The 227,327-nt window shown below is 60.1% G+C and carries 199 protein-coding genes, 3 tRNA genes, 2 other RNA genes and 3 pseudogenes (2 of these 207 cut by a window edge); 92 read left to right on the top strand and 115 right to left on the bottom strand.

Translation table 11 applies throughout. The features are described 5' to 3' along the window. The 3 genes in view from B9Z31_RS01285 to B9Z31_RS01275 are tightly spaced (at most 6 nt apart) and all read right to left on the bottom strand, a layout consistent with a single transcriptional unit that may run on beyond the window. Positions 1-1,275 carry the 5' portion of a TRAP transporter large permease gene (locus B9Z31_RS01285; RefSeq protein WP_100117753.1) on the bottom strand. 36 nt of this gene lie to the left of the window's left edge, so 1,275 of the gene's 1,311 nt are visible here — the first part of the coding sequence; its start codon is at positions 1,273-1,275; its stop codon lies off the left edge, out of view. Then, the gene (locus B9Z31_RS01280) at positions 1,275-1,841 is read right to left on the bottom strand and encodes a TRAP transporter small permease (protein ID WP_100117752.1); all 567 of its coding nucleotides are present in this window, start codon (positions 1,839-1,841) and stop codon (positions 1,275-1,277) included. Before B9Z31_RS01280 ends, B9Z31_RS01285 begins: the two co-directional genes overlap by 1 nt. Positions 1,842-1,847: 6 nt before the next feature. Continuing rightward, positions 1,848-2,825 carry a TRAP transporter substrate-binding protein gene (locus tag B9Z31_RS01275; protein ID WP_100117751.1) on the bottom strand — a complete coding sequence of 326 codons (978 nt, stop codon included), beginning with the start codon at positions 2,823-2,825 and terminating at the stop codon, positions 1,848-1,850. Positions 2,826-3,030: 205 nt separating this feature from the next. Here B9Z31_RS01275 and B9Z31_RS01270 point away from each other — a divergent pair, with 205 nt between their 5' ends. Together B9Z31_RS01270 and B9Z31_RS01265 are read left to right on the top strand one after the other, a co-directional pair. Then, complete coding sequence (locus B9Z31_RS01270) at positions 3,031-3,573, top strand: winged helix DNA-binding protein (protein WP_199174414.1); 543 nt, start codon at positions 3,031-3,033, stop codon at positions 3,571-3,573. A gap of 33 nt (positions 3,574-3,606) precedes the next feature. After that, positions 3,607-7,269: a hydantoinase B/oxoprolinase family protein gene (locus tag B9Z31_RS01265; protein ID WP_100117750.1), complete on the top strand. Its 3,663-nt coding sequence runs from the start codon at positions 3,607-3,609 to the stop codon at positions 7,267-7,269. 36 nt (positions 7,270-7,305) lie between these two features. On the opposite strand, the gene B9Z31_RS01260 is transcribed toward B9Z31_RS01265, so the two are convergent. The 10 genes from B9Z31_RS01260 to gyrA form a co-directional block, all read right to left on the bottom strand. Beyond that, on the bottom strand, positions 7,306-7,602 hold the full coding sequence (locus B9Z31_RS01260; RefSeq protein WP_100117927.1) for a DUF655 domain-containing protein: 297 nt from the start codon (positions 7,600-7,602) through the stop codon (positions 7,306-7,308). Positions 7,603-7,722: 120 nt separating this feature from the next. Continuing rightward, complete coding sequence (lapB, locus tag B9Z31_RS01255) at positions 7,723-8,880, bottom strand: lipopolysaccharide assembly protein LapB (RefSeq protein WP_100117749.1); 1,158 nt, start codon at positions 8,878-8,880, stop codon at positions 7,723-7,725. Then, on the bottom strand, positions 8,870-9,157 hold the full coding sequence (locus B9Z31_RS01250; RefSeq protein WP_100117748.1) for a lipopolysaccharide assembly LapA domain-containing protein: 288 nt from the start codon (positions 9,155-9,157) through the stop codon (positions 8,870-8,872). Before B9Z31_RS01250 ends, lapB begins: the two co-directional genes overlap by 11 nt. A gap of 117 nt (positions 9,158-9,274) precedes the next feature. Then, positions 9,275-9,589: an integration host factor subunit beta gene (locus B9Z31_RS01245; protein ID WP_100117926.1), complete on the bottom strand. Its 315-nt coding sequence runs from the start codon at positions 9,587-9,589 to the stop codon at positions 9,275-9,277. A 114-nt stretch (positions 9,590-9,703) separates the two neighbouring features. After that, a complete protein-coding gene (rpsA, locus tag B9Z31_RS01240) occupies positions 9,704-11,383 on the bottom strand; it encodes a 30S ribosomal protein S1 (RefSeq protein WP_100117747.1) in 1,680 nt (559 codons plus the stop codon). Between the two features lie 216 nt (positions 11,384-11,599). Continuing rightward, complete coding sequence (locus tag B9Z31_RS01235; protein WP_100117746.1) at positions 11,600-13,591, bottom strand: bifunctional 3-phosphoshikimate 1-carboxyvinyltransferase/cytidylate kinase; 1,992 nt, start codon at positions 13,589-13,591, stop codon at positions 11,600-11,602. A 4-nt stretch (positions 13,592-13,595) separates the two neighbouring features. After that, the gene (locus B9Z31_RS01230; RefSeq protein WP_233200602.1) at positions 13,596-14,492 is read right to left on the bottom strand and encodes a prephenate dehydrogenase/arogenate dehydrogenase family protein; all 897 of its coding nucleotides are present in this window, start codon (positions 14,490-14,492) and stop codon (positions 13,596-13,598) included. Between the two features lie 7 nt (positions 14,493-14,499). Further along, positions 14,500-15,600: a prephenate dehydratase gene (gene pheA, locus B9Z31_RS01225; protein WP_100117744.1), complete on the bottom strand. Its 1,101-nt coding sequence runs from the start codon at positions 15,598-15,600 to the stop codon at positions 14,500-14,502. A 27-nt stretch (positions 15,601-15,627) separates the two neighbouring features. Beyond that, positions 15,628-16,719, bottom strand: coding sequence for a 3-phosphoserine/phosphohydroxythreonine transaminase (serC, locus tag B9Z31_RS01220; RefSeq protein ID WP_100117743.1), 1,092 nt, complete (start codon positions 16,717-16,719; stop codon positions 15,628-15,630). Positions 16,720-16,722: 3 nt separating this feature from the next. Then, complete coding sequence (gene gyrA, locus B9Z31_RS01215; RefSeq protein ID WP_100117742.1) at positions 16,723-19,398, bottom strand: DNA gyrase subunit A; 2,676 nt, start codon at positions 19,396-19,398, stop codon at positions 16,723-16,725. A 230-nt stretch (positions 19,399-19,628) separates the two neighbouring features. Here gyrA and ompA point away from each other — a divergent pair, with 230 nt between their 5' ends. From ompA to ssrA, 4 genes are all read left to right on the top strand, one after another. Further along, complete coding sequence (ompA, locus tag B9Z31_RS01210; RefSeq protein WP_100117741.1) at positions 19,629-20,285, top strand: outer membrane protein OmpA; 657 nt, start codon at positions 19,629-19,631, stop codon at positions 20,283-20,285. 92 nt (positions 20,286-20,377) lie between these two features. Beyond that, on the top strand, positions 20,378-21,088 hold the full coding sequence (gene ubiG, locus B9Z31_RS01205) for a bifunctional 2-polyprenyl-6-hydroxyphenol methylase/3-demethylubiquinol 3-O-methyltransferase UbiG (protein WP_100117740.1): 711 nt from the start codon (positions 20,378-20,380) through the stop codon (positions 21,086-21,088). 2 nt (positions 21,089-21,090) lie between these two features. Then, positions 21,091-21,756, top strand: a complete 666-nt coding sequence (locus B9Z31_RS01200) for an HAD-IA family hydrolase (protein ID WP_100117739.1) — start codon at positions 21,091-21,093, stop codon at positions 21,754-21,756. Between the two features lie 12 nt (positions 21,757-21,768). Continuing rightward, positions 21,769-22,157, top strand: a transfer-messenger RNA (tmRNA) gene (gene ssrA / locus B9Z31_RS01195). A 40-nt stretch (positions 22,158-22,197) separates the two neighbouring features. Here ssrA and B9Z31_RS01190 read toward each other — a convergent pair. Together B9Z31_RS01190 and B9Z31_RS01185 are read right to left on the bottom strand one after the other, a co-directional pair. Further along, positions 22,198-23,595 (bottom strand): HAMP domain-containing sensor histidine kinase, encoded by a 1,398-nt coding sequence (locus B9Z31_RS01190; protein WP_100117738.1) that lies wholly within the window; start codon positions 23,593-23,595, stop codon positions 22,198-22,200. A 3-nt stretch (positions 23,596-23,598) separates the two neighbouring features. Then, positions 23,599-24,282: a response regulator transcription factor gene (locus B9Z31_RS01185; RefSeq protein ID WP_100117925.1), complete on the bottom strand. Its 684-nt coding sequence runs from the start codon at positions 24,280-24,282 to the stop codon at positions 23,599-23,601. Positions 24,283-24,582: 300 nt separating this feature from the next. On the opposite strand from B9Z31_RS01185, the gene B9Z31_RS01180 reads away from it, so the two are divergent. Genes B9Z31_RS01180 through B9Z31_RS01170 form a run of 3 tightly spaced genes read left to right on the top strand, consistent with a single transcriptional unit; the run spans position 24,583 to position 52,066 of the window. Further along, positions 24,583-24,975, top strand: coding sequence for a hypothetical protein (locus B9Z31_RS01180; protein ID WP_158235638.1), 393 nt, complete (start codon positions 24,583-24,585; stop codon positions 24,973-24,975). Next, positions 24,975-26,687 carry a ShlB/FhaC/HecB family hemolysin secretion/activation protein gene (locus B9Z31_RS01175; protein ID WP_100117736.1) on the top strand — a complete coding sequence of 571 codons (1,713 nt, stop codon included), beginning with the start codon at positions 24,975-24,977 and terminating at the stop codon, positions 26,685-26,687. Before B9Z31_RS01180 ends, B9Z31_RS01175 begins: the two co-directional genes overlap by 1 nt. Then, entirely contained in the window at positions 26,687-52,066 is a 25,380-nt protein-coding gene (locus B9Z31_RS01170; RefSeq protein ID WP_100117735.1) for an autotransporter-associated beta strand repeat-containing protein, read from the top strand. Before B9Z31_RS01175 ends, B9Z31_RS01170 begins: the two co-directional genes overlap by 1 nt. A 97-nt stretch (positions 52,067-52,163) precedes the next feature. Here the strand turns inward: B9Z31_RS01170 and B9Z31_RS01165 are convergent, their stop codons facing one another. Both B9Z31_RS01165 and B9Z31_RS01160 read right to left on the bottom strand, forming a co-directional pair. Further along, the gene (locus tag B9Z31_RS01165) at positions 52,164-54,359 is read right to left on the bottom strand and encodes an OsmC domain/YcaO domain-containing protein (RefSeq protein WP_100117734.1); all 2,196 of its coding nucleotides are present in this window, start codon (positions 54,357-54,359) and stop codon (positions 52,164-52,166) included. A gap of 166 nt (positions 54,360-54,525) precedes the next feature. Further along, entirely contained in the window at positions 54,526-55,173 is a 648-nt protein-coding gene (locus tag B9Z31_RS01160) for a response regulator (protein WP_100117733.1), read from the bottom strand. 232 nt (positions 55,174-55,405) lie between these two features. Here B9Z31_RS01160 and B9Z31_RS01155 point away from each other — a divergent pair, with 232 nt between their 5' ends. Genes B9Z31_RS01155 through B9Z31_RS01140 form a run of 4 tightly spaced genes read left to right on the top strand, consistent with a single transcriptional unit; the run spans position 55,406 to position 59,969 of the window. Continuing rightward, positions 55,406-57,121, top strand: a complete 1,716-nt coding sequence (locus B9Z31_RS01155; protein ID WP_100117732.1) for a long-chain fatty acid--CoA ligase — start codon at positions 55,406-55,408, stop codon at positions 57,119-57,121. Between the two features lie 24 nt (positions 57,122-57,145). After that, on the top strand, positions 57,146-58,159 hold the full coding sequence (locus B9Z31_RS01150; protein WP_100117731.1) for an LLM class flavin-dependent oxidoreductase: 1,014 nt from the start codon (positions 57,146-57,148) through the stop codon (positions 58,157-58,159). A gap of 29 nt (positions 58,160-58,188) precedes the next feature. Beyond that, positions 58,189-59,208: a methionine synthase gene (locus B9Z31_RS01145; RefSeq protein ID WP_100117924.1), complete on the top strand. Its 1,020-nt coding sequence runs from the start codon at positions 58,189-58,191 to the stop codon at positions 59,206-59,208. Positions 59,209-59,222: 14 nt separating this feature from the next. Further along, positions 59,223-59,969 carry a 2OG-Fe dioxygenase family protein gene (locus B9Z31_RS01140; protein WP_100117730.1) on the top strand — a complete coding sequence of 249 codons (747 nt, stop codon included), beginning with the start codon at positions 59,223-59,225 and terminating at the stop codon, positions 59,967-59,969. Between the two features lie 34 nt (positions 59,970-60,003). Here B9Z31_RS01140 and B9Z31_RS01135 read toward each other — a convergent pair whose 3' ends face one another. Further along, on the bottom strand, positions 60,004-60,489 hold the full coding sequence (locus B9Z31_RS01135; protein ID WP_100117729.1) for a YajQ family cyclic di-GMP-binding protein: 486 nt from the start codon (positions 60,487-60,489) through the stop codon (positions 60,004-60,006). Between the two features lie 41 nt (positions 60,490-60,530). Between B9Z31_RS01135 and murB the strand changes: the two genes are divergently transcribed. After that, positions 60,531-61,583 (top strand): UDP-N-acetylmuramate dehydrogenase, encoded by a 1,053-nt coding sequence (murB, locus tag B9Z31_RS01130; RefSeq protein WP_100117728.1) that lies wholly within the window; start codon positions 60,531-60,533, stop codon positions 61,581-61,583. Positions 61,584-61,696: 113 nt separating this feature from the next. Continuing rightward, positions 61,697-62,122 carry a PaaI family thioesterase gene (locus B9Z31_RS01125; RefSeq protein ID WP_100117727.1) on the top strand — a complete coding sequence of 142 codons (426 nt, stop codon included), beginning with the start codon at positions 61,697-61,699 and terminating at the stop codon, positions 62,120-62,122. Positions 62,123-62,165: 43 nt separating this feature from the next. On the opposite strand, the gene argG is transcribed toward B9Z31_RS01125, so the two are convergent. From argG to B9Z31_RS01105, 4 genes are all read right to left on the bottom strand, one after another. Then, positions 62,166-63,506 (bottom strand): argininosuccinate synthase, encoded by a 1,341-nt coding sequence (gene argG, locus B9Z31_RS01120; protein ID WP_100117726.1) that lies wholly within the window; start codon positions 63,504-63,506, stop codon positions 62,166-62,168. 6 nt (positions 63,507-63,512) lie between these two features. Then, positions 63,513-63,830, bottom strand: a complete 318-nt coding sequence (locus B9Z31_RS01115) for a pyrimidine/purine nucleoside phosphorylase (RefSeq protein ID WP_100117725.1) — start codon at positions 63,828-63,830, stop codon at positions 63,513-63,515. 128 nt (positions 63,831-63,958) lie between these two features. Then, a complete protein-coding gene (locus tag B9Z31_RS01110) occupies positions 63,959-64,636 on the bottom strand; it encodes a glycine zipper 2TM domain-containing protein (RefSeq protein ID WP_100117724.1) in 678 nt (225 codons plus the stop codon). Between the two features lie 91 nt (positions 64,637-64,727). Then, complete coding sequence (locus B9Z31_RS01105) at positions 64,728-65,072, bottom strand: arsenate reductase (RefSeq protein WP_100117723.1); 345 nt, start codon at positions 65,070-65,072, stop codon at positions 64,728-64,730. 48 nt (positions 65,073-65,120) lie between these two features. On the opposite strand from B9Z31_RS01105, the gene folC reads away from it, so the two are divergent. The 9 genes from folC to B9Z31_RS01060 all read left to right on the top strand — a co-directional run bounded on the left by folC (position 65,121) and on the right by B9Z31_RS01060 (position 72,276). Then, positions 65,121-66,410 carry a bifunctional tetrahydrofolate synthase/dihydrofolate synthase gene (gene folC, locus B9Z31_RS01100; protein ID WP_100117722.1) on the top strand — a complete coding sequence of 430 codons (1,290 nt, stop codon included), beginning with the start codon at positions 65,121-65,123 and terminating at the stop codon, positions 66,408-66,410. 30 nt (positions 66,411-66,440) lie between these two features. Next, positions 66,441-67,208 carry an SPOR domain-containing protein gene (locus B9Z31_RS01095; protein ID WP_369804609.1) on the top strand — a complete coding sequence of 256 codons (768 nt, stop codon included), beginning with the start codon at positions 66,441-66,443 and terminating at the stop codon, positions 67,206-67,208. A gap of 1 nt (position 67,209) precedes the next feature. Continuing rightward, entirely contained in the window at positions 67,210-67,704 is a 495-nt protein-coding gene (locus B9Z31_RS01090; protein WP_100117720.1) for a CvpA family protein, read from the top strand. 39 nt (positions 67,705-67,743) lie between these two features. Continuing rightward, on the top strand, positions 67,744-69,258 hold the full coding sequence (gene purF / locus B9Z31_RS01085) for an amidophosphoribosyltransferase (protein ID WP_100117719.1): 1,515 nt from the start codon (positions 67,744-67,746) through the stop codon (positions 69,256-69,258). Between the two features lie 9 nt (positions 69,259-69,267). Continuing rightward, a complete protein-coding gene (locus tag B9Z31_RS01080) occupies positions 69,268-70,479 on the top strand; it encodes an O-succinylhomoserine sulfhydrylase (protein WP_100117718.1) in 1,212 nt (403 codons plus the stop codon). Position 70,480: 1 nt separating this feature from the next. After that, entirely contained in the window at positions 70,481-71,878 is a 1,398-nt protein-coding gene (gene gltX / locus B9Z31_RS01075) for a glutamate--tRNA ligase (RefSeq protein ID WP_100117717.1), read from the top strand. Positions 71,879-71,953: 75 nt separating this feature from the next. Beyond that, positions 71,954-72,029 (top strand) — tRNA-Ala (locus B9Z31_RS01070). Positions 72,030-72,067: 38 nt separating this feature from the next. After that, positions 72,068-72,143, top strand: a tRNA-Glu gene (locus tag B9Z31_RS01065). Between the two features lie 56 nt (positions 72,144-72,199). After that, a tRNA-Asp gene (locus B9Z31_RS01060) sits at positions 72,200-72,276 on the top strand. 185 nt (positions 72,277-72,461) lie between these two features. On the opposite strand, the gene metK is transcribed toward B9Z31_RS01060, so the two are convergent. Beyond that, positions 72,462-73,643, bottom strand: a complete 1,182-nt coding sequence (gene metK / locus B9Z31_RS01055) for a methionine adenosyltransferase (RefSeq protein WP_100117716.1) — start codon at positions 73,641-73,643, stop codon at positions 72,462-72,464. Positions 73,644-73,819: 176 nt separating this feature from the next. On the opposite strand from metK, the gene B9Z31_RS01050 reads away from it, so the two are divergent. Both B9Z31_RS01050 and B9Z31_RS01045 read left to right on the top strand, forming a co-directional pair. Continuing rightward, a complete protein-coding gene (locus tag B9Z31_RS01050; protein ID WP_100117715.1) occupies positions 73,820-74,041 on the top strand; it encodes a SlyX family protein in 222 nt (73 codons plus the stop codon). A gap of 5 nt (positions 74,042-74,046) precedes the next feature. Then, positions 74,047-75,099 (top strand): RNA methyltransferase, encoded by a 1,053-nt coding sequence (locus B9Z31_RS01045; RefSeq protein ID WP_100117714.1) that lies wholly within the window; start codon positions 74,047-74,049, stop codon positions 75,097-75,099. Here B9Z31_RS01045 and B9Z31_RS01040 read toward each other — a convergent pair. Then, positions 75,080-75,976, bottom strand: coding sequence for a DMT family transporter (locus B9Z31_RS01040; protein WP_100117713.1), 897 nt, complete (start codon positions 75,974-75,976; stop codon positions 75,080-75,082). The genes B9Z31_RS01045 and B9Z31_RS01040 overlap by 20 nt on opposite strands. A 13-nt stretch (positions 75,977-75,989) precedes the next feature. Next, positions 75,990-76,487: a methylated-DNA--[protein]-cysteine S-methyltransferase gene (locus tag B9Z31_RS01035; RefSeq protein WP_100117712.1), complete on the bottom strand. Its 498-nt coding sequence runs from the start codon at positions 76,485-76,487 to the stop codon at positions 75,990-75,992. Between the two features lie 244 nt (positions 76,488-76,731). On the opposite strand from B9Z31_RS01035, the gene B9Z31_RS01030 reads away from it, so the two are divergent. From B9Z31_RS01030 to B9Z31_RS01015, 4 genes are read left to right on the top strand one after another with little or no spacing between them, the layout of a single operon-like run. Beyond that, positions 76,732-78,135, top strand: coding sequence for a phosphomannomutase/phosphoglucomutase (locus B9Z31_RS01030; protein ID WP_100117711.1), 1,404 nt, complete (start codon positions 76,732-76,734; stop codon positions 78,133-78,135). Positions 78,136-78,159: 24 nt separating this feature from the next. Next, the gene (locus B9Z31_RS01025) at positions 78,160-79,239 is read left to right on the top strand and encodes a glycosyltransferase family 4 protein (RefSeq protein ID WP_100117710.1); all 1,080 of its coding nucleotides are present in this window, start codon (positions 78,160-78,162) and stop codon (positions 79,237-79,239) included. After that, positions 79,239-80,594: a 3-deoxy-D-manno-octulosonic acid transferase gene (locus tag B9Z31_RS01020; RefSeq protein ID WP_100117709.1), complete on the top strand. Its 1,356-nt coding sequence runs from the start codon at positions 79,239-79,241 to the stop codon at positions 80,592-80,594. Before B9Z31_RS01025 ends, B9Z31_RS01020 begins: the two co-directional genes overlap by 1 nt. Further along, the gene (locus B9Z31_RS01015; protein ID WP_100117708.1) at positions 80,591-81,448 is read left to right on the top strand and encodes a glycosyltransferase family 2 protein; all 858 of its coding nucleotides are present in this window, start codon (positions 80,591-80,593) and stop codon (positions 81,446-81,448) included. Before B9Z31_RS01020 ends, B9Z31_RS01015 begins: the two co-directional genes overlap by 4 nt. Before the next feature lie 32 nt (positions 81,449-81,480). Here the strand turns inward: B9Z31_RS01015 and B9Z31_RS01010 are convergent, their stop codons facing one another. Continuing rightward, the gene (locus B9Z31_RS01010; protein ID WP_143473800.1) at positions 81,481-82,680 is read right to left on the bottom strand and encodes an O-antigen ligase; all 1,200 of its coding nucleotides are present in this window, start codon (positions 82,678-82,680) and stop codon (positions 81,481-81,483) included. Between the two features lie 214 nt (positions 82,681-82,894). On the opposite strand from B9Z31_RS01010, the gene B9Z31_RS01005 reads away from it, so the two are divergent. Then, the gene (locus B9Z31_RS01005; RefSeq protein ID WP_143473799.1) at positions 82,895-83,887 is read left to right on the top strand and encodes a glycosyltransferase family 4 protein; all 993 of its coding nucleotides are present in this window, start codon (positions 82,895-82,897) and stop codon (positions 83,885-83,887) included. 14 nt (positions 83,888-83,901) lie between these two features. Here B9Z31_RS01005 and galE read toward each other — a convergent pair whose 3' ends face one another. From galE to B9Z31_RS00965, 8 genes are all read right to left on the bottom strand, one after another. Continuing rightward, a complete protein-coding gene (gene galE, locus B9Z31_RS01000) occupies positions 83,902-84,870 on the bottom strand; it encodes a UDP-glucose 4-epimerase GalE (RefSeq protein ID WP_100117705.1) in 969 nt (322 codons plus the stop codon). A 118-nt stretch (positions 84,871-84,988) separates the two neighbouring features. Then, positions 84,989-86,302, bottom strand: a complete 1,314-nt coding sequence (locus B9Z31_RS00995) for a TolC family outer membrane protein (RefSeq protein ID WP_100117704.1) — start codon at positions 86,300-86,302, stop codon at positions 84,989-84,991. Positions 86,303-86,337: 35 nt separating this feature from the next. After that, the gene (locus B9Z31_RS00990) at positions 86,338-86,667 is read right to left on the bottom strand and encodes a rhodanese-like domain-containing protein (protein WP_100117703.1); all 330 of its coding nucleotides are present in this window, start codon (positions 86,665-86,667) and stop codon (positions 86,338-86,340) included. A 7-nt stretch (positions 86,668-86,674) separates the two neighbouring features. Continuing rightward, positions 86,675-87,334 (bottom strand): protein-L-isoaspartate O-methyltransferase, encoded by a 660-nt coding sequence (locus B9Z31_RS00985; protein WP_100117702.1) that lies wholly within the window; start codon positions 87,332-87,334, stop codon positions 86,675-86,677. Positions 87,335-87,375: 41 nt separating this feature from the next. Next, a complete protein-coding gene (locus B9Z31_RS00980) occupies positions 87,376-90,591 on the bottom strand; it encodes an efflux RND transporter permease subunit (protein WP_100117701.1) in 3,216 nt (1,071 codons plus the stop codon). A gap of 13 nt (positions 90,592-90,604) precedes the next feature. After that, on the bottom strand, positions 90,605-91,741 hold the full coding sequence (locus B9Z31_RS00975) for an efflux RND transporter periplasmic adaptor subunit (RefSeq protein WP_100117700.1): 1,137 nt from the start codon (positions 91,739-91,741) through the stop codon (positions 90,605-90,607). A gap of 29 nt (positions 91,742-91,770) precedes the next feature. Next, positions 91,771-92,415, bottom strand: a complete 645-nt coding sequence (locus B9Z31_RS00970) for a TetR/AcrR family transcriptional regulator (protein ID WP_100117699.1) — start codon at positions 92,413-92,415, stop codon at positions 91,771-91,773. A 132-nt stretch (positions 92,416-92,547) separates the two neighbouring features. After that, on the bottom strand, positions 92,548-93,735 hold the full coding sequence (locus B9Z31_RS00965) for an acyl-CoA dehydrogenase (protein WP_100117698.1): 1,188 nt from the start codon (positions 93,733-93,735) through the stop codon (positions 92,548-92,550). A gap of 99 nt (positions 93,736-93,834) precedes the next feature. On the opposite strand from B9Z31_RS00965, the gene B9Z31_RS00960 reads away from it, so the two are divergent. From B9Z31_RS00960 to B9Z31_RS00935, 6 genes are all read left to right on the top strand, one after another. Then, positions 93,835-94,722 carry a LysR family transcriptional regulator gene (locus B9Z31_RS00960; protein ID WP_100117697.1) on the top strand — a complete coding sequence of 296 codons (888 nt, stop codon included), beginning with the start codon at positions 93,835-93,837 and terminating at the stop codon, positions 94,720-94,722. A 54-nt stretch (positions 94,723-94,776) separates the two neighbouring features. Further along, on the top strand, positions 94,777-95,310 hold the full coding sequence (msrA, locus tag B9Z31_RS00955; RefSeq protein WP_100117696.1) for a peptide-methionine (S)-S-oxide reductase MsrA: 534 nt from the start codon (positions 94,777-94,779) through the stop codon (positions 95,308-95,310). 80 nt (positions 95,311-95,390) lie between these two features. After that, on the top strand, positions 95,391-95,630 hold the full coding sequence (locus tag B9Z31_RS00950) for a hypothetical protein (protein WP_100117923.1): 240 nt from the start codon (positions 95,391-95,393) through the stop codon (positions 95,628-95,630). A 24-nt stretch (positions 95,631-95,654) separates the two neighbouring features. Continuing rightward, complete coding sequence (locus tag B9Z31_RS15705; protein ID WP_143473798.1) at positions 95,655-96,053, top strand: DUF2946 family protein; 399 nt, start codon at positions 95,655-95,657, stop codon at positions 96,051-96,053. 78 nt (positions 96,054-96,131) lie between these two features. Further along, on the top strand, positions 96,132-98,162 hold the full coding sequence (locus tag B9Z31_RS00940) for a TonB-dependent receptor (RefSeq protein ID WP_100117694.1): 2,031 nt from the start codon (positions 96,132-96,134) through the stop codon (positions 98,160-98,162). A gap of 82 nt (positions 98,163-98,244) precedes the next feature. Beyond that, a complete protein-coding gene (locus B9Z31_RS00935; RefSeq protein ID WP_100117693.1) occupies positions 98,245-99,201 on the top strand; it encodes an AEC family transporter in 957 nt (318 codons plus the stop codon). A 13-nt stretch (positions 99,202-99,214) separates the two neighbouring features. Here B9Z31_RS00935 and pdxH read toward each other — a convergent pair whose 3' ends face one another. Together pdxH and B9Z31_RS00925 are read right to left on the bottom strand one after the other, a co-directional pair. Next, positions 99,215-99,847, bottom strand: a complete 633-nt coding sequence (gene pdxH / locus B9Z31_RS00930; protein WP_100117692.1) for a pyridoxamine 5'-phosphate oxidase — start codon at positions 99,845-99,847, stop codon at positions 99,215-99,217. Between the two features lie 84 nt (positions 99,848-99,931). Beyond that, positions 99,932-100,546 (bottom strand): gamma-glutamylcyclotransferase, encoded by a 615-nt coding sequence (locus B9Z31_RS00925; RefSeq protein WP_100117691.1) that lies wholly within the window; start codon positions 100,544-100,546, stop codon positions 99,932-99,934. A gap of 50 nt (positions 100,547-100,596) precedes the next feature. On the opposite strand from B9Z31_RS00925, the gene B9Z31_RS00920 reads away from it, so the two are divergent. From B9Z31_RS00920 to eda, 3 genes are all read left to right on the top strand, one after another. After that, positions 100,597-100,818, top strand: a complete 222-nt coding sequence (locus tag B9Z31_RS00920) for a hypothetical protein (protein ID WP_100117690.1) — start codon at positions 100,597-100,599, stop codon at positions 100,816-100,818. 168 nt (positions 100,819-100,986) lie between these two features. Next, complete coding sequence (gene edd, locus B9Z31_RS00915) at positions 100,987-102,828, top strand: phosphogluconate dehydratase (RefSeq protein ID WP_100117689.1); 1,842 nt, start codon at positions 100,987-100,989, stop codon at positions 102,826-102,828. After that, a complete protein-coding gene (gene eda / locus B9Z31_RS00910; protein WP_100117688.1) occupies positions 102,819-103,466 on the top strand; it encodes a bifunctional 4-hydroxy-2-oxoglutarate aldolase/2-dehydro-3-deoxy-phosphogluconate aldolase in 648 nt (215 codons plus the stop codon). The genes edd and eda overlap by 10 nt, the downstream gene beginning before the upstream one ends. 22 nt (positions 103,467-103,488) lie before the next feature. On the opposite strand, the gene B9Z31_RS00905 is transcribed toward eda, so the two are convergent. The 10 genes from B9Z31_RS00905 to B9Z31_RS00860 form a co-directional block, all read right to left on the bottom strand. Further along, positions 103,489-103,950 (bottom strand): 3-hydroxyacyl-ACP dehydratase FabZ family protein, encoded by a 462-nt coding sequence (locus B9Z31_RS00905; RefSeq protein WP_100117687.1) that lies wholly within the window; start codon positions 103,948-103,950, stop codon positions 103,489-103,491. Positions 103,951-103,965: 15 nt separating this feature from the next. Continuing rightward, positions 103,966-106,050, bottom strand: coding sequence for a peptidase domain-containing ABC transporter (locus tag B9Z31_RS00900; RefSeq protein ID WP_255408622.1), 2,085 nt, complete (start codon positions 106,048-106,050; stop codon positions 103,966-103,968). Then, the gene (locus B9Z31_RS00895; protein ID WP_100117686.1) at positions 106,050-107,351 is read right to left on the bottom strand and encodes an HlyD family secretion protein; all 1,302 of its coding nucleotides are present in this window, start codon (positions 107,349-107,351) and stop codon (positions 106,050-106,052) included. Before B9Z31_RS00895 ends, B9Z31_RS00900 begins: the two co-directional genes overlap by 1 nt. A gap of 29 nt (positions 107,352-107,380) precedes the next feature. Continuing rightward, positions 107,381-108,238 carry a C13 family peptidase gene (locus tag B9Z31_RS00890; RefSeq protein ID WP_100117685.1) on the bottom strand — a complete coding sequence of 286 codons (858 nt, stop codon included), beginning with the start codon at positions 108,236-108,238 and terminating at the stop codon, positions 107,381-107,383. 114 nt (positions 108,239-108,352) lie between these two features. Further along, positions 108,353-109,039, bottom strand: a complete 687-nt coding sequence (locus tag B9Z31_RS15340) for a hypothetical protein (RefSeq protein ID WP_143473797.1) — start codon at positions 109,037-109,039, stop codon at positions 108,353-108,355. 435 nt (positions 109,040-109,474) lie between these two features. After that, positions 109,475-110,149, bottom strand: a complete 675-nt coding sequence (locus B9Z31_RS15335) for a hypothetical protein (RefSeq protein WP_143473796.1) — start codon at positions 110,147-110,149, stop codon at positions 109,475-109,477. A 57-nt stretch (positions 110,150-110,206) separates the two neighbouring features. Beyond that, positions 110,207-110,662: a hypothetical protein gene (locus B9Z31_RS15330; RefSeq protein ID WP_143473795.1), complete on the bottom strand. Its 456-nt coding sequence runs from the start codon at positions 110,660-110,662 to the stop codon at positions 110,207-110,209. Positions 110,663-110,731: 69 nt separating this feature from the next. Continuing rightward, positions 110,732-111,610: a ferritin-like domain-containing protein gene (locus B9Z31_RS00870; RefSeq protein WP_158235636.1), complete on the bottom strand. Its 879-nt coding sequence runs from the start codon at positions 111,608-111,610 to the stop codon at positions 110,732-110,734. After that, positions 111,607-112,833 carry a beta-ketoacyl synthase gene (locus B9Z31_RS00865; protein WP_100117680.1) on the bottom strand — a complete coding sequence of 409 codons (1,227 nt, stop codon included), beginning with the start codon at positions 112,831-112,833 and terminating at the stop codon, positions 111,607-111,609. The genes B9Z31_RS00870 and B9Z31_RS00865 overlap by 4 nt, the downstream gene beginning before the upstream one ends. 4 nt (positions 112,834-112,837) lie before the next feature. Continuing rightward, complete coding sequence (locus B9Z31_RS00860) at positions 112,838-113,164, bottom strand: hypothetical protein (protein ID WP_100117679.1); 327 nt, start codon at positions 113,162-113,164, stop codon at positions 112,838-112,840. Positions 113,165-113,408: 244 nt separating this feature from the next. On the opposite strand from B9Z31_RS00860, the pseudogene B9Z31_RS00855 reads away from it, so the two are divergent. Next, positions 113,409-113,558, top strand: a pseudogene (locus B9Z31_RS00855) (keto-deoxy-phosphogluconate aldolase); the annotation flags it as partial. Between the two features lie 29 nt (positions 113,559-113,587). Here B9Z31_RS00855 and B9Z31_RS00850 read toward each other — a convergent pair. The 4 genes from B9Z31_RS00850 to B9Z31_RS00835 are packed head-to-tail and all read right to left on the bottom strand — an operon-like array spanning position 113,588 to position 116,071. Continuing rightward, positions 113,588-114,265 (bottom strand): SDR family oxidoreductase, encoded by a 678-nt coding sequence (locus B9Z31_RS00850; RefSeq protein WP_100117678.1) that lies wholly within the window; start codon positions 114,263-114,265, stop codon positions 113,588-113,590. Positions 114,266-114,296: 31 nt separating this feature from the next. Next, entirely contained in the window at positions 114,297-114,695 is a 399-nt protein-coding gene (gloA, locus tag B9Z31_RS00845) for a lactoylglutathione lyase (protein WP_100117677.1), read from the bottom strand. Continuing rightward, on the bottom strand, positions 114,692-115,261 hold the full coding sequence (locus tag B9Z31_RS00840; protein WP_100117676.1) for a PaaI family thioesterase: 570 nt from the start codon (positions 115,259-115,261) through the stop codon (positions 114,692-114,694). The genes gloA and B9Z31_RS00840 overlap by 4 nt, the downstream gene beginning before the upstream one ends. Before the next feature lie 15 nt (positions 115,262-115,276). Continuing rightward, a complete protein-coding gene (locus B9Z31_RS00835) occupies positions 115,277-116,071 on the bottom strand; it encodes an SDR family NAD(P)-dependent oxidoreductase (protein WP_100117675.1) in 795 nt (264 codons plus the stop codon). Between the two features lie 166 nt (positions 116,072-116,237). On the opposite strand from B9Z31_RS00835, the gene B9Z31_RS00830 reads away from it, so the two are divergent. The 4 genes from B9Z31_RS00830 to B9Z31_RS00815 are packed head-to-tail and all read left to right on the top strand — an operon-like array spanning position 116,238 to position 119,192. After that, positions 116,238-116,615 carry a VOC family protein gene (locus B9Z31_RS00830; protein ID WP_100117674.1) on the top strand — a complete coding sequence of 126 codons (378 nt, stop codon included), beginning with the start codon at positions 116,238-116,240 and terminating at the stop codon, positions 116,613-116,615. Continuing rightward, positions 116,612-117,493, top strand: a complete 882-nt coding sequence (locus tag B9Z31_RS00825; protein ID WP_100117673.1) for a PA4780 family RIO1-like protein kinase — start codon at positions 116,612-116,614, stop codon at positions 117,491-117,493. The genes B9Z31_RS00830 and B9Z31_RS00825 overlap by 4 nt, the downstream gene beginning before the upstream one ends. Before the next feature lie 3 nt (positions 117,494-117,496). Continuing rightward, positions 117,497-118,282 (top strand): tRNA-uridine aminocarboxypropyltransferase, encoded by a 786-nt coding sequence (locus tag B9Z31_RS00820; RefSeq protein WP_100117672.1) that lies wholly within the window; start codon positions 117,497-117,499, stop codon positions 118,280-118,282. 31 nt (positions 118,283-118,313) lie between these two features. Next, a complete protein-coding gene (locus B9Z31_RS00815) occupies positions 118,314-119,192 on the top strand; it encodes a pirin family protein (RefSeq protein WP_100117671.1) in 879 nt (292 codons plus the stop codon). A 24-nt stretch (positions 119,193-119,216) separates the two neighbouring features. On the opposite strand, the gene B9Z31_RS00810 is transcribed toward B9Z31_RS00815, so the two are convergent. Genes B9Z31_RS00810 through B9Z31_RS00800 form a run of 3 tightly spaced genes read right to left on the bottom strand, consistent with a single transcriptional unit; the run spans position 119,217 to position 121,767 of the window. After that, entirely contained in the window at positions 119,217-119,855 is a 639-nt protein-coding gene (locus B9Z31_RS00810) for a 2-dehydro-3-deoxy-6-phosphogalactonate aldolase (RefSeq protein ID WP_100117921.1), read from the bottom strand. A 44-nt stretch (positions 119,856-119,899) separates the two neighbouring features. Continuing rightward, positions 119,900-120,799, bottom strand: coding sequence for a 2-dehydro-3-deoxygalactonokinase (locus tag B9Z31_RS00805; protein WP_100117670.1), 900 nt, complete (start codon positions 120,797-120,799; stop codon positions 119,900-119,902). Then, complete coding sequence (locus B9Z31_RS00800) at positions 120,796-121,767, bottom strand: sugar kinase (RefSeq protein ID WP_100117920.1); 972 nt, start codon at positions 121,765-121,767, stop codon at positions 120,796-120,798. Before B9Z31_RS00800 ends, B9Z31_RS00805 begins: the two co-directional genes overlap by 4 nt. Before the next feature lie 104 nt (positions 121,768-121,871). Between B9Z31_RS00800 and B9Z31_RS00795 the strand changes: the two genes are divergently transcribed. Continuing rightward, positions 121,872-123,167, top strand: coding sequence for an amino acid deaminase (locus tag B9Z31_RS00795; protein WP_100117669.1), 1,296 nt, complete (start codon positions 121,872-121,874; stop codon positions 123,165-123,167). Between the two features lie 68 nt (positions 123,168-123,235). Here the strand turns inward: B9Z31_RS00795 and denD are convergent, their stop codons facing one another. Together denD and B9Z31_RS00785 are read right to left on the bottom strand one after the other, a co-directional pair. Further along, positions 123,236-124,240: a D-erythronate dehydrogenase gene (gene denD / locus B9Z31_RS00790; RefSeq protein ID WP_100117668.1), complete on the bottom strand. Its 1,005-nt coding sequence runs from the start codon at positions 124,238-124,240 to the stop codon at positions 123,236-123,238. A gap of 16 nt (positions 124,241-124,256) precedes the next feature. Then, positions 124,257-126,005, bottom strand: a complete 1,749-nt coding sequence (locus B9Z31_RS00785; protein ID WP_100117667.1) for an IlvD/Edd family dehydratase — start codon at positions 126,003-126,005, stop codon at positions 124,257-124,259. Between the two features lie 194 nt (positions 126,006-126,199). Here B9Z31_RS00785 and B9Z31_RS00780 point away from each other — a divergent pair, with 194 nt between their 5' ends. From B9Z31_RS00780 to B9Z31_RS00760, 5 genes are all read left to right on the top strand, one after another. Further along, positions 126,200-127,021, top strand: a complete 822-nt coding sequence (locus B9Z31_RS00780; RefSeq protein WP_100117666.1) for a FadR/GntR family transcriptional regulator — start codon at positions 126,200-126,202, stop codon at positions 127,019-127,021. Next, a complete protein-coding gene (locus B9Z31_RS00775) occupies positions 127,005-127,586 on the top strand; it encodes a TRAP transporter small permease (RefSeq protein ID WP_199174404.1) in 582 nt (193 codons plus the stop codon). The genes B9Z31_RS00780 and B9Z31_RS00775 overlap by 17 nt, the downstream gene beginning before the upstream one ends. Further along, entirely contained in the window at positions 127,583-128,881 is a 1,299-nt protein-coding gene (locus B9Z31_RS00770) for a TRAP transporter large permease subunit (RefSeq protein ID WP_100117665.1), read from the top strand. Before B9Z31_RS00775 ends, B9Z31_RS00770 begins: the two co-directional genes overlap by 4 nt. 39 nt (positions 128,882-128,920) lie before the next feature. Then, positions 128,921-129,928, top strand: a complete 1,008-nt coding sequence (locus tag B9Z31_RS00765) for a TRAP transporter substrate-binding protein (RefSeq protein WP_100117664.1) — start codon at positions 128,921-128,923, stop codon at positions 129,926-129,928. A gap of 87 nt (positions 129,929-130,015) precedes the next feature. Continuing rightward, complete coding sequence (locus B9Z31_RS00760) at positions 130,016-131,209, top strand: mandelate racemase/muconate lactonizing enzyme family protein (protein ID WP_100117918.1); 1,194 nt, start codon at positions 130,016-130,018, stop codon at positions 131,207-131,209. 101 nt (positions 131,210-131,310) lie between these two features. Here B9Z31_RS00760 and gndA read toward each other — a convergent pair whose 3' ends face one another. Genes gndA through B9Z31_RS00710 form a run of 10 tightly spaced genes read right to left on the bottom strand, consistent with a single transcriptional unit; the run spans position 131,311 to position 140,094 of the window. Next, positions 131,311-132,720, bottom strand: a complete 1,410-nt coding sequence (gene gndA / locus B9Z31_RS00755) for an NADP-dependent phosphogluconate dehydrogenase (protein ID WP_100117663.1) — start codon at positions 132,718-132,720, stop codon at positions 131,311-131,313. A gap of 9 nt (positions 132,721-132,729) precedes the next feature. Beyond that, complete coding sequence (locus B9Z31_RS00750; protein ID WP_100117662.1) at positions 132,730-133,479, bottom strand: SDR family oxidoreductase; 750 nt, start codon at positions 133,477-133,479, stop codon at positions 132,730-132,732. 39 nt (positions 133,480-133,518) lie between these two features. After that, positions 133,519-134,559, bottom strand: a complete 1,041-nt coding sequence (locus tag B9Z31_RS00745) for an L-idonate 5-dehydrogenase (protein WP_100117661.1) — start codon at positions 134,557-134,559, stop codon at positions 133,519-133,521. Between the two features lie 20 nt (positions 134,560-134,579). Beyond that, entirely contained in the window at positions 134,580-135,362 is a 783-nt protein-coding gene (locus B9Z31_RS00740) for an SDR family oxidoreductase (protein WP_100117660.1), read from the bottom strand. Beyond that, positions 135,344-136,627 carry a TRAP transporter large permease subunit gene (locus B9Z31_RS00735; protein ID WP_100117659.1) on the bottom strand — a complete coding sequence of 428 codons (1,284 nt, stop codon included), beginning with the start codon at positions 136,625-136,627 and terminating at the stop codon, positions 135,344-135,346. Before B9Z31_RS00735 ends, B9Z31_RS00740 begins: the two co-directional genes overlap by 19 nt. Beyond that, positions 136,624-137,163 carry a TRAP transporter small permease gene (locus B9Z31_RS00730; protein WP_100117658.1) on the bottom strand — a complete coding sequence of 180 codons (540 nt, stop codon included), beginning with the start codon at positions 137,161-137,163 and terminating at the stop codon, positions 136,624-136,626. The genes B9Z31_RS00735 and B9Z31_RS00730 overlap by 4 nt, the downstream gene beginning before the upstream one ends. A gap of 55 nt (positions 137,164-137,218) precedes the next feature. Next, positions 137,219-138,193, bottom strand: a complete 975-nt coding sequence (locus B9Z31_RS00725; RefSeq protein WP_100117657.1) for a TRAP transporter substrate-binding protein — start codon at positions 138,191-138,193, stop codon at positions 137,219-137,221. 39 nt (positions 138,194-138,232) lie between these two features. After that, the gene (locus B9Z31_RS00720; protein ID WP_100117656.1) at positions 138,233-138,571 is read right to left on the bottom strand and encodes a hypothetical protein; all 339 of its coding nucleotides are present in this window, start codon (positions 138,569-138,571) and stop codon (positions 138,233-138,235) included. A gap of 22 nt (positions 138,572-138,593) precedes the next feature. Then, entirely contained in the window at positions 138,594-139,118 is a 525-nt protein-coding gene (locus B9Z31_RS00715; RefSeq protein WP_100117655.1) for a gluconokinase, read from the bottom strand. Positions 139,119-139,134: 16 nt separating this feature from the next. Continuing rightward, positions 139,135-140,094: a 2-hydroxyacid dehydrogenase gene (locus tag B9Z31_RS00710; RefSeq protein WP_100117654.1), complete on the bottom strand. Its 960-nt coding sequence runs from the start codon at positions 140,092-140,094 to the stop codon at positions 139,135-139,137. Between the two features lie 195 nt (positions 140,095-140,289). Between B9Z31_RS00710 and B9Z31_RS00705 the strand changes: the two genes are divergently transcribed. Further along, positions 140,290-141,345 (top strand): LacI family DNA-binding transcriptional regulator, encoded by a 1,056-nt coding sequence (locus B9Z31_RS00705; protein ID WP_233200600.1) that lies wholly within the window; start codon positions 140,290-140,292, stop codon positions 141,343-141,345. A gap of 117 nt (positions 141,346-141,462) precedes the next feature. Here the strand turns inward: B9Z31_RS00705 and B9Z31_RS00700 are convergent, their stop codons facing one another. Further along, entirely contained in the window at positions 141,463-142,452 is a 990-nt protein-coding gene (locus tag B9Z31_RS00700) for a 2-hydroxyacid dehydrogenase (RefSeq protein ID WP_100117653.1), read from the bottom strand. A 146-nt stretch (positions 142,453-142,598) separates the two neighbouring features. On the opposite strand from B9Z31_RS00700, the gene B9Z31_RS00695 reads away from it, so the two are divergent. Further along, a complete protein-coding gene (locus tag B9Z31_RS00695) occupies positions 142,599-142,982 on the top strand; it encodes a hypothetical protein (protein WP_100117916.1) in 384 nt (127 codons plus the stop codon). 62 nt (positions 142,983-143,044) lie between these two features. On the opposite strand, the gene B9Z31_RS00690 is transcribed toward B9Z31_RS00695, so the two are convergent. Continuing rightward, entirely contained in the window at positions 143,045-144,919 is a 1,875-nt protein-coding gene (locus tag B9Z31_RS00690) for a DEAD/DEAH box helicase (RefSeq protein ID WP_100117652.1), read from the bottom strand. Between the two features lie 313 nt (positions 144,920-145,232). On the opposite strand from B9Z31_RS00690, the gene B9Z31_RS00685 reads away from it, so the two are divergent. The 3 genes from B9Z31_RS00685 to ettA all read left to right on the top strand — a co-directional run bounded on the left by B9Z31_RS00685 (position 145,233) and on the right by ettA (position 149,368). Further along, positions 145,233-146,231 carry a tripartite tricarboxylate transporter substrate binding protein gene (locus B9Z31_RS00685; RefSeq protein ID WP_233200598.1) on the top strand — a complete coding sequence of 333 codons (999 nt, stop codon included), beginning with the start codon at positions 145,233-145,235 and terminating at the stop codon, positions 146,229-146,231. Positions 146,232-146,283: 52 nt separating this feature from the next. After that, positions 146,284-147,378, top strand: a complete 1,095-nt coding sequence (locus tag B9Z31_RS00680; protein WP_233200596.1) for a 3'-5' exonuclease — start codon at positions 146,284-146,286, stop codon at positions 147,376-147,378. A 328-nt stretch (positions 147,379-147,706) separates the two neighbouring features. Continuing rightward, positions 147,707-149,368, top strand: a complete 1,662-nt coding sequence (gene ettA / locus B9Z31_RS00675) for an energy-dependent translational throttle protein EttA (RefSeq protein ID WP_100117650.1) — start codon at positions 147,707-147,709, stop codon at positions 149,366-149,368. Positions 149,369-149,581: 213 nt separating this feature from the next. Here the strand turns inward: ettA and B9Z31_RS00670 are convergent, their stop codons facing one another. Next, positions 149,582-149,860: a hypothetical protein gene (locus B9Z31_RS00670; RefSeq protein ID WP_100117649.1), complete on the bottom strand. Its 279-nt coding sequence runs from the start codon at positions 149,858-149,860 to the stop codon at positions 149,582-149,584. A 102-nt stretch (positions 149,861-149,962) separates the two neighbouring features. Between B9Z31_RS00670 and B9Z31_RS00665 the strand changes: the two genes are divergently transcribed. Then, positions 149,963-150,682 carry a pseudouridine synthase gene (locus B9Z31_RS00665; protein WP_100117914.1) on the top strand — a complete coding sequence of 240 codons (720 nt, stop codon included), beginning with the start codon at positions 149,963-149,965 and terminating at the stop codon, positions 150,680-150,682. Between the two features lie 53 nt (positions 150,683-150,735). Here B9Z31_RS00665 and B9Z31_RS00660 read toward each other — a convergent pair whose 3' ends face one another. Next, positions 150,736-151,557: an alpha/beta fold hydrolase gene (locus B9Z31_RS00660; protein ID WP_100117648.1), complete on the bottom strand. Its 822-nt coding sequence runs from the start codon at positions 151,555-151,557 to the stop codon at positions 150,736-150,738. Between the two features lie 119 nt (positions 151,558-151,676). On the opposite strand from B9Z31_RS00660, the gene B9Z31_RS00655 reads away from it, so the two are divergent. From B9Z31_RS00655 to ntrC, 9 genes are all read left to right on the top strand, one after another. Then, positions 151,677-152,603 (top strand): beta-propeller fold lactonase family protein, encoded by a 927-nt coding sequence (locus B9Z31_RS00655; RefSeq protein WP_100117913.1) that lies wholly within the window; start codon positions 151,677-151,679, stop codon positions 152,601-152,603. Next, positions 152,587-153,441 carry a polysaccharide deacetylase family protein gene (locus tag B9Z31_RS00650; RefSeq protein WP_100117647.1) on the top strand — a complete coding sequence of 285 codons (855 nt, stop codon included), beginning with the start codon at positions 152,587-152,589 and terminating at the stop codon, positions 153,439-153,441. Before B9Z31_RS00655 ends, B9Z31_RS00650 begins: the two co-directional genes overlap by 17 nt. A 4-nt stretch (positions 153,442-153,445) precedes the next feature. After that, positions 153,446-154,408, top strand: a complete 963-nt coding sequence (locus B9Z31_RS00645) for a sterol desaturase family protein (RefSeq protein WP_100117646.1) — start codon at positions 153,446-153,448, stop codon at positions 154,406-154,408. 48 nt (positions 154,409-154,456) lie between these two features. Continuing rightward, positions 154,457-155,395: an EI24 domain-containing protein gene (locus tag B9Z31_RS00640; RefSeq protein ID WP_100117645.1), complete on the top strand. Its 939-nt coding sequence runs from the start codon at positions 154,457-154,459 to the stop codon at positions 155,393-155,395. Positions 155,396-155,447: 52 nt separating this feature from the next. Continuing rightward, the gene (locus B9Z31_RS00635) at positions 155,448-156,281 is read left to right on the top strand and encodes a molybdopterin-binding protein (RefSeq protein ID WP_100117644.1); all 834 of its coding nucleotides are present in this window, start codon (positions 155,448-155,450) and stop codon (positions 156,279-156,281) included. Between the two features lie 217 nt (positions 156,282-156,498). After that, on the top strand, positions 156,499-157,914 hold the full coding sequence (gene glnA, locus B9Z31_RS00630; RefSeq protein WP_100117643.1) for a type I glutamate--ammonia ligase: 1,416 nt from the start codon (positions 156,499-156,501) through the stop codon (positions 157,912-157,914). Positions 157,915-157,920: 6 nt separating this feature from the next. Beyond that, complete coding sequence (locus tag B9Z31_RS00625; RefSeq protein ID WP_100117642.1) at positions 157,921-158,442, top strand: hypothetical protein; 522 nt, start codon at positions 157,921-157,923, stop codon at positions 158,440-158,442. 66 nt (positions 158,443-158,508) lie between these two features. Further along, complete coding sequence (glnL, locus tag B9Z31_RS00620) at positions 158,509-159,573, top strand: nitrogen regulation protein NR(II) (protein ID WP_100117641.1); 1,065 nt, start codon at positions 158,509-158,511, stop codon at positions 159,571-159,573. A gap of 36 nt (positions 159,574-159,609) precedes the next feature. Further along, positions 159,610-161,184, top strand: coding sequence for a nitrogen regulation protein NR(I) (ntrC, locus tag B9Z31_RS00615; protein ID WP_100117640.1), 1,575 nt, complete (start codon positions 159,610-159,612; stop codon positions 161,182-161,184). A gap of 33 nt (positions 161,185-161,217) precedes the next feature. Here ntrC and B9Z31_RS00610 read toward each other — a convergent pair whose 3' ends face one another. After that, positions 161,218-161,508 carry a 2Fe-2S iron-sulfur cluster-binding protein gene (locus B9Z31_RS00610; RefSeq protein WP_100117639.1) on the bottom strand — a complete coding sequence of 97 codons (291 nt, stop codon included), beginning with the start codon at positions 161,506-161,508 and terminating at the stop codon, positions 161,218-161,220. A 123-nt stretch (positions 161,509-161,631) separates the two neighbouring features. Between B9Z31_RS00610 and B9Z31_RS00605 the strand changes: the two genes are divergently transcribed. After that, positions 161,632-162,528, top strand: a complete 897-nt coding sequence (locus B9Z31_RS00605) for a DMT family transporter (RefSeq protein WP_143473793.1) — start codon at positions 161,632-161,634, stop codon at positions 162,526-162,528. Between the two features lie 4 nt (positions 162,529-162,532). Here B9Z31_RS00605 and B9Z31_RS00600 read toward each other — a convergent pair whose 3' ends face one another. The 4 genes from B9Z31_RS00600 to B9Z31_RS00590 form a co-directional block, all read right to left on the bottom strand. After that, the gene (locus B9Z31_RS00600) at positions 162,533-163,219 is read right to left on the bottom strand and encodes an RluA family pseudouridine synthase (protein ID WP_100117637.1); all 687 of its coding nucleotides are present in this window, start codon (positions 163,217-163,219) and stop codon (positions 162,533-162,535) included. Between the two features lie 49 nt (positions 163,220-163,268). Beyond that, positions 163,269-163,430 carry a hypothetical protein gene (locus tag B9Z31_RS15445; protein WP_158235635.1) on the bottom strand — a complete coding sequence of 54 codons (162 nt, stop codon included), beginning with the start codon at positions 163,428-163,430 and terminating at the stop codon, positions 163,269-163,271. A gap of 102 nt (positions 163,431-163,532) precedes the next feature. Then, positions 163,533-164,171 carry an NAD(P)H-dependent oxidoreductase gene (locus B9Z31_RS00595; RefSeq protein ID WP_100117636.1) on the bottom strand — a complete coding sequence of 213 codons (639 nt, stop codon included), beginning with the start codon at positions 164,169-164,171 and terminating at the stop codon, positions 163,533-163,535. A gap of 45 nt (positions 164,172-164,216) precedes the next feature. After that, positions 164,217-164,750 carry a pseudouridine synthase gene (locus tag B9Z31_RS00590; RefSeq protein ID WP_100117635.1) on the bottom strand — a complete coding sequence of 178 codons (534 nt, stop codon included), beginning with the start codon at positions 164,748-164,750 and terminating at the stop codon, positions 164,217-164,219. A 60-nt stretch (positions 164,751-164,810) separates the two neighbouring features. Between B9Z31_RS00590 and B9Z31_RS00585 the strand changes: the two genes are divergently transcribed. Continuing rightward, complete coding sequence (locus tag B9Z31_RS00585) at positions 164,811-165,539, top strand: SOS response-associated peptidase family protein (protein ID WP_100117634.1); 729 nt, start codon at positions 164,811-164,813, stop codon at positions 165,537-165,539. 9 nt (positions 165,540-165,548) lie between these two features. Here B9Z31_RS00585 and B9Z31_RS00580 read toward each other — a convergent pair whose 3' ends face one another. From B9Z31_RS00580 to B9Z31_RS00535, 9 genes and pseudogenes are all read right to left on the bottom strand, one after another. Beyond that, positions 165,549-166,028: an SRPBCC family protein gene (locus tag B9Z31_RS00580; RefSeq protein ID WP_100117633.1), complete on the bottom strand. Its 480-nt coding sequence runs from the start codon at positions 166,026-166,028 to the stop codon at positions 165,549-165,551. A gap of 26 nt (positions 166,029-166,054) precedes the next feature. After that, a complete protein-coding gene (locus tag B9Z31_RS00575) occupies positions 166,055-166,672 on the bottom strand; it encodes a pyridoxamine 5'-phosphate oxidase family protein (RefSeq protein ID WP_100117632.1) in 618 nt (205 codons plus the stop codon). Between the two features lie 17 nt (positions 166,673-166,689). Continuing rightward, positions 166,690-166,983 carry a type II toxin-antitoxin system RelE/ParE family toxin gene (locus tag B9Z31_RS00570; protein WP_100117631.1) on the bottom strand — a complete coding sequence of 98 codons (294 nt, stop codon included), beginning with the start codon at positions 166,981-166,983 and terminating at the stop codon, positions 166,690-166,692. Beyond that, positions 166,980-167,204: an addiction module protein gene (locus B9Z31_RS00565; protein ID WP_100117630.1), complete on the bottom strand. Its 225-nt coding sequence runs from the start codon at positions 167,202-167,204 to the stop codon at positions 166,980-166,982. The genes B9Z31_RS00570 and B9Z31_RS00565 overlap by 4 nt, the downstream gene beginning before the upstream one ends. A gap of 120 nt (positions 167,205-167,324) precedes the next feature. Next, positions 167,325-167,423 (bottom strand): annotated as a pseudogene (locus B9Z31_RS00560) (DUF924 family protein); the annotation flags it as partial. Between the two features lie 162 nt (positions 167,424-167,585). Continuing rightward, on the bottom strand, positions 167,586-168,005 hold the full coding sequence (locus B9Z31_RS00550) for a hypothetical protein (RefSeq protein ID WP_100117629.1): 420 nt from the start codon (positions 168,003-168,005) through the stop codon (positions 167,586-167,588). Next, positions 167,983-168,606: a nucleotidyltransferase domain-containing protein gene (locus tag B9Z31_RS00545; RefSeq protein ID WP_233200592.1), complete on the bottom strand. Its 624-nt coding sequence runs from the start codon at positions 168,604-168,606 to the stop codon at positions 167,983-167,985. Before B9Z31_RS00545 ends, B9Z31_RS00550 begins: the two co-directional genes overlap by 23 nt. 73 nt (positions 168,607-168,679) lie before the next feature. Continuing rightward, positions 168,680-168,790: pseudogene (locus B9Z31_RS00540) on the bottom strand (DUF924 family protein); the annotation flags it as partial. Positions 168,791-168,833: 43 nt separating this feature from the next. After that, entirely contained in the window at positions 168,834-170,660 is a 1,827-nt protein-coding gene (locus tag B9Z31_RS00535; RefSeq protein ID WP_100117627.1) for a glutamine--tRNA ligase/YqeY domain fusion protein, read from the bottom strand. A gap of 153 nt (positions 170,661-170,813) precedes the next feature. Between B9Z31_RS00535 and B9Z31_RS00530 the strand changes: the two genes are divergently transcribed. Next, positions 170,814-171,203 carry a hypothetical protein gene (locus tag B9Z31_RS00530; protein ID WP_100117626.1) on the top strand — a complete coding sequence of 130 codons (390 nt, stop codon included), beginning with the start codon at positions 170,814-170,816 and terminating at the stop codon, positions 171,201-171,203. A gap of 35 nt (positions 171,204-171,238) precedes the next feature. Here the strand turns inward: B9Z31_RS00530 and B9Z31_RS00525 are convergent, their stop codons facing one another. After that, positions 171,239-171,475, bottom strand: coding sequence for a hypothetical protein (locus B9Z31_RS00525; RefSeq protein ID WP_143473792.1), 237 nt, complete (start codon positions 171,473-171,475; stop codon positions 171,239-171,241). 86 nt (positions 171,476-171,561) lie between these two features. On the opposite strand from B9Z31_RS00525, the gene B9Z31_RS00520 reads away from it, so the two are divergent. Further along, a complete protein-coding gene (locus B9Z31_RS00520; RefSeq protein WP_100117624.1) occupies positions 171,562-172,386 on the top strand; it encodes an undecaprenyl-diphosphate phosphatase in 825 nt (274 codons plus the stop codon). On the opposite strand, the gene B9Z31_RS00515 is transcribed toward B9Z31_RS00520, so the two are convergent. From B9Z31_RS00515 to B9Z31_RS00495, 5 genes are all read right to left on the bottom strand, one after another. Then, complete coding sequence (locus tag B9Z31_RS00515; protein ID WP_199174401.1) at positions 172,387-173,190, bottom strand: alpha/beta fold hydrolase; 804 nt, start codon at positions 173,188-173,190, stop codon at positions 172,387-172,389. It abuts the gene before it with no gap. A gap of 127 nt (positions 173,191-173,317) precedes the next feature. After that, positions 173,318-174,145, bottom strand: a complete 828-nt coding sequence (locus B9Z31_RS00510; RefSeq protein ID WP_100117622.1) for a proteasome-type protease — start codon at positions 174,143-174,145, stop codon at positions 173,318-173,320. 11 nt (positions 174,146-174,156) lie between these two features. Continuing rightward, complete coding sequence (gene mutS / locus B9Z31_RS00505) at positions 174,157-176,793, bottom strand: DNA mismatch repair protein MutS (protein WP_100117621.1); 2,637 nt, start codon at positions 176,791-176,793, stop codon at positions 174,157-174,159. 3 nt (positions 176,794-176,796) lie between these two features. Further along, positions 176,797-177,741 (bottom strand): inositol monophosphatase family protein, encoded by a 945-nt coding sequence (locus B9Z31_RS00500; protein ID WP_100117620.1) that lies wholly within the window; start codon positions 177,739-177,741, stop codon positions 176,797-176,799. Between the two features lie 212 nt (positions 177,742-177,953). Further along, the gene (locus tag B9Z31_RS00495) at positions 177,954-178,694 is read right to left on the bottom strand and encodes a MipA/OmpV family protein (protein WP_100117619.1); all 741 of its coding nucleotides are present in this window, start codon (positions 178,692-178,694) and stop codon (positions 177,954-177,956) included. A gap of 107 nt (positions 178,695-178,801) precedes the next feature. Between B9Z31_RS00495 and B9Z31_RS00490 the strand changes: the two genes are divergently transcribed. After that, entirely contained in the window at positions 178,802-179,533 is a 732-nt protein-coding gene (locus B9Z31_RS00490; protein WP_100117618.1) for an RNA methyltransferase, read from the top strand. A gap of 11 nt (positions 179,534-179,544) precedes the next feature. Then, positions 179,545-180,312 (top strand): serine O-acetyltransferase, encoded by a 768-nt coding sequence (cysE, locus tag B9Z31_RS00485; RefSeq protein ID WP_100117617.1) that lies wholly within the window; start codon positions 179,545-179,547, stop codon positions 180,310-180,312. Positions 180,313-180,377: 65 nt separating this feature from the next. On the opposite strand, the gene dnaG is transcribed toward cysE, so the two are convergent. Further along, positions 180,378-182,492: a DNA primase gene (dnaG, locus tag B9Z31_RS00480; RefSeq protein ID WP_100117616.1), complete on the bottom strand. Its 2,115-nt coding sequence runs from the start codon at positions 182,490-182,492 to the stop codon at positions 180,378-180,380. A 136-nt stretch (positions 182,493-182,628) separates the two neighbouring features. On the opposite strand from dnaG, the gene B9Z31_RS00475 reads away from it, so the two are divergent. Beyond that, entirely contained in the window at positions 182,629-184,287 is a 1,659-nt protein-coding gene (locus B9Z31_RS00475; protein ID WP_100117615.1) for an acyl-CoA synthetase, read from the top strand. 24 nt (positions 184,288-184,311) lie between these two features. On the opposite strand, the gene B9Z31_RS00470 is transcribed toward B9Z31_RS00475, so the two are convergent. The 5 genes from B9Z31_RS00470 to B9Z31_RS00450 all read right to left on the bottom strand — a co-directional run bounded on the left by B9Z31_RS00470 (position 184,312) and on the right by B9Z31_RS00450 (position 188,891). Continuing rightward, on the bottom strand, positions 184,312-184,857 hold the full coding sequence (locus B9Z31_RS00470) for an NUDIX hydrolase (RefSeq protein WP_100117614.1): 546 nt from the start codon (positions 184,855-184,857) through the stop codon (positions 184,312-184,314). A 117-nt stretch (positions 184,858-184,974) separates the two neighbouring features. Then, positions 184,975-186,291 (bottom strand): TRAP transporter large permease, encoded by a 1,317-nt coding sequence (locus tag B9Z31_RS00465; RefSeq protein ID WP_100117613.1) that lies wholly within the window; start codon positions 186,289-186,291, stop codon positions 184,975-184,977. Then, positions 186,288-186,716, bottom strand: a complete 429-nt coding sequence (locus B9Z31_RS00460; protein ID WP_233200590.1) for a TRAP transporter small permease — start codon at positions 186,714-186,716, stop codon at positions 186,288-186,290. The genes B9Z31_RS00465 and B9Z31_RS00460 overlap by 4 nt, the downstream gene beginning before the upstream one ends. A gap of 199 nt (positions 186,717-186,915) precedes the next feature. Next, positions 186,916-187,947 carry a TRAP transporter substrate-binding protein gene (locus tag B9Z31_RS00455; RefSeq protein WP_100117611.1) on the bottom strand — a complete coding sequence of 344 codons (1,032 nt, stop codon included), beginning with the start codon at positions 187,945-187,947 and terminating at the stop codon, positions 186,916-186,918. 248 nt (positions 187,948-188,195) lie between these two features. Beyond that, the gene (locus B9Z31_RS00450; RefSeq protein WP_100117610.1) at positions 188,196-188,891 is read right to left on the bottom strand and encodes a fumarylacetoacetate hydrolase family protein; all 696 of its coding nucleotides are present in this window, start codon (positions 188,889-188,891) and stop codon (positions 188,196-188,198) included. A 165-nt stretch (positions 188,892-189,056) separates the two neighbouring features. Here B9Z31_RS00450 and B9Z31_RS00445 point away from each other — a divergent pair, with 165 nt between their 5' ends. Further along, positions 189,057-189,494, top strand: a complete 438-nt coding sequence (locus B9Z31_RS00445; protein ID WP_100117609.1) for a MarR family winged helix-turn-helix transcriptional regulator — start codon at positions 189,057-189,059, stop codon at positions 189,492-189,494. An 18-nt stretch (positions 189,495-189,512) separates the two neighbouring features. Here the strand turns inward: B9Z31_RS00445 and B9Z31_RS00440 are convergent, their stop codons facing one another. The 6 genes from B9Z31_RS00440 to trxA all read right to left on the bottom strand — a co-directional run bounded on the left by B9Z31_RS00440 (position 189,513) and on the right by trxA (position 195,290). Next, on the bottom strand, positions 189,513-189,815 hold the full coding sequence (locus tag B9Z31_RS00440; RefSeq protein WP_100117608.1) for an antibiotic biosynthesis monooxygenase: 303 nt from the start codon (positions 189,813-189,815) through the stop codon (positions 189,513-189,515). Positions 189,816-189,851: 36 nt separating this feature from the next. Beyond that, on the bottom strand, positions 189,852-191,213 hold the full coding sequence (locus B9Z31_RS00435) for an MATE family efflux transporter (RefSeq protein WP_100117607.1): 1,362 nt from the start codon (positions 191,211-191,213) through the stop codon (positions 189,852-189,854). A 3-nt stretch (positions 191,214-191,216) separates the two neighbouring features. Further along, entirely contained in the window at positions 191,217-192,950 is a 1,734-nt protein-coding gene (locus tag B9Z31_RS00430) for a hypothetical protein (RefSeq protein ID WP_100117606.1), read from the bottom strand. Positions 192,951-193,095: 145 nt separating this feature from the next. Then, entirely contained in the window at positions 193,096-193,359 is a 264-nt protein-coding gene (locus B9Z31_RS00425) for a type B 50S ribosomal protein L31 (protein ID WP_100117605.1), read from the bottom strand. A gap of 85 nt (positions 193,360-193,444) precedes the next feature. Continuing rightward, the gene (gene rho, locus B9Z31_RS00420) at positions 193,445-194,707 is read right to left on the bottom strand and encodes a transcription termination factor Rho (protein WP_100117604.1); all 1,263 of its coding nucleotides are present in this window, start codon (positions 194,705-194,707) and stop codon (positions 193,445-193,447) included. A gap of 250 nt (positions 194,708-194,957) precedes the next feature. Beyond that, positions 194,958-195,290, bottom strand: a complete 333-nt coding sequence (trxA, locus tag B9Z31_RS00415; RefSeq protein ID WP_100117603.1) for a thioredoxin TrxA — start codon at positions 195,288-195,290, stop codon at positions 194,958-194,960. A gap of 103 nt (positions 195,291-195,393) precedes the next feature. Here trxA and B9Z31_RS00410 point away from each other — a divergent pair, with 103 nt between their 5' ends. Next, positions 195,394-196,731 carry a TIGR03862 family flavoprotein gene (locus tag B9Z31_RS00410; RefSeq protein WP_100117602.1) on the top strand — a complete coding sequence of 446 codons (1,338 nt, stop codon included), beginning with the start codon at positions 195,394-195,396 and terminating at the stop codon, positions 196,729-196,731. Positions 196,732-196,814: 83 nt separating this feature from the next. Continuing rightward, positions 196,815-197,108, top strand: coding sequence for a hypothetical protein (locus B9Z31_RS00405; protein WP_100117912.1), 294 nt, complete (start codon positions 196,815-196,817; stop codon positions 197,106-197,108). 94 nt (positions 197,109-197,202) lie between these two features. Here the strand turns inward: B9Z31_RS00405 and ffs are convergent. Continuing rightward, positions 197,203-197,299: signal recognition particle sRNA small type (ffs, locus tag B9Z31_RS00400), an RNA gene on the bottom strand. 172 nt (positions 197,300-197,471) lie between these two features. On the opposite strand from ffs, the gene dnaX reads away from it, so the two are divergent. The 4 genes from dnaX to B9Z31_RS00380 all read left to right on the top strand — a co-directional run bounded on the left by dnaX (position 197,472) and on the right by B9Z31_RS00380 (position 201,595). Continuing rightward, positions 197,472-199,418: a DNA polymerase III subunit gamma/tau gene (gene dnaX, locus B9Z31_RS00395; RefSeq protein WP_100117601.1), complete on the top strand. Its 1,947-nt coding sequence runs from the start codon at positions 197,472-197,474 to the stop codon at positions 199,416-199,418. Between the two features lie 39 nt (positions 199,419-199,457). After that, on the top strand, positions 199,458-199,781 hold the full coding sequence (locus B9Z31_RS00390; protein WP_100117600.1) for a YbaB/EbfC family nucleoid-associated protein: 324 nt from the start codon (positions 199,458-199,460) through the stop codon (positions 199,779-199,781). Between the two features lie 10 nt (positions 199,782-199,791). Further along, the gene (gene recR, locus B9Z31_RS00385) at positions 199,792-200,382 is read left to right on the top strand and encodes a recombination mediator RecR (protein ID WP_100117599.1); all 591 of its coding nucleotides are present in this window, start codon (positions 199,792-199,794) and stop codon (positions 200,380-200,382) included. 214 nt (positions 200,383-200,596) lie between these two features. Continuing rightward, positions 200,597-201,595 carry an ABC transporter substrate-binding protein gene (locus B9Z31_RS00380; RefSeq protein ID WP_100117598.1) on the top strand — a complete coding sequence of 333 codons (999 nt, stop codon included), beginning with the start codon at positions 200,597-200,599 and terminating at the stop codon, positions 201,593-201,595. 30 nt (positions 201,596-201,625) lie between these two features. Here B9Z31_RS00380 and B9Z31_RS00375 read toward each other — a convergent pair whose 3' ends face one another. Continuing rightward, the gene (locus tag B9Z31_RS00375; RefSeq protein WP_233200587.1) at positions 201,626-203,140 is read right to left on the bottom strand and encodes a transglycosylase SLT domain-containing protein; all 1,515 of its coding nucleotides are present in this window, start codon (positions 203,138-203,140) and stop codon (positions 201,626-201,628) included. Positions 203,141-203,220: 80 nt separating this feature from the next. Next, positions 203,221-203,991: a hydroxyacylglutathione hydrolase gene (gene gloB / locus B9Z31_RS00370; protein ID WP_100117597.1), complete on the bottom strand. Its 771-nt coding sequence runs from the start codon at positions 203,989-203,991 to the stop codon at positions 203,221-203,223. Here gloB and B9Z31_RS00365 point away from each other — a divergent pair. From B9Z31_RS00365 to B9Z31_RS00350, 4 genes are all read left to right on the top strand, one after another. Beyond that, on the top strand, positions 203,990-204,829 hold the full coding sequence (locus tag B9Z31_RS00365) for a class I SAM-dependent methyltransferase (protein WP_100117596.1): 840 nt from the start codon (positions 203,990-203,992) through the stop codon (positions 204,827-204,829). The two genes, gloB and B9Z31_RS00365, sit on opposite strands and share 2 nt — an antisense overlap. After that, complete coding sequence (rnhA, locus tag B9Z31_RS00360; RefSeq protein WP_100117595.1) at positions 204,816-205,262, top strand: ribonuclease HI; 447 nt, start codon at positions 204,816-204,818, stop codon at positions 205,260-205,262. The genes B9Z31_RS00365 and rnhA overlap by 14 nt, the downstream gene beginning before the upstream one ends. A 131-nt stretch (positions 205,263-205,393) precedes the next feature. Next, positions 205,394-206,743 (top strand): efflux RND transporter periplasmic adaptor subunit, encoded by a 1,350-nt coding sequence (locus tag B9Z31_RS00355; RefSeq protein WP_100117594.1) that lies wholly within the window; start codon positions 205,394-205,396, stop codon positions 206,741-206,743. Further along, entirely contained in the window at positions 206,730-209,813 is a 3,084-nt protein-coding gene (locus B9Z31_RS00350; RefSeq protein WP_100117593.1) for an efflux RND transporter permease subunit, read from the top strand. Before B9Z31_RS00355 ends, B9Z31_RS00350 begins: the two co-directional genes overlap by 14 nt. Positions 209,814-209,901: 88 nt before the next feature. Here the strand turns inward: B9Z31_RS00350 and glp are convergent, their stop codons facing one another. The 4 genes from glp to B9Z31_RS00330 all read right to left on the bottom strand — a co-directional run bounded on the left by glp (position 209,902) and on the right by B9Z31_RS00330 (position 214,500). Continuing rightward, on the bottom strand, positions 209,902-211,200 hold the full coding sequence (gene glp, locus B9Z31_RS00345; protein WP_100117910.1) for a gephyrin-like molybdotransferase Glp: 1,299 nt from the start codon (positions 211,198-211,200) through the stop codon (positions 209,902-209,904). A gap of 31 nt (positions 211,201-211,231) precedes the next feature. After that, complete coding sequence (gene mobA, locus B9Z31_RS00340; protein WP_100117592.1) at positions 211,232-211,855, bottom strand: molybdenum cofactor guanylyltransferase MobA; 624 nt, start codon at positions 211,853-211,855, stop codon at positions 211,232-211,234. 5 nt (positions 211,856-211,860) lie between these two features. After that, positions 211,861-213,003: a GTP 3',8-cyclase MoaA gene (moaA, locus tag B9Z31_RS00335; protein ID WP_100117591.1), complete on the bottom strand. Its 1,143-nt coding sequence runs from the start codon at positions 213,001-213,003 to the stop codon at positions 211,861-211,863. 63 nt (positions 213,004-213,066) lie between these two features. Continuing rightward, positions 213,067-214,500 carry an aldehyde dehydrogenase family protein gene (locus B9Z31_RS00330; RefSeq protein ID WP_100117590.1) on the bottom strand — a complete coding sequence of 478 codons (1,434 nt, stop codon included), beginning with the start codon at positions 214,498-214,500 and terminating at the stop codon, positions 213,067-213,069. Between the two features lie 186 nt (positions 214,501-214,686). Here B9Z31_RS00330 and ppa point away from each other — a divergent pair, with 186 nt between their 5' ends. Next, positions 214,687-215,217, top strand: a complete 531-nt coding sequence (gene ppa / locus B9Z31_RS00325; RefSeq protein WP_100117589.1) for an inorganic diphosphatase — start codon at positions 214,687-214,689, stop codon at positions 215,215-215,217. Positions 215,218-215,305: 88 nt separating this feature from the next. Here the strand turns inward: ppa and B9Z31_RS00320 are convergent, their stop codons facing one another. Continuing rightward, positions 215,306-216,493, bottom strand: coding sequence for a GNAT family N-acetyltransferase (locus B9Z31_RS00320; RefSeq protein WP_233200582.1), 1,188 nt, complete (start codon positions 216,491-216,493; stop codon positions 215,306-215,308). A 4-nt stretch (positions 216,494-216,497) separates the two neighbouring features. Between B9Z31_RS00320 and B9Z31_RS00315 the strand changes: the two genes are divergently transcribed. Both B9Z31_RS00315 and B9Z31_RS00310 read left to right on the top strand, forming a co-directional pair. After that, positions 216,498-218,171, top strand: a complete 1,674-nt coding sequence (locus B9Z31_RS00315; protein WP_100117588.1) for an NAD+ synthase — start codon at positions 216,498-216,500, stop codon at positions 218,169-218,171. Positions 218,172-218,204: 33 nt separating this feature from the next. Beyond that, entirely contained in the window at positions 218,205-218,543 is a 339-nt protein-coding gene (locus B9Z31_RS00310) for a P-II family nitrogen regulator (RefSeq protein WP_019425321.1), read from the top strand. Between the two features lie 6 nt (positions 218,544-218,549). Here the strand turns inward: B9Z31_RS00310 and B9Z31_RS00305 are convergent, their stop codons facing one another. The 6 genes from B9Z31_RS00305 to B9Z31_RS00280 are packed head-to-tail and all read right to left on the bottom strand — an operon-like array spanning position 218,550 to position 221,874. Further along, positions 218,550-219,167, bottom strand: a complete 618-nt coding sequence (locus B9Z31_RS00305) for a TIGR00730 family Rossman fold protein (RefSeq protein ID WP_100117587.1) — start codon at positions 219,165-219,167, stop codon at positions 218,550-218,552. After that, complete coding sequence (locus tag B9Z31_RS00300) at positions 219,164-219,574, bottom strand: diacylglycerol kinase (RefSeq protein ID WP_100117586.1); 411 nt, start codon at positions 219,572-219,574, stop codon at positions 219,164-219,166. The genes B9Z31_RS00305 and B9Z31_RS00300 overlap by 4 nt, the downstream gene beginning before the upstream one ends. 21 nt (positions 219,575-219,595) lie before the next feature. Next, positions 219,596-220,135 carry an RDD family protein gene (locus B9Z31_RS00295; protein WP_255408618.1) on the bottom strand — a complete coding sequence of 180 codons (540 nt, stop codon included), beginning with the start codon at positions 220,133-220,135 and terminating at the stop codon, positions 219,596-219,598. Continuing rightward, the gene (locus B9Z31_RS00290) at positions 220,132-220,872 is read right to left on the bottom strand and encodes a DUF3106 domain-containing protein (protein ID WP_100117585.1); all 741 of its coding nucleotides are present in this window, start codon (positions 220,870-220,872) and stop codon (positions 220,132-220,134) included. Before B9Z31_RS00290 ends, B9Z31_RS00295 begins: the two co-directional genes overlap by 4 nt. After that, positions 220,865-221,311, bottom strand: a complete 447-nt coding sequence (locus tag B9Z31_RS00285; protein WP_100117584.1) for a DUF3619 family protein — start codon at positions 221,309-221,311, stop codon at positions 220,865-220,867. Before B9Z31_RS00285 ends, B9Z31_RS00290 begins: the two co-directional genes overlap by 8 nt. After that, the gene (locus B9Z31_RS00280) at positions 221,308-221,874 is read right to left on the bottom strand and encodes an RNA polymerase sigma factor (RefSeq protein WP_100117583.1); all 567 of its coding nucleotides are present in this window, start codon (positions 221,872-221,874) and stop codon (positions 221,308-221,310) included. Before B9Z31_RS00280 ends, B9Z31_RS00285 begins: the two co-directional genes overlap by 4 nt. A gap of 306 nt (positions 221,875-222,180) precedes the next feature. Between B9Z31_RS00280 and B9Z31_RS00275 the strand changes: the two genes are divergently transcribed. The 5 genes from B9Z31_RS00275 to B9Z31_RS00255 form a co-directional block, all read left to right on the top strand. Then, positions 222,181-223,944, top strand: coding sequence for an acetolactate synthase 3 catalytic subunit (locus B9Z31_RS00275; RefSeq protein WP_100117582.1), 1,764 nt, complete (start codon positions 222,181-222,183; stop codon positions 223,942-223,944). A gap of 2 nt (positions 223,945-223,946) precedes the next feature. Continuing rightward, complete coding sequence (gene ilvN / locus B9Z31_RS00270) at positions 223,947-224,438, top strand: acetolactate synthase small subunit (RefSeq protein WP_053175395.1); 492 nt, start codon at positions 223,947-223,949, stop codon at positions 224,436-224,438. A gap of 40 nt (positions 224,439-224,478) precedes the next feature. After that, complete coding sequence (gene ilvC, locus B9Z31_RS00265) at positions 224,479-225,495, top strand: ketol-acid reductoisomerase (RefSeq protein ID WP_100117581.1); 1,017 nt, start codon at positions 224,479-224,481, stop codon at positions 225,493-225,495. 113 nt (positions 225,496-225,608) lie between these two features. After that, a complete protein-coding gene (gene pssA, locus B9Z31_RS00260; protein WP_369804603.1) occupies positions 225,609-226,430 on the top strand; it encodes a CDP-diacylglycerol--serine O-phosphatidyltransferase in 822 nt (273 codons plus the stop codon). A gap of 197 nt (positions 226,431-226,627) precedes the next feature. Beyond that, positions 226,628-227,327: the 5' end (the start) of a 2-isopropylmalate synthase gene (locus B9Z31_RS00255; RefSeq protein ID WP_100117580.1), read on the top strand. Its footprint extends 839 nt past the window's final position; only the first 700 of its 1,539 coding nucleotides appear in the window; its start codon is at positions 226,628-226,630; its stop codon lies beyond the right edge, outside the window.

The raw sequence follows: 227,327 nt of genomic DNA, 5'->3' as shown, positions 1-227,327 counted from the left end.
GGTCACGATGGATGGGAAGACGGTGATCAAGCCAATGCCCAGGAGCAAGCACCCGAAAAAGGGCAGGGTGACCGTGGCAATGCGGTTGCTGTCGATACCGGTCATGTTTTGCAGCACAAACAGGTTGAAGCCCACGGGTGGCGTGATTTCCGCGATCTCGATCAACATGATGATGAAGATGCCGAACCAGACCAGGTCGAACCCTGCTTTTTGGATCATGGGCAGCACCACCGCGCTGGTCAGCACGATCATGGAGATGCCATCCAGCGCTGTGCCCAAAATCAGATACACCAGCACCAAAACCCCAATGAGGCCAAAGGGCGAGAGGTTCATGGCGTGCACCACCTCGGCCAACTCGCGCGGAATGCCAGTGAAGGCCATGGTCTTGGTCAGAAACGCTGCGCCTGCCAGGATGAACATGATCATGCAGCTCACGCGTGTGGCACTCACCAGGCCTTGCCAGAAATTTTGCCAAGTCAGGCTGCGTCCCGCGGCGGCAATGGCGAGCGACCCCAGCACGCCATAGGCTGCGCATTCGGTGGCGGTGGCAATGCCTGCCACCAGCACCCACACGATGAAGACAATCAGCAAGCCACAAGGAATCAAACTGCCCGAGCGTCGTATCTTTTCCATGAAGGTCGTTGGCGCTTCTGCCGGTGGCACTTTGTCGGGGTTGCGCAGGCTCCACCAAATGATGTAGCCCGAGAACAGGCCCATCAGCAAAAAGCCTGGCAAAAAGCCCGCGAGAAATAAGCGGATGACGCTGGCGTCTGCCGCCACGGCATACACCACCATGGTGATGGATGGCGGAATCAAGATGCCCAAACCGCCTGCAGCGGCCAGTGAGCCCAGCGCGATGTTGCGGTCGTAGCCGCGTTTTTCGAGTTCGGGCAGGGCCACTTTGGCAATCGTGGCGCAGGTGGCGGCCGAAGAGCCCGAAACCGAACCAAAAATCCCGCAACCCAAAATGGTGGTGTGCATCAAGCGCCCCGGCACTTTGGACAGCCAAGGCGAGAGGCCGTCGAACATCTGCTCGGACAGCTTGGTGCGGTACAAAATTTCGCCCATCCAAATGAACATGGGCAGGGCTGCAAGTTCCCAACTGGACGAGGTTTCCCAGAAAGAGGAAAACAGGTTCTTGCCGGGCAGGGTGTTGGTGAAAAACGCTTGGCCGACCCAGCCCACAATGGCCAGGGTCATGGCGATCCACACGCCGCCGCTCAGCATCAACAACATCAAAAAGAGGAGCAGGCCCCCGATTTCAAGCAGGCCCATCAAAGCTCCTCTGAAAAGTCACCACGGGCGTGTCGCTCTTCGACACGCGCCACATAACTGGGCTTGCCACCGCGGAACACGCACACGCATTCGTCGATCACCGCGATCACCAAAATGGCCGAGCCGATCACAAAGCTCATTTGCGGGATCCAGATCGGGATCGCCACCATATTGCCTGCGATGTCGTTGAACTCGTAGCTCTCCCAGGTGAAGCGCGCCGCCCAATAACCCAGGTAGCCAATGGCCACGGCAGCCACTGAGAGGGACATCAGCTCCAGCCAGCGGCGCACAGGTGCCGATACCGACTCGAGCACCAGCGTCACGCGCACAAAGTCACCGTTGCGAAAGCTGTAGGCCATGCCCAAGAACGCTGCGGCCGCACACAGCCAAGCCACGATGTCGTTGACCCAGGAGACACGCCAGTCCAGCGCACGTCCCACGGAGGCACCGATCATCAACATCAGGATGGCCAGCACGCACAGGGCGGCCAGTTGCCCCCCGAGCAGGTACAGGCCATCCAGAAAGCGACGCACCGATGAGGCACGGGGGGCGGGGCTGGTGCTCATCTGCAGTTATTTCTTGTTGTAAGCGTCCACCAGGCCTTTGCCTTCGGCGCCCGATTTCTCCAGCCACTCTTTGAGCATGGTGTCACCCACTTTCTTCATGTCGGCCTTGAGTTGCGCTGATGGCGGCGTGACCGTCATGCCATTGGCCTTGAGCGTGGCCAAGGTCGTCTCGTTGACTTTGCGCGATTCAGTCCACCCGCGTGTCTCCGCATCGGCGGCGGCCTTCATGACGGCGTCTTGCGTGGGTTTGTCGAGTGCGTCAAATGCTTTCTTGTTGGCGATCACAGCGTTCTTGGGTAACCAAGCCTGCACGTCGTAGTAGTACTTGAGGTGCTCGTACAGCTTGCTGTCCACGCCGGTGGCGCCAGACGTCATGGTGGACTCGACAACGCCCGTGGCAAGCGCCTGGGTGAATTCAGCCGCTTGGACCGTCACGGGTTGCGCGCCCACCAGTTCGGCAATGCGTGCAGTGGATGGGCTGTAAGAGCGCCACTTGATGCCTTTGAGGTCGGCTGCGCTGGCCAGCGGTTTTTTGCTGTAAATGCCCTGGGGAGGCCAGGCCACGGAATACAACAGCACCATGCCTTGTTCGGCGAGTTTCTTCTCCATCAGGGGCTTTTGCGACTTGTACAGCTTCATGCTTTCGTCGTAGCTGTCGGCCAGGAAGGGCAGGCCATCGGCCGCGTAGATGGGCCATTCGTTGCTGAAGTTGGCCAGCAAAATTTCACCCGCTTGGGCTTGACCGCCTTGCACCGCACGCTTGATTTCAGGGGCCTTGAAGAGGGAGGCGTTGGCGTGCACGGTGATTTTCAGCTTGCCCGCTGTGGCTTTGTCCACGTCGGCCGCAAACTGGGTCATGTTGACCGAGTGGAAGTTGGTGGCCGGGTAAGCGGCGGGCAGGTCCCATTTGGTTTGGGCCGACACAAAGCCGGAAACAGCGAGCAGGCCAGCCAGCAGGCTGAGGTGTAAGGCACGACGTTGCATGAAAACTCCTGTGAAAGATGGAAGTGAATGGTCCACTGGGCAGTGCAAGAAAGGTGCCCGCTTCACGCGCGCATCGGGTGCATCTGTCAGGTGACCACTGTAGGCAAGGCGGCGGCGATCCGTGCTCGGTGTTTTCCCTTAACGTCAACAAATTGTTGGCAAATTGTCGGCATCGGGCATAGACTTTCTCAACCTTCAAGCCTTGATGGATCCCATGCCGCGCAAAAATTCTTTGAGCATTTCAGCCGCCAGCCCCATTGTGTCCTCGGCCCATCTGGTCTCGCCCGACAGCGCGGAGATGAGCGAGTTCGAGTTTGGCCTGATCGTGGCGGGCAACGCCTTTCACCGCTGGATCATCCATTGCATGGCCGCCGCGGGTCTGAAAGATTTGACGCCCTTGGATGTGCTGGTGCTGCACCACGTGACGCACCGTGCGCGTGACAAGCGCCTGGCCGACATCTGTTTCATCATGAACATCGAAGACACCCATTTGGTCAATTACGCCCTGAAAAAGCTGCAAGGCCTGGGCGTGGTGGTGTCGCAAAAGAATGGCAAAGACGTGACCTATGCCGCCACCGACGAGGGCCGTGCCTATGTGCAGCGTTACCGCGAAATCCGCGAGAGCTGTTTGATCGACGCGCTCAAGGCCGACGACGGGCTGAACCGCGACATAGGCGAGTTGGCCCGATTGCTGCGTGTGCTCTCGGGCATGTACGACCAGGCGGCGCGTGCAGCCGCTTCTTTGTGAACCTGGTTTTTGAATTTCATTTTTGAGCAAGCTATGACCGAACCCCACACCCCACCCGCTGGCACAAACCGTTGGCAATTTTGGATCGACCGGGGCGGCACCTTCACCGACGTGGTGGGCAAGCGGCCCGACGGCACTTTGGTCACGCACAAACTGCTGTCTGAAAACCCCGAGCAGTACCGCGACGCGGCGGTGGCGGGCATCCGCCATTTGCTGGGCCTGAAGCCCGGTGAGCCGGTCACACCGGCGCATGTCGAGTGCGTCAAGATGGGCACCACGGTGGCGACCAATGCGCTGCTCGAGCGCAAGGGCGAAGCGACGCTGCTGGTGACCACGCAGGGTTTTGGCGATGCGCTGCGCATCGCCTACCAAAACCGCCCGCGTTTGTTTGACCGCCAGATTGTGTTGCCCGAGTTGCTCTACAGCGCGGTGCTGGAGGCGCAGGAGCGGGTGGCGGTGGACGGCGAGGTCTTGCAGCCGCTCGACGAGGTGCATTTGCGCACCCAATTGATGCATTGGCACACCCAAGGGGTGCGCTCGGTGGCGGTGGTCTTCATGCACGGCTGGCGGCACACGGCGCACGAGCAGGCTGCGGCGCGCTTGGCGCGTGAGGTGGGCTTCACCCAGATCAGCACTTCGCACCAAACCAGCCCGATGATGAAGCTGGTCAGCCGGGGTGACACCACGGTGGTGGACGCGTATTTGTCGCCCATCTTGCGCCGCTATGTCGACCAGGTGGCCCGCGAAATGCCAGGCGTGAAACTGATGTTCATGCAGTCCTCGGGCGGCTTGACTGACGCGCAGGTGTTTGCGGGCAAAGACGCGATTTTGAGCGGCCCGGCCGGCGGCATCGTGGGCATGGCGCGCACGGCCCAGCTGGCGGGGCATGACAAGGTGATTGGTTTTGACATGGGCGGCACGTCCACCGATGTGTCGCACTTTGCGGGTCAGTTCGAGCGCGAATTTGAAACCCAGGTGGCGGGTGTGCGCATGCGTGCGCCCATGATGAGCATCCACACCGTGGCGGCAGGCGGCGGCTCGCTCTTGGCCTACGACGGTGCGCGGTTCCGGGTGGGCCCGCAAAGCGCGGGGGCCAACCCCGGCCCAGCCAGCTACCGCCGGGGCGGGCCGCTGGCGGTGACCGATGCGAACGTGATGGTGGGCAAGGTGCAGCCGAAGTTTTTTCCCTCGGTGTTCGGGCCCGAGGCGAACCAGCCGCTGGACGCCGAAGTGGTGCGCGGGCATTTTGAGCAATTGGCCAAGCAAACCGCCCGCGCTGCCGAAGACGTGGCGCACGGTTTCATCCAGATCGCGGTGCAGCAGATGGCCAATGCCATCAAGAAAATTTCGGTGGCGCGGGGCTACGATGTGACGCGCTACACCTTGCAGTGCTTTGGCGGCGCGGGCGGCCAGCATGCGTGTTTGGTGGCGGATGCTTTGGGCATGTCGCAGGTGCTGGTGCACCCGCTGGCGGGCGTGCTGTCGGCCTACGGCATGGGCTTGGCCGACCAGAACGTGATGCGCGAGGAATCGATTGAGCGGCGCCTCGATGCGGCCGCCATGCCCCTGATGGCCGAGCGCTTGCAGGCTTTGGGCGAGACCACGGGCCAAGCCTTGTTGGCGCAAATGGGCGGGGACGCAGGCCATGCGGACCGCATCGAGTTGCGCCAACGCGTGCATTTGCGCTACGAAGGCACCGACTCGGCCTTGGTTGTGCCCTGGGGCGATCAGGCCCAATTGGTGGCCGGTTTTGAAGCGGCGTATCGCCAGCGCTTTGCCTTCTTGATGCAGGGCAAGGCCTTGGTGGTCGAAGCCGTGTCGGTCGAGGCCGTGCTGCCTGGCGATGCACCCGAAGAGGCTGTGCATGCGCTGAACCCCGAGCGCGAAGTGCCGCGCCGCGACACGGTGCAGGTGTACGCCGCCAATGCGCAAGGCCTGGCCCAGTGGCAGGGCGCCGCGCTCGTGGTGCGCGAAGACATGCGCCCGGGCGATGTGCTCGACGGCCCGGCCATCATTGCCGAGAAAAATGCCACCACCGTGGTGGAGCCCGGTTGGCAAGCGCGCTTGACGGCGCTGGACCATTTGTTGCTGGTGCGCGTGCAGGCGCGCGCCGTGCAGCACGCCGCAGGCACGCAGGCCGACCCGGTGCTGCTGGAGGTGTTCAACAACCTGTTCATGAACATCGCCGAGCAGATGGGGCTGCAGCTGCAAAACACCGCTTATTCGGTCAACATCAAAGAGCGGCTCGACTTTTCGTGTGCGCTGTTCAGCGCCGAAGGCCATCTGATCGCCAACGCGCCCCACATGCCCGTGCACCTGGGCTCGATGGGTGAGAGCATCCAGACCGTGATCCACGAAAACAAAGGCCGCATGCAGCCCGGCGACGTGTTTGTGCTGAACGACCCGTACCACGGCGGCACGCATTTGCCCGACATCACGGTCATCACCCCGGTGTACTTGGAAGGGCATGCAGACCCCGTTTTTTATGTGGGCTCACGCGGGCACCACGCCGATGTGGGCGGCTTGACGCCGGGCTCCATGCCGCCGTTCTCCACGCGCATCGAAGAAGAGGGCGTGCAAATCAACAACGTCAAGTTGGTCGAAGCGGGCCATCTGCGCGAGGCCGAGATGGTGGCCTTGTTGCAAAGCGGCGAATACCCTTCGCGCAACCCGGCGCAAAACATGGCCGACTTGAAAGCGCAAATTGCCGCCAACGAAAAAGGCGTGCAAGAGCTGCGCCGCATGGTGGCGCAGTTTGGCCTGGACGTGGTGCAGGCCTACATGCGCCATGTGCAGGACAACGCCGAAGAATCGGTGCGCCGCGTCATCACGCGCCTCAAAGACGGCGCGTTCACTTTCCCGCTCGACAACGGGGCGCAGATCCAGGTGGCGGTGCGTGTGAACGCGGCTGAGCGCACGGCTGAAATTGATTTCACCGGCACCAGCGCCCAGCTGTCCAACAACTTCAACGCGCCGCGTGCGGTGTGCATGGCGGCGGTGCTGTACGTGTTTCGCAGTTTGGTGGACGACGACATCCCGCTGAACGCGGGTTGCCTCAAGCCCCTGAAAGTCATCATTCCGCAGGGCTCCATGCTCAACCCCAACCCGCCCGCGTCGGTGGTGGCGGGCAATGTGGAGACCTCGACCTGCATCACCAACGCGCTGTTTGGCGCTTTGGGCGTGATGGCGGGCAGCCAGCCCACCATGAACAATTTCACCTTTGGCAATGCGCGGGTGCAGTACTACGAAACCATCTCGGGTGGCAGCGGTGCGGGTGGGCGCTTTGACGCACAAGGCCAGTTGGTCGGTGGTTTTGACGGCACCTCGGTGGTGCAAACCCACATGACCAATTCACGCCTCACAGACCCCGAGGTGCTGGAGTTCCGTTTCCCGGTGCGCCTAGAAAGTTATGCCATCCGCCAGGGATCGGGCGGCGCGGGGCGCTGGCATGGCGGCGACGGCGGTGTGCGCCGGGTGCGTTTTCTGGAGCCGATGACGGCGGGCATTTTGTCCAATGGGCGGGTCCATCCCGCGTTTGGCATGGCGGGTGGGCACAGTGGCCTGCCGGGCATCAACCGGGTGGTGCGCAGCGATGGCCGCGTCGAGGCCTTGGCGCACATCGGCCAGGTCGAGATGCAAGTGGGCGATGTGTTTGAAATCCACACACCGGGTGGCGGTGGGTTTGGCGACCGATAGACCCCCTTAGTCAAGCTCGGTGCGTTCTTTGACGGCTCAGGGTTTTTTTGCAGGGTGGCGTAGGGCTGGGGCATAGGCTTGCCCTTGAACCCGCAGGCCTTGCTCGGACAAGCTGGCCGCTTTCTTCGGTGCGATGCCTTGGACGCGCTGCATGAAGTCTGTCCAATCTCTGAAAGGCTTTTGCTGGCGCTCGTCCATGATTTGCCGGGTCAGGGTCGGGCCCAAGCCCTTGAGGCCGTCGAGCTCGATTTCACTGGCCTTGTTCAGGTCCACTTGGGGCCAGGCGGCCGAGCTCAGCAGGGCGATGGCGGTGGCAGCGATTTTTTTGAGCATCTCGGCCTCTCCTTGTGCAAGGCTGCAGACCTTGGCAGCCGCCTGCATTGTGGGCGCCGGCGTGAAGGCGCTGCAAGCGCTGGGGGCGGCGAACTTGAAACCAGTTGTTTCTTGTGCGCTTCAGAGCTCTTCGATGCGACGGGGGGGATAACTGTCCCAAGCTTGGCAACCTGGGCAATGCCAAAAGTGTTCTTTGGCTTCAAACCCACAAGCTGCACAGCGGTAACGGGCCAAGGGCCGAATGGCTTGTTCCAATGCTTTTTGGACCGCTGCGGGCAAGGCGGGTGGGCTTTGCTTGTCGCTGGACAACCACCTTGCGGCCGCCATCAATGAGGTGTGTTGAGCCAGGTGGTCCAGGTAGCGTTGGTGCGATGCCGCTTGCCCCTGTGGCGATGAGGCGGCCAGAGCAGCGATGGCATCGAGCACATCGATGCCGGGTTGTTTGTCGTAATGTCTTTGCAGCAAGGCCTGCGCCTGCTCGACCAGGTCGGCCGCCTGCGCGGCTTTGACCAGACTCGGGGCCGCCAGGGTCGCCGCCGCATCTGCGCGTTCGAACAACACCGACAAAGTGGCAAATGCCTGTGCGGCCTGTCCTTGGGACAGCTGGAGTTGACCGAGCAGAATCCGAGGCCTGGCGGCTTCAGGGGTGGTCTTGAGGGCAGTGCTCAGCAATTGCGAAGCTTTGGCCACATCGCCTTGTTGCACGGCTTCACGCGCTTGCTCGCATTGGTAATGCGCCAGCCGCATCTCGAAATTGGCTTCGCCCGACTTTTCGAGCAGTTGCGCCACTTGCATGGCCTCTGGCCATTCGCGCGACCGCTCGTAAATTCCCAGCCGCGCCAAGCGTGCCTGGCCTTCGTAAGGGGTGCCCTCCAGCTTGCGCAAGGCTTCTTCGGCGCGGTCCAGCAGACCCGCTTTCAAGAAGTCCAGTGCCAAGCCTTGTTGGGCACGCTGCCGATCGGCACTGCTCAAGTCAGCCCGTGACAACAGGTGTTCATGGACGCGCACAGCGCGGTCGTATTCACCCCGGCGGCGGAACAAATTGCCCAAAGCAAAATGCAGCTCAGACGTGTCGGGGTCGTTTTGAACGGCCTCAATGAAGGCGTCAATGGCTTGGTCTTGCTGCTCGTTGAGCAGGTAATTGAGGCCCTTGAAATAAGCCCGCGGGGCTTGACGGTTGGCGATGCGCATCTGGCGCAGATCCAGGCGCGAGGCGATCCAGCCCAGCGCGAACGCTGCGGGCAGACCCACCAAAATCCAGGTCAGGTCAAGTTCCATAGGGTTTCTCGGGCTCGGGCGTGGGCGGTGTTGGGCTTGAGGTGCTCATGCGCAGCGCTTGGCGGTGCCGCCACCAACGGGGCACCATGCCCAGAACACCCACGGCAACACCGAGGCCAAAAGCGCCAAGCACCACCAAGACGGTGGGCGCTGACCAAAAGGTGCCGAAAAAGAAATTGACACGTGTCTCTTGCTGGTTGTTCAGCGCAAAAGCAAACAGTGTGAAAAAGACGGCGGCTTTCAGTAGCCACTGAAGCAGCCGAAGCAGACGTTTCATGGAAGACCTCAGAATCTGGCTTCATTCTAACGGGCCAGTCGATGCCCTGAAGGCCCTTATCCATGGCTTTATGGCCTCATGGCTGCCCGCCTTGGCCAGCGTGGGCGGTCTAACCGGTCAGGTTTTGGGGGCGCCTGTCGCCGGGTTCGGGGTGCCCGCGTCGACGGCTTCGCGAAGGGCTTTGCCCGGTTTGAAATGGGGAACCCGTTTTTCCGGGATCTGAACGCTCTCGCCCGAGCGGGGGTTGCGGCCAACACGGGGTGGGCGGCGGTTGATGGAGAAGCTGCCAAAGCCGCGGATCTCGATGCGGTGGCCTTTGACCAAGGCGTCGCTCATGGCGTCCAGCACCGTTTTGACGGCCAGTTCGGCGTCACGGTGGGTCAGCTGTGCAAAACGTGCAGCGAGTTCTTCAACCAGGTCGGAGCGTGTCATGGGGTCACTTTGGTGTTCGTGTGTCTGGCCGGTGCCCAGCACCGGTCTGAAAAAAGCCTGCCCCCATGACAGGGGCAGGCTTTTCAGACAGCAAGCGTCTTCAGATCAACAAGATCAGTTGTTGTCCAACTTGGCACGCAACAGAGCGCCCAAGCTGGTGGTGCCAGCGTTTTCGCTCTTCGATTGTTGTGACAAGGAAGCCATGGCTTCTTGTTGGTCCACAGCGTCTTTGGCTTTGATGGACAACTGGATGTTGCGGGTCTTGCGATCCACGTTCACCACCACAGCGGTCACTTCGTCGCCGACTTTGAGCACATGGCTGGCATCTTCCACGCGGTCGCGCGAGATTTCGCTGACACGCAGGTAGCCGATGATGTCTTCGCCCAGGTCGATTTCGGCGCCCTTGGCATCCACAGTCTTGACCTTGCCGGTAACGGTTTGGCCTTTGTCGTTGATCGACACGAACGTGGTGAAAGGATCGGAGTCGAGCTGTTTGATGCCCAAGCTGATGCGCTCGCGGTCCACGTCCACAGCCAAGACCAAAGCCTCGACTTCTTGACCCTTCTTGAATTCGCGCACAGCGTTTTCGCCGGTTTCGTTCCAGGACAGGTCAGACAAGTGCACCAAACCGTCGATGCCGGCAGCCAAGCCCACGAACACGCCGAAGTCGGTGATCGATTTGATGGGGCCCTTCACGCGGTCGCCGCGCTTGGTGTTTTGAGCAAACTCTTGCCATGGGTTGGCACGGCACTGCTTCATGCCCAAGCTGATGCGGCGCTTGTCTTCGTCGATCTCGAGGACCATGACTTCGACTTCGTCGCCAAGGGCCACGATTTTGGATGGGGCCACGTTCTTGTTGGTCCAGTCCATTTCAGACACGTGCACCAAGCCTTCGATGCCGGGTTCCAGTTCCACAAACGCGCCGTAGTCGGCGATGTTGGTGATCTTGCCGAACATGCGGGTGCTTTGTGGGTAGCGGCGGTTCACACCCATCCATGGGTCGTCGCCCATTTGCTTCAGACCCAAGGACACGCGGTTTTTCTCGGTGTCGAACTTGAGGATCTTGGCGGTGATTTCTTGACCGGCCGTGACCACTTCGGAGGGGTGACGGACACGGCGCCATGCCATGTCGGTGATGTGCAGCAAGCCGTCGATACCGCCCAAATCCACGAACGCACCGTATTCGGTGATGTTCTTGACCACACCGTGAACGATGGAGCCTTCGCGCAATGTTTCCATCAGCTTGGCGCGCTCTTCGCCCATGGAGGCTTCCACCACAGCGCGGCGGCTCAACACCACGTTGTTGCGCTTGCGGTCGAGTTTGATGACCTTGAATTCCAGGGTCTTGTTCTCATAGGGAGACAGGTCTTTGGTAGGACGTGTGTCGACCAAAGAGCCAGGCAAGAAAGCACGGATGCCGTTGACCAACACGGTCAGGCCACCCTTGACTTTGCCGCTGGTCACGCCAGTGACGAACTCGCCAGATTCCAGGGCTTTTTCCAGGGACATCCACGAAGCCAGACGCTTGGCGGTGTCGCGCGACAAGATGGTGTCGCCGTAGCCGTTTTCGATGGAGCCGATGGCCACCGAGACAAAGTCGCCGACCTGGACTTCGACTTCACCCTGGTCGTTCTTGAACTCTTCGAGGGGCACGTAGGACTCGGACTTGAGGCCAGCGTTGACCACAACGAAGTTGTGCTCGATGCGCACGACTTCAGCGGTGATGACTTCACCTGGGCGCATTTCGGTGCGCGTCAGTGATTCTTCGAATAGGGCGGCAAATGATTCAGACATGGTGTTTCCTCATCCACAAGTTCAGGACTGACGAGCGCGACATGCGTCGTTTCCAGGAGCTGACAGTGGCGATTGGTTTGCGGCGTGAGCCGCGGTTGGTTTTAAAAAACCACCTGGCCAGTGTGCAAGCTGCACGATGAGAGCCGGGTGGAACTTCAGTTCAGCCCACACAGGGTGGGCTGGGGTGGCCGTTTGAGCTTGGCTAACTTGCGTTGATCAAGCAAAAACCTGCCGGCTTTGCCACCAGACCATCACCTGATCCACCGAGGCTTCGATGGTCAAGGACGAGTTGTCCAGTTGCAAGGCATCTTGTGCGGGCTTGAGGGGCGCCACGCTGCGGGACATGTCCCGTGCGTCGCGTGCTTCCAAGTCGGCGCGAAGAGAGTCGATATTAGCCGAAAAACCCTTCAAAATCAATTGCTTATGCCGTCTTTCAGCGCGTTTGGCGGCGCTGGCGGTCAAAAAAACCTTCAAAGGGGCCTTCGGGAAGATCACCGTGCCCATGTCTCGGCCGTCGGCCAGCAGCCCCGGCAGGCGCTGAAAACTGTGTTGGAGGTCGACCAAAGCATCTCGCACGGCGGGCAATACCGACACCTTGGATGCGTTCATACCGCCTTGCTCACTGCGGATCGCATCGGTCACATCCACATTGTTCAGCAGCACCTGCTCGCCTTCAAAGCGCACAGGCAGGTGGCGGGCCAGCTGGGCGATGTCGGCTTCGTCGGCGGCTTCGAGCGTGAGCCCGGCTTGCAAAGCGGCATGGGCGGTCACGCGGTAGAGCGCGCCCGAGTCCAGGTAGTGGTAACCCAGCTGCGCGGCCACGCGGCTGGCCAGGGTGCCTTTGCCAGAAGCGGTGGGGCCGTCGATGCACAGGACCGGGATGTTGGCGGCTGCCGTGTGCGCCACCGAGAACAGGGCCTCGAAGTAGTCCGGAAAGGTCTTGGCAACGCACTTGGGGTCTTCGATGCGCACTGGGACTTGGTCGGCATTGAAGGCCGCCAGCGAGAAGCACATGGCCACGCGGTGGTCGTCGTAGGTGTGGATGCTGGCGCGTTGCCATTTGCCAGCTGGCAGGGGGTGGATGGTGATCCAGTCCGGTCCTTCTTCGACGGTGGCACCCAGCTTGCGGCTTTCGGTGGCCATGGCCACGATGCGGTCGGTTTCCTTCACGCGCCAGCTGGCGATGTTGCGCAGCGTGGTCGGGCCGTCGGCATACAGCGCCATCACGGCCAAGGTCATGGCGGCGTCGGGGATGTGGTTGCAGTCGAGCGTGATGCCTTTGAGTGGCCAGGCACCGCGCTGGATTTCGAGCCAGTTGGGTCCGCTGCTGATTTGGGCGCCCATCTGCGCGGCGGCGTCCATGAAGCGGATGTCGCCCTGGATCGAGTCGGCGCCCACGCCCTGGATGCGGATGCCGTGGCCTTTGGCCATGGCGCCGAGCGCGATGAAGTAGCTGGCCGAAGACGCATCGGCTTCGACGTGGATCGTGCCCGGCGACTGGTAGCGGCTGCCCGCCGGGATGACAAAGCGTTCCCAGCCGTGGCGTTGCACAGCGATGCCGTAGCGCGCCAGGAGGTTGAGGGTGATTTCGATGTAGGGCTTGCTGATGAGCTCGCCCACCACCTCGATGGTGATGGCGCGTTCCTGGGCCGCAAGCGGCAAGGCCATCAGCAGCGCCGTGAGGAACTGGCTGGACACATCGCCTCGCACGGGGATGGATTTGTCCAGCTGCAGCGCAGGCTGGCGCACGCGCAGCGGCGGGTAGCCCTCGTTGCCCAGGTAGTCGATGGCGCAACCCAACTCGCGCAGCGCGTCCACCAGGTCGCCGATGGGGCGCTCGTGCATGCGGGGCACGCCTTTGAGCGTGAAGTCACCGCCTTGCACCGCCAGTGCGGCGGTGAGCGGGCGCATGGCCGTGCCGGCATTGCCCATGAAAAATTCAATCGCCTCGGTGGGCCAGGCGCGGCCGCCCAAGCCCGTGATGGTCACCGTGGTGCCTTGCACCTCGACACCACAGCCCAGTTGGCGCAGCGCGGCCAGCATCACGCGGGTGTCGTCCGAGTCCAGCAGGTCGTGGACCACGGTGGTGCCTTGGCACAGTGCCGACAGCAGCAGCACGCGGTTGGAGATGCTTTTGGAGCCGGGCAGGGTGACGGTGCCGGACGCGCCTTGCAGCGCAGGGAGGTCGAGGAAGGCGGTGGAGAACATGGGGTCAGTCTTCAGAGGCGGTGTTGCAAGCGTTGCCCGCTTGCAGCGTCCAAGCCGAGCGCACTCTGCTGGCTTGTTGAATCAGTTGGTGCAGCGCGGCGGTATCGCCTTGCTGCAAGGCGTTTTCAAATTGCGCCAGCGCCGCACGAAAGTGGGCCATTTGCGTGAGCACTTCGGCGTGGTTGGCATTCAAAATATCGCGCCAGACCGAGGCATCCGAAGCGGCGATGCGGGAAAAGTCTCGAAAGCCGGGGCCCGCCATCTCCAAAAACGCAGCGCCTTGTGCTTGAGCCGAGAGTGCATTGACGGCCGCAAAGGCCAAGAGGTGAGGCAGGTGGCTGACCGCCGCAAAGGTGGCGTCATGCGCCTCGGGTGTCATGTGGCTCACATGGCTGCCAACGGCGGTCCAGACCTCGCTGGCTGTTTGGATCTGGCGGATGCTGTTTTGCGGCAAGGGCGTGAGGATGGTGCGTCTGTCTTGGTAAAGCGTGCCCTCGGCGTGCTCGATGCCGGCCACCTCTTTGCCCGCAATCGGGTGGGCGGGCACAAAGCCATTCAAGCGATCACCCAAAGCGGCCTGCGCCGCAGCGATCACATCACACTTGGTGGAACCCACGTCCATCAACAAGGCCTTGGGTGACAGGGTGTCGCGCAAAGCGGCAAAACTGCTGTGCATCGCCCCCACGGGCACGGCCAGCAAGACCAAATCGGCGCCTTGCACCGCTTCGGCCACGCTGGCGCAGGCTTGGTCGATGACACCCAGCGCCAGGGCGCGTTGGCGTGTTTTGTCGGAGGCGCTGAAGCCGGTGATGTGCTGCACCAAGCCCGCTTGGCGCAGCGCAAGCGCAAACGAGCCGCCCATCAGGCCGCAGCCAATCAGGGCCAGGCGTTCGAATTTCACCGCGCACTCATTCCGGCACGGGGTAGGAACCCAGCACCTTGTAGAACGCGCACAGGCCTTGCAACTCTTGCAGGGCCGCAGCCACATGCGGCTCGCTGATGTGACCTTGCAGGTCGATGTAGAAGTAGTACTCCCACTGGCCCGATTTGGCCGGGCGTGACTCAAAACGCGTCATGGACACGCCGTTGTTTTTGAGGGGCACCAACAAGTCGTGCACGGCACCAGGGCGGTTGGGCACCGACACCACCAAGCTGGTGCAGTCCGTGCCTGAAGCCGGCGGTGTGGCCAGGGTTTGGGGCAAAGTGATGACAGCAAACCGGGTGCGGTTGAAGGCTTCGTCTTGGATGGCGTGGTGCACGATGTGCAGGCCAAACTGGCTGGCTGCGCGCTCGCTGGCCAAAGCCGCCCAAGCCGGGTTGGTGGCCGCCAGGCGTGCGCCTTCTGCGTTGCTCGACACGGCGCGGCGCTCCACATGCGGCAGGTGCTTGGACAGCCAGCCCTGGCACTGGGCCAGCGCTTGGGGGTGGGCCATCACCACCTCGATGCCCGCGTCTGAATTGAGTTGGCGCAGCAAATGGAAGCGCACCTGCAGGCTGACTTCGCCCACCACGTGCACGGGCGAGCGCAAGAACAAATCGAGCGATCGGGCCACCACGCCCTCGGTGGAGTTTTCCATGCCAACCACGCCATATTGGGCGGTGCCTGCGGCCGTGGCATGGAAGACTTCGTCGAAGTTGGCGCAGTAAATCAGGTTGGCAGCGCTGCCAAAGAATTCGATGGCCGCTTGTTCGCAAAACGTGCCTTGTGGCCCGAGAACGGCCACGCGTTGCGGGGCTTCGAGCGCCAGGCAAGCCGACATGATCTCACGCCAAATGGAGGCGACGTGTTCGTTTTTCAGCGGGCCAGGGTTGGCCTGGGTGATTTTGTCGATGACTTGGGCGACGCGGTCGGGGCGAAAGAAGGGCGAGCCTTCGGCGCGTTTGATTTCGCCGACTTTTTCGGCCACATGGGCACGCTGGTTCAGCAGGCTGAGCAGCTGCTTGTCCAGTGCGTCAATTTGCACACGCAAAGCGCCCAAGGCATCCGACTGAATGGGTTGTTGGCTCATGTCCGCAAGTCTTTCAGAGGGCCAGGTTCAGGCCTGTGTTTTTTCAAATTCGCGCATGAAGGCCACCAAGGCCTGTACGCCTTCCAGCGGCATGGCGTTGTAAATGCTCGCCCGCATCCCCCCCACCGATTTGTGGCCCTTGAGTTGCAGCAAATTGGCGGCTTTGGCGCTGGCCAAAAAAGCCTCGTTGCGAGACTCGTCACGCAAGAAGAAAGGCACGTTCATGCGCGATCGGCAGTCTTTGGCGACACGGTTTTCGAACAGGCTGGAGCTGTCGAGAAAGTCGTAGAGCAGCTGTGCCTTGGCGATGTTGCGTTGTTCCATGGCGGTGATGCCGCCATGTTTTTTGAGCCACTGGAATACCAACCCAGCGATGTAAATGCTGTAGGTCGGGGGGGTGTTGTACATCGACTGGTTGTCAGCCACCAGTTTGTAATCAAAGGCGCTGGGGCAATGGGGCAGGGCGTGGCCGATCAGGTCTTCACGCACGATGACCAAGGTGAGGCCCGCAGGCCCCAAGTTCTTTTGCGCACCACCAAAAGCCAGGCCCACACGCGCCCAGTCCACCGGGCGGGAGGCCACGTGCGATGAAAAATCCACCACGAGCGGGGCGTCGCAGCCCAAAGCCTTGAGGTCTGGCAATTCATGGAATTCCACACCGTGGATGGTTTCGTTGCCGCAGATGTGCACGTAGCGGCTGTCAGCACCAATTTGCCAAGTGGCTGGCGCGGGCAAGGTCGTGAAGCCGTCGGCTTGCGTCGAGGCGGCCACGCGGGCTTGTCCGTACTTGCCCGCTTCTTTGAGCGACTTTTGGCTCCAGCTGCCTGTCAGCACAAAGTCCATGGCCCCACCCTGCGACAGGTTCAAGGGCACGATGGCGTTTTCGGCCAGGCCACCGCCTTGCATGAACAAAATTTTGAAGTGCGCGGGCACCGCCAGCAGCTCACGCAAGTCAGATTCGGCCTGCTCATAGATGCTGATGAACTCCTTGCCGCGGTGGCTCATCTCCATCACGCTCATCCCCGAGCCGTGCCAGTCCAGCATCTCGCAGGCGGCTTGCTGCAACACAGCCTCGGGCATGACGGCGGGACCCGCCGAGAAGTTGAAAGCGCGGCCCATCACTTATTCGGCAGCAGGCGCGCCGTCATCCGTCGGAGCATCCAAATCGCCCTCGGCACCATTGGCATCGTTTTCAACGATGCGTTGCAGGCCCGACAGCTTGGCACCCTCGTCCAGGCCAATCAAAGTCACGCCTTGTGTGGCACGGCCCAGCTCGCGGATTTCGGACACGCGGGTGCGCACCAGAACGCCCGTGTCGGTGATGAGCATGATCTCGTCATCGGCGTGGACCAAGGTGGCGGCCACCACTTTGCCGTTGCGCTCGGACTGCTGGATGGCGATCATGCCCTTGGTGCCACGGCCATGGCGGGTGTATTCGGCAATGCTGGTGCGTTTGCCGTAGCCGTTTTCCGTCGCGGTCAGCACGCTGGCACGGGCTTTGGCCTCGTCGGCTGGGGCCTCTGGGTTTTCTTGCTCAGACACCAGCATGGCGATCACACTTTGGTGGTCTTCGATCATCATGCCGCGCACGCCCCGTGCGCTGCGGCCCAGTGGGCGCACATCGTTTTCGTCAAAGCGCACCGCCTTGCCGCCGTCGCTGAACAGCATCACGTCGTGCTGGCCATCGGTGAGCGCTGCACCGATCAAAAAGTCGCCTTCGTCCAGGTTGACGGCAATGATGCCGCCCTTGCGCGGGTTGCTGAATTCGTCCAGCGAAGTCTTTTTGACCGTGCCCATGGAGGTGGCCATGAAGACATATTGGTTTTCAGGGAAGGTGCGCGCCTCGCCCGTCAAGGCCAGCACCACGTTGATCTTTTCGCCTTCTTGCAGCGGGAACATGTTGACGATGGGGCGGCCGCGTGAGCCGCGTGAACCCGCTGGCACTTCCCAGACTTTGAGCCAATACAAACGGCCCCGGTTGGAGAAGCACAGCAAATAGTCGTGCGTGTTGGCGATGAAGAGCTGGTCGATCCAGTCGTCCTCTTTGGTGACCGCCGCTTGTTTGCCCCGGCCGCCGCGCTTTTGAGAGCGGTATTCGGACAAAGGCTGGCTCTTGATGTAGCCGCTGTGTGAAAGCGTCACCACCATGTCGGTGGGGGTGATCAGGTCTTCGGTAGACAGGTCTTGGGCGCTGTGCTCGATCTCGCTGCGGCGTGCGCCAATCTTGGTCTGACCGAATTCTTGGCGCACAGTGCCCAGCTCGTCGCCAATGATGGTCGACACGCGCTCAGGCTTGGCCAAGATGTCCAGCAGGTCTTCGATTTCGGACATCACCTCTTTGTACTCGGCGACGATTTTGTCTTGCTCCAGGCCGGTCAGGCGCTGCAGACGCATTTGCAAAATCTCTTGCGCTTGGGTCTCAGACAGGCGGTAGAGGCCGTCTTGGCCCAAGCCGTATTCACGCTCCAGACCTTCTGGGCGGTAGTCATCGGCGTTGACCACCGAGCCGTCATCGCGAGCGCGGGTCAGCATGGTGCGCACCATCTGGCTGTCCCAAGCGCGTGTCATCAACTCGGCTTTGGCCACGGGCGGCGTAGGCGCCCCACGGATGATGGCGATGAAGTCGTCGATGTTGGCCAAAGCCACGGCCAAGCCTTCCAGCACATGGCCACGGTCGCGCGCTTTGCGCAGCTCGAACACCGTGCGGCGCGTCACCACTTCGCGGCGGTGCTGCAAGAAGACTTGGATCAGGTCCTTCAGGTTGCACAACTTGGGCTGACCGTCGATCAGGGCCACCATGTTCATGCCAAAGGTGTCTTGCAGCTGGGTTTGCTTGTAGAGGTTGTTCAGCACCACTTCGGGCACCGCACCGCGCTTGAGCTCGATCACCAAGCGCATGCCCGACTTGTCGGATTCGTCCTGAATGTGGCTGATGTCTTCGATTTTTTTCTCATGCACCAACTCGGCCATGCGCTCTTGCAAGGTCTTTTTGTTGACCTGGTAGGGCAGCTCGTCGACCACGATGCATTGGCGCTGGCCTTTGTCGATGTCTTCAAAATGGCACTTGGCCCGCATGACCACACGGCCGCGGCCTGTGCGGTAGCCGTCTTTGACGCCTGTCATGCCATAAATGATGGCGCCTGTCGGAAAGTCGGGCGCGGGCACGATCTCCATCAACTCGTCGATGGATGCTTCGGGATGGCGCAGCAAATGCAGGCAAGCGTCCACCACTTCGTTCAGGTTGTGCGGCGGGATGTTCGTGGCCATACCGACCGCGATACCGCCCGAGCCATTGATCAGCAGGTTGGGCAGGCGCGAGGGCAACACCAGCGGCTCTTTTTCGGAGCCGTCGTAGTTGGGGCCGAAATCGACGGTTTCCTTGTCGATGTCGCCCAACATCTCATGGGCGATCTTGGCCAGGCGGATTTCGGTGTAGCGCATCGCCGCTGCGTTGTCGCCATCGACCGAACCGAAGTTGCCCTGGCCATCCACCAACATGTGGCGCATGGAGAAGTCTTGCGCCATGCGCACGATGGTGTCGTACACCGACTGGTCGCCGTGCGGGTGGTATTTACCGATCACGTCACCCACGATACGGGCCGACTTCTTGTAGGGGCGGTTCCAGTCGTTGTTCAGCTCGTGCATGGCAAACAAGACCCGGCGGTGCACAGGCTTGAGGCCGTCACGCGCATCGGGCAGGGCCCGGCCAACAATCACGCTCATGGCGTAATCGAGGTAGCTGCGCCGCATTTCCTCTTCCAGACTGATGGGCAGTGTTTCTTTGGCGAACTGTGTCATATATAGAAGGAAGCAATGGGCACTTTAAAACATGCATTTTAGGTGCAAGAGGGTGTCGCGTATATGCAACATTTGTCATTCATCCAGGGTTTGGCTGTCGCGTGTGTACGCCGTTTAACGAATGCGTTTCGGGTCTATGGCACAATAAAACCCAACGGATCAGGTGAAGGTCATCTGAAACGTCATTTTTTCGCAGCGAGTCTGCGGCTTTATCTCTCTAGAGGAAGACCATGAACAAATTCAACAAAGTAGCGATGTTGATTGCCTCCGCAGCTCTCGCAACAGCCGCCGGTGCTCAATCTGTTGACAACTGGCGCAACGCTTCCGGCGACGCTTGGAAAAACGGCACCCAAGAATTGTGCTGGCGCGATGCCAACTGGACGCCTGCCACGGCAGCGTCTGGTTGCGATGGCGCCATCGTGGCTCCTAAAGCTGCTCCAGCTCCAGCTGCACCAGCACCCAAAGCGGCACCTGCACCTGCTGCACCAGCCCCTAAAGCTGCTGCGCCTGCACTGCCTCCAGCAGCTGCCACCAAAGTGACTTACGCTGCAGACGCTTTCTTTGACTTCGATAAATCCGTGTTGAAGGCCGAAGGCAAAGCCAAGCTGGACGATCTGGTGGGCAAGGTCAAGGGCATCAACTTGGAAGTCATCATCGCTGTGGGTCACACCGACTCCGTGGGCGCTGATGCTTACAACCAGAAGCTGTCGGTCAAGCGTTCCGACGCTGTCAAGGCCTATTTGGTGTCCAAGGGCATCGAAAAGAACCGCGTTTACACCGAAGGCAAAGGCGAGAAGCAGCCAGTTGCTGACAACAAGACCGCTGCTGGCCGTTCCAAGAACCGCCGCGTGGAAATCGAAGTGGTGGGCACACGCGCCAACAAGTAATCCTCTCAAGGATGAGCCAAAAGCCCCAGCAATGGGGCTTTTTTTCGCCTGTCGTTCATGCTGGAAGGCCTGTTCGCTGACAATCAGACACCATGAGCACCACCCATTCCAATGTCGATCCGGCCGAGCTGGCCAAATTCTCCGATCTGGCCCACCGCTGGTGGGATCCGGAGAGTGAATTCCGTCCCCTGCACCAGATCAACCCACTGCGCCTAGAGTGGATCAACGCACTCGTGCCCTTGACGGGCTTGAACGTGGTGGACATTGGTTGCGGCGGCGGCATTCTGGCCGACGCCATGGCACGCAAAGGCGCCAAAGTGCTGGGCGCAGACCTGGCCACCAAGTCGCTCAAAGTGGCCCAGTTGCATGCGCTCGAAGCGGGCACACAAGGGGTTCAGTACCGCGAAGTCAGCGCCGAGGCCCTGGCCGCTGAGCAGCCCGCGCAGTTCGATGTGGTCACCTGCATGGAAATGCTCGAACACGTGCCCGACCCCGCATCGGTGGTCAAAGCCTGTGCCCAACTCGTCAAGCCCGGCGGTTGGGTCTTCTTTTCCACGCTCAATCGCAACCCCAAGTCTTTTCTGTTTGCCATTGTGGGGGCCGAATACATCCTGAAATTGTTGCCCAAAGGCACCCATGAATTTGCCCGCCTGATCAAGCCGAGCGAGTTGACCACCTGGGCGCGCGATGCCGGGCTGGATGCTCAAGGCTTCAAAGGCATGGAGTACAACCCCTTCACCAAACGCTATTGGCTCAGCCAAGACACCAGTGTGAATTACTTGCTGGCCTGCCGGAAAGCCTGACCATGTTCAAAGACATCCAAGCCGTTCTGTTTGACCTGGACGGCACCTTGATCGACAGCGCCCCGGATTTGGGTGCGGCGGTCGACAAAATGCGTGTGGACCGTGGCTTGTCCTCTTTCCCACTGGAGCATTACCGCCACATGGCCGGTGCGGGGGCCCGAGGCATGCTCGGCATCGCTTTCGACATGACGCCCGAGCACCCCGAGTTTGAGGCGATGAAAGAAGAGTTTTTCGTCAACTACGAAAACTGCATGACCGAGCGCACCCGAATTTTTGACGGGGTGGTCGAGATGATTGCGGCGCTGGTTGAGCAAGGCCTGCCTTGGGGCGTGGTGACCAACAAGTCGAGCCGATTCACCGACCCGCTGACCGCCGCCATGCCCTTGTTCTCTTCGGCGGGTGCCGTTGTCAGTGGCAACACCACGCCACACGCCAAGCCGCACCCTGAGCCCTTGTTCGAAGCGGCGCGCCGTTTGTCGGTCGATCCGGCCCGATGCGTGTATGTGGGTGACGACGAGCGCGACATCGTGGCCGGATTGGCCGCGGGCATGGGCACCGTGGCCGCCACCTACGGTTATTTGGGTCAACAGGCCGATATTTCGCGCTGGAATGCCCATTTGCACATTGATTCGCCCATGGCGCTCTTGAAGTTCCTGAACAAGGCCTAAAATAGGCATTGAGGGGCTGCACTGGTTTCGACATGGGTTCGGACGCGTGGCAGGGCATGTCGAGGTTCTGATCCTCGTAAAACTTCGGAAAAAAAACTAACTGCAAACGACGAACGTTTCGCACTCGCCGCTTAATCCGGTGAGCCTTGCAACAGTTGGCCGATAGGCTGGGTCAGGGTGATGAGGGGGTTAAACCCCTCAAAGTCCTGGCTGCAAGGTAAAACATATGGGCTGGCATCACCTCGGGTACCTTGAGGTGGTGTGAGAAAAAAGGGTACTGGCTGGGTGTTCAGCGTGTCGCTGCGCGGTTCATTTGGCGAGACTCAAATCAGACGACTACACATGTAGAACTGTACGAAAAAGACTTATGGACGGGGGTTCAAATCCCCCCAGCTCCACCAAACCTGAAAAGGCCAACCGTCACCGGTTGGCCTTTTTTCTTTAAGCCAAAGTGGGCAATGAAAGTGTCATGCGAACACGGTCACCGCTGATGTCGATGGTGATGAACCCGCCGTGCACTTTGGCAATTTCTTGGCACAAGCTAAGTCCCAAGCCATAGCCCACAATGCCTTTTGACAGTGAATGAGGTCCCCTGTAGAAACGGTCAAAAGCCCGTTCTGAAAATTCAGCGGGGATATCTTCGCAGGGGTTTTCGAAGGACAGTAAAAGAGCACCTGCTTGCTGTTGGAGGGTGATGCGCAGCCAACCATTGTCGATGTTGTAATTGACGGCATTCGTGTAAAGGTTTTGCATCAACTGCAGCAAGAGTTGGCGATCGCCTTGGCAACTGAGCCCGGATTCAATGTCCGTTTTGACTTCGGTGAGTTCGTCAAAAGAGTGCGCATCCTGCGCCCAATGCCAAACCAGTTGACTGAGGTCCAACCGTTCCAATTGGACCTTGATGCTGTTGGCATCTGCTTGCGAGAGCAACAACAACTTGCCAGAGATATCGATCAAGCGGTCGACTTGATCTGCAATCACGCGCATTCGAATTTGGGTATCAGAGCCCGTGGGCAGCTCTGTGATCATTTCTTCGGCATGGCCTCTCAAAATCGTCAAAGGCGTGCGCAACTCATGCGATGCGTCAGACGCGAAGCGGCGAGCTTTGGTGAAACTTTTTTGCAGCCTTTGGCGAAGTTCGTCGAAAATTTTCAAGAAGTCATCGAACTCGTAAAAAGGGCTTTTCAATTCGGTCGCGCGATCCAGGTTCTGTGACTCCATGGCGTTCAGCGTATTTTTGATGGATTGGACCGGTTTGAATAAAAGCCGGGTGACGTAAAAGGTCAGCAATCCCAGGCTCAAAAAAATGAAGGGCAGCGTGAATATCAAATTGCGGTCGCGCAGCCGCCAAATTTTTCCCTGCAAATCCGATGCGGCAGAGGCAGGCAGCATCAGGGCATAGGCGTGCTCGTCGTCGTTTCTGCGGGCCACATACCAAGGTTCATTGTCCTGGCCCACGATCCCAAGTCGCCCATGGGGAACATCTGTGGGGACCGACAGCTCGGTGTCCGCCAGCTTTTGACAAACGCCGACGGCCAAAGAGGCTGCAGTGGTGTGGGTATTGCAAAGGACGTATTCGTTGTTCAAAAGCCTTGAAACATTGTGCGCGGCATTGTTGAAGGTGCAATGCAAAAACGCTTCTTCGTTGTTCGCCAAATAACCGCAGCCCACAATGTCGTTGACCAAATTGGTTTGTATTTGCTGGTTCAGTTGGTCTTTTAAAAAATACTGACTGACTTGCCTGTTGATGAAAATGATGAAGGCGGCTGCCAAGAAAACATGGACAAAAATATAAACTTTGAACGATTTCTTGATGTTCTTTTGGAGAAGAGTCAGCATGTTTCAAACACCTTTGTTCATGCGATAGCCCACTCCGCGAACGGAATCAATCGGTAAGTCTGCCAGGGTGTTTTGATGGCGGGTCAGTTTGCGCTTGATCCTTTGTATGCAGACGTCCACCACATTGGTGTTGGGGTCGAAGTCGATTTCCCAGACATGCAACAAGATTTGTTTCCTTGAAAAAATATGTCCGGGGGAGCGCATCAAAAGCTCCAGAACGCTGAACTCCCGCTGGCTCAAGGTGGCGTTGAGGCCCTGCCAATGGGCTTGCCGACTGATCCTGTCAAGGCGCAACTCACCCACCACCAAGCTTTGGTCGATGATGCCCTCTCTGTTGGCCAGCGCGGCTCGAACACGGGCCACCACTTCTTCTACGTAAAAGGGCTTGGGGATGTAATCACAAGCGCCCAATTCGAACCCCAACAAGCGGTCGTTCAAATCCCCTTTGGCACTCAAGATGAGTGTCGGTGTGGCTTGAGATCTTTCTCGCAAGCGCTTGAGCAACTCCAGCCCATCCAACCCGGGGAGCATCAGGTCCAGGACAAGCAGGTCATAAAGACCTGTGGTGGCCTTCTCTAAGCCGCTCAAGCCATTGTCGGTGTGGTCCACATCAAAGCCAGCCTGTCGCAAAGCGTGGATGACCAATGCGCTGATTTGTGCATCGTCTTCAACCAACAGTATTTTCATCTTGACCAGGCCTCCGTCGCCAACACCCAACGTTTGCCATGCTTGCCGGCTCAGTGCTTTGATTTTATAGAGCGGTTGGCATGTTCAATTATTTGAGAAAAATGACAATGTCGTCATCAATATGTCGATTTGGACATTAATTGATTTTTTTTGATTTTCATCAATTAGCATCTTTCAAACAGGGTTGGGCTGCTGATCTTTCATGGTTTTTTGGACAGCATCACGGGCGCCCCGCTGGCGTTAAAAGACTCTTTTTGCACTCTTTTGGTGCGCTTCATGAATCGACAAAAGGTGAAACAGATGACGGAAAAAGTCACGCCGAGCGAGCCAAACCAGGCCAGCACTCTGGAAACAGACCCGGCACAGAAATCTTCCTCGCCTCAAGAGGGCCATCCCATCACAGGGCGTGGTGTGTTTGTGGTTCAAATCGTCAGCGGTGGCGTTGCCGTGCGATCGGGCATGTTGGTCGATGGTGACAAATTGATCGAGATGCCCGCCATTTTTCCGGATGTCCATTACGCCATGGCTCAAATCGATGAGCTGAAAAACTTGGTGGCCCGTCATTTCGCCGAAGCGGCGCAATTGGGTGCCCAAATGATTGCGGCCCAAGCGCAAATGCATTCGCCATCGGGAGCCGTCGCAAAGGATCAATCAACGCAAGTGGATGCGCCTTCAGTGGCGGTGAATGCCTGATGAAAGACTTGGCAGTGAAGCCCATTGGCCTGGCCGTTCTCGGACTGTGCCTGGCTTGGACGCCTTGGCTTTGGGCGCAGTCCGCCCCCAACTTGTCGCCCGACGCGGGCTCCATCCAACGAGACATCCAGAAGTCGATACAGCCCAAACCACCTGTGCAGACCCAGCCCATTGCAATTCCATCGGCCCCGGTGGGGGACTCAGGGGGGCTCAAGTTCAAGGTTCGGCGCTTTGACGTGCAAGGCGGTCAAGTTCTGGACAAGAAAGCCGTGGATGCTGTTTTGGCCCAGTGGTTGGACCGTGAGCTGGATTTGACCGAGCTTCGCCGCGTGGTTCCTGCGCTGGAGGAGGCTTATCAACAGCAAGGCTGGTTGGCTCAGGTGAGTTTGCCACCGCAAGACATCGAAGAGGGTGTGGTGCGCTTGGTCGTGTCTGAGGGCTTGATGGGGGTGCTTGAAATCGTGGACCGCGCTTCATTGTCGATTTCTGCCGATCGCATTGAAAAAACCTTTGGCCAAGCTTATGCCACAGGCACACCCTTGAATTTGCGGGTGCTTGAAGGGGCCTTGAACGTGGTCCAAGCGTTGCCGGGTGTGAACGCCAGTGCGGCCCTCAAAGCCGGCAGTACACCCAATACCACCGATGTGGTGGCCACGATAGAGTCAACACCCGCTTGGGATGGGTCGGGATTGCTGGACAACTGGGGCCATGCCCGCACCGGCGCCAACCGTGCCAGCCTCAACGCCAATTGGAACAACCCCAGCGCGCATGGCGACCAGTTGTCGACCAACCTCATGGCGACGCAGGCGGTGAGATACGGGCGTTTGGCCTACAGCTTGCCTGTGGGCTACAGCGGTTCCCGCATTGGGCTTTCCCATTCGAACATGCGCTACCACTTGCTGGGGGGCGTCAACGACCCCGTGGTTTCCGGCATTGCCCGCACCGATGGTCTCGACTGGAGTCGTCCCTTGTTCTATTCCCGCTCGATGCGGGTGGCGGCATCGGCCCAGTTCAACCGTTCACGTTATGCCGACACCACCAATGGCTTTGAGTCCCAACGCCAAGTCCAATCGGGTGTCTTGGGCTTGTCCGGTGAATGGACATCGGTCAACAAATCCAGCGTTTTTTGGCGGATGAACTGGACCCATGGCGATGTCGATCTGTCGGCCAATCCATCCAACCAGACCGACGATGCGCAAGGGCTTCAAACACAGGGGCGGTACCACAAACTCACGGGCAACCTCACCTTGGCTCAGGTGATGGAGAGTGGCCAGCAATGGTGGCTCACCCTGAATGGCCAGCGCAGTTTCAAAAACCTGGACTCTTCAGAACGCATGTCTTTGGGCGGCGCCCAAGGGGTCAGGGCCTATCCCAGTTCAGAAGGCTCGGGCGATGAGGCCGTCACGGCCAGCTTGGAGTGGCGCATTCCATTCGGTGAAGGTTTGCAGTGGCAGGTGTTTTACGACTGGGGAACGGTGCGCATCAGCAAGCGTCCTGCCGTTGAAAATTTGCCAACGCCCAACCGCTACAGCTTGAGCGGCTGGGGTGCTGGCCTCAATTACCAGTTGAGCCCTTCCACCGTCCTCAAAGCCATGGCCGCTCGCCGCATTGGCGGCAATCCGGGTGCGCGCTTGTCGGAGACGGGCATGGTCGAAAACGACAGCTCGAGCCAAAAAAGCCGTTACTGGATCAACTTGGTTCACAGCTTCTGATGACCCACCCCTACCGCCTCGTCTGGAACAAAGCCCATGCTTGCTGGGTGGCGGTCAGCGAGTGCGCGCGCAGTTGCGGCACTTTGGGCTCTTCGGTGAGCCGGGTCATCCGCCGCCATCCGCAACCCCAGGCGCATGAATGGTTTGGCCTTTCGCCGCCAGCAGGGCCGCCACTGTCTCAACCGGCTCCGCTGGCTTTGGGCATGCTGGTGGCTTTGGCGATCTTGATCCCCTCATGGGGTGAGGCGGGCGAAGTTGCCCCCAGCACATTGCCCAAGGGGCCGTCGGTGGCGGCCGGTTTGGCGGCGATCCATCAAACGGGCGCCAGCATGACGGTCCAGCAAACGAGCAACGCGGCCGTCATCAACTGGCGCAGTTTTGACATCGGCTCGGCCGCTTCGGTGCGGTTCGAGCAGCCCAGCGCCACATCCAGTGTGCTCAACCGGGTGGCGGCCGGTAGCGAGTCGCAAATCATGGGCAAGCTCAGCGCCAATGGGCAGGTTTTCTTGCTCAACCCCAGTGGCGTGGTGTTTGGCGCAACGGGTCAAGTCGATGTGCGTGGTCTGGTGGCCAGCACCATGCGCATGAGCGATCAAGACTTCATGAGTGGCCAGTACCGCTTAGAGGGCGGCCAGGGCGCGGTGATCAACCAAGGGCAGTTGACGGCGCTGGAGGGGGGCATGATTGCTCTGCTGGCACCCGAGGTGCGCAACGAGGGCATCATCCGGGCCAAGCTGGGCAAGGTGATGCTGGCCGCCGGCGAGGCGGCCAGCATCACCCTGACCAACACCGCCAGTGGCGTGGGTGTGGTGGTGGACCAAGGTGCCATCGCCGCCCTGGTGGAGAACAAGGGTTTGGTCAGTTCCGAAGACGGCACGGTGTTCATGAGCGCCCGTGCCGCCGGTGCTTTGGCGCGAGCGGTGATCAAGAATTCAGGCCGCGTGGAGGCCAGCAGCGCCACCCGCGTGGGTGGTGTGATTCGGCTCGATGCCGGCCCCCAAGGCCAAGTGGAAGTCTCTGGCAAATTGGATGCATCATCGTCTGCTGGGCCAGGCGGTCAGGTGCTCATCACCGGCAACGCCATCGCGCTCCAGCCAGGTGCCAGCATTTCAGCCACCGGTGCAACGGGGGGCGGTGAAGTGCTGGTGGGCGGGAGTCGACAAGGGCAAGGCGACTTGCTGCAAGCCCAAACCGTCAGCGTGGCGTCGGGTGCAGCCATCGATGTCTCGGCCACAGGTCGTGGCGATGGCGGCACGGCCATTGTGTGGAGCAAGCTGAGCGACGGTTCAACCACTTTCAACGGCACCATCCTGGCCAACGCAGGCCCCCAAGGTGGCGAGGGCGGTTTTGTAGAAACTTCGGGTGCTCAACTCACTGTGGGCACAGACGCCGTGGTGCGCACCACCTCTGCGCGGGGACAAGCGGGCACGTGGTTGCTCGATCCTTACGACGTCACCATCAGTGACACCGCTGCCCTCCATGGTGACCCTTATGGCAACCCCTACAGCGCCAACGCAGACAGCAGCGTGATTCGTGCCAGCAGCATTGTGGCGGCCTTGGATGCGGGCAGCAACGTCACCATCACCACCGGCACTTCCGGCAGCCAGAGCGGCAACATCGACGTTGAAAGCAACATCATCAAGTCCAGCGGTGCAGCCACCACGCTCACGTTGACGGCGGCCAACCAGATTCAAGTCAATGCCGGCGTGACCATTGGCAGCACCGGAGATGCGCTGCATCTGGACCTCAACACCAGTGGCTCCAGCGGTACGCGCAAGTTCGAGGGTGTGTTCAGCGGAGCGGGCAGCTTGACCAAGAGCGGTGCGGGTACGGTGGTACTGACAGGGGCCAACACCTACACCGGCGGCACCACCGTGAGCGCGGGCACGGTCTCGCTGGGCGCTTCGTCTGCCTTGCCTTCCGGCGGCGACCTGACGATTCTGGGCGGCGCGACCGTCAATGCCGCCTGGACTTCGAGTGCCAGTGCTGTGCTCGGAAGTCTGACTTTGGGCGGGACTGGCGCGAGCGGGGGCACCCTGGCCGGCAGCGGCGTGGCCGACGGCAACCTCGGCCACTTCAAGCTCTCAGGCAATTTGAATGTATTGGGTACCAGCGCCTCCACGATCTCTGCCGATGTGCGCATTGGAGACAATGCCACCAAAACATTTGACATTGCCAGCACCGGCGATGCGTCAGGCAATGATTTGTTGATTTCGGGCAAGCTGGGTCACCACAACGGCACCGCTTGGGGCTATATGACCAAAGCCGGTCTAGGTACCCTCAGGATCACCGGTACTTTGGAGTTGGGGGGCCTCACCGTGTCGGCCGGAAAGTTGGCTCTGGAGGGGGCCAGCGGCGTGGGCATGCTTGGCTGGGTGGGTGGGCCGGTGGCCATGACCAACAATGCAAACGTCGAAATCAAGGTAGACGGCTCCAGCACGGCCAGCCTGCTGTATGCCATTCAAGGCAGCGGCACCCTCACCAAGCTGGGCACAGGCACGGCGGTGCTGGCCGCCAGCAATACCTACAGCGGCGCCACCGTTGTGAGTGAGGGCACGCTGGCTATGAGTCATGCCGCAGGTTTGGGTTCAACCACAGCAGGGGTCAGCGTGGCCAGTGGCGCCACGCTGGACTTGCGCGGCGTGGCTGTGGCCGCTGAGGAGGTCACCTTGCAAGGCGGCACCCTCGCCGCATCGACCGGCAGCAGTACGCTGTCCGGCGCCGTGAGTTTGGCAGCGAGCAGCAGCGTGAGCGTGGCAGGCACGGCACTGACGCTGACTGGGGTGGTGTCAGGCGTTGGCTACGGATTAAATAAAACCGGTGCGGGCACCCTCACGCTCAGCGGCACCAACACCTACAGCGGTGGGACCACCCTGAGCGGCGGTACGCTCGCGCTGGGTTCGGCTGAGGCTTTGGGCAGCAGCGGCAGCATCAGCTTCGCTGGCGGAACGCTGCGGCATGAGGCCAGCTACACCACGGACTACTCTGCCCGCTTTGACAATACGGTCGGTCAGGCTTATGCCATTGACACCAATGGCCAAGACGTCACGCTGGCCAGCGCGCTCAGCAGCAGCGGCGGAACGCTCACCAAGCTGGGCACGGGAACGCTCACGCTGACCGGCAGCAACACCTACACAGGCGGCACCACCATCAGCCTGGGCAGCTTGCAGCTGGGCGCGGGTGGTGCCAGCGGCAGCATCATCGGAGATGTGCTCAACAACGCGGCGCTGGTGGCGAACCGGACAGGCGCCATCACCCTCAGCGGCGTCATCAGCGGCAGCGGTAGCTTGACCCAGTCCGGCACTGGCGCTTTGACCCTGAGTGGCAACAACACTTACAGCGGTGCGACCACCGTCACCAGCGGCAGCCTGATCGCGGCTCATGCGTCTGCCCTGGGCAGCACTGCAGCGGGCACCACCGTGACGAGCGGTGCTGTGCTTGAAATCAACAATGTGGCCATTGGCGCAGAGACTCTGAGCCTTGCCGGTTCCGGCGCGGCGAGCACCGGTGCTTTGCTCGCAAGCGGCGCGGGCGCGGCGCTGGGTGGGGTCGTCACCTTGACCGCCGATGCCACCGTGGGGGGCACTGGCAGCCTGGCGCTGTTGGGTGATATCTCAGGGGCCTTCGCGCTGAGCAAAGCCGGCAGCGGTACCCTGACCCTCTCAGGCACCAACACCTACAGTGGCACCACGACGGTGAGCGCGGGCACACTGGCCTTGGCAAGTGTCAGTGCCATTGACAACACTGGCGCAGTCATCCTGGATACATTGGGCGCGAATTTGACGCTGAGCGTTGACAAAACAGTGGGCTCATTGGTCGGTGTCACCGGCACTACTGTGACCTTGGGTAGCCACACCCTGACAGTAGGCGACGCGAACAACACAGTATTTGCCGGGGCCATCGGCGGTACCGGTGGATTGACCAAAGCCGGTGTGGGCACGCTGACCCTGTCGGGCACCAACACCTACACCGGCACCACGACGGTGAGCGCAGGCTCGCTGGCCTTGGCGGGTGGCAGCGCCATGGCCAACACGGGCGCTGTGAACTTGGATACATCGGGCGCGAACATGACGCTCGGCGCCAATCAGACGATAGGCTCCTTGACAGGTGTCACCGGCACCACGGTGACCTTGGGCAGCCACACCTTGACCGCAGGCGATGCCAACAACACAACGTTTGCAGGAGAGCTAAGCGGTACCGGTGGTTTGACCAAAGCCGGTGCGGGCACGCTGACCCTGTCGGGCACCAACATCTTCTCTGGCGGCACGGCGCTCGCCGCAGGCACGTTGGCGCTGGGATCGACCGGGGCCCTGGGCAGCAGCGGCACCATCAGCTTTGCTGGCGGCACCTTGCAGCACTCAGGCAGCAACACGACCGATTATTCAGACCGCTTCAGCACCGCGATCAACCAAGCCTACAAAATCGACACCAACGGTCAAAACCTCACTTGGGCCACGGCGCTCATCAGCACGGGGGGCAGCTTGAGCAAGTCGGGCGCGGGCACGCTGACGCTCTCAGCTGCCAACACCTATGCGGGTGCGACCACGGTGAACGCGGGCACCTTGGCCTTGGGGGCAGCGGATCGGCTGAGTGCCAACAGCAGCTTGGTGGTGGCAGGCGGCACCTTCGATATGGGCGGCTTTGGCAACACCTTGGCGGGCGTGCAGCAAACGGGTGGCGTGATCGCCAACGGCACACTGAGCAGTACATCGCCCTTTGACATGCAGGCTGGAAGTGCCAGTGCGGTGCTGGCGGGTGCCGTGGGCTTGAACAAAACCGGTGCCGGTACCGTCACGCTCAGCGGCGCCAACACCTACAGCGGCACCACGACGGTGAGCGCAGGCACGCTGGCTTTGGCGGGGGGCAGTGCCATCGTCCAAAACGGCGCAGTGAACCTCGACACGGCAGGCGCGAACTTGGCGCTGAGCGCCAATGAAACCATAGGCGCCTTGAGCGGTGTGGCAGGAACGGCTGTGAGTTTGGGCAGTCACACGCTGACCGCAGGCAATGCGATCAGCACCGCATTTGCTGGCGATATAGGCGGCACCGGCGGATTGACCAAAGTGGGCGCAGGCACGCTGACGCTGTCTGGCACCAACACCTACACCGGCAGTACCACGGTGAATGCAGGCACGCTGGCCTTGGCGGGTGGCAGCGCCATCGCTGACACCGGTGCGGTGACCCTAGGGACTTCGGGTGTGAACTTGACGCTGACCGCCAGCGAAACAGTCGGCTCCTTGGTTGGCGTGACGGGCACCATCGTGACGCTGGGCAGCCACACCTTGACCGCAGGAGATGCGAGCAACACGACCTTTGCAGGCGCGATGGGCGGCACAGGTGGTCTGACCAAAGCCGGAACGGGCACGCTGACACTGTCGGGCACCAACACCTTCACTGGCACCACCACGGTGAGTGCGGGCACCCTGGTCTTGTCGGGGGCCAGTGCGATCCATGACACCGTTGCGGTCAACCTGACTGCAGCAGGTGCGAATTTCACCATCCAGGCCGATAAAACTTTGGGCTCACTGGCGGGTGTGGCAGGCACGAGCGTGAATTTGGGCAGCCACACACTGACCGCAGGCGATGCCAACAGCACCACATTCTCGGGGGCGATCGATGGTACCGGTGGTTTGACCAAGCAAGGCAGCGGCACGCTGACCTTGTCGGGTGCCAACACCTTCACCGGCACCACCACGGTGGGTGCCGGTACCCTGGCCTTGGGCGCAGCGGATCGATTGGCCAACACCAGTTCCTTGGTGGTCAGTGGTGGCAGCTTGGACCTGGGAGGCTTTGGCAACACGGTGGCGGGTGTGCAGCAAACCGGCGGCACGATGGTCAACGGAACCTTGACCAGCACGACAGACTTTGACCTGCAGGCTGGACTGGTCAGTGCCGCGTTGGCAGGTACTGTTGGCGTGGGCAAGACCACCAGCGGCACGGTCACGCTTTCAGGTGTGAACACCTACACAGGCCCAACCACCGTGAGCGCAGGCACCTTGGCCTTGGGCGCTGCCGATCGCTTGAACAGCGCCAGCAGTTTGGCGATTGCCGGTGGTACTTTCGACCTGGGTGGTTTCAGCAACACCTTGGCCAGTGTGCAGCAAACCGGCGGCACCATCGCCAACGGCAGCTTGACCAGCACCACAGCCTTTGACATGCAAGCAGGTTCTGTCAGTGCGGCGCTGGCTGGGACGGCGGGCTTGGATAAAACCACCATCGGCACGGTCACACTGTCTGGGGTCAACACCTACACCGGTGGCACCCGCCTGACGGAAGGCACATTGATTGCGGGTGTCGCGGCGAACGCTTTTGGGGCCTCCAGCTCGGACCTCATGGTCAATGGCGGCACTTTGAGTTTGGGGGCCTTCAATCAATCGGTGGCTGCGGTCAGCATAGGCAGCAGCGGCGGCAGCATCACCGCCAGCACCGGGGGGCTGACGGCGCAGAGTTTCACCTTCCACAACACCAGCGGCAACGACGCCACGGTGTCGGCCATTTTGGGCGGCACGGGTGTTTTGACCCAAGCCGGCTCAGGCACCACCACCCTGTCGGGCAGCAACACGTACACAGGCGGCACCACCCTCAGCGCCGGCACGCTGGCGCTGGGCTCGGCCGGGGCCATCGGCAGCAGCGGCACGGTGGCCTTTGGCGGCGGGACTTTGCAGGCCTTCGACACCACCGATTATTCCGCGCGCTTGAGCCAGGCGGCCAGCCAGGCCTACAAGATCAACACCAATGGCCAGAACATCACTTGGGCCACGGCACTGACCAGCGTCGGCGGCTCGCTGGCCAAGTCAGGCTTGGGCACGCTCACACTGACGGCCAACAACACCTTCAGTGGTGCAACGACGGTCAGTGCAGGCACTTTGCAATTGGGCAGTGGGGGTGCGTCTGGCGCGGTAGCGGGCAACATCGCCAACAATGCGGCCTTGGTGTTCAGCCGGTCCGACGACATGACGTATGCGGGCGTCATCAGTGGCTCGGGCACATTGAGCAAGTTGCAGAGCAACACGCTCACCTTGTCGGGTGCCCACAGCTATACAGGCAGCACCACCATCACCACAGGCACGCTGGCGGTGAGCGGTGGTCTTTCGAATTCCACGCAGCTCAGTGTGGCCAGCGGCGCGGTCTACCGCGTGGATGTCAGCGACACCATTGGCAGCATCGAAGGCGCGGGCAGCATCACCACAGGCGCTGGGAGTGGGACCATCACGCTGACCGCCAACATGGGCAGCAGCCTGATCAAGACCTTCGGCGGGGTGATCTCAGATGGTGCGACGGCCAGTTTGGCGTTGGTCAAATCAGGTGCAGGCAAGCTCACCCTGACGGGTGTCAACACCTACACGGGCGGAACCAGCCTGACGGCGGGGACCTTGACCCTGGGCAGCAGCGAAAGGCTGTCGAACTTCGGCGTTTTGAATGTCAGCGGGGGCACTTTCGCCCTGGGAGCGTTCAACCAAACCGTGGGCTCGCTCAACATCACGGGTGGTCAAGTCACCGGCACTGGGACTTTGACCAGCTCAAGTTATGTGATCAACACGCCCTTGGGCGACATCACCACCTTGGACACCCTGATCACTGGCGCCACCCAGATCAACAAAACCGGCGCAGGTTTGCTGATTTTGACCGGCAACAACACCTACACAGGCGGCACGGTGTTGACGGGCGGCACCCTGAATTTGGGCAGCGCCAATGCGATCAGCTCTTCAGGTCAGATCAACTTTGCAGGCGGCATCTTGCAATTCAGCGATGCCAACACCACCGACTACTCTGCGCGGTTCAGCACGGCCAACAACCAAGCTTACAAAATAGACACCAATGGCAAGGACATCAGCTTTGCTTCGGCCCTGAACAGCACCGCCAGCACATTCGATAAATATGGGGCAGGCACCCTGACCCTCACCAACGCTTCTCGATTTGCCAGCAACACGGTCGGTGCAAGCACCATCCAAGCCGGTACTTTGGCCCTGCGGGTGGCCCACCCCACAGCCATCGATGCCGCAGCCGTCTTCAGTGGTGCGGGTACTTTGGCGATTGAAAACAGCAACGCCAGCAGCGCCACAGGGTTCAGCAGTGCGGTCACGCTCAGCACCGCTTTGTTGTTCAACACGGGTGGCGCGTCTCTGGGCGGCTTGACCATTGGCCGAGCGGGCAACACGGCTGACTTGATTCTTGACGCATTGCCGGCGGGTCTGGGCGTGACGGGCAGTCAAGCGTATTACGGCGGCACCGTGACCATCCCCACAGGGGCCAACGCCAACATCGTGACCCGCAACAACGCGGGTGTGTTGACTTTGTCAGCGCAAACGGATGTGTCGATCTTGTCACCGATCAGGATCACGGGCTCGGGTGGCGTGGCCATTGAAACCAGTCAAAACGCAGCATCGGGTGGCACGGGCAACTACAGCTTGGGTGTCAGCGCGAGCGGTTTTTCAGGCAGTGTGACTTTTGTCAATCCGACGGCGGTAGACATCAATGGCCTCACGGTCGCCAACGAGACCTTCAGCACCCAAGACGGCAGCACCAGCAGCAATAAAAAAGCCTACACGCTGATCTCCAGCCTGACCGCGCTCAAAGACGCCAGCACCTCGGCCAACTTGGCCTTGACCGGCGACCTCAATGCCACCAGCTTTTTCATCACCAACGCCGATGCGTCCACCACGCGCTATGGCAACGTGATGTCGGGCACCTATTCGGGGACGTTTGCCGGATTGGGGCACACCATCACCGACATCACCTTGACCAAGGCCGATTGGTACACGGGCATCTTTGCGCAGACCAGCAATGCCACCCTGCGTGACCTGAAGGTGAACAACGCCAGCATTTTGGGCCGGCACCGGGCGGGGACTTTGATCGGTGGTGCCAGTGGAACCACCACCTTGCTGAACCTGTTGGTCACCAACAGCACTGTGGGCCTCCAAGCCGATGGTCACTATTGGACGGGTGGTTTGGTCGGCTATGTGGACGGCGGCACCATCAGCAACGCTTGGGTGATCAACACCCCGGTGTCTGGTTACCACCAAGTGGGCGGCTTGATCGGTCGCTCACAGTTGGTGGCCAACAACATCCACAACATCGGCAGCAACGTCTCCATCCTGCACAATTCCCATGTGGGTGGCTTGATCGGCAATGTGGATGCGCGTCACTCAGCCTTGTCCAATTCCAGTTCGACGGGCAACGTCACCAGCAACCACAATGAAGTGGGCGGACTGATCGGCGCGAGCTCGGCGCCCATCACCGCGTCCTATGTCACGGGGGCCGTGACCGGTTCAAGCTATGTGGGCGGGCTGGTGGGCCGCAGTCATGACGACGGCACCACATGGGCGAATGTGTACACCACGGGCCATGTCACGGGCGCAGACCAAGTGGGCGGTCTGATTGGTCGCAACGAGTACAACCTGACGCTCAATCTGGCACGCGCCTCTGGCACCGTGCTCAGCCACAGCTCCAATGCGGGGGGCCTGATTGGCTATCAGGTGTCGCGAACCCTGAATGTCACCAACAGCTATTTCAACGGCACCAGCGTCACAGCGGGCAACCACTATGCCGGTGGTTTGGTGGGCAACAGCAACGGCGCGGTGAACTTCAGCGATTCGCATGTCAACACCACCACCATCCAAGGCGGTGGCGAGCGCATAGGCGGGATGATCGGGACCACCAGTGAGCCTTCGAGCTTCACCAACGTGTATGTGTTGGCTGGCACGGTTCAAGGGGGCGGAGATTTGGTGGGCGGCTTGATTGGTTACTCCAACCAAACCACCAACGTGACCAACTCCTACGCCAACATCAACAAGGCAGGTGGCCTGGGCGTCAGGGGCAATGGTTTTGTCGGTGGACTGATTGGCCGATTTGGTGAGTACGGCAAAGTGGTGGACTCCCATTTCGCTGGGGCCATCACCGCCAATTACAACTATGGCGGACTGGTCGGCTACTTTGGCATTGGCCCTTACATCAGCAACAGCCATTACGACATCGACAACTCGAAGATCAATGGCGCGGCCACGGTCACCATCGGTGGTTTGTTCAGTGGTCAATACAGCACCTGGTTCAATGGCGGGCTGCGCAATGGCCTGAACAGCTGGGATGCGACCGCCGCGACCGCGGCATTTGGCGCTGCCGATGGCAACGGGTATTTTTCAATCGATCAGGCCGATCTGGCCAATTTGCTGGCTTTCCTCGGCAACAAAACCGATGGCTCGCCCACCGGCTTGAAATTCAAACTCAGCACCAACCTCGATTTCGCCAGTTCGGCAAGCCCACTCATTCCCTACATCCCTTACTTTGGCGGGACTGAATTCAAAGGCAACGGTTTTGTTGTCAACAACTTCTCCTGGAACAAGCCGACCAGCAACGTTGGCGTATTTGGTGCGGTGAAAAACGGACGCATTTTTGACTTCACCGTCAACAGTGCGCAATACACCGGGCAGTCCAACTCCACCAACGCCATCAATGGCCGTGACTATGTGGGCACGGTGATCGGGTCCATCGATGGAGGCCAAATTTTCAACACCCACGCGGTGCTCGGTGGCAGCACCAACGGCATCAACTATGTCGGTGGCGTGACCGGCAGTTTCCGATCCGGCCCCGTGGGCAACGTGACGTCAACACGGGCTTCCGGCCTGACTGTTTCTGACGCCAAGGTGGTGGGTTCTGAGAGCTATGTGGGCGGTGTCAGCGGGTATTTCTCGAATGCGGCGCTCAAAACGGTGACCAGCGAGCTGGATGTGCTGGGCAGCGGCGGCGGCTACAGCAACCACGTGGGCGGTGTGGCCGGTTACGCCTACGGCACAGGTTGGTTTGACTTCAGCGCTTCGCGCGGTGTGGGTTATGTGTCGCCCGGCACCATGATCGACGTGTCCAGCACGGCCGCCAGCGTGACGGGCGGCAACCAGTTCATCGGGGGGGTCTTTGGTTACGCCAATGCAGGGCCCGGTGCGGCCAATTGGTCGTCCACCGCCAATGTGACAGGGGGCTCCTACTATGTGGGGGGCGTGGCGGGTAAAACCGATGCGTCGGACCTGAGCAATGTGCACTCCACAGCGAGCACGGTGACGCAAACAGGCGGCCATTACGCAGGGGGTCTGATCGGCTATTTGAGCGTCACCAGCCTGAACAACGCTTCTGCGATTGCCAATGTGCAAGGCGGCGGCAGTTATGCGGGTGGCTTGATCGGCCATGCCTTTGGTGCCATCAGCAACGTGTCCGCCACTGGCCATCTCACCGCTCCCAACCATGATTTGGGTGGCCTCATTGGCCGCGCTTCGGCCGGTTCTGTCACAGGCGCTTTTGCCACAGGCCATGTCAACGGCAGCAACACCGGTGGCAGTGACCGCGTCGGCGGTCTGATTGGTTATGCCGACACCAGTTCGGTCAGCGATGCCTATGCCACAGGGAATGTGATGGGCACGGTCAACGTGGGTGGTTTGATTGGCCGCGCCGACCGCGATGTGTCCAATACCCGGGCCAGCGGCAACGTCACGGCCACCGCCAATGACGCGGGCGGGCTGATCGGTTGGTTCAACGGTGGTTACACCGTGAAGGATTCGAGCGCCTACAAGGCCAACGCCACGCCCACGGTATCCGGTGTGGGGTATGTGGGCGGGTTGATCGGCTTGGTCGACGATGTCAATGCCAAGGTCCTGGGTTCTTATTCCAACTATGCCGTGACCGGCAGCAAAGACTGGGTGGGGGGCTTGGTTGGTCACTTGGACGGCACCATTGCCAGCAGCACCACAGCCCAACCGACGGCACGGGGCAGTTTGCATGCCTATGCACTGGGCGCTGTGGATGGCCGCTACGATGTGGGTGGCCTGGTCGGTCGCTTGGCCAGCAGCGGCGTGATTGAAAACGCCTACTCCAGCGGCAACGTCAGTGGCGACATGAATGTGGGCGGTTTGCTGGGCTTTTTGACGCCCGGTGCCTCAATCACCAATGCCCACTTCAATATGGGCGCTGTGACGGTCTCGGGTTTCACCAGTGCCAGTCCGACCACGCGCGTGGCACTGACAGAAACGAACGGTCTGCTGACAGCAGGGGGGCTGTATGGCGCGCAATACGCCGAGTGGTTCAATGCGGGCGCATTGAACGGTTTGGCGGTTTCTGCGGCCAAGAATGCCAGCCACTATTTCGGCGCAGATGACGTGGGCGATGGCACTGGGTTTTACAGCTTGGACAGCATCACCGACCTGCGCAATTACCTGGGCTTTTCAGACCAAACCGGTTTGAAGTTCAAGTTGGTGGGCGACATCGACTTGACGGGTTCTGCCGGATTCCACATCCCCTATGTGTCGGGCACCTTGAACACCAACGGGGTCACGGTCACCCATTTGGCACTCGACCAACTCAATGCCAACCTGGGCTTTTTGGGCTACACCCGCAGTGCCAGCCAAGCCAACACCACCGGTTTGACCGTGAGCGGCGCGGTGGTGGGCACCAGCAATTTGGGTTTGGCGGTGGGCTCGAGTTGGCAGCGTGGTTTGTCCACCGTGAGCACCTCGGGCAGCGTCACCGGCACCGATCTCAAGTATTTTGAGGCCTTCAACCAAGACACGCGTGGTGAAAACAATGCCAGCTACGTGGGCCACAGCCAAGTCGGCGGGGTCTTGGGTTACGCCTGGGGCAGCAGCGGGACGCTGTTGAGCCTGTCGGGTGTTCAATCGTCAGCCACCGTGACCGGCGTGAGCTCGGTGGGGGGTGTGGCGGGCCGGCTCGATTACGCGGCGGTGAGCAACACCACCTCGTCTGGCGTGGTCACCAGTGTGGCCACGGCAGACGTCACATCGCCGCAACGCACGGGTGGGGTGGTGGGTTACATGGAGCAATCCGAATCCACCATCCAAAACAGCAGCCACACGGTTGGGCTGGTCAAGGGCTATCAATGGGTGGGGGGGCTGGTCGGCCATTCGCAAGGCATGGTGGGCGCGGCTGTGGTGAACAACACGCCCACATACAACACCTTTGTGACCAGCAACGTCGAAGGCCGGGGCGAGCGCGTGGGCGGCGTGGTCGGCTATTTGCAGCACAGGGATTTGCAAAATGCCCAGATGAGCGGCACCGTCACCGGCTGGACCGTCAACGGTGCGCCCGAATTCGCAGGCAATTACACCGGTGGACTGGCGGGTCTGGTGGAGCAAGGCACCAGTGATTCCCGTTACACAGGAAGCTTGGTGATGGGTTCGCACCAAACCGGTGGCGCCATCGGTCAAGCAGGCCGGGTGCTGCGCGTGACCACCACCGGCGAGGTTCAATCGAACTCCAGCTATGTCGGCGGGGTGGCGGGTTATGTGGGAACGATCACCTATTCCTCATCGAGTGCGAATGTCCGGGGCAACAGCGACAGCGTAGGCGGTTTGGCCGGTCGCGTCCAAGGGGGGTGGATCAATGACAACTTCGCCACGGGCGAGGTCACTGGTTTGAACGGCGGTTTCTCTGGCACCTACACCGGCGGCTTGATTGGTTACACCAACCAGCCGATTTGGCGCTCTTACGCCACCGGCAATGTCAAAGGCGGGCACCAGACCGGTGGCCTGATCGGCCGCATTGACCAAAATGTGTACGACTCCTATGCCACCGGCAATGTCACCAGCAACAGCTCCTGGGTGGGTGGCTTGGTGGGCTTTGCCAATGCCGTTGAAAACTCGCGTGCCACAGGCCTTGTGGAGGGCAGCGCTGACACCGTGGGGGGCTTGGCGGGACACACCTACCAATCCATCAACAGCTGGGCCTCAGGCAATGTCAAAGGCGGTGATTCAACGGGCGGACTCATTGGCTACGGTGGCAATTGGACCATCAACACCAGCTACGCCACAGGCCATGTGGTCGGCACCAGCCGCGTGGGCGGCTTGATTGGTAACTACGGGGGGGGCACGCTGACGACATCGTATGCCACCGGTACGGTGACGGGTACGAGTGAACGTGTGGGCGGCCTGTTTGGAGAAACGAGGGGCGGGACGATCACGGCGTCGTACGCTACCGGCGCCGTCACGGCATCCACCAACCCCTTTGTTGGCGGCTTTGTTGGTTACAACAACAGCCATATTTCTGGAAGTTACACCACCAGCACCGTGAGCTCCTTGGGCGAGTACGTGGGCGGTTTTGTGGGCTTGAATGCGGGTGGCACGATTGCATCGGCCTCCACCACGGGCAGTGTTTACAGCTCGACCTATGGCAACTACGTCGGTGGCTTTGTGGGCCGCAACGATGCGACCATCAACAATTCCACAGCGGTGATCACCACCGTCAACCCCATCACCGGTGTCGGTGTGAAGGGCCGGGCTTTGGTGGGTGGCTTTGCCGGTTGGAGCAATGGCGGCTCCATCAGCAATTCGTTCTCTCAGGCCAGTGTGGTGGGCACGCAAGACACCGTGGGCGGCTTTGTCGGGCAGATGAGCAACAGCACTTTGTCGCTCAACCGCGCAGAAGGCAGCGTGCATGGTGTGAACCGGGTGGGCGGCTTTGCCGGTTACATGAATGCGGGCGCCATCAACACCTCGTACACCAACAGCACGGTGGTGGAAACCAGTGCAAGCAACTCCTCCGGTGTGGGTGGCTTTGTGGGCAACATGGACAACGGCAGCATCACTTCGTCGCGTGCAGCCGGCTCGGTGTTGGGCTATGGCAGTGTGGGCGGCTTTGTCGGTTACATGAACAACGCCGGCACCATTGGCCAGTCTTACACCACCGGTTCGGTCACGCAGGTGAGCACTTCCAGCCTGGGCAGCGCATCGGGCGTGGGCGGCTTTGCTGGCTATTTGGGTGGCAATTACACAGGGTCCATCAGCGATTTTTATGCGATGGGCGCGGTGGCTGGTACACAAAATGTGGGTGGCTTGATCGGCTACGCCGAGCGCGGTACGCTGACCAACGGGTTTGCCACCGGCATGGTGGTGGGCCATGCGGTCAGCGCGCCGTCGCCGTTTTACAGCGGTGCGGTTTTCGGCAGGTTCAACAACGGTTATGTGTCAGGCACCAGCGGCCCTTTGCGGTTGCAGCCCACCAACTTGTATTGGGACAACACCACCTCCAATTTGTTGCTTGACGGCACCGGCGGCGGCAGCACCGCCTTGTCTACCGTCGCTTTCAAAGGCGCATTGCCCAGCGGCTTTGACAACACCAAATGGGCGACCAGTGCGGGCCTGTACCCTTACCTGAGTGTGTTCTACCCCACCCAGCCGCGCGCGATCGAGGGCGTGGCGACCCACAGCGACGGTTCGGTGGCGCAACGCGGCCAGGTGGCGCAGTACACCAACGGCACGCTGCTCAATGGCGGCACCGCTTCGACGGGGGTCAATGGCTACTATTACAGCGTGGTGGGGTCGAACACCTTGTTCGTCGATTCGTCGATTCCTGAGGTGATCAGCGGCATCACGCTTTTGACAGGCGGTGGTGGCTACACATCGGACCCCACGGTGACGATTTCAGGCGGAGGCGGCAGCGGCGCCACGGCCACGGTGACGCGCACCAACCCGGTGGTGGGCCAGCCGAGCGCCAACATCATTTATGGCATCACGCTTGGAGACCCAGGATCGGGCTACACGCAGGCGCCCACCGTCACCCTCCAGGGTGGCGGCTATGGCCCTCACATCACGGCCGCCACCTTCAAGGTCGCGCTGAGCCCGCCCACCTTTGTAGGGGCCAGCAACGCGCCCAAGACCAAGCTGGCGACCACCCTGACGCTCAACGGAGGCAGCAATGTGGCGGGCATGGTCTACACCGACTTGCTCGCGCCCGATGCGAACATCAACCTGACTGGCACGGTGAAGCAGGGTCTGACGCAGCTGAACACTGGCGCTTCCAGCATGAGCGCGCTCAACACCGACATGGACGCCACCATTGGCGCGACGACCCGCGCAGGTTTCTCGACCAGTCTGCCCACTGTTTCGTCGCTGCAACTGAACGCCCGGGCTCCCAGTTTCAACCTCAACACGCCACTCACCTATGCCGACAACGGGGTGAGCAACGCGGGCCTGATCACCGTCACCGGCACCCAGGTGACGCTGTCTGACGGTCAGGTGACCAGCAGCAAGACGCAGGACTACAACGCGGCCTTGACTCTGGCCGCCAACGCCACATTGACCGGCACCACGGTCACCACCTCGTCCACCCTGACCGGCGCAGGCTACAGCCTGATGGTGGCGGCCAATGCCACCAGCGGCAGCGGCAACCTGACAACTGGCGGCAACAGCACCGGCATGTCCAGCTTGTCGGTGGCCCGCAACACCGTGCTCGGCGGCAACGTGGCCACCAGCGGCCACCAGACTTATGGCGGCACGGTGGTGCTCAACACCAACACCAGTATGACGGCGACGGACGCCGATGCGATCGTCAGCGTGTCAGGTGCCCTCAACAGCAACACCACTTTGACGCCGCGCGTGCTGGTGATCCATGCCGGTGGTGCCAGCAGCAACGTGGTGCTGGGTGGCGCAGTGGGTGGCGCAGCGCCCTTGACCAGCATGGCGGTGACGGCCAGCGACATTGACCTCCATGCCGGGCTCGTCACCACCACCACCAGCCAGACCTACACCGGCCCGGTGACGCTGGGTGCCAACACCACGCTGGCTGGCGAAAACATCTTCTTGGGCAGCACGGTCAAGTCCAGTGGTGGCAATCGGAGTTTGAGCATCAACGACAGCGGCGCCACCACCTTCATGGGTGCTGTGGGTGGCACCGGTTGGGTGGGCGCCGAAGGCGACCGACTGGCCGTTGTGACGACCGATGCACCGGGCACGACCGTCATCAACGGCGGCAGCATCAACACCACTGGCGCGCAGACCTTCGATGACGCCGTGACCTTGGGTGCGAACACCACGCTGACGGGTGTCAACGTCACGCTGGGCAGTACGGTGGTCTCCAGCGGCAGCAACCGCAGCTTGGCGGTCAAGGACAGCGGCACCACCACCGTGCGCGCTGCGATCGGCGGCACGTCCGGCCTTGCTGTTGAAAAACTCATCAGCCTGACCACCGACGCTGGCGGCAGCACCGCTTTGAACGGTGCCACGGTCTTGACCAGCGGCACGCAGACCTATGGCGATGCTGTCACGCTGGGCGCAGACACCACACTCACCGGTACAACGGTCACCACCCTGGGCACGGTCACAGGCCATGCCAAAAGCCTGAGCATTGCAGGCCATGCGGTATTTGGCGATGCAGCGGCGGACACGGTCACGGGCTTGAGCAGTTTGCAAGTCAGTGGCAGCACGGCGATCCAGGCCAGTGACATCACCAGCAGCGGCTCGCAGACCTACACCGGCACGGTGACGCTGGGGGCCGACACCACGCTGGCGGCCAGCGGTACGGCCGCGGTCATCACCCTGGCTTCGACCGTCGACAGCGCAACGAGTAAGCCGCGCGCTTTGGTGATCAATGCCAGTGGCATCAGCAGCAACGTGGTTCTTGGTGCTGTGGTGGGTGGCGCCGCGCCCTTGAGCAGCCTGTCTGTGACGGCCAGCGACATTGACCTGAATGGCGGCGCTGTCAGCACGACGGCGAACCAGACTTACACTGGCCCCGTGACGCTGGGTGCCGACACCAACCTGGCGGCCAGTGGTGCGGCCGCGGTCATCACCATGGCTTCGACCGTCAACAGCGCACCGGCCACCACGCGGGCACTGACCCTCACCGCCGGCGGTGAGGGTGGCAATGTGGTGCTGGCCAACACAGTGGGTGCGACCGACGCCTTGCGCACGCTGGCGGTCACTGCCAGCGACATTGATCTCAATGGCACTGCAGTCACCACCGCATTGGGCCAGACCTACACCGGCCCGGTCACCTTGGGCGCTGACACCACACTCACGGGTGCGGGCATCACCTTGGTCAGCACGGTCAAGTCCAGCGGCGGCAACCGCAGCCTGACCCTCAACGACAGCGCCACCACCACCTTGGGCGCGGCACTCGGCAGTGCAACTGTGGCTGACCAGCTCAGCAGCATCACCACCGATGCGCTCGGCACCACCGCGATCAACGGCGGCAGCATCACCACCACGGGCGCGCAGACCTTCAACGATGCGCTGACCTTGGGTGCACCCACCACGCTGACCGGCAGCACCATCAGCACCCTGGACACGGTCACAGGCCACACCAACGCGTTGACCTTCACCGGCAATGCTGTTCTGGGCGATGGCCCCAGCGACACCCTGAGCGGGCTGGGCGCGCTGTCGGTCAGCGGCACCAGCTTGATTCGCACCACCCACATCACCAGCAGCGGCTCGCAGACCTACACCGGCGCGGTGACGTTGGGTGCAGACACCACGCTGGCAGCCAGCGGCGCCGCTGCGCTCATCACCCTGGCTTCGACCGTCGACAGCGCAGCGGGCACGACGCGCGCGCTCATGATCGATGCCAGTGGCGACACCAGCCAGGTGGTTCTGGGCGCTGCAGTGGGTGGTACAGATCGCCTGAGTAGCCTGGCGGTGACGGCCAGCGCCATAGGCCTCCATGCCGGTGTCGTCAGAACTACCAACAGCCAGACCTACACCGGCCCCGTGACGCTGGGCGCCGACACCACCTTGGCTGGTGCGGACATCACCGTGACAAGCACCATCCAGTCCGATGGCATCAGCCACCGCAGGTTGACCCTCAACGACAGCGGTGACACCACCTTGGGTGGCGCCTTGGGCGGCACCGGCGCGACCGGCACAGACGGCGACCGACTGGCCGATGTGACAAGCGATGCGGCAGGCACAACGGCGATCAATGGTGGCAGTGTGCGCACCGTGGGCGCTCAAACCTATGCCGATGCAGTCACCTTGGGTGTGGGCACCACCCTGGCCGGCAGCACCATCACCACGCAGAGCACGGTAAATGGCAACAGCAATGCGCTGACCATCCATGCCAATGCCGTGCTTGGCGATGGCCCAAGCGATGCCCTGACGAATCTGAGCAGCTTGCGCATCAGCGGTACAACCATGCTCAATGCCAATGGGGTCAGCACCAGCGGCAGCCAAAGCTATGGCGGTGCACTGAGATTGAGCGCCGACAGCACATTGACCGGCACCACGGTCAGCACGCAGGGCACGCTTGCCGGTGGCGGCAAGGCCTTGGTGATTGCAGGCAATGCGGTCTTGGGTGACAGCAGTGACGACAGCATCACGGCCCTGAGCAGCCTGTCGGTCAGCGGAACCAGTGCCATCAACGCTGCTGTGCTCAGCAGCAGCGGTGGCCAGACCTATGCCGGGGCGGTGACCCTGGGCACTGACACGCAACTGACCGGCAGCACCATCACCCTCCAAAATGTGCTGGTGGGCGGTGGCAAGTCTTTGAGCCTCATGGGGGATGTGGTTTTGGGCAGCGGTGCCAGCCATACGGTGACCGGCCTGAACCATCTGAGCGTCAGTGGCACGACCCAGCTGAACACCGACACCGTGACGAGCGTGGGAACACAGACCTACGGCGATACGCTGAGCCTGAGCCAGGACACCACACTCACCGGCAGCACCATCACCACCCAAGCGGCGGTGCAGGTCAACAACAAGTCCCTGACGATCATCGGCAACGCTGTGCTGGGCTCGGGGGCCGCCGACACTTTGTTCGACTTGCGCCATCTGAACATCAGCGGCAGCACCACGCTCAACACCGACACGGTGACGAGCGCAGGCCTGCAAACCTTTGGGGGCACGCTGACTTTGACCCGCAACACCGTGTTGACGGCCACCACGGTGACGACCCAGGGCACAGTGGCTGGCGGCGGCAAGGCCTTGACGATTGCGGGCAACGCGGTACTGGGCAACAGCAGCGATGACCTGATCGGTGGTTTGAGCAGCCTGTCCGTGAGCGGCACCACCGCAATCCACACGGGCTCCATCATCACCAGCGCTGCTCAGACCTTTGCCGGCGCTGTGACACTGGGGACAGACACGCTGTTGAGCGGCAGCACCATCACCACCCAAAATGTGTTGGTGGGTGCCGGTCAATCGCTCGCCATCACCGGTGATGCGGTCCTGGGTACGGGCGCCACCGATACAGTGACCGGCCTGAACCATCTGAGCATCAGTGGAGCGACCACGCTCCATACCGGGACGGTCACGAGCACGGGCACACAAACCTATGGCGGCGCGCTCAACCTGAGCCGCGATACGGTGCTGACGGGCGCTGCGGTGGAGACGCAAGCTGCGCTGACCGGGACGGGCAGCAGTGCGTTGACCGTGGCCGGCAACGCTGTCTTGGGCAACAGCGGCAACGACACGGTCAGCGGCTTGACCCAACTGCAAGTCACCGGAACCAGCCAGATCAATACCGCTGCAGTGACGACCAGTGGCACGCAAACGTATGCCGGTGCGGTGACTTTGGGCACAGACAGCACGCTCACCGGCAGCACGGTTCAAACGGGCAACACCGTCACGGGCGCGGGCCAAAGTTGGACGCTGGACGCCCATGCGCAATTGGGAGGTGAGGTCACGGGTGTGCGCATTTTGACGATCACCGGTGACACGCGATTGGCTGGCCAAATCACCACCACGGGCAACCAGACCTACACCGGCACTTTGCGTTTGTTGAGTGATGCCACGTTGACCAGCACGGGAAGCACCGGGGTCATCACTTTGAGCGGTGACATTGACAGTGAGACCACGGCGCGCGCTTTGACGGTGAATGCCACAGGTGCGGCCAGTCGTGCCGTCATCGCCAGCAGCGTGGGCAACGCGCCGGGCTTGAGCGCTTTGTCCGTTCGTGCCGCCGACATCACTTTGAGCACCGCCAATGTGCAGACCAGCGGCGAGCAAAGCTACACCGGGGCCATCACTTTGGGCGCAGATACCGCCTTGACCGCCTCCAGGATCCGCATTGGCAGTGGCAGTGACATCACCGGGGCCGGAAAAAATCTGACGCTCACCGGCAACGCCAGCATGGGTGGGCAAATTTCCGGTGTGGCCAACCTGATTGTCACGGGCAACACCGAGCTGGGCGCGCAAATTTCGACAACGGCCCAGCAGCAATATGGTGGCACCTTGGCGCTTTACGCAGACACCCGCCTGAATGCCAGCAGCATCAGCATCGGGGGGGCCATCAACGCGGACACGGCAGGCGCGCAAGGCCTGAGTCTGGACACCGGCGCGGGTGCGCTGACTTTGTCTTACGCGGTGGGTGGATTGCGACCCTTGAAAGACTTGGCGGTCAAGGCCGGTCAGATCAACTTGCCCAATGGCCAAATCACCACCTTGGGTGCCCAGGTCTTTGATGGCCCTGTGGCCCTGACCAACAATGCAAGGCTCAGCGCTTCTGCGGTGCGCACCATGGGCACGGTCACGGGCAGTGGTGGGACACTGCAAATCGATGGCAGCGCCCAATGGGATGCCATGGTGTCGGGTTTGAGTACCGTCACGGTGAATGGTTCTGCCCAATTGGGTGCGAATGTGAGCACCACTGGTGATCAAACGTACACCGGCGCTGTGACGCTTGCCACAGACACGACATTGAGCGCTCGCACGGTGGTTTTGGGGGCCACACTCCAAGGCGCAGGCCACCGCTTGCGGGTGGATGGTTCTGGCGGGCTGGTGTCTGGCGGCGACCTTGCGGGTTTGAGCGCCTTGCAGGTGGACCACCATGCCACGTTGGGCGGGGGTGTTTCTTCCACGGGTTCCCAAAGCTTTGGCGGGTCTTTGTTGCTCGCCGGTGATGCGCAGTTGGTGGCCACGGGAGATGCCGCCACCATCCGTCTGGCCGGGCCGGTCAACAGCGCAGCTGGGCCCACAGCCCATTCGCTGGGGGTTCTTTTGACCGGTGCGGGCAGTCAGGCCATGGTGAGTTCGGCCATGGGTGCCAACGCCCCGCTGAGCGGTGTGAGCATGGTGGCCCCAGAGGTCCTTTTGAATGCAGGGTCCGTCCAAACCACGGGGGCTCAAAGCTACAGCGGACGGGTGACCTTGGGTCAAGCCACGGCCTTGACGGGCCAGTCGGTGGCGACCACTGCCGGGACTGTGATCCAAGGGGCAGGTCAAACTTTGCGCGTGACCGGTGATGCCGATCTGGCTGGGCAACTCAGCGCTTTGGCCAGCTTGGACGTCTCGGGCAACACGCGCTTGGCAGCCAACGTGAGCACCGCTGCAGGGCAAACCTATGGCGGTGCCGTCACCTTGTCCAACAACAGCACTTTGACCGATCTGGCCGATGTTCGTTTTATGGGTGCCGTCAACGCCGCGACCGCCTCTGGGGCATCACTCACAGTCCAGGCGGGCGCAAGCGTCACCTTCTCGGCTGATGTGGGGGCTGTTCAGCCCTTGGCAACGCTGGCCATCGATGCCGCTTCGGTCAACGCCCGCAGCGTTGCCGTCAGAGACCAACTGCGGGTGGCGGTGAGTGATGTGAGCGCCGCAAGTACCGTGAGTGGTGCTGTCAGTGGCGCTTCCAGCGGCTTGGTGAAAAGCGGTTTGGGTGTCTTGCGCTTGACGGGTGGGAATACCTACACAGGTGACACCCGCATTGACGCAGGTGCCATGGTCATGGCGGACGCCGCCACTTTGGGGCTGGGCCACTACAACGGTGCCATGGCCTTGGCATCCGCAAGCCGGTTCGAGTTCAGCTCGAGCGCGGCTCAAAACATGGCCGGTGTCATCAGTGGCACAGGGCAAGTCCAGCAACGGGGCGCAGGCGTGTTGAGCCTGAGCGGTGTCAACACCTACAGCGGCGGCACGCTGCTGGCCGCCGGTGTTCTGGAGGCCGCCAGTGTCGGTGCCCTGGGCCACACAGGCGATTTGGCGTTCAGTGGCGGCACGCTGCGCTACAGCACCGACAACCAGACCGATTACTCGGCCCGCCTGAGCCGCACGGCCAACGCCTACCGGGTCGACACGGCAGGGCAGGCGGTGACGTTTGCCACGGCCTTGGTGGGCAGCACGGCCAGCCTGGATAAGCTGGGGCAGGGCACGCTGACGCTGACCGGTTCAAACACCTATGCAGGCGACACGCGTGTGGATGCGGGTACGCTGGAGCTCGATGGCCAGGCCCAGTTGGGTGGTGGCCAATATGGCGGGGCCATCCGATTGGCCGACCGTGCTTCGCTGGCACTCAACTCTGCCCAGGCGCAAACCATCAGCGGAGTGATCAGTGGTGCGGGCGCCTTGCGCAAAGAAAAGGGCAACAGCACGGTGACCTTGACCGGTGACAACACCTACACGGGCGAGACCCAGATGGCCGTGGGTAAGTTGCAGGTGGGTCATGGCGGTGCCACGGGCAGCCTGAGCTCAGGGCCGGTGAGATTGGGTGAGGCCGTCGAGTTGGCCTTTCATAAATCCAGCGAAGTCAACATCGCCAATGGAACCATCACCGGGACGGGCCGAGTTGTTGCGCGAAGCGATCAGGGTGATGTGGTGATCGGCTCCCAAATGGCGTTGACAGGCATCCAGTCTTCGGTTCGGGTTGATGCGCCAGTCGGGGATGTCCGCCTCATGCCCGGTGCGCTCATTCAAGTTGCTGCCAGCTCGCCCTCTACCGAAGTCGGTGCCATCCACATGGTGGCCCAAAGCTTCACCAACAACGCGGGTCCATCTTCCTTGGTATTGACTTCGCCGCAGGCACGCTGGTTGATCCGTACCGAGTCGCCAGAGCTCGACACCAAAGGGGGCTTGAGCTACCAGTTCAAGCAGTACGGTGCGGGCACTGCCGCCACGCCTTTGCAAGACTCGGGCAACGGTTTCTTGTACCAAGTCACACCACTGGTCAATGTCACGCTGCAGGGCGTCACGCGGGTGTATGACAAAACCGACTTGGCGTCGCCTGTCGACACCAATTTCTCCTACGCCGGAACGCTGTTGGATGGTGATCAAATCGCCCGGCTCAAACCCATGAGCCATTTGCCAGGTTACGCTGCGCGCTACTCGGGTGTCAACGCGCTGGACCATGTGGTCACACTCAACAACGCCCAATTCGAGACCCTCGACGCCGCCGGTGCCAAGGTCTATGGGTACCTGTCCACGCAAGGACGCACCGTGGTGGGCACGGGCCACATCACCCCGTTCATGCTGAGCAATGTGTTTGCTGTCGTGCCTAAAACTTACGACGGTTCAACCACTGCTCATGTGGTGACTGCCCCTGGGTTAGGCCCCTTGTTCGCGGGGGATGTCGTGGGTGCCACTTATGTGAGCGCAGACTACAACAGCAAAGATGTGGTGAGTGCCCATCAAGTCACTGTTTTGGGCGGCGCCTTGGTGGGGCCTGATGCGCGCAACTACACCCTGCCCGCCATCACACGGATCCATGCAGGCATCACAACCAAAACGGTCAGTCTCTCTGCATCGAAAATTTACGACGGCACCAGCAATTTGACCGGCGCGGTGGACTTGCAAACTGGGGTGGGCAATGAAGTCTTGGGCTACACCGGTGCGGTGGCGAGTGATGCCCATGTCAGCACCTTGAACAAATATATCGCCGCCATCAACCTGACCGACGGCGCCTCGAGTTTGCAAAGCAATTACCGATTGCCAAATTTGGACAACCTCCATGCACCGGTGCAGGTGCTGGCCAGACCTGTTCGTGGCCAAGCGGCCATCGTGGGTGAGTTTGACAAGGTCTTCAACAACGACGTGGATGTGGATCCCAAGAAAGTCAGTCTGCTCGGACAGGTCAATGGTTCTGTTCCAGGCGATGCACTCGTTTTGGATTTTTCGCCTGTTGGTCTTTCTTATGCGTCAAAGCAAGTGGGTTCAACCCAAATCGAAACCCAGGGGCTGGCAGGCTTTGTTTTGCAGAGCTCGACCTTCCAAAGCGAGCGCAATGATTACGCCTTCACGCCACCAGTGATTGACAGCGTGGCTGCGCGCATCAACTCTGCCTTCACGGTGCCGCCTGTGGCGACATTGGTTCAGGTTCAGGCACCTCAAGTGGCTGCGCCTGTGTCGATGGCAATTCAGAGTGGTGGGGTGGCTGCAGCACCAGCGGCCTCGCCCAGCGCCGCGCCTGCTGCCTCACCCTCTTCGGCTGCGGCAAGCTCAGGTGCTGCAGGGGCTGCAAGCAGCTCAGGATCCACACCAGCAGCGGCCTCAAGCGGCACAGCGGGTGCTGAGGCCACGACGGGGTCTGGCGCTGCTTCAGGCGCTTCAGCTTCTGCTGGATCGACAGAGGCGGCAAGTTCTTCGGGCAGCGATGGCAAGTCGGCTGAGGCCAAATCGTCCTCCAGTGCTTCGGACAGCAAAGATGGCAAAGAGCCCCAGCTTGCCGAGCAGACGGGTCAGCCCAAAACAACCACCGCCAATGAGCCCAGCGTGCAGTTGCGCCAGCCCGGTGAAGGCGTTGTTGAAATCAAAACCGAGTCATCCCCTCCGGTCGAAATTCGGACCCTTCAGAATGTCGTGTTGGACGGCGCAGATGGGGTGAACAGGCAGGTGACGCCGCTTGTTCCGCAGACCAATCAGCCAGCCCCAGCCCCTGTGCGCGTGCAGATCCAGCCAAATTGAGTGCGGTTGGGTGGCCATGGGTTTTCCCAAAAGCAAGACACCGATAGCCCGTCATTTGTGAATTTCTTCACGGGCCAATTCAGCTTTTTTCAGATCCTCAAACCGCCAAGCGGGCACGTCCAGCGTGCAGCTTCTTGTAGCTGTCCATCAAGCGGTGGTGCCTGTCCAGACCCTCCAGCTTCATGCTGGTGGGTGTGAGGCCAAAGAAGCGCACACTGCCATGGACCGAGCCGATGACGGCGTCCATGCGCTCTTGGCCAAACATCCGGCGAAAGTTGTGCGCGTAGTTTTCCAGCCCGAGTTCTGGATCGCGTTGCACCTCAAGCACCACGTTCAGGGCTTGGTAAAACAATTTGCGATCCACGGTGTTGTCGTTGTATTGCAAGAAGGCGCCCACCAGGTCTTGGGCCTCTTCAAATTGCTTCAAGGCCAGGTGAATCAAGAGTTTCAGCTCCAGCACCGTCAGCTGGCCCCAGACAGTGTTTTCATCGAACTCGATGCCGATCAAGGTGCCAATGTCCAGGTACTCATCGAGTTCGTTGTTGTCCAAGCGATCGAGCAGTGCAGTCAATTGGGCATCGTCCAAGCGGTGCAGGTTGAGGATGTCTTCGCGGAACAGCAGTGCTTTGTTGGTGTTGTCCCAAATCAAATCTTCCACCGGGTAAACCTCTGAATAGCCCGGGACCAAAATTCGGCAGGCGATGGCGCCCAGTTGGTCATGCACCGCGGTGTAAGCCTCTTTGCCCATGCTCTCAAGAATGCCAAACAAGGTGGCCGCTTCTTCGGCATTGGCGTTTTCGCCTTGCCCAGAAAAGTCCCAGTCCACAAATTCAAAGTCCGCTTTGGCGCTGAAAAACCGCCATGACACGATGCCGCTGGAGTCGATGAAGTGCTCCACAAAGTTGTTGGGTTCGGTGACGGCGTTGCTCTCAAACGTGGGGGGCGGTAAATCGTTCAAGCCTTCAAAACTGCGGCCTTGCAGCAACTCGGTCAAGCTGCGCTCCAGCGCCACTTCAAGGCGCGGGTGTGCGCCGAAGGAGGCAAACACGCCACCTGTGCGCGGATTCATCAAGGTGACGCACATCACGGGGTAGGTGCCGCCCAAGGAGGCATCTTTCACCAGCACAGGAAAGCCCTGCGCTTCGAGGCCTTGGATCCCCGCCATGATGCTGGGGTATTGGCTCAGCACGTCTTGCGGCACATCGGGCAGGCAAATTTCACCTTCCAGGATTTCGCGCTTGACGGCGCGCTCGAAAATCTCAGACAGGCACTGCACTTGTGCTTCGGCCAGCGTGTTGCCCGCGCTCATGCCGTTGCTGACAAACAAGTTTTCAACCAGGTTGGAGGGGAAGTAAACGACTTCGCCATCCGACTGGCGCACATAAGGCAAAGAGCAGATGCCCCGCTCGGCATGGCCCGAGTTGGTGTCGATCAGGTGCGAGCCGCGCAGCTCGCCATCGGGGTTGTAAATGCGCAGGCAATGGGCGTCCAAAATCTCTCGGGGCAGCGCATCTTTCTTGCCGGGCTTGAACCAGCGTTCATTGGGGTAGTGAACAAAGGCCGCATGGGCCATGTCTTCGCCCCAGAATGCGCCCGCATAGAAGTGGTTGTTGTTGAGGCGCTCGATGTATTCGCCCAGCGCAGAGGCCAATGCGCTTTCTTTGCTCGATCCCTTGCCATTGGTGAAGCACATGGGCGAGTGCGCATCACGGATGTGCAAGGACCACACATTGGGGATGATGTTGCGCCAAGAGGCAATTTCAATCTTGATGCCCAAGTCGGCCAGGATGCCGGACATGTTGGCGATGGTTTGCTCCAAGGGCAGGTCTTTGCCGAGGATGAACGTGGGGTGGTCTGTGCTGGGCTGCAGGGTCAGCAAGGACTGTGCATCGGCGTCCAGGTTGTCCACTTCTTCAATGACAAACTCGGGCCCAGCCTGCACCACTTTTTTGACGGTGCAGCGCTCAATCGAATTCAAAATGCCCCTGCGGTCCACCTCTTGGATGTCCGCTGGCAATTCCACTTGAATTTTGAAGATCTGTTGGTAACGGTTCTCGGGGTCAACGATGTTGTTTTGCGAGAGCCGGATGTTTTCTGTGGAAATTTTGCGGGTGTCGCAATACAACTTCACAAAATAGGCAGCGCACAGCGCCGAAGAAGCCAAAAAATAGTCAAAGGGGCCAGGGGCCGAGCCATCGCCTTTGTAGCGGATGGGCTGGTCGGCAACGACGGTGAAGTCTTCGAATTTGGCTTCCAGACGCAGTTTGTCCAGAAAGTTGACTTTGATTTCCATGGGCGATCTTCAAAAGGGACTCAAAACCATGCGAGCGCTCGGGTTCGCCATCATGTGGGTGCCCAGTATATAAAGCCCCGCTGGAAAAAAATGGGCCCCAAGGGGAATGATTTCCCGATGGGGCCCGGTCTCACCCGCTGTCATGGTGGGCAGACGTGCAAAGCGGTCACGCTATTGGAGCGGCACCGTTGGCATCTTTGGCATGGGCTTCGGCATGGCGTGCGGCCAGGAAAGCCGTGAAAAAGCCATTGAACCAATCCATGTTGATGGGTTTGGCCATGAAGATGCTGCCTTGCGGCAAGCCCCCGCGGCTTTCAATGTCTTCGGGCGACAGTGCCGACAACACCAAGGTGGTCATGCGGCTGAATTGCGGGTTTTGGCGCAAGGTGCGCAGCAATTCGAAGCCGTCCACACCGGGCATGTCCAGGTCGGTGATCAGCACGTCAGGCTGGATGCTGGCGATGTCGATCAAGGCCTCCAGGCCCGACGACATGGCGGTGCAATCCACGGGCAGGGTGGAGCGGTTGCAGTAACCGCGCAGCATTTCACGTGTGACGGCGTCGTCTTCTACGAGCAGCACGCGCAAGCGGGTGTCACGCGGCTCGCTTGGGAGGGTCAGCATGTGGTGCTTGCGTTGGTAGTCGCGGATAGAAGCCATCGAAATTCTTCGATGGCCGCCTTGCGTTTTCCAAGCTTGCAGCTCATTTTTTTCGACCAAGGTCTGAATCGTGCCGACCGACAAGCCGAGCAGCTTGGCTGCATAGGTGGTGCCGCAGTGGTCTTCAGGGGTGTCAGGTGTAGTTTGGGTTTGCATGGGGCTTATTTTAGTAATAAAAGTATAAAAAACTATCTTTATGGGGCATTAAAAATACTCAAATGTTCAAATGATGGCTTTGGCGTGTCCACATTCGGGGTGGTGGCGTGTTGGCTGGAGTCGTTGCGCTCAGGCTGGCCGCAGCTCGCGCGTCTCCCCCGTGACAAAGCCCGAAGTCCAGCCATGCCGGTGGGGGATTAACATGGATTCAAACCACACTTGGAGACTGTCGATGCCCGCCCATGCCGCTGTTTGGCCCGTCCGCTTGCCTGCCAAGATCACCCCGCCAGCCACCTCACTGTGGATGAACTTGGCCGTCAGTGCCCTGCGTTACCCCGAAAAAGCGGCCTTGGTGTTCATGGGGCGGGTCTGGACTTACCGGGCGTTGATGGCGCAAGCGGAGCACGTGGCTGGGCAACTGCGCGCTGTGGGGGTACAGGCCGGAGACCGCGTGGTGCTGGACATGCAAAACTGTCCCCAACTGGTGATCACACACTTTGCGATTTTGCGCATCGATGCGGTGGTGGTGCCCGTCAACCCGATGAACCGGGCTGAAGAGCTCAAGCACTACATCACCGACCCCGACACGCGGGTGGCCGTGACCACGGCCGATTTGGCCCCTGAGCTGGCGCAGGCCAGCGCTGCCTTGCCGCCGGAGCACCGTCTGAAGCACTTGGTGGTGACGCAGTTCACCGATGTGTTCGATGGCGAGACAGTGGGGCCCGAAGACATGCCTGAGGCATGGCGTCCTTGGTTGCTGCCTGTGCGTGAGTTGCCCGCTTTGTCCTCCGGTCAAGTGCACGCATGGTCCGATTGGATGGCCGCCCCTGCGGCAGACTTGCCGCCACCCCAAGCCAAACCCGATGACTTGGCGGTATTGCCTTACACCAGTGGCACCACGGGCTTGCCCAAGGGGTGCATGCACACCCACGGGACCCTGATGCACAACGCCATGGCCAGCGGCTTGTGGGGCAACGGCACCCCCGAGAACGTCACGCTGTGCGTGGTGCCCATGTTCCACATCACCGGGATGGTGAGCGTGATGCACACCAGCATTTTGTTGGGCGCCAGTTTGGTGATCATGCCTCGGTGGGACCGCGATGTGGCCGGGCACCTGATCTCCAAATGGAAGGTGACCCATTGGACCAACATTCCCACCATGGTGATTGACTTGTTGGGCAGTCCCAACATGGCGCGCTATGACCTCAACAGCTTGGTCTACATCGGCGGCGGCGGCGCTGCCATGCCCGAGGCTGTGGCCCAGCGCTTGTTGGAGCAGTTTGGGCTGCGCTACGTGGAAGGTTATGGCCTGACCGAAACGGCGGCCCCCTCGCACACCAACCCACCCGATGCGCCCAAAAAACAGTGCTTGGGCATCCCCTTCATGAGTGTCGAGTCGCGCATCGTGGACCCTGAAACCCTGGTCGAATTGCCGCCAGGCGAGTCGGGCGAAATCGTGATCAGCGGCCCTCAGGTCTTCAAGGGGTATTGGAAACGCCCCGATGCCACGGCGGACGCCTTTTTTGAGCGCGATGGTTTGCGGTTTTTCCGCTCGGGTGACATGGGGCGTGTCGACGAAGCGGGTTACTTTTTCATGACCGACCGGCTCAAACGCATGATCAATGCCAGCGGCTTCAAGGTCTGGCCTGCCGAAGTCGAGGCGCTCATGTTCCGCCACCCTGCCATCCAAGAAGCGTGCATCATCGCGACGCGCGATGCCTATCGGGGCGAGTCGGTCAAAGCCGTGGTGGTCTTGCGCCAAGGCCAGCAAGGTCTTGTGAGCGAGCAAGACATCATCGATTGGTGCCGTGAGAACATGGCGGTTTACAAAATGCCCCGCGCTGTGAGTTTTGTGGATGCGCTGCCCAAAAGCGGCAGCGGCAAAGTCATGTGGCGGGCCCTGCAAGAAGCTGAAATGGCCGCTTTGGACACGTCCTCCAAGGCCTGAAGTTTTCAGTCCAGTGATTTTTGAATGAACCCGAAACTGTCGATCCTTGACCAATCCGCCGCGGCCACTGGGCGCGGCCAGGATGCCACCCTGCGTCAAACCCTGGCGCTGGCACAAAAAGCCGAGGCTTGGGGCTACCACCGTTTTTGGGTGAGCGAGCACCACAGCCACCCCAGCATCGTGGGCAGCGCGCCCGAAGTTTTGATGGCCGCGATTGCAGCCCGGACACAACGCATCCGCATCGGCAGCGCGGGCGTCATGTTGCCGCACTACGCCGCCCTGAAAGTGGCCGAGCAGTTTCGCGTTTTGGATGCGCTGGCCCCTGGCCGCATCGATCTGGGTGTAGGGCGTGCCCCCGGCAGCGACGGGCGCACGGCGCAACTGCTCAACCCTGACCGCAGCGCCTCTGAGCGCTTTCCTCAGCAGGTGATGGAACTGCAAGCCTGGGTGGGGGGGCACAACTTGCCGCCCGGTCATCCGGGCCACAACGTGTTCGCCTACCCGCAGGCGGACACCTCGCCAGCCGTCTGGATGCTGGGCAGCTCGGATTACGGCGCCCAGTTGGCCGCGCATTTGGGGCTGCCTTATGCGTTCGCTTACTTCATCACCGACGGGCAGGGGGCTGACGAAGCCTTGCAAATTTACCGCGAGAGTTTCCGCCCGAGTGCGGCCTTGGCCACACCCTCGGCCGCTTTGTGCGTCTGGGCCTTGGCTGCGGACACCGACGAGGAAGCGCTGCGCCTGTTTGAAAGCCGTGCCCGCTGGAAAATGGACCGAAATCTGGGCCGCATCGGGGCACTCTTGCCGCCCGAAGACGCGGTGCGCGACTACAGCCCCGCTGAGCAGTTTGCCCTCGAGCGGCTGCGCGATGCAGCCCTGATCGGCTCGGCGGCCACCGTTGGCCGCAAACTGCGCCAATTGGCGGCGCGCTTGGAGGTGCAGGAACTCGTCGTCATCACTTGGACGCATGACCCTGCTGCACAATGCCGATCGTATGAACTGCTGGCCCAAGAATTTGGACTTGCGGCACACTCCTGACTTTGTTTTTTTCACCCAAGGACATCCCCATGTTTACCACTGCGATTGCTGGCAGCTTGCCCAAACCCGCCTGGCTGGCCGAGACCGAAAAACTCTGGCCCCAGTGGACCACCCAAGGCCCCGAGCTGCAGCAAGCCAAGGCCGACGCCACGCTGCTGTGGATCAAAGCGCAAGAAGACGCCGGCCTGGACGTGATCGGCGACGGCGAGCAGGCCCGTCAGCACTTTGTGCACGGCTTTGTGGAGCAGGTCGAGGGCATCGACTTTGTGAACAAAGTCACCATGGGCATCCGCAACAACCGCTACGACGCGCAGGTGCCTCAGGTCATTGCGCCGCTGCGCCTGAAGGGCCGTGTGCACGCTTTTGAGGCCCAACTGGCCCGCGCCCACACGAAGAAGAAACTGAAATTCACCTTGCCTGGCCCGATGACCATCGTGGACACCGTGGCCGACCGTTTTTATGGCGACAAGGTCAAGATGGCCATGGCCTTTGCCGAGTTGCTCAACCAAGAAGCGCTGGCGCTGCAAGCCGATGGCGTGGACATCATCCAGTTCGACGAGCCAGCCTTCAACGTCTACATGGACGACGCCGCCGATTGGGGTGTCAAGGCCCTGGAAGTGGCCGCGCGGGGCCTGACCTGCACCACGGCCGTGCACATTTGCTACGGCTACGGCATCGAAGCCAACAACAAATGGAAAGAAACCTTGGGCCACGAATGGCGTCAGTATGAAAAGGTGTTCCCAGCTTTGGCCAAGAGCAGCATCCAGCAGGTGAGCCTTGAGTGCATGCACTCGCATGTGCCCATGGAAATGATGAAGCTGCTGGAGGGCAAAGACGTGATGGTGGGCGTGATCGATGTGGCCAACCCGACCATCGAAACCGCCGAAGAAATCGCCGACACCATCGGCCGTGCTTTGCAGTTCGTGCCCAAGAACCGCCTGATCGCCTGCACCAACTGCGGCCTGGCCCCCATGAGCCGTGCGGTGGCCGAGGCCAAGCTCAAAGCCTTGGCCGAAGGTGCGAAACTGGCCAGCCAACGTTACGCCTGAAACCGAGACCGCTCATGCCCCAACAAATGCTGCAGCCCCCACTGACACCACCTGACCTGCTGAACGCCACGCTGGCGGACCAGGGGTTTGCGGTGCTGGGGTCTGCCAGCGTTTGCGCTTTGGCTGGTATTTCAGTGGAGGCCTTGAAGGCACTGGCGCCCAGCTGGAACGATTTGCCGCCTGACCAGTACCTCAAAGACGGTGGGCGCTACCGCCGTCGCCGGCACGCCAGTTTTGAGGTCACGCGAGATGAGTTGCGCGCCATGCCGCACCGTGCCCATTGGCAGCCGCTGTCTTACAACGCCCTGCATGGCGGCATGCAGCGTTGGTTTGAACCGATGGCCCCCGAGGTGGTGCAGCAAGCGGTTTGGTCGCAATTGCTGCGTTGGCTGGCCCGGGTGGCCTGTGCGGCGCAGGGCGATCAAACCTGGTTCACCGAGGCGCACCAGTTTCGCATTGACACCACCGACGGCATTGGCCGCCCCACGCCCGAGGGGGCGCACCGCGATGGCGTGAATTGGGTGGCGGTGTTTTTGGTGGGCCGCCACGGCATCAAGGGCGGCGAAACACGGGTGTTTGACATGGACAGCCCGCGTGGCCAGCGCTTCACCTTGAGCGAGCCTTGGTCATTGCTGCTGCTGGACGACAGCCGCGTCATTCATGAGACCACCCCGATCCAGCCGGAACAAGAAGGCGGTTGGCGCGACACCTTGGTCATCACCTTGCGTTCGGGGGGCTTCCTCGATGAGCCTAAACGCTGAGTCCAAACGCTGAGCTTGCGGGCCGCAAACCTGATCAGTCGCGGAAGTTGTCGAAGGACAGGGGCAACTCGGTCATGTCCTTGCGCAACAGGGCCATGGCCGCCTGCAAGTCGTCACGCTTGGTGCCGGTCACACGCACAGCATCGCCCTGGATTGACGCCTGCACCTTGATCTTGCTCTCTTTGATGAGTTTGGTGATTTTCTTGGCATCTTCGGTTTCAATGCCATTTTTGACCTTCACCACTTGCTTGACCTTGTCGCCGCCGATTTTTTCGACTTTGCCAATGTCCAAAAAGCGCACGTCGACGTTGCGCTTGGTCAGTTTGTTGCGCAAGATGTCTTCGACCTGCGTGAGCTGAAACTCCGCATCGCCGAACATCGTGATCTCTTTGTCCTTGAGTTCGATGTTGGCCGAGGTGCCTTTGAAGTCAAAGCGGGTGCCGATTTCTTTGGCAGAAGTATCGACGGCGTTGCGCACTTCAACCATATTGGGTTCGCAAACGGTATCAAACGAGGGCATGGCAGTAAAAGTCCGAGGGTTGAGAATGCGACAATTCTCCCATGAACCTGGAGAAAAATGTCCCCCTGCAGCCGTACAACACGTTCGGCATCGCCGCCAAAGCGCAGGCCTTGGTGCGGGTGCACTCCGAAGCCGACCTGCTGGCCGTGCTGGCCGACCCCCAATTGACCACTTTGCCCCGGCAAGTGCTGGGCGGTGGCAGCAACCTGGTTTTGACGGGCGACGTCAAGGCGCTGGTGCTCAAAGTCGAGGTGCCGGGCTTGCGCTTGGCCTCTGAAACCGACAGGCACTGGGTGATCGAGGCAGGCGCTGGCGTTGACTGGCACGCTTTGGTCACCTGGACCCTGGACAACGGTTACCCGGGGCTGGAGAACATGGCCCTGATCCCCGGTACCGTGGGGGCCTCTCCCGTCCAGAACATTGGGGCCTATGGGGTGGAGTTGCAAGACCGCTTCGATTCGCTGGACGCCATGGACCTGTTCACGGGCGAATTGTTCAGCCTGAACGCTGCGCAGTGCGGCTTCAGTTACCGCGACTCGGTGTTCAAACACGCATCGGGCGGGACCGATGGCCTAGGCCTGGCGGGTCGTGCGGTGATTTTGCGGGTGCGCTTTGCGCTGCCCAAGCGCTGGAAACCCGAGCTGGGCTATCTGGACTTGGCGCGCAAGATGGCCGAGACGGGCATCGACAAGCCCGACGCCCGGCAGATCTTTGACTGGGTGGTGGCGATCCGCCGCGCCAAACTGCCCGACCCGGCGGTGATCGGCAACGCGGGCAGTTTCTTCAAAAACCCCACCGTCACCCCCGAGCAGTGCGCCGACATCATCGCCCGCGACCCGAAGGTGGTGCATTACCCCATGCCCGACGGCAGCATCAAGCTGGCGGCGGGCTGGCTGATCGACGCCTGCGGCTGGAAAGGCAAGTCCGTGGGCCACGCCGGGGTCTATGAAAAGCAGGCGCTGGTGCTGGTCAACCGGGGCGCGCGCGAGAACCCTTGCACCGGGGGTGAGGTGATGACCTTGGCCAAGGCGATTCAGACCAGTGTGTACGAGCGGTTTGGGATTCGGTTGGAGCCCGAGCCGGTTGTGATTTAATTTTTGCTTCTGTGGTGGTGTTCCGCGCCGGGTTGGTGGACAGTTCAGGGATTTCCTGATGCGCAAAAACTTTCTGACGGTTACAGTTTTCCGGATTCACAGGAGCGCTCCCAATGACTCCAGAACAACTGGTCCGCAAAGTCACCGCCATCACCGGTTACACCCATGCCGCAGGCGTGGAGGTGCTGTCCGCAGAGCCGGGTCAGGTGACGCTGTCATTGGCCAAAAAGCCCGAACTCTTGCAATTCAATGGCTTTTTCCATGGGGGCGTGGTGTCCGGCTTGGCCGACCATGCAGCGGGTGCAGCGGCCACCACCGCATTGCCGGCAGGCAAGATCGCGGTCACGGTGGATTTGCATGTGAACTTCTTGGCCCCGGCCAAAGGGCAAACCTTGTATGCCAAGGCACGAGCCCTGCAGGTGGGTGGCACCATTTGTGTGGTGGCTGTTGAGCTTGAAACCGATCCTGCCGAGGGGCAGCACCCCTGCGCTGTGGCCCATGTCACCCTGCGGGTGGTGGACATGCCACCGCTGAAATAAAAAAACGGCCTATAGGCCGTTTTTCATTGGTGCAAGGCAGAAATCACTTCTTGCCGCTGCCATCCAGCTTGTAGATGTGTGGGCCTTCTCCCACCGACAACAAACCAGCATGCGCGTAGATGCCCAGTTTGGCGCGGGTGTCGACGATGTCGAGGTTACGCATGGTCAGCTGGCCGATGCGGTCGAGCGGGCTGAACGGCGCGTCTTCCACTTTTTCCATGCTCAAACGCTCAGGGGCGTAGGTCAGGTTGGGGGAGTCGGTGTTCAGGATGCTGTAGTCGTTGCCGCGGCGCAGCTCCAGCGTCACGGTGCCGGTCACGGCGCGGGCCACCCAGCGCTGGGCGGTTTCGCGCAGCATGATGGACTGGGGGTCGAACCAGCGGCCTTGGTACAACAGGCGGCCCAAGCGCAGGCCATTGATGCGGTACTGCTCGATGGTGTCCTCGTTGTGGATGCCGGTGACCAGGCGCTCATAGGCGATGTGCAGCAGCGCCATGCCGGGGGCTTCGTAGATGCCGCGGCTCTTGGCTTCGATGATGCGGTTTTCGATCTGGTCGCTCATGCCCAGACCGTGGCGGCCGCCGATTTCATTGGCTTTCAGGAACAACTCGACCGGGTCGGCGTATTCCACGCCATTCAAAGCCACGGGCATGCCTTCTTCAAAGCGCACGCTCACTTCTTCGGCCTTGACCTCGACTTCGGGCTTCCAGAACGCCACGCCCATTAGGGGCATGACGATCTTCATGCCGCTTTGCAGGCTTTCCAGGTCCTTGGCTTCGTGGGTCGCGCCCAGCATGTTGCTGTCGGTGGAGTAGGCCTTCTCGGCGCTCATCTTGTAGCCAAAGCCGTTGTCGGTCATGAAGGCGCTCATTTCGGCGCGGCCACCGAGCTCGTCAATGAACAGCTGGTCCAGCCAAGGCTTGTAGATTTTGAGGCTCGGGTTGGTCAACAGGCCGTAGCGGTAAAAGCGCTCGATGTCGTTGCCCTTGAAGGTGGAGCCGTCGCCCCAGATGTTGACGTCGTCTTCCTTCATGGCGGCCACCAGCATGGTGCCGGTCACGGCGCGGCCCAGTGGGGTGGTGTTGAAGTAGGTGATGCCACCCGTGGAGATGTGGAAAGCGCCGCACTGGATGGCGGCAATGCCTTCGTGGGCCAGTTGGGTGCGGCAGTCGACCAGGCGGGCTTTTTCGGCGCCGTATTCCATCGCTTTGCGGGGAATCTCGTTGTAGTCCGACTCGTCAGGCTGACCCAGGTTGGCGGTGTAGGCGTAGGGCAGGGCGCCCTTTTGCTTCATCCACAGCAGAGCGGCAGAAGTGTCCAGACCGCCCGAGAAGGCGATGCCGACTTTTTGCCCTTTGGGCAGGTTTTGCAGGATGGTGCTCATGGGGGATCAGCCGAAGTGGCAAATGTAGTGGTAGGGCTCGGTCACACGGATCTCGAACTTGGAGTTGCCAGGGATGCTGAATTCCTCGCCTGCGCTGGACTTGAGCCATTCGGTGCTGCCATCGAGCTTGTATTCGCAAGAGCCGCCCACGCATTCCATGATTTCGGGGGCGCCGGTGTTGAAGGTCAGGGTGGCGGGGAGGATCACGCCGACCGACAGCTTGGTGCCGTCGGCCAAGGTCAAGCCGTGGCTGACGCACTTGCCGTCAAAGTAAACATTGGCTTGGGTGTTGACGGAGACGCCGTCGATGGTTTGGGTGGTCATGGCTAGGGCTTTAAAGGGGCGGTTTTTCCCGCATCAAACAAAAAGGGCGTCTGAAGACGCCCTTGAAGGCAAATCAAGCCCGCATTTTAGGCCAGTCGGCCGGGGTGAAGGGCTGGGTGCTTGGCCTTTCAGCGCCAAACACCCTGCCTGTAACCGGGGGGGTAAGGTTGAACGTGGCGATGCCCGGCACTCCAGCCCAGGTGGACGCTGGTGTAGGGGGGTGGGTAGTGGCGGTAAACCGGGGTGGGCACATAGACCACGCGCGACTCGGTGATCACGGTGACCGGTTCGGCGACAGAGGGGGCAGAGGCGAGATAAGTCGCAGCGGGCGCTTCTGAGCGAGGAGCAAGCATGGGCGTGACTTGAAGGGGAATGGTCGGGCCCGGGTCTTGTGGGAGCTGCACGTTGTATTGCTTGCCCGCATATTCATAGACCACGTTGTAGCCCACCAAGCGGTTCTCGTAGACGGTTTGTGTGGTGCAGGTCGTGGTGGGCTGGGTGCTGTTGCCTTGGCTTTCGACCTTGTCGCCCAACACGGCACCGCCGATGACGCCGGCCATGGCGGCAATGCCTTTGCTGTCACGCCCGCCCAGCTGGCTGCCGATCAGTCCTCCCGCGATCGCTCCGATGAGGGCACCACCGCCCGAGTTTTGGGCCGGGGCCACTGCAGGGCTTTGGGTGCAGGTTTGGCGCGGGACGGCCACTTGTTGGTAAACCGCGGTGCGCGAGATCACTTGTCCAACTTCTTGCGCTTGTGCGGCCAAGGCCGAAAGAAGCAGTGCACTGGTGGTGGCCCAGGTTTTCATGATTTTTGCGAATTTAGTGTTGACCAGACGAGTGTATGTCGGCCGTGTCCAAGCCACACGTTTTGAAAAGTAAAGATTTGTGACCAGCGTTTCAAAGGGGCCATTGCTCGGGTGTGAACCCCACCGTGACCTTGCCCGAGGGCCAGACGATGACAGGCCGTTTGATGGTGCTGGCATGCGCCTGCATCACGGCCTTGGCTGTGGCGCTGTCTGTCACCTGGGCTTGCACTGCGGCATCGAGCTTGCGCCAGGTGGTGCCTTTGCGGTTGAGCAGGGTTTCCCAGCCCACGGCCGCCAGCCAGCTGTCGAGTTCTGCGGCCGGCACCCCTTGCTTCTTGAAGTCGTGAAAAGTGACCTCTAGACCTTGCTCGCTCAAGCAAGCGCGGGCTTTTTTAACGGTGTCGCAATGGGGGATGCCGTAAACAATCGGGTGCATAGGTCTGATCGGGAATAAAAGGGACAGGACTGGGCGACAATCGCCGCCATGAAGACTCTACAGCAATGGCTCGACTGGTGCGAGCAGTTACACCCCGTGGCCATTGACATGGGGCTGGACCGTGTGAAAACCGTGGCCGACCGCATGGCCCTGCGTTTTGACTGCCCCGTGATCACGGTGGCCGGGACCAATGGCAAGGGCTCCACCTGCGCCATGCTCGAGGCGGTGCTGCTGCAGGCGGGCTACCGCACGGGGGTCTACACATCCCCCCACTTGGTGCACTTTGAAGAACGTTGTCGCTTGCATGGCGAGTCGGCCTCGGCCGAGGAGTTTGCCGAGGCTTTCGCTGCTGTCGAAGCCGTGAGGGGCGATGTCAGTCTGACCTATTTCGAATTCAGCACGCTGGCCATCCTGCACCTGATGGCCCAAGCGAACCTGGACGTGGCGATTTTGGAAGTGGGTTTGGGCGGCCGCCTGGACGCGGTGAACATCATTGACGCCGATTGCGCGGTGATCACCAGCATCGACATCGACCACACCGCCATTTTGGGCAAAGACCGTGAGCGCATTGGTTTTGAAAAGGCCGGCATCGTCAGGGCTGGGCGTCCGGTCATTGTGAGCGACCCGGTTCCCCCGCAAAGCGTGCTGGACCATGCCGCCGCCCTCGGGGCGGATGTCTGGCTTTTTGGCCGGGATTTCAATTTTTCGGGCGACAAACAGCAATGGGCGTGGGCTGGGCGCGAGCGCCGCTACAGCGGCATGGCCTACCCGGCTTTGCGCGGGGCCAATCAGCTGATCAACGCGTCGGGCGTGTTGGCCGCGCTCGACGCCTTGCGCCAGCGCATTCCCGTCACGGCCCAGGCCGTGCGCAACGGTTTGGCCATGGTGGAGCTGCCCGGGCGTTTTCAGATCGTGCCGGGCCAGCCGGTGTTGGTGCTGGATGTGGCGCACAACCCCCATTCGGTGGCCGCTTTGGCCGCCAACCTGGATGCCATGGGTTTTTACCCCACCACCCACGCGGTGTTGGGGGTCATGGCCGACAAAGACCTGCTGCCCATGCTGCAGAAGGTCAACCCGATGGTGGACAAGTGGTATTTCACCGATTTGCCCTTGCCCCGTGCGGCCAAAGCGGCCGATTTGCAGCTGGCCTGGCAGGCGCAAAATACCCGCACCGACACCGCATCCAGCACCCATGCGGACCCGCTTTTGGCCCTGCAAGCGGCCATCGATGCGGCGGACCCGGCTGATAGAATTGTTGTCTTTGGCTCCTTCTATACCGTGGGCGGTGTTTTGAAAGACGGCACCCCGCGTCTGCAAGCCAAACACCTCACCCCGTGAGCACCCGTTATGGCCTTTTTTAAGTTTCGAATGTCTGGTCAAACCGCCTCTGCCGAGGCGGTGAGTGCCAGCCCCAATGAAAACATCGAAGTGGTCCGTCGCCGTGCGCGGCACCGTTTGATGGGGGCTGTGGTGCTGGTGCTGGTGGCCGTGGTGGGATTCCCTTTGTTGTTTGACACCCAGCCCCGCCCTGTTGCCGTGGACACGCCCATCGTGATCCCGGACCGGCAAAACACACCGCCATTGGCCAGTGCCGCCCCTGTCCCGTCGGAGCAGGCGCCCGCCAAGCCTTTGTTGCCTGCGCCACAGGCCGTGTCTGCCCAAGCCAGCTTGGATGCCCGCGAAGAAGTGGTGGCCTCGACGCCGCCCGCCCTTGCCGCGGCCAAGCCTGAACCGGTCAAAGAAAGCCCGCCGGCTGAGAAAGCCGCAGAAAAGCCCGTGGCCGCCAAACAAGAAAGCAAGCCAGCCGCGCCGGTCAAAGCCGAAAAACCCACGCCAGCGGCCAAGCCCAAAGACGATGGCAACAAAGCCCAGGCCTTGCTGGAAGGGAAAACCGCCAAGCCCAGCGCTGCCCGCGTGGTCATTCAGGTGGGCGCGTTCAGCGATGCAGGCAAGGCGCGCGATGTGCGCAACAAGTTGGAGCAAGCGGGTGTGAAAACCTACACCCAGGCGGTGGAAAAAGACGGCAAGACCACCACCCGCATCCGCGTGGGCCCTTTTGAAACCAAAGAAGAAGCCGACAAAGCCGCCGCGCGCATCCGCAAGCTCGACTTGCCTGTGTCTTTCTTGAAGATCTGACATGGCCGTCAGCCTCACCGATTGGGTCTTGCTGGGTGTGCTGCTGGCGTCCATGCTGGTGGGGCTTTGGCGTGGTTTGGTGTACGAGGTGCTGTCCTTGGCGGGCTGGGTGGCTGCGTTTGTAGTGGCGCAGTGGCTGGCCGTGGATGCGGTGGCCTGGTTGCCCATGATCCACGGCGCGCCCGAATCGGTCCAATATGCCGTCGCTTTTGGGGTGGTCTTTGTGGCCACGGTGTTTGTTGCCGGCTTGGTGTCTTGGCTGATCAAGAAACTGGTCGAAACCGTCGGTTTGCGTCCGGTTGACCGCAGCTTGGGGGCCTTGTTCGGCCTGGCTCGGGGCGTGGTCTTGCTGCTGGCCTTGACCGTGGTGCTGCAGTTGACCGGGGTGGCGCGTGACGCCTGGTGGGCCAGCGCCCAAGGACCGGTTTGGCTGCAAGTGGTGCTGACGGGCTTGAAGCCCTTGTTGCCCCAGAATTTCGTGGAATATCTGCCTTGAATGATTCAAGGCCATTCGGCTCTTTGAACGGATAAAACTATGTGTGGAATTGTCGGCGTGGTCAGCAGCGCCCCGGTCAACCAGTTGATTTATGACGCCTTGTTGCTGTTGCAGCACCGGGGACAAGACGCGGCGGGCATCGTCACGCAGCTGGACCGCAAGTTTTTCATGCACAAGGCCAAAGGCATGGTGCGAGACGTGTTCCGCACCCGCAACATGCGCAGCCTGCCGGGCAACTGCGGGCTCGGTCAAGTGCGCTACCCCACGGCGGGCAATGCCTTCAGCGAAGAAGAGGCCCAGCCCTTCTATGTCAATGCCCCCTTTGGTTTGGTGTTGGTGCACAACGGCAACCTCACCAACGCGCACGCCTTGAAGGCCGAGTTGTTTTCCAACGACCACCGCCACATCAACACCGACAGCGACTCCGAAGTGCTGCTCAATGTGCTGGCCCACGAATTGGAAAAAACCACCCGCGGTTTGCCGCTCAAGCCCATGGATGTGTTCGAGGCCGTGCGCGGTGTGAACCGCCGTGTCAAAGGCTCCTACGCCGTGATCGCCTTGATTGCAGGTCACGGTTTGGTGGCTTTCCGTGACCCGCACGGTATTCGCCCTCTGTGCATGGGGCGCAGCGAAGACGGCACCATCATGCTGGCCAGCGAGTCGGTGGCCTTGGATGGAACCGCGCACCAATTTGAACGCGATGTGGCCCCAGGCGAGGCCGTGTTTGTGGATTTGCAAGGCCAGATGCACACCCAGCCGTGCGCCGACAAGTCGCAGCTGAGCCCTTGTATTTTTGAATACGTGTACCTGGCTCGCCCGGACTCCACCATGGATGGCATCTCGGTTTACCAAGCCCGCTTGAATTTGGGCGAGACCTTGGCCAAGCGCGTGATCTCCACCGTGCCCCCGAACGACATCGATGTGGTCATCCCGATCCCCGAGTCCAGCCGCCCCAGCGCGACCCAACTGGCCCATTTGCTCGGCATTCCCTACCGCGAAGGTTTTGTGAAAAACCGCTATGTGGGCCGCACCTTCATCATGCCGGGTCAAGCGGTGCGCAAAAAATCAGTGCGCCAAAAACTCAACACCATCGTGAGCGAATTCAAGGGACGCAATGTGTTGTTGGTGGACGACTCCATCGTGCGCGGCACCACCAGCCGTGAAATCGTGCAAATGGCGCGGGACGCCGGGGCCCGCAAGGTCTATATGGCCAGCGCCGCGCCGCCCGTGCGCTTTCCCAATGTGTATGGCATCGACATGCCCACCAAAGAAGAGCTGGTGGCGCACGGCCGCAGCATCGAAGAGATCCGCGAGATCATCGGGTGTGACGCCTTGATTTACCAAGATGTCGACGCCATGAAAACCGCCGTTGCCCAAGCGCGTGTGAACGCAGCAGGTGCGTTGTCCGATTTCGATGCTTCTTGTTTTGATGGCGTGTACGTGACCGGCGACATTTCGGCCGACGACATCAGCCGTTTGAACCAAACCCGTCCTCAAACTCAAGAGGGCGATGACGACAATTCGCGTTTGGCTTTGCCCAACGCCAGCGTGTGAGACTGCAGCATGACAGACCCCCAGCGATTTGACGATTGGCACATCGAAACTTTGGCCGTGCGTGCCGCAGTGGAGCGCAGCCAGTACGGTGAAAACTCCGAAGCGCTTTACCTGACCAGCGGCTACGTGCAGCCCACGGCCGAAGCGGCTGCACGCCGTTTCGCGGGTGACGAAGAAGGCTTCACCTACGGGCGCTACGGCAACCCCACCGTCAGCAGCATGGAAATGCGCTTGGCCGCCCTGGAAGGGACCGAGGCCGCCATGGGCACAGCGTCGGGCATGTCGGCCATCTTGATGATGTGCATGGGCTTGCTCAAGGCCGGGGACCATGTGGTCTGCTCCCGCTCCATGTTCGGCTCGACCATCAAGCTGATTGGCTCGGATCTCGCCAAGTTTGGCGTGGAATCGAGTTTTGTTTCTCAAACGGAATTGAAGGAATGGCAAGCGGCTGTTCGGCCGAACACGCGTTTGCTGTTTGCCGAAACGCCGACCAACCCTTTGACCGAGGTGTGTGACATCCAGGCTTTGGCCGACATGGCCCACAATGCCGGCGCTTTGTTTGCGGTGGACAACTGCTTTGCCACACCTGCCTTGCAGCGCCCGGCCCAGATGGGCGCGGACATCATCACGCATTCGGGCACCAAATACCTGGATGGTCAGGGCCGCGTGATGGCGGGGGCTTTGTGTGCGTCGCAGCAGATGATCACCGAGAAATTTTTGCCCGTGCTCAAAAGCGGGGGCATGACGCTGGCGCCATTCAATGCTTGGGTGGTCCTCAAAGGTCTGGAAACGCTGGACCTGCGCATGCGTGCGCAAACCGCCCGTGCTCAAATTTTGGCCGAGTGGCTCGAAAAGCACCCCGCCGTCGCCCGCGTTTTTTACCCCGGTTTGGCCAGTCATCCGCAACACGACTTGGCCATGCGCCAGATGTCGGGCTTGGGTGGCCCCGTGCTGTCTTTCGATGTGAAAGCGAATGGGCCTGAACAGGCCAGGAAAAACGCCTTCCATGTGCTGGACTCGATGAAGATGCTCTCGCTCTCCACGAACTTGGGAGACACCAAAACCTTGGTGGCCCACCCGGCCAGCACCTCGCACGGACGATTGACCGAAGCGCAGCGACAAGCTGCCGGTATTGGCCAAGGCATGATTCGCGTGGCTGTGGGTTTGGAATACCCACAAGACATTCAAAAAGACCTGTCCTTGGGTCTCGATACTTTCTGATATGAGCAACACCTTGACCCGTACCCGCACCCGCTTTGCCCCATCGCCCACCGGCTTCATTCACCTGGGCAACATCCGCTCGGCTTTGTACCCTTGGGCCTTTGCCCGCGCCACGGGTGGCGATTTCATTTTGCGCATCGAAGACACCGACCTGGACCGCTCCACGCAAGCGTCGGTGGATGTCATCATCGAAGGCATGGCTTGGTTGGAACTGAACCACGACGAAGGCCCTTTCTACCAAATGCAGCGCATGGACCGCTACAAGGCGGTGCTGGCCGACTTGGTCGCAGCAGGCCATGTTTACCCTTGCTACATGAGCATGCAAGAGCTCGACGCTTTGCGTGAGCGCCAAATGGCCAACAAGGAAAAGCCCCGCTACGACGGCACCTGGCGTCCGGCAGAAGGCAAAACCTTGCCTGCTGTTCCCGAGGGTGTGAAGCCCGTGCTGCGCTTCAAGAACCCGCTCGGCGGCGTGGTGGCTTGGGAAGACAAGGTCAAAGGCCGCATCGAGATCAGCAACGACGAGCTCGATGACCTGGTGATCGCTCGGCCTGACGGCACGCCCACCTACAACTTCTGCGTGGTGGTGGACGACATCGACATGCAAATCACCCACGTGATCCGTGGCGACGACCACGTGAACAACACGCCGCGCCAGATCAACATCTTCAAAGCCCTTGGCCAAGAGCCCCCGGTTTATGCGCACCTGCCCACCGTGCTCAACGAGCAGGGTGAGAAGATGAGCAAACGCAACGGTGCCAAGGCCGTCACGGCTTACCGCGACGAGGGCTATTTGCCCGATGCCATGGTCAACTACCTGGCGCGTCTGGGCTGGAGCCACGGCGACGACGAAATCTTCAGCCGTGCGCAGTTCCTGGCGTGGTTCAATCTGGATCACCTCGGTCGCAGCGCTGCCCAGTTTGACGAGGCCAAGCTCAAGTGGGTCAACGCCCAGCACCTCAAGGCCCTGCCTGACGAAGCGCTGGTCCAGCATGTTCAGCCCTTCCTGGCGAAACTGGGTGTGGTGGCCGACGAGCGCCTGCCCAGCATTTGCGGCTTGTTCAAGGACCGCTGTGACACGCTGGTGGTTTTGGCCCAGTGGGTTGCTGCTTTCTATCTGGATGTGGTGCCCAACGCCGAAGAGAAGGCGCAGCACGTGACCGATGCGGTCAAGCCTGCATTGGCCTTGCTGGCCGATAAGCTGGCAGCATGTGCGTGGGACAAGGCATCGATCGCCGCAACGATCAAAGAGACTTTGACCGAAACCGGGCTCAAGATGCCGCTGTTGGCCATGCCGGTTCGTGTGTTGGTGATGGGCACAGCCCAGACGCCTTCGCTGGACGCCGTGTTGGCCTTGAGCCAGCGAGAAAAAATTCTGGAGCGCTTGAAAAACGCTTGAATTTCTGTCTATAATTCAAGTCTCGACACCAACGAGGCATAACGAAAAAGCTCTTTAGCTTAGCGTTGTACCAAAGGGGGTATAGCTCAGCTGGGAGAGCGCTTGCATGGCATGCAAGAGGTCAGCGGTTCGATCCCGCTTACCTCCACCAAAGTGTCGAGATGATTCGCAAGAATCCGTCCAGGTTATGACCCTATCGTCTAGAGGCCTAGGACATCACCCTTTCACGGTGAGTACCGGGGTTCGAATCCCCGTAGGGTCGCCAAGTTTTGTAGCACTTGGTCAGTTGCATCAGCAATCTGGCAGAAGTTACAGCTACCAGGAGTGGTAGTTCAGTTGGTTAGAATACCGGCCTGTCACGCCGGGGGTCGCGGGTTCGAGTCCCGTCCACTCCGCCAAAAGCAAAAAACCGCTGTGAATCTTTGATTTGCAGCGGTTTTTTTCGTTTGGGCTTGAGATTTCTGGCTTCACCTGCAGGAATCAAGCTGCTGACCTGAAGATGAAGCCAGACCATTGAAAAAGCCGCTCAACTTGCGCCGAGCGGCTTGGCTTTGGAAGGGCGTTGCAGCCCCTACTCAAGCAATTACAGTCCTGCAGCCGCTTTCAATGCGGCAGCGCGATCGGTACGCTCCCAAGTGAAGTCGGGCTCGTCTCGGCCAAAGTGACCGTAAGCGGCGGTCTTGCTGTAAATGGGGCGCAGCAAGTCCAGCATTTGAATGATGCCTTTAGGGCGCAAGTCAAAGTGCTCGGCCACCAGGGCGGACAACTTGTCATCAGAGATGACGCCCGTACCAGCGGTGTTCACCGTGATGTTCATCGGGCGTGCCACGCCAATGGCATAAGCCACCTGCACTTGGCACTGTGTGGCCAGGCCAGCGGCCACGATGTTTTTGGCCACGTAGCGTGCAGCGTATGCGGCAGAGCGGTCCACCTTCGATGGGTCTTTGCCCGAGAACGCGCCACCACCGTGAGGGCAGGCGCCGCCGTAGGTGTCCACAATGATCTTGCGACCCGTCAAACCGCAATCGCCTTGGGGGCCGCCGATGACGAAACGGCCAGTGGGGTTGATCAGGTACTTGGTGTCTTGCAGCCACTCTTTGGGCAAGACAGGCTTGATGATTTCTTCAATGATGGCTTCGGTGAAGCTGGCTTTCATCTTCGTGGCTGTCTCGCTTTGGTCGGGGCTGTGTTGGGTCGACAGAACCACCGTGTCAATGCTGTGGGGCTTGCCGTCCACGTAGCGCATGGTCACTTGGCTCTTGGCGTCGGGGCGCAGGAAGGGCAGACGGCCATCCTTGCGCAACTGGGCTTGGCGTTCGACCAAACGGTGTGCGTAGTAAATGGGGGCGGGCATCAGCTCAGGGGTTTCAGAGCAGGCATAGCCAAACATCAGGCCTTGGTCGCCCGCGCCGATGTTGAGGTGGTCGTCAGACGCGTGGTCCACGCCTTGGGCGATGTCGTTGGATTGCTTGTCATAGCACACCATGACGGCGCAGCCTTTGTAGTCGATGCCGTAGTCGGTGTTGTCGTAGCCGATGCGTTTGATGGTGTCGCGCGCCACCTGGATGTAGTCCACATGGGCGTTGGTGGTGATCTCACCAGCCAACACCACCAGACCCGTGTTGGTCAGGGTTTCGGCAGCCACACGTGAACGCGGGTCTTGCTCGAAGATCGCGTCCAAAATGGCATCGGAAATTTGGTCTGCCACTTTGTCTGGGTGGCCTTCTGAAACAGATTCAGAAGTGAAAAGGAAATTGCTGGACATGAAAAAGGCTCCTGTGTTGTCAGTGGTTTTTCGGCGTTGCCGACCCTGAAAACCCGGAGCCTGGCGAACGCTTTAGCAGAATTTATGAATCGCCCTGCAAGTAGTTCAGATAACTCGGCGATGAGAAATTATAAAGGACGTCAGAACCCTGTCCAAAATCATGTCCAATACACCCTATGGAAATCCCAAGCCCTATTGAAAACCGCCTCGTCGACTTGGAAGTCAAGGCAGGTTTTACCGAAGACCTGCTGGACCAACTCAACGCGCAGGTCTACCGCCAACAACTGCAAATCGACGCGCTGATTCAGGAGCTGCGACAAATGCGCGATCGCCTGCCCGAATCGGGCGGGGGCGCTGAAATACGCAACTTGCGGGACGAAATTCCGCCGCATTACTGAAACCCATGCACAGCATTCAGGACATCCGCGACCTTTTGCGCGCGTGGGGTGCGAATGAGCACCACCAGCAAAGGGTGCTGCGCTTGTGGACACAGGCCAAGCCTCAAGACAGCGGTCGCAGGCCACTGGAAAGCTTCATGCCCACCGCGGTGCGAGAGGCTTTGCCTGCGCTGAGTGCTCAATTGGCCGGATTGGCCACGCTTCGCGAACATCACCTTGGGCAAGATGGTTCAGCCCGTTTGCTGGTGGGCTTGAAAGACGGGCAGACGGTCGAAAGCGTGTTGCTGCCGCGTGACGGCCTGTGTGTGTCGTCCCAGGTGGGGTGCGCGGTCGGCTGTGTGTTTTGCATGACAGGACGCGAAGGCCTGATCCGTCAGGTGGGCAGCGCTGAGATCGTGGCGCAAGTGGCCTTGGCGCGCACCCTTCGGCCGGTCAAAAAAGTGGTTTTCATGGGGATGGGTGAGCCTTCGCACAACCTGGACGCGGTGATGGAGGCCATGGACCTGCTGGGCACCGTGGGCAACATCGGGCACAAAAATTTGGTGTTTTCGACGGTGGGCGATGTGCGGGTGTTTGAGCGCTTGCCGCTCGGCCGTGTGAAGCCGGCCCTCGCGCTGTCGCTGCACACCACGCGGGCCGACTTGCGTGTCCAGTTGCTGCCCAGAGCACCACGCTTTGACCCACAGGATTTGGTGGAAGCAGGCGAAGCCTATGCCCGCGCGACCGCTTACCCGATCCAGTACCAGTGGACGCTGATCGAGGGCGTGAACGACAGCGACGAAGAGATCGAGGGGATCGTGCGGCTGCTGAAGGGCAAATACGCCCTCATGAACATGATCCCCTACAACGCCGTGCCTGACTTGCCTTATGCGCGGCCCAGCTGGGCGCGTGCGGCCGAGATCGCACGCCACTTGCACCAGCGGGGCGTTTTGACCAAATTGCGCCAGTCAGCAGGCCAGGACGTGGATGGGGGGTGTGGGCAATTGCGGGCACGCGAGGGGGGTCAAAGGGTGCAGCGGGTGCACGTTCATCGCCCGCTCAGCGCCCCGGCAGCTTGACCAGGCCGCTGGACAAGGCTGTTCCTGCCAAGATCACGCCGCCACAAAGCAGCATCCCAGCGGTGACGGTTTCACCCAAAAACAGCACGCCATAGGCGATGGCAAAAACTGGGACCAAAAATGTGACCGTGAGGGCCCTTGCAGGCCCTGCGGTTTCGATGAGTTTGAAATACAGGATGTAGGCGACGCCTGTGCACAGCACCCCCACCACCCCCAAGGCCCACCAGGCTGATGCGCTGGGCCAGTGATCTGGCCGAAACCACAAGGCAGGCAAGGCCAATGCCAGGGTGGCGCCTATCTGGCTGCCCGTGGCGGTGACCAAAGGGGGCAGGCTGGGGATGTGCTTTTTGGTGAAGCTGGCCGCCAGCGCATAACAGGTGGTGGCCGCCAGACAAGCCAGCACGGCCCAAGCGGGGGCGATGCCCGAGGCATTGGGCTTGAAGCTGGCTTGCCCACCAGCCAAAAGCAGCACGCCGCCAAAGCCGATGGCCAAACCCACGGTGCGCGACACGCTGGGCTTGTCCCCCAGCCAGAACCAGGCGACGAGTGCGCCAAACAAAGGCACTGTGGCGTTCAGGATGGATGAAAACCCGGTGGTGATGTGCATCACCGCAAAGGAATACAAAGCAAACGGGATGCCGCTGTTGAGCACACCCACAAACAGCACGGGTTTCCAATGCCGACGCAATGGAGCCCAATGGCCTTTGGCCAGCAGGATGGGCAGCAAGAAGACAGAAGCAATCGCCACCCGAATGGCGGCGGTGGGCAAAGCGCCCAGCTCGATGGAGGCCGCGCGCATGAACAAGAAAGAGCCGCCCCAAATGGCGGCCAGGATCAAAAACTCGGGCAGCCAGCCTTTGGCGTGAGGAGAGGTCATTCGGTGTGGGTTTTCAAGAAAGCGGGTGGCCTTCGAGTTGCAGCAGCGCACGTTTGCGCTCTAGGCCGCCGGCGTATCCGGTGAGCTGACCTGTGCTGCCCAGCACCCGATGGCAAGGCACGATGATACTCACCGGATTGCGCCCCACCGCCGCGCCCACCGCCCGAACGGCCAAGGGTTTGTTCAAGCGCGCGGCCAGCTGGCCATAGCTGTGGTGCGTGCCCGCTGCAATGGCCAGCAGCCCTTGCCAAACGGATTGCTGAAAGGCGGTGCCGCGAGACAGGTCCAAGGGCAGATCGAACACGGTTCTGCGCCCGGCAAAGTAGTCGCTAAGCTGCGCCGCAGTGGCTTGCAGCAGTGGGTGGTCGGGTGCGCTCTGCCAGCCTTGGACAAGCTGCGCCTCTGGGCCATGGCGTTGACCCTCAAACCAAACGCCACACAGGCCCCGGTCGCTGCAGGCGAGGGTGAGTTCGCCCAAAGGGCTGGCGGTGCGGGTGGTGAATGTGCTCATGGTTGCTCCGGCGTGGGCAGTGGTGGGGTGAGGCTTGTCCTGGCGTGCGCATTGGCCGTGGGTAGGGGCGATGGCGGATCGTCTGAAGGCCGTGTCTGCGGGGCGTGCATGCGAGGGATGTTAGTCCCAAAAACCTACAGCACGGGACATTTTCGGACAGGGTGTTGCGCGCCTGTTTGGGCATACCAGCTGCGCAATGACACCTACAATGGATGCTATTTACTTGAGTACAAACGGGTTCCACATGCAAGTGACTGCTGCCATCTTCAAAGCCTATGACATCCGGGGTGTGGTGCCGTCCACGCTCAACGAGTCGGTGGCCGAAGGTCTGGGCAAAGCGTTTGGTACCCAAGCCATGGCCGAGGGGCAGACCCAGGTGGCTGTGGGGCGTGATGGCCGCTTGAGTGGGCCCAGCCTCTCGGCAGCGCTCATTCGCGGGCTGGTGGCCTCGGGTATGGAGGTCATCGACATCGGGATGGCCACCACCCCCATGCTCTACTTTGCGGCCAACACCGTTTGCCAAAGTGGCATTCAGGTCACCGGCAGCCACAACCCCAAGGACTACAACGGTTTCAAGATGGTCTTGGCCGGTCGCGCCATCTACGGCGACGAAATCCAGGCTTTGCGCCAGATGATGGAAGCCGAAAGCTGGCAGCTGTGTGCTGGCGGTGGCATCCGGCAGCTGGATGTCTTGGCCGACTACACACAGCGCATCGTGGGCGATGTGCGCTTGGCGCGGCCGATGAAGATCGTGGTGGATTCGGGGAACGGCATCGCGGGTGCTTCGGCCCCCGCCATCTTTCGTGCGCTGGGCTGCGAAGTGATCGAGTTGTTCAGCGAGGTCGATGGCGAGTTCCCCAACCACCACCCGGACCCGAGCAAGCCCGAAAACTTGCTGGACCTGATGGAAGCCCTGAAAACGACAGGCGCCGAGTTGGGTTTGGCTTTCGATGGCGACGGTGACCGTTTGGGCATCGTGACCCAAGACGGTCACAACATTTACCCTGACCGCCAGATGCAGCTGTTTGCGGAAGATGTGCTCAGCCGTGTGCCCGGCGGCACGGTCTTGTTTGATGTGAAATGCTCGCAGCGCCTGGCCCCGGCCATCGAGGCGGCAGGCGGCCAGGCCTTGATGTACAAAACCGGCCACTCGCTCATCAAAGCCAAGATGAAGGCCATCGAAGCCGCAGGGGGCCAAGCCCCCTTGGGCGGCGAGATGAGTGGCCACATCTTTTTCAAAGAGCGTTGGTACGGCTTTGACGACGGCACCTATGCCGGTGCCCGCCTGCTGGAGATTGTGAGCCGAAGCCCAGACGCCAACGTGGTGCTCCATGCGCTGCCCAGCAGCTTCAGCACGCCCGAGCTGAACGTGGCTTGCGCAGAAGGCGAGCCGCATCGGGTGACGAAAGCCTTGCAAGCCCAAGCGGCCAACGCCTTCAGTGCCCCAGCCCAAGTCTCCGATATCGATGGCCTGCGGGTGGATTGGCCCGATGGCTTTGGCTTGATTCGCGCTTCCAACACCACGCCGGTGCTGGTGCTGCGTTTTGAGGGGCAAACCGAAGCAGCCTTGCACCGCATCGAGACCGATATGCTGGCTTTGTTGCGTTCGGTCAAACCGGATGCGCAGGTGGGCGCTTCGGCGCATTGAGTCGGGTTGTCAAGAAGATCATTCATGAATACATCTGATTCTTTGCTGAGCGATGATCCTGAAGTCATCGTGTTCAATCTCAAGCAACGCTATACCGGCGTGTCTGCCACCATCAATGCGCTTGTGCCATTGCAGGCCACGCACTGGCGCTTAGGGTTTTGTGGCACGCGCATGTCCAATGGCATCAATGGCATGACGCTGGGTCAGGCGATCCAACTTTCGCGCAAACCGCCGGCAGGAAGATCTTTTCGCATATGGCATGTGCGGCGGGATCCTGAAATGATGGCGGCAATTTTTGCGCGTGATGTGTTGGGTTTGCCGATCAAACTGGTTTTTACGTCGGCCGCTCAGCATTTGCACGGGCGCTTTCCGCGCTGGTTGATTTCCAAAATGGACGCGGTCATCTCCACCACGCCCCTGGCCGCCAGTTTCGTGCCCAATACCACTGCAGTGGTACCGCATGGGATTGATTTGTCACGATTCAGTCCGCCCCCAGACAAACTGAAGGCATGGGCCGACTCGGGCTTGCCGGGACAGTTCGGAATTGGAGTGTTTGGCCGGGTTCGCCCCGACAAAGGCAGCGATGTGTTCGTGCACGCCATGATTCAGGCCTTGCCGCAGTTGCCGGGTGCGACGGCCGTGATCGCGGGTTTGGCACAACCCCAACACCAAGCCTATCAACAAGACCTCCAGCGACAGATCGATGCAGCGGGCTTGCATGACCGCATTGTCTTTTTGGGTGAAGTGCCCGCAGGCGAAGTGCACCTGTGGTACCAGCGCTGTCTGTTGTGTGTGGCCTGTCCTCGTTATGAACCGTTTGGCTTGACACCGTTCGAGGCTGCAGCAACGGGTTGTGCCCTGGTGTGTTCTCGTACCGGAGCGTTCGACCAATTGGCCATACCGGGTGAAACAGGTGAAATGGTGGATACCGGTGATGTGGATGGCCTGAGCCGCGCTGTGTTGTCTGTCATGGCTGACCCGGTGCATTCGGCCCATATGGGCGAGGCCGCGCGTGTGCGTGTCACCGAGCACTTTTCACTGGCGCGAGAGGCCGAGGGCATTGGTCAGGTTTATCGCCAATTATTTGAAAAGGCCACAGCTTGATGTCGCAGGCAAGCTGCAAATGGACTCTGGTTGAGCGCTTGGCATTGAGCGCGTACGATTTTGTATTGAGAATTTTGCAGCCCTTGCTTCGTCGCAAGTTGCGTCTGCGAGCGCAGAAAGAGCCAGAATATGTGTTGAATGTGGCTCAGCGCTTTGGGCAGTATGCGGGTGACATTCCCACGGGAGGCTTCGTCTGGTTGCATGCTGTTTCTTTGGGCGAAACCCGTGCCGCAGCGTTGCTGTTACCCGCATTGCGTTTGGCTTTTCCTGGCATGCGTCTTCTGTTGACGCACAGCACTGCCACTGGTTTGGTGCAGGGGCGGTCGTTGTTGAAGCCTGACGATGTGCAGGCTTGGTTGCCTTGGGACACAGCGCAGGCAACACATCAGTTTTTGCAGCATTTCAAGCCTCGGATAGGGTTGCTCATGGAAACGGAAGTCTGGCCGAGCCTGGTTATGGCTTGCCAGCGTGCGGGTATGCCGTTGTGTTTGATCAATGCCCGTATGAGTGAAAAATCTTGGCGACAAGCCATGCGTTGGAAAGTTCTTGCGGGTCCTGCTTATCGAGGTTTGACTTTGGTGTTGGCGCAATCAGAGTCAGATGCGCAGCGATTGAAAAAATTAGGTTGCCCGGATGTCCGTGTGGTGGGTAACCTCAAGTTCGATGTGGTTGTTGCAGAGCAGGCCAGAACTTTGGCAGAGCGCTGGCGTGGGGTTTTATCTTCCCGCCCCCTTGTGATGTTGGCGAGTACGCGCGAAGGGGAAGAGTCTTTGTGGATCCAAGCTTTGCAGTCGCATCCAGATTGTTCAGCGCAATTGAAGGCACTCAATGTTTTATGGCTTGTGGTGCCCCGTCATCCTCAGCGCTTCCATGAGGTCTACGATCAAATCGAACAAGCAGGAATGCGCTGCATTCGTCGCAGCTCATGGGGTGACGGGAAGCCTGATGCGCTGATCGTGACATCGGCCGATGTGATTCTGGGTGACAGCTTGGGTGAAATGCAGGCCTATTACTTGCTGAGTCGCGTTGCTTTGCTTGGCGGTAGCTTTGAGCCCTTTGGTGGACAAAACCTCATTGAGGCAGCAGCTTGTGAATGTCCCGTGATCATGGGTCCTCATACATTCAATTTTTCAGAGGCGGCTGCCTTGGCAAAGCAAGAGGGAGCTGCATCGCAAGTGCAAGACATGCGCGCCGCATTGGACCATGTGATCGCGATATTGACCGATCCCGAAAGGCTTCAACGGGAAAGATTGGGGGCAGTCCGGCTCTTGGAAAATGGGCGTGGTGCGGTGGCTGAGCACATTAAATTGTTGCAGTCGTCAGGCTATCTCAACATGAGCGAGGTTGTTGTATGAGTTGTGCGGATTTTTCGCGGATCACTGTGGTGGTGGTGACTTACAACAGTGCACATTGTTTGCCGATGCTCTCACCCGTTTTGTCTGTTTGTCCACACGTCGTTATATCTGACAATGGCAGCGAGGACGGCACAGCGCAACAGGCTCAGGCGCTTTGGCCGCATGCGACTGTTTTGTCGCACGGTCGGAACCTCGGATTCGGTGCGGCCAACAATCGGGCACTTGAAGGCGTGACGACCCCTTTTTCCCTGTTGCTCAATCCCGATTGCGAGATGACTGCAAAATCCCTGGGCGAGTTACTGGCTGCTGCTGCAAATTTTCCCGATGCAGCCCTCGTTGCGCCTCAACTCATGGCCGCAGACGGCAAAGCAGAGATCAATTACCGCTGGCCCTCTTTGTATTGGCGCAGTCGCGGAGCAGGTGCTGAAGGTCCTGTGTGTGTTGGATTTGTTTGTGGCGCTGTCATGCTGTTGCGAATGAGCAGGATGGCCATGACAGGCTTCTTTGATGAGCGTTTCTTTTTGTATTACGAAGACGATGATTTATGTTTCCGCCTTTTTCAGGCGAAGTTGCCCATGGTTCTGTGCCCGCAAGTCAAGGTGCTTCATCGGTCAAGAGGTTCGGTGAGAGGCCGATCGCCTTGGCAAAGCGAGTATTGGCGTGGGTACCACCATGCACAATCGAAGCTGATTTTTCTGGAAAAACACCAATCTATCCAAGCAGCGAGTCGTTTGCGAAGGCAGCTCATTTGGACGACCACTTTGGCGTTGCCATTGAGGTTGATCTTGTTTTCCCCCAAACTGGTCGCCCGCATGTGGGGTCGCTGGAGAGGTGTATGGGCTTTCCGCAGTTGAGTAGACCGTTGGCTGATCGCTAATTTATACCGTTATTTCGGGGTTGTTTTTTTGTAGCAAGATGCCAGCAAGAAGATCATGACAAAACCGATCCCCGCGTCTCTCATGGGAGAGTTCACCATTCCAGTGATGATGAAAGTCGAGCACAACATCAAACCAACAGATCCGTCAATGTTGGTTTGCTGCCAAAAGGTTTTGACAAACCAGCCGATCACAGCCAAGGTGGTGATCAAGCCCAACCAGCCACTTTCCATGGCAAACAGTAAAAAATCATTGTGTGGTTGTCTGATGCCTGCCGTAGAAGGGCAGCTTTTTTCTGCCATCGGTGCCCAGTAGTCTACAAAACTCCCGATGCCAGTACCAACCCAAGGATGAAGTTGTAACTGACTCCAAGCCATCTTGTACATCGCGAAGCGAACACCGACGCTGCTTTCACAATTGCCGCTGTTCATCACGTTTTGGAGTTCAACCATTGCCTGCGTAAAGCGTCCGGACAAGGATGGGAATAATTTCCAGGCGACCACGGTCAAGAATACGAAAAACGCTATCGCCATCAAACCGCCACGTACCGATCGATGATGATGGATCAATAAAACCACCGGAAGCGTCAGCAAAATGATTTGTGCATTTTTAGAGATGCTAAAAAATCCCACAACAAAGGCCAAAAACACAGCCATTGTGAGCCATTGAAGAGATGGAGGTCTGCTGTATGGGCGATTTTTTAAGCACATTGCGGCGCACACCCCTGCTGTCAGAGCCAGCATGATCATGGCCCGAGAACTCTGACTCCCTTTCACTTCAAGCAAGTGATGCCAAACAGTCCATTCAGGCAAGGGGTGAACCTGATGAACAAGCATGACTAAGCTTGTAAAGATACCGCCCCAGACAAGACCTTTGAAGGCGATCAATCGCTCTGATGATGTTGTCATCAATCCCATTTGCAACATCAATGCAACTCTCGCCATATGGAAAAGACGTGTTGTTGTATCGGTGAACCATCCGTAATAAGCGGCAACCAAGAAAGGCCAGAGCGCAAAAGCAGCCAGCAACAGCATGATGGATTTCGAAGGCAATTGCTGCATATGCAGTTGCCTTTGTTTGCTGAATGTGAGCCAGCCAATCAAGACAAGCAATAAAACAGCGGCACTCAATCCCTGTGGAAGAAAAGCTGAAAAGCCGAAAACAAAAAACAGACCGTGCATACCTCTCTGAATTTTGTCGATTTTATTCATGCGGATATCAGTCACTTTGTCCTCACGTTAGCACGGTAAAGTTGGATTTTCGCACGCGATGCCTCACTTTGACTGATTTGTACGGTTGGCAGGCGTGTGCAAACTTCCGCTCAGTCGGTCGCATAATCAGGCGGAACGACACATTGCGCGCATGGAAAGAGCGGCGACTTGCACGATCGCGCCTGCGATGAATGGACGACTCAAAGAAAACCTCATGGAACTTGTTTACCTTTGTCACCCGATCAAAAAAGCAGTCGGTGGCGTTAAAGTCATTTATCGCCAAGCTGAGCTTGTGAATCAGTTATTGAGCGAGCGGGGGCACTCTGCATCCGTTATGCATCCAAATACATGGACATTCAGGGTTCGATGGTTCGAGTCTCAAGTGCCAGTTAAACGGGGTTTTTTTAAATGGCGTTGGGTGGGTAAGCCTTCGCTCTCAGGCATTGATGGCTGCTTTGATCCTCAACGGCACATGCTTGTTTTACCCGAATTGTGGGCACGAAAATATGGTGACCAGCTTGCCAGGATGAAGGTGCCTTTCGCCATATTTGTCCAAAACGGTTATTACATCAGCAAAGGGTGTGCAAAGATTTTGAACGAAGCCTATCAAGGCGCGCGTTGCATTTTGACCATTTCTGATGATGCAAGTCGCTGTGTTGCCATGGCCTTTCCGGGGACTGAGTCGAAAATTTTGCGTGTTCACTACTCGGTCGATGCCAGTTGTTTTAATCCAAGGCAAGCTAAAGAAAATTTGATCACTTACATGCCCCGCAAACTGGCCGATCACTCCTCCAAAGTGCTCTTTTTTTTGCGAAACCATTTGCCTTCTCACTGGCGTGTCGTTCCTATTGATGGGCTCAATGAAGTGGGCGTGGCCGAACTGTTGCAGCGTTCCAAAATTTTCATGTCCTTTAGCCATTTTGAGGGGTGCCCCTTGCCTCCGCTTGAGGCGGCGTTGTCGGGCAATCAGGTCATTGGCTATACGGGGCAGGGCGCGAAGGAGTACTGGCTACCGGAGATATTTGATGTCGTCGAGTCGGGAGACGTGGTCAGATTTGCTCAGAAGGTGTTGGACAAGGTTGAGGTCTTGGACGCAATGGATCACTTTCCCATATTTGATGAGGCGATCGATCAGCTGTCCAAGACCTACAGCGCAGCTCAAGAGCGTCAAGATATGAATGCTTTCATTCAATCAATGGGCTTGTGACGGCATCATCAAACCTATTGGCGCCGCTCCCATCGCCAACTGTGAAGCACAATGGCGTCCAAATCTGAATACTTCGGGAGCCAACCCAGTGACTTTTTGGCTCGCGTCGCGTTAGCGACCAAGCGGTCAGGGTCTCCGTGGCGACGCGGGGCATTCCGTACCGGAATGGTTGTCCCGGTGATTCGCATCGCAGTGTCAATCACTTCCTGTACCGAAAAGCCGTTGCCATTGCCGAGGTTGTACTGTTCGCTGTTGGCTCCCTGTAACAGGGCTTGCAGCCCCAACCAGTGTGCGTCACACAAGTCGCTGACATGTACGTAGTCGCGTATGCAAGTTCCGTCAGGTGTATCGTAATCACGTCCAAAAACTGAGATATGGGGCCGCTTGCCAGATGCTGTTTGCAAAACCAAGGGGATCAAATGCGTTTCTGGTGAGTGCCGTTCGCCTAATTGACCCTCTGGATCCGCACCTGCAGCGTTGAAATAGCGAAGACAAACCGACTTCAATCCGTATGCCCTGTCAAAGTCTTCCAAGATTTGTTCGACCATCCATTTGCTGCGCCCATAGGGATTGATGGGATTTTGTGGGTGCACTTCGTCAATCGGTGTGTACAGAGGCGATCCGAAAGTCGCTGCAGTTGACGAAAAAATGAATCGATTGATCTTGGCCATTCGCATCGCATCAAGCAAATGAAGCGTGTTCATGACATTGTTGTCGTAATATTTAGCGGGCTGCTCCACAGACTCGCCCACTTGAATGAACGATGCGAAATGCATCACCGCGTCAAAACGGCCGGCCTCTAGTACCTGACCCAATAAGACTCGGTCGGACAAATCGCCCACGATCAGCGAGCCAAACAATACAGCATCACGATGGCCGTTGCTCAGGTTGTCCAGCGTGGTCACATGACAGCCCATGAGCCCGAGTTGTTTGACCATGTGCGACCCAATATAGCCAGCACCACCAACCACCAATATATTCATTTTTATTGTTGATTCATGAATTCAAACTTGCCATGCAAGTTCACGCGCGCAGGACATGGTCATGACACGGTGATTGGGGGTACCCACAGTGCTCAAACGAGGGGACAGAACAGCTGGGTTATTTTTGGAGCAAGTCGTTGACTTTTTGCAAGTCTTCCAGTTTCAACACCCCCGCAGCCTGGCTCAGTTTCAACTGCCCCAACAGCAGGTCGTAACGGGCTTTGGCCAGATCGCGCTTGGTTTGGAAGAGTTGGCTTTGGCTGTTGAGCACATCGATGTTGATGCGCACACCGACTTGGTAACCCAGTTTGTTCGCATCCAGAGCGCTCTGGCTGGAGGCTTCAGCCGCTTCGAGTGCCTTGACTTGACCCAGACCAGATTGCACACCCAAGAAGGCGGTGCGCGTGGCTTGGGTCACATTGCGCTGTGCGACGTCCAGGTCGTTGCGGGCCTTTTCTTCCAAGGCGACAGTTTCCTGTATGCGATTTTGAGTGGCATGGCCCGCGTACAAAGGCAGGTTGAAGTTCAGGCCAATGGTGCCTATGTTGTTGTCGACGCGCGAAGTCAAATTGCCGTTGCGATAGCGCGTTGCACCGAATGACGCGGTCAGGTCCAAAGTGGGCATGTGCCCCGCCTTGGCTTTTTCAGTTTCGAGTTGGGCCACTTCCAGGGCAATGCGGGCGAGTGCAATACCGGGATTTTGTTCCGTGGCTTGTTGAACCCAAATTTGCACATCGCCATGGGCCGTGGTGGCCAAGTTGGCACCGGATTTGATGGCGAAAGGTTGGGCATTTGGGGTGCCAACCGATTGGTCCAAGGCCAATTTCTTGACGCGCAAATCGTTCTCGGCTGCGATTTCTTGGGCCGTGACCAAGTCAAAACGCGCTTGCGCTTCGCGTGTGTCGGTGATGGTGGAGGTGCCCACTTCAAAATTGCGCTTGGCTGCAGCCAATTGTTCGGACACGGCGATTTTTTGGGCTTTGACAAATGCCAGACTTTCTTGGGCGGTCAGCACGTCAAAGTAGGCTTGACTCACCCGGACGATCAAGTCTTGTTCCGCGGTTTTCAGTTGGGCTTGGGCCAGATCGGCCTGTTTCAGGCCTTGCTGGTAAGCCGCGGAGTTGGCGGGGCGAAACAGCGGTTGACTGGCGCTGAGCGTGCCGTTGCGTGTTCCGTACCGGGCATCGGGCACGGTGGTTTGGCTGTCAAAGTCGCTTTCGCTGACAGTGGCCGCCAGGCCGACGGTGGGACGCAGCAAAGCTTTGGCTTGTTCTGCCTTGGCCAAGTTGGCTTGGTATTGCGACTGGGCCGCCTTGAAACTGGCGTCGTAGCCCTTGGCCGCTTCATAAAGCTGAGCCAAGCTCTGGGCTTGAGCGGCACCTGTCAAGACAGCCGCCAAAGAGAGGGTCAAAGGCAATAGGCGCAGTGTCATGGAGAGTTCTTTCGGAAATGGGAGAACAACGAGGCTCAATAAACAGGGACCGTTGGATCAACTTGGGCCGACCAAGCGTGGATGCCACCCGCCACATTCACGACTTGGTAGCCGTGTTGCAGTAAAAAATGGGCCACTTGCATGCTGCGGCCGCCGTGGTGGCACAGGCAGGCGATGGGGCGTGTTTTGTCCAGCTCATCCAGACGGGCTGGAATGGTTTGCATGGGCATGTGCACCAGGTCAAGGCCGTCCGCCTTGGCACTGGCGGTTTGCACTTCCCACCCTTCGCGCACGTCCAAGAGGACAGGGCGAAGGCTTTGCTGGCAGGCCCAGTCGGCCACTTGTGAAGGGGCAATTTGTTCCATGGTGGTCTCAGAACTTGAAGTGGGAAGGCTCGGCAAAACCAGACAGGCGGGGTGCGTTGCAATCCCAGGGCTCGGTGGTGGTCCAGGTGGTTTCGGTGTTGCGGGTGATGACGGTGGCACGCATCATGGGCTCTTGGCCCACGATGGCCACCAAACGACCGCCCAACGTCAGTTGTTGTAGCAGTGTGGCAGGGACTTCGGCGACCGAGCCATTGAGCACGATCACATCGAACGGTCCGTCGGCGCTTGCACCTTGGCTGCCATCGGCTTGACGGACGGTGACGTTGGTGACGCCTGCTTTTTGCAGGTTGGCTTGGGCTTGCTGGGCCAGGCCTGCATCGATTTCGAGGCTGAGCACACTGGCGGCTTGGTGGGCCAGCAAGGCGGCCATGAAACCCGAACCGGTGCCCACGTCGAGTGCTTTGTCGGTGGCTTGTACCGCCAGATCTTGCAAAAGGCGCGCCTGAACCCGTGGGGCCAACATGACTTGGCTGGGCCCTTGGCCCAAAGGGATTTCCATGTCGACAAAAGCCAGTGCTTGGTGCGCCAAAGGCACGAAATCTTCACGGCGTACGGTGGACAGCAGCGCCAACACGTCGGGGTCCAGCACTTCCCAGGGGCGGATTTGCTGCTCAATCATGTTGAAGCGGGCTTGATTCATGTCCATGGCTAACTCCTACGGGGGTCTTGTTCAAATAGTCGGTGATTTTAAGGGGCTGGCGTGTCGTCACCCTGACGCGCTGGGGCCAAGCCTGCTTTTCGTCTGAGCCATTGGGCCAAATCGTCCATGTAGCAATAGACCACCGGCACCACCACCAAGGTCAGCAGCGACGAGGTGATGACGCCGCCGATCACGGCCTGGCCCATGGGCGCGCGCTGCTCGGAGCCCTCGGTCATGGCAAAAGCCAGTGGCACCATGCCAAAAATCATGGCCAAGGTGGTCATCAAAATAGGACGCAGACGCACCTTGGCGGCCATCAAGAGCGCCTCACTGCGCGCCATGCCCGGGATCAGGCGTCCATCGGCATCGGTTTGGTCCTCTCGGGCCCGGATGGCAAAGTCCACCAGCAAAATCGCGTTTTTGGTGACCAAGCCCATCAGCATGATCACGCCAATGATGGAGAACATCGACAAGGTCGAGCGAAACGCCATCAGCGCCAGCACCACGCCAATCAAGGTCAAGGGCAGGGCGGTCATCAAAGCCAGGGGTTGCAAAAAGCTCTTGAATTGGCTGGCCAAAATCATGTAGATGAAAATCACCGCCATGGCCAAGGCTGTGAGCGCATAGCCAAATGATTCCGCCATGTTTTTGGTGGAGCCACCAAACTGGTAGCGGTAGCCTGGCGGCAGGCTGACCTGGTCCATGATTTTTCGGATGTCCGCTGACACTTCGCCAGCAGCGCGGCCGAAGGTGTTGGCATTGATGGCCACTTCGCGCGTCAGCTCGCGCCGGTTGATCTGGTTGGAACCCGTCGACTCGGTGATTTTGGCCACTTGGCCCAAGCGGACAATGCGCGGGCTGCCGTCGGGCCCGTTGCCCATGACAAACGGCAGTCGGTCCAAATCTTGGGCGGCGTTTCGGCTTTCGGGAGACAAACGGACGATCACGTCGTAGGTTTGGTCGTCCGGGGCGCGCCAGTTGCCCACCGATTGGCCTGCCACCAAAGTGCGCAGGGGACCAGCGATTTGAGCGGTGCCCAAACCCAAGTCCGCCGCAGAGTCGCGCAACACGTCCACACGCAAAGTCGGCTTGTTGGCTTTGACACTGGAATCCAAATCCACCAAACCGGGTATGTCGCGGACTTTTTCCATCACACCCAAAGCCAGGCGTTCCAATTCGCGCTGGTCGGGGCCTTGCAATGAAAATTCCACCTGTTTGTTGCCGCCCACCGAGTCCAGCAGGCCGACGTGTGTGACCGTGATGCCCGGGACTTGGCTCAGGCGTTGGCGCAGCACGCCCGACATCTCGTCAACATTGCGTTTTCGGTCCTTGCGATCGACCAGTCGCACGTAAATGCTGGCGTTGTTTTTGCCCAGCGCGTTGCCGGTGTTGAGCGTGGCCAAGGTGTAGCGCACTTCGGGCAACTCGCGGATGATGGCTTGGACCTGTTGGGCCTTGGCTTCTGTGGCTTCGAGGGCGCTGCCCACGGGGGTCTGAAAATTCACGGTGGTTTCAGAGAAGTCGGCCTTGGGGACAAACTCGGTGCCCACGAAGCGAAGCATCACGACGCTCAAGGTAAAAATGCCAACGGCCAGCAAGACAGTTTTCCGTTTGTGGACCAAGGCCCAAGCCAAAATCTTTTGGTAAGCCTCGGCCAGTTGGTCGGTTGCGCGGTCAAACCAAGCCGTGACCCGGCCAATGGTTTTGTCGTAGACAGTCAGCGGTCCTTGCCGTTTGCCGTGCGATTCGATGCTGGGGTCATGCCAGATGCTTGACAGCATGGGGTCGAGCGTGAAGCTCACAAACATCGAGATCATTACCGCTGCCACGATGGTGATGCCAAATTCGTGGAAGAACTTGCCAATGATGCCTTCCATGAAGCCGATGGGCAAAAAAACCGCCACGATGGACAAGGTGGTTGCCAGAACCGCCAGCCCGATCTCTTGTGTGCCTTCCAAAGAGGCTTGGTACGCGTTTTTCCCCATCTGCACATGGCGCACGATGTTCTCGCGCACCACGATGGCGTCGTCGATCAGCAAGCCCACGCACAGCGACAGCGCCATGAGTGTGATCATGTTGATCGTGAATCCGAACATTTGCATGAACATGAAGGTGCCGATCAGTGAGATCGGCAGTGTCAAGCCCGTGATGACGGTCGAGCGCCAAGAGTTCAAGAACAGGAAAACAATCAACACCGTCAGGATGGCCCCTTCGATGAGGGTGCGGCGCACGTTGTCCACGGCCACGCGAATGGGCCTGGAGCCATCGGTGATGGGTTCGAGTCGGATGCCGTGGGGTATTTGGCCGTTCATCGCGGCCACGGTTTTGACCAAGCCATCGATCACATCGATGGTGTTTTCGTCCTGGGATTTTTGGACGGTCAGCAGCAAGGTGCGTTGTCCGTTGTAAAGCGCCAGGGTCTCCAGCTCTTGGGCGCCGTCTTTGACCCGCGCCACTTGGGACAAACGTACCGAGGTGCTGCCTTTGCGGGCCACGATGATCCGCTCGAAATCCTCGGGGCGCTTCATCCGCGATTCGATTTGCACCATCCTTTCCTGCTCGAGGGAGCGGATCGCACCGACGGGGAGGTCTTGGTTTTCATTGCGAACCGCGCTGACCGCTTGCTCGGCTGTCACGCCCAGCGCTTCCATGGCCGCGGGCTGCAGATACAGGTTGATCTCGCGCCGCGTGCCGCCCACCAAGGCAACCGAACCCACACCGCGGACGTTTTCCAAGCGTTTTTTCAGCACCTGCTCAGACCAGTTGGTCAGCTCTACCGCACTCAGCGACGCATGGGGTGTGGCGTTGGTGCCCTCTGTCGGCGCAGTGGGCACCACGGCCAAAGACCAAATGGCCCGAGCGGAAGGGTCAAAGCGCAGCACCTTGGGTTCTTTGACTTCGGAGCGCAGCGTAGGGCGAATGGCCGCCACCTTCTCACGCACATCTTCGGCCGCCTTGCGGCCGTTGATGTTCAGCTGGAACTCGATGACCACCACCGACTGGTTTTCGTAGCTGCGCGAGGTCAGGGCGCTGATGCCCGCGATCGAGTTGACGCCTTCCTCGATTTTTTTGGACACTTCGCTTTCCACGATTTCAGGCGAAGCGCCGGGGTATTCGGTGCTGACCACCACCACCGGGAAATCGATGTTGGGGAATTGGTCAACTTTGAGGCGTTGGTACGAGAACAAGCCCATGACCACCAGGGCCAGCATGACCATGGTGGCAAAGACGGGGTTTTTCAGACTGACACGGGTGAACCACATGGCGGGCTATCCTTCAGCGCACGCCGGGTGCGAACTTCACCTGGGTGCCTTCACGAACGGCGCCTGCGCTGGCGGTCAAGACCTGTGTGCCCTCTGTCACCCCTTGAACCTCCACCCAAGTCAGGGTGAGGGCGTTTTGTGTTTGCTCTGTGCGTGTGCCGGTTTGCACCGTGACGTGCTTGATTTGTTCGCCATCGATGACCTGCACGTAGGCTTGTGGTTTGTCGATGCGCACGCTGGCCAATGGCACGGCCAAAGCCCGGGTGCTTTTCGTGCCCAGCTTGCCTTGTGCAAAGAGGCCTTGTCTCAGGCCCTCTTCTCCGGCAATGCCCAGAAAGACCAACACGCTGCGGCTGCCTGCTTGGGCGCTGGGGCTGATCCGCAAAACTTTGGCGCTCACGGGTTCTTCGAAGCCCTCAATGCTCATTTGGGCGCGCATGCCCGGACGCACCAAACCTGCGTCTGCGGCTGGCAAGCCGACTTCCACTTCGAATTGACTCAGGTTGACGACTTCAACAATTCTCGCGTCGATCGCCATGCGCTCGCCCGGTTGCGCCAAACGCTGGGCCACCTGGCCGCTGATGGGGGCGCGGACAATGGCATCGTCCAAGGCTTTGCGGGTCACATCGTGCGCAGCCACGGCGGCCATGTGGGTGGCTTTGGCGCCACTGAGGCTGGCCATCGCGTTTTGCAAAGCGGTCGGCGAAATGAAGCCCTGCTCCATCAAGGCCTTGTTGTTGTCGTATTGTTTTTGCGCAATGTCCACCTGCGCGCCCGCTGCATCGGCCTGTTGTTTGGCTTGACGCTCCCGCGCTTGGTATTCGGTCGGGTCGATTCGGGCGATGACTTGACCCGCCTTGACCAGGTCCCCTTCGCGCACCGTCAGGTCCATCAATTCCCCCGCCACGCGTGCCTTGACCATGGCGCTCTGGCTGGCCTTGAGCGTGCCCGAGACCTGCAAATCCAAAACCATGTCCATGGCCTGTACGCGGACGATGTCATTGGCGCTCAATTCAACCGTGCTGGCTGTGGGGGCCTGAGAGGGGACCGCTGTGGCCTTGGTTGAAGGTGGGCTCATCCAACGCATGGCGCCAGCGAGCAAGGCTGCAGCGGCAACGGCGGACAAAATCCAAAGGGTCGATTTTTTCATGGTGGAGGGGGACAAAAATCTGTTGAAAATCAGGTGGGAGACAGGCCACGCGCCATCAGTCGGGCGTGCTGTGTGATGAACGCTTCAGGGTCGATTTGTTCATGGCTGGGGCAGCATGGCCCCATGGAATGCTTCCACATCACCAAAAACAAAAGTGGCGCCATGACCGAGTGCAAGGTCAAATCGATGTCCATGGCGCGAAACTCGCCGCGGTCCATGCCGCGTTGCAAAGTGTTGCGCACCAGCGCGTGGGCAGGCTCAATCACTTCGTTTCGGAAAAAAACCGCCAGGTCCGGAAAGTTGCTGGCCTCGCTCATGACCAGTTTGGAAATGCCCGATGCCTTGGTGGCACCGTAACGACGCCACCATTGCAGCATCATCCATTCCAGCAGTTCCCCCATCGTGCCTTGGAATTGCGCCACTTCGACAGCGCCTTGCGTCACGGGCACCACCAAGTTGTCGTGCACCACGGCCTTGAACAGGTCTTCTTTGCTGGGAAAGTACAAAAAGAGCGTGCCTTTGGACACGCCAGCCCGCAAGGCCACCTCTTCGACGCGGGTGGCGGCAAAGCCTTTTTCCACGAACAAATCCAAAGCCGCCTCCAGCAACTCGCCTGGGCGGTCTTGTTTGCGGCGTTCACGTTTGTGGGGCGCGATGGGATCGGTGGGGTTCACGGCTTGATTAATGACTGACTGGTTAGTAATGTACGGCCTGCGCCGGTGTTCGTCAAGGCGCTGGCGCACCTTGGGCCCGCCAAAAAAAAAGGGCTGCCCGACGGCAGCCCTTGGGTTGGCCGAGGCCAAGGATCAATTCGAGAAAGCCGGGATCCCCGTGATGGCGCGGCCCAGAATCAAAGCGTGCACATCGTGCGTGCCTTCGTAGGTGTTGACCACCTCCAGGTTCACCAGGTGGCGTGCCACGCCGTATTCGGCGCTGATGCCGTTGCCGCCCATCATGTCGCGCGCCATGCGGGCGATGTCCAAAGCCTTGCCGCAGCTGTTGCGCTTGAGGATGGAGGTCAGGTCCACCGAAGCGGTGCCTTCGTCTTTCATGCGGCCCAGGCGCAGGCAGCCTTGCAGGCCCAGGCTGATCTCGGTCAGCATGTCGGCCAGTTTCTTCTGGATCAGCTGGTTGGCGGCCAAGGGGCGGCCAAATTGCTGGCGGTCCATCACGTACTGGCGGGCGCGGGCGTAGCAGTCTTCGGCGGCGCCCAAGGCGCCCCAGGCGATGCCGTAGCGCGCGCTGTTGAGGCAAGTGAAGGGGCCTTTCAAGCCACGCACCTCGGGGAAGGCGTTCTCTTCAGGGCAGAACACCTCGTCCATGACGATTTCGCCGGTGATCGAAGCACGCAAGCCGACCTTGCCGTGCACCGCAGGGGCCGACAGGCCTTTCCAGCCTTTTTCCAAGATGAAGCCACGGATCTGGCCGCCGTCGTCCTTGGCCCAGACCACGAACACGTCGGCGATCGGGCTGTTGGTGATCCACATCTTGGCGCCGCTCAAGCTGTAACCGCCATCCACCTTTTTGGCGCGGGTGATCATGCTGCCGGGGTCAGAGCCGTGGTTGGGTTCGGTCAGGCCGAAGCACCCGATCCACTCACCGCGTGCCAGTTTGGGCAGGTATTTCTGCTTTTGGGCTTCAGAACCGAAGTCGTTGATGGGCAACATCACCAAAGAGGACTGCACGCTCATCATGGAGCGGTAGCCCGAGTCCACGCGCTCGACTTCGCGCGCCACCAGGCCGTAGCAGACGTAGTTGAGACCTGCGCCGCCGTACTGCTCGGGGATGGTGGCACCCAAAAGGCCCAGCTCACCCATCTCGCGGAAGATGGCCACGTCGGTGGTCTCGTTCAAGAAGGCGTCTTTCACGCGGGGCAGCAGGCGCTCTTGGCAGTAGGCGCGGGCGGCTTCTTGGACCTGACGCTCGTCGTCAGTCAGTTGTGCGCTGAGGTTGAAGGGGTCTTCCCAGCTGAAGGTGTTTTTGGTGGTGGCCATGGTCGGTGTCTCCGTGAGATGAATCTTGCCCAGATTGTCAGGTGCTTATGAATAGTTGTCTAATATTGATTACCTATTCATCAATACATTATTTTAATCATGGAATTTCGACACCTGCGCTATTTTCTGATGCTGGCCGAAGAACTTCATTTTGGCCGCGCCGCACAGCGCCTGGCGATTTCGCAGCCGCCCTTGAGTTTGAACATTCAGCAGCTCGAGGCTTCGGTGGGGGCGACCTTGTTCAACCGCAACAGCCGCGGCGTGCAACTGACGGCGGCGGGTTTGGCCTTTGTGCCCGCCGCACGCGCCCTGCTGGCCCAGGCCAGCGCCGCTGCCCGTGAGGCGCGAGACGTGGCCGAAGGCCAGTCGGGTCAGCTGCACATCGGCTTTGCCGGCACCATGTTGTATTGCGGTTTACCGCAGATCATGAGCCGTTTTCAGGCCAGCCACCCCCGCTTGCGCTTGGTGCTGCGGGAGTTGAGTTCGACGGAACAACTGTCCGAGTTGTTGCGCGACCGGCTGGATGTCGGCTTTGTCCACACGCCCCGGGTGCCCCCCGGTTTTGAGCAAATTTTGGTGGCCAGTCAGCCTTTGGTGGCCTGTTTGCCGCTGGGGCATGCCTTGGCGCAAGCGCCCAGTTTGAGCCTGGCGCAGCTGCGTGGCCAGGATTTGGTGGTGGTGTCGCGCACCGTATCGCCCGATTACCATGAGCGCATCCTGATGCTGTGTGAGCAAGCGGGCTGGATGCCGCAAGGGGTGCATGAGCTGCGCCATTGGCTGAGCGTGGTGTCCTTGGTGTCTCAGGGGCTGGGTGTGGCCTTGGTGCCTCAGGCCTTGCAGCAATCGGCCTTGGCCGGGGCTGTGTTTGTGCCACTGGACGCGGTGGATGTGCGTTACGACACCCGTTGCCTCTGGCGCAGCGACCGAGACCAGACCGCGCTCAAGGACTTTGTGCAGGCCGTCCAAGCCGATGCAGCGGGCGTCTGATAATCAACCCACGCTGGCTTTGGCCAGGCCGTGCTGGATGACAAGGGGAACGACATGACAGAAACATTGGTGTTGGGTGGCGGGTGCTTTTGGTGCACCGAGGCGGTGTACGTCAAGGTGCGCGGCGTGACCGATGTGGAATCGGGTTACTGCAATGGCCAGACCGTCGCTCCCACTTACGAAGAGGTGTGCACCGGCCGCACCGGGCACAACGAAGTCGTCAAGCTCGAATACGACCCTGCGCAGATCAGCACCCGCGAACTGCTGGAAATTTTCTTTGTCATCCACGACCCGACCACGCTCAACCGCCAGGGCAACGACATCGGCACGCAGTACCGCAGCGGCATTTACTTCACCACGGCCGAGCAAGCCCAAGTGGCGCAGGCGCTGATCGCCGAACTGAGCGCGGCCGACGCCTTTGGCCAGCCCATCGTGACCGAGGTGCTGGCGTTGGCCAATTACAGTGGGGCGGAGGCATACCACCAAGACTTTTTTGAACGCAACCCCTATCAAGGTTATTGCATGGCGGTGGCAGCGCCCAAGGTTAGCAAGTTCAAAAAGACGTTTGCACGCTTGGTGCGTGAGTGACCAAAGACCGTGTATTCTTATCTGTGCCCAGTTTGAAGGGCAGGGTCAAACCCCTTGACCCCATCCCCAAAAATCAGACCATGAACAAAATTGTTTTTTGCCTCATCACTTTGACCTTGCCCTTGGGGGCTGCAGCCCAACACAGCCACAAAGAAGTCCAAGAAGACATTGCCCGTCACCGTGCCATGGCCGAGGCCCACGAGGCGGCGGCCAAATGCCTGGAGTCCGGCAAGAAGCCCGACCAATGCACCAAGGCCCTGCAAACCGCCTGCAAGGGCTTGGCTTTGGGCAAGTATTGCGGCATGAAGCACGCCCATTGATCCACTGCTGACCACGCACCGGCCATGAATTCAGCCTGTTCACGCCTGCCGCGCTGGCTGAATATCCTGCTGCTGGGGGCCTTGTTGTGGTCCCCGCTTTGGGGTCAGTGGCATGGCATTGCGCACGGGACCGGGCATGCGCTGTCAGCGTCCGTTGAGCGGCACGAGGGACATGTGCTTGCTGAGCCTGGGCAAGATGAACATCGACACGAAGGGCATCTGGACGATCTGGGCCATGACGCCGACTCAGACCTGTGCCGTGTACTGGATCACCTGTCCCAAGCCGAGCGGCTGAGTGCATCGTGCTCACCTGGCTTGGCCCCGATGGGGACTACAGCGCCCCCCATCTTTCGGCTTGCTTTTTCTTCAGACCGGGACCGCTGGTCCCCGGCGCAAGCCCGTGCGCCGCCTGTGTTGATTTGAACCCCTGACCTCGTCTGGCTGACTTTCCGTCTGTGGCGGAAGGCGCTGGACTGTTCCTGTTTTTCAAATCACATTGTTATGACCCATTCTTTCCAGCTTTCGGCTTTGGCTTGCGCCTGCTTGGCCACTTTGTCTCTTTCAAACGCTTGGGCGCAAAACGCTGCACCCAGTGTGCTCCCAGAAATCGTCATCACCGGCAACCCCTTGGGTCGCGACAGCACCACCGTGCCTGTGAGCACCATGGGCCGTGCCGATCTGCTCGAACGCGGGCAAAGCACTTTGGGCGAAACCCTGAACGGCTTGCCCGGTGTGTCCAGCACCTACTTTGGCCCCAACGCCAGCCGCCCCACCATTCGCGGGCTCGATGGGGACCGCATCCGGGTGCTGAACAACAGCGCCTCCAGCCTGGATGCTTCGGCGCTCAGCTACGACCACGCAGTGCCTTTGGACGTCTTGTCCACCGACCGTGTGGAAGTGCTGCGCGGCCCAGCCGCCTTGCTTTATGGCGGCAGCGCCGTGGGCGGGGTGGTCAACGTGATCGACAACCGCCTCCCGCGCGCGCCGGTTTCGGGCGTGCAGGGCAAAGCCCAGCTGCAAGTGGGCACAGGCAACGACGAACGCAGCGTGGCCGGTTTGGTGGAGGCGGGTAACGAACGTTATGCCCTGCACTTGGATGGTTTTGACCGCCGCACCGGCGATGTGCGGGTGCCGGTCGCGCTCGAATGCACCAAGCCCGGCGCACCTGCCAACGCGCGGCGCATCTGCAACTCGGCCAGCACCGCAAGGGGTGGGGCCATCGGGGCCAGCACCTTTTGGGACCATGGCTATTTGGGCGCATCGGTCAACACCTACCAAAGCGATTACGGGACGGTGGCCGAAGACGAGGTGACGATTGGCATGAAGACCACCCGCTACGCGCTGGAGGGCCAAGTGCGTCAGTTGCCGGGCTGGTTTGACAGCGTCAAAGCTCGCCTGAGCCACACCGATTACCAACATACCGAGTTTGAAGGCGCTGATGTAGGCACCGTGTTTGCCAATAAGGGCCAGGATCTGCGCATCGAGGCACGACACCGCCCGTTGGCGGGGTGGCAAGGCGTGGTGGGTGTGCAGACCGAGTCGAGCCGCTTTTCTGCGGTGGGAAGCGAAGCCTTTGCGCCTTTTAGCCGCACGCGCAGCCAAGCCCTTTTTGTGCACGAAGAGCTGCCTACCACTTGGGGCCAAGTCACGGCCGGTGCGCGTTGGGAGACTGTGAGGGTCGAATCCATGGGTAACCCAGATCGGCCGGGTGATTTTGTCACTGGCGTGCGGCGCTTTTCTCCTCTGAGTTTGGCAACCGGCGCTTTGTTCAGGTTATCTCCCTCATGGAGCCTAACAGGCCATGCCGCCATGACACAACGTGCGCCGAAAGACTATGAGCTGTTTGCAAAAGGAGTGCATGTCGCCACCAACGCAGTCGAAAACGGTGACGATACGCTGCGACTTGAGAAATCAAACAGTGTGGACCTTGGTCTTGATTGGAAGTCTGGTCCCAACCGATTGACAGTGACAGCATTTGCAAGCCATTTCACCAATTACATTGGTTTGATGGATACGGGTGTTGTTGAAGATGTCGACAACGATCCAACGACGCCTTCACTGCCCGTGCAGCTTTACCAAGGCGTCAAGGCCCAATTCAAGGGTCTGGAAGTCAGCGGCCGTCAGCGCCTGTGGCAGGGCGCCTCGACGCTCGATCTGGACTGGCGGGCCGACACCGTGCGGGCCACCAACGAAAGCTCAGGCGAGCCCTTACCGCGCATCGCCCCCATGCGTGTGGGTGCGACCTTGGTCCACGGTCAAGGCCCCTGGAGCGCCAGGCTAGGTGCCGACTGGCATGCGGCGCAAAAGCGCGTGCCCGACGGCAGTAAGGCCACGGCTGCCTACACCCTGGTCAATGCCAGCGTGTCTTACCGCCAGAAGCTGGACGCCACCGTGCTCAATTGGTTTGCCCGCATGGACAACCTGACCAACGAATTGGCCTACAGCGCCAGTTCCATCCTCACGAGTACTGCTTTTGGCAAGTCGCCTTTGCCGGGACGCAGCTTCAAGTTGGGGGTTCAGGCCACGTTCTGATGGCCTGCGTGGCGTCGCCAATGGCGGCGGCGCTACGTGGTTTCCGCTATTTGAGCGGCTGGGGCCACGAGATAATCCGGGCATGAACCTTGACCATCCCGTTTTGTCGTCCTTGCTGCCCGTGGTGCTGCTGATTGTGGTGGGCTTTGTGGCGGGCAAGGCCAAACTGGTGCGCGGGGAGTCGGTGCGCGACTTGTCCAATCTGGTGTTTTTGGTGCTGACCCAAGCGCTCTTGTTTCGCACCATGAGCAGCGTGCGCATAGAGCAGCTGGATTTCAAACCCGTGGCGCAGTATTTTCTGGTGGCCGGGGCCTTGTTTGTCGCCATGCTTTGGCTCTATGGTCGCAACAGCCGCGCTTCGGTGCTGGCATTGGCCAGTATTTTCAGCAACACCTTGATGATCGGCGTGCCCTTGATCGGCTTGGCCTATGGACAAGAGGGCCAGGTCTTGCTGTTCACCTTGATCTCTTTGCACGCCTTGGTTTTGCTGAGTGCGGCCACGCTGGTGCTGGAGTTGCAAGTGGCCAGCGAGCACGCCGCCCTGTCCGGCGAGCGCCGCGCTGTTTGGCGCACGGTGGCGTCTGCGGTGCGCAACGCCATCGTTCACCCCGTGCCTTTGCCGATTTTGGTGGGTTTGGTCTATGCCCAGACCGGCTGGGGCCTGCACCCGGTGGTGGACCGACCGTTGGCATTGCTCGGCAGTGCTTTTGGTCCGATCGCTTTGGTGCTGGTGGGCATCACGCTGTCACAAACGCCGATCGGCAAGCAGTTCATGTCTGCCCTGAAATTGTCTGTGGTGAAAACCGTGGTCCACCCCGCGCTCATGCTGGCGGTGGGCTGGTTGCTGGGTTTGCGCGGGCTGCATTTGGCGGTCATGACCGTGGCGGCCGCTTTGCCCATCGGGGCCAATGTCTTTTTGTTCTCGCAGCGCTACCGCAAGGAAGAAGACGCGGTCACGGCGGGCGTGGCCGTGTCCACCGCGATGGCTGTGGTCAGCGTGACGGCGGTCATGGCGGTGTTGCCTTGGTTGCCTGCCTGAGCCTGTCGTCGGTTCAGGGGGCCAGCCGCTCGCGCAACCATTGACCACCGGCTTGCGTGTAACGCAGGCGGTCGTGCAGGCGGCTCTTGCGACCTTGCCAAAACTGCCATTGGTCGGGCACCAAGCGGTAGCCGCCCCAGTGAGGTGGGCGAGGTGGGTTGAGCATGAACTGCGCCGCGTATTTGGCGGCGTTGGTGACCAACACGGTGCGCCCGTCGATCACCTGGCTTTGGGGTGAGGCCCATGCGCCGATGCGCGAGTCCAGGGGGCGGCTGTGAAAGTAGGCGTCGCTTTCTTCGTCGCTGACTTTCTCCACACGGCCTTCGATGCGCACCACCCGCTCCAGCTCCACCCAATGGAATTGCAGCGCTGCGAACGGGTTGCCCGCCAATTCCTGGCCTTTTTGGCTGGCGTAGTTGGTGTACCAAACAATGCCACGTGGGTCGTAACCCTTGATCAGCACCACCCGGGTGCTGGGGCGCAGGTTGCTGGCCACGGTGGCCAAGGTCATGGCATTGGGCTCAGGCACTTCGGAGGCGATGGCTTCCTGCAACCACTGCTCAAATTGCTGCAGCGGGTCGGCATGGGAAGCGTTTTCGTTGAGCTCGGCTTTTTCGTAGCTCTTGCGCAGGTCGGCGATGTTCATGCTGCAAGTATAGGCAGCGGCTGGGAAGCCGCATGGCGCCCTGTCATTCGGGCCCGCGGTGTGTCAGGGCATGGTCAGGGCATGTCAGTTGGCATGGCGCAACAAGGCGGCCAGCGCCCGGTCCTCGATGCCATGTTCCTGCAGACTCTGGTAGGTGAGCTGTGCGTAATCGCGGGTGGTGCCAAAGCGCCCGCTCGCCTGGCGAAAGATCTGCTGGTAAGTCTCTGCAGGCAAGTCGCCTGTGAAGCTGGGGCTGCTGCGGTGCAGCGTGAAGGCCAGGGCTTTGACCGGGCCATGGGGGGTGGCGCAGGGCAGCCAGTTGGGGGTGTAGACGTCCATGGGCATTTCTCGGGCCCAAAGCCGTGTCAGCACCTCATCGGCCTGGGTTTTGTGCACACGGTACACCACACCTTGGCAGCTGCCGCCGGGCAACAAGGCGAACACCAAACCTGGACATTCGGGGCTCCCCCGGTTCAGTCGGCTCCACATTTTCAGTGCGCGGTGCCAGCCCCAGACGCGAGTGGTGTACTGTTCTTCGGCCTCGAATTCGGGGCGCCACAGCAAGGAAGCATAGCCAAACACCCAAAGATCTTGGCCAGCTGTTTGCGCCCGAAATTGGTCGAGCAAGGGGCCTTGGTAGGCCGTGCTGCGGCTGTCGGCAGGTTCCCCTTGGGCTGTAGCGGCGAGGGTGTCAGTCATGTGCAATGAGGCCCTATTACAATACGTCGATTATTTTCGGAGAAATATACATGTCGACTTCTCAAGATGACAACGAATCCGTGGTTTGGGCTGTTTTAGCGGCTGCTGTCTTGCTGGCCGTGGGTGTGGCCGTGGGTGTGGGCATTGCCAAAAGCCACAAAGCTGCTCCAGCGGCCCCTGCCGCCGTCGCAGCACCTGCCGCTGAGGCTTCTGCGCCTGCAGCCGATGCTTCTGCTGCGCCTGCCGCAGCCGAGGCTTCTGCCGCCAAGTGAAGCACCACCGGCGCTGTTAAAACCCGCTTCGGCGGGTTTTTTTACGTCTTCAAACCTCCAAATGCGGCTTGTACCTCTTTTGTAACGCTGGGCACGCACCAAAACAGAGGAACACGGTTACCATCGATGATGTAATTTAGTTACCAAGTCCCATCAGGGCTTCAGGACATGACACTTCATCCGATTTTGGCCGCCGTCACCGCCCGCATCACCGAGCGCAGCCGAGCGACCCGCCAGGCCTATTTGCAGCAGGTAGACGCCGCAGCCCAGCGCGACCCCGGTGCCCAGCGCTTGGGCTGTGCCAATGTGGCCCACGCCTTTGCCGCCATGCCCGAGGCCGACAAAAGCCGCGCCACGGCGCTCGACAAAATCAAGGTGGTTGCCCCACGCGCGCCCAACATTGGCATCGTCAACGCCTACAACGACCTGCTCTCGGCCCACGCGCCGCTGCAGCACTACCCCGACCTGATCAAGGACGAAGCCCGCAAATGGGGCGCCACGGCCCAAGTGGCCGGGGGCGTGCCCGCCATGTGCGATGGCGTGACCCAGGGCACGCCCGGCATGGAGTTGAGCCTGTTCAGCCGCGATGTGATCGCCATGGCCACCGCGGTGTCGCTCAGCCACGATGTGTTTGACGCCGCCCTGATGCTGGGCGTGTGCGACAAGATCGTGCCGGGCCTGCTGATTGGCGCTTTGCAGTTCGGCCATTTGCCCACGGTGTTTGTGCCAGCCGGCCCCATGACCAGTGGCCTTTCCAACAGCGAAAAATCCAAAGTGCGCGAACAAGCCGCGCAGGGCCTGGTGGGCCGGCCCGAGTTGCTGGAGGCCGAGTCCAAGGCCTACCACGGCGAAGGCACTTGCACCTTTTACGGCACGGCCAACAGCAACCAGATGCTGCTCGAAGCCATGGGCCTGCACGTGCCCGGCACCGCCTTCATCAACCCGGGCGAAGGCGTGCGTGCCGAGCTGACCCGCGAAGCCGCCCGCACCGTGCTGGCGCTGGTCAAGGACCAACACTTCACGCCGATTGGCCGCCTGGTTGACGAGCGCTGCATCGTCAACGCCATGGTGGCCTTGTTGGCCACGGGCGGCTCCACCAACCACCTGATCCACTGGGTGGCGGTGGCGCGTGCGGCGGGCATCGTGATCGATTGGGATGATTTCTCGGCCCTGTCGGACGTGGTGCCACTGCTCACCCGCGTGTACCCCAATGGCAGTGCCGATGTGAACCAGTTCCAAGCTGCAGGCGGCCCCGGTTACGTGATCCGCGAGTTGCTCGATGCCGGTCTGATGCACGCCGATGTGATGACGGTGCGCCCCGGTGGCCTGCGTGAATTCACCCGCATCCCTTCGGCACACCAGGGTCAACTGGTTTGGAACGAAGTCGGCGTCAGCCAAGACGACACCGTGGTGCGCCCGGCCAGCAGCCCCTTCAGCGCCACGGGTGGCCTGAAGTTGCTGAAAGGCAATTTGGGCCGCAGCGTGATCAAAATCTCGGCCGTGCCCGAAGCCTTCCACGTGATCGAAGCCCCCGCGCGGGTGTTCAATTCGCAAGACGAATTGCAGCAAGCGTTCAAGGCCGGAGAACTCGACCGCGACCTCGTCTGTGTGGTGCGCTGGCAAGGCCCGCAAGCCAACGGCATGCCCGAGCTGCACAAACTCACCCCGCCATTGGCCGTGCTGCAAGGCAAAGGCTTCAGGGTGGCGCTGGTGACCGATGGCCGCATGAGCGGCGCTTCGGGCAAAGTGCCCGCCGCCATCCACGTCTCGCCCGAAGCCGCAGCCGGTGGCCCCTTGGCCAAGGTGCGGGATGGTGATCGGGTCCGCCTGGATGGCCTCGCGGGCACCCTGCAAGTGATGGTGAGCGAGGCCGAATGGGCCGCCCGCCCGCTGGCCCAGATGCCTGCCGAGCTCAGCGCCGCCAACGGCGTGGGCATGGGCCGTGAACTGTTTGCCAATCTGCGCCGCAATGCGCTCAAAGCCGAAGAAGGAGCCTGCACATGGCTGTAACCCCTACCCCGATGTTGACCTCCCTGCAAGTGATGCAGGACGCCCCCGTGATCCCCGTGATCGTTTTGAACGATGTGGCGCATGCCGTGCCCATGGCCCGTGCCTTGCTGGCCGGTGGCATCCGCATGCTCGAAATCACCTTGCGCACGCCGCAGGCCCTGGCCTGCATGGAAGCGATTGCCAACGAAGTCGAGGGTGCGGTGGTGGGTGCGGGCACGGTGCGCAGTCCGCAAGACGCCGTTTCCGCGGTCAAAGCCGGTGCCCGTTTCGCGGTGAGCCCCGGCTACACCCCGGCGGTGGGCCAGGCCTGCAAAGATTTGGGCTTGCCCTTGTTGCCCGGTGTGGCCACCGGCAGCGAGATCATGATGGCGCAAGAGGGCGGCTACACCGAACTCAAATTCTTCCCCGCCATGCAGGCGGGCGGCGCGAATATGCTCAAGGCCTGGAGCGGCCCGTTCTTTGATGTGAAGTTCTGCCCCACCGGTGGCGTGACCCCACAAAACGCCAAGGACCTGCTGAGCTTGCCCAATGTGGCTTGTGTGGGCGGCTCGTGGCTGGTTCCCGCTGACGCGCTGGCCCAGGGGGACTGGGCACGGATCGAAGCGCTGGCGCGAGAGGCCAGTCGCTTGCCGCGCTGATTGATGGATGTGGCACACCGGATTAAATTGGGTCAAATTGTTGAGCCAGCAATATTTCGTTTTCAAACACGAGGGTACTGCTGGTGTGCATTGACCCAGTGCAATGCACCACAAATGCGCGCGGGCTCAATGCTCTCACTCGACAATGTATTCTGAGCAATTCATCAGGGGCTAAGCCTCGCTTGAATTTGGCATTTTGAACACTGGCCAGCACACCTAAGCCATTTTGCGATGCAGACATATTTTGACTTTGCCATCGCAGCAATACCCCCGCCAATTGAGCACCTGCTTCGATCAAGCAGACACCAGGAACTATCGGTCTTTGTGGAAAGTGTCCTTGCAAAATCGGGTGTGTTTTTGACCATACCGCAAGACCAGAGATTTCCTTCTCGGATTCCACGCGTGCACTTTCCAAAAATAGAAATGGATCACGGTGTGGAATCAAATCTTGTATGGCTGTACGTGTGAGTTCGCAAAGGCACATGGTTCGGTATGGGTGTCAGCCATGGTTATGGTCTGGCAAATGGATCTCGCAATCGCATGCAGCGATGTTTTGTGGACGGTGAGCGATCACGATCCTGGTGATAGACAGGTTTTGAATAGCTTGGTTAATGGCTTTTTCCAGTTCAACATCCAGATGGCTGGTGGCTTCGTCCAAAACCAAAATTTGCGGATCGCGATAAAGAGCGCGTGCGAGGAGCAAACGCTGCTTTTGGCCGCCCGATAAAGCCGTGCCCATATCACCAATCAGGGTGTTGTACGCCATGTTCATGGCCTTCACATCATCATGCAAGCAGGCCATGCGACAGACCTCTTCAACCTTGTCCATATCAATGGACTGCGCAAAAAATGCGATGTTCTCTGCAATGGAACCTGCAAACAATTGGTCGTCTTGCATGACCGCATTCACAAACGGGCGGTAATTGTGTAAGCCCATGCGTTCCAATTCTTGCCCATTGACCAGAATGCGGCCACTCTCGGGTTTCAGTAAACCCAAAAGCAGTTTGGCCAATGTGGTTTTGCCACAACCCGATGGGCCAGTGATGGCAATGGATTTTCCTGCTGGCAACTCCAAGGAAAGGTTGCGCAGTACATAGGGGTCAAGCTCTGAATATCGGAAACTGATGTTGTCCACCGCCAGTTGCGGGTTCACCAAGGCCCCGCGTTTTTGCTGCGTGCGCAAATCTTCTTTCTCCGTGAGCACGATGTCAGCTAAGCGCTCCCCCTGCAAGCTCAACATGCTTAACTCAATGGCCTTATCGATCAGACTGCTGATGCGGCTTGCAAAAACTGCTTTGTACGTCATGAAGGCAAACAGCATCCCAATGGAAAAAACATTGGCCAAAACCAGTTGAGCCCCCAGCCAGACACTCAAAATCAATTCCAAACCCAATAATGTCCCGTTGGCCAATCGGTACAAGATCATGAATTTTTGAGTTGCAACCAGCCGATTGGTGGTGTCCACCACGCGGTTGTGCCACATGATCTGACGCTGTCCTTCACGTCCAAACAGTTTAATGGCCTGGGCACCCCGAGCGCTTTCCAAAAAGGTACTCTGCTGCTTGGCACTCAGCACAATCTGCTCTTCAGTGGCACGCCGCAACGGTGCGTAGACCAACATGCGCAAAAGTGCATACAACACCACAGCAGTGAGCGTGATCAGACTCATCCATGCGCTGTAAAAAAACATCATGCACAGGGTCACGATCGTCATAACCCCATCAATGACGGCTTCAATGAAACTGGTGGTCAGTGTTTTTTGAATGGCACCAATAGAGTCAAAGCGCGAAACAATATCGCCCAGGTGACGTTTCTCAAACCACGCAAGGGGCAGACGGATCAGGTGCGCAAACACATTCACCGACCATTGCACACTGATGCTGGTACTCAAATGCAGCACCACCCAAGAGCGCAAGGCACTGACACAAACTTGGATCAAAGCCACGGTGAAAAAGCCCATGGCCAGCAAGGTAACCAAATCCCTGTCCCCCGAGACCAGCGCATGGTCCACCACCCATTGGACATAGAGAGGTGACAGCAAACCGCAAAGCTCAATGCCCATGGAGATCAAGAAAATTTGCAAAAGCTGGCGTTTGAGCCCCAACACCTGCCCAAAAAGCTCGCGCAGTCGCACGCGTTGCTTTTCATTTTTGATCTCAAATCCACTGGTCGGCGTCAACTCCAATGCCACACCCGTGAAATGTGCAGAGGCTTCTTTGTGGCTGAACCTCACCAAACCTTTGGCCGGGTCGTGAATTTCCATGTGTTTGGCCGTCACACGTTTGAGCACCACGAAGTGGTTCATGTCCCAATGCAAGACGCAAGGGGTTTGCAAGTTGCTGACCTCGTGCAAATCCAAACGCAAGGGGCGAGCTGCCAACGAGAAGCTTTCTGCTGCCTCGATCAGCTGCCCCAAGTTCATGCCTTTGAGTGATACAGCCAAGCGACTACGCAGGCTGGGCAAGTCAATGTCATGTCCGTGATACGACAACACCATGACCAAGCAAGCCAAGCCACACTCGGCCGCCTCGGTCTGCAAAGTGATCGGCAGTTTCTGGCTGGTGCCAGGCCAAGCGAAGTTCATCAAAAATACTTTCCACGCACGCTCAGCAGCGGCTCAAAAATCCATTCCAAAAGACTGCGCGTATCCAGCATCACATCGGCCTCGACTTGCATACCGGGTTGCAACGCTTGTTTTTGGCCATAAGCCATCACATAGGGGTTTTGAGGCCGGATTCGGATGCGGAACATGGGATCGGTGTTGGGCATGGCGGGTAAACCCTCCAATAGGCTGAGCCCTTCTGACTTGGCTGCAACAGGGTAAGGTAATTCGGCGGGCAACATGGGTGAACCCGAAACCTCTTGGACTAGGCCGTCGTAGTGACCGAATTTTTGATAGGGATAAGCTTGGTAGCGAATCCGCACCGACTGGCCGGGCCTGATGAAACCGGCATCTTTGCTAGGGGCAAACAAATGCACTTCCAAGGTGGCTTTGTCTGCGTCCAAGGGCACAAATGTCAATAGGGGTCGTTCAGGGTCAACGCCTGCACCCAGCTTGGCACTCATGCCCGTGACACGGCCAGCTGTTGGTGCACGGACCACCATTTCCCGTTTTGACTGCGTTTCGATCAGCTCTTGCTGCGCTCCTTGCAGATTGCGTTCCAGCTCAGACAGCTGGGTGCGTTCGCGCATGGGCAAGACTTCCAGCTCGGTCTGCAAAGTTTGCAACTCACGGGCAATGCTGGTTTGGTTTCGCTCATTTAGCTGGACTCGATAGCGCAACTCAGAGGCGGCTTCGGTTTTTTCCTGCAACTGCACCACAGAAACAAAGTCTTGCGCCCGCAGTTCCCGAAACCGTTGTTCCATGACTGAGGCCAATTCCAAGCGCTGCTGCAAAGCCCGTTGCTCTTGTTGCAGTTGCATCTGCTCACGTTCCAGGGCCTGTATACGCGTTTGCAGCCCTGTACTGGTGCGTTGATAGAGCTGCTTTTGTTCACCCAAAACCGCACGCAAATTGCTTTGCCGCGATTCGATTTGGGTGGCTACGGCTGTGCGCGATTCAGGCCCTTGTTCTCGGTAGCGCTCATCCAGCACGGTCAGTAAAGCGTGCCCGGCCTGCACCTCCTGGCCTTCGTGCACATGCAAAGCGGCCACGCGCCCAGCCAAAGGGCTGTACACACGCAAAACGCCACCTTCGGGAATGACGAAACCACTCAAACTGGCGCGCCTTGTGTACTGACCCCAAATGAGCAAACTCATCAGCAAAACGGCAATGCAAAGCACCGCCACCGAAAGCCATACAAACACTTGTGGACTGCGCAGCACAATCGCGCCGTAATAACGCTGCTGTTGCTGTTGAAGGGCCTCTTGGCGAAACAATGACATGGGGTGACCTTGAAACCGATCTTGTGTTTTTATTCGGGCAGGCGACCGTTGACAAAATCTCTGATTTTTTGGCTACGGAATTTTTCCGGTACATCAATTTGCGGGGAGGAGGCCAGTAGTCCATTTTTTTGTTCGAGCGCCATGATTTTTTGGGCCATTTGCTGATGGTTTTCCTGCCATGTTTGATCTGGATTCCAACCCTCTCCCAACAAATTGCCCATGAAGTAGGTGTTCTTGTTGTGATAGGCGCATCCGAACGAGTTTCTGTTGTGGGCAGCGGCGGTCATGATTATTCGTTGTGGCCCTTGCAAGGGTGGAACAAATGAGCCCGAATAGCATGCAGAGAGAATCAATGCCGATGGCACATGCGGTATGACATCAAGCCATTTCTTAATGTTGACCGACCGAACTGCGGGCCAATAGGCGTTGCCGATGTTCACTGAAAGGACATCGACATTCCCATGCGTTGATATCAATGTCACCAGATGGATAGGACGTTTTTGAGACCAGTCCCCAATTCTTTTGAAAACCATGTCCAAGGATGACTGGGTGGCGAACGGGTAATTAAGCTGACTTGATTCCAACTGATTGCTGAGCAAGATAGTTTGTACATTGGGATTGATTTCCAATAACCTTTTCTTCAAGAATAAAACATCGCGCTGAAACACCAATGATTGAGAATGTTGGGCTGAACCTACATAAATGACCGTGCGTTGCTGCGGCGATGTTTTATTCAAATGCGCATCAATAGCGTCAAGTTGACGGGACAATAATGCATCGCTTTGAGACAGCGCTTGCGGGTCCTTGGGTGTCAACGCGCAACCACTCAGTAACAGAATCCCTGAAAAAAGAATCCCCATTGACCATCGACATACGCACCAAGTCATGTTCTCTCCTTACAAAGCAATCAACGCCATCAGGCATTTTTGCCTGATGGCGAGGAGTAAATGGACGATAGTGGTAGCTTTGTCATCTACTGCGGCAAAGCCACCAGCATCCACTCAGGAGCGAACACCTGAAGGCGTCAAACCATCGCGCCACAGCGCTTGCCAGTCACGCGCCTTGGCGAAAAGGCCGATGCCAAAGCAGACCGGCCGGAAGAACACCTCACGCAGCACCCAGCCCTTGTAGTTGGGTTTGGACAGCACCCCCATGCGATAAGCAATGTCTTCGGCAAACCAACGTGTGGGGTATTCGGCCAGTTTGGCGAACGAGGGGTATTTGCGCATGAGCTTCACATAGGGAATGCCCCAGAGGTGATAACCGCGCATGGTCTGTTCAGAGAAGTTTTGACGGCTATAGCGGATATCGGCCATCCAGACTTCATGCTCAATGGCACCGTTTCGGCAAAGTTCTGTACAGATGACTTTGCCACCACCGCCACCGCCTCCTCCATCATTGCAAACGACATCGTTAGAGTTTATTGCTCCGATAACGTTGCCCATTTCATCAACACCGGGTGAAGTATCTGGTGCTGCTGGTCCAGGTGATGATGTTCCAACATTATTAGAAACCGCATTAATTGCAGCACCAATTGCTGCTCCCGTTGCAACTGCAGCACCAACTGCTGTGGCAGCAGCGGCAACTGCTGCAGCTGCTGCGACTGCGCTTACTGCAGATCCAATTTGATTGCCTACATTCACACCACCATTTATGTGGTCAAAGTATTCTTTGTCGATGGATTTCATTTTTATTCCTTTTGAGATTTGAAAATTAAAAAAAATGATGCAACTGTCGAAATTATTATCCCTATGGTTCCGAAATTAAGCCCCTCATTAAATATTTGGGTTGCACAAGAGGTTGAAATGGCCAAAAAAAGAAAGATATAACTTTTTCTGGAAATTGCCTTTACTCTAATAATTTCATGTGCTATTGAAATTAAAAAAGCAATAGACATTAATATCGAGGTGGCATTAAGTGCACTCATTTGCCGCCTCTTTTCTTTGATTTTTATTTTTCGGAGGGCTTATGGGTTTGATGTTTAAATATTTTGTGACTGTGCTTTTGGCATCCAGAATTTTCTTCATATTAAATTTCCCTTTTGGACTGATTTGGGTAGTGTATATAGGTTTGGGTGGCTAACCTATATTTTATTAATTTTAAATATATCCAAAAATCTGGATTTAAATCTGGTCGCAACTTTTTCTCGGAAAGATGTGCAAACCTGATGGTGTCACGCCATCGCGCCACAGCGCTTGCCAGTCACGGGCCTTGGCGAAAAGGCCTATGCCAAAGCAGACCGGCCGGAAGAACACCTCACGCAGCACCCAGCCCTTGTAGTTGGGTTTGGACAGCACCCCCATGCGATAAGCAATGTCTTCGGCAAACCAACGTGTGGGGTGTTCGGCCATTTTGGCGAACGAGGGGTACTTGCGCATGAGCTTCACATAGGGAATGCCCCAGAGGTGATAACCGCGCATGGTCTGCTCGGAGAAGTTCTGGCGGCTATAGCGGATATCGGCCATCCAGACGTCATGCTCAATGGCACCGTTTCGGCAAAGTTCTGTACAGATGACTTTGCCGCCGCCACCGCCGCCACCACCATCATTTGGGCAAGAGACTGTGATCGAGTCATTTGTGACCGACATTGTGCAATTGTCAGGCGCAGGATCTCCCATTGGATTGCTCACCGATGGGGCACCTGAATTAGCCATTGCTGTGACGCCATTCACGATTCCGTTCGCGATAGCACCAGCAACCTCCCATCCAACTGCGGCGGCCGTTTGCGCAACTGCGGCCTGCCCCGCACTGGCTCCAGCCTCAACATCCAAAGTCAAATTGCGTGAAATTTCATGCATCTTTCTACTCCTTCAATCCCATGTAGAAATTTCTAATTTTGCGGGATTAATTCAAAATTAGAAAAAATATACAACAATAATGTTATACAGAGAATGAATAACAGCAACGAGTGTTATCGACACCATCCTTCCGTATTTGTTCAAAAAATCCACCAATCCGTACGTCATAACGGAAAAAACAAATAATATCGATAAAAAAGATTTGGGTTGATAATATTCATGAAAAACCCCCATGCAGATCCCAAAAAAAATATATTTAAATACATATTTTTTCTCGCCAGTCATTCTTATATATAAATATATTAAAAATGTTTCAAATATAGGGGCAAAAATAAATGTCTTAAATGGAGCTATACTATTTATTGAGTCTTTATAATTACGATTTCTATCAAACATATTTTCGATATTTATATAATTTTCAACGGCTGACAAAATAAATGATCCGGCCAAAATCGTTGCCAGCAAAATAACTGATTTTTTCGCCATTAAAAATAAACCATCTGAACTTAACATGTTTATTTTCTAAATAATAATTATTTAAATAATCAGATCTGATTTTAATTGAAAAAATCAATGCAGTTATTAAAAATCAAGTAAATCCGAGCATCTGAACTCAAATCTACTTGCAACTTTTTCTCGAAAAAGTACGCAAGACTTTTTTTCTTCATCCGATAAATGAAACCCTTTCACGTCAGGGATCATGATTCCAGTTTTGAGTTTTTCAATGCCTTCGAGTAGAAAATCATGGCGCTCTTTCTTTTCGTATGCGGTCAACTGTGAGAGGTGATCTTTGAGCAAATGCTGACCGTAGGCCACGTGCCTGGCTTCATCGGCCATCACGTAATTGCCGATAGTGGAAATCAGCGGGTGTTTGCTGAAATCTCTGAGTTGTTGCATTGAAACCAAGGCCATGCCCTCGATCAGAACCTGGGTGGTCAGCACCACAAAATCCCAACGGCTGTCGCGCAGGCCCTCTTCAATTAGCGCTTTGAGCCCAGCATCTGCGGGGTAACGGATCTGGATCTTTTCGCGAATTAGGCGTTCAAAGACTTCGATGTGACGGGCTTCGTCGGCCACTTGTTGTGCGGCCATCTGTTTGCCCATGACATTGGGCAAGACTTGCACCAAGCGGGCAGCGGCGAGCAGGGCAGCTTGCTCACCATGCAAAAACTGGTTGACCATGTAGGCTTGGTACTGGTGACGTACGTTTGCACGTTCCTTGCTGGATGCTTTGGCCCAAGCCGCTGTGCCAGACAATGGCATCAATCTGTCGTCGTAGCCAAAAGGGTTTTCCGGGTCCAGGTCTTGTTGCCAGTTGATGCGCTCTGCGGCATCCCACTGCGCGTGCTTGCTTTTGGCGTATAGATTTTGTACGGAAGATGTCTGTGCTTTATAGGACCAATCGAAAACCAATTCGTCGTGCAGCGGCAAGCGCCAAACATTTTCATGGCATGCGTTCATGCTGACTCCCACCTCCGCGCAATCAACACGGCATTGTTGCCACCAAAGGCAAATGAATTGGACATGGCGCATTGAAGGGCTGGTGCCAGTCGTGCCGTGTGCGGGATAAAGTCCATGCTGACACCTGCGTCTGCGTGTGTGAAATGGGTGGTGGGGGGCAGCACTTGTCTGCGCAGGGCTTCGATGGTGACCGCCCATTCCAATGCGCCACTTGCACCCATTGCGTGTCCATGCGCAGATTTGGTTGCACTGACGGGTATGCCGCTAGCACCAGCGCCAAAGACCTGCTCGATAGATTGCACCTCTGCCATGTCCCCTGCATGGGTGGCTGTGCCATGGGCGTTGATGTAACCAATGTCATGCGGGGCCAATTTGGCCAACTTTAAGGCCGATTGCATGGCTCGGGCTTGGCCTTGCGAGTCAGGTTTGGTGATGTGGGCCGCGTCGTTGCTCACGCCATAGCCGAGCATTTCGGCCAGGATGGTGGCTCCGCGGGCTTGGGCATGTTCCAAGTCTTCCAAAACAAAGGCAGCTGCACCTTCGGCCATGGCAAAACCACAGCGGTCTGCGCTGAAGGGGCGGCAGCCTGTGCCGGAGGCATCTTGCGGGTCAGTGCAGAGCACGCGCATGGCCATCCAACTGTTCATGACACCGGGTAACAACGGGGCTTCAGCGCCGCCGGCCAAGGCCATGGGCCAATGCCCATATTGAACGCGGCGAAAAGCTTCGCCAATGGCTACGGCGGCCGATGAACAGGCTGTGGAGTAGGTCTGACACTCACCCCCAATGCCAAAACGCATGGCCACTTGTGCCGCAGCGGCGTGGATCATGGCGGCAGGAACGGTCAGCAGCTTTTTTCGTTCACCGCCTGCATCAAAAAATTTGGCATAAGCGTGTTCTGTGGATTCGCAACCGCCACCACCTGTGCCCCAAAAAACACCCATTTGCAGACGGTCCAACTTAGGCTCTGCGGCTTGGGCTTGCTGCATGGCTTGCTCTGCCGCCACAATGGCCAATTGACTGACTCGATCAAGCCCCAACAACTGCATCTTGCTGAAGTGGGCATCGGCATCAAAGTCAACATAACCGACGGGAAAAGGTAATGCGTGTGTTGGGTGCGGGCGTATGCCGCTATGCCCTGCAATCAAGTTGTCAAAACAAGACTGCGCCGTCGTGCCCAAGGCGGAAAGAGCCCCCATGCCAGTGATGACCACTCTGCGCATGTTGTCAGCCTGTGATGGATTCAGGGGCTTGGTTGTTTGGAGCCGAGTTCTTCTTGGCTTGCCGCAATTGGTACAGCTCGTACTCTCGCATGAGGGCGTCAGCCATTTCGCTCACATTGGTGGGAATCTTGGCGTTGCGGTCAAAGCCGTCGAACTCCATGTCGAACTCTTTTTCTAGCAAGAGCTGCAACTCCAACAGCGCCAAAGAGTCGAAATCTTTGTGTAACTCACTGAACACGGTGTCTTGCAACGCCAAGGCCGGATCGATGTCCATGTGCTCTTGAAGCAATGCTGCTATGCGAGCACGAACGTCTTCTTTGTCAAGCTCCATTAAAGTCTCCCGATCTTATTTTTTAGTAATTATGTTTTAAAAAATAAGTTAAATAATGGTATTTACCCGCAGTTTTCCCGGAGCGAAGTTGCTCTACCAATGCCATGGAAATGTGCTTGCAGCGATTTCAATGGCGCTTGTCTTATCCAAGCTCAGAACTTGGGACGCAAGCTTGGCGAACGAATTCCCAACCTGATTTACTGTCGAATGGAAGACTTGAAATGCGTTCCCGGCTTGCAGTAGCGTCACGCCAAATGACGCCAACGACCTGCTGAGCTTGCCCAACGTGGCTTGTGTGGGCGGCTCGTGGCTGGTTCCCGCTGACGCGCTGGCCCAGGGGGGCTGGGCACGGATCGAAGCGCTGACGCGTGAGGCGAGTCAGTTGCCGCGCTGAGTCATGAAGGGCTGAAGCGTTGCGCCCGATCAGCGCACCGCCCAACCGCCCGACATCGGGAACACCTGCCCGACAAAGCAGCTGGCGGCGTCGCTGCACAGGTAGGCCACAAAGCGGGCGTCTTCTTCGGCCTTGACCAGGCGGCCCAGCGGCACTTCGCGTTTGAGGCGTTCCTGAAAGCGCGGGTTGGCCTGCACTTCGGGCGGGAAGTAGGTGGGGTTGTCGACAAAGTTCTGCGCCACGGCATTGAGCTGGATGTTGTCGGGGGCCAGCTCCACACCGGCCGCCTGCACATAGGCCAGCTGCGCACCGCGCGCTGCGCTGTAGCTGGCGGCGCGCTTCATGCCGCGCAAGGCCGAGGCGCTGCCCATCACCACGATCTTGCCGCCGCCCCGGGCCTTCATGCCGGGCACCACCGCCCGCACCAGGCGGGGCAGTGGGTCCACCATCACCTCAAACACCTGGCGCCACTCGGCTTCGTCAATGTGGGTCACTGCGGTGGACGGCGCAGGCAGCGCCAGGTTGATGACCAGTGCATCGAGCGGCCCGGCCGCCTCGATCACGGCCTGCGCGTCCAGCGGGTGGGTGAGCAGCCGCGCGTCGGCGATCACTTCGGCGCCGCAGGCGCGCAAGGTGTCGCACAGGGCCGGGCCCATGAATTCTTGGGACTGGGTCACCAGGATACGTTGTCCGCTCAGGTCGATCATGTGAGGACTCCAAAAAATGGGCGCTGTGGTCTCAAAGGTTCGCGTATTGCGGTCGCTGGATCAGCTCGATCTTGTAACCATCGGGGTCGGTCACAAAGGCAATCACCGTGCTGCCGCCTTTGACCGGGCCAGGCTCGCGCGTCACGTGGCCACCAGCGGCCTTGATCTTGTCGCAAGCGGCATAGACGTCGGGCACCCCCAAGGCGATGTGGCCATAGGCCGAGCCCATGTCGTAGCGCTCCACGCCCCAGTTGTAGGTCAGCTCGATTTCGGCATGGTCCGGGTTGCTGCCGTAGCCCACAAAGGCCAGCGAGTATTTGTACTCGGGGTTTTCGGAGGTGCGTTGCAGCGTCATGCCCAGCACTTGGGTGTAGAAGTCGATCGCGCGTTGCAGGTTGCCCACGCGCAGCATGGTGTGAAGGAGTCTCATGGTTTGTTTCCAGTGGGGGAGGGCATGTCAAAAACCAGGCAAGCGGTGCTGGCATGGGCGTACAGGGTGCCATCGGGCCCGACCAGTCGCGCTTCGGCGGTGGCCAGTTGGCGCCCGCAGTGCACCACTTGGCCGATGGCCCGCACGCGCTGCACTTTGGGGGTCAGGGCTTTGACGAGTTTCACACTCAGCTCGGCCGTGGTGTAGCCGCGACCGGGCGGCATCAGGGTGTGCACGGCGCAGCCCAGGGCCGAGTCGAGCAAGGTGGCGAACCAGCCGCCGTGCACGGTGCCCAGCGGGTTCATGTGGTTGAGGCCAGGCGCACCCTGAAAAATGGCTTGGCCTGCACTGACCTCGATCAGCACAAAGTCCAAGGTTTTGGCGATGCTGGCGTAAGGCAGCTCGCCGCTCAGCAGTCCCTGCATGACTTCGAGGCCAGTTTTGCCCGCGACTTGGTCGGGGCGCGCCACACCGGGGCCAGCGCCGGCTTCCAGGCGCTGGCGCACGACACGCTCTTGGGCCAACCAGCTGTCAAGGAGGGAGGAGGTAGATGGAGAGGGGTTCACGAATTGGGGTTTTCTTCAAACAGGCACGGTGTAGTTGAGCGCCATGCGACCGCCGTCCACGGTGACGATCTCACCGGTGATGTAGCTTGCCGCATCGCTGGCCAAAAACGCCACCACTTTGGCGACTTCGTCGGGTTCGCCCAGACGCTTCATGGGCGTGCGCATCATGATTTTCTTTTCCGCCGCCTCGCTGGTCAGCACCGCCTGGCGGGCCAGTTCGGTGGCAATGGTGCCGGGGGCCACCGCGTTCACGCGGATGCCAAAGTCGGCCAATGCCAAAGCCATGGCCCGCGTCAGCTGGTTGATGCCACCCTTGCTCACGTTGTAGCTGGCGATGTTGGGGATGGCCATCACCCCGTTGACCGAGCTCATGTTGACGATGGCGCCGCCCCCGGTGCTTTTCATGGCGCGGGCGGCGGCCTGGCCCATCAAGAAGGAGCCCTTGATGTTCACGTTGATGACGGCATCGAAGTCCTCTTCGGTCACATCCAAAAAATCAGCGGCCTTGAAAATGCCGGCGTTGTTGACCAGCACATCCAAGCGGCCAAAGGCCTGCAGCACATGGTCCACCAAGGCGTCCACATCGGACTTGCGCGACACGTCGCAGACCATGAAGCCAGCGCTGTGGCCTGCGCTGCGCAGCTCGGCGGCCACGGCAGCGCCACGCTCGCTGTTCACATCGGCCAGCACCACATGGGCGCCTTCTGCTGCAAAGCGTTGGGCACAGGCCTCGCCAATGCCATTGGCCGCGCCGGTGACGATGACGACACGGCCTTCAAGGCCGAAAGACAAGTGGTGGTTGGTGGGCATGAAAGGGACTCCTGAGCTGATTCGTTTTCAAGGCAGCCATGCTGCCACAGGACCGTGTTCCCGTGTGTCACGCACAGCGCCGCTGATGCGGTGCAAGCCCTGTGGGCATCAAGTACCATTGTCCCAGGTACAAACAGCCCAATCTCGGGTACTACAGGAGCACGCAATGTTCAGCCATGTCATGGTCGGGGTGAAAGACCTCGAAGCCTCTAAGAAATTCTATGACGCTGTTTTGGGCACTTTGGGCTTGGCCCCAGGGGTGGCCAACAACCAGCGCTATTTTTACCGCAGCCCCACGGGCTCCTTTGGCATCACCACCCCCATCAATGGCGAAGCGGCCTCGGTGGGCAATGGCAGCACCTATGGATTCAAAGCGGCTTCGATGGCGCAAGCAGATGCCTTCCACGCCGCTGGCTTGGCCCATGGTGGTGTGACTTGCGAGGACCCTCCCGGCTGGCGCGAAGGCGCTGCAGGCAAGCTGTACCTGGCTTACTTGCGCGACCCGGACGGCCACAAAATCTGCGTTTTGCATCGCCCTGGATGAAGGCACCGCCCCGGCTGCAAACCCTGCTCGAAGAGGGGCTGATCGACACGGTGGTGCGTCAACTCATGAGCGGCAAAGAGGCCATGGTGTTCGTGGTTCGCTGCGGGGACGAGACCCGCTGCGCCAAGATTTACAAAGAAGCCACACAGCGCAGTTTTCGGCAAGCGGTGGACTACACCGAAAACCGCAAGGTCAAAAACTCGCGCTCGGCCCGGGCCATGGCCAAGGGCAGCAAATTTGGCCGTCAAGAACAAGAGTCCGCCTGGCAAAGCGCTGAGGTGGATGCCCTTTACCGTTTGGCCGCTGCGGGCGTTCGGGTGCCCCGACCTTTCAACTTTTTGGATGGCGTGCTGCTCATGGAGCTGGTCACCGATGCGCAGGGTGATGCCGCGCCGCGCCTGAACGATGTGGCCTTCACGCCCGAGCAAGCCTTGCAGCACCATGCCACCCTGATCGCCGAAGTGGTGCGCATGCTCTGCGCGGGCGTGGTGCACGGCGATTTGTCCGAGTTCAATATTTTGTTGGCGCACATCCCCGGTGAGGGCGATCAGCCCGGTGTGGACGAACCCGTCATCATCGACCTGCCCCAAGCGGTGGACGCAGCAGGCAACAACCATGCCCAGCGCATGCTGCTGCGCGATGTGGGCAATTTGCGCGATTTCTTCGGCCAGTTTGCGCCCGAACTGCTGCAGACCGAGTACGGTCCTGAAATCTGGAGCCTCTACCAAGCCGGGTGGCTGGGCAACGAGACAGCGCTGACCGGTCGCTTCGAGCGCGCCACCGCCGATGTGGACATGCAGGCCGTGCTGCGCGAAATTGACGATGCCCGTGATGAAGAAGCGGCCCGCCGTTTGCGCATGGCCACGGCTGTTGTTTGAGCCATGACGTCCATTGAGCAGACCACGGGCACGCCGCCATGGCCTTTGCCGCGAGAAGCCCACGCCGTCTCGCGCCTGCGCGCTGAGCGCCTGGCCCGCAGCGCCAAACCCTTCATGGCCCGTGGCGGCATCAAAGGCGAACGCTGCCCCGGCTGCCGCCTGGTGCCCAGCCACTGCCTGTGCGCACTGCGCCCTGAGGTGCCCACGCAAGCGGGCATGTGTTTGCTCATGGCCGACATTGAGCCCCTCAAACCCAGCAACACCGGCTGGTTGATCGCCGATGTGGTGAAAGACACCTTCGCCTTTGGATGGGCCCGCACCGAGGTCGACCCCGCTTTGCTGACGCTGCTGGCGGATCCCCAGTGGCAGGGCTTTGTGGTGTTCCCCGGCGAGTTTGTGGCGCCTGAACGGGTGGTGCACGAGCTGCCGCACATGACAGACACCTTGCCTGCAGGCCGGCGCCCGCTGTTCATCCTGCTCGACGCCACCTGGCCCGAAGCGCGCAAGATGTTCCGCAAAAGCCCCTACCTGAACCACCTGCCCGTGCTCAGTCTGAACCCAGAGCAGGTCTCGCGCTACAAGCTGCGCCGATCCAAACGCGACGACCATTTTTGTACCAGCGAGGTGGCTTCGCTGTGTTTGGCCTTGGCGGGCGAGACCCATGCTGCACAGACATTGCAAGCCTATCTGGAGGTGTACACGCACCACTATGTGCAAGCCAAACACCAATTGCCACCGGCTTGGGATGGCGCCGAGCATGTACAGTTTCGTGATTTGAAACCGAGCTGAACCGCCTTTGTGATGTTGAATGGAGCCCCCAATGAGCGACCAAGAATCTTTGTACCCTGTCACGGTCTCGCGCCGTGTCGAGCGTTTGGTCACCGGCCAGGCCACGTCTGACGGCGCGGGCGTCAAACTCAGCCGCATCCTCACCCAAGACCTGCAGCACCGGCTCGACCCGTTTTTGATGTTGGACGCCTTTGGTAGTGACAAGCCGGGCGACTACATTGCCGGCTTCCCGGACCACCCGCACCGCGGTTTTGAAACCGTCACCTACATGATCGCCGGGCGCATGCTGCACCGTGACAGCGCGGGCAATGAAGGCTTGTTGCAAAACGGCGGTGTGCAATGGATGACCGCTGGCCAGGGCGTGATCCACTCCGAAATCCCCCAGCAGGCCGAGGGTGTGATGGAGGGCTTTCAGCTGTGGCTCAACCTGCACAGCTCCGAGAAGATGAACGCGCCTTGGTACCGCGATTTTCAAAACGATCAACTGCCGCAATGGAAGACGCCTGAAGGGGTCGCCGTGACGGTGATTGCGGGCGCCAGCCATGGCGTGCATGGCGCAGTGAACCGCGACATCACTCAGCCGGTGTTTCTGGATGTGCACATGCCAGAGGGCGCACGTTTTGAGCAAACGCTGCCCGCAGGGCACAACGCTTTTGTGTACGTGTACCGGGGCGAGGTGCGCATTGCAGGGCAGGCCGTGCCGTTGCAGCGCATGGCCATCTTGGCCAACACAGCGCAGGCCGATGGCGTGGTGATCGAAGCCAGCGCCGACGCCAAACTGATATTGGTGGCGGGCAAACCGCTCAAAGAGCCGATCGTGCAGTACGGCCCCTTTGTGATGAACACCAAGGAAGAGATCTACCAGGCCTTGCAGGACTTTCGGGACGGCAAGTTGGGCGAGAAGGCTTGAGGCCTGCGGGCGAGCGCCCGTTTTTCAGCCCCTCAAGGCCCGCGCAAAAGCTTCTGCCTGGAGCTGCACCGCTGGCGCTGATTTTCCCGGCGCGTACAAAGCCGAGCCCAAACCAAAGCCGCTGGCCCCGGCGGCCAGGTAGGCGGCCATGTTGTCGGGCGTGATGCCCCCCACCGGCATCAAGGCCGCTGCTTTTGGCAGCACCGCCCGAAGCGCTTTCACCGTGGCGGGCGAGACCATCTCGGCCGGGAACAGTTTGAGTCCGTGCGCACCCGCTTCGAGCGCGGCAAAGGCTTCTGTGGGCGTGGCCACGCCGGGCAACACCACCATGTTCAGCGCCAGGGCTTGGGCCACCACAGCGGGGTTGAAGTTGGGGGCGACCACCAAGCGCCCGCCTGCAGCGTGCACCTCTTTGACTTGCTGCGCGTTCAGCACAGTGCCCGCGCCGATCAGCGTGCCCGCAAACCGTTTGGACAGGGCGGCAATGCTGTGCAAGGGCTCGGGCGAGTTGAGCGGCACCTCGATGATGGCAAAGCCGCTGCCCACCAGGGCATCGCCGATGGCTGGAGCTTCAGCCGGCGTGAGACCGCGCAAGATGGCGATCAAGGGCAGTTGCGCCAGGGCTTGCGCCAAGGCCTGTTGTGGGTGGGTGTTCAGTGTCATGGTGAAGTGGAAGGTGGGCGTGTGGTTTTCGCTGCGCTCACGCGTCAGCAGGTCAATGACAGCGCGAACAGGCCCGCCCAAGTGGCCTCGGCCCCCCGGCTTTGGCAGGGGATGCGCAGGTGTTGCAAAGCCAGGGTGTAGCGCAGGGTCAGGGCGGGGTTGCCAATCACGATCACAGGGCCCGAGCCGTTCGCGACAGCTTGGTGTCGCAGTTCTTCGCCGATCAGCAGGCCCGAGAGATAACTGGGCAATTGGGCCGCACTCAGGCGCTCAAACAAGCCCAGCGTGCGCACCGAAAACAGGTGGTGCAACACACGCCCAGGCTGCAGGCTTTGATCGATGCCCTGCAAGAACACGGCTTCGTCAAAGGGTCCGTTCAGGTCCAATGTTCTGCCCAAAATCGAGTGTTGGCTCATCAGGGCAAACACTTCGCCGGTCATGAAAGTCTGGAACTGTGTGACGCGCCCGCCGTGCACCTGGACCCATTTGCTGTGCGTGCCCGGCAGCACCAGCGTGGCGCTGTCGCGGCCAGCCGATTGCAGGGCGCCAAAAATTTGCACCTCTTCACCGCGCATGACATCTGGCGTGTGGAGGGCGTCTGCGGCCAAAAAGCTCAGGCCCGGCACCAGCGCGATCCGCTGCGGCTGCAGCCACAGCAGGTGTTGGCCCAGCTCGGCAAAGCCAGCCGGGCAAGGGCAGTAGGGCGCTTCTTGCCAGCCTTGGCGGCTGCCCGCCATGCCCGAAATCAGGCACAGCGCACCGGGCGCTTGCATCCAGTCGCCAAAGCGTTCGTGGAACACGGCTTCAAACTGGCCGGGTGGCACGGTGAGGATGCCGCTTGCGAATTCTCGCGATTCGATCACTTGGCCATGTGGATCCAAGCGAGCGCCTCGCAGCGAAGAGGTACCCCAGTCGACGGCGATCAAAGGTCTTGGGGCGGTCATGCGGCGGTGCCTTTCGCTGCGGCGTTCAACACCTTCAATACGGCGTCGGGTTTGGGCAAGGGAGCGACCGCGCCGTAGCCCTGCACCGAAAGAGATGCGGCGGCGTTGGCATAAGCGGTGGCGGCCCACAGGTCGTCGCCAGCCGACAAACGCGCCAACAAATTGCCTGCAAAACAGTCGCCCGCACCCGTGGCGTCGATGGCCGTGACCCTATGGCCTGCCACCTCGCGTTGCACGTGGCCGTCACTGACCAGCGCCCCGTCGCTGCCCAGTTTGAGCACCACTTGCGCCGCGCCTTGGGCATGGCTCCAGGCGATGATGTCGGCGGCTTGGCTCAGGCCCGTGAGCGCGGTCATGTCTTCCATGCTGGGCAAAAACAGATCGCACAAACCCACGGCATGGCGAATGCAGGCCTGCGCCCGGGCCAGGGGCCACAGCGACAAACGCAGGTTGGAGTCGAGCGCCACCCGTGTGCCGCTGCGGCGGGCATGCGCCATGGCCGCGAGCGCTGTGTCGCAGGCCGAGGCGGATAGAGCCAAAGAGATGCCCGACAGGTGCAACCATTGGCTGTGGGCGATGGCGTCGCCCCAATGCGTCAGGTCTTGCGGCTGCATGCGGCTGGCGGCCGAACCGGCGCGGGCATAGCTGAAGTGGTGACCTTGCGCATCGTGGCTCACAAAGTACATGCCGGTCGGGGCGGGGTGTTCGCGCAGCACGCCTTGGGTGCCCACGTTTTCGCGCTGCCACAGGGCCATCAGTTGATCGCCCCAGCGGTCTTGCCCCAAGCGCGTCAGGTAGGCCACTTGCGCCCCTGCGCGGGCAGCGGCAATGGCGGCGTTGCTGGTGTCGCCTCCAAAGCCTTGCAGGTAGAGCGGGGCGTCGTCGGCATGTGCATGGGGCCGTTGGTTGAACTCGACCATGGCTTCGCCCAGCGCCACGATGTCCAGGGTTTTGGGGATGTGGGTCATGTCCATCAAAGGCGGCTGGAAAGAAGGCGGCTGGAGCGAATGGGAGGTGGGAGAATCATCGGCATAGGGGCATCGCCAGGGGCGAAATTTTGGAGACGATCAAGATGTGGACAGCAGGCACTGACAGCGATTTTGAACTGAACGCGGGCTGCAAAGGCTACCCCCTGAGCGCCGAGCCCTGCGCCGTGTCCGAGCTGGGCCAGCGCGGCTGGCACTTGCTGGAGGACGCATTGGCTTATCCGGTGGCTGTGCTGCGCCGCCCGGCGCTCATGCACAACCTGGCCTGGATGCAGCACTTTGTGCAGCGCAAAGGCGTGGCCCTGGCCCCGCACGGCAAGACCACCATGTCGCCTGAGTTGTTCCGCCTGCAGCTGCAGGCCGGTGCTTGGGGTCTGACGTTTGCCCATGTGCACCAGCTGCGTGTGGGTCTGGCGGCGGGTGCGCAACGCGCCATCATCGCCAACCAGCTGGTGTCGGACGCCGACCTGGATGGCTTGGATTTTTTGCTGAACCAGCACCCGCAAGCGCGTGTTTGGTTTTTGGTCGACTCGCTGGCGCAGCTCGCCGCACTGACCGATTGGGGCGCACGGCGCAACAAGGCCCGGCGCTGGGACGTGCTGCTGGAGCTGGGCATTGCGGGCTACCGCACCGGCTGCCGCACCCACGAACAGGCTTTGACTTTGGCGCAGGCCATGGCCGCATCGCCGGTGGTGCGTTTGGGCGGCGTGGAATGTTACGAGGGGGGACTGGGCCGATGCGACAGTGCGCACGACATGCAAGCCGTCAGCGCCCTGGTGCGCAGCGTGCAGGCTTTGGTGCAGCACATCGATGCCCAGCAGCTGTGGGGCGACGAGCAGGTCTTGTTGTCTGCGGGTGGCTCGGCCGTGTTCGATTTGGTGATCCCCATGCTCAAGCTGCAGGTCCAAAGCCGACCGGTGCAAGGGGTGTTGCGCTCGGGTTGCTATGTCACGCACGACCACTGGAACTACGCCCGATACCTGAAGCTGGTGGAGGCGCGTGAGGGCTTGAGCGCGTCGCTGCAGCCCGCGCTGGAGGTCTGGGCCCAGGTGCAGTCGGTGCCCGAGCCTGGGCTGGCGATTTTGAGTGCGGGTCGGCGCGACCTGTCGTTTGACCAGTGCATGCCCATGCCGGTGCGCTGGGCAGCGCGTGGGCAAAGCGGCGAGGGGGCCATGCAGGCCACGCCCGGGTCGTGGAAAGTCCAGGCTTTGAGCGATCAGCATGCGCACATGGTGTTTGACGCCGAAGGCGTCTGGCCGCAAGTGGGTGACCGCGTGGCCCTGGGCATTTCTCATCCCTGCACCACGTTTGACAAATGGCGCTGGATGGCCGTCATCGAAGACGATGGCCGCATCAGCGGAGCGATCAGCACGCATTTTTGAATCTTCAAGCCTGGATCCAACGAAAAAAGGCCGCCACGCAGCAGTTGCATGGCGGCCTTTTGGGGAGATCACTTCAAACCGTTCAAAGCCTCGGCCGGGTAGCCCGGGCGGGTTTTGCAGTCCTCGATGTACTGCGCAATGATGGCCTCGTAGCTGTCATCGGCACGCAAACCCAGGGCGTGGGCCCGCTCAAAGGTGCAGCCCTTGGCCCAGTTGTCCACGATGGCCGCGATGCGCTCGTCTTTGGCAAAACTCACACGCGCACGCACAGCAGGCCCCGCCACTTTTTCAAGGGCGGCCAGCATGTCGCTGACCTTCACATTCAGTCCCGGCAGATTCAGCGCCATGCGGCCGCCAAAGGCTTCGCGGCTGGCCTCGAACACGGTGATCAAGCCATGCACGGTGTTGCCGGGCGAAGAGATGGGGTGCGACACATGGGCATCGACCGGGCAGGTGGTGGCCGTGCCCGCCAAAGGCTCGCGGATGATGCCGCTGAAGAAAGAGGACGCTGCGCCATTGGGTTTGCCGGGGCGCACGGCCACCGTCATCAGGCGGGCGGCGCGGCCGTCGATGTAACCCTTGCGGGTGTAGTCGGCCACCATGTACTCGATCATCAGCTTGTGTGTGCCATAAGATGTTTGGGGCGTGGGCAAGGTGGTGTCGGCCACCAGGGCTGGCATGGGGTTGGCCGCGTCGGGGCCGAACACGGCGACCGAGCTGGCAAACACCAGGCGCGACGCTTTGCCCGAAGCCCGGATGCTGTCGAGCAGCAAGCGCGAGCTGTCGACGTTGGAGCGCAGACCCAAATCAAAGTCCAACTCGCACTCGCCCGACACGGCAGACGCCAGGTGGAACACGCCATCAAAACCGCTCTTGAACAAGTCGCCTTGCGCCAGCATGGGGCCTGCGTGGCCCTTGACGCGGGGGTCGGCCAGCAGGTCAGCGGGGGCAGGGAACAGGTCGGCAATGACCAGTTCGCGCACGCTTTGGCCATGGAGTTGACCTCGCTTCAAAATTTCGCGGGCCAGACGTGCGCCCAAAAATCCGGCACCGCCGGTGATCAAAATACGCATGGTGTTTCCTTGGAAATCAGTGGTTGTCTTTGGGCACGGCCGCGCCGCGCTGGCCGACCAAGAAGTCCATGTCCGCGCCTTCGTCGGCTTGCAGCACATGGTCGATGTAAAGCTTCCAGTAGCCCGAGTTCATGGCGGGTGCGGGCTTTTCCCACAGGGCCAAGCGGCGCGCCAGTTCTTCGTCGCTGATGAGCAGTTGCAGTTTGCGCTCGGGCACGTTCAGTTCGATCATGTCGCCGTTTTGCACCACGGCCAAGGGGCCGCCTGCAGCGGCTTCGGGCGTGGTGTGCAGCACCACCGTGCCGTAGGCCGTGCCGCTCATGCGGGCGTCCGAGATGCGCACCATGTCGGTGATGCCTTTGCGCAGCACCTTGGGGGGCAGCGGCATATTGCCCACCTCGGCCATGCCCGGGTAGCCCTTGGGGCCGCAGTTTTTCAGCACCAAGATGCAGTTTTCGTCCACATCCAGGCTCTCGTCGTCGATGCGCTTGTGGAAGTCGGTGCTGTCTTCAAAGACCACCGCGCGGCCGGTGTGCACCATGAGGGCCGGGGTGGCGGCGCTGGGTTTGATGACGGCGCCGCGGGGTGCCAAATTGCCACGCAAAATCGCGATGCCGGCCTTTTCTTTGAAAGGCGCCTCGAAGGTCTTGATGACACGGGGGTCGTAATTCACGGCGCCGGCGATGTTCTCGCTCACGCTTTTGCCGGTCACGGTGACGATGTCTTTGTGCAGCAGGTGCTCGATCTCTTTCATGATGACGGGCAAGCCACCGGCGTAGCAGAAGTCTTCCATCAGGTGGTCGCCGGAGGGTTGCAAGTTCAAGAGGCAAGGCAGCTCGCTGCCCAGGCGCTCGAAATCGTCCACCGTGAGCTTCAGGCCCAATCGACCAGCGATCGCGATCAGGTGGATCACCGCGTTGGTCGAGCCGCCAATGGCGGCCAGAGTGCGGATGGCGTTTTCAAAGGCTTCACGCGTCAGCACCTTGCTGATGGTCTGGTCGGTGTGGACCATCTCCACGATGCGCCGGCCCGCTTCGCGCGCCAACACATTGCGGCGGCCATCCACCGCCGGGTAAGTGGCATTGCCCGGCAGGCCGATGCCCAGGGCTTCGACCATGCTGGCCATGGTGCTGGCGGTGCCCATGGTCATGCAGTGGCCGTGGCTGCGGTGCATGCAGCTCTCGGCTTCAAAGAAGTCTTGGAGCTTCAAGGTGCCTGCACGCACTTGCTCACTCATGCTCCACACGCCGGTGCCCGAGCCCAATTCTTGCCCGCGCCATTTGCCGTTCAGCATGGGGCCACCCGAGACGCCAATGGTGGGCAAGCCCACGCTGGACGCGCCCATCAACAGGCTGGGGGTGGTTTTGTCACAGCCCATGAGCAGCACCACGCCGTCGATCGGGTTGCCACGGATGCTCTCTTCCACGTCCATGCTGGCCAGGTTGCGGTACAGCATGGCGGTTGGGCGCAGCAGGGTTTCACCCAGCGACATGACGGGAAATTCGAGCGGGAAGCCACCGGCCTCGTACACACCGATCTTGACCTGCTCGGCCAGTGTGCGGAAGTGCGAGTTGCAGGGTGTGAGTTCGCTGAAGGTGTTGCAGATGCCAATCACCGGGCGCCCGTCGAACTGGTCGTGCGGCACACCCTTGCCCTTGACCCAGCTGCGGTAGGCAAAACCATCGCGATCTTGTCGGCCAAACCATTGTTGGCTGCGCAAATCTTCAGGTTTTTTGCGGGGTGTGCTGCCGTTGTTGTCGCTCATGGGGTGCTTCCAGTGATGGGTCAAAAATCCAAGGATTTCAAAATACTATCGTATGACGATTAAAAAACAAGTGCGTCATGTAATGCCAGTGACATGCTGGAAAACCCTTGACGCCAAGATGACTGTCCTAGGGTTTTCCAGAGTCGCAAGGGGCTGATCAATCATCATATGATAAGCAATCGGACAACGCGACCATGAGTAAAAATTTCCACCGACACACCTTGGACTTGCTGGGTCACGCCATCTTGTCGGGCCGCTATGCGGTCGGCGCCAGCTTGCCGCCCGAGCCCTTGCTGTGCGAGCAGTTTGGGGTGAGCCGGACCGTGGTGCGTGAGGTCATCAAGTCCCTGGTCGCCAAAGGTTTGTTGTTCACGGGGCCCAAAGTGGGCACGCGCGTGCTGCCGGATGCCGACTGGAATTGGTTTGACCCGGATGTGGTGGCTTGGCAAGCCCAGTGCGGTTTGACACCCGAATTTTTAAAAGACTTGCAAGAGCTTCGCCGCGTGGTCGAACCCGCGGCTGTGTGTTTGGCGGCCGAGCGTGCCACCCGCGAAGACATTGCCCAGATCGAGGCCGCTTACGCTGGGATGAAAAAAGCGGTGGAAGAGGGGGGCGATTACGTCACGCACGACATGCGTTTTCACCAAGGGCTGTTGCAAGCCTCTCACAACCGCATGTTGGTGCAGATGAGCAAAGCGCTGAACGCCTTGCTGCGCACCAGTTTTGAAATTTCCACCCGCATCAAAGACGGACCGAAAAACTCGCTGCCCTTGCACCGTGCGGTGCTCAATGCCGTGATCGCGCGCGAACCGGCCAAGGCCGAGCGTGCCATCATGGTCCTGATCGAAGGGGCCAAAGACGACATCGACTTGGTGTTGTCTTCCCGCAAAAAAATACCCATGGTCTCTGGCTTGGCCACACCCATCAAAACCCAAGTCAAAGCCAAAACGCTGTCCAAAGCCATGGTCAAAATGAACATTTCAAAATCTGGGGCTGCCGTTGCACAAAATCATTGACCTCTTTTTCAAGCTGCTGGAGTTTCTGGTGGTGGCTTGCCTCGTGGCCATGGTGGTCATGGTGTTTGGCAACGTGGTGTTGCGCTACGGTTTCAACTCGGGCATCTCCATCTCGGACGAAATGTCGCGGTACTGCTTCATTTGGTTGACTTACCTGGGGGCCATGGTGGCCATGCGAGAAAAAGGACACTTGGGCGTGGACACGCTGGTGCGCCGTTTGTCGCTGGGTGGCAAAAAGCTCTGTTTCTTCTTGAGCGAAGTGATGATGCTGGGCTGCAACGTGCTGTTCTTTTGGGGCACTTGGAAGATGCACGATCTTCAGGTCACCAACATTTCGGTGGTGGTCGGCATTTCCATGATCTGGATTTATGGCATTGGCTATGTGACCGCCGGTGTCATGGCGGTGATGAACCTGCATCAACTCGGTTTGCTGCTGACCGGGCGCTTGAAAGAGGAAGACCTGGTGATGGTGGTGGAGTCAGAGGACTCGGTGGTGCTGGACGATGTGACGCCCAAAGAAACACCCCCCATGGCCATGAACCCTGAAGTGCGAGGCCGCGCATGACCATCGCTGTTTTTGTCTTCAGCTTGCTCGGGGCCATGGCTCTGGGAATGCCCATTGCCTATGCCTTGCTGGTGTGCGGTCTGAGTTTGATGGCCTACATGGCCAGCAACGGCATGATCAACGCCTTTGACAGCCAGATTCTGGCGCAGCGCTTTGTCGATGGCGCAGACAACTTCCCCTTGCTCGCGGTGCCATTTTTCTTGTTGGCGGGTGAATTCATGAACGCGGGGGGCTTGAGTCGCCGCATCGTGAACCTGGCCATGGCCTGGGTCGGGCATTTCAGGGGCGGTCTGGGTTATGTGGCCGTGATGGCGGCGGTCATCATGGCTTCGCTCTCCGGTTCGGCTGTGGCCGATACCGCGGCCTTGGCGGCCTTGTTGATCCCCATGATGAAACGGGCCGGCTACAACGTGGGACGCTCGGCTGGATTGATCGCTTCAGGCGGCATCATCGCGCCCGTGATTCCACCCTCCATCGGTTTCATCATTTTTGGCGTGGCGGCCAACGTGTCCATCACCAAGCTGTTTTTGGCGGGCATTGTGCCGGGCATTTTGATGGGCGTGGCCATTGGCTTGACGTGGTGGTGGCTGGCCAAGCGCGAGAACGTGCAGCCCGCACCGCGCATGAACTTGTCTGAAAAACTGAAAGCCACGCGGGAAGGCGTCTTGGCCCTGGGCCTGCCTGTTTTCATCATCGGCGGCATGAAGTTTGGTGTGTTCACCCCAACCGAGGCAGCGGTGGTGGCGGCGGTCTACAGCTTTGTGGTGGGGGCTTTTGTGTACCGCGAGTTGCAGTGGTCCAAGCTCTATGGCCTGACTCTGACGGCGGGCAAGACCACGGCGGTGATCATGTTCTTGGTGGCTGCGGCCATGGTCAGTGCCTGGCTCATCACCGTGGCCAACATCCCGGCCGAAGTGGCCCGCATGATGGAGCCATTGATGTTCAACAAGACCTTGCTGATGGTCGTGCTCATGCTCTTGGTGGTCGTGGTGGGGACGGCCCTCGACTTCACGCCCACGGTGTTGATCTTGACCCCGGTCCTGATGCCCTTGGTCATCAAGGCGGGCATCGACCCGGTCTACTTTGGCGTCTTGTTCATCATGAACAATGCGATTGGCCTGATCACACCGCCTGTGGGCACCGTGCTCAATGTGGTTTGCGGTGTGGCCAAGATCAACATGGACACCGCTTTCAAAGGTGTCTTGCCTTTCTTGTGGGCGCAGCTGGCCGTGCTGGCCTTGTTGGTTGCTTTCCCTGCCATCGTCCTCGTGCCGATGAAGTGGATGCTGAGTTGATTTCTTAACCCTGTGTGTGTTTTTTAAAAAGGAGACTTCATGTTGAAACGTCGAAATTTGGTGACCCTGATCGCGGGCACATTCCTGGTGGCTTCGAGCGCAATGGCGCAGTTTGCCGACCGCAACATCAAGTTCACCAACGGTGTGAACGAAGACCACCCGGTGGGCGTGGGCGTCAAGAAAATGCAAGAAGTCTTGAACGCCAAGACCGGCGGCAAGATGAAGATCACGGCTTTCTGGGGCGGCGCAGCCGGGGGCGACTTGCCTGCCACCCAAGCTTTGCGTGCGGGTACCCAAGAGATGGTCTGCACCTCCAGCTCGCCGCTGGTGGGCATCATCAAAGAGTTGGGTGTGTTCGATCTGCCTTTCTTGTTTGCCAATGAAAAAGAAGCCGATGCCGTGCTCGATGGCGCTGCGGGCAAATACTTCAATGCCAAACTCGAAGCCGTGGGATTGGTGAACTTGGCCTATTGGGAAAACGGTTTCCGCAACCTGACCAACAGCAAGCGCCCCGTGACCAAGCTGGAAGATTTTGATGGCGTGAAAGTTCGCGTGATGCAGAACAACATTTTCTTGGACACCTTCAAAACCTTGGGCACCAACGCTGTGCCCATGGCCTTTGGCGAGGTGTTCACCGCCTTGGAAACCAAGACCATTGACGGCCAGGAAAACCCCTTTGTGACCATTGAGACCTCCAAGTTCAATGAAGTGCAAAAGTACCTGAGCGTGACACGCCACGCCTACACACCTTTCCTGGTGCTGTACAGCAAGAAACTGTGGGACCAGCTCAACCCCCAAGAGCAGGCCGTGCTGCGTGAAGCCGCCATGGAGGGCCAAAAAGTCCAACGCGCTGCCAACCGTGCTTTGAACGAGAAATCTCTGGCCAGCCTGAAAACCAAGGGCATGCAGGTCAACGAGGTGAGCGCTGCGGAACAAAACCGCATCCGCGCCAAAGTCGCTTCGGTGTATGACAAGCACAAGGACTCGATCGGTGCGGACGCCATCAAGGTCGTCCAAGACGAATTGAAGAAGTCACGCGGCGGTTGATTTACCGCGCTCAGCCTTGGGGCTGAACCTCGGAGCTCCACAGCCACCCGCTGTGGGGCTTTTTTACCGACCGAAATGGACACTGCCATGAAAATCACGCAACTTGAAACCATCCGCTTGGGCGAATTCCCCAACATCATTTGGGTGCGGTTGCACACCGACGAAGGTCTGGTGGGCTTGGGTGAAACCTTCATGGGGGCGCAAGCGGTGGAGGCGTATCTGCACGAATGGGTCGCGCCCAAATTGGTCGGCCAAGACCCCTTGGCCATCGAGTCGCGCTTGCGCGACATCACCGGTTACCTGGGCTGGCGGGGGTCCGGCGTTGAAACGCGGGGCAACTCGGCGGTCGACATTGCGCTGTGGGACATTTTTGGCAAGGCCGCGGGCATGCCTGTGTATACCGCGCTGGGTGGCAAGAGCCGCGACGAGATCCGCGTGTACAACACCTGCGCGGGCTACCAATACATTCGCAGCAATGTGAACCAGACCAGCAGCAATTGGGGTTTGGGCAACAACGCTGGGCCTTACGAAGACCTGCAAGGCTTTTTGCACCGAGCGGACGAAGTGGCCGAGTCGCTGCTGAGTGAGGGCATCACCGGCATGAAAATTTGGCCTTTTGATGTGGCCGCAGAAAAGTCACACGGCCAGTACATCAGCCCGCAAGACCTGAACACGGCGCTCGAGCCTTTCCGCAAGATCCGAAATGCGGTGGGCGACAAGATGGACATCATGGTCGAGTTCCACAGCCTGTGGCGCTTGCCCATGGCGCAAAAAATTTCACGCGCACTGCAAGAGTTCGACACGTTCTGGCACGAAGACGCGATCCGCATGGACAGCCTCGATTTGCTCAAGCAGTACGCGGTGGACTGCAAGGCGCTGATTTGTGCGAGCGAAACGCTCAGCTACAAATGGGGCTTCAAAGATTATTTGCAAACGGGGGTGGGCGGTGTGGCCATGCTCGATCTGAGTTGGTGCGGAGGTCTCACCGAAGCACGCAAGATCGCGGCCATGGCCGATGCCTGGCAATTGCCTGTGGCCCCGCACGACTGCACTGGCCCCGTGGTGTGGGCGGCTTCCACCCACTTGTCATTGCATGCGCCCAACGCCTTGATTCAAGAAAGCGTACGTGCCTTCTACAGTGGCTGGTACAAAGAGCTGGTCACCGAATTGCCGCGAGTAAAGAACGGCATGATCAGCCTGAACGCCAAACCCGGCCTGGGGCTGGAGTTGCTGCCCGACTTGCACAAGCGGGCCGATGCGGTGGTGAGGGTCAGCGTGTAAGAGACCACACGCTGGGCGAAGCCCCCATCGCGACGGGGGCGTCGCTCCCACATGAGAGATGATTTGTGTAGGAGTCCAGCCCCCACCCGGGCCGCTGGGGTTCAGCTGCTCCAGCGGGTGTGGAACTTGCCGGGACGGTCCATCCGCTGGTAGGTGTGGGCACCAAAATAGTCGCGCTGCGCCTGCAGCAAATTGGCGGGCAAGCGGGCTGAGCGGTAAGCGTCGTAATAGGACAGCGCGCTCATGAACGAGGGCACCGCCACACCGTGCAGGGCGCCCATGGCCACCACTTCACGCAGGTCTTGTTGGCAGCGGGCCATCACAGCCGCAAAGTGCGGGTCCACCAGGAGGTTGTCCAAATCGGGCGAGCGCTCATAGCTGGCGCGAATGTCCTGCAGCAAATGGGCGCGGATGATGCAGCCCGCTCGCCAGACCGAAGCCACGGTGCCCATGGGCAGTTGCCACTGGTGCTCACGGTCAGCCGCTTTAAGCAGGCTGAAGCCCTGGGCATAGGCGCAAATCTTGGAGGCCAGCAGTGCATTTTTGATTTGCGCGAGCAGCGCATCGCGTGGAAGGGCCGCGCGAGGCGAAGGCCCGGGCAACACTTTGGAAGCCCTGGCCCGCTCGGCATGCAGGCCGCTGACGGTGCGGGCGAATACGGCGTTGGCAATGGTGGGCGCAGTGACCCCCAGATCGAGGGCAATTTGGCTGGCCCATTTGCCCGTGCCTTTTTGTTCGGCCGTGTCCAGGATCAGGTCGACCAAAGCGCCGCCTGTTTCGGGGTCTGTGTGCGCCAGGATGTCGGCGGTGATGCCGATCAGGTAACTGGCCAGCTCGCCTTGGTTCCATTCGTGGAACACGGCGCTCATCTCGGCCGGGCGCATGCCCAGCAAGTTGTGCATCAGCCAATAGGCTTCGCAAATGCTTTGCATGTCGGCGTATTCAATGCCGTTGTGCACCATCTTCACGAAGTGGCCTGAGCCGCCTGGGCCCATCCATTCGCAGCAGGCTTGGCCGTCTTCGGTCTTGGCGGCGATGGCTTGCAGCATGGGTTTGAGGCGCGGCCAAGCGGCAGCAGAGCCACCGGGCATCAGGGCTGGACCGCGCAAAGCGCCTTCTTCGCCGCCACTGACGCCTGCACCCACATAGTGAATGCCCGAGCCGTCCAGGGATTGCAGGCGCCTTTGGGTGTCGGTGTAGAGCGTGTTGCCCCCGTCCATCACCACATCGCCCGCACTCAGCAAAGTTTTTAATTCTTGCAGCACGGCATCGACGGCAGACCCTGCGGGCACCATCAGCCACACACAACGCGGCGTTTGCAAGCTGGCCACCAAGGCGGCGAGTGAGGTGGCCGCTTGCGCGTTCAGGCCTTGCGTGCGCTGGCCAAAGCTGTCGCGTTTGGCGGCATCGAGATCGAAACCACTGACTGAAAAACCGTTGCGTTCCAAATTCAGCGCCAGGTTTTCACCCATGACGCCCAGGCCCACCAGGCCGATGTCCATCTTCTGCATAGGTCCGATTTATCCCCGACCCACAAAAGGCATGTTGGTGGCCATCACGGTGGTGAACAAGATGTTGGCCGACAAGGGCAGACGGGCCATGGTCAGGAAGGTCTCGACCACGGCGGACATGTCCATGCGTGGCTCGGCCTTGATGCTCAGGTCGGCTTGGTGCACACCTTTGGCCATTTTTTCGGTCATGTCCGAAGCCACGTTGCCAATGTCGATCTGGCCCACGGCGATGTTGTAAGGGCGGCCATCGAGGGAGGCTGCACGGGTCAGGCCCGAGACGGCGTGTTTGGTGGCGGTGTAGGCGATCGAGCCAGGGCGCGGCACATGCGCCGAGATCGAGCCATTGTTGATGATGCGGCCGCCTTGCGGGCTTTGCTCTTGCATCAGCTTGAAGGCATGCGACAAGGTGTAGAACGCGCCGTTGAGGTTGATGTCCACCGCACGGCGCCATTCGTCGCCTGCCAGATCGCCAGGCAAGGTGTAGGGCAAAGAGATGCCCGCATTGTTAAAGACCAAATCGAGGCGGCCAAAGCGCGTGCGAATCTGCTCAAACAGGGCTTTGACTTCGGGCTCCTTGGACAGGTCGGTCGGGATGGCGTGGGCATGGCCTGCATGGGCACCGGCTTCGGCCACCGCTGCAGCCAGCGCGTCGGCGCGGCGTCCGACCAAAACGACTTGCCAGCCTTCTTGGAGCAAGGCCAAGGCGCAGGCTTTGCCAATGCCAGAGCTGGCACCGGTGACGAGGGCGATTTTCGACATGTTGTGAACTTTCTAAAGAGGCCTTGAAACCCCTGATTTTCAGGCGTTTTGGAAAGAAATCTGTACCTTGAGTGACTGGCTCTTGTCCGCGGCCAAGTCAAACGCTTCGATGGCGCGCTCCAGCGGCAAGACGCTGGTGATGACGGGCTTGCCATTGACCAGGCCTTCGTTCAAAAAACGCACCGCGGTGGCAAATTCGGCGTGGAAGCGGAAGGTGCCGCGCAGGTCCACCTCTTTGGCCACCACTTGCGTCATGGGCAGGCTGATGTCGCCGCCCATGCCCACCGTGATCAACACGCCACGCGGCACGATGGTGTCCAGGCCCACGCGCAAAGCCGCTTCGCTGCCCGAGGCTTCAAACACCACGTCAAACTGTCCTTTGTCCACTTTGTAGGCGTCCAGCGCTTGGGGCTGGGTTTTGAGGTTGATGGTCTCGTCCGCGCCCATCTCCTTGGCGCACTTCAAAGGCAATTCGGCGATGTCGGCGGCCACGATGCGGGCCGCACCCGCTCGGCGCAAAGCGCCGATCAAGAGCGAGCCAATGGGGCCGCAGCCCGTCACCAGCACCTGCTTGCCCAGCACACTGCCGGCCCGTTGGATGGCGTGCAAGCCCACGGACAAAGGCTCGGCCAAAGCGGCTTCGGACAAGCTCAGGTGGTCGGCAATCGGGTGGGCTTGGTAGCCCTCGATGATGAGCTGCTCGCTGAACCCGCCCTGGATGTGCGGGAAGGGCATGGCGCTGCCGTAAAAGCGCATGTGCAGGCAATGGTTGTGCTGACCCGCTTGGCAAAAGCGGCACTGCCCGCAGGGGCGAGACGGGGAGATGGCGATGCGCTGGCCCTTGGGCACGCTGCTCACCCCCGAACCCACGCCGCTCACCACCCCCGAAATTTCATGGCCCAAGGCGATGGGCTGCTTGATGCGCACGGTGCCAAAGCCGCCGTGTTGGTAGTAATGCAGGTCCGAGCCGCAAATGCCGCCATAGGCCACATTCACAAGCAACTGGTTTTCACCCAAAGGCGGCAGTTCGGTGTTCTCGATGCGCAGGTCTTTGGCCGAATGGCAAACAACGGATTTCATGGGGTGTCCTTGCAAAAGCTTCAAAGGGTGGCGGTCACGCCGCCGTCGACATAAAGGATGTGGCCATTGACAAAACGCGAGGCGTCTGAGGCCAAAAAGACGGCTGCACCGCCCAAGTCTTGCACATCGCCCCAGCGGCGGCTGGGTGTGCGGCCGACGAGCCAGCCGCTGAAAGTGGGGTCATCGACCAGTTTCTGGTTCAGCTCGGTTTTGAAATAGCCCGGGCCAATGCCGTTGACGTTGATGCCGAACTGGCCCCAGTCGATGGCCATGCCCTTGGTGAGCATTTTCACAGCGCCTTTGGTGGCGGTGTAGGGTGCAATGCCGGGTCGTCCCAGCTCGCTTTGCACCGAGCAGATGTTGATGATCTTGCCGCGTCCACGCGGAATCATTTTCTTGGCGACGGCCTGGCCCACGTAGTACACGCTGTCCAGGTTGGTCTTCATGAGGGTGTGCCAGTCGGCATCTTGGTACTCGTGCAGCGGGCCCCGTATCTGCATGCCCGCGTTGTTGACCAGGATGTCGATCGGTGCCTCGGCTTCGATGCGGTCCACGGCCGCCCGCACGCTGTCCGCATCGGTCACGTCAAACACCGAGGTGCTGACCGACAGGCCTTGCGCTTTCAAGTGCTGTGCGGCGGCATCGACTTTGCTGGCCGTGCGGCCGTTCAACACCACGTGGGCCCCGGCTTGGGCCAGGGCTTCGGCCAGCGCCAGGCCAATGCCTGCTGAAGAGCCGGTGATCAGGGCACGGTGGCCCGATAAATTGAAGGAATTCAGAACGTTCATCGCATCAGCAACCATTTCAGAGGGACCATCACCAGGCTTGGGAAGGCGATCAGCGAGCCCATGACCACGACCTGAGAGAGCAGGAAAGGCATGACGCCACGGATGACGTCGTGCATGGGAATGCGGCCCACGCCGCACACCACGTTGAGCACGGTGCCCACAGGTGGGGTCAGCAAGCCGATGGCGTTGTTCATGATGAACAGCACGCCAAAATAAACCGGGTCAATGCCGGCCTCGCGCACCAAGGGCATGAGCACGGGCGTGAGGATCAGGACGGTGGGTGCAAAGTCGAGCGCGGTGCCCACGATCATCACCAGCAGCATCAGCATGACCATCAGCAGGGTTTGGTTGTCGATGAAGGGGCGCAAAATTTCGACGATCTGCGCCGGGATATTGGCCACCGTGATGAGCCAGGCCGACACCAAGGCCGCTGCCACCAAGAACATCACCACCGAAGAAGTTTTGGCCGCAGCCAAGATGATGCGGTACAGGTCTTTGAATTGGATTTCGCGGTAAATGAACAGGCCCACGAACAAGGAATACACCACCGCCACCACGGCGGCTTCGGTGGGCGTGAAAATGCCCATCTTCATGCCGCCGATGATGGTGATGGCCAGCAGGTAAGACCAAAACGCGTTGATGGTCACTGAAATACGCTTTTTGAACGGCACTTTCTCGGCCACCACCACATTGTCTTTGCGCGCCACGATCCACCAGGTCACGATCAAGGCCAGGCCCATCATGAGTCCCGGGAAAATGCCGGCCATGAACAGTTTGGAAATCGACACGCCGCCGATCACGCCAAACAAAATGAAACCAATCGAGGGTGGGATCACGGGCGCGATGATGCCGCCCGCAGCAATCAAGCCCGCAGAGCGGTCCATGCGGTAACCCGCGTCGCGCATCATGGGCATCAGCACGGCGGCCAAGGCGGCGGTGTCGGCCACGGCCGAGCCCGACAAGCTGGCCATGACGATGGCGGCAAACACCGCCACATAGCCCAAGCCACCCCGGAAGTGCCCGACCCAGACCATGGCCGAGTTCACGATGCGCCGGCTCATGCCGCCCGCGTTCATCAACTCACCCGCCAGCATGAAAAAAGGCACGGCCATGAGCGGAAAGTTGTCGGCGCCGTTGATCAGGTTTTGCGAGACGATCTGGGTGTCGAAGTTGTCCAAGTGCAGCATCAGGGCCACGCCCGAGACGAGCAGAGAAAACGCCAGCGGCATGCCCAGCGCCATGGCGGCGAGCAGCGAAACAATGAAAACAAGTACGGTCATTTGGCGGCCTCTTGGGTGTGGGCGGTCACAACCTCTTCAGAGTCTTGCACCTGGATCAAATCGGATTCATTGAAATTGCCTTTGGCCAACTGCACCAGTTTGCCGATGATCATCAGGCCCATGGCCACGCTGGTCAGGTAGCCCACGCCGTACACCCAGCTCATGGGGATTTCGGTCACGGCCGAGCGCGTGCTGGCGTTGATGCCATGTTGCTTCAAGGTGCCGTAAAACATCAGTACGCAGCAGCCGAGCATCAGCACATTGGAAATGGCGAAGGCGATTTTCTTGCCTTGCAAACCCAGCTTGCGCACCACCGAGTCCAAACCCAGGTGGCCGTTTTCACGCATGGTGACGATGGCGCCCAAAAAGGTGATCCAGATGAACAAAAACCGCGACAACTCCTCCGAGCTGATGATGCCGTCGTTGAAACCGTAGCGCAGCACCACGTTGCCAAACACCATGATGACCATGGCGGACAACATGATGACCAGCGTGAACTCTGCCAGCTTGAAGAAGAGGTCGTTGATTTTTTTCATAGCGCATTCACAAAAAAGCCCCCTCCAAGGAGGGGGCGTGTTCTCACTCAAACCATCACTTGGTGTCTTCGATGGCTTTGAGCAAAGCCGGGCCGTTTTTCTCGCCGAAAGTCTTGGCAATTTCAGCCGAAACGATCTTCTGGAACGGGGCCATGTCCACGTTCTCGATCACTTGCATGCCCGATTTCTTCAGTTCCGAGATCACCTTGCCTGCGTTGGACGCGTTCAAGCTGCGCTGGTAAGTGGCCGCTTCGCGTGCGGCATCCACCACCACTTTTTGGTAGTTGGCCGGCAAGCTGTCGAACTTGGCTTTGTTCATGGCCACGACCAGGGGCGAGTAAACGTGGTTACTGACCGTGAGGTGCTTTTGCACTTCGTAAAACTTGGAGGACCAGGTCACGTTGATCGGGTGCTCTTGGGCGTCAAAGGTGCCGGTTTCCAGCGCGGTGTACAGCTCGGCAATTGGCATGGGCGAGGGGTTCATGCCCAGCAGCTTGAACGCTTGGATGTGGTACGGGTTGGGCGTGGAGCGGATCTTCAGGCCCTTCAGATCGTCAGGCTTGTTGACCGGGCGCTTGTTGTTGGTGAAAGCGCGCCAGCCGTTTTCCCAGTAGGCCAGGCCCTTCAGGCCGTGCGGGGCCAATTCATTCAGAACGCCTGTGCCCACAGCACCGTCGAGCACGGTGTAGGCGTGTTGCGCACTGCGAAACACAAAGGGCAACTCCATGGCGGCGGTGTTGGGCACGATGCCGTTGAAGTTGGAGGCACCGCTCGAGACGATGTCGATCGTGCCGCCGCGTGTGCCGTTGATCATGGCGGCGTCATTGCCCAATTGGTTGGCTGGGAACACGGTGATTTCGACATCGCCGTTGGTGCGCTGCTTGACCAACTCGGCCAGCTTCAGGGCGGCGGCGTGCTGGCCATCGGTGGCGTTGACGGCGTGGCCCATTTTCAGGTTGAACTTGGCAGCGTAAGCGCTGGAGCCGACGGCGGCCACGAGGCAGGCGAGAAGGATGCGGGAAAGTTTCATGGTTTTGTCTCCTGGTTAAAAAAGGACGGTCGAAAAAAATCAATCGGTGGGCAGCGCGTATTCGTCCGCGCTGAAGACGGTGTGAAACACAGTGCCATCGAACATGGCGATCAAATCCTTGGACACCTCGCGACTTTCTAGACGCACGGCCGAGGCCAAAGCGATCTCAATCGACTCGCGGCTGGGGTAACGCACCGACAGCACCATGCCAAAGTGCGGATCGCTCACATCGCTCTCGACTTGGCGGAGCACGCGCACTTCTTGCGCGCCAGGGAAGCGGGTCCACAGAGGCACCAGTTTTTCACGGATGTAGCGGTTGAACGCGTCTTCCATGCCGGGTTTGACGTTGCCTTGGAAAAATGCGCAGCGGATGAACATGATGAGGGGACTTTCAAAAAAATCAGAGGGCAGGGTGCAGGCGAGCGTTCAGGGCTTGGAGCGCTTGCTCGACCATGTCCTGCACGGGTTCGGTGATGGGCAGGCGAACCACGTCGCGCTCATCGGCCTGGGGTTTTTCAAGGGTGCGGAACTGACTGTCCAGCAAACCGGGCTGCATGTAATGGCCCACGCGTTGGTGCATGCGCTTTTGAATCAAGTCGAACTCGCCGTCGAGGAAGACAAAGCACACCTCACCCGCTTGTTCACGGATGCGGTCGCGGTAAACGCGTTTGAGCGCCGAGCAGGCCACCACGCGCCCTGGCGCATGGGCTTGCGCCAAGTAATGGCCGATGCGGTCCAGCCAGGGCCAGCGGTCCTCATCCTGCAAGGCCACACCCGCACGCATTTTGGCCACGCTCTCGGGCAAGTGCAGGTCATCGCCGTCCACCATGTCGAGGCCCAGGCGCTCGCCCAAGGCGGCCGCCATGGTCGACTTGCCGCAACCGGACACGCCCATGACGATCAAACGCAAAGGCAAGTGGTTCATGGCTGGAGGCCGCCGTTCACTTCACCAGGCCAGCGCACTCAGGCACAGGCGTGAGCAAGGGCTGGCCGGAAATACCGGCTTGCATGTTGGCAAAAGCCAGATCGGCCATGGCTTGGCGCGTTTCGGTGGTGGCACTGGCCATGTGCGGGGTCAAGACCACGTTGCGCAGGCTCCAAAGCGCATCGGGCACATGGGGTTCGTTGGCAAACACATCCAGACCCGCACCCGCGATGGTGCCGTTTTGCAGGGCGGTGATCAGGGCGTCCTCATCGACCACGCTGCCCCGCGCCACATTGATCAAAAAGCCGCGTGGGCCCAGGGCCTTGAGCACCTCGGCGTTGATCAGGTGTTTGGTGCCTGCGCCGCCGGGGGTGATGGCCACCAAAAAATCCACATGCGCGGCCAGCTCGGCAGCCGATGGGTAGAACTTGTAGCCGGAATCGGCCTTGGCCGTGCGTGCGGTGTAGGCGATCGACATGCCAAAAGCACTGGCCCGTTGGGCGATGGCTTTGCCAATGCGGCCCAAACCCACAATGCCCAAGCGGGCCCCCGAGACTTTGCGGCCCAAGGTCATGGGGCCGCTGGGCCACTGGCCGGCACGCACAAACTGGTCGGCCTGAGGGATGGCGCGACCCACCGACAGCACCAAGCCCATGGCCAGATCGGCCACATCGTCGGTCAACACATCGGGGGTGTGGGTGACGGGGATGCCGTGTTCGATGGCGGCGGGCACATCCACACCGTCGTAGCCCACGCCAAACACCGCGACCACTTTGGCCTGGGGCAGCTGCGAGAGCAGGCTGCGCGGCACGCTGGCCTCACCCGTTCCAGCCACACCCACGATGCGGGGGGCGAGGGCCGCAAAAGCGGCCGGGTTCGTCACATGCGTGCGGTCGTGCACGGTGTAGACAGATTCCAAGGCTTGTTGGTAGAAGGGGTGAAGTTTGGCGACAGCCAGCACATCGGGTTTGGACACGTCGGTTTTTCCAGTCAGAAAACATGTTTTGGACAGCGCTGTCCAAGAAATTCAAAAAAACGAAGCAAAGACGATGCTTCAACAGACAACACATACCCATCCCACTTGGGCTGGGCTTTTCAAAATCTTCACGCCCCCATTTGGGATAGCGCTATCCTATCGACTTCAGTGCCCACCTCTCCTACGGATTAACCCTTGTCTTCGCCTCTTTTGCCCATTGTTCGGACTGCCAAAAGCCACCGTGCCACGGGCCGTGTGACGCTGACCGATGTGGCCCAAGCGGCCGGGGTCAGCCCCAGCACCGTGTCGAGGGCCTTGCGTGGCGAGCGGGCGGTGGACCCGGCCTTGATCGAACGCGTGCAAGCGGTCTCGGTCAAGCTCGGTTATGTGCCTGACCCTGCCGCGCGGGCTTTGGCATCGCAGCGCAGCAACCACGTGGCCATTCTGATTCCGCTGCTGTCCAACGCCTTGTTCGTGGACTTGCTCGATGCGGCGCAAAAAACATTGCGTGCCGCCGGTTATCAAACCTTGATGGGTGTGACGCACTACGACGCGAGCGAAGAAGAACAACTGTTGCGCGAACAACTCTTGCACCGCCCAGCAGGTCTGCTGGTCACCGGGCTGGACCACAACCCCGTGACCCGCCAACTCATGGACAGCAGCCAGGTGCCTTGCGTGCACCTGATGGACCTGCCTGCGGCAGATCAGGGGGAGGGCCCGTATTGCGTGGGTTTTCGGCAGACCGACGCTGGCGCTGCCATGACGCGGCATTTGTTGCAGACGGGGCGCACACGCATCGCTTTTGCCGCGGCGCAACTCGATCCGCGGGTGATGCAGCGCCTGTACGGTTGGCGCACCGCACTGCAAGAGGCCGGCTATTACGAACCTGCGCTGGAGTTCTTGAACCCTGCACCCTCGTCCTTGGCATTGGGCGGCGTGCTGTTCGAGCAGATCATGCGCCAGCGCCCTGCGGTCGACGCCATCTTCTTTTGCAACGACGATTTGGCGCAAGGCGCTTTGATGGCGGCTTTGCGCATGGGCATCCAGGTGCCCTCGCAGGTGGCGATTGCGGGCTTCAACGATCTGACGGGCAGCGACCAAATGTTGCCGCCGCTGACCACCGTGCGCACGCCACGGGCCCAAATCGGGCAAGCCGCAGCCGAGATGCTGCTGACGCTGATGCGCAGCGAGGCCCCGGCATCGGCCCAAGTGGACTTGGGCTTTGAAATTTTGCAGCGGCAAAGCACCTGAGCCGTCTGCTCAGCGCTGCAGGCATCCGGCCGCAGGCGCGCCCCCCCAAAAAAACCAATTCGCGTTTGCATCAGCGCCGCGCCCTGTGCCCGCGCGCCCCGTCAGGCCCAGTGTTCTTCAGGGCAGACCGCGCAACACGTTGACCAAGGGCTCGCCTCGGCTCAAGCGGCCAATGTTGTCGGCCAGTGTCTCTTGTCGGCGGCGCACGGTGCCTGCTGTCCAGCCCGACATGTGGGGCGTCATCAGCACGTTGTCGAGCGCGGCAAAGTCGAACTTGGAGGGGGCGCACTCGGTTTGCGTGGGCGTGGGGTACTGGTACCAGGTGTCGATCACGGCGCCGCCAATTTGGCGACCAGCCAAGGCCTTGTACAGGGCTTGCTCATCGATCACGGCCCCGCGCCCGACGTTGACCAGCAGGGCATCCGGCCGCATGGCGGCCAAAGCGGGCGCATCCACCAAGCCCAAGGTGTTGTCCGTGAGCGGCAAGCTCACCACCACCGTGTCGGCGCTGGCCATGAAGTCCTTCAAGTTGTCCAAGGTCCAACTTTGGTCAACCAGCGGGTGCGCGATGGGGCTGCGGTTGGCCACATGCACGCACATGCCAAAAGCTTTGGCGCGGTGGGCGATGGTTTGGGCAATGTGGCCAAAGCCCAGCAGGCCCAGTGTTTGAGCGCCCATTTCAGTGCGCAAGGCGGCCTGGCGTCCGGCCCAAAAGGTCCAGCGTTGCTGGCGCAGGTCTTGGTCGGCTTGTGCCAAAGGGACATGGCGCATCAGCAAAGCGGCCATGACGTATTCCGCGATGGCGTTTTCGTGGCCAAAACAATTGGCCAAGACGCACGAAGCGGGCAGCAGTGCAGGGTTGACCGCATCGGTGCCAGCCGCGGGCGCATGGAACAGACGGGCTTTGCGCGGCGCAGGCATGCTCTCGTTCAGCTTGATGCCGATCACCACATCCGCAGATTCGTATTGTTCGCGTTCACCCGGCCTGTCCAGTGCATCGCTCAGGTCAGCGATGCTGTGTTGCGGGCCAATGAGTGCCTCAAAACCCAGGCGGAAATTGGCGGCGTTTTGGCCGTGAAAAACGATCTTCAAGGGCTGGGCATTCATGGTGTCTTGGGGTGGGGAAGGTGAGGGAATCGGGTGTGAATGGCGTGGAACTATGCCAGAAGCGTGTCCTGCACAGAACTTCGGCCCCCGCAGGCCTGTGCGGTCGGCGACAATGGGCGCTTCATTTTTTGCCGAGAGCCATGGCCATGACCCAGCTGAAAAAAGTCATTCTCTTCACCGATGTGGATGGCCGCGCCCGTTTTCGCGACGAATGGGTGCCCTTGACCGAAGGCACGCCCCAAAGCCAGTTGTCGGCCCTGATGGCGGCCACGGGATGCCAGTTGCGCCAAAGCCCGGTGGGCTTTCGCAGCACGTTCCACTGCACCGGCCACCCACAGTGGTTGTTTGTGCTGGGCGGCCAAATGGAGATTTTTTTGCAAGACGGCAGCTCGCGCATTTTTGGGTCGGGTGAATTTTTCTATTCGGCCGACACCTTGCCCGAAGGCGCCACATTTGACGCCGCCGTGCACGGGCACTGGAGCCGTCAGGTCGGCCCCGACCCCCTGGTGACCCTGTTCGTGCGCGACTGAGGCCCGCGCAGACAAAAAAGAGCCCGCATGTGCGGGCTCTTGTCTTGGTGGGTGCGTGGGGTTCAGCGACCGAAGCCGCCTCGGCCACCACCGCCACCACCGTTACCGCCACGGTTGCCACCGCCGTAACCACCACCGCCACCGCCGCCGCCATGGCGGCGACCGCCGCTGGCCAGGCTGTCGATGCTGGTGCGGGTCGGGTCAGGTTGACCGCTGGTGCGCACAGGCTTGCGGTTGGGCAAGTCCAGGCGCGCAAACTGCGTGGTCTTCAAAGGGTCGATGTGGCGTGGCAATTCATCGCCATCGCTGCGGCGGCGGTCCTGACCGCCTTGGCCACCTTGACCACCGCCGCGAGGACCACGGCCCTCAGGGCGAGGACCGCGCGGTGCGGGACGGCCTTGACCGTCGCCCCGGTTGTCAAAACGCGGGTCGCCGCGTTGCTCTTGGCCGCGACCCCCGTCGCGACCGCCTTCACGGCGACCATCGCCTTGGCCTTCAAATCGAGGTGCGCCCTGACCCTCAAAGCGCGGTGCGCCCTGTGGCCCATTGCGGCGTGATGGCGCAGGGCCATTGCGCGATGGGCGAGCTGGGCCTTGGCCTTCGCCGCGTGCTTGGCGTGGGCCTTGACCCCCACCGCCACCACCCACGGCCACTTTGTTGTCACGGATGCGTTGCATCATGTCCTGGCGTGCGGCCTTGGCGGCGGCAGCCATCACGTCGCGGCTCGGGGGCTTGCCTGCGCCGCCCCACAAAGTCTGGCGACCCATGGCGATCGGCTCGGCCACTTCGCCTGGCTCGGGGCCAAAGCCTTCGAGCAACTGCACTGGAATCTCTTGCTTGGTGAAGCGCTCGATGTCCATCATGAAGCCCTCTTCGTCCAAGCAGACCAGGCTCACGGCTTCGCCGCTGGCGCCCGCACGGCCTGTGCGGCCAATGCGGTGCACGTAGTCTTCTGAGACGTTCGGAATTTCAAAGTTCACGACGTGTGGCAAGTCTTCGATGTCGATGCCGCGCGCAGCAATGTCGGTGGCCACCAAAGCGCGGATCTCGCCGCTCTTGAAGCCGGCCAGCGCTTGCGTGCGGGCGGTTTGGCTCTTGTTGCCGTGCAGGGCCATGGCTTTGACGCCATTTTTGGTCAGGAAGTCGGCCACATTGTTCGCGCCAAACTTGGTGCGGGTGAACACCAACACCTGGCTCCAGTCGTGCTTTTGGATGATGTGCAGCAGCACGTCTTTTTTCTTGCCGCGGCCCACGGGGTGGATCACCTGGGTGATGCGCTGCACAGTGGTGTTGCTGGGCGTGACCTGAATGCTTTGGGGGTTCTTGAGCAGGTTGCCCGCGAGTTCACGGATTTCGTCGCTGAAGGTGGCCGAGAACAGCAGGCTCTGCTTTTCCTTGGGCACCAAGGCCAGCACTTTTTTCACGTCATGGATGAAGCCCATGTCCAGCATGCGGTCGGCTTCGTCGAGCACCAAGATTTCGATGCTGGACAAGTCCAGGAAGCCCTGGCCTTGCAGGTCGAGCAAACGGCCGGGTGTGGCCACCAGAATGTCCACGCCTTTTTTGATCTTGCTGATTTGCGGGTTCATGCCCACGCCACCAAAGATCACGGTGGAGTCGAGCTGGAGGTATTTGCCGTAATCACGCACCGACTCTTCGACCTGGGCGGCCAATTCGCGGGTGGGGGTCAGCACCAAAGCGCGGATGGCTTTGCCGCCAAAACGGTTTTGGCCCGCTTCGCTCAGGCTCAGCTTGTGCAGCAAAGGCAAAGTGAAAGCGGCGGTTTTGCCGGTGCCGGTTTGTGCGCCAGCCAGCAAGTCTTGCCCAGCCAGGACGGCGGGGATGGCTTGTGCCTGAATGGGCGTGGGGGTCTCGTAGCCGAGTTCACGCACCGCTTGCATGATGGCCGGAGCCAGGTTCAATTCATCAAAGTTCATTTTTCAGAGCGCCATGTCCGGCGCGGGTATCGGCTCATTCAACTGCTGTTGGCAGTTACCAGTGTGGGCCGATAGGTCTTAGGGTGGGCATGGAAACCGCAGGCGCTTGTTTTGAGCGTTGCCTGGGTCAGGCCCCAGCAGAAGTGCTGATGTTGCGGCAACTGGAGGCTGCAACGGGTTGGATTGTCGCACAAAGCCAAAACGGGACTCGGATGGCGCCTTGAGCGCAGGTTATGGGTTCAAACCCCAATGCCACTTCAGGGTGGGTTCGCCTAGACTCTTTGTCATCCACAAACCGCTCACGCGCATGACCATGAAACGTTTTTCTGACCGCCGCTCCTTTCTTCAAACCGCCGCTGTGGCAGCGACCACCGTGGCCGCCAGCACCCCTTGGGTCCATGCTTGGGCGCAGACCAAATGGCCCGCCAAACCCATCCGCATCATTGTGGCTTTCCCACCCGGCGGCTTGACCGACGCCTTGGCCCGCAGCTATGGCGACCACTTGGCCACCAAGCTGGGCGTGCCCGTGATCATCGACAACAAGCCCGGTGCAGGCGCCATCATTGGCATCGACGCAGCGGCCAAGTCGCCTGCCGATGGTTACACCTTGGTGATGAGCACCTCGGGCACCTTCTGGCAAAACCGCATTCTGTATTCCAAGCTGCCCTACAACCTCGACAAAGACCTGACCCCGGTCACTGTGTTCCCCTCAGGGCCTCTGGTGGTGGGCATCAACGACAAAATCCCGGCCAACACCATGGCCGAATTTGTGGCTTGGGCCAAGAAAAACCCGGCGTCCATGGGCACTTACGCACCGGGCTCCTACCCGCACATGGTGGCCGACCAGACCAACCGCGTGCACGGCACCCAAATCCAGTCGGTGCATTACCGGGGCGAAGCCCCCATGTGGCTTGACGTGGCTTCGGGCCAGTCGCAAATTGCCATCGGCAGCTACCTGGCCTTCAATGCCGTGGCCAGCCGAGGCGTGCGTGCCATCGGTGTGACCGGCAGCTACCGCTCGCCCAAACTGCCCAACGTGCCCACCCTCATGGAGCAAGGCGACACCGCCAAGTTGGTCACTTTGGAAGGCGGCTTGCCCCTGGTGGCCCCTGCCGGAACGCCTGAAGCGGTGCTCAAACTGCTGGCCGACGAAGCTGTGGCCTGGTCCAACACCGACAAAGCCGCCAAGCTGCGCGAGACCTTCGCCATCCCCAACAAGCCCAAAAACCTGGCCGGCACCCGCAAGGACTGGGAGGGCGAAGTGCCCGTCTGGATCAAACTGGCGGTGGATTTGGGCATCAAGCTCGATTGAGCATGACCGAGCGGCAGCGTGGCGCCCATGCTTCTGCTGAAATAATGCGGGCATGAGCAAAACAGACCAGATGAGTTTTTTCGGCTTTGAGCCTGAAGCCGCCCCAAAACCCACCAACCCCAGCCAGCCGGCCAAGGTTTTGAATCCTGAAGCCACCTTGGGCACTGCGGCGGCTCCTGCCGACTCGCCGCTTGGCTTTGCGGCGCCGCTTGCGGTGCCCGTTGCTGCCCCCCCGACAGCGCAGGTTTCCGACCCCGAAGCCATGGCGCAAACCCTGGCGCAGCACCCCGACTTTCGTGTGCTTCGCCGTTTGCAAGCGGTCACCGACTACGCTGGGTTGCAGGGCCAGGCCACGCAGCGCGTGATCGTGCTGGACACCGAAACCACCGGGCTGGACAGCAAGAGTGAAAAGGTCATTGAATTGGCCATGTTGTCGGTGCAGGTGGACATGGCCACGGGCTTGCCTGTGGGGCCCGTCTCGGTTTACGAGTCTTTTGAAGACCCGGGCCGGCCGATTCCACCCCAGATCACGGAGATCACCGGCATTGACGACAGCATGGTGCAGGGCCAACGCATCGACGACGCGGCCGTGAACGCCTTGGTGCAAGAGGCCGATTTGGTCGTGGCGCACAACGCCGGCTTTGACCGGCCGTTTGTCGAGGCGCGTTGGCCTGTGTTTGCGACCAAGGCCTGGGGCTGTTCTTTTCAGGGCATTGACTGGAAGAAAGAGGGGAGTGGCTCGGCCAAGCTGGAGTTTTTGGCGTCTGAGCGCGGCTGGTTTTACGACGCGCACCGGGCGCAGGTGGATTGCCATGCGCTTTTGCAGGTGCTGGCGTCGCCGCTGACCGACGGGCAAACGGGCTTGGCGAGGCTGCTGGCGGGCGCTGGTCAGACCCGTTACAAACTCCGCGCCACCGGAGCGCCCTTCGAATCCAAGGACAAACTCAAGGCCCGTGGCTACCGCTGGGATGGTGAAGGGCGGGTGTGGTGGTGCAACCTGGCCTCGCAAGCGCTGCTGGACGCCGAATGCACTTGGCTGAAGGCCGAGGTCTATGGCCGCCGCAACGCCACCGTGCTCCTGGAGGCTCTGGACAGCTCGGTGCAGTTTTCGGCACGGCCTGGCCAGCAGACCGGCCGAGAGTTGTAGGCGTCCTGCCCTCTGGGCGAATGCCGGTGGTCTGCGCGGAGGCATTCGCGACGAGGGCGTCGCTCCCACAAAGACAGCCAGGCTCAGAGACAGTCCCCTACAGAGACAGCCAGGCTCAGCGACAGTTCCCCACAGGGACAGTCAGGCGCAGCGACAGTTCTCCACAAAGACAGCCAGGCTCAGAGACAGTCCCCTACAGGGACAGTCAGGCGCAGTGACATTTCCCCGCAGGGGCGGCTTGCCGCGGGCCTTGCCGCCTGTGTTGGAGGTTGCACCACGGCAAGCTGGGATAATGCGGGGTTATTGGTATTTTTTCAGGCGGGTATAAATGGCTCAATACGTATTTTCGATGAACCGGGTTGGCAAGATCGTGCCGCCCAAACGTCATATTCTCAAAGACATCTCTTTGTCTTTCTTCCCCGGCGCCAAGATTGGCGTGCTGGGCACCAACGGCTCGGGCAAGTCCACTTTGCTCAAGATCATGGCGGGCATCGACAAGGAGATTGAAGGCGAAGCCATCCCCATGGCGGGTCTGAAAATCGGGTATCTGCCGCAGGAACCGGTGATGGACGCGGAGCAAACCGTGCGCGAAGCTGTTGAAAGCGGCATGGGCGAAGTCAAGGCCGCGCAGGCCCGTCTGGAAGAGGTCTACGCCGCCTACGCCGAAGAAGACGCCGACTTTGACGCCTTGGCCGCCGAGCAAGCCCAACTCGAAGCCATCATCTCCACCGCGGGTGACGCGTCTGAGCACCAACTCGAAATCGCCGCCGATGCGCTGCGCCTGCCCCCATGGGACGCCATCATCGGCAAGCTGTCGGGCGGTGAAAAACGCCGTGTGGCCCTGTGCCGTTTGCTGCTCTCGCGCCCCGACATGCTGCTGCTGGACGAGCCGACCAACCACTTGGACGCCGAATCGGTGGACTGGCTGGAGCTGTTCTTGCAGCGTTTTTCGGGCACTGTGGTGGCCATCACCCACGACCGTTACTTCTTGGACAACGCCGCCGAGTGGATTTTGGAACTCGACCGGGGCTCCGGCATTCCCTACAAAGGCAACTACTCCAGCTGGCTGGAGCAAAAAGAAGCCCGTTTGGCCACCGAGCAGCGCACCGAAGACGCGCGCTCCAAGGCCATGAAGAAAGAATTGGAGTGGGCGCGTGCCAACCCCAAGGGCCGCCAGGCCAAGAGCAAGGCCCGTTTGGCCCGCTTCGAAGAGTTGAGCGACCACGAATACCAAAAGCGCAACGAGACGCAGGAGATCTTCATCCCGGTGGCCGAGCGCTTGGGCAATGAAGTGTTCGAGTTCAAGAACGTCAGCAAGTCTTTTGGCGACCGTTTGCTGATCGACAACCTCAGCTTCAAGGTGCCCGCGGGCGCCATCGTCGGCATCATCGGCCCCAACGGCGCCGGTAAATCGACCCTGTTCAAGCTGATCGCGGGCAAAGAGCAGCCCGACAGCGGTGAAGTCACCATCGGTCAGACCGTGAAGATGGCCTTTGTGGACCAGAACCGCGACGACCTGGACAACAACAAAACCGTGTGGGAAGACGTCTCGGGCGGTCTGGACATCATCAACGTGGGCAAGTTCCAGATGGCCAGCCGCGCGTATTGCGGGCGCTTCAACTTCAACGGTGGCGACCAGCAAAAGAAGGTCGGCATGTTGTCCGGTGGTGAGCGTGGCCGTTTGCACTTGGCCAAAACCCTGATCGAAGGCGGCAACGTCTTGCTGCTGGACGAGCCCTCCAACGACTTGGACGTGGAAACCTTGCGCGCCCTGGAAGACGCGTTGTTGGAATTCGCCGGCTCGGTCATGGTCATCAGCCACGACCGTTGGTTCCTGGACCGCATCGCCACCCACATCCTGGCCGCTGAAGGCGACAGCCAGTGGGTGTTCTTTGATGGCAACTACCAAGAGTACGAAGCCGACAAGAAGCGCCGTTTGGGCGAAGAGGGTGCCAAGCCCAAGCGCGTGCGCTTCAAGGCCTTGAAGTAATCCGCTGCTTTGCACAAAGACAACGGGCCCTTGGGGGCCCGTTGTCTTTGGTGGCTCCTGAGGCGGGTGTTGTGTAGGAGACTGCCCCTGCATCTGAACGGGTGCTGTGGCCATGCAGGCATTCGCGAGCAGGGGCTCGCTCCCACAGGAAGATTCGCGGTGCCTACCCCCCTGTAGGAGGCTGCCCCTGCAGCCGAATGGGTGGCGAAGGACTTATGGCGCTGAGAGCTTCTCTTTTGCCTTGTCGGCCCACAGCAGCAGGTTGTCGAACAGGCCTTGTTGGCTGAACGAGCAGCTTTCGCCGCTGAACAGGGCGCTGGCCTCGATGCGGTCGAGCAAGTCGGCCAGCACCACGGCAAACTTTTCGGGCAAGGGCAGGCTGGCCGCACCGCTGCGCCACAAGTGGATCATCTCGTGTTGTGGCAATTGGCCTCGTGCACAGAGGGCCAAGGCCTCGGTCATGCGTGCCAGGGTTTCAAGGGCTGCGCTCATGGGCGGTGTCTCCTGCAAATTTCGGGGTGCCATGTTCGGTGCGAAAGAGGGGCCGTTTCGCGGCGACAATCATGCCCCATGAAAGCCAAACCTCTCCAACCCATGCGCCTGGAAGACATTTTGTACAGCCAGGGTTTTGGCACCCGCCGGGTGTGTGCCGGTCTCGTGCAGCAAGGCCATGTGCAAGTACAGGGTGAAACCGTCACCGATTCGGGCGAGTTTTTTGACCTGCAGGGCCTGCACTTCACGGTGCAAGGCACCGATTGGCCGTTCAAGGCGCAGGCCTACGTGTTGCTGAACAAACCTGCGGGGACCGAGTGTTCGCAAAAACCGTCGACTTGGCCGAGCATCTACACGCTGCTGCCAGCGCCCTTGCGCCAGCGTCCGCAAAAAGCGGCGGTCCAAGGTGTGCAGGCGGTGGGCCGCTTGGACCAGGACACCACGGGCTTGCTGCTGCTGACCGATGATGGCCAATTCATCCACAAAATGAGCTCGCCCAAGCACCACGTGTCCAAGGTCTACGAAGTCACCACCAAGCACCCGATCACGCCCGAGATGGTGGAGAAGTTGCTCAGCGGCGTGGTGCTGGACGATGACCCCAAGCCCGTGAAAGCCGCAGCTTGCGAGGCCGTGGGCGAGTTGCACCTGAAACTGACCCTGACCGAAGGCAAATACCATCAGGTCAAGCGCATGCTGGCGGCCGTGGGCAACCGGGTTGAAGGCCTGCACCGCTCGCAAATCGGCGGTCTGGTCTTGAACGATTTGGCGCCAGGCCAATGGCGCTGGCTGAGCGACGACGACCTGGCCTTGCTCAAAGCGTGAGGGATTGCGCGCAGGGTATTGGCCAGCCACCATTCGGCCGCAGGGGCGGCCTCCTACAGAGACTTGTGCATGAAATCGGCGATCGCCTGTGCCACCGCCTCAGGCTGGTCGCGGTGGGGTGAGTGGCCGCAGTCGGGCAGCTTGAGCCGCTGGGTCTGTGGCACCACCGCCGCGATGTCGTCGATTTGCGCCATCGTGCCGTAAGGGTCTGATTCGCCCTGAATGGCCAGCAAAGGCGCTGCCATGCCCCGCAGCTCTGGCCGGATGTCAAAACTGCGAAAAGCCTCGCTCAGCCAAACATCGTTCCATGGCCAGAACGCACTGTCCACATCGGCATGAAAAGGGGCCAAGCGCTGGCGCAGGGGGCCATTTTCGTAGGCGTTTTGGGCCGCTTGGATGGCCTGAATCGACACGTCCTCGACCATCACATGGGGGGCCATGACCACACAGGCCGCCACGTCAAAGTGGCTCGCGTGAATCAGGGCGATGGTGCCGCCGTCCGAGTGGCCGACCAAGACGGGCCGCTCAATGCCCCATGTGTGCAGCAGGGCGGGCAGAACTTCCAAGGCTTCTTGGTGCATGTAGTCGGGCAGCAAGCGGCCTTGGCGTTGGCCGGTCTCCGCCACAAAGCCGGAGGGCCCGCGCGCATGGGGTATGGGCTCGGATTGCCCGTAACCTCTTCTCGAGTACACCCAGCCCGCACAGCCGAGCCGCTGGCACAGCTGGGCAGGCCAGTCGCGCCACAGCGCCACGCTGCCCAAACCTTCGTGCAAAAAGACCAAAGTGTGCGGGCTCTGGCCTGTGGGCGGCTTGGGCAGTTTCAAAACCTCTAACTGCTGCTGCTTGACGCGCACGGTGGATGTGGGGCAGGTCATGAAATGAAATGAAATGGACGGATGTGGCGATTACACTTGTCGGTGATTTTGAAGGCGTTTTTGTGAATTATTTGAGTTTTGTCGTTAAGTTGTTGGTTGGACTTGTTTTGGGTTTTCAGATGTTGTCTGTGGGTGCACGGGCACCTGTTTTTGTTCTGAATTCTTTGGACGGCAACGTCAGTGTGATCGATCCCGTGACTTGGACGGAGAAAAAACGCATTCCTACGGGCAAAGAGCCCCACCATTTGTACCTGACGCCCGATGAAAAGTCGGTCATTGTGGCCAACGCCATGAGCGATTCGCTGACCTTCATCGACCCGCGCACCGCCCAGGTGCAGCGCACCGTCACCGGTATTTTGGACCCCTACCACTTGCGCTTTTCGCCCGACATGAAATGGCTGGTGATTGCCGCCAACCGGCTGGACCATGTGGACATTTACCGCTGGGATGGGCACAACGCCCACCTGGTCAAGCGCATCCCGACGGGTAAAACCCCCAGCCATTTGTGGATCGACAGCAAAAGCCAGGTGGCATGGGTCACCATGCAAGACAGCAACGAGGTGGTGGCCATCGATCTGGCCAGGCAAACCCTGAAATCACGCACCACCGTGGGGGCGGTTCCTGCGGATGTGTTTGGCACCCCCGACGACAAATTTTTGCTGGTGGGCCTGACCGGCGGGGACGGCGTCGAGGTGTACGACATTTCAGGCCCACAGCCCCAACTGTTCAAAACCATCCCCACAGGCAAGGGGGCGCATGCTTTTCGTGCGCTGGGGGACAGGCGGCACGTGATGGTCAGCAACCGGGTGAGCAACACCATCAGCCAGATCGATTACCTGAACATGACGGTGGTGGCCGATTTTCCTGGGCCTGCGGGGCCGGACTGCATGGACATCACCGCTGACGGCAAAACGATTTTGGTGGCTTCGCGTTGGGCCAAAAAACTCACGGTGATCGACATCCCCACACGCAAAGTGGTGCGTCAAGTCCGTGTGGGTAAATCGCCCCATGGGGTGTGGACACTGGACCATGCGCCTCGCCATTGAGTTTGGCCTTGCCTGTCTCTCCAGCGCCCTCTGCTTGGGCGCCATCGCCGCCCCTGCGGCGCCTTGCGCCAAGCCGGTTTACCTCACGTTCGACACGGGCCACATGGGTGTGGCCCCCCTGATCGCGCAGGTGCTGCAGCGCCAACAGGTGAAAGTCACCTTCTTTGCCGCGCATGAAAAAACCCAAGAGGGCGATGGCACGCTCGGCCAGCATTGGGCCCCTTGGTGGCGGGCACGCGCCAGCGAAGGGCACGCCTTTGCCTCGCACACGTGGGACCACGCTTACTGGCGTGCTGACTTGCCAGAAGGATCGAGCTCGGGGGATGCCCCGAAATTCCGCATCCGCCCCAGCGCGGGCCCTCAGGCAGGCCAAAACCTGATCTGGACGGCGAAAGACTACTGCGCCAACTTGCAGCAAGCCGCCCAGCGCTTGCAGGTGCTGACGGGACAACACCCACTGCCCTTGTTTCGCGCACCGGGTGGCAAAACATCGCCCAAGCTTTTGGATGCGGCCCGCCAGTGCGGCTTTGCCCATGTGGGTTGGGCCGACGCGGGCTTTTTGGGGGACGAGTTGCCCAGCACCTCTTACCCGAATGCACAACTGCTGGACAAAGCGCTCAAGACCATCCGCGCTGGCGATGTGTTGATGGCGCATTTGGGCATCTGGTCCCGTCAAGACCCTTGGGCGCCGGCCGTGCTGGAGCCTTTGATCGTTGGCCTCAAAGCACGGGGCCTGTGCTTTGCCACCCTGCGCGAGCATCCGGCGTACCGCGACTGGATGGGCCAGCGCCCCATGTCCCCGCAGTCGCCTTCGGTTTTGCCAGATTCGAGACAATGAAGGCATGGACCACCTGACCGCCCCTTTTGATTGGCTCCAGCAAACGCTGTTTGAAAGCGTTCTGCAGCCCATGGCTTTTGCCTTGGGGCAAGGCCATTGGCTTGAAAAAGCTTACGAGGGCGCGGGCTGGGTGGTGGTGGGTTTGCTGCAAATGGTGGTCATGCTCACCGTGATTGGTCCGATGCAGCGCCAGTGGCCCGTCGAGACGCAGCGAGACCGCCAAGCCTGGGTGGTGGATGTGGTCTACACCCTCATTCACCGCTTGGGCCTGTTCAAGTTGGGCATGTTCTTCACCCTCGACCACGCCTTGGAACAGGGCTGGGGCGTTTTGCGCGGCCAAGGCTGGCCCACCTTCCATTTGGACAGTGTGTGGCCCGGGGTCACCGATGTGGCCTGGGTCAGTTTTGTGCTGTATTTGGTGGTTTTTGACTTCGTCCATTACGCCATCCACCGGGCCCAGCACCAGTCGAGCGCTTGGTGGGCCTTGCACGCGCTGCACCACTCGCAGCGCCAGATGAACATGTGGAGCGACAACCGCAACCACCTGTTGGACGACATGCTGACCAGCGTGCTGGTGTCGGCCCTTGCCTTGCTCATTGGCGTCGGGCCAGGCCAATTCGTGGCGCTGGTGGCCATTGGGCAATTGAGCGAGAACCTCCAGCACGCCAATGTGCGCCTCTGGTTTGGCCGCTTCGGCGAGCGGCTGTGGGTCAGCCCGCGCTTTCACCGCAGGCACCACAGCATAGGCATCGGTCACGAGTTTGACGTGCAAGGCCGCAAGGTCTTGGGCGGCTGCAACTTCGGCGTGCTGCTGCCTTGGTGGGACATGCTTTTGGGCACCGCCGACTTTCAGCAGCGCTACGACCCCACCGGCGTGCGCGATCAGGTGGAGCAAGGCCGCGACTATGGGCGCGGATTTTGGGCGCAGCAGTGGCAAGGGCTGCGGCGTTTGGCGGGGCGGGCTTGAAGGCACACCGCCCAAGGGGGGCCACGCCCGGCTGTTAAGCTTTCACCCATGAAACTCCTGATCGATTCCTTCTGGCGCTCCGCCATGTACTGCCTGTACCCCAGGGTGATCGTTTTGTCGGTGTTGCCCTTGGTGTTGATCGTGGCCTTGTCCTGGTTGCTGGGTTATTTGTACTGGGACACGGCCATCACCTTCGTGCGGGGCTGGCTCGATGCCAGTTCTTGGTTGGCGCTGGTTTGGCGTTGGCTGGAGGGGGTGGGTTTGGCCAATCTCAAAACCGTGGTCGCCCCCTTGCTTGTCATCTTCTCGTTCACGCCTTTGGTGGTGGTGGCGTCCTTGCTGGCCGTGTCGTTTTTGATGACCCCCGCTCTCACACGCTTGGTGGCCGAGCGGCGCTTTGCCGGCCTGCAGCGCAAGCACGGCGGCAGTCTTGTGCAGAGCGTCTGGTGGACTTTTTTCTCCTTGGTGCTGGCGCTGGGGGCTTTGGTGCTGACCTTGCCCATGTGGTTGGTGCCGCCCCTGGCCTTGCTGTTGCCCGCTTTCATTTGGGGCTGGCTCACTTACCGCGTCATGGCCTTTGATGTGTTGGCCGAATTTGCCAGCACCGAAGAGCGCGAGACCCTCATGGCCCGCCACCGCATGAGTTTCTTGAGCATGGGTGTGATCACCGGCCTCATGGGCGCCGCGCCGAGTTTGGTGTGGGCCTCGGGCGCTTTGTTTGCCGCGGCCTTTGTGATTTTGGTGCCCGTGGCCATCTGGATTTACACCTTGGTGTTCGCGTTTTCTTCCCTGTGGTTTGCCCACTTTGCGCTGGCTGCCTTGCAGGCCTTGCGCGAAGCGCCTCGCGGGGCCGCGGTGGATGAGGTGTTGGACGCTGCGCCGCCTGAACCCAAGGCCGCATCGCCCCACACCTCAGCCCGATTGGGCCCAGACAACCCAGCCAAATCGGACAGCGTCACCGATGTGCAGCCGCGCGGCACGACTTGAGGGCTGAGGCCCGTGGCCACTTCCCGATCTGTATTTCTCCATCTTTGAACCCATGACTTCTCTCTCCACCCCCACTTTTGGTCTCATCATCATTGGCGACGAAATCATGTCTGGCAAACGCCAAGACAAGCACATGCCCAAAGTCATCGAGTTGATGAACGAGCGCGGCTTGACTTTGAGTTGGGCCGAGTACGTGGGCGATTCGCCTGAGCGCATCACGGCCACCTTGAAACGGGCTTTTGACGCCAGCGATGTGGTGTTCAGCTGCGGCGGCATCGGGGCCACGCCCGACGACCACACGCGCCAATGTGCGGGCAAAGCCTTGGGTGTGCCGCTGGCCTTGCACCCCGAAGCCAAGCGCCTGATTCAAGAGCGCATGCAAGACACCGCCAAAGAGCAGGGCGTGGCTTACGAGCCAGACCGCCCAGACAACATCCACCGCCTGAACATGGGCACCTTCCCCGCGGGCGCCGACATCATCCGCAACCCGTACAACAAGATCCCCGGATTCAGCTGCCGCGGCGCCGGGGGCGGTGCGGTGCACTTTGTGCCCGGTTTTCCGGTCATGGCCTGGCCCATGATCGCGTCGGTGCTGGATGCGCAGTACAGCGCACATTTCCGCCAAAACGCCTATGTGGAGAAATCGGTGATCGTTTTGGGCGCCATGGAGGCGACCTTGACCCCGCTGATGGAGTCGATTGAGGCCGCACACCCGGGCGTGAAGGTGTTCAGCCTGCCCAGCGTGGACCATCCGCAATGGGGGCGCCACATTGAATTGGGGGTCAAGGGCGAGCCGGCCCTTGCCGATGCGGCGTACGCCGATTTGCGGGGCGGCCTGAAAACTTTCACCTTGGAATACGGCCCTGAATTGGTGCGACAAGCCTGATTGCACCAAAATAATGCAAAATTGCACCAACAAAGTGCATTTCTGGGATCCCGGCCTGGACGCCTGAGCGCCTTTTTTTACACAGCGCCCAGGGCCATGGGGGTCGGCTCAGGGCACAATCACGGCTTGTGGGGTGGCGCGGTGGTGACCAAGTTGGCACAGAAACTGCAACACCTGCAAGCAAGCTTTTTAACCCCTTTCCATTCAGGAGAATTTGATGGCCAAGACCGTCGCAGACGTGATGAAGATGGTGAAAGAGAACGAAGTCAAGTTCGTTGACTTCCGTTTCACCGATACCCGTGGCAAATGGCAGCACATCACTGCGCCCGTGTCGCAGTTTGACGAAAGCAAGTTCGAAGACGGTCAAGCGTTTGACGGTTCTTCCATTGCTGGCTGGAAAGGCATTGAAGCTTCGGACATGTTGTTGATCCCCGATGCCAACAGCGCCATCATCGATCCCTTCTTCGAAGAAGTCACACTGGTTCTGATCTGCGACGTGATCGAGCCCACAGACGGCAAAGCTTACGAGCGTGACCCCCGTTCGATCGCCAAGCGCGCTGAGACTTACCTCAAGCAATCGGGCCTGGGCGACACCGCCTACTTCGGTCCTGAGCCAGAGTTTTTCTTGTTTGACGAAGTGCGCTGGAGCACCGAGCCGAACAACACTTTCTACGCCATCGACGAAGCCGAAGCCCCATGGAACAGTGGCACCAAGATGGACGGCGGCAACAAAGGCCACCGCAACCGCGTCAAGGGTGGCTACTTCCCCGTGCCGCCCGTTGACAGCACGCACGACATGCGCAGCGAAATGTCGCTGATCCTCGAATCCGTGGGCATCCCGGTCGAAGTGCACCACCACGAAGTGGCAGGCGCTGGCCAGTGCGAAATCGGCACCAAGTTCTCCACTTTGGTCGAGCGCGCCGACTGGACCCTGCTGCAAAAGTACGTGATCCACAACGTGGCCAACGCCTACGGCAAAACCGCCACCTTCATGCCCAAGCCTTACGCTGGCGACAACGGCTCCGGCATGCACGTTCACCAGTCCATCTGGAAAGACGGCAAGAACCTGTTCGCAGGCAATGGCTACGCGGGTTTGTCTGAATTCGCCTTGTTCTACATCGGCGGCATCATCAAGCACGCCCGTGCCCTGAACGCGATCACCAACCCTGGCACCAACAGCTACAAGCGTTTGGTTCCTCACTACGAAGCTCCGGTCAAGTTGGCTTACTCGGCCAAGAACCGCTCCGCTTCGATCCGCATCCCCAACGTCGCCAGCGACAAGGGCCGCCGTGTGGAAGCCCGTTTCCCCGATCCATTGTGCAACCCCTACCTGGGCTTCGCGGCCTTGTTGATGGCGGGCTTGGACGGTATCGAAAACAAGATCCATCCCGGCGAAGCAGCGACCAAAGACCTGTACCACCTGCCTCCAGAAGAAGACAAATTGGTCCCCACCGTTTGCTCCAGCCTGGACCAGGCCTTGGACGCACTGAACGCGGACCGCGCTTTCTTGACCAAAGGCGGCGTGTTCACCGACTCGTGGATCGACGCTTACATCGACTTGAAGATGCAAGAAGTCAACCGCAGCCGCGTCGAAGTGTCGCCTGTCGAATACGACATGTACTACTCGCTGTAAGCGGACATGCACGGCATTGCACTCACCCGTGCAATTCCCCCAAGGACGGCTTCGGCCGTCCTTTTTTTTGGGGAGCTGATCCTGGGGCTGTGGGGCTGGGCGCCTGTACAAGCGCAAGAGGCCATTTACCGCTGCGGCCAGGAATACACCAATGCCCCGAAAGACCTGAGCCGCTGCGAACGCCTGCCCCAGCAATCGGTCACCCGGATCTCGGGCCTGCGTCCTCAAGGCACGGCGCCCCATGCGGTGCCAAAGGCTGCGGCGCCGCAGCCCAGTCCCCGCACTGTATTGGCGCAAGAGTTGGCGCGTTTGGAAAAACAGCACCAAGCTTGGGCCCAAGAGGTCGAGCTGCTGATGTCCCAAACAGGAACAGCTGAATACGGTGCGGCCCCCCAAAATCAAGACCGGGTGGCTGCCCTGCATTTATCGATGGAGCGGGCCGAACGGGAGATGGAGGCCTTGCAACGTGAATCGGCCCGCGGCCCACAAGCGGCATTGCCGGGGCCCCTGCCCGTGGCCAAACCTTGACCTTGGAAGTCCCGCAACCATGCCCCACGCGCCTAAAACGTCCACAGTGCCCATTGAGCCCCGAACATGACCCCGCCCATTTCCCGATTCCAGGCCTTTGACTTGTTGGCCACGCCTGTGGCTGTGCTGCAAGGTCAAGGGCGTGTTCGCTTTGTCAACGCCGCGCTCGAAGACGCTTTGGGCTTGTCGCGTCGCACGCTCTATGACGCGCACTTGCCGGACTACTTTCTCGACCCTCAGCCTTTGGTCAGCGCTTTGGTGGGTGCGCAGTCGAATGAATTTGCTGCGCTGCGCTACGAAGCCCAGCTGCGCCGCTTGCACCACGAAGACACCTTGCCCGTGCATGTGATCGTGGCCCCATCAGACCAAGCCGATGAGGTGATCGTCGAGCTGCTGCCTGTGGAGCAACAAACCCGGCAAGAGCGCGAGGAGCGCTTGTTGGACCAAGCCCAGGCCAACAAAGAGCTGATCCGCAATCTGGCGCACGAGATCAAGAACCCCTTGGGGGGCATTCGCGGGTCCGCGCAGCTGCTCGAGATGGAGCTGAACGACAAAGAGCTGACCGAATACACCCAGGTCATCATCCACGAGGCCGATCGCTTGCAGACCTTGGTGGACCGCCTGTTGGCCCCGCACCGCAGGCCCCATGTGGTGGGCGATGTGAACATCCACGAGGTGTGCGAGCGCGTGCGGGCCTTGATCCTGGCCGAGTTCCCCAAGGGCCTGAAAGTGGTGCGCGACTACGACATCTCGATCCCGGAGTTCCGCGGCGACCGCGAGCAGCTGATTCAGGCCGTGCTCAACATCTCACACAACGCCGCGCAGGCTTTGCACGAGCGCATGGCGCAAGGCGATGCGCAGATCACTTTGCGCAGCCGAATCTTGCGGCAAGTCACCTTCGGCAAGCAGCGTTATCGCCTGGCACTGGAATTGCATGTGATCGACAACGGGCCTGGTGTACCAGACTCGATCAAGGACCGCATTTTCTTCCCGTTGATCTCGGGGCGCGAAGGCGGCTCCGGCTTGGGACTGACATTGGCACAAACCTTTGTGCAACAGCACCACGGCATGATCGAATGCGACAGCGAGCCCGGCCGTACGGATTTCAAAATTTTGATTCCCTTGCCTTGACAGCACATGCCTGTGAACACTGAAAGCGTTACGTTGATGAAGCCGATCTGGATCGTAGACGATGACCAATCCATTCGCTTTGTGCTTGAAAAAGCACTTTTGCGCGAAGGCCTGCCCACGCGCAGCTTCACCAACCCGCGCGAAGTCTTGAAGGCGCTGGACACCGAGAGCGAAGCCGATGGCCCGCAGGTGCTGGTGAGCGACATCCGCATGCCGGGCGGCTCGGGGCTGGACTTGCTGGCCACCATCAAGCAGCGCATGCCGGGTTTGCCGGTCATCATCATGACCGCTTTCTCGGACTTGGACAGTGCCGTGTCGGCCTTCTCCAGTGGCGCTTTCGAGTACCTGCCCAAACCGTTTGATCTGCCCAAAGCGGTGGAGCTGATTCGCCGCGCCGTGGGCGAGAGCCAGCGCGAAGACGTGGCCGAAGAAAAAATGGCCGATGCGCCCGAAATGCTGGGCCAAGCGCCCGCCATGCAGGACGTGTTCCGCGGCATTGGCCGTTTGGCGCAAAGCCACGTCACCGTCCTCATCACGGGCGAGTCGGGTTCGGGCAAGGAGTTGGTGGCGCATGCGCTGCACAAACACTCGCCGCGTGCCAACCAGCCTTTTGTGGCCATCAACACCGCGGCCATCCCCAAAGACTTGCTCGAGAGTGAACTCTTTGGGCATGAGCGCGGTGCCTTCACGGGCGCACAAGCTTCTCGCCGGGGCCGCTTTGAGCAGGCCGATGGCGGCACGCTGTTTCTGGACGAAATCGGCGACATGCCCTTCGACTTGCAAACCCGCTTGCTGCGCGTGCTCTCGGACGGCCATTTTTACCGCGTGGGCGGGCACAGCGCCGTCAAGGCCAATGTGCGCGTGATCGCCGCGACCCACCAAGACCTGGAGCAACGCGTCAAAGAAGGCGTGTTCCGCGAAGATTTGTACCACCGCCTCAATGTGATCCGTTTGCGCTTGCCCGCCTTGCGTGAGCGACGCGAAGACGTGCCCGTGCTGGCGCGCTACTTCTTGCAACGCAGCGCACAGCAACTTGGTGTGGAGCCCAAGCGCATCGACGACGCCGCGCTCGATTGCTTGAGCCATTTCCAGTTTCCGGGCAATGTGCGCCAGCTGGAAAACATCTGCCACTGGTTGACTGTGATGGCCCCCGCCCAGGTGATCGAAGTCAAAGACCTGCCGCCCGAAGTGCTGGCCCAGCCAACCGGCGCGGTTGCGGCGGCAGTCCCTTTCACGGCCTTGTCGTCTGGCGTCGGTGGTGCCGTGGTCGAGGCGCTGGGCCATGCCGAGGCGGGCCTTCGCCACGACGGCGGCGGCGATGCCATGCCCTTGGCTGTGAATGCTGCGCTGGCTGTGCAGGGCGTGAATGCCGCCGCCTTGGCTGCACCTGTGACGGTGTGGGAGTCGGGGCTGGAGCAAGAGGCGCTGGCTTTGCTCAACGCAGGCCGCACCGACGTGTGGGACGTGCTCACCCGCCGCTTTGAAACCAGCTTGATCCAATCCGCCCTGGCCACAACGCGGGGCCGCCGGATTGAAGCAGCTCAAAAACTGGGCATCGGCCGCAACACCATCACCCGAAAGATCCAAGAGCTGGGCATCGACGACGCCTGATGCTGGGGCCGTGATGCTGGGGCGGGCCCGCGTTCAGGCGAAGGGGTCTTGCAGCACCACGTCGCTGAGGGGCCTGGCCACGCAGGGCAGCACGCAGCCCTCGGCTTTTTCTTCGGCGGTCAAGCCGGGCCACGCCATCTCGTAGTGCACCTGGCCTGAGACCAGCTGGCCGATGCAGGTGCGGCAAGTGCCCGATCGGCAGGAGCTGGGCCACTGCAAGCCGCCCTGTTCCAACGAGTCCAGCAAGCTCTGCGTTTTCCAAGCGTCAAAGCTGCCGCCATCGGGCGCGATGCGGGCATTGAAAAAGGGGATGTCATTCGTCATGGAGGGCGAGTGTAGTGCTTCTGGCCACGCTGGCGTGGGCCTGTCGCAACGGGTTTGCCTTGCGTGACAGCCTCTGGCGCCAGGGTGTGCCAAGATGGCCGCTGACCAAACAGTTCGCGGACCGTGAATCCATTGACCCACCCGACCCATCCACCCAGCCACACTTGGCTGCAGCCCGGCATCCTCTTTGCCGTGTTGGCCATGGCCAGCCTGAGCTTCAGTGACGCCACCAGCAAATGGGTCATGCTCAGCGTCACGCCCTTGATGGTGCTGTGGTTTCGCTACGCGGTGCAGGCTGTGGGCACTGCGCTGGTGCTGGCCCCGGTGCGGGGGCGGGCCATGTGGCGCACGCACAGTCTGCGTTGGCAGCTGCTGCGCGGCTTGCTCATGGTGTCGTGCAGCTTGTTGGCTTTTTACTGTCTGCAGCGCATGCCGGTGGCCGAGTTCACCGCCACCGTCATGCTCACACCCTTGGTGCTCACGGCACTGGCCCGCTTTGTCATGAAAGAGCAGGTCTCCCCCCTGCGCTGGCTGATGGTGGTGGGTGGGCTGCTCGGGGCCCTGCTGGTCATCCGCCCGGGTGGGCAGGTCGACAGCGCGGTCGGCTGGATGGCGCTCACGGTGGTGGTGACTTACGCCGTGTTTCAGGCCGTGACCAGCCACATGACGCGCACCGAAGACCCGGCCGTCATGCAACTCTACACAGGGTGGGTGGGCTGGGCGGTGAGCACGCTGCTGGTGCTCAACGCCTGGGTCACGCCGCAAAGCCTGCAGGAATGGGTGCTGCTGCTCATGGTGGGCCTGGCCGCCACGCTGGGCCAATACCTGCTGATCGTGGCTTTTTCCAAAGCCCCGGCCTCGGTGGTCTCGCCATTCCTGTACACCGGGGTGGGCTTTTCCACGCTCATGGGCTGGTGGCTGTTTGACCACATCCCGGACGCGCTGGCCTTCATGGGCATGGGCCTGGTGGTGCTGTGCGGTGTGGTGGCGGGCCGCACCAAGGGTGCAGCCAAGGCCTGATCGCTCAGGGCTGGGGGTGAAGAGCGGCGCAGTACGGCGGCAGGGCCGACCACGCGACCGGGGCCTTGAACGCCAAAGCTTGTGCGCTGAACGGGTGGACAAAGGCCAGCTCTTGCGCATGCAAGAGCAAGCGGGGACTCTGCGCCCGGATGTCCGGTGGTGCGTACAGCGAGTCGCCCAGCATGGGGTGGCCAATGCTTTGCAGGTGCACGCGCAGCTGGTGTGTGCGGCCCGTGACGGGTTCGAGCTCGATCAGGCTGGCGCTGTCGCTGGTTTGCAGGGCACGCCAGCGGCTGCGGCTGGCTTTGCCGTCGGGATGGATGATGTGCAGCGGGCGGCGCTCCCAGTCGAGCAGGATGGGGCCATCGATGGTGCGCCAACCGTCTTCGTCTGGCGGCTCGGCCGCTTGGGTTTGTTCGGGCTGTCCCGTGACCACCGCTACATAGCGTTTTTTGACCTGGCGGGTTTCAAACAGCTTGCTCAGGCGGCGCTGGGCTTCGATGCCCCGGGCCATGAGCAGCAGGCCCGAGGTGTCCTGGTCCAAGCGGTGCACGATCAGGGCTTCGGGGTAGATGTCTTGCACCCGTTTGGACAGGCAATCTTGCTTGTCCGGGCCACGACCGGGCACCGACAACAAGCCGCTGGGTTTTTCCAGCACCAGCAGGTGCTCGTCTTCGTGGATCGGGGTCATGCAGGGCGGGCCGAGTGGGCCCAGTCAAAAGGCCACTCGGCGGAGAAAATCACTTATCTTTGACTTTGCCGCGAGGCGCCACAAAGGTGGACGGGGCCATGGGGCGGTCGGAGGTGAACGTCTTGGGGGGCGACGTGTCTTTTTTGGGCTTCTTGGCCATTTTGTTGCTGCGTTGTTCGCCTTTGGCCATGTCGGTTCCTTGGATAGACATCCCGGTTTGGGAAGCCCTTGATGTTAAAGCACAAAGCCGCAGATTCTGCGGCTTTGTGGGGGCGGCACCTACCGCTGCAAGAGCGGAAGGTGTGCTGCGACCTTATTTCACTTCGGTCACGAACAGGGCGGTCGGGCGGCGCACTTTTTTCAGGTTCGCCAACCAGTCGCCTTCGGCGGCGCGGTAGCCCAGGGGCACGATGACCACGCTGCGCAGACCGCGTGCGGCCAAGCCCAGGATCTCGTCCACGGCCGCAGGCACAAAGCCTTCCATGGGGGTGGCGTCGACTTCTTCAAAAGCCGCCGAGATCAATGCAGCGCCCAGGGCGATGTAGGCCTGGCGGGCGGCGTGCTCAAAGTTCACTTCGGCGCTGCGCACAGGGTAGTTGGCCAAGAGCATCTTGCGATAGTTTTCCCAGCCTTCGTTGGTGCCACCGCGCTCGGCGTTGGTGAAGTCGAAATAGGTGTTGATGCGCTCGGCGGTGTAGTTGTCCCAGGCGGCAAACACCAAGAGGTGTGAGCCTTCGGTCACTTGGGCCTGGTTGTGGGCTTTGGCTTGGATCTGGGCACGCAACTCGGGGTTTGTGACCACCAACACTTCAAACGGCTGCAGGCCGCTCGAGGTGGGGGCCAGGCGGGCGGCTTCGACGATGCGGTCCACTTTGTCCTGGGGCACGACCTTGGACGGGTCCATTTTTTTGGTGGCGTAGCGCCATTGCATTTTCTTGAGCAAATCGGACATGGTTTTCCTGGTGATGTGAAACGGATGCGTGATTGTGTCTGAAACCTAGGGCACTTGCTGCCATGTGCCTGTGGGCAGGTCGCGCAGGTGATACGGCCCTATCGCGGTGCGGATCAAGCGCAGCGTGGGCAGACCCACCGCGGCGGTCATGCGCCGCACTTGGCGGTTACGCCCCTCGCGAATGGACAGCTCCAGCCACGATGTTGGGATGTTCTTGCGCTCGCGGATCGGCGGGTTGCGCGGCCACAGGTCGGCCGGCGGCTCGACGGCCAGCGCCCGGGCGGGCAGGGTGGGGCCGTCGTTCAGCGTCACGCCCCGGCACAAAGTGCTCAGGGCTTTGTGGTCCACCACGCCTTCGACCTGCACCAGATAGGTCTTTTCCATCTTGAAGCGGGGGTCGGCAATGTGGGCTTGCAATTGGCCGTCGTCGGTCAGCAGCAGCAAACCTTCGCTGTCGGCGTCCAGGCGCCCAGCCACATACACGCCGGGCAGGTCGATGTGGTCGATCAGCCCGGTCCAGCGCCCCTCGGGAGTGAACTGGCTGAGCACGCCATAGGGTTTGTTGAAGCGGATCAGCATGGGCAATCATCTGGGGCAAGGCAAGGGCGTGAGCGTAGCAGGTCGGTTAGCATCAACCGCATGAGTACCCAATACGAATGCCTCAAAAGCGCCGACCTGTATGCCGAGGCCTTTGGCGTCGCCCCGCCCGAAGCCCTGCTGGGCAAAGAAGTCTGGCCGCGCCAGCCGGGATTTTTCATCCGCAAAGCCTTTGTGCCTGAGCAATCCCGCGCAGAGCCATCTGCTGAACCCCACGTTGCACCCGATGTCGAGGCGGCAACTCCTGCGGCCCCCGCCAGCCCCCTGGTGCTGGAGCTGGCCCAAGGCCAGTTCGGGCTGGTGCCCACCTGGGTCAAGTCGGCGTCCGATGCCAAACTGCGCTCGACCAAGTTGGCCGTGACCCGCTACGAAACCATGAGCACGGCCACGGCGACGCGGGAGACCTGGCTCAAAGGCCAGCGCTGCATCATCCCCATGCAGGCTTTTCTGGAAGACGATTGGCGCAGCCGCAAACCCGTGCCCACCCGCATCGCCCGCGTGGACGGCAAACCCATGGGCGTGGCCGGTTTGTGGGAGCGCTGGACGCAGGGCGATGAAGAAATCACCAGCTTCACCTTGCTGACGGTCAACGCCAACAGCCACGCGCTGATGAACCGCTATGGCCCAGACGGCAACGAAAAACGCATGCCCGCCATCTTGAACGAAGGCGCTTGGTCCGCCTGGCTGACCGCCCCGCTCGACAAAGCCCGCGAGTTCATGCGGGCCTACCCGGCCAACTTGCTGCTGGCCAACCCGGTTCAGAAAAAATAAACCGCGCTGTCAGAGCGTGGCCGCCAGAGCCGCCAGTTGATCGGTGGCAACGCCCCAGCCTTCGTGAAAGCCCATGTTGTCGTGGGCCGCGCAGTCTTCGGCCGTCCAATGCTTGGCACGGGCGGTGTAGCGTGTTTTTCCGTCCTCGTCTTCAAAGGTCAGCACGCAGGTGAAAAACGGTTTGGCCGAGGGCTGCCACGCCGAGGTGTAGGCGTCGGTGAACACCAGCCGCTCGTCGGGCACCACGTCCAAATACAGGCCCCGGTTGGGCACCTCGGTGCCGTCTGGCCCTTGCATGGTGATGCAGCTGGATCCGCCCGGGCGAACATCCAACTGCGCCCGCACCGTCTTCCAGGGCGGCGGTGTGAACCATTGCACGATCAGCTCAGGCTCCGTCCAGCAACGAAACAACTTGTGGCGCGGCACATCGATCAGGCGCGTGAGCACCAGCTCGCGGTCATCGGAAGGGGTGGCAGTAGGCAATGGCATGGTTGACCTTATTGGGGGGGTAGATTTCACAGCGACTGCTGGTAGCGTTGCAGCATTTCGGCCTGAGACTCTATCTCAATCGTTTCACCCTTGAAGGCCTGAATCTGGTCGCGCAGCATCTCTCCCATGCTGGGCAGCGCGCTGCGCTCAGGGTGCCGTGATGCATCCCACAGCTGCGAGCGCATGAAGGCTTTGGCGCAATGCAGATAGACCGATTCCACCTTCAGGCGGATCACCAGTTTGGGCGTGCGACGAGCGTCCACACAGAGGGCCAAGTCGGCCGGGTCGGTGCTCAACACCGCTTGGCCGTTGATGCGCAAAGTCTCGTCAAAGCCCGGCACCATGAAGAGCAAACCCAAGCGCCCGGTGCTGACAATGTTCTCCAGCGTGTCCAGCCGGTTGTTGCCGGGAGAGTCGGGCAGCAAGAGCGTCTGCGTGTCCAGCACCTTGACGAAACCCGCATCGCCTCCACGCGGTGAGGCGTCCATGCGCCCAGCCGCATCGCTGCTGGCGAGCACCATAAAGGGCGACAGCGCAATGAAGCCGATCGCATGCGGGTCCAGCGACGGCATTTCTTTTTTCAGCGAACGCTCACTGGCGGGGCCGTAGAGCTGGCGCAGGGCTTCGAGGGTGGTGATGTGCATGGATAACTTCATCAAGATCAATTCACACGGCTTTGCCAATACGCAGGTCGACGGTGTAAATGGGCGACGGCCACGATCAGAATGCCTTGCTTATCTTGGCTGTAAATCACGCCGTATGGAAATCTGCGGAGGCGGCAGCGGCGGGTGTTGTTTGAAAGCGGATGCCAGCCATGGGGATGGCGTTCAATGAGTTGAACGGTGCGCAGAAACTCCACCAAAAACGAATCGCCCAAGCCCGGCGCTTGTTGCGCGTACCAATGGATCGCCTCGTCCAGCTCGGATTGAGCTGCGGGCAAGAGGCGCACGTTCATGCCGTTTTGACTTGGTATTTGGCAATGACTTCATTCAAGGGGATGGCTTTCACCTCACCCCGGCGATAGGCCAAAAGACGTGATTCGGCCTCTTGAGCCCATTGCGCATCCAAGGAGTCGTCCCGTGCGTCCAAGGTGTCAAGGATCTGATCGACCAAAGCCATACGCTCCTCGGGGGGTAGTTGTGATGCTTGATCGCAGAGTTGTTTGGCGGTTGGCATATGTGACTCCAAAGGGCGGTGGAAAGTCAGTTTAGCGAAGTTCAGCGCTCATGGAAATTGAAGCCGTTGGCAAAACCAAGCTCCTCAGCATGGTTGCATCCGAATGCCGCTGCACGAGATTTAAAACCCCGACCCCGGCTCACTCAAAAAAGCCAGCTCGTCGGGCGTGGAGGGGCGGTCTAGGATGGCGTTGCGGTGGGGGTAGCGGCCAAAGCGATCGGGTGCGGATGGTTTCGTCCAAGGCGGCGTCTTTGGCGAAGTGTTGCTTGGGGGTAAGTTCGGTGAACCAGAAATGGAGGACGGTTTGGGGCTGTAGGTGAGAAATGCACCAGCTGCAGGCGGCGCTGCCGAGAACGCCAGCGCTGTCACGGGCATGGCTGTTCAGTCAGGGGATTGAAGGGCGATCAAAACGCGTTGGGCGGCGGCGATCAGATCGGTGACCAAGCGTGCATCGACATCCATCATGCCTTCGTACTCGCCCAAGTTGCGCTTGTTGTGACACAAGTCAAGCACGCGCCAAACCTCAGGCCCCAGCCCCAGTGTGTGGGGCAATGCCTGAAAGGCGATGTAACGGTTACTGGGCCGAAAGCCTTTCTTTCGCAATGCAGCCAAACACAAGGCGTGTGCAGCGTTGTAGGCCAGATCAAAGCGGCTTTCTAACGCCAGTGTGGCGTTGGCTGCATCGTTCAAGCGGGTGCTGCCCGTTCGCAGTAAGCCTGCGATTTCGGCGGCGTCGGGTGGCTCCGCTTTGAGCGAGCCACTGGGGCCGCTCAGGTTTTCAAGTGGGGTGGGCGGGCTCATGTTGCGGTGACTCCTCCTGGCCGATCAGCCATATCTTTGGCTGTTGCATCACGCGGTTGACGAAGGCATTGTCACCCAACTGGCGGGTCTGAAAATTTACAGCGCTGTACAAAGCCGGGTGGATGGCGCGGCCCAGCGTTTGGGTGGCGGGCTCCAGCGCCGCGAACACGTCGCCATAGCCCAGCGTGTCGCTGACCAGCAGCACATCCACATCACTGGCGTTGGTGTCTTGCTGCTTGGCCATGGAGCCAAACACAAACGCCAGCGAAATTTGCGGCGCAATCGGCAAGAGCGCCGTGCGCAACACATCGGCCAGCCCCATGGTTTTGAGCACCAGAGCGCGCAGCTCGGTAAACACGGGCGAAGCCGCGTTGGCCTGAAAGTGTTTTTGGTTGCCCTGTTTGCGCACCGTGAGCAAACCCGCTGCGGCCAGATCGGCCAACTCGCGTTGCACAGCCCCTGCGCCTGACTGAGCCAAGCCAATGACTTCGTTGGTGTAGAAGCTGCGGTCCGGCGCCACAAACAGCACGGCCAGCACCCGCTGACGCACCTTTGAAAACAGCGCGTCGGCGATGGAAGAGGTGATTGAAGCGGTATTCATACCCATAATGGGTTTTATCATACCTTATTTGGGTATTTTTAGGGGTGTCAGGGTACGCTTTTGTTTGGACCTGAAACCCCGACCCCGGCTCACTCAAAAAAGCCAACGCCTTGGGGGTGGACTCGCGGCCCAGCAGGGCGTTGCGGTGGGGGTAGCGGCCAAAGCGCAGGGTGATGACTTGGTGGCACTTCTCGTGAAAGTCAATGGCCATCTACCTGCATTGGAATTCACTTGCCCCAGCTGTCCTTCAGCCCCGTCACCCGGTTGAACACCGGCTTGGCGCCCGCCACATGGTCCAAGCGGTCCGCCACAAAATAGCCAAAGCGCTCAAACTGGAACTTCTGGTCCGGCAGCGCGGAGGCCAATGACGGCTCCACATAGGCCGTGACCACTTTCAGGCTGTCGGGGTTGAGCGACTGCAAGAAGTCTTTGCCGCCCGCGTCGGGGTGGGCTTCGGCAAACAGGCGGTCGTACAGGCGCACTTCGGCTTGCACGCCGTCGGCCACGCCCACCCAGGTGATGGCGGCTTTGGCTTTGACGCTGTCGGCGCCGGGTGTGCCGCTCTTGGTGCCGGGGATCACTTTGGCGTGCACCTCGGTGACGCGTCCTGCCGCGTCGCGTGCGCAGCCGGTGCATTCGATCACGTAGCCGCCTTTCAGGCGCACCACGTTGCCGGGGAACAAACGCTTATAGCCCTTGGGCGGCACTTCTTCAAAGTCTTCACGTTCGATCCACACTTCTTTGCCGATCAAGAACGTGCGGTCGGCTGGGGGTGTTTGGCCTTCGGCCACGGCGCTGTGGGGCAAGGCGGGTTGTGTGCAGGCCTCGGTGTAACCGTCGCTGCCAAAGGCCTCGGCCCAGTTGCTCAGCACCAGCTTGACCGGGTCGAGCACGGCCATGCCGCGGTGGGCTTTGTTTTCCAGGTCTTCGCGCAGGCACCCTTCAAGCGTGCTGTAGTCGATCCAACTGTCGCTCTTGGTCACGCCAATGCGGTCGGCAAACAGGCGCAGGCTCTCGGGCGTGTAGCCCCGGCGGCGCAGGCCGACTATTGTTGGCATGCGCGGGTCGTCCCAGCCGCTGACTTTGCCTTCATTCACCAGTTGCGCCAGCTTGCGTTTGCTGGTGATCACATAGGTCAGGTTCAGGCGGGCAAATTCGTATTGTTTGGGGCTGGGCGCGGCCAGCAGCTTGCATTCGCACAGGCGCTCCATCAGCCAGTCGTAAAACGGGCGTTGGTCTTCAAACTCCAGCGTGCAGATGCTGTGGGTGATTTGCTCCAGCGCGTCTTCGATGGGGTGGGCAAAGGTGTACATCGGGTAGATGCACCAGGTGTCACCCGTGTGGTGGTGCGTGGCGCGGCGGATGCGGTAGATGGCCGGATCGCGCAGGTTGATGTTGGGCGAAGCCATGTCGATCTTGGCGCGCAGCACGGCGGCGCCGTCGGCCAGCTTGCCGTCACGCATTTCGCGAAAGCGCGTCAAGTTTTCTGCCACGGTGCGGGAGCGAAACGGGCTGTCCACGCCGGGTTTGCCAAAGTCGCCCCGGTTGGCACGCATGTCTTCGGCGCTTTGCTCGTCCACATAGGCATGGCCGGCTTCGATCAGCGCCTCGGCGGCGCGGTACATGAAGTCGAAGTAGTCGCTGGCTTGGTAGGGCGCGGCGCTGCCAGCGGCCTGGCCGAGCTGCGCCCAGTCAAAGCCGAGCCACTTCACGGCGTCGATGATGCTGTTGACGTATTCGGTGTCTTCTTTTTCGGGGTTGGTGTCGTCAAAGCGCAGGTGGCACACGCCACCGTATTCCTTGGCCAGCCCAAAGTTGATGCAGATGCTTTTGGCGTGGCCCACATGCAAATAGCCGTTCGGCTCGGGCGGAAAGCGCGTGCGGATCTTGGCCGGGTCACTCTCGCCCGCAGCTTGGTGCGCAGCGTCTCCCGGGCTGCCTGCCCAGCGGCGGCTGGCGTAGGTGCCTTTGTCCAGGTCGTTTTCAATGATTTGGCGCAGGAAGTTGCTGACTTTGTGTTCAGCAGAAGTGTCTTTGTCGGTGGGGGAGGTCATGCCTCGATTTTAGGGGGTGGCACAGGCGTTCATGGGAAGCGCCGGTTACGAATGGAAACCATTGCAAAGGGGCCGTTGTCTACCCCGGACCGGGCCCGCGCGCTATAGGTACAGGTGGGCCTTGGGTCTGCCACGCCTTTCACAGGAATCCAGATGTCAAAACCGCTGTTCAAAACGCTCTCTCGCAAAGCCCTGCTCATGGGCAGTTTGCTGTTGGGCCTGACCCAAGTGGGCTGCGCCCATCCGGTCTTTGTGGAGCCCTCGGTGTTGGTGCACTCTCGGCTTGGCCATTTCCCGGTTCACGCGCAAATCGGCTTACCCGGCCCAGTGATTTATGCGCCCCCGCCCCGTGTGATCTACGCCCCGCCGCCGCCACCCCGGGTGGTGTTCGTGCCCCGTGTGCAGGCGCCGGTTCACGGTTGGGGGCATGGGCATGACGGTCGTCAAAGGGGCCAGGAACGTCGGCACAACCGGCACGATGACCGCGAGTACGGGCGTGCTTGGGACCCGCGGCATGACGGTTGGCACGATGGGCGTCGTTGATGACCCCTTGCCAGCGGCGCTGAGGCCAAAAATCTTCAGCGCCGTTGGCGAATGAACATCTCGTCGCGGCGGATATCCACATCAAAGTGTTTCAAAAAGGCTTGGCCAAGCAGAGCCAATTCAGAACGCAGGCCACTCAAGCCCACGGTCACGCTGGCATCGTTGAGCACCAAGTGCCCTGCACGCACAAGCACCCCGGCCACAGCCAGCCACACGGCGGCGATGGCCAACGCCCCGAAGCGTGCGGTTTTTTGAAGTTTGTTGGGTGACACGTCCGGCAATATAGCGTGCGAGTTGCTTTGCCGCAGTCACCATCAAGGACCAACGATAATCCCTCCAGATTTTTCGAGGAGCGTTTGTGGACCTGATGTTGTTGCTGAAAGCCGCCGTGATGGGCGTGGTCGAGGGTTTGACCGAGTTCTTGCCGATCTCGTCAACCGGGCATTTGATTTTGGCCGGGGCGTTGCTGGGCTTTGACGATGACAAGGCCAAGGTGTTTGACATCGCGATCCAGACCGGGGCGATTTTGGCCGTCATCATTGTGTATTGGCAAAAGATCAGCAGCACGGTGCGGGCCTTGCCGCGCAGCGCCGATGCGCAGCGCTTTGCCCTGAATGTGTTCATTGCCTTTGTGCCAGCAGTCCTGTTGGGCCTGTTGTTTGGCAAAGCCATCAAGGCCAACTTGTTCACGCCCGAGGTGGTGGCGACCACGTTCATCGTGGGTGGCCTGATCATTTTGTGGGCCGAGCGGCGTCCTGCCAGTGCTGTACGCATCCATGAGGTGGAGGACATGCGCGGGCGCGATGCGCTCAAGGTGGGCTTGGTGCAATGCCTGGCCATGATTCCGGGCACCAGCCGCAGTGGCGCGACCATCATTGGCGGCATGTTGCTGGGCATGTCGCGCAAGGCGGCAACCGACTTCTCGTTTTACCTGGCGATTCCCACGCTCATCGGCGCTGGGGCTTACAGCCTCTACAAAGAGCGTGCATTGCTCAGCATGGCCGATGCGCCCATGTTTGGCGTGGGATTGCTGTTCTCGTTTTTGAGCGCTTGGGTGTGCGTGCGCTGGTTGCTCAAGTTCATCTCGACCAACAGCTTCGAGATCTTCGCTTGGTACCGGATCGTCTTTGGCCTGGTGGTGCTGGGCAGCAGCTACAGTGGCTGGGTGACCTGGGCGGCTTGATCAAGCGCCCATATTGCGCAGCGATGCCTCTATCGCTGCGGCTGTGGCGATGGGTTTTTCCATGGGAAACAGGTGTGTGCCGTCCAGCATCATGACGCGACCTTTGACGACCTTGTGGGTCAGGTCGATGCCGGCTTGACGCATTTCGCTCGAGTGTGTGCCGCCGATGAAAGCGGCGGGGCATTTGAGGGGGTGGCGCTTGAGGAGGCTGTCGAGTTTGTGAGGCAGGCCGTTGTAAATGGCGGTCTCCACGTCGCGGTCAAAACTCAGAACCCTTTGCCCACCTTGGTCGTGTGTGCCGTGTTCGATGTAATCGCGCAAGACCTGCGGGTCCCACCGGGCAAAAGACTTTTTTTGCTGGAAACTTTCCAGGGCGGCTTGGGCATCGGGCCAGTGGTTGCGCCGTTTTTGGCTGATGCGACCCGGTGACAGGGAGCCAATCAGCGGTGTGCGCTTGGCCAAGCCCAAGGTGGTGGCGCGCCAGCCACCGATCACTGGCGAATCGATCAACAAGACACCGCGTGCCAGCTCTGGGTGGCGCGCGGCGCACATCAAACTCAATATCCCCCCGAGCGAGTGGCCCACCAAAAAGGCCGGTTCACCGTCGCCTTGCGCGGCCTTGGCAAAGTCGGCCAGTTGCTGGACCAAGTGGGGCCAGTTGTTGGTGGCTGGGTATTGCGGATCGTGCCCAAACATTTCCACCGCGCCCACTTGGAAGCCGCGCTGGCGCAGGTTGCCGAACATCACCTTGTAGGTGCTGGCCGGAAAGCTGTTGCCGTGCGAGAAGATGATGCGAGGGGTCATGGTGATCTGTTGTGCCCTTGTTCGGCACCAGGTTGGGACTTTGTGGGAGGCCGCCCCTGCGGCCGAATGTGTGGGCGCGGTGCTGGCATTCGCGAGCAGGGGCTCGCTCCCACAAGGCGGCATTCGCTCAGATGAGCTTTTCTTCCGGCGTGGTGATTTTCTTGAGCAAGGCATTGCGCTGGGCCTGCACCATGAGTGGAACGTCGGTGGCGCCACCGTTCCACATGGGGTCTTCGATGCTGTCGAACATCTGGCGCAGTTTATCGCCCCAGCTGGAGCGCAACATCTGAAAGTAGGGGTTGTGCTCGTCGATGCACATGATGCGGTCGGTCTGCAAGCTGCCCGCTTGGTAGACCACCATGTCCAGTGGCAGGCCCACCGACAGGTTGGATTTGAGGGTCGAGTCCATCGACACCAGCGCGCATTTGGCGGCTTCGTCCAAGGGGGTGTCGGGGGTGATGACGCGGTCGAGCACGGGTTTGCCGTACTTGGACTCGCCGATCTGGAAGTAGGGCGTCTCGTCGGTGGCTTCGATGAAGTTGCCGGGTGAGTAGACCTGGAACAGGCGCATGCCCTCGTTGCCGATTTGCCCGCCAAAAATCATGGACACATTGAACTCCACACCCGAGGCGCGCAGCGCAGCGGCGTCGCGCTCGTACACGCGGCGCACGGCCGCGCCCAGCACGCGGGTGGCGTCGAACATGCTTTTGGCGTTCCAAATGGTCAAGGGTTCTTCTTGCCCCGGCTCGACCAGTTTTTCGATCTGCAGCACTTCGCGCACCGATTGCGAAATGCTCAGGTTGCCTGCCGACAGCAAGGTCATGAAGCGGTCGCCCGCTTTTTCATAGACGATCATTTTGCGGAAGGTGCTGATTTGGTCGAGGCCCGCGTTGGTGCGGGAGTCGGACAAAAAAACCAGACCGGCACGGGTTTTGACGGCAACGCAATAGGTCATGGGGTGGCTCTTTAACTTTTGGGCAGCAGGCGCTGCAGGGCATAGAGGGCGTCGAGCGCTTCGCGGGGGCTGAGCGCGTCGGGGTTGATTTGGGCCAGCGCCGCTTCCACCGGCGAGGGGCCTGCGGCCTCGGCTTCGGGGGGGGCGGCAAACAAGTCCACCTGCTGGCGGCTTTCAGTCGCCCCGGCCTCCAGTGCGCTGAGCGCATGGCGGGCGTGGTTGAGCACGGCGCCTGGCATCCCCGCCAGACGCGCCACTTGCACGCCATAACTCTTGCTGGCCGGGCCGGGCTGCAACTCGTGCAAGAACACGATGGACGCGCCCGATTCGGCGGCGCTCACATGCATGTTGACGGCCGCCGTGTGTGTGGCCGGGAACTCGGTGAGCTCAAAGTAGTGCGTGGCAAACAGGGCGAAGGCCTGGGTCTTGTTGTGCAGGTGTGTGGCAATGCCGCTGGCCAGGGCCAGGCCGTCAAAGGTGGACGTGCCGCGCCCGATTTCGTCCATCAGCACCAGGCTGTTCGGGGTGGCACTGTGCAAAATTTGCGCGGCTTCGGTCATCTCCAGCATGAAGGTGGACTGGGCGTTGGCCAGATCGTCGGCTGCACCGATGCGGGTGTGGATGGCGTCGATCGGACCCAAGCGACAGCGGCTGGCGGGCACATGGCTGCCGATGCTGGCCAGCAGCACAATCAGCGCCACCTGGCGCATGTAGGTGGATTTGCCGCCCATGTTGGGGCCGGTGATGATTTGCAGGCGCTGGCGCGAACCGAGCACCGTGTCGTTGGCGATGAAGCTCGCGCCCGACAGCTGGGCCAGCCGCGCCTCGACCACCGGGTGACGGCCTTGGCGGATTTCGATGCAAGGCTCTTTGCTGAACTCGGGGGCACACCAATGGAGCGTGAGCGAGCGCTCGGTCAGGGCGCACAAGGCGTCGAGTGATGCCATGGCCTGCGCCAGTGCGGTGAGCGCGGGCACAAAGGGTTGCAGTTGGTCGAGCAGGCCTTCGTAGAGCCACTTCTCGCGGGCCAAGGCGCGTTCTTGCGCCGACAGGGCTTTGTCTTCAAATGTTTTGAGCTCGGGCGTGATGAAGCGCTCGGCGTTTTTCAGGGTCTGTCGGCGGCGGTAGTCTTCGGGCACTTTGTCCAGTTGCCCTTGCGTGACTTCGATGTAAAAGCCGTGCACCTTGTTGAACTGCACGCGCAGGTTGGCAATGCCCGTGCGTTCTTTTTCGCGGGTTTCCAGGTCGAGCAAAAACGCATCGCAGTTGGTCTGGATGCCGCGCAGCTCGTCCAGTTCGGCGTCCATGCCGTCGGCGATCACGCCGCCGTCGCGCACCAGCGCAGAGGGCTCTTCGAGCAGGGCCATCTGCAGCAGCTCGGCGCAGTGGTTGGGCGGCGTGAGCCAGCGGGCCATGCCGGCCAGCAAGCTGCCGGGCTCAGGGTTCAGGGCTTGCAGCTGCGTGGACAGCGCCGCCGCACGCGCCAGCGCGTGGCGCAGCGCCACCAGCTCACGCGGGCGCACTTGGCGCAGCGCGGTGCGGGCGGTGATGCGTTCCACATCGCTCGCGCCTTTGAGTTGTTCGCGCAGACTGCGCCACGCCCCTGCACCGCTGTCGCCTCGCAAAACGGCTTGGGCTTGCAGGCGTTGGCGTGCCACATCACGCTCGCGCGGCGGGCTGAGCAGCCAGCTTTTGAGCAGGCGGCTGCCCATGCCGGTCATGCAGGTGTCGAGCAAGGCAAACAGCGTGGGCGAATCCGACGCGCTTTCGCCGCGCAACGTCTGCGTCAGCTCCAGGTTGCGACGGGTGCTGGCGGGCAGGTCGATCAGCGCGTCCGAACGTTGCACCTGCACCCGCTGCACATGCGGCAGGCTGCGCCCTTGCGTGTGTTCGGCGTAAGTGAGCAGGGCGGCGGCGGCGGCGTGCGCGTCGCTCAGGGTGTCAGCACTCCAGGCGGCCAGCGATGCCGCTTGCAGTTGCGCCAGCAGCTTGCGCTGGCCCAGCCCCGCGTCAAACTGAAAATCGGGCCTCAGGGCCAGCGACCAGCTGCCCCGGCCAGCGGTTTTGAGGCCGCGCAGTTTTTGCTCAAAGGTGGGCGTCATGCCTGCGCTGGCCAGCAGTTCGCTGGGCGCGATGCGGTCGATCCAGTCGGCCAGCTCATCTTGAGCGCATTCGGCCAAATGCACCACGCCCTGCGTGACGCTCAGCCAAGCGAGGCCGCAGCGGTTTTTGCCCGCTTGGTGCACGGCCAGCAAGATGGCTTCGGTTTTGTCGGACAGCAGCTCGGTATCGGTCAGGGTGCCGGGGGTGACCACCCGCACCACTTTGCGTTCGACCGGACCTTTGGATGTGGCCACATCGCCCACTTGCTCGCAAATGGCCACCGATTCGCCCAGCTTGATCAAGCGGGCGAGGTAGGTTTCCATCGAGTGAAAGGGCACCCCCGCCATCATCACGGGCTGCCCGGCCGACTGGCCACGGCGTGTCAAGGTGATGTCGAGCAGGCCAGCGGCTTTTTCGGCGTCAGCGAAGAACAACTCGTAAAAGTCGCCCATGCGGTAGAACACCAGGGTGTCAGGGAAATCCGCCTTGATGCCCAAGTACTGGGCCATCATGGGGGTGTGGGCACTCAAGTCGAGCGCTGACATGGCTTAAAACGGGGCGTCTTTGGTTTCGGAGCCTTCGGCGCTGTCCGCGCCGACCTCGCCTGCAGCGCCTTCGCTGTCCGCCACCAGGTCGCGGCTCAGGCTGTCCACGGCGGTGCGCACAGCGGCTTTGTCGCCTGCGCTGGCAAATTTGCTGTATTTGCCCAAGATCGTGACCAATTGGCCGTAAATACGGGGCGCACCCGCCAAGCATTCTTTTTGTTCCAGAAAGTCGGACTCGCCGGTGAAGTTGCCAATCAGGCCGCCGGCTTCGGTGACCAAGAGGGAACCTGCAGCCACGTCCCAAGGGGACAGGCCGGTTTCAAAAAAGCCGTCGGTGAAGCCTGCGGCCACATAGGCCAAGTCGAGTGCTGCAGCACCAGGGCGGCGCAGGCCAGCGGTGCGTTGCATGACGTCGCCCATCATGCGCAGGTACTGGTTGAAGTTGTCGCCCTTGCGGAAGGGGAAACCTGTAGAGATGATGCATTCCTGCAGGCGGATGCGCTTGCTCACGCGCAGGCGGCGGTCGTTCATGAAGGCGCCACGGCCTTTGGTGGCGGTGAACAAATCGTTGCGGGTGGGGTCGTAAATGACGGCTTGCTCGATCTTGCCGCGCACTTGCAGGGCAATGCTCACGCAATACACAGGGAAGCCGTGGATGAAGTTGGTCGTGCCGTCCAAGGGGTCGATGATCCAGATGTGGTCAGCGTTTGGGTTGCCATGCGTGCTGCCCGATTCCTCGGCCAAGATGCCGTGGTCAGGGTAGGCGGTCAGCAGGGTGTCGATGATGACTTTTTCGCTGGCGTGGTCGACTTCGGTGACGAAGTCATTGACCTGCTTTTGCGAGATGCGAACCGCTTCAACGTCGAGGGCCGCGCGGTTGATGATGGCGCCAGCGGCGCGCGCAGCCTTGATGGCCACGTTGAGCATGGGGTGGAGATTGGACGACATGAATTGTGTGAAGAACGGGTGTAACGCACGCACGATCGCGGCGACAAGGGGCTTATTTTCTCATGAAAAGAGGGCCAGGCCCGTCGCGGCAGGACAGTTGGCCTGCGGCGCAGGCCGCTGTGGTGGTTTTTGAGCGCAGCATTGGCCAGCCAGATTCCGTGCTGAGTCGTTGTGGCCAGCTTGAACCGTGCCTGCCAAAGCGCCAGGGGCGGTCATTTCAAGGTGTAGGTCAGCGCCGCAAAACCCGAGACCTTCTGGGACCGGCTGACCAAGGGGCTGTTGGCCACGGCGCTGTCCAGGTGCCGGTAACGCGTCTGCAATTGCAGCGACCAAGGGCCGCTCAAGGGCACTGCCGCTTGCACGGTGGCCATGGGCGTCAAAGAAGCGCCTGGCCGATAGACGGCCAAGCCCGTGGCCATGGATTGGGCTGCATCGATGCCGTACAGATGTTGCACATAGTCTGCGGAGCGGTACTGCAAGCCCAGCTGTGGATAGAGCTTGACCGGCCCGATGTCCAGCTGGCCCGCCCAGTTCAACTCTCCCAATTGACCGCCCGAGCGAGGATCGTGCAGGGCGTAAGCGAACAAGCCTCCCACCGCCGTGCGCTGAAAAGTGCCCAAGCCCATGGGCAAAGGGGCACTGCGGTCTCCCGCGCCAGGGTAGGCGGTTTTGCCTGACTTGAAGCCTTCGTCGCCCACACGTGCCACGATTTCGAGGTGACCTGCTCCCCATGGCCGCGCCTTGAACCCGAATGTGTCCACGCGGGCCAAAAACCGGCCCCAGTCGCCATACACATAGGGCAGCGCCGTGGTTTTGCTTTCGGCGCCGTGGATCAGGGCGTTCGATGTGGCGACCAAAGCACCGAGTTCACCCACAAAACGGTCAGGCCCCGCAGATTGCGCGGATGCCAGCACAGGGGTGACACACAAGAGCCAGAGCAATGATGTTTTCATCTAAAAACTCCAAAAACCAAGTGACTTGGCGCCGTGGCCCAAGAGGGCCGACGGCCACCATGCGATCGAATCGCGAACAAGTATGCCCCAGCATGGACAATCGGGGGATGAAAACGCGTTTTATCTTGATAGAGACCAGCCATGCTGGCAACGTGGGCGCAGCGGCCCGCGCCATGAAAGTGATGGGTTTTGACGAGTTGGTGCTGGTCAAGCCGCGCTGGCACAACGTGCTGCGCAAGGAAGAAACCATCCAGCGCGCCAGTGGCGCCAACGATGTGCTGGACAAAGCACGGGTGGTGGAGACTTTGGACGAGGCCTTGGACGGGGTGACCCATTTGTGTGCCACAGCCATGACGCCGCGTGACTTTGGACCGCCGACCCGCTCGCCCCGGGCGCATTTTGCCCAGTTGACCCAGCCCGGCGCACCCGAGCAGAGCGTGGCTTTCTTGTTTGGCTCCGAGCGCTTTGGCATGAAAAACGAAGATGTTTACCGCTGCCATGTCGCGCTGTCGATCCCGACGAACCCCCAGTTCGGTTCGCTCAATTTGGGCTCGGCCATTCAGGTCATCGCTTACGACTGGCGCGAGGCCTTGGGGGGCTTTCCAGTGCAGGACGTGGTGGCACCCGCCGACAAGGCCGATGCACAGCAGGTGGCAGGCATGCTCACCCATTGGGAGCAGGCACTCGCGGACATCGGCTTTTTGGATCCGGCGGCGCCTAAAAAGCTCATGCCGCGCCTGAACCAGTTGTTCAACCGGGCCGACTTGAGCCCTGAAGAAATCCACATCCTGCGCGGGGTGGCCAAGGCCATGATCCAAAAAGCCAGCAGCAAGCGATAGACTCAAAGCCTATGTTTTCACGTCTTCGCTCTGACATCCAATGCATCCTCGACCGGGATCCTGCAGCACGCACGGCATGGGAGGTGCTGACCTGCTACCCGGGTCTGCACGCCTTGGTGCTGCACCGCCGCGCGCACTGGTGCTGGAACCACGGCCTCAAGTGGCTGGGGCGTTTCATCTCGCATGTCTCGCGCGGGCTCACGGGCATCGAAATCCATCCTGGCGCCAAGATTGGCGAGCGGGTGTTTTTTGACCACGCCATGGGCGTGGTGGTGGGAGAGACGGCCGAAATCGGCGACGGTTGCACGATTTACCAGGGCGTGACTTTGGGCGGGACTTCGCTTTACAAAGGCGCCAAACGCCACCCCACGTTGGGGCGCGATGTGGTGGTCAGTGCCGGCGCGAAAGTGCTGGGCGGCTTTGAGGTGGGCGATGGCGCCAAGATCGGCAGCAACGCGGTGGTCATCAAACCGGTGCCTGCTGGCGCCACAGCGGTGGGTATTCCCGCGCGCATCATTCCTTCCAAAGAGGGCGAGAGCGCCGATGTCTCGGGCACCGAGCGCAAGTTCAGCGCCTACGGCATCACCCAAGAAGATGACCCGGTCAGCCAGGCCTTGCGTGGCCTGATCGACAACGCGGCGGGGCAAGAACACCAGATCGCCATGATCTGGAAAGCGCTGGAGCAGCTTTGCGCCCAGCAGCACATGCCCATGCCAGGCGATGCCGCGACCAGCGAAAGTTTTGAGGCCGAAAAGCTCAACCGCTTGCTGGACAAGTGACTTCGGTCCAATCCTTTCGGACCGACGCCCTCGTCGCGATGGGTCTTTAACCTCCCCCTGAAGGGTCAGGAGTCGGTGGGGATGGCCGAGGAGGCCATGAGGGCTTTGCGGCGCTCGTGCAGACTGCGCCAGCGTTGCTGGGCTTCGGGGTCTTGGCCGGTGCTGGCTTGGACCAGCGCTTCGGTTTCCAGCTGTTTGAGCCGGTCGATCATCAGCAGATGGAGCAAACGCCTGAGTTCTTGCCGCGCTTCTTGGGGGTCGGGTGGGGTGGCGTTTTCATGGCCCGGCGTGACGCCCAAGTTCTCTTGCGCCATCCAGCGCGTGGCGTCGGCTGCAAAAACTTGGCTTTGCATGTCGGATTGAAGGGTCGACCAGCCCAAAGCCCCTTGCTCGTGGAAGACCGATTCCAGCCAAGCGAACAATGCGCCGTGGGGCGCTGGCAAGGCGCAGAGCATGGCATGGTCTTCGGAGGCCAAGTTCTCCCACAGCGCCATATTGCTCAACAAGAGGCGAGCCGCGTGGTCGGCTCGGCTTGCAGGCACCGTGCGGGGGCCGGTGTAGACGGGTGCGGGCTCGCGTTTGTATTTGCTGTTGCCGTACTTGCTGCCCGGCGTCCAGTTGGTGTTTTTGCGCGGCGCAGAGTGGGGGGCGTTGTAAGCCGAGCCGTAGCTTTGGCCCTGGCCGGGCGAGCCCCCTGCGTGGCTGTCACCCGCCCAAGCAGGCGCTTCGCCATAGCTGGGCTCAAATGGGGGGAATTCGTCGGCGCCGGAGGGCCCAGCGGCCGTCACTGGCCGAAAGCCTGGATGCACCGAGGGCAGGCTTGAGCTGGGCGCTGCCGCGTTGGCGCTGCGCGCCCCGGGCGCAAAGCGCTGGTCGCTTGCTGCTTGTTGGGCCCAGAGTTTTTCGAGGCCCGCGGTCTCCAGTTGGATGAGCTGCGCCAACTCAGACAGCAGTTGCTGCTTGAGAGCGCCCTCGGGCAGCAACTGCCACAGTGGGCGGGCTTGGCTGGACAAGCGGGCACGGCCTTCGGCGGTGTGCAGGTCGCAGTCGGCGCTGGCCGCTTCGATCAAAAAGCGCGACAGCGGCATGGCCAGCTTGATCTGTTGAGCAAACGCCTCTTGGCCAAACGCGCGCACATAGCTGTCGGGGTCGTGCTCGGCGGGCAAAAACAAGAACTTGATGCTGCGCACATCGGTGGCGTAGGGCAGGGCACCGTCGAGGGCCTTGCGCGCAGCGCGGCGGCCTGCGCCGTCGCCGTCAAAGCTGAAGACCACGGCATCGGTGAAACGGAAGAGTTTTTGCACATGGTCGGGTGTGCAGGCCGTGCCCAGCGTGGCCACGGCGTTGGCAAAGCCCAATTGGGCCAGCGCCACCACGTCCATATAGCCCTCGGTCACCAGCACATAGCCCGCGCTGTGCAGGGCTTCGCGGGCTTCGTACAAGCCGTACAGCTCGCGGCCTTTGTGGAACACCGGGGTTTCGGGCGAGTTCAGGTATTTGGGGGTGCCCGAGCCAATCACCCGTCCGCCAAAGCCGATGCATTCGCCTTTGATGTTGCGGATGGGGAACATGATGCGGTCTCGAAAACGGTCGTAGCGCTTGTCGTCTTCTTCGTTGACGATCACCAAGCCGGACTCGGCCAAGAGCGGGTCGTCGTATTTGGGAAAGATGCTCGCCAGTGAACGCCAGCCTTCGGGCGCGTAACCCAGACCAAAGCGTTTGGCAATTTGTCCGGACAGGCCCCGGCCTTTGAGGTAGTCGATGGCGTGGGGCGTGATCTTGAGCTGATCGCGGTAAGCCTCGCCAGCTTTTTCGAGCACGTCGCTCAGGCTGTCTTGTTTGGCCTTGGCGGCGGCAGCACGGGCGCGGTCTTCGGGTGACTGCTGCTCTTCGGGCACTTGCATGCCCGTTTGTTGGGCCAGGTCCTTCACCGCTTCGATGAAGGTCATGCCCGCGTGTTCCATCAAAAACCCGATGGCGTTGCCGTTTTTGCCACAGCCAAAGCAGTGGAAAAACTGCTTGGTGGGGCTGACGCTGAAGCTGGGGGATTTTTCGCCATGGAAGGGGCACAGGCCCATGAAATTGGCGCCGCCTTTCTTGAGCTGCACGTATTTGCCCACGATGTCGACCACGTCGACGCGGGACAGCAACTCCTGGATGAAAGACTGGGGGATGGCCATCGGGCTATTTTCGCCGATATGGACGGGCGATCTGGGCCGGCCAAGTGACTTGTTTCGGGGCAAACCAGCATGGATTTTTGACCGGGCTCAGGCAAACTGTCCCACATTGGACCCACAGCCGAAACGGAATACCCCCATGAATGACACCAAAGTCAGCATCTTTGACCAGGATTTGCCCCAAACCCCCGCCAACCATGCGCCGATTTCACCCCTCAGTTTCATCGAGCGCACGGCCGAGGTCTACCCCCGACGACTGGCCATCGTGCATGGTGACTTGCGTCAGGACTGGGCCACCACCTACCGCCGCAGCCGCCAACTGGCCAGTGCGCTGGCACAGGCGGGCATCGGCAAGAACGACACGGTCGCCGTGATGCTGCCCAACACGCCGCCCATGGTGGAGGCGCATTTCGGCATCCCCATGGCGGGCGCCGTGCTCAACGCCATGAACACCCGACTGGACCCCGAGACCGTGGCTTTCATGCTGGACCATGGCGAGGCCAAGGTGGTGATCGTGGACCCGGAGTTTGCGGGGGTGATGAAAAAAGCGCTGGCGCTGCGCCAGTCCACCCGGCCCTTGCTGGTGATCGATGTGCAAGACGCGCTCTACACAGGCCCGACCGAAGCACTGGGATCGGTGACTTATGAAGCCTTTGTGGCCAGTGGCGACCCCGAATTTGCCTGGAGCCTGCCCGCCAACGAGTGGGATGCGATTGCGCTGAACTACACCAGCGGCACCACGGGCAACCCCAAAGGCGTGGTCTACCACCACCGGGGGGCCGCCACCAACGCGATCTCCAACATCCTCGAATGGGACATGCCCAAGCATGCGGCGTATTTGTGGACGCTGCCCATGTTCCATTGCAACGGTTGGTGTTTCCCTTGGACCGTGGCGGCGCGTGCGGGCGTGAACGTGTGTTTGCGCAAGGTCGATGCGCAGGCCATGTTCGACGCCATGCGCCAGCACGGCGTCACGCATTACTGCGGTGCACCCATCGTGCACGGCCTGCTGGTCAATGCCCCGGCGGCCATGAAGGTGGGGGTGCCTGCAGGCATCAAGGCGATGGTGGCGGGCGCTGCGCCCCCAGCCTCCATGATCGAAGGCATGGAGCAGATGGGTTTTGACCTGACGCATGTGTATGGCCTCACCGAGGTCTATGGACCGGCCACCGTGTGTCCCAAGCACCCCGAGTGGGATGCGCTGGACATTGGAGGGCGGGCCCGTTTGAATGCCCGCCAAGGCGTGCGTTACCACTTGCAGCGCGATGTCCGCGTGCTGGACCCCGAGACCCTGCAGCCCGTGCCGCAAGACGGCGAAACCATGGGCGAGATCATGTTCAAGGGCAACATCACCATGAAGGGGTATTTGAAAAACCCCAAGGCCACGCAAGAGGCTTTTGCGGGCGGCTGGTTCCACAGCGGCGACTTGGCCGTGCAGTACCCCGATGGGTACTTCAAGATCAAAGACCGCAGCAAAGACATCATCATCTCGGGCGGCGAGAACATTTCATCGATTGAGGTGGAAGACGTGCTGTACCGCCACCCCGCTGTGCTGGCCGCCGCGGTGGTGGCCAAGCCCGATGCGCGTTGGGGGGAGACGCCCTGCGCCTTTGTGGAGTTGAAAGCCGACGCCCAAGTCACCGCCGAGCAGATCGTGGCGCATTGCAAGCAGCACTTGGCGGGCTTCAAGGTGCCGCGTGCGGTGGTGTTTGGCGAGTTGCCCAAAACCAGCACAGGCAAGATACAGAAGTTTGAGCTGCGCAAACAGGCCGGCTCGGCAGCGGCGATCGATGTGTGATGTCAACTGCCTGGGGGCGCAGCCTCAGGCGATGTCGAAAGCGTGCGTGCTGAAGCGGCCCGCACGGCGGTCGGCAAAGTAGTGTTCCAGCGTTTCCTTGACGGTGCGAAATGCCAATTCGTCCCAAGGGATGTCATCTTCTGTGAACAAGCGCGCTTCCATGGTTTCGTGCCCGGGGTTGAACACATCGCTGGTCAGGCGGGCACGGTAATACAGGTGCACCTGACCGACACGCGGCACGCTCATCACGGTGAGCAAGTCTTCCATGATGAACTGAGCCCCGGCTTCTTCGGTCGTTTCTCGGGCAGCGCCCTCCGAAGTGGATTCGCCCAACTCCATGAAGCCTGCCGGCAAGGTCCACTTGCCTTTGCGCGGTTCGATGTTGCGTTTGCACAGCAGCACCTGGTCGCCCCAATGCGGCACGGTGCCCACCACGTTCAAGGGGTTTTCGTAGTGCACCGTGTGGCAGACGGTGCAGATGGCGCGTTCTTTGGTGTCGCCGTCGTCGGGCAAACGGCGGGCAACCAGAGCGCCACATTGGCGACAGTGTCGGATGGTTCGGTCAAACATCTTGGCAGGACTTGGCGTGAAGTCGGAAATAACAAGTTGGAGAGAGTCTAACCAGTCGATTGAAAAAAAAGCCCCCAAGACTTTTGGCCATGGGGGCTGCGTTGTTTCTCTGTGACATCAAGTGAGGTACTTGATCAAAAACAGTGAAATACCCGGGAAGAACAGCAACAGCAAAGTGCGGATGGTGTCGCTGATCAGGAAAGGCATGATGCCCTTGTAGCTTTCGCTGAGCGGCACGTCCTTGGCCATGCCGTTGACCACATAGACGTTCAGGCCTACGGGGGGGGCCAACATGCCAAAACCCACGGTCATCAGCACCATGATGCCAAACCAAATGGCGGTGTACTCGGGGGTCATTCCGAAGTCGAGCTTCATGATGATGGGGAAAAAGATCGGAATGGTCAGCAAGAGCATGGACAACTCGTCCATCACCGCACCCAGCACCACGTACAGCAACAAGATGCCCGCCACCACCATCAGGGGGGCAAAGTTCATGGCCACCACCATTTCGGCCAATTGCGCGGGCACTTGGGTGCGCGCCAAAGAGGCGTTCATCACATCGGCGCCCATGAAGATCAAGAAAATCATGCCCGAGCTGATGGCCGTGGAATGGAAGCATTGGATGAACTTTTTCCAGGTCAGCTCTTGCTTGAGCAGGGCCGCCACAAAGGTGGAGGCTGCCCCCACAGCCGCACCTTCGGTGGGCGTGAAGAACCCTGCGTAAATGCCGCCAAACACAATCACAAAAATGGTGGCAATGGGCAAGATGCCTTTGAGGGACTCAAACGTCAGCCGCTCGCGATCTTCCTGATCGGGGGCTTGACCCGGCACCAAACGCACATAAATGGCAATGGCGATCATGTAACCGACCATGGCGATGATGCCGGGCATCATCGCGGCGGCAAACAGCTTGGCGATGTTTTGCTCGGTCAAGATCGCATAAATGACCAAGGGAACCGAGGGGGGGATCAAGATGCCCAAGGTGCCGCCCGCAGCCAAAGTGCCCGTGGCCAAACGACCTGAATAGCCATGGCGCTTCATTTCAGGCAAAGCCACGCCCGTGATGGTGGCTGCCGTGGCCACCGAGGAGCCGCAAATGGCGCCGAACGCGCCACAAGCCAACACCGCGCCCATGGCCAGACCGCCCTTGAATCGGCCCATGACCGCTGCAGCAAACTGAAACAGTGCTTTGCTGATGCCGCCTTGCGTCGCAAAGTGGCCCATCAGGATGAACAAGGGAATCACCGACAGGTCGTAGTTGGCCAATCGGGCGAATGCCAAATTGTTCAAGAAATTCAGAAAGGGCTGAATGCCCGTCTGCAAGATGAAGCCTGCCGAGCCGGCCAGAAACATCGCACCCGCGATGGGCACGCGCACCACCATGAGCAGCAGCATGATGCCGAAAATCATCATGGCCAATTGAATGGGGCTCATGCTGTGGCCTCCTCGTTGTGGTCAATTTGGGAAAGCGCTTGCATGAGGGCGATCAGGGCGGTGATGCCAAATGGGATGCACATGCTGGTAAACACAATCCAGTCAGGAAAGCCCAGCAGCATCGATGCGCCCATGGTTTCTTTGGCATTGATGGCACCGAGGCCACATCGCCATGACAACAAACCAAAAATCACCGCCATGAGGACATCACCCATGCGATCAAGTGCATGGTTGGTATTTGCACTGCATTTGGCGGTGAAAAAATCAACGATGATGTTTTCGCGTTTGAGTTGGCACAAGGGCATGAACAAGGCAATGGCGGCGCCCGCGCCCACACCCGTCAGTTCGAAGTCTCCGATCAGAGCAGAATCAAAAAAATTGCGTCCAATGAGGCTGTAGCAGGTCATCAGCATCAATCCGGTCATGACCAGTCCGCCCAAAATGCTGCAGAGTCGGGCTGTCCGCTCTATGAAATTTGAAAACATCGTGATGGCTCCGCGCTGCGGAAAAATGGGGGGGGAGTTGGCAGCCGAATGGGCGTCTGCTCAACAGATTGAAGAGAAGTTAGAGGTCAAACAACAAGAGCAGGGTCACCCCTGCTCTTGTTGACCACTGAGCAGCCAATTACTTGGTGTACTGTTTGATCAAGTCGGTGGCCGACTGGAGCATGCCTTTGCCGTCCATGCCTTTGCCGGTCATCTCGGCCACCCACGCATCGTCCAAAGAATCGGTGGCTTTTTTCCACTTTTCCAATTCAGCCTTCGGAATCACGCTGATCTTTTGGTTGGCCGAAGCTTCAAACACTTTTTTGCCAGGCACGTCGTGGCCGGCTTGGGTTTTACCCATGAAGGCCGAAAATTCACGACCGGAGTTTTTGTCGATGACGGCCTTGAGGTCAGCAGGCAGCGAGTCGTACTTGGCCTTGTTCATGGGCACCACAAACACCGTGGTGTAGAGCGCGTTGTAGCTGCGGTCGGTTTCGGCCGTGAAGTTGGTCAACTCGTTGACCTTCAGACCTGGCGCGACTTCGTAAGGGATCACAGCACCGTCGATGACACCTTTGGACAAGGCTTCAGGCACTTGAGGAACAGGCATGGCCACAGGTGTGGCACCCATCATGGCGACCATCTTGTTGACTTGGCGAGTCGGGGCGCGAACTTTCAGGCCCTTGAGGTCGGCCATGGTGGTCACAGCTTTGTTCTTGGTGAAGATGTTGCCTGGGCCGTGGACGTGCACAGCCAACAACTTCACGTCTTTGAAGTCGTCCTGAGCGAATTTTTGGGCGTAGTCCCAAGCAGCGCGGCTGGTGGCTTCGGCGTTGGTCATCATGAAGGGCAACTCAAACACTTCGAGCTTGGCCAGCTTGGGTGTGTAGGCTTGCAGTGTCCAAGCGACGTCAACCACGCCATCACGAGCCTGTTCATACAGCTGAACAGGTGTACCGCCCAATTGCATGGCCGGGAAAATTTCGCACTTGAGGCGGTCTTTGGAGTCCCGCGCGATGTTTTTGCACCAGTCGCCCAGCATCGTGGTGTGCTGGATGGTTTGGGGGCCCAAGAAGTGGTGCACTTTGAGGGTGATGGTTTGGGCGTGAACACCCGAACCAAGGGCCATCAGGCTTGCGGCCAAGGCCGTTTGTTGTAGGAATTTCTTCATCGACTTGTCTCCAGCAGGGTAAAAAAAATGATGATAAGGCAACCGCTCGGTCGGTTAATCAAAAAAACACGCCCAATGCACACGCTTGAACCTCACCGTGGCGCATCCATGCCTTAAAAGATGAATTATGTTGCAGCTTTTGTGAGGTTAATTGGGGGTTAACCCTCTATTTTGGTGGGTGGTGCACTTTTATTCATGGGGAAAACGCTGGGCGCGGTCCTGCAAACAGCGTGTTCCCCAGCCACTTTTCAAGCGATTTGGATGCTCAGGCTGCCAAGCCCAGCCACCTCACCCACCAAAGTGTCACCCGCGATGACCGCGGCCACCCCTTCGGGCGTGCCTGTGTAAATCAGGTCGCCGGGCTGCAGCTCCCAGGCTGCGGACAGATGCTCGATGGTTTCGGCCACATTCCAAATGAGCTTGGCCACACTGCTGCGTTGGCGGTCTGCACCATTGACTTGCAGGCTGATCTCGGCCTGGTTGACATCACCGGCTTGCGCCGAAGGTGTGATGGGGCCAATCGGGGCCGAATGGTCAAAGGCCTTGCCGATGCACCAAGGGCGGCCTTGTTTTTTCATGTCGTTTTGCAGGTCGCGGCGTGTCATGTCCAAGCCCACGGCATAGCCGTAAATGTGCTTGGCCGCATCGGCGGCTTGGATATGGCGTCCTCCCTTGCCGATGGCCACCACCAATTCGATTTCATGGTGCAGGTTGTGTGTGAGGCTGGGGTAAGGCATGGTGCCGGTTTGCCCGGCTTCGACCACCACCAAACTGTCAGCGGGCTTGAGGAAAAAGAAGGGTGGCTCACGTCCGGTGAACCCCATTTCTTTGGCGTGTTCTTCGTAGTTGCGGCCGACACAGTAAATGCGGTGCACGGGGAAGCGGCTCGTTTGTCCCACAACGGGAACTGAAACAGTGGGCGCTGGTGGAAACAAAAAACTCATGAATCACTTTCAAAAAATGGACAGTTGGATCTTGCCAAAGTCAGTCGGGCTGAGCGTGCCCATCGGATCTTCAGAAAGGAATCACTTTCTAAGTGCGCTTACTATAGAAGGCCAGGCCAGCACTTCGACTGGTGATAACCCTGCAATGGACGGAGAAACCGGGAAATGAAACACAGCTTTGATGTGGCGGCCGCACCAGGGCATTTGATCCGCCGTGCGCACCAAATTTCTGTGGCTTTGTTTCACACGCATTTGGCGGCGGCCGATGTCACACCTGTTCAGTTCGCCATTTTGAATGCGCTGATGGACAGTCCCGGTGTGGACCAAACCACTTTGGCCACGCGGGTGGCCTTTGATCCGGCCACTTCGGGCTCAGTGATCGGTCGTCTGGAGAGCAAGGGGTGGGTGGCGCGGCGTTCCGACAACGTGGACCGCAGGCGAAAGTTGTTGGTGTTGACCCCAGAGGGGCAGCAAGCCTTGACGGGGATGCTCGCTGCGGTGGCGGCGGTTCAAGCGGAGATTTTGTCGCCGCTTTCAGCCCCGGAGCAAGGGCAGTTCATGCACCTGTTGGCTTTGCTGGTGTCACGCCACGAAGCGGCCTGAGCCCCGCTCAAGTGCCGATCAAGCCGATTTGAGGGTCAGCTCAAAGTGCTCCACATGCGGTGGTGCTGCGAAAAATGGGCCCACGATGGCGCGCCACTCGGTGAACAGCGGCGATTGGCGAAAACCCACGGTGTGGTCCTCCAGCGTGTCCCAAAAAATTTGCAAGATGTAGCGCTCAGGGCTTTCAATGCCACGGTTGACTTTGCCACCCTGAAACCCCTTGGCTTTGCAGGCCACGGTGTTCAAGCCCAGTTCAATGGCTTTTTCAAATTCGGCTTGTTGATCAGGGTGAATGCGGATGTCGGCGAGTTCGAGGATCATGGCGGGCTTCTTTTCAGAGTGTTCGAGGACTTGACCTTAATGCATTTTGGCCGGTGGGCTTGTCAAGCGCGAGGCATGCCAGACCATGGCCGTGAACAGCAGCGACACCAAGGCCAGGGCGACGGTGCTGGTGATCCAAAAGGTTTCCACGCTGGCGCGAAGTGGCCATCCGGCCCATTCGATGCCTTGGTAGGCCAAGACATAGCCGCCATACAAGCCCACTCCCCACAGCAGGGTGGTGTAAATGAGCAAGGGCATCAAGGTGATGCGGTAGCAGCGAAGCAGGTAGGCGCAGACGGCTTGCACCGCGTCGGCCAAGTGGTAGAGCGCCACCCAGCCCAGCCATAAGGTGGCGGCTTGCACCACCTGGGGGTCGTGGCTGAAGGCCCGGGCCAGTGCTTCGCGGCCTGAAAACAAGAGACCCGCCCCCAACAAAGCCGCTCCTAGGGCCAAGCCGATGCCCAAAGCAGCGGCGCGGCGCGCTTTGTGTCTTTGCCCAGCGCCCAGCCAAAAACCCGTGCGTGCGCTGCTGGCGATCCCCAAGGCCAGCGGGACCATGTACAGCACCGCAGCCAAACTGGCCGCGATTTGGTGGCTGGCCAAGGCCACCGCCCCCAGACGTGCAATGAACAAGGCCATCAGGGTGAAAGAGGTCACCTCCACCATGATGGACAAACCTGCGGGCACACCCAGCGCCAAGAAGCGCCGAAGCACAGCCCCATCGGGCTTTTCAGGGCGTTGCCACAAGCGGTAGGGCCGGTAGATGTCTTGTGTTCTGAGCAGCCACAGGCCCGCCAGCATCATGAGCAGGTTGACGGCCAAAGTGGCCCATGCGCAGCCCACAACACCAAGGCCGGGCACGCCCGAGACGCCAAATGTCAAGGCGAAAGACAGTGGCACTTTGACCAGCAAGGCCGCGGCTTGCAAGCCGGTGACCAAGCGCGGATGGCCCAAACTTTGGTTGAGCGTGCCATACAAGCGAAACAGCAATGAAGGCACCAAAGCCACCGCCAAAATACGCAAATAAGCGCGGACATCGGGCCAGAGTTCTTCGGGCACTTCGGTGGCCCACAGCCACAGATCAGGAAACCACAAACCACAGATGCCGATCAGCGCTGCACTGCCCGTGATGTAAAGCGCTTGCCGGACCGATCGCCCCACCTCCGCTTCTCGGCCGCCCCCATGCAGTTCGGCCCAAACCGGCAACAAGGCCTGAATCAGGCCGTTGAGGGCCACGTAAATGCTGATGTAAATGGAAGAGGCCAAAGCCAAAACAGCCAGAGCCTGTGGGCTGTAACGCCCAGCGATCAGGGTGTCGGCAATGCCAAACGACATGACGGCGAGTTGGCCGACGAGCACGGTGCCCGCATGGCGAGCAATGATGCGCAGCTCGGACATGCTTCAGCGCGAGGATGCGTCAGCGGGCGAGGTCAGCGCCTGAGCCGGACGGAAAATGACCAAGGTTTCGCTTCTGTCAGTGGGCCGTTTGATGGCAGTTTGTGCTGTCCAGCCCAATGACTGCACCTTGGCCGACAGCAAGGACAGATTGACCCGGTCCACGATCAACCAAGGGCAGTCGTCTTGAGGGGCTTGCAAGGGCCGCAGGCGAGCCTTCGCGTGGTAGATCAGTGCGGCACCTTGGGCTTTGTTGATGCCTGCAAATTGATAGCAAGTGCTGCCATGGGTGGCTTGGCTGACTTTGGCCATCAAAGGGGCATAGCTGCGGCTGTAGTCGACCAAGGGGAGCCACAATGTGGTGAGCAGCAACCAGCACAGCACAGCGCCTCCGGCCGGTAAAACCATACTCTTCCAAATCGCTGCGCGGTGGTAGCCGGTGCGCCACCTGACCAGCAAAGCCCAACCCAGTGTGGCCCCCAGTGCCAAAGCGAATGCCGCCATGGAAAACTCAGGCACAAATTCGGGCGCCAAGCGGGCCACATTGGCCGCGGGTTTGGCAGGGGTGCCGGTTTGCATGGCCAACCAGACCACCCAAATCGCCAAGGCACAAAGGCTGAAAAACACCAAGGTGAACCAATCGATCAGGGCCCCCAAGCTGCGCTTGAGCGTCGGCAGTGCCAAGGCCGCCAAAGTGGCGATCGCGGGCAAGGAAGTGAGCAATGCCCGATCAGACAGTCCTGTGAACCAGGTGGCCACCACGGTCACCGTCACGAACCAAATGGGCAAACCCAGGTGGGGATAGCGCCAAGCGCGCGAGAGTTGTCCACGCCAGCGCCACAAAGCCCAGAGCGCCAGGGGCCAGGCGGGCCAGGTGAACCAAGCGATCAATTTGGCCAGTCTGTGCAGGTCCAAAAGTGTGTGGGGCACCACACGCCAACGCCATAAATCCAGCGCACCTGCGGTGGTGATGCACAGCAGCATCACCAAGGCCAGAATGCCCAAATCCAGCATGCTCATGCGGCGCTGGGAAGGGTCAGGTTGGCCCGCAGCACCAATGGCAGCGCCACCCAGTCCCAAGAGCAGAGCCAAAGTGGGGGCGCCCGACAAGGTCAGACCCAGCATGCCAAGCGTGACGGCTGAAGCACTGCGAAGGCGGTGTCGCGACCAGCTCGCCAGGCCAAAAAACAGCAAAGCTGCAAAGCACAACTGACTCAGGGCAGGGGTGGTTTCATGCGACAGTTGCGCCAAACCCAAGCAGGCCAGAAGTGCCAACAAGCCCCCATCGGCCATGGCGCGGGCGTAGTCGGTCGGTTTGGCTTCCCCACCAAATGCAAAACTCACGGGCTGGGCTGCCGGATGCCGGGTGAGCGCGTGCACGGCATACCAAGTCGATGCCAAAGTGGCGATCAGCATGCCCATGAACGGCAGCCTGGCGAACAGATCTTCAAAGCCTGCTGGTGCCATGCGAATGAACAGGGTGCCCAGCCAGTAAGGCAACAAAGCCAGGTTGCCATCGGGGCTGCCCAGCAGGGTGGGCTTGAGCCAACTGAGCGAGTCCCCCATGCCCGGGTGGGCCATTTGCAGCATGTAGCCAAAGGCTTCCACGTCTTGGGCTTTCCAAGGCGAGCGACCCAGAAAGCCTGGCAAAACATAGGCGACGCACAGCAGCAGCAAATACAGACGCGGCAGTCTGCGCACGGCACTTTGGGCAACGATGGCTGGGGTGGGTTGGTTCACAGGGGCAAAAGATATCAGTACACAACGTGATGAAGGTGTCACCTTAGCCCTCGCGGGTGAGCGCAAGCTGGCACAAGGTGATGGCCAAGCAAAAAGGGCAGGCCGGTTGCCCGGGCTGCCCTTTTGGGGGTCACCAATGCGCGAATTACTTGGCGATGGTGGTGGTCTTGCCGAAACGGTTGCGGAATTTTTCCACGCGACCGCCCATGTTGTCGACCGACTTTTGTGTACCCGTGTAGAAGGGGTGCGACTCGCTGGTCGTGTCCAGCTTGTACAGCGGCAACTCGCGACCGTCTTCCATGGTGATCATTTCTTTGGTGTTGGCGCATGAACGTGTCACGAACTTGAAACCATTGGACATGTCTTGGAAGCAAATTTCACGGTAGTTGGGGTGAATGCCGTCTTTCATGGGGAAATCCTTTTATTTTCGCTACGGTAGCCACACTTCAGCCTATCTGAGTGCACTTTCCGCAAAACCTGTCGATTATAGGGTATCAGCCGCCGCGTCGCATCATGTCGAAGAACTCAGAGTTGTTTTTGGTCGCTTTCATGCTCTTCAAAACCATCTCCATGGCCTCGATTTCGTCCATGTTGTACATGAACTGGCGCAGAATCCGGGTTTTTTGCAGCACTTCGGGCTGGAGCAGCAACTCTTCGCGGCGGGTGCCACTGCGGTTCAAATTGATGGCCGGGAACACGCGTTTTTCGTACAAGCGGCGCTCCAGGTGAATCTCGCAGTTGCCCGTGCCCTTGAATTCTTCAAAGATCACCTCGTCCATGCGGCTGCCGGTATCCACCAGCGCTGTGGCGATGATGGTCAGGCTGCCGCCTTCTTCCACATTGCGCGCCGCGCCAAAAAAGCGCTTGGGGCGCTGCAGGGCGTTGGCGTCCACGCCACCCGAGAGCACTTTGCCCGAGGAGGGCACCACGTTGTTGTAAGCACGGGCTAAGCGGGTGATCGAGTCCAGCAAAATCACCACGTCTTTTTTCAGCTCGACCAAGCGTTTGGCGCGCTCGATCACCATTTCGGCCACGTGCACATGGCGCGAAGCGGGTTCATCGAAGGTGGAGGAGATCACTTCGCCGCGCACGCTGCGCTGCATTTCGGTCACTTCCTCAGGGCGCTCGTCCACCAGCAACACCATCAGGTGCACATCGGGGTAATTGGCGGTGATGGCGTGCGCGATCTGCTGCATCATGACCGTCTTGCCCGATTTGGGCTGGGCCACGATCAAGGCGCGCTGGCCGCGACCCAGGGGGGCGATGATGTCGATCACGCGGGCCGTGATGTTTTCCTCGCCCTTGATGTCGCGTTCCAGTCGCATCTGCTCTTTGGGGAACAGGGGCGTCAAGTTCTCGAACATGACCTTGTGTTTGTTGTTCTCGGGCAGATCGTCGTTGACCTTGTCGAGCTTGGTCAGGGCAAAGTAGCGCTCGCCGTCTTTGGGAATGCGCACTTCGCCTTCGATCATGTCGCCGGTGTGCAGGTTAAAGCGCCGAACCTGACTGGGGCTGATGTAAATGTCGTCTGTTGAGGCGGTGTAGCTGGAGTCGGGGCTGCGCAAAAAGCCGAAACCATCGGGCAAAATTTCCAGCACGCCGTCGGCAAACACCTGCTCGCCTGCTTTGGCGCGCTTTTTGATGATCGCAAACATCAATTCCTGTTTGCGCATGCGGCCCGTGTTCTCGATTTCGAGTGCGTCGGCTTGCTTCAGGAGTTCGGACACATGAAGTGCCTTGAGTTCGTTCAAATGCATGGGAATGGGCCTGTGGCGAATCGGTCAACTGTTGACCGATTTTCGGGGTAACCGGGTGGAAATGGGTGGGATCGGATGCCGCCCGGGGTTGGGGGCGATAGCTTCCGTCAATTGAGGCGTGTGACCCTGTTAGGGCTGCCATGTTTGAAATTATGACAGGTTTTGTGTGGGGCTCGGAAAACAAAAAACCGGGTCGCATGGACCCGGTTTTGATTGGCGTGCGGCCTCCATCAGGAGGCTCCAGAGCCGATCAGGCCAATTGCTGGTCGATGAAAGCGGTCAGTTGCGACTTGCTCATGGCGCCAACTTTGGTGGCAGCCAATTGCCCATTTTTGAAAATCATCAGAGTGGGAATGCCGCGAATGCCAAATTTGGCAGGAACGTCGCGGTTGTCATCCACGTTCATCTTGGCAATTTGCAGCTTGCCTTCATAAGCGCTGGCCACTTCGTCCAAGATGGGGGCAATCATCTTGCAGGGACCACACCATTCAGCCCAAAAATCGACCACCACTGGCTGGCTCGATTGGAGAACATCGGCATCAAAAGTGGCGTCGGTAATGTGTTTGATCAAATCGCTGGCCATGGCCTATTCCTTGTGAACAATGAAGATGCAGCTAAAGTTGCGGCTATTTTGACAGAATACTTTCCCTGTTCACTGTCGCCTAAGCGTTGTCCAGCGTAATTACATGAATTTACCCGCAGACCCTTCCGTTCCTGATATCGGCACAGCCTTGACGGTCGATGTGGCCATCGTGGGCGGTGGCCCGGCTGGCCTCATGGCCGCAGAGGTGCTCTCGCAAGCGGGCGTCTGTGTCCACCTCTTTGATGCCATGCCATCGGTGGGGCGAAAATTTTTGTTGGCCGGTAAAGGGGGCTTGAATTTGACCCATTCGGAAGCCCCCGAGCTGTTCATGTCACGTTACGGTTCACGGCAAGCGCAAGTGGCGCCATGGTTGGGGCAAATGGATGCGCAAGCGGTTCGAGACTGGGCCCAAGGATTGGGCGTGGAGACCTTTGTCGGCAGTTCGGGCCGGGTGTTTCCCCTGGAGATGAAAGCGGCGCCCTTGTTGCGGGCCTGGTTGCAGCGACTGCGGCACCCGGATTCTGGCGTTCCTGTGCAATTTCACATGCGCCACCGTTGGCTCGGCTGGGAGAAAGACCTGCTGGTGTTTGAGCCCACAGGACCGACGGGCGTTCGGCGGGTGAAAGCCCGCGCGACCTTGTTGGCATTGGGCGGCGCCAGTTGGCCGCGTCTGGGCTCCGATGGTTCGTGGGTGCCCTTGTTGGCTGAACAAGGTGTCAGCATCGCCCCTTTGAAGGCATCCAATTGTGGTTTTGATGTCATGGGGCGCGATGGCCAAGGGTGGACTGAACACTTCCGCACCCGATTTGCAGGGCATCCTCTGAAATCGGTGGCATTGCGTGTCCCCCCTCGGGCGTTGGGAGCTGTGGCAAGTGTGGGGGGCTCGGCAGGGACCGACTTGCCCAGCAGGTTCGAGCGCCAAGGCGAATTCGTCATCACGGACAGTGGGGTGGAGGGCAGTTTGGTGTATGCGGCATCGGCCTTTTTGCGCGATGATTTGGTCCAAGGCCCAGCCCATTTCTTGTTGGACCTGTTGCCCGGTAAACCGCTCGAGCAGGTCCTTCGTGAGGTGCGCTGGCCACGCGGTCGCCGGAGTTTGTCGAGCCATCTCAAAAGCCGCTTGGGGATAGATGGCGTCAAAATGGGCTTGTTGCATGAGCTGTGCTCGCCGCAAACTTTGGCCCAGCCAGAAGCCTTGGCCGATTGTTTGAAGGGTTTGGTGATCTCGCTCGAAAAACCCAGACCTGTTTCCGAAGCGATCAGCACGGCGGGTGGTGTGGAGTACTCGGGTGTTACACGCGAGGGGATGCTCCTGAACCGTCCAAGTGTTTACTGCGCAGGCGAAATGATGGATTGGGAGGCCCCAACGGGGGGGTATTTGTTGACCGCTTGTTTGGCCAGTGGCCGGTCCGCCGGTTTAGGGATTTTGACAAATTTGTAACAAATCAACACATGTTGTGTAGACCCGCAGCGCACTTGGCGCGTTGAGAGGAAGTGAATCACTTCATCCAGAACGAGGTCGACATGTCTCCAGAAGCTTCCCAAGAATACCAACGTGCCGTTGAAGAGGCCGCCAATGCTTTCATGAAAGTCATGGCTTTGCGTGGTTTCAATGTGCGTGACTACCCCCAAAATTTTGTGGCACAGATGGCCCAACAGACCAAATTGGCTTTTGAAGCCAACCGTCTGGGCGCCCATCAAAATGCCGACCAATGCGTGTCCGACATGCTGCGCGCGGCGCCAGTGGCCCCTCAGTTGGTCACCTCGGGCAAAGTCAAAGCCCTGCCTTTTCCAGCATTGCGACGCAGAATGGCCTGAAGGGGTTTTGGGGCGGCACAGGCGGCCTGGGTTTTGCATGGGGTGTGCAGACCGGCCGAGTTCAAACCAACGCGTGACCGCCTGAAAAGAATAAGGTGACGAGCCTTGACCCCGGCACTGGATTCACAGTTAGGGCTGCTTGGTTCCCCACCTGACCCGGTTGGCCGCTTCACCATGCGGGAAGGCCCGTCACCCACGATTGTAGGCGAGCTGACCCAGTCTTTCAGATTCAAGTTTGTTTTTTGATGGGCCCGCACACAGATCTGGGCTGCTTGGGCTTGCAGGTGGAGGTGGATCGTTGATCCAAACGGTGAACAGCGCCTTGACCTGATCCGGCCTCTTCAGCCCGATAGAATCGGGGCCATGTCTTACCTTGTCCTCGCGCGCAAATACCGCCCCCGCAATTTCACCGAAATGGTGGGCCAGGAGCATGTGGTTCAGGCTTTGACCAATGCTTTGGTGCAGCAGCGCTTGCACCATGCCTATTTGTTCACAGGGACCCGGGGCGTCGGCAAGACGACGGTTTCGCGTATTTTGGCCAAGTCGCTCAACTGCCAAGGCGCAGACGGTCAAGGGGGGATCACCGCCGAGCCGTGTGGCGTTTGCCAAGCTTGCCGAGACATCGACGCCGGACGATTTGTGGATTACACCGAGTTGGACGCCGCCTCCAACCGGGGTGTTGATGAGGTTCAAAGTCTGCTGGAGCAGGCCGTCTACAAACCGGTGCAGGGGCGCTTCAAGGTCTTCATGATCGACGAGGTGCACATGCTCACCAACACCGCGTTCAACGCGATGTTGAAGACGCTGGAAGAGCCCCCTGAATATTTGAAGTTCGTGTTGGCTACGACCGACCCGCAAAAGGTTCCCGTGACGGTGCTCTCGCGCTGCTTGCAGTTCAACCTCCGGCCGATGGCGCCCGAAACGGTTTTTGAGCACCTGACCCAGGTGTTGGCGGCTGAAAAACTGAGTGCCGAGCCATTGGCTTTGCGCTTGCTGGCCCGAGCCGCACGCGGATCGATGCGCGATGCCTTGAGCTTGACCGATCAAGCCATTGCCTTTGGCAACGGCCAATTGAAAGAGGCGGGCGTTCGCCAGATGCTGGGCAGTGTGGACCGCAGCCATGTGCTGCAACTCATCCGGGCTTTGGCCGAGGGGGACGGGGCCACCGTGGTGAACCAGGTCAATGCCTTGCGCCTGCAAGGCGTCTCGGCCGCAGCCACGCTGGAAGACATGGCCATGCTGCTGCAGCGCATGGCCGTGATGCAAATGGTGCCCGGCATGGCGCAGGACGGCGAAGACCCCGACACCCAGGGTTTGGCCGATCTGGCCGCCCTCATGCCCGCTGAGGAAACCCAGCTGCTTTACAGCTTGTGCTTGCACGGGCGCAACGAGCTGGGCCTGGCGCCAGACGAGTACGCCGCTTTGACCATGGTGCTTTTGCGCTTGTTGGCCTTCCAACCCGCCGCCGCTTCAGCGGAAAAAAAAAGTCCGCGAACCCGTCCTGAACCGCTGACGCCAGTGGCTGAGCCTGCTCGCTCACCTGTGTCTGCGAGTCTTGCTGTACCTCAGTCTGCCGCCCAAGCGCCAAACCCTGAGGCGCTTGAAAGAGAAATGCCGCCCCTGGCTGCAGTGGATCCGGACCCGTCCTCGGCAAGCCGTTCACCCCCATCAGACCTGAGCGCGCAGGCGCTGCTTGCGGCGCAAGCCACGGCCCAACCCGAATCTCACCCCGAAACCCAGCCAGAGCCTGCGCCTTGGGAGGCGTGGCCTGACACAACCGATCACGCCGAAGGGCCAGTCTTGGCGCCGCCCCATTCAGACGTGCCAGCTCCCGCATGGCGAGCTTTGCCCGTGCGCGAGGCGGCCGCGCCTTCGGCCCGTTTGGATACGCCCCGCGCCGAGGTTTTGGCGACGGTGCAGGCCACACCCGAAGGCGATCGGTGGTTGGAGGTGGTTCAAGGCTTGATGGCGCAAGAGGCCATCACGGCCCTGGTGCGCGAGTTGGCCCTGCAGTCGCAACTTTTGGCCCGCGACGCTGACCAATGGCAGCTGCGAGTCGAGCGCGAGACGCTCAACCACGCGGCGAGCCGGGAGCGTTTGCAGGCCGCCTTGCTGGCAGCCGGCCATGGCGATGTGAAGTTGCACATCCAGATCGGCACGGTGACCGACAGTCCCGCCAAGCGTCTGGCTATTCAGGCCGCAGAAAAAATGCAAGCCGCGCAAGCGCTCATTCAAAACGACCCGCTGGTGCAGGCCATGGCGCGCGACTTCGGGGCCAAAATTGTGCCCGGCAGCATTCAGTTGATTTGATTTTTAAACCTCACAACCCACCCTCAATAAGGAAACACCATGTTCAACAAAGGACAACTTGCCGGCCTCATGAAGCAGGCGCAGGCCATGCAGGACAACTTGAAAAAAGCGCAAGACGAACTGGCTTTTGTTGAAGTCGAGGGTCAGGCGGGCTCGGGCATGGTCAAGGTGTTGATGACCTGCAAACACAGCGTTCGCCGCGTGACCATTGATCCGAGTTTGTTGGCCGATGACAAAGACATGCTGGAAGACTTGGTGGCTGCAGCTTTCAACGACGCAGTGCGCATGGCCGAAGAAGTTTCTCAGCAAAAAATGGGCAAGCTCACGGCAGGTTTGCCGCCTGGCATGAAACTCCCGTTTTGATCGACTGAACATGGCCGATACCCACGCCCTTGCAACTTTGGTGCAGGCCCTCAAAGGCCTGCCTGGGGTGGGCATCAAGTCGGCCCAGCGCATGGCATTTCAGCTGCTGCAAAACGACCGTGCCACGGCACGCCAACTGGCCGCTGCCTTGGACAATGCGGTCCAAAAAATCCGGCACTGTGCGTGTTGCCACACCTTCACCGAGGCGCAGTTGTGCGACACCTGCTTGGATGCCACACGCGACCGCACCGTGTTGTGCGTGATCGAAACGCCGGCAGACCAATCGGCCATAGAGCGCACGGGCACCTACAGGGGCTTGTACTTTGTGCTGATGGGCAAGCTCAGTCCACTCGATGGCATTGGGCCGCACGATATTGGGCTGGCCAAGCTCAAACAACGGGTGGGAGATGGCGTGCTGACGGAAGTGATTTTGGCGACCAACTTCACCGCGGAGGGGGAGGCCACGGCCCATGTCATTTCAGAGATGATCCGCCAGCAGGGTTTGCGCGTGACCCGCTTGGCCCGGGGCGTGCCTGCGGGCAGCGAGTTGGAATATGTGGATTTGGGCACCATCGCCCATGCGCTGGTGGACCGTCGATAAGCGGCTGACAGCGCGAAGCTGAGAGGCCTCGCAAAGAGGCCGCGTTTTTGCTGGCAATCCATTACGTGAAAACCCGATCGGGATCAATCCCGATGCGCACAAGCCGCATTCCCAATAAGCTGACAGGCTTATACAAACCAGTGTTTCATGGGGGTGGCGGGTGACTGTTGGGCGTGAAAGGCGTCGTGCTTTTTTACTTTCGGCTGTGGGTGCCATGGCGCTGTCGCGCAGCGCATGGGCCGCGCCTGAGCCTTCACGCAATGAACCGCGCATCAACCACCGTGTGAGCATCGCTTTGGTGGCGCCACACAGCCTGCACCAATTGCCTTTGACCTTGGCCGACCGGCTCGGGTATTTCAGACAAGCAGGCATTGCTGTGGAATGGTTGCCCCAAGAGTCAGGTGCCAAAGCTTTGGCCAGTGCTGTGCAAGGACAAGCGCAAGTGGTCGCGGGTGCGTTTGAGCACCTCTTCGGCTTGCAGCAAAAGGGTTTGGCTTACCAAGCGTTTGTCCAGATGGCCCGAACCCCGCAGCTCAGTCTGGGTGTTTCAACGCGGCTGAATGTGCGCAGCGTGATGGGCCTCAAAGGAACCCGTGTCGGCGTGACCTCGCTCCAATCCAGTACCCATTTCATGGTGTGTCATTGGCTGATGCAAAACGGCTTGCTGCCCGAGGATGTGGTCTTTGTCGAGGTGGGCTCCTCCGCCGGCGTGGTGGATGCATTGCGCTCTGGCGCCATCGATGCTGTGTGTCATGCCGACCCCATCATGTACGGACTGGAGCAGCGCAATGACATTCGGCTGTTGGGTGATGCCCGCACGCTGGTGGCCTCTCGGAAACTCATGGGTGGCCCGGTGAGCGGCACCTGTTTGTGGGCCCGATCGGATCATTTGCAAAAGCAGCCTGAGCTGACGCAAGCCTTGAGCGATGCGGTGGTCCACGCCCTCAAATGGCTACAAACAGCGGGCTTGACCGACATTTTGAAGACAGTGCCTGCCCCTCATTGGGAGGGCGACCGGGCCATTTACTTGGGGGCATTCGAGAAGCTGCGCGAGTCCTTTGCCCTCGATGGCTTGTTCTCTGCAGAGGCTGTGGCGAACGCTTGGCATGCCTACAACCGACTGCCGGACCGGCAATTGGGCGTTCGTCCCGTTTTGGCCTCAACCTACACCAACAGTTTTGCGGTCAAATCCAAAGCCCGTTTCGCGGCCTGATGAGACCCTCCGGGGCCCTTGAGCTGCGGCTCATTTGTTTTTGGCTGGAGCGGGCTTTTTGGGGGATGGTTGACTGGCTTGCCGTTTCACTGGGGGCCGCTCGGGCTTGCTTGTGCTCGGGCGGGTCACGCGTCTGGCGCCTTGCGAGGGCAGCAAGATGGTCAAAGTTTGACCTGCGGTCAAACGCGCGTTGACTTTCAGTTTGTTCCAAGAAGCCATGTTGGCTTCTGAGACACCATGGCGGGCAGCCAAGCTGGCCAGAGAATCGCCTTTGCGGGCTTTGACCGCAATCCTTTTGAGCACCATCTCGGGGGCGAGACCCAGTTGGCCGTTGTCAGCCAGGTGTTCGGTCACATCGCTGTCCAGCGACCCTTTGCGGTGCACCAGCAGGGTGGAGCCAGCCGTGATCATCATCCGCAAGGGGATGTCATTGACCGACCGCAATTGCTCCACGGGCATGCCCAATTGCTGCGCCACTTCTTCGGGCTTCATGGTCTTGGGCGCTTGCCAGGCTGTCCATGTGGCCAGTGGTTTGTTGGCATGGGCTTGCAGGTTGCGCTCGAACACCGTGGCATTGTCCCAAGGCAGCAAAATTTGCGGCGTTCCAGCGGCCAAGATCACAGGGCGCCGCATCGAAGGATTGAGGGCCTTGAAATCCGCCAAGCTGACTGCCGCCAATTTCACCGCCACGGCCACGTCGATGTCCCGCTCGATCGGCACACTTTTGAAATAGGGGTGGTTCTGGATCAGGGGCAATTGGGTGTTGAAGGCTTCCGGTTGCGCCACGATGTTCTTCACCGCCTGCAGTTTGGGCACGTAATAGCGCGTTTCGTTGGGCATGTTCAGATCGCTGTAGCTCAGGGGTTTGCCCTGGGCTTTGTTGCGGGCCAGTGCTTTGCCCACACTGCCTTCACCCCAGTTGTAGGCGGCCAAGGCCAAATGCCAGTCACCAAACATGGCGTAGAGTTTTTGCAGGTAATCCAGCGCGGCTCGGGTCGATTCGAGCACGTCCCGACGGTCGTCTCTGAACAGGTTTTGTTTCAAGTCGAAATACTTGCCTGTGGCGGGCATGAACTGCCACATGCCAGCGGCCTTGGCACTGGAGACGGCTTGTGGGTTGAACGCAGACTCAATGAAAGGAAGCAAAGCCAGTTCGGTGGGCATGTTGCGCCGCTCCAGCTCTTCCACCACATGGAACAAATAGGGGCGAGAACGCTCGGTCATGCGCAGCATGTAATCGGGGCGGCCCGAATACCATTGCTCGCGGTTACGCACCAGCTCGTTTTCAAGGTCGGGCATGGCAAACCCCCGGCGAATCCTCTCCCAAATGTCTCTGGGTGGCGTGAGGGCCAATTGGCTGCGGGGTTTGAGGCCCATCACCGATTCGCCGGTCTGTGGGGTGTTTCTGTCGGGTGAGGTTTCGGCTTGAGCCGCTTGTACTGCGACGGCCGTTTCAGGCGCTTGAGTCTGTTCTTTGGGCGAGCCCAAAGCCGGGGCGGTGCTGGGTGCCGTGGCGCAAGCGCCCAAAAAAAGCGTCAGTCCCAAACAGCTGGCTGCAAAAATGCGGCGCCCAGCGCCAATTAGGGGTGACCAGTTCAGGATGCAGTGGGGGACCCAAGCGTTCTTCAAAATTCGTTTTTCCAGTTGCGAAGCGCAGCAAATCGGCTGACGTCGTCGATGGCAGACGCATCGCGCTGCTGGACAGTCCGTGTGACCGCTGGGCTGCGGCTGCGCAAAAAAGGGTTGATGGCGCGCTCAGTAGACATGAGCGCAGGCAAAGTGGCTTGGTTTTGTTCGCGTAATCGAACGCAGGTCTGGGCGTAGCTTTTCAAGGCCAGGTTGTCTGGATCGACCACCAAGGCAAATCGAAGATTGGACAGAGTGTACTCATGGGCGCAGCAAATGCGCGTCTCGCCCGGTAAAGCCGCCAAGCGGTCGAGAGAATCCAGCATTTGTTCGGGTGACCCCTCGAACAGCCGACCACAGCCGCCCGAAAACAAGGTGTCTCCACAAAACAAGATCGGCGCTTGCCCGGCGGGTTGTCCCCAAAAAGCAATATGTCCCAGGGTGTGTCCCGGCACGTCGTGCACCATCAGCGTCAAGCCTTGCCATTCAAGGGTGTCACCCTGTTGTAAACCCTGGGCCGTGACCGGCATTTTTTCAAGGGCCGGCCCGACCACCTGGGCCCCTGTTTGCGCCACCAGCTCAGGCAGGCCACCCGTGTGGTCGGCATGGTGGTGGGTGACTAGAATCATGTCCAGCGCCACGCTGGGGTTCTTTGCCAACCAAGACAAGACGGGCGCACTGTCACCGGGGTCCACCACCAGCGCGTGATGGTCGTTGTGCAACAACCAAATGTAGTTGTCAGAGAATGCGGGCAGTGCGATGAGCTTCATGGAGAGTCAGATTATAGAAAGCCAAGAAACAGGACAGACGTGGTTGACGCCTTTGGGTCAGCCGGTGGCGTCGCGTTTGTTGTCTTGGGAGCAGCGCCAAGCGGACGAACTCTTGGGCGATGTGTTTGGCTACCACGCCGTGCAATTGGGTTGGCCAGAGCTGCAAGCACTGCGCAGCAACCGCATGCCCCACCGATGGCTGGCGCAGGCCGAGTTCGAAACACCACCAGCACATGTCCAATTGGCGTCCGAGCCGGTGCACAGCCTGTGCTTGGACAGCCGAGCTTGGCCATGGCCAGCCGACAGTCTGGATTTGGTGGTGTTGCCGCATGCTTTGGAACGCTCTGCCGACCCCCATGCCTGTTTGCGAGAGGTGGCTCGGGTGCTGATCCCCGAAGGTCAAGTCTTGATCACGGGGCTGAACCCCTGGAGTTGGTGGGGTTGGCAGCAAGCACGGGGTCAACGCCAGGCACATGCAAGCCCCGCAGGCACGCCCATGCCATCGTCCTTGATTGCTTACCGCCGTTTGCGCGACTGGTTGCGTTTGTTGGGTTTTGAAGTTCAGATCAGTCGGTTTGGAGGCTGGACACCGGCCGCGGGCAGTGAGTCTTGGATGCAGCGTTTGCACTGGATGGATGCATTGGGCGAGCGGTGGTGGCCCATTTTGGGGGGTGTTTACCTTTTGATGGCCACCAAAAGGGCCCCTGGGGGACGCTTCATCGATGGTCGGCGTTGGCGCACGGTACGATCGCCCGCTGGAGCGACGGCACCCATTGCCCGAACAGACACACTCATGGGCCCCACCACGGCCCCGAAAGACACCGTTGAGTCACGTTGAAATTTACACAGATGGCGCTTGCAAGGGCAATCCTGGCCCCGGAGGGTGGGGCGTTCGTTTGCAGTCGGGCCAGCACGTTCAGGAGCTGTGCGGCGGTGAGCTGAACACCACCAACAACCGCATGGAGATGACGGCCGTGATCGAAGGCCTGTCCGCCCTGAAGCGGCCTTGTCAGGTCACGCTGTATCTGGACAGTGAATATGTGCGCAAAGGCATCACCGAGTGGATCCACGGCTGGAAAGCCAGGGGCTGGCGCACGGCCGCCAAGCAGCCGGTGAAAAATGCCGATTTGTGGCAAAAACTCGATGCCGTGGTGTCTTCCTCGGGACACCAGATTGACTGGCGCTGGGTGAAGGGGCATGCGGGCGATCCGGGCAACGAAAGAGCCGATGCGCTCGCCAACCTCGGCGTGGACAAGGCTTTGGGCCGTTGAAACAAGGGCGTCAAGGGTTCAATTTGGCGCTGGAGCTGAAATCAAGGCCATCCAGGCGCTCATGCGGGGCGTGAACAGACGCTGTTACATTTCGACAGTCTGGGTGAGTTCAACCTGCGAGAGAGATCTGAATGGCTTATCAAAAGAAATACGCTGTGATGGCGTTGGTGGGTGTTTGTGCGGCCTCCGGCGCAGCCTGGTGGTTCCAAAACAAGTCCGGTGGTGCCGCCGCTGGCGCCCAGCCGGTGGTCACGGCGCCAGCGTCTGCCGGCGCAGGGGCCCCTGCGGGACCTGCCAAAGCGACAGCGGTCGAGGTCGCCAAAGTCGAAACGCAAACCTTGGTGGATGAAACCCAAGCCGTGGGCAGTTTGCGCTCCCGGCAGGGCGTGATGCTTCGCCCCGAAGTGGGCGGGCGTGTCAAACAAATCTTCTTCAACGATGGTCAGCGCGTGCGCAAGGGCCAAGTGATGGTTCAGTTTGAAGACCAACTTCAGCAAGCCCAACTGTCCCAGGCCAAGGCCGAGTTGTCGATCGCAGAGGCGAACCACAAACGCAACCAAGAGCTTGTGGCGCAAAATTTCATCAGCAAACGCTCATTGGACGAAAGTGGTGCAGCCCTGGAAGTCACGCGAGCCAAACTGGCTTTGGCCGATGCCACACTGCAACGGCTCAAAGTGTTGGCCCCTTTTGACGGCATCACCGGTCTCAAGCAAGTGAACGTGGGCGATTACCTCAAAGACGGCGCGGACATGGTCAACATCGAAGACTTGGACGCCGTGTTGCTCGACTTCCGTTTGCCTGAGCGCTTCCAAGCCAAAATTCGTGCGGGTCAACAAGCCCAATTGACGGTGGACGCATTGCCGGGCCGTCCCTTCATGGCCATGGTCCAAGCGGTGGATCCTTTGATCGAGGCCAATGGCCGCTCGGTGGGGGTGCGCGGCTGCATTGACAACCGTCAGCAGCAATTACGCCCAGGCATGTTTGCCCGGGTGAATGCCGTGTTCGGCGCCCGTGAGAACGCGCTGGTCATCCCCGAAGAGGCCATCATTCCGCAAGGCGGACGCACTTTTGTGGTCAAGTTGGTGCCGGGAGAAAAACCCGATTCGCTGATGTCCGAACGCGTGGCCGTCAAAACCGGTTTGCGCCAACCGGGCAAGGTGGAAATTTTGGAGGGCTTGGCAGCCGGTGACACCGTGGTCACAGCAGGCCACCAGCGTTTGCAAAAAGACGGCACCGCGGTGCGGGTGATCGATGTGCCCCCAGCCCCAGGTGCCAAGCCAGCGGGCGCGCCAGGGCAAGCGGCTGCGCCAGCTGGGGGCCCCACGCCGCCCAGCGCTTCTGGAGCGCCAGGTGCCGCAACGGCCGCACCTGCCGCAGCAGCCGCAGGCAAAGCGCCACAAGGCGCCAAGTCTGCAGCCAGCCCCAATGCGGCCATGTCTGGCCCCAACCCGTGCCTGAGGGGTGCAGATGCAACTCGCTGAAACTTCGGTCCGGCGGCCAGTTCTGGCCGTCGTGATGGCCCTGCTGATTGTGCTGATTGGCGCCGTCAGCTTCAAAAGTCTTTCGCTGCGCGAATACCCCAAAATCGACGAGCCCACGGTCACGGTGACCACCCGCTATGTGGGTGCCTCTGCCGAGGTGATCGAGTCACAGGTCACCAAGCCGCTGGAAGACTCGATCGCGGGCATCGACGCGGTGGATGTCATCACCTCCATCAGCCGGGCTGAGCAGTCGCAAATCACGGTGCGTTTCCGCCTTGAAAAAGACGCGGACACGGCCGCTGCAGAAGTGCGCGACCGCACCTCCCGTGTGCGAAACCGCTTGCCTCAAGCCATTGAGGAGCCCGTCATTGCCAAGGTGGAGGCCGATGCCTTTCCGGTGATCTGGCTGGCATTTTCCAGCGACACCTTGAACGCATTGCAAATCAATGATTTGGTCAACCGGGTGGTCAAGCCGCGTTTGCAAACGGTGACCGGCGTGGCCGATGTGCGCATCTTCGGTGAGCGCAAGTACGCCATGCTGGTGTCGCTGGATGCGGCACGCCTGTCCTCTTACAAGCTCACGCCTCAAGACGTGGAAGACGCTATTCGGCGCAGCAACTTGGAGTTGCCCGCAGGCCGGATCGAGTCCACCAACCGCGAATTCAGCGTTTCTTCTCAAACCGACTTGCTCCGTCCAGGGCAATTTGGCGACATCGTGATTCGCAGCGTGAATGGTTTTTCGGTCAAGCTGCGTGATGTGGCTCAGATCAAGGAAGATGCCGCCAACGACCGCAGCGCGGTGCGTCTCAATGGTCAACCGGCCATTTCGGCCGGTGTGATTCGCCAAGCCACCGCCAACCCGCTCGAGCTGTCCAAGGGCGTGCGCGAAATGATTCCCCGACTGAAGGCCGATTTGCCGGGTGACATGGAAATCAACGTGGCCAACGACAACTCGGTGTTCATCGACCGGTCCATCAAGAACGTGTTCCAGACCATCATCGAAGCGGTGGTGCTGGTGGCTTTGGTGATTTTTGTTTTTTTGCGCACCTTGCGCGCCTCGGTCATCCCCATCATCACCATCCCAGTCAGTTTGATCGGCACCTTTGCCATGATGGCTTTGGCTGGATTCACCATCAACACCCTGACCTTGTTGGCGCTGGTGCTGGCGATCGGCTTGGTGGTGGACGATGCGATTGTGGTGCTGGAGAACATTTACCGGCACATCGAAGAGGGTCTGGACCCGTTTTCGGCCGCCATCAAGGGCGTGCGCGAAATCAGTTTTGCCGTCATCGCGATGACCTTGACGCTGGCCGCTGTTTTTGCACCCTTGGCCTTCACGCCGGGGCGAACGGGCAAGTTGTTTGGTGAGTTTGCCTTGGCGCTGGCCGGCGCTGTGATGGTGTCGGGTTTTGTCGCGCTCACGCTGACGCCGATGTTGAGCTCCAAACTCCTGCGCCACAACCCCAATCCGAGTTGGTTTGACCGGAACATGGAGCGTTGGCTCACGGCCCTGTCCACGGGGTATGAAAAACTCTTGGGCTTCATTTTGAACCGTGCGCGCTGGGTGGTGGTGCTGGTGATGCTGAGCTCGGGTGTGGGCATTGCCCTGATCTACCCCACCATGAAGCAGGAGCTGGCGCCGCTGGAAGACCGGGGCACGATTTTGGCAACCATCAATGCCCCCGATGGATCGACCCTCCAGTACACCGACAGGTATGCCCGATCCTTGGAAAAAATAGGCCAGGCCTACCCGGAGTTCGACCGCATCTTTGCCAACATGGGCAACCCCACCGTGGGGCAAGGCACGGTGGTTTACAGAGCGGTGGACTGGGACGAGCGCAAGCGCACCACGCTCGACATCGCCCGTGAAATGGGCGCCAAATTCAACGGTTTGCCGGGCGTGAATGCGTTCCCGATCACGCCGCCTTCTTTGGGGCAGGGCTTCCGTGAGCGACCTTTGAACTTCGTGATTCAAACTTCGGACAGCTACCAAAACCTGAACCAACTGACGCGACAGTTGATGGACGAGGTGGCCAAAAACCCGGGCATTTTGTCGCCCGATGTCGATTTGCGTTTGAACAAACCCGAGCTGCGCATCGAGGTGGACCGCGTGAAGGCCGCTGAGCTGGGAGTCAGCGTGGAGGTGGTGGCCAAAACCATTGAAACCATGCTGGGAGGCCGGGTCGTGACGCGCTACAAACGCGATGCCGAGCAGTACGACGTGATCGTGCAAACCCAGCCATCGGCGCGCAACACCCCGGATGACATCGATGTGATCCAGGTTCGTGGGCGCAACGACACCATGGTGCCGTTGTCGAGTTTGGTCAAAGTGCGCGAAAGTGTGTCACCTCGCGAGTTGAACCACTTCGGTCAGCGCCGCTCGGTGTCCATCACCGCCAACTTGGCGCCCGATTACTCCCTGGGCGAGGCCATCAAGTTCATGGACGCTTCGGCCGCCAAGTTGCTCAAACCTGGTTACACGACCGAATTGAACGGCACTTCGCGTGAATTTAAAAATTCACAGGGTGCTTTGGTGATTGTGTTTGTGCTGGCGCTGTTCTTCATCTTTTTGGTCTTGGCGGCCCAGTTTGAAAGTTTCATCGATCCCTTGGTGATCATGTTGTCGGTGCCTTTGTCCATGATCGGGGCCTTGCTGGCGCTCAAGTTCACGGGCGGGTCATTGAACGTGTACTCTCAAATTGGCCTGATCACCTTGGTGGGCTTGATCACCAAGCACGGCATTTTGATTGTGGAGTTCACCAACCAGCTGCGCGAGCAAGGCATGGCGATGAAAGAGGCCTTGATCAAGGCGTCTGCACAGCGTCTGCGTCCGATTTTGATGACCACTGGGGCCATGGTTTTGGGTGCCGTGCCACTGGCGCTTGCGACCGGTGCTGGTGCAGAAAGCCGCACGCAAATTGGTTGGGTGATCGTGGGGGGCATGAGCCTGGGGACGTTGCTGGCCATCTTTGTGGTGCCCACCATGTACTCCTTGCTGGCGCGCAAGGCGGTACCGGGGCCCAACAAGGCGGTGGCGCACGACCTGCCGCACGAAGCGCAAGCCCATTGAGTGTCGGATCAGGGGATGTCAAACCCCTGTGCCCCAACAAAAAAGCGGCTCAGGCCGCTTTTTTTCATGGGTTTTCAGATGGCTGTGTTCACAGGTGCCCGTCAAACATCATCACATCCACCTCGTCGCCCACAGCCACGTTGCCTTGGGCGTGGCCCAGCACGATCAGGCCGTTGGCTTGCATCATGGAGCTGAGCACACCCGAGCCCTGGTTGCCGGTGATGCTCACTTCGAGCTTACCCGCCGGGTTGGTGCGGACGATCCCGCGCTGGTATTCGGTGCGGCCGGGTTTTTTGCGCAGTGCCTCGGTGCTTTTGGCTTTGAGCAGCGGCAACGCGGGCGCTTGCCAGCCCATGAGCTGCTGCAGGGCAGGGCGTACAAAGGCGGCAAAGGTCACCATGACGGCCACGGGGTTGCCCGGCAAGCCAAACAGCAAGGCTGAGCGCTCGCCACGCTCAATGCGGCCCACCGCCATGGGGCGGCCCGGGCGCATGGCGATGCGCCAAAAGGCCACGTCACCCAGTTTTTTCATCATGGCCTTGGTGTGGTCGGCCTCGCCCACACTCACGCCCCCACTGGTGATGATGGCGTCGGCCTGGGCCGCCGCGTCCACAAAGGCTTGCTCCAGCGCCGCGGGCTCGTCGCGCACCACGCCCATGTCGATCAGCTCGCAACCCAGTGCTTGAACCAGGCCTGCCACGGTGTAGCGGTTGCTGTCGTACACCGCGCCTTCGCGGGGGGCTTCGCCCAAGCTCAGAATTTCGTCACCGGTTGAAAAATAGGCCACTTTGGGCTTGCGCCAAACAGGCACGCTGGGCAAGCCCAGACTGGCCAGCAAGCCGCAGGCGGCCGGGGCGATGCGCGTGCCTGCACGCAGGGCGGGCTGCCCGGCCATCAAGTCCTCACCCAGCAGGCGGCGGTTGTCGCCCGCCTGCAGCAGGCCGGGCGGAATCTGCACGCGGTCGCCGTCCACCTTCACCAGCTCTTGCGGGGCCACCGTGTCCAGGCCGGTGGGCATGATGGCGCCCGTCATGATGCGCACGCACTCACCAGCGTTCACCGTGCCTTGCCAAGCGGAACCTGCAAACGCCGTGCCCACCACCTGGAGCGGGGTGGGGCGGTCGCTTAAAAGTTCCGCGCCGCGCAAAGCGTAGCCGTCCATGGCCGAGTTGTCGTGGGGTGGCACGCTGATGGGCGAGACCACGTCTTGCGCCAGGATGCGGCCATGGGCCTGCATCAAGGGCACGGTTTCTTGTTCCCGCACGGGCTGGACCAGCTGGGCCAAAAAGTCGTTCACATGGCGGGCCGACAAGGCTTGCGGGTCGTAGCCTTGCAGGCGTTCGGCGATCTCGTTCAGGGACAGGTTGGGAGACAGTGGCGTGGTCATGGTCAGCGCGGCCATTGGGTGGCCATGGGATTCAGAGGGCTTCGAGCTGTTGCAATTCGGCCAAAGTGTTGGCGTTGGCAAAGGCGTGCGGGCTGTCGCTGGGCCAGTCAAAGGGCACGATGGCGCAGCGGTGCTGAGCGGTCCAGGCATCGATTTTGCGGCCACCGCCTTGGGTGAACTTGACCAGGCTTTCGAGCAACTCGGTTTTGAGGAGGCAAAACACCGGTTGTGTGCGCACCGCGCCATCGGCCTCGGGCGCTGCGGCCATGGCCAGGTCAGCGTCTTGCGCATCGAGGGCCGCAGCCAAACGCTCGGCCAAGTCGAGCGGAAAGAGCGGCGTGTCACAGGGGACAGTGAGCATCAACGGGGTTTCGCAGCGTTCCAAACCCGTCTGAAAGCCCGCCAAAGGCCCTGCAAACCCGTCAATGCTGTCGGGCCAAACCGGCACGCCCAGCGATTCGTAGGCCGCCAAGTTGCGGTTGGCGTTGATCAGCACTTCTTGCAGGGGCAAGCTTTGCAGCTGCAGGCGCATGAGGGTTTGCAAAGCCAGCGGCAGGCCATGGAAGTTTTGCAGACCTTTGTCGCTGCCGCCCATGCGCGAGCCGCGCCCGCCCGCCAGGATGAGGCCAGTGATGCCCAGAGCGTTGTTGTTCATGGCTTTCAGCCTCCGATGTAGCTCATTTCCACCCGGCGGCCGGGGCCGCTGGCGGTGTCCGGCCCGCGCAAGCTGCGCAGTCGCGAGTATTGGTCCGTGCGCCCGCGCCAGATGGCGTCCACCGTCTGGGCGAGCTCGTGGTCGGAGCGGGCCGGGTCGCGCAACAATTGGCGCAGGTCATAGCCCTGGCTGGCAAAAAGACACAGGTACAAACGGCCTTCGGTGGACAGTCGGGCGCGGTTGCAGTCGCCGCAAAAAGCCTGCGTCACGCTGCTGATCACACCCACTTCGCCCAAAGCCGGGTCGTATTCACCGTTTGCATTGGCATAACCCCAGCGCTCGGCGGTCTCGCCCGCAACGGTGGGGTCCAGCTGCACCAGCGGCAGCTCGGTGTGCAGCAGGCGGATCACTTCAGCACTGGGCAACACCTCGTCCATGCACCAACCGTTGGTGGCCCCCACATCCATGTATTCGATGAAACGCAGCACAATCCCCGAGCCCTGGAAATGCCGGGCCATGGGCAAGATTTCGTGCTCATTGGTGCCGCGTTTGACCACCATGTTCACCTTGATTGGCCCCAGGCCCGCCGCGCGCGCCGCTTCGATCCCGGCCAGCACATCGGCCACCGGAAAGTCCACGTCGTTCATGCGGCGGAACACCGCATCGTCCAGACCGTCCAAGCTGACGGTGACGCGCTGCAAACCCGCGTCTTTCAGGCTTTGGGCCTTGCGGGCCAAAAGCGAGCCGTTGGTGGTCAGCGTCAGATCAAGGGGCAGGCCCTCGGGCGTGCGCAGGGCCGCCAGTTGTTCGATCAGGATCTCGATGTTCTTGCGCAGCAAAGGCTCACCACCGGTCAGGCGGATTTTGCGCACGCCCCGGCCCACGAACACGGTGGCGATGCGGGTGATTTCTTCAAAGCTCAGCAAATGGCTGTGTGGCAGGTAAGCGTAGTCCTTGTCAAAGATTTCCTTGGGCATGCAGTAGCTGCACCTGAAATTGCACCGGTCGGTCACGCTGATGCGCAAATCCGTCAGCGGGCGGCGTAAGCCGTCCAAAGGCATGGCACTGAGATCATCGCCTGACAACAAAGTCGGCAAAGGCAGGCTGGGATGGCGCTGGTCAAGCAGCGGAATGACGCGTTCAGACATAAGCGAGGATTGTGCCCGAGCAGGACCCCCTTTGAGGCGGGAGGGTCAAGGTTGACCGACCGCTCAGCCGTGCGCAATCGCCACGGTTTTGAGTGTGGTGAAGCCCAGCAAAGCTTCCAGGCCTTTTTCGCGCCCATAGCCGGATGACTTGACGCCGCCAAAAGGCAGCTCTACCCCGCCCGCCGCGCCGTAGTTGTTGATGAACACCTGACCACTGCGCACGCGTTTGGCCATGCGGAATTGGCGAGCGCCATCGCGCGTCCAAATGCCCGCCACCAAACCGAAGTCGGTGGCATTGGCCAATGCCACGGCATGGTCTTCGTCCTTGAAGGCCATGGCCGAGAGCACGGGACCAAACACCTCTTCTTGCGCCAGGCGGTGCATCACCGGCACATCGCGCAAGAGCACTGGGGCTTGGTAAAAACCGCCCGAGGGCACGCCGGGTGCGATCTGGCCTTGTGCCACGGTGGCGATGCCGTCCGCCCGGGCCTGCTCCAAAAAGCCGGTCACCCGTTCTAATTGGCTGGCGCGGATCAGGGGGCCTAAGTCCATGTTCATGGCGGCCGAGCCCACTTGCAGGCGGCCAAAGGCGTCGCCCAAGCGGGCCAACAGTGGCTCGTAAATGCCTTGCTGGATCAGCACCCGCGAGCCTGCGCTGCAGGTTTGGCCCGAGTTCTGCACGATGGCGTTGACCACCACGGGAATGGCCGCTTCGAGGTCGGCGTCGTCAAAGATGATTTGCGGGCTTTTGCCGCCCAGTTCTAGCGTCACGGGACAGTGACGCTCAGCGGCCACTTGCTGGATCAGGGTGCCCACACGGGGGCTGCCCGTGAAGCTGATGTGGTCGATGCCCGGGTGGCGGGCCAGCGCGTCGCCCACCTCGTGGCCGTAACCCGTGACGATGTTCAGCGCCCCTGCCGGAAAGCCGACCTCGGCCGCCAACTGCGCCACGCGGATCAGGCTCAGGCAAGCGTCTTCAGCGGGCTTGACCACGCAGGCATTGCCCGCCGCCAAGGCGCCGCCCACGCTGCGGCCAAAAATCTGCATCGGGTAGTTCCAGGGGATCACATGGCCGGTGACGCCGTGCGGCTCGCGCCAGGTCAGGACGCTGTAGCCGTTTTGGTAGGGCAGGGTCTCGCCGTGCAGCTTGTCGCAAGAACCGGCGTAAAACTCAAAGTAACGCGCCAGCGCGACCGCGTCGGCGGCGGCTTGTTTTGTGGGTTTGCCGCAGTCGCGCTGCTCCAGTGCCGCCAATTCGCCCGCGTGTTCGGCCACTTTGCGCGACAGCGCCATCAACAGTCGCCCGCGCTCCACGCCACTGAGCCGCCCCCAAGGTCCATTGAAAGCGGCCCGCGCCGCTTGCACGGCCTGGTCGATGTCTGCCGCTTGGCTGCGCGGGATCTGCTCGAACACTTGCCCGTCCGAAGGGTCCAGCACGTCGATGGTGTGGCCGGCCAGGGCGGGAGTGGATTGGTTGGCAATGAAGTTGTGTTGCATGGCGCCATTGTCGGCTGTGGCGCGTCCTTGGAAATCACGCAAGAGACATCTTGCCCGGATGGGCAGCTGGCCCGCGGGCGCGTCAGGGCGGTGCTGCCGACTTGGTTTTCGCAAGCCCTGTGAAAGTAAAATCGGGGTTAATCCCTAGGATTTTTCGTTTCTTCTCAACTTTCAAAAGCAGACACCATGTCCCTGAACAAAGTCACCCCCGGCAGCAAAGTGCCCGATGCATTCAATGTGATCATCGAAATCCCGATGAACTCCGATCCTGTGAAGTACGAGGTGGACAAAGAGTCCGGCGCTTTGTTTGTGGACCGTTTCATGGGCACGGCCATGCACTACCCCACCAACTATGGCTATGTGCCGCAAACGATTGCCGGTGACGGTGACCCGGTGGACGTGCTGGTCATGACCCCCTTCCCCTTGCCCCCCGGTGTGGTGGTGTCGTGCCGCGCCATCGGCATTTTGTTGATGGAAGACGAAGGCGGTATGGACGGCAAAATTTTGGCCGTACCCACCGAGAAAATCCTGCCCATCTACGCCAACATCAAGGCCCTGGCCGATGTGCACGAGTTGCAACTCAAGCAAATCGCCCACTTCTTTGAGCACTACAAAGACCTGGAAAAAGGCAAGTGGGTCAAGGTCAAGGGCTGGGAAGGTGTGGAATCCGCCGCCAAGGAATTGATGGACGGCATCGCCAATTACCAAAAGGCCTGAGGGGTCTGACCCCGTGGTTTCTGTGTGAAGCCACGGGAGACGATGAACGCCTGCCCGGTTTGCGCCGCGCAGGCGTTTTGCTTTGGGTTCACTGCGGCTTTTTCAAAGGCGAATGCTGCTGCAGGGCTTCCATGTAATTGTCGATGCCCGCTTTTTCCCGCTCCAAAAACCTAGCCACGGCCTCTGAAAACGCTGGCTGCGCCAGCCAGTGGGCGCTGTGCGTGGGGGTGGGCAGCAGGGCGCGGGCCATTTTGTGCTCGCCCTGAGCGCCGCCTTCAAAACGCTGCACCCCGTGCTGGATGCACCAGTCAATGGGTTGGTAGTAACAGGCCTCAAAGTGCAGGCAGTCCACTCGCGCCAGGGCTCCCCAGTAACGGCCATAGGCCACTTCGGGCTGGCCGGCGGCGTTCAATTGGAGGCCGATCAGGCTGATGCCGATGGCTTGACCCTCGTGTTCGGCCACAAACAAGAGCCAATTGGCGGCCATGCCACGCCGCATGGCTTGGAAAAACCCGGGCTTCAGATAGGGCGCGTTGCCATGCTCCCAATAGGTTTGCTGGTAGCAACGCAACAAAAGCGCCCAGTCCTCGCCCGTCATGTCCGGGCCAGGAACGGCGCGGAAACGGACGCCTGCATCGGCCACTTTGCGGCGTTCTTGCCGGATTTTTTTGCGTTTTTCTTGCGTCAGGCTGGCCAAAAAGTCATCAAAGTCGCGCCAGCCTTGGTTTTGCCAGTGGAACTGCACCTGGTCACGTTGCAGCAGGCCGGCTTGTTCGCAGGCCAGTAGGTCTTGCTGGCTGCCAAAGAGGATGTGCAGCGAGGGGATGTCGTTGCTTTGGCACAGCGACAACAAGGCGGCCAGCAGCGCTCGCCGAGCGGCATCACTTTCGGCCATCAAGCGGCTGCCTGGCACCGGCGTGAAGGGCGAGGCCACCAGTGCCTTGGGGTAATAGGGTAGGCCATGGCGCTCGTAGGCCTCAGCCCAGGCGTGGTCAAACACGTACTCGCCCCTTGAATGGGTCTTGAGGTAGAGCGGGCAGGCGGCGGCAAGTGCTGGGCCCGTGGGTGTGTCACGCCACAAACTGATCACTTGCAGTGTCCAGCCGGTCTCCGGGACGGCCGAGCCGCTGGCCTGCATGGCCGACAAATAGGCATGGCGCATGAAGGGGGATGGGGCGTCTTGCCGAGCGAGCAGGCCGTCCCAGGCTTCAGGCGCGATGCCGCTCAGGTCGTCTTGCACCCGGGTGACATAATTCAAGCTCAAATTTTCCAGCACCTGTATGACTCTCCAAATTCGTGTGGCCCAGCTCAACTTTGTCGTCGGTGACATGCCGGGCAACGCCCGCAAAATCATCGACGCTGCCACTGCGGCTTACGCGCAGGGCGCCAGGCTGTTGATCACGCCCGAGTTGTCGATTTGCGGCTATGCGGCCGAAGACCTGTTGTTGCGCCCAGCCTTCATTGACGCCTGCGATGATGCCCTGAAAACGGTGGCCCGCGAACTGGCTGGGTTAAAGGGCCTGCATGTGGTGGTGGGGCACCCTGAGGGCGGCGGCGTGCGCACCCGCAGCGTGGCCGTGACGCGACGCCACAACCGCGCCAGCGTCCTGTGCGAGGGTCAGGTGGTCTGCGCTTACGACAAGCGCGAGCTGCCCAACTACCAAGTGTTTGACGAGCGGCGCTATTTCACACCCGGCCATGGGGTGGGCGTGTTCGAGGTCGAGGGCGTACGGGTGGGTTTGCTCATTTGCGAAGACGCTTGGTTTGACGAGCCGGCCCGCTTGGCGCGGGACGCAGGCGCGCAGGTGCTGGCGGTGCTGAACGCCTCGCCGTTCCATGCAGGCAAAGGCCCCGAGCGTGAGCAACGCATGCGTGAGCGCGTGGCCGACAGCGGTTTGCCCCTGATCTATGCGCATTTGGTCGGTGGTCAAGACGAGGTGATCTTTGAAGGCCGCTCCTTTGCCCTGAACGCCCAAGGCCAGGCGGTGGCGCGGGCCGTGGGCTTTCGCGAAGCGGCCATGACGGTCCAGGTGCAAGCGGGTGCCAAAGGTGTGGATCTGAGCGCTGAGCCAGACGCTCTGGTGCCCATGGCCTGTGCTGATGCCGAGTTGTGGGATGCACTGGTGCTGGGTGTGCGCGACTATTTGGGCAAAAACGGCTTCAAAGGCGCGATTTTGGGCCTGTCGGGCGGCATCGATTCGGCGCTGGTGCTGGCCATCGCGGTGGATGCGATCGGGGCTGACAAGATCCATGCGGTGATGATGCCTTCGCCTTACACGGCCGACATCAGTTGGATCGACTCGCGCGAGATGGTCAAACGTTTGAACGTGCGCTACGACGAAATCTCGATCGCCCCCTTGTTTGATGGCTTCAAGCAGGCGCTGTCGGCGCAGTTTGAGGGCCTGAAAGAAGACACCACCGAAGAAAACATCCAGGCCCGCATTCGCGGCACCTTGCTCATGGCGCTGTCCAACAAGACCGGGGCGATTGTGCTGACCACCGGCAACAAGAGCGAGATGGCCACGGGTTATTGCACTTTGTATGGGGACATGGCCGGTGGTTTTGCGGTCATCAAGGACGTGGTCAAAACCCGTGTGTTCGATCTGGCCCGCTGGCGCAACCTGAACGATCCCTATGGCACGGGCAGCCAACCGATCCCCGAGCGCATCATCACCCGCCCGCCCAGCGCCGAGCTGCGCCCAGACCAAAAAGACCAGGACAGCCTGCCGGCTTACGAGGTGCTGGACGCGATCATCCAGCGCTACATGGAAAACGACGAGGGCGTCGAGGCACTGATTGCCGATGGCTTTGAGCGGGCCGATGTGGAAAAAGTCACTCGGCTGATCAAGCTCAATGAATACAAGCGCCGCCAGTCGCCTGTGGGCATTCGTGTCACGCACCGCAGTTTTGGCAAAGATTGGCGTTATCCTATGACCAACCAATTCCGCGCCTGAACGGGCAAACACCATTTTTTGAGGACTTTCCCCATGAAGCAGATCACCGCCGTCATCAAACCCTTCAAACTGGAAGAAGTGCGTGAGGCCTTGGCCGAATGCGGTGTGACAGGTCTGACCGTGACCGAAGTCAAGGGTTTTGGCCGCCAAAAAGGCCATACCGAGCTGTACCGGGGTGCCGAGTATGTGGTCGACTTTCTGCCCAAGGTCAAGGTCGAGGTGGTGGTGAAGAACGACGATGTGGACAGCTGTGTGGATGCCATCATCAAGGCGGCTCGCACAGGCAAGATCGGCGACGGTAAGATTTTTGTCACCTCTGTCGAGCGCGTGGTTCGCATCCGCACAGGCGAGCAGGACGAGACAGCGATCTGAAGGGCGTCAGATCTTCTCGGTGAGGGCGCGCGGCGCAAACCCAGCCGCCTCCACCAAGCTGCGCAGCAGCGGTTCAGGCTCGGTGCCCACGCGCACCAATTCGGTTTGCCAGTCGCCCATGAACCCTTGCTCGACCACCTGTGCGATGAATCCCAGCAGGCTGTCGTAGTAGCCAAGGCCGTTCAAAATGCCGATGGGTTTGTCGTGGTAACCCAGTTGGCGCCAAGTCCAGACTTCAAACAATTCCTCGAACGTCCCAATGCCGCCTGGCAGGGCCAAAAAAGTGTCGGATTTTTCGGCCATGAGCCGTTTGCGCTCGTGCATGGTGTCGACCACATGGAGTTCTGTGCAGCCGTGGTGTGCCCATTCTTTTTCGACCAATGCTCGGGGGATGATGCCGATCACCGTGCCACCTGCCGCCAAAGTAGCTTCGGCCACCAATCCCATCAGGCCATTGCGTCCGCCACCGTAGACCAATTGACCACCATGACGGCCAATCCAAGTGCCCACCTGTACGGCCATTTGTGAAAATGCGGCTTGGTTGCCGGGTTTGGAGCCGCAATAAACGCAGAGCGAAAAGGCAGGCGATGCCTGATTGGCGGTGAGGGCGTCCGTCTGTGTCATGCCAAACGCTGCCAAAGTGCGCCGATCCAAACCCCCAAACACAGCAGCAGGCTGAGCAGCACGGCAGCGCTGCCCATGTCTTTGGCCCGTTTGGACAGGTCATGCCACTCTGGGCCAATCCGGTCAATGGCCGATTCGATGCAGGTGTTGAGCAACTCCACAATCATGACCAGCAGCACCGTTCCGGCCAGCAAGGCCGTTTCAACCCAGTTTTGTCCCAGCCAAAAAGCCAGGGGCAGCAAGGCCATGGCCAAGATGGCTTCTTGTCGAAACGCCGTCTCTCCCCAGCCAGCGCGCAGCCCTTGAAGGGAGTAGCCCCCTGCATGCAGCACGCGGCTGAGACCTTTTCGGGCCTTTTGCGGATTGACGGGGTTGTTGGGGGAGGGGGCGGTGGTGGGTTCTTGCATGGCGCGGGAAAAATCAATAATTCAGGTGGCTGTCGTGATCAGCCGGGTCCCTGAGAGGGCATCATGCCAAAACTGGCCTTTGGGGTGAAAGCGGCTGAGGACAGCCCAGATGGCCACCCAGCCCAAGGTCAAAACCGTCAATTCGACGACGGGCAGCCCCAACGCGGAGGAGACTGCCAACGGCGGGATGAACCAAATCCAGCTCGTGAGGTAGCGTTTGAAGGCCGTTTTCCGGCTGATTTTTTGACCTTCGGTGTCCACAATTTGAATCCGCCAGGTTTTCATGGCCAGGGTCTGACCGCGCCGCCACATCCAAATGAAATACAGACCCAAAACCAAAAAGCTAGAGGCCTGCAAGCCCGATTTGAGTTGGGGGTGGACGTTCATCTCGCCAGGCGCCAATCCCGTCAACCAATAGGCGGCCACAAAATAAACCAGCCCAGAGGACACCATGACGCCAAACAAAAGCATGCCTTCGTAAAGCCAGCAAGCCATGCGCCGCTTGAGCGATGGGGTGGACATGTCCTGCACAGGAGCGCTGCTGGCGGGCTGAAGCTTCATGAGGGAGCCGTTTCAGAGGAGGGCTTGAGCTCTTCGGAGGGGTCTGTCGCTGCGGGCAAAGGTGTGCCTTGCTTGGGTGAGACCGCCGTCGGCTGTCGTGGTAACAGGGTTTTGCGGTCGATGGCTGCCGCTGCATGGGGGCTGCTTGAAGAGGCTTTGACAGCGGTTTGGACTTGGCGGTGGGCATCCACCGGCTTGATGGTGGGCGCCGCACTTTTGGTGGGACCTTGTGAGCCTGAACTGAGCAAACGCTTTTCTTCTTTAGGCAGCGCTTGGTAGGCTTCCCAAGCGGCCTTTTTGTCTTCCTTGGGCAAGTTTTGGAACTGATTGAAGTTCAAACGCGCCAAGTTGCGTTGCTGGGGGCTCAAATCCACCCAATCGGCCATGCGTGAATGCATGGTGACCTGATCGGCCACAGGCAATTGGTTGAAATTCTTAGAAAGGGTCAGCCACTTGGCTTGTTGCTGGGCACTCAAGGCACCCCATTGGGCGCCTAAAGGGGCCAGCGCTTGTCTTTGCATGGGCGTCAGCTGCCGCCAAGCACTGGACACGGAGGGCGTTGGCGCAAGTGGCTGGGCGCTGGCGTTGGCAGTTGCAGGTCCAGGTGGCGTTACACCCGTATGGGGCAAGCTGGTTTGCGCCGTCGCATTCAGCCATGCCGCCGCCCCAAAGCCGCCTAAACCGATGGTCAGACAGGTTTTCAGGAGGAAAAAGCGAACCCCGTGCAGCTCAATCATGCTGGTCCGCGTTTTTGGGGTTGAGCTTCAAGAACTGGGCAAACCCGGCATCGGTGTAGGCATGAGGGGGCAACTCATCGGTCAAAAGCGCGGAATCTGTGGCCGCGATTTCCACAGCGATGTGCTCATCTTTCAACCACTGAATGGTCAAAAGGCCCGCCACCAAAGCCAATAGGGGTACAGATGAGGCCAGAACACTCCAAAGCCCCAAGCCTTCATCGCCCGATGCCGTCAACGTGCCGTTTGCATGCACCTGCTGGTTGTGAGCCCGTCGGATTTGAAGGGCAGGTTGGCGATGACCGATGGCCAATTGCCGAGCGACGCGAAGGCGCTCGGAGATGTCGTGTGACAAATCTGTGCTGGCGAGGGTGAGTTGGCCCGAAAAATAGTGGCCCAATTCATCCATTTGGGCTTGAGTGAAAGTGGTCGCTTGTTTCATGGTCTGATTCCTTGTATTCCCAATGCTTTGCTCAGGGCTTGGATTGCCCGAGAACAATGGGTTTTGACGCTGCCTTCTGAGCAGCCCATCACTGCCGCGGTTTGCGCCACGTCGTGCTCCTCCCAATAACGCAGCAAGAAGGCTTCTCGTTGACGTGCAGGCAAAGCCATGACGGCGGTTTCAATGTGTTCCAGCGTTTGCACCCGGCCCACCCAGTCCTCGGCGCTTTCTGAGACAGCGTTTTCACTGGGGTTGTTGCTCACCTCCAGCAGGTCAAACTCGCCATCTCCATCCGTGGTTTTGAAATCGCCCAAATTGGTAAACAAAGCGCCTCTTGTTTTTTGTCGGCGAAACCAGTCCAGCGTGGTGTTGGAGAGGATGCGCTGAAACAACAAGGGCAGTTCTGCCGAGGGCTTGTCTGCGTAATGCGTGCACAGCTTGATCATGCTGTCTTGCAAGATGTCCAAGGCTGCATCTTCGTTTCTGACATGGTAGAAAGTGCGCTTGAACGCCTTTTTTTCCATGTTTTTCAGAAAGTCTGCAAGTTCAGAGTCGGATGCCAAAGAAGTAGTCGCACGCCAAGGACGCGCTGTCAGGGAGGAAAAAAGTCCGAAAGGTTGGCTTGTGCCACGCCCGATCAGATCTGAATAATTATGGCACCGGATCCCTCCCTTCCTTGAATTTAAAGACAGGGGCTGGACAAATGCGATAATGCGCGATTGCAATTGAAAAAAAGCAAACGGATCACCGTCCGGCACTTTTACAGTTTGGTGCCCATGTCTGTGGTCTTAAGTCCCAAAGCCACTTCACAAGAGTCGAGCCCAGGGGCACCCAAGGTTTTTCGTTAGAGAAATTCACAAAGGTTGAATATGGAAATGAACAAGGCCGACACGGCCAACACCCCTGCGGGCGCTCAAGAATTGCGCGGCGCAGAAATCCTCGTCAAAGCGCTCCAAGCTGAAAACGTGCAATACGTCTGGGGTTACCCCGGCGGTGCTGTTTTGCACATCTACGACGCTTTCTACAAGCAAGAAACCATCCAGCACGTCCTGGTGCGTCACGAGCAAGCGGCTGTGCATGCAGCCGACGGTTTTGCCCGTGCCACGGGCGAAGTGGGGGTGGCCTTGGTCACCTCCGGGCCCGGCCTGACCAACGCTGTCACCGGTATCGCCACGGCTTACATGGACAGCATTCCCATGGTCATCATCAGTGGCCAAGTGCCCACTGCGGCCATTGGCTTGGATGCATTCCAGGAGTGCGACACCGTGGGCATCACCCGCCCCATCGTCAAGCACAACTTCCTGGTCAAAGACGCCAAAGACATGGCCGAGGTCATGAAAAAGGCGTTCCACATTGCACGCAGCGGCCGGCCTGGCCCTGTGGTGGTGGATGTGCCCAAGGATGTTTCTTTCAACAAGACGCTGTATTCGGGCTACCCCGAGTCGGTGGAGATGCGTTCTTACAACCCGGTTCGCAAGGGCCACGGCGGCCAGATCCGCAAGGCTTTGCAGTTGTTGATGTCGGCCAAGCGCCCCTACATCTACACGGGTGGCGGCGTGTTGCTGAGCAACGCCAGTGCCGAGTTGCGTGCCTTGGTGGACATGCTCAACGTGCCGGTCACCAACACCTTGATGGGTTTGGGCGCTTTCCCGGCCACCGACCGCCGTTTCCTGGGCATGCTGGGCATGCACGGCACGCTTGAAGCCAACAACGCCATGCAAAACTGCGATGTCTTGTTGGCTGTGGGTGCCCGTTTTGACGACCGCGTGATCGGCAACCCCAAGCACTTTGCTTCGGTGGACCGCAAGATCATCCACATCGACATCGATCCATCGAGCATCTCCAAGCGCGTCAAGGTCGATGTGCCGATCGTGGGCGACGTGAAAGACGTGCTGACCGAACTCATGGGCATGATCCGTGAGTCCGGTCTCAAACCCGACCCACAGGCCTTGGCGCAGTGGTGGGAAACGGTTGAAGGCTGGCGCAAACGCGATTGCATGAAGTACGACAACAGCAACGCGCTGGTCATCAAGCCGCAAAAAGTCATCGAGACTTTGTGGGACATGACAAAAGACGCGGATGCGTACATCACCTCTGACGTGGGTCAGCACCAGATGTGGGCCGCTCAGTACTACAAGTTCAACGAACCACGCCGCTGGATCAACTCCGGTGGTTTGGGCACCATGGGTGTGGGCATTCCTTACGCCATGGGCATCAAACTGGCCAAGCCAGACAGCGAAGTGTTCTGCGTGACGGGCGAAGGCTCGGTGCAGATGTGCATTCAGGAGCTCTCGACCTGCCTGCAATACAACACGCCCATCAACGTGGTGGCCCTGAACAACGGCTATTTGGGCATGGTGCGCCAGTGGCAGGAGATTGATTACTCCGGTCGCTACAGCCACAGCTACATGGACGCCTTGCCCAATTTCGTGAAATTGGCCGAAGCTTATGGCCACGTCGGCATCTTGGTTGAAAAACCCGAGGATGTGGAGCCTGCCTTGCGCGAAGCCCGCAGGCTCAAGGACCGCACGGTTTTCTTGGACATCCGAACGGACCCAACAGAAAACGTGTTCCCGATGGTGCAGGCCGGCAAGGGCATCACCGAGATGCTCATGGGCGTGGAGGACCTGTAATCATGAAACACATCATCGCTGTACTGATTGAAAACGAAGCGGGCGCCTTGTCCCGTGTGGTGGGCTTGTTCTCGGCGCGTGGCTACAACATCGAGTCTTTGACTGTGGCCCCGACCGAAGACCCCAGCTTGTCGCGCATGACCATCCAGACCACGGGGTCGGACGACGTGATCGAGCAAATCACCAAACACTTGAACCGCCTGATCGAGGTGGTCAAGGTCGTGGACCTGACCGAAGGTGCTTACACCGAGCGCGAGTTGATGCTCGTGAAAGTGCGTGCCGTGGGCAAGGAACGCGAGGAAATGAAACGCATGGCCGACATCTTCCGTGGCCGTGTGATTGATGTCACCGACAAGAGCTATACCGTGGAACTCACCGGTGACCAATCCAAGAACGACGCCTTTTTGGAGGCGATCGACCGCAGCGCTATTTTGGAGACCGTGCGCACCGGTGCATGCGGTATCGGGCGCGGCGAGCGCATCCTGCGCGTCTAAACTCAACCCTTGAACCTGTTTTATTCCTAAGGAGAACCCTGTGAAAGTTTTTTACGACAAAGATTGTGATCTGAGCGTTATCAAGGGCAAGACCGTTGCCATTCTTGGTTATGGCTCGCAAGGCCACGCACACGCCCAGAACCTGAACGACAGCGGCGTCAAAGTGGTCGTCGGTCTGCGCAAGGGCGGCGCATCTTGGGACAAAGTCGGCAAAGCCGGTTTGACCGTGATGGAAGTCAACGATGCGGTCAAAGCCGCTGACGTGGTCATGATCTTGTTGCCCGACGAAATGATCGCCGAGGTTTACAACAACAATGTGGCCCCCCACATCAAGCAAGGCGCTTCTTTGGCGTTTGCCCACGGCTTCAACGTGCACTACAACCAAGTCGTGCCCCGTGAAGACCTGGATGTGTGGATGGTTGCCCCCAAGGCCCCAGGCCACACCGTGCGCAACACTTACACCCAAGGCGGCGGCGTGCCCCACTTGGTCGCCATTCACCAGGACAAGAGCGGCAAGGCCCGCGCTTTGGCCCTGAGCTACGCCATGGCCAACGGTGGCGGCAAGGCCGGCATCATCGAAACCAACTTCAAAGAAGAAACCGAAACCGACTTGTTCGGCGAGCAGGCTGTTCTGTGCGGTGGCGCGGTGGAGCTGATCAAGATGGGTTACGAAACCTTGGTGGAAGCCGGTTACGCCCCTGAGATGGCTTACTTCGAGTGCTTGCACGAACTCAAGCTGATCGTGGACCTGATCTACGAAGGCGGCATCGGCAACATGAACTACTCGATCTCGAACAACGCCGAATACGGCGAGTACGTGACCGGTCCTGAAGTCATCAACGAAGAGTCGCGCGTCGCCATGCGCAATGCCTTGAAGCGCATCCAAACGGGTGAATACGCCAAGATGTTCATCTTGGAAGGCAAGACCAACTACCCCAGCATGACGGCCCGCCGTCGCTTGACTTCGGAGCACTCCATCGAAGTCGTGGGCGCCCAATTGCGCGCCATGATGCCTTGGATCGCCAAGAACAAGCTGGTTGACAAGAGTCGCAACTGATCGCTTGTCTGCGATTGGAAAAGGCCACCTCGGTGGCCTTTTTCTTGGGAGCTTGGACTGCCTTAAACTTGGCTGACAAGGGATGGCTCCGAAAAACGCAACAGGAATAGACGATGAGCAAAATCAACGATAAAAATACGGTTGACGAGGCGGATGTTGTGCAGCCCGTGCGCAAACCCTCCAAGGGCATCTACATGCTGCCCAACATGATCACCTTGGCGGCCTTGTTTGCAGGTTTTTACGCTGTGGTCATGGCCATCAATGGCCGTTTCGATTTGGCCACCGTGGGTATCTTCAGCGCCATGGTGCTCGACAGCCTGGACGGCCGTGTGGCCCGCATGACGAACACCCAAAGCGCATTTGGAGAGCAGATGGATTCGCTCTCAGACATGGTGTCTTTCGGCGCGGCGCCAGCCTTGATCGCCTACGTCTGGACCTTGAAGGAGTTGGGCCGTTGGGGATGGATTGCCGCATTTGTTTACTGCGCATGTGCAGCCCTTCGCCTCGCACGCTTCAATGTCAATACGGGCGTGGTCGATAAGCGTTATTTCCAGGGCTTGCCGTCGCCAGCGGCAGCGGCTTTGGTCATGGGTTTTGTGTGGATCATGTTTGAAAACGCCGTGCCCGCCAAAGCGGTGTCTTGGGGCATGTTTGCCGTTTGCATGTTTGCGGGCTTGACCATGGTGACCAATGTGCCGTTCTACAGTTTCAAAGACATGCACATGAAAAAGAGCGTGCCGTTTGCCACTTTGGTGTTGGTGGCCTTGGGCATTGCGGCGGTGAACATTGATCCGCCCACGGTGTTGTTCGGTTTGTTCGTGCTCTACGGATTGAGTGGTTATGTGATTTACATCTGGCGCAAGGCCAAAGGCCAACCCACCAGCATGATCAGCACCTCCACCGATGAGCCCGATGAGCGGGGTTTGCACCAGTGATGTCCGCTGAATGACAGTTTGGTTTTTGAACTGTGATAAAGTATTTCTATGAACTTTTCTTTGATTGCTCTACTGCTAGCGCCCATCGGGCGGGATGTGTAGCGCACGCAAACATTTTCCCAAAAGGCCCGAATGCCATCCGCATCGGGCCTTTTGCATTTTTGCTTGGACTTGCGGGTTTTTGACCAGGAGTGAACATGACTGACAAACTGATTATTTTCGACACCACTTTGCGCGACGGCGAACAGTCGCCCGGCGCCTCCATGACCCGCGACGAGAAGCTGCGCATTGCCCGCCAGCTGGAGCGTCTGCGTGTGGACGTGATCGAAGCCGGTTTTGCTGCCAGCTCCAATGGTGACTTTGAAGCCGTCAAAACCATCGCCGACGCGATCAAAGACTCCACGATTTGCTCTTTGTCCCGCGCCAATGACCGTGACATTGCACGTGCTGCTGAGGCCCTCAAAGGCGCCAACAGCGGTCGCATTCACACCTTCATTGCCACGTCCCCCCTGCACATGGAAAAGAAGCTGCGCATGACACCAGACCAGGTGTTTGAGCAGGCCAAGCAGTCGGTGCGCTTTGCCCGCAATTTGGTGGGCGATGTCGAGTTCAGTCCTGAAGACGGCTACCGCAGCGACATGGACTTTTTGTGCCGTGTTCTCGAAGCCGTGATTGCGGAAGGCGCGACCACCATCAACGTGCCCGACACCGTGGGTTACGCGGTGCCTGAGTTGTACGGCGAGTTCATCCGCACCTTGCGCGAGCGCGTTCCCAACTCGGACAAAGCCATTTGGTCCGTGCATTGCCACAATGACTTGGGCATGGCCGTGGCCAACTCCTTGGCGGGTGTCAAGATCGGCGGCGCGCGGCAGGTCGAGTGCACCATCAACGGCTTGG

Source organism: Limnohabitans sp. G3-2 (genome assembly GCF_002778275.1).
Lineage (GTDB): Bacteria > Pseudomonadota > Gammaproteobacteria > Burkholderiales > Burkholderiaceae_C > Limnohabitans_A.
Note: the sequence above shows the minus strand (reverse complement) of the source record. Positions and strands in the feature narration are given on the sequence as shown.

Excerpts from the sequence above, each read along its gene's own strand:
- B9Z31_RS01275 (WP_100117751.1), bottom strand. The coding sequence starts at position 2,825 with ATGCAACGTCGTGCCTTACACCTCAGCCTGCTGGCTGGCCTGCTCGCT.
- mutS (WP_100117621.1), bottom strand. The coding sequence starts at position 176,793 with ATGTCAGCGCTCGACTTGAGTGCCCACACCCCCATGATGGCCCAGTAC.
- recR (WP_100117599.1), top strand. The coding sequence starts at position 199,792 with ATGGCCGATACCCACGCCCTTGCAACTTTGGTGCAGGCCCTCAAAGGC.
- gloA (WP_100117677.1), bottom strand. The coding sequence starts at position 114,695 with ATGAGACTCCTTCACACCATGCTGCGCGTGGGCAACCTGCAACGCGCG.
- ettA (WP_100117650.1), top strand. The coding sequence starts at position 147,707 with ATGGCTCAATACGTATTTTCGATGAACCGGGTTGGCAAGATCGTGCCG.
- folC (WP_100117722.1), top strand. The coding sequence starts at position 65,121 with ATGAAGACTCTACAGCAATGGCTCGACTGGTGCGAGCAGTTACACCCC.
- ubiG (WP_100117740.1), top strand. The coding sequence starts at position 20,378 with ATGAGCACCACCCATTCCAATGTCGATCCGGCCGAGCTGGCCAAATTC.
- B9Z31_RS01140 (WP_100117730.1), top strand. The coding sequence starts at position 59,223 with ATGCCCCAACAAATGCTGCAGCCCCCACTGACACCACCTGACCTGCTG.
- B9Z31_RS00750 (WP_100117662.1), bottom strand. The coding sequence starts at position 133,479 with ATGTCGAAAATCGCCCTCGTCACCGGTGCCAGCTCTGGCATTGGCAAA.
- pheA (WP_100117744.1), bottom strand. The coding sequence starts at position 15,600 with ATGAGCCAACAACCCATTCAGTCGGATGCCTTGGGCGCTTTGCGTGTG.
- B9Z31_RS00785 (WP_100117667.1), bottom strand. The coding sequence starts at position 126,005 with ATGAGCGACAACAACGGCAGCACACCCCGCAAAAAACCTGAAGATTTG.
- B9Z31_RS01050 (WP_100117715.1), top strand. The coding sequence starts at position 73,820 with ATGGAAATCCCAAGCCCTATTGAAAACCGCCTCGTCGACTTGGAAGTC.
- B9Z31_RS00460 (WP_233200590.1), bottom strand. The coding sequence starts at position 186,716 with ATGACCGGATTGATGCTGATGACCTGCTACAGCCTCATTGGACGCAAT.
- B9Z31_RS00765 (WP_100117664.1), top strand. The coding sequence starts at position 128,921 with ATGTTGAAACGTCGAAATTTGGTGACCCTGATCGCGGGCACATTCCTG.
- B9Z31_RS00995 (WP_100117704.1), bottom strand. The coding sequence starts at position 86,302 with ATGACACTGCGCCTATTGCCTTTGACCCTCTCTTTGGCGGCTGTCTTG.
- B9Z31_RS15340 (WP_143473797.1), bottom strand. The coding sequence starts at position 109,039 with ATGAAATCCATCGACAAAGAATACTTTGACCACATAAATGGTGGTGTG.
- B9Z31_RS00390 (WP_100117600.1), top strand. The coding sequence starts at position 199,458 with ATGTTCAACAAAGGACAACTTGCCGGCCTCATGAAGCAGGCGCAGGCC.
- B9Z31_RS00530 (WP_100117626.1), top strand. The coding sequence starts at position 170,814 with ATGTCAAAACCGCTGTTCAAAACGCTCTCTCGCAAAGCCCTGCTCATG.
- moaA (WP_100117591.1), bottom strand. The coding sequence starts at position 213,003 with ATGTCTGAACGCGTCATTCCGCTGCTTGACCAGCGCCATCCCAGCCTG.
- B9Z31_RS00825 (WP_100117673.1), top strand. The coding sequence starts at position 116,612 with ATGAAGGCACCGCCCCGGCTGCAAACCCTGCTCGAAGAGGGGCTGATC.
- edd (WP_100117689.1), top strand. The coding sequence starts at position 100,987 with ATGACACTTCATCCGATTTTGGCCGCCGTCACCGCCCGCATCACCGAG.
- B9Z31_RS00330 (WP_100117590.1), bottom strand. The coding sequence starts at position 214,500 with ATGCAACACAACTTCATTGCCAACCAATCCACTCCCGCCCTGGCCGGC.
- B9Z31_RS01040 (WP_100117713.1), bottom strand. The coding sequence starts at position 75,976 with ATGACCTCTCCTCACGCCAAAGGCTGGCTGCCCGAGTTTTTGATCCTG.
- ilvN (WP_053175395.1), top strand. The coding sequence starts at position 223,947 with ATGAAACACATCATCGCTGTACTGATTGAAAACGAAGCGGGCGCCTTG.
- B9Z31_RS00300 (WP_100117586.1), bottom strand. The coding sequence starts at position 219,574 with ATGCAAGAACCCACCACCGCCCCCTCCCCCAACAACCCCGTCAATCCG.
- B9Z31_RS00310 (WP_019425321.1), top strand. The coding sequence starts at position 218,205 with ATGAAGCAGATCACCGCCGTCATCAAACCCTTCAAACTGGAAGAAGTG.
- argG (WP_100117726.1), bottom strand. The coding sequence starts at position 63,506 with ATGAGCACCATCCTGCAAAACCTGCCCAAAGGGCAAAAAGTCGGCATC.
- B9Z31_RS00595 (WP_100117636.1), bottom strand. The coding sequence starts at position 164,171 with ATGTCCGATTTGCTCAAGAAAATGCAATGGCGCTACGCCACCAAAAAA.
- B9Z31_RS00780 (WP_100117666.1), top strand. The coding sequence starts at position 126,200 with ATGAGTAAAAATTTCCACCGACACACCTTGGACTTGCTGGGTCACGCC.
- B9Z31_RS01175 (WP_100117736.1), top strand. The coding sequence starts at position 24,975 with ATGAAAGACTTGGCAGTGAAGCCCATTGGCCTGGCCGTTCTCGGACTG.
- gltX (WP_100117717.1), top strand. The coding sequence starts at position 70,481 with ATGAGCAACACCTTGACCCGTACCCGCACCCGCTTTGCCCCATCGCCC.
- B9Z31_RS00815 (WP_100117671.1), top strand. The coding sequence starts at position 118,314 with ATGAGCGACCAAGAATCTTTGTACCCTGTCACGGTCTCGCGCCGTGTC.
- murB (WP_100117728.1), top strand. The coding sequence starts at position 60,531 with ATGAACCTGGAGAAAAATGTCCCCCTGCAGCCGTACAACACGTTCGGC.
- B9Z31_RS01010 (WP_143473800.1), bottom strand. The coding sequence starts at position 82,680 with ATGAATAAAATCGACAAAATTCAGAGAGGTATGCACGGTCTGTTTTTT.
- B9Z31_RS00760 (WP_100117918.1), top strand. The coding sequence starts at position 130,016 with ATGAAAATCACGCAACTTGAAACCATCCGCTTGGGCGAATTCCCCAAC.
- B9Z31_RS00435 (WP_100117607.1), bottom strand. The coding sequence starts at position 191,213 with ATGTCCGAGCTGCGCATCATTGCTCGCCATGCGGGCACCGTGCTCGTC.
- B9Z31_RS00920 (WP_100117690.1), top strand. The coding sequence starts at position 100,597 with ATGTCGACTTCTCAAGATGACAACGAATCCGTGGTTTGGGCTGTTTTA.
- B9Z31_RS00455 (WP_100117611.1), bottom strand. The coding sequence starts at position 187,947 with ATGAAGAAATTCCTACAACAAACGGCCTTGGCCGCAAGCCTGATGGCC.
- B9Z31_RS00465 (WP_100117613.1), bottom strand. The coding sequence starts at position 186,291 with ATGAGCCCCATTCAATTGGCCATGATGATTTTCGGCATCATGCTGCTG.
- B9Z31_RS00665 (WP_100117914.1), top strand. The coding sequence starts at position 149,963 with ATGCGCCTGGAAGACATTTTGTACAGCCAGGGTTTTGGCACCCGCCGG.
- B9Z31_RS00890 (WP_100117685.1), bottom strand. The coding sequence starts at position 108,238 with ATGACTTGGTGCGTATGTCGATGGTCAATGGGGATTCTTTTTTCAGGG.
- B9Z31_RS00670 (WP_100117649.1), bottom strand. The coding sequence starts at position 149,860 with ATGAGCGCAGCCCTTGAAACCCTGGCACGCATGACCGAGGCCTTGGCC.
- B9Z31_RS00925 (WP_100117691.1), bottom strand. The coding sequence starts at position 100,546 with ATGACTGACACCCTCGCCGCTACAGCCCAAGGGGAACCTGCCGACAGC.
- B9Z31_RS00860 (WP_100117679.1), bottom strand. The coding sequence starts at position 113,164 with ATGGAGCTTGACAAAGAAGACGTTCGTGCTCGCATAGCAGCATTGCTT.
- dnaG (WP_100117616.1), bottom strand. The coding sequence starts at position 182,492 with ATGGCCATCCCCCAGTCTTTCATCCAGGAGTTGCTGTCCCGCGTCGAC.
- B9Z31_RS00545 (WP_233200592.1), bottom strand. The coding sequence starts at position 168,606 with ATGAATACCGCTTCAATCACCTCTTCCATCGCCGACGCGCTGTTTTCA.
- B9Z31_RS00850 (WP_100117678.1), bottom strand. The coding sequence starts at position 114,265 with ATGATCGACCTGAGCGGACAACGTATCCTGGTGACCCAGTCCCAAGAA.
- B9Z31_RS00810 (WP_100117921.1), bottom strand. The coding sequence starts at position 119,855 with ATGACACTGAACACCCACCCACAACAGGCCTTGGCGCAAGCCCTGGCG.
- B9Z31_RS00700 (WP_100117653.1), bottom strand. The coding sequence starts at position 142,452 with ATGAATGCCCAGCCCTTGAAGATCGTTTTTCACGGCCAAAACGCCGCC.
- rho (WP_100117604.1), bottom strand. The coding sequence starts at position 194,707 with ATGCATTTGAACGAACTCAAGGCACTTCATGTGTCCGAACTCCTGAAG.
- serC (WP_100117743.1), bottom strand. The coding sequence starts at position 16,719 with ATGGGCCGCGCTTTCAACTTCTCGGCGGGTCCCGCCGTCATGCCCGAG.
- B9Z31_RS01235 (WP_100117746.1), bottom strand. The coding sequence starts at position 13,591 with ATGTTCTCCACCGCCTTCCTCGACCTCCCTGCGCTGCAAGGCGCGTCC.
- gndA (WP_100117663.1), bottom strand. The coding sequence starts at position 132,720 with ATGCAGAAGATGGACATCGGCCTGGTGGGCCTGGGCGTCATGGGTGAA.
- B9Z31_RS01020 (WP_100117709.1), top strand. The coding sequence starts at position 79,239 with ATGTCGCAGGCAAGCTGCAAATGGACTCTGGTTGAGCGCTTGGCATTG.
- B9Z31_RS00450 (WP_100117610.1), bottom strand. The coding sequence starts at position 188,891 with ATGAGTTTTTTGTTTCCACCAGCGCCCACTGTTTCAGTTCCCGTTGTG.
- B9Z31_RS01260 (WP_100117927.1), bottom strand. The coding sequence starts at position 7,602 with ATGCTCAAAAAAATCGCTGCCACCGCCATCGCCCTGCTGAGCTCGGCC.
- B9Z31_RS01160 (WP_100117733.1), bottom strand. The coding sequence starts at position 55,173 with ATGCAAACCCAAACTACACCTGACACCCCTGAAGACCACTGCGGCACC.
- B9Z31_RS00985 (WP_100117702.1), bottom strand. The coding sequence starts at position 87,334 with ATGGACATGAATCAAGCCCGCTTCAACATGATTGAGCAGCAAATCCGC.
- B9Z31_RS01095 (WP_369804609.1), top strand. The coding sequence starts at position 66,441 with ATGTCTGGTCAAACCGCCTCTGCCGAGGCGGTGAGTGCCAGCCCCAAT.
- B9Z31_RS00515 (WP_199174401.1), bottom strand. The coding sequence starts at position 173,190 with ATGACCCCTCGCATCATCTTCTCGCACGGCAACAGCTTTCCGGCCAGC.
- B9Z31_RS01105 (WP_100117723.1), bottom strand. The coding sequence starts at position 65,072 with ATGCACCCGATTGTTTACGGCATCCCCCATTGCGACACCGTTAAAAAA.
- dnaX (WP_100117601.1), top strand. The coding sequence starts at position 197,472 with ATGTCTTACCTTGTCCTCGCGCGCAAATACCGCCCCCGCAATTTCACC.
- B9Z31_RS00640 (WP_100117645.1), top strand. The coding sequence starts at position 154,457 with ATGAAACTCCTGATCGATTCCTTCTGGCGCTCCGCCATGTACTGCCTG.
- B9Z31_RS00295 (WP_255408618.1), bottom strand. The coding sequence starts at position 220,135 with ATGAAGCTTCAGCCCGCCAGCAGCGCTCCTGTGCAGGACATGTCCACC.
- B9Z31_RS00950 (WP_100117923.1), top strand. The coding sequence starts at position 95,391 with ATGAACAAAATTGTTTTTTGCCTCATCACTTTGACCTTGCCCTTGGGG.
- B9Z31_RS00980 (WP_100117701.1), bottom strand. The coding sequence starts at position 90,591 with ATGTGGTTCACCCGTGTCAGTCTGAAAAACCCCGTCTTTGCCACCATG.
- B9Z31_RS00940 (WP_100117694.1), top strand. The coding sequence starts at position 96,132 with ATGACCCATTCTTTCCAGCTTTCGGCTTTGGCTTGCGCCTGCTTGGCC.
- B9Z31_RS00315 (WP_100117588.1), top strand. The coding sequence starts at position 216,498 with ATGACTCTCCAAATTCGTGTGGCCCAGCTCAACTTTGTCGTCGGTGAC.
- B9Z31_RS00730 (WP_100117658.1), bottom strand. The coding sequence starts at position 137,163 with ATGAAAAAAATCAACGACCTCTTCTTCAAGCTGGCAGAGTTCACGCTG.
- B9Z31_RS00580 (WP_100117633.1), bottom strand. The coding sequence starts at position 166,028 with ATGCCATTGCCTACTGCCACCCCTTCCGATGACCGCGAGCTGGTGCTC.
- B9Z31_RS00935 (WP_100117693.1), top strand. The coding sequence starts at position 98,245 with ATGAACCTTGACCATCCCGTTTTGTCGTCCTTGCTGCCCGTGGTGCTG.
- B9Z31_RS01025 (WP_100117710.1), top strand. The coding sequence starts at position 78,160 with ATGAATACATCTGATTCTTTGCTGAGCGATGATCCTGAAGTCATCGTG.
- galE (WP_100117705.1), bottom strand. The coding sequence starts at position 84,870 with ATGAATATATTGGTGGTTGGTGGTGCTGGCTATATTGGGTCGCACATG.
- B9Z31_RS00535 (WP_100117627.1), bottom strand. The coding sequence starts at position 170,660 with ATGACCTCCCCCACCGACAAAGACACTTCTGCTGAACACAAAGTCAGC.
- B9Z31_RS00830 (WP_100117674.1), top strand. The coding sequence starts at position 116,238 with ATGTTCAGCCATGTCATGGTCGGGGTGAAAGACCTCGAAGCCTCTAAG.
- pdxH (WP_100117692.1), bottom strand. The coding sequence starts at position 99,847 with ATGAACATCGCCGACCTGCGCAAGAGCTACGAAAAAGCCGAGCTCAAC.
- B9Z31_RS00865 (WP_100117680.1), bottom strand. The coding sequence starts at position 112,833 with ATGCGCAGAGTGGTCATCACTGGCATGGGGGCTCTTTCCGCCTTGGGC.
- B9Z31_RS00475 (WP_100117615.1), top strand. The coding sequence starts at position 182,629 with ATGAATGACACCAAAGTCAGCATCTTTGACCAGGATTTGCCCCAAACC.
- B9Z31_RS01035 (WP_100117712.1), bottom strand. The coding sequence starts at position 76,487 with ATGAGCACATTCACCACCCGCACCGCCAGCCCTTTGGGCGAACTCACC.
- B9Z31_RS00795 (WP_100117669.1), top strand. The coding sequence starts at position 121,872 with ATGTGGACAGCAGGCACTGACAGCGATTTTGAACTGAACGCGGGCTGC.
- B9Z31_RS01190 (WP_100117738.1), bottom strand. The coding sequence starts at position 23,595 with ATGCTGACTCTTCTCCAAAAGAACATCAAGAAATCGTTCAAAGTTTAT.
- B9Z31_RS01185 (WP_100117925.1), bottom strand. The coding sequence starts at position 24,282 with ATGAAAATACTGTTGGTTGAAGACGATGCACAAATCAGCGCATTGGTC.
- B9Z31_RS00290 (WP_100117585.1), bottom strand. The coding sequence starts at position 220,872 with ATGATTGAGCTGCACGGGGTTCGCTTTTTCCTCCTGAAAACCTGTCTG.
- B9Z31_RS00275 (WP_100117582.1), top strand. The coding sequence starts at position 222,181 with ATGGAAATGAACAAGGCCGACACGGCCAACACCCCTGCGGGCGCTCAA.
- B9Z31_RS00735 (WP_100117659.1), bottom strand. The coding sequence starts at position 136,627 with ATGACCGTACTTGTTTTCATTGTTTCGCTGCTCGCCGCCATGGCGCTG.
- B9Z31_RS00495 (WP_100117619.1), bottom strand. The coding sequence starts at position 178,694 with ATGAAAACATCATTGCTCTGGCTCTTGTGTGTCACCCCTGTGCTGGCA.
- cysE (WP_100117617.1), top strand. The coding sequence starts at position 179,545 with ATGTTTTCACGTCTTCGCTCTGACATCCAATGCATCCTCGACCGGGAT.
- B9Z31_RS15705 (WP_143473798.1), top strand. The coding sequence starts at position 95,655 with ATGAATTCAGCCTGTTCACGCCTGCCGCGCTGGCTGAATATCCTGCTG.
- B9Z31_RS01125 (WP_100117727.1), top strand. The coding sequence starts at position 61,697 with ATGACTCCAGAACAACTGGTCCGCAAAGTCACCGCCATCACCGGTTAC.
- B9Z31_RS00490 (WP_100117618.1), top strand. The coding sequence starts at position 178,802 with ATGAAAACGCGTTTTATCTTGATAGAGACCAGCCATGCTGGCAACGTG.
- B9Z31_RS00680 (WP_233200596.1), top strand. The coding sequence starts at position 146,284 with ATGAGCAAAACAGACCAGATGAGTTTTTTCGGCTTTGAGCCTGAAGCC.
- B9Z31_RS00610 (WP_100117639.1), bottom strand. The coding sequence starts at position 161,508 with ATGACGAATGACATCCCCTTTTTCAATGCCCGCATCGCGCCCGATGGC.
- gyrA (WP_100117742.1), bottom strand. The coding sequence starts at position 19,398 with ATGACACAGTTCGCCAAAGAAACACTGCCCATCAGTCTGGAAGAGGAA.
- B9Z31_RS01090 (WP_100117720.1), top strand. The coding sequence starts at position 67,210 with ATGGCCGTCAGCCTCACCGATTGGGTCTTGCTGGGTGTGCTGCTGGCG.
- B9Z31_RS00570 (WP_100117631.1), bottom strand. The coding sequence starts at position 166,983 with ATGAACGTGCGCCTCTTGCCCGCAGCTCAATCCGAGCTGGACGAGGCG.
- B9Z31_RS01200 (WP_100117739.1), top strand. The coding sequence starts at position 21,091 with ATGTTCAAAGACATCCAAGCCGTTCTGTTTGACCTGGACGGCACCTTG.
- msrA (WP_100117696.1), top strand. The coding sequence starts at position 94,777 with ATGACAGAAACATTGGTGTTGGGTGGCGGGTGCTTTTGGTGCACCGAG.
- B9Z31_RS00380 (WP_100117598.1), top strand. The coding sequence starts at position 200,597 with ATGGCGCTGTCGCGCAGCGCATGGGCCGCGCCTGAGCCTTCACGCAAT.
- B9Z31_RS00745 (WP_100117661.1), bottom strand. The coding sequence starts at position 134,559 with ATGAAATCCGTTGTTTGCCATTCGGCCAAAGACCTGCGCATCGAGAAC.
- B9Z31_RS00350 (WP_100117593.1), top strand. The coding sequence starts at position 206,730 with ATGCAACTCGCTGAAACTTCGGTCCGGCGGCCAGTTCTGGCCGTCGTG.
- B9Z31_RS01135 (WP_100117729.1), bottom strand. The coding sequence starts at position 60,489 with ATGCCCTCGTTTGATACCGTTTGCGAACCCAATATGGTTGAAGTGCGC.
- B9Z31_RS01005 (WP_143473799.1), top strand. The coding sequence starts at position 82,895 with ATGGAACTTGTTTACCTTTGTCACCCGATCAAAAAAGCAGTCGGTGGC.
- purF (WP_100117719.1), top strand. The coding sequence starts at position 67,744 with ATGTGTGGAATTGTCGGCGTGGTCAGCAGCGCCCCGGTCAACCAGTTG.
- denD (WP_100117668.1), bottom strand. The coding sequence starts at position 124,240 with ATGCGTATTTTGATCACCGGCGGTGCCGGATTTTTGGGCGCACGTCTG.
- B9Z31_RS00550 (WP_100117629.1), bottom strand. The coding sequence starts at position 168,005 with ATGAGCCCGCCCACCCCACTTGAAAACCTGAGCGGCCCCAGTGGCTCG.
- glnA (WP_100117643.1), top strand. The coding sequence starts at position 156,499 with ATGGCCAAGACCGTCGCAGACGTGATGAAGATGGTGAAAGAGAACGAA.
- B9Z31_RS00305 (WP_100117587.1), bottom strand. The coding sequence starts at position 219,167 with ATGACACAGACGGACGCCCTCACCGCCAATCAGGCATCGCCTGCCTTT.
- B9Z31_RS01015 (WP_100117708.1), top strand. The coding sequence starts at position 80,591 with ATGAGTTGTGCGGATTTTTCGCGGATCACTGTGGTGGTGGTGACTTAC.
- B9Z31_RS01110 (WP_100117724.1), bottom strand. The coding sequence starts at position 64,636 with ATGAAAACCTGGGCCACCACCAGTGCACTGCTTCTTTCGGCCTTGGCC.
- B9Z31_RS00870 (WP_158235636.1), bottom strand. The coding sequence starts at position 111,610 with ATGAACGCATGCCATGAAAATGTTTGGCGCTTGCCGCTGCACGACGAA.
- B9Z31_RS00510 (WP_100117622.1), bottom strand. The coding sequence starts at position 174,145 with ATGACCTATTGCGTTGCCGTCAAAACCCGTGCCGGTCTGGTTTTTTTG.
- B9Z31_RS00425 (WP_100117605.1), bottom strand. The coding sequence starts at position 193,359 with ATGAAAGACGGCATTCACCCCAACTACCGTGAAATTTGCTTCCAAGAC.
- B9Z31_RS00600 (WP_100117637.1), bottom strand. The coding sequence starts at position 163,219 with ATGACCCCGATCCACGAAGACGAGCACCTGCTGGTGCTGGAAAAACCC.
- ntrC (WP_100117640.1), top strand. The coding sequence starts at position 159,610 with ATGAAGCCGATCTGGATCGTAGACGATGACCAATCCATTCGCTTTGTG.
- B9Z31_RS00820 (WP_100117672.1), top strand. The coding sequence starts at position 117,497 with ATGACGTCCATTGAGCAGACCACGGGCACGCCGCCATGGCCTTTGCCG.
- B9Z31_RS00585 (WP_100117634.1), top strand. The coding sequence starts at position 164,811 with ATGAGTACCCAATACGAATGCCTCAAAAGCGCCGACCTGTATGCCGAG.
- B9Z31_RS00660 (WP_100117648.1), bottom strand. The coding sequence starts at position 151,557 with ATGACCTGCCCCACATCCACCGTGCGCGTCAAGCAGCAGCAGTTAGAG.
- lapB (WP_100117749.1), bottom strand. The coding sequence starts at position 8,880 with ATGGAACTTGACCTGACCTGGATTTTGGTGGGTCTGCCCGCAGCGTTC.
- mobA (WP_100117592.1), bottom strand. The coding sequence starts at position 211,855 with ATGAACAACAACGCTCTGGGCATCACTGGCCTCATCCTGGCGGGCGGG.
- B9Z31_RS00405 (WP_100117912.1), top strand. The coding sequence starts at position 196,815 with ATGTCTCCAGAAGCTTCCCAAGAATACCAACGTGCCGTTGAAGAGGCC.
- B9Z31_RS00650 (WP_100117647.1), top strand. The coding sequence starts at position 152,587 with ATGCGCCTCGCCATTGAGTTTGGCCTTGCCTGTCTCTCCAGCGCCCTC.
- glp (WP_100117910.1), bottom strand. The coding sequence starts at position 211,200 with ATGACCACGCCACTGTCTCCCAACCTGTCCCTGAACGAGATCGCCGAA.
- B9Z31_RS00575 (WP_100117632.1), bottom strand. The coding sequence starts at position 166,672 with ATGCACATCACCACCCTCGAAGCCCTGCGCCAGCTCTACGGCCCCGCC.
- B9Z31_RS00720 (WP_100117656.1), bottom strand. The coding sequence starts at position 138,571 with ATGTTCATCCGCTGCGCATTTTTCCAAGGCAACGTCAAACCCGGCATG.
- B9Z31_RS00565 (WP_100117630.1), bottom strand. The coding sequence starts at position 167,204 with ATGCCAACCGCCAAACAACTCTGCGATCAAGCATCACAACTACCCCCC.
- B9Z31_RS00965 (WP_100117698.1), bottom strand. The coding sequence starts at position 93,735 with ATGGCCACCACCAAAAACACCTTCAGCTGGGAAGACCCCTTCAACCTC.
- B9Z31_RS00625 (WP_100117642.1), top strand. The coding sequence starts at position 157,921 with ATGCACGGCATTGCACTCACCCGTGCAATTCCCCCAAGGACGGCTTCG.
- pssA (WP_369804603.1), top strand. The coding sequence starts at position 225,609 with ATGAGCAAAATCAACGATAAAAATACGGTTGACGAGGCGGATGTTGTG.
- B9Z31_RS00695 (WP_100117916.1), top strand. The coding sequence starts at position 142,599 with ATGACCCAGCTGAAAAAAGTCATTCTCTTCACCGATGTGGATGGCCGC.
- B9Z31_RS15335 (WP_143473796.1), bottom strand. The coding sequence starts at position 110,149 with ATGCATGAAATTTCACGCAATTTGACTTTGGATGTTGAGGCTGGAGCC.
- B9Z31_RS00500 (WP_100117620.1), bottom strand. The coding sequence starts at position 177,741 with ATGTCGTCCAATCTCCACCCCATGCTCAACGTGGCCATCAAGGCTGCG.
- B9Z31_RS00960 (WP_100117697.1), top strand. The coding sequence starts at position 93,835 with ATGGAATTTCGACACCTGCGCTATTTTCTGATGCTGGCCGAAGAACTT.
- B9Z31_RS00740 (WP_100117660.1), bottom strand. The coding sequence starts at position 135,362 with ATGGTTGCTGATGCGATGAACGTTCTGAATTCCTTCAATTTATCGGGC.
- B9Z31_RS00635 (WP_100117644.1), top strand. The coding sequence starts at position 155,448 with ATGACTTCTCTCTCCACCCCCACTTTTGGTCTCATCATCATTGGCGAC.
- B9Z31_RS00990 (WP_100117703.1), bottom strand. The coding sequence starts at position 86,667 with ATGGAACAAATTGCCCCTTCACAAGTGGCCGACTGGGCCTGCCAGCAA.
- B9Z31_RS00410 (WP_100117602.1), top strand. The coding sequence starts at position 195,394 with ATGAATTTACCCGCAGACCCTTCCGTTCCTGATATCGGCACAGCCTTG.
- ppa (WP_100117589.1), top strand. The coding sequence starts at position 214,687 with ATGTCCCTGAACAAAGTCACCCCCGGCAGCAAAGTGCCCGATGCATTC.
- B9Z31_RS00770 (WP_100117665.1), top strand. The coding sequence starts at position 127,583 with ATGACCATCGCTGTTTTTGTCTTCAGCTTGCTCGGGGCCATGGCTCTG.
- B9Z31_RS00445 (WP_100117609.1), top strand. The coding sequence starts at position 189,057 with ATGAAACACAGCTTTGATGTGGCGGCCGCACCAGGGCATTTGATCCGC.
- B9Z31_RS01155 (WP_100117732.1), top strand. The coding sequence starts at position 55,406 with ATGCCCGCCCATGCCGCTGTTTGGCCCGTCCGCTTGCCTGCCAAGATC.
- B9Z31_RS01080 (WP_100117718.1), top strand. The coding sequence starts at position 69,268 with ATGACAGACCCCCAGCGATTTGACGATTGGCACATCGAAACTTTGGCC.
- B9Z31_RS00725 (WP_100117657.1), bottom strand. The coding sequence starts at position 138,193 with ATGAAACTTTCCCGCATCCTTCTCGCCTGCCTCGTGGCCGCCGTCGGC.
- B9Z31_RS01030 (WP_100117711.1), top strand. The coding sequence starts at position 76,732 with ATGCAAGTGACTGCTGCCATCTTCAAAGCCTATGACATCCGGGGTGTG.
- B9Z31_RS00895 (WP_100117686.1), bottom strand. The coding sequence starts at position 107,351 with ATGTCATTGTTTCGCCAAGAGGCCCTTCAACAGCAACAGCAGCGTTAT.
- B9Z31_RS00805 (WP_100117670.1), bottom strand. The coding sequence starts at position 120,799 with ATGACCGCCCCAAGACCTTTGATCGCCGTCGACTGGGGTACCTCTTCG.
- metK (WP_100117716.1), bottom strand. The coding sequence starts at position 73,643 with ATGTCCAGCAATTTCCTTTTCACTTCTGAATCTGTTTCAGAAGGCCAC.
- B9Z31_RS00645 (WP_100117646.1), top strand. The coding sequence starts at position 153,446 with ATGGACCACCTGACCGCCCCTTTTGATTGGCTCCAGCAAACGCTGTTT.
- B9Z31_RS00655 (WP_100117913.1), top strand. The coding sequence starts at position 151,677 with ATGTTGTCTGTGGGTGCACGGGCACCTGTTTTTGTTCTGAATTCTTTG.
- B9Z31_RS15445 (WP_158235635.1), bottom strand. The coding sequence starts at position 163,430 with ATGTCTATCCAAGGAACCGACATGGCCAAAGGCGAACAACGCAGCAAC.
- rpsA (WP_100117747.1), bottom strand. The coding sequence starts at position 11,383 with ATGTCTGAATCATTTGCCGCCCTATTCGAAGAATCACTGACGCGCACC.
- B9Z31_RS15330 (WP_143473795.1), bottom strand. The coding sequence starts at position 110,662 with ATGTTAAGTTCAGATGGTTTATTTTTAATGGCGAAAAAATCAGTTATT.
- B9Z31_RS00355 (WP_100117594.1), top strand. The coding sequence starts at position 205,394 with ATGGCTTATCAAAAGAAATACGCTGTGATGGCGTTGGTGGGTGTTTGT.
- B9Z31_RS00365 (WP_100117596.1), top strand. The coding sequence starts at position 203,990 with ATGGAGAGTCAGATTATAGAAAGCCAAGAAACAGGACAGACGTGGTTG.
- B9Z31_RS00440 (WP_100117608.1), bottom strand. The coding sequence starts at position 189,815 with ATGATCCTCGAACTCGCCGACATCCGCATTCACCCTGATCAACAAGCC.
- glnL (WP_100117641.1), top strand. The coding sequence starts at position 158,509 with ATGACCCCGCCCATTTCCCGATTCCAGGCCTTTGACTTGTTGGCCACG.
- trxA (WP_100117603.1), bottom strand. The coding sequence starts at position 195,290 with ATGGCCAGCGATTTGATCAAACACATTACCGACGCCACTTTTGATGCC.
- B9Z31_RS00900 (WP_255408622.1), bottom strand. The coding sequence starts at position 106,050 with ATGAACTTCGCTTGGCCTGGCACCAGCCAGAAACTGCCGATCACTTTG.
- B9Z31_RS00975 (WP_100117700.1), bottom strand. The coding sequence starts at position 91,741 with ATGAAAAAATCGACCCTTTGGATTTTGTCCGCCGTTGCCGCTGCAGCC.
- B9Z31_RS00800 (WP_100117920.1), bottom strand. The coding sequence starts at position 121,767 with ATGACCCACATCCCCAAAACCCTGGACATCGTGGCGCTGGGCGAAGCC.
- B9Z31_RS00715 (WP_100117655.1), bottom strand. The coding sequence starts at position 139,118 with ATGAACCACTTGCCTTTGCGTTTGATCGTCATGGGCGTGTCCGGTTGC.
- B9Z31_RS01265 (WP_100117750.1), top strand. The coding sequence starts at position 3,607 with ATGACCGAACCCCACACCCCACCCGCTGGCACAAACCGTTGGCAATTT.
- B9Z31_RS01270 (WP_199174414.1), top strand. The coding sequence starts at position 3,031 with ATGGATCCCATGCCGCGCAAAAATTCTTTGAGCATTTCAGCCGCCAGC.
- B9Z31_RS00835 (WP_100117675.1), bottom strand. The coding sequence starts at position 116,071 with ATGCCCACCAACCACCACTTGTCTTTCGGCCTTGAAGGCCGTGTCGTC.
- B9Z31_RS01170 (WP_100117735.1), top strand. The coding sequence starts at position 26,687 with ATGACCCACCCCTACCGCCTCGTCTGGAACAAAGCCCATGCTTGCTGG.
- B9Z31_RS01150 (WP_100117731.1), top strand. The coding sequence starts at position 57,146 with ATGAACCCGAAACTGTCGATCCTTGACCAATCCGCCGCGGCCACTGGG.
- B9Z31_RS01180 (WP_158235638.1), top strand. The coding sequence starts at position 24,583 with ATGACGGAAAAAGTCACGCCGAGCGAGCCAAACCAGGCCAGCACTCTG.
- B9Z31_RS01165 (WP_100117734.1), bottom strand. The coding sequence starts at position 54,359 with ATGGAAATCAAAGTCAACTTTCTGGACAAACTGCGTCTGGAAGCCAAA.
- B9Z31_RS00590 (WP_100117635.1), bottom strand. The coding sequence starts at position 164,750 with ATGCTGATCCGCTTCAACAAACCCTATGGCGTGCTCAGCCAGTTCACT.
- B9Z31_RS01250 (WP_100117748.1), bottom strand. The coding sequence starts at position 9,157 with ATGAAACGTCTGCTTCGGCTGCTTCAGTGGCTACTGAAAGCCGCCGTC.
- B9Z31_RS01045 (WP_100117714.1), top strand. The coding sequence starts at position 74,047 with ATGCACAGCATTCAGGACATCCGCGACCTTTTGCGCGCGTGGGGTGCG.
- B9Z31_RS00470 (WP_100117614.1), bottom strand. The coding sequence starts at position 184,857 with ATGTTTGACCGAACCATCCGACACTGTCGCCAATGTGGCGCTCTGGTT.
- B9Z31_RS00905 (WP_100117687.1), bottom strand. The coding sequence starts at position 103,950 with ATGTGCCTTTGCGAACTCACACGTACAGCCATACAAGATTTGATTCCA.
- B9Z31_RS01115 (WP_100117725.1), bottom strand. The coding sequence starts at position 63,830 with ATGACCACCCAAACCATCGACGGCGTCTCCGTCAACACCCAAGCCAAT.
- B9Z31_RS00285 (WP_100117584.1), bottom strand. The coding sequence starts at position 221,311 with ATGAAACAAGCGACCACTTTCACTCAAGCCCAAATGGATGAATTGGGC.
- B9Z31_RS01145 (WP_100117924.1), top strand. The coding sequence starts at position 58,189 with ATGTTTACCACTGCGATTGCTGGCAGCTTGCCCAAACCCGCCTGGCTG.
- B9Z31_RS00690 (WP_100117652.1), bottom strand. The coding sequence starts at position 144,919 with ATGAACTTTGATGAATTGAACCTGGCTCCGGCCATCATGCAAGCGGTG.
- B9Z31_RS00685 (WP_233200598.1), top strand. The coding sequence starts at position 145,233 with ATGAAACGTTTTTCTGACCGCCGCTCCTTTCTTCAAACCGCCGCTGTG.
- eda (WP_100117688.1), top strand. The coding sequence starts at position 102,819 with ATGGCTGTAACCCCTACCCCGATGTTGACCTCCCTGCAAGTGATGCAG.
- B9Z31_RS01245 (WP_100117926.1), bottom strand. The coding sequence starts at position 9,589 with ATGACACGCTCCGACCTGGTTGAAGAACTCGCTGCACGTTTTGCACAG.
- gloB (WP_100117597.1), bottom strand. The coding sequence starts at position 203,991 with ATGAAGCTCATCGCACTGCCCGCATTCTCTGACAACTACATTTGGTTG.
- B9Z31_RS01280 (WP_100117752.1), bottom strand. The coding sequence starts at position 1,841 with ATGAGCACCAGCCCCGCCCCCCGTGCCTCATCGGTGCGTCGCTTTCTG.
- ompA (WP_100117741.1), top strand. The coding sequence starts at position 19,629 with ATGAACAAATTCAACAAAGTAGCGATGTTGATTGCCTCCGCAGCTCTC.